Genomic DNA, 218649 nt, shown 5'->3' on the forward strand with positions numbered 1-218649 from the left:
GTGTCCGTCAGCAGGCGTGGGACTGGTTCCTGTCGAGCATCGACATCGTGCATACCGATGACGAGATCATTGCGACGGCCCGCTCCCTCCTGAGGGAGGCGGGCCTGCACGGTCACAAGTACGCGATTGACGCGGTGCTGGCGTCGATCGCCGTCATCGCATCACGGCAGGGCGACATGGTCAATGTCCTCACCTCTGACCTGGACGACATGAAGCGCCTGCTCGGCGCCCACCGCATCCGGATCGAATCCGTCTAGCCGGTGCCGTGCTGGGCGTCGCGACCTGGTGGACCTGGGCCCTTCAGGCCGCCAGCGCGTGCTCCGTACGGACCATGATCCGGCCGCGCAGGCCCAGGGTCGCCGCCGCGGCGAGCAGGCCGACGACCAGGGCGCCCCACCACAGGGCGGCCGCGCCGACCCCGGTGTACAGGGCGACGCCCGCCGTGAGGGCGGAGAAGCGGGCGAGGCCCCAGGTCCAGCTGAAGGCCCCCTGGTAACGGCCCCGGGCGTCGGCCGGAGCCAGGTCGGCCACCAGCGAGGCCGCGATGCCGGCCACGGCCACCTCGCCGAGCGACCAGACGACCACCGAGACCACGTATCCGGTGACGGAGTCCGCGAGCCCGGTCAGCGCCACCCCGGCGGCGATCAGGGCGCTGCCCGCAGCCTGCACCGGCAGCTGCGGCAGTCCGGACAGCCGGGCCGTCACGAACGGCTGCAGGGCCACCACCAGGACGGCATTGACCGCCGCCAGGGCCCCGTACACGGCCGGCGAGAGCCCGCTGTCGCGGACGGCCAGCGGCAGCGCCACCTCGGTCAGGGAGTACACGAACAGCTGGATCCCGAGCAGGGGGAGCAGCAGGAGCAGCAGCCGGTCGCGCAGGACCACCCCGTAGCCCAGGCCCGTGGCCTTGGCCGGAGCGGTGCGGGCCGGTTCGCGCAGCCGGGTCGCGACCACGATCGCGTAGACCAGGGCCGTACCGGCGTCGACGGCGAAGAGCAGCCAGTACCCGTGCGCGGCGAGGAAGCCGCCGAGGACGCCGGCGATGGCCGTGCCGATGTTGACGCCCCAGTTGAACAGGGCGTACGCCTTCTGCCGCCAGCCGGTGTCCACGGCGTCGGCCAGCAGGGCGAAGGCGGCGGGCGGGACGGTGGCCCCGGCGGTGCTGAGGAGCAGCGCCGACGCGGCCAGGGTCCAGAGCCCCGGGGACAGGAACAGCGCGCCCTGGGCGATGGCGGAGCCGATCAGCCCGATCAGCATGGTCGGGCGGCGGCCGATCCGGTCGGCGAGGAGCCCGCCGACGGCCGGGCCGAGCAGGTGGCCGGCGCCCAGGGCGCCGAGCACGAAGGAGATGTCGGAGCCGGTGATGCCCCGGTCGGCGAGGAGGAAGACCAGGAACGGGGTGACGAGGTAGCCGAGCCGGTTGACGATCGAACCGGCGAAGAGGGTCCAGACGAGGGGCGGGAGACCGCGGAAGGAGGAGGGCATGGCACGAGCCTGCGGCGGGACGCCCGCAGGTCCTATTGATTAAGGTGGGACCGAATCCATTGGGCGGCTACGGGGGTACGCGGGGTCATGGAATACGAACTGAGCTTCTCGGCGGCCGATTTGGCACAGACCCGCTTCGCGGTCTCGCCGATGTGGGAGGTCGTCACCAGCTTCCGGCTGCTGAACGTCGAGACCGATCCGCCGCTGCACCGCCGCTGGGCCGCCCAGGTGAGGCCCCGGCTGCTGAGCGCGGGCCTGGACCGGGGCTGGCTCGCCGCCCTGATCCCGGGCGACGGCTACCTCGCCGACTTCCTCAACCCGACCCCGGCCGGCCCCTTCCCGGAACTGGCCGCCGAACTGACCGCCATCCGCGCGAGCACCCCGGCCAACGTGCGCGCCGACCTGGCCACCATCGCGGTGAAGTCCCGCCCGGCGGCGCGCCTGAAACTGCTCCACGAGGACCCCGAAGCCGTACTGGAGAAGGTCACCGACGAGATCCAGACCTACTGGGAACTCGCGCTCGCACCCTACTGGCCCCGGGTCCGCCAGCTCCTGGAAGCCGACGTGTTCCACCGGGCCCGGCAGGTCGCCGAGCACGGCTCCGCCCACGTCCTCAACGAACTCCATTCCACCGTCAGCTGGGACGCCGGAACCCTGCGCATGGTCCGCCGGCAGTGCTCCCTGGAGCGCGACAAGACCGGCGCCGGACTGCTGCTGGTGCCCTCCGCCTTCGCCTGGCCCCGGGTCCTGACCCGCTCGGTGGCCCCCGACCCGCTCCAACTGGCCTACCCGGCCCGGGGGATCGGCACCCTGTGGGAGCCCCGCGCCACCAAGGCCACCGACGCGGTGGCCGCCGTACTGGGCCGCTCCCGGACCCTGCTGCTCGCCGAGCTCGACACCCCGGCCTCCACCACCCAACTGGCCCGGCACAGCGGCCTGTCCGCCGCCGCCGTCTCCCAGCACCTCACGGCCCTGCGCGACGCGGGCCTGGTCACCGGCCACCGCGCCGGCCGCTCGGTCCTGTACGCCCGCACGGCCATCGCGGACGCCCTGCTCACGCCGGTGGGGTGACGGACGGGCCGTCCGGCGGGATCAGTGGAAGGTCTCGTAGGTCATGAACCCGGCGAGGGCCAGCATCGCGAACGTGCAGGCGTAGGCGGCGGTGTACCGCACCACCACCGGGACGAGGGAACCCGGGACCTTCGTGCGGTAGGGGCGCAGGGCGTCGTAGACGACGTGGAGGGTCGGCGTCTTGTGCTTGCGCGTGTGGTGCGTGTACGTGACGCCGTCCGTGGCGGTGAACTCGTACGGGGGATACGGGCTTCCCTGCGGGTCGATGGCGCGGACGGCCTCGACCGTGATGCCGCGCCGGGCCAGGTTCACCCGCACGGACGTGGCGAAGACCCCGGCGGTGAGGGCGGCCAGGCCGAGGAAGACCGGTATCCCGGTGACGGCCACGTTCACGGCGACGAACCCTCCGCGGGTGACGCCGGCCCAGATCACGTAGCCGAGGTACGCGAGCACGATGGCGGTGGTCCGGCCGTGTGCCCTCCAGGTGAGCCGGATCGGTTCCCCGTCGGGGACGGCCCCGGTGGTGGCCAGCGCGCTGCCGGCCGGGTCCCGCTCCGCGGGCAGGGCGTCGTTGACGGCGCCGGCGAAGGCCGCGGTGGCGGCCGGCTTCCCGCCCGGGAGCTGGTGGACGGCGCCGTCGGTCAGTTCGACCTGGAGGAGCCCCTTGCCCTCGACGCGCGCCTCTCGGACGGCGGCGAGCGGGATGTCGGTGTTCCGAGCGCCCCGGACGATGCGCAGCCGGTCGGTGCCGAGCGAGGCCCTCGCGTCGTCCCCGCGCCAGAGCGGCTCCTCCTCGGACGTCGACCCGGTGGTGACCAGTGCGCTGCCGGCCGGGTCCCGGCCCTCGGGAAGGGCGCGGTCGAGGGCGGCGGCGAAGGCCGCGGTGGCGGTCGGATTGCCGCCGCTCACCCGGTGGACGGCCCCGTCGGTCAGTACGACCTCGACGAGCAACTCGTCCCCCGCGCGGACCTCTTGCACGGCCGCGAGGGGGATGAGCGTGTACTGCGGGCCCTGCTGGATCCGCAGGTGGCCGGCTTCGAGGGTGGCCGACGTGCCGCGGCCGCCGCGCCCGATCAGAACAGGGGAAGAGGACATGCCCTTATGATCCCCGGCGCGCCCGGATGGTTGTAGGGGTGCGGCGATGGCCAGGCAGGATCCGAAAGGGACGGCCTAGTCGAACCAGCGGTCCCGGGCCAGTTCCGCCGTGCGGGACGGGTCCTCCAGGAGGGCCGCCACCTCGAAGCGGCGCGGCCACTGGCCCGCCGCCCAGGCGAGGGCCGCCGCGACGCCCTCCAGGGTGGAGGCGTGCAGGGTGCCGTCCGGGGTGCGGCGCCAGTCGAGCTCGATGCCGCCCGCCTGGAGTTCCTCGTGTTCCACGTAGCTCTTGGGGGTGGCCGGGCCCAAGAGCTGGTGCACGGATTCGGGGACCTCGTGCTCCTCGCCCTCGGTGGTCACCTCCGCCGGGACCGTCTCCGAGAGCCGCCGGACCTGGAACAGCTCCGCCAGGTCGGCGGCCCGGGCCGGGGCGACGGGAAGGAGCGGGAGGCCGGCCGTCAGGGGGAGCAGGTCGGGGGCGTCCGCGATCAGCGCCTCGGAGGCGTCGACCACGACGACCTCGCCGTCCACGACCGCGCGCAGCTCGTCGGGCAGGGTGACCTGTTCGGGGTCCAGATCCGCCAATGCCCCATACAGGGCGTGCAGTTGGCGTCCGCCGATCTCCCGGTCCGGGTCGGCGAGGCGGCCGAGCAGCTCGGCGGCGCCGCCCGGCTCCTCCAGCAGGGCGGGCACGGTGGTGCGTACGCCCAGCGCCCGCAGGACCTGCTCGTCCTCGAAGCCGGTGGCGTCCGCCGGGGTGTAGAGGCCCGCCAGCAGCGGGTCGCCGTTCGCCGAGCGCAGGCCGGCGGGGCGGCGGCCGTCCAGGACCGGGTGGTCGCGCAGCCACCAGGCGGTGTACGAGCGCACGGAGCGGGTGGTGCCGTCCGGGAGCAGGACCCGCACGGGCTGGGTCAGGGCGTCGCGCAGCGGCGGCTGGGCCAGCATGGCCAGGGCCTGGGGCCAGCAGTCGTCGTCGACCAGGTCGAGGTCCCGTACGGCGACCAGCTCGGTGGCGACCGGCGGCACGGGGGTGTCGGGGAGCTGGTCCAGGAGGTCCTCGCACCACACGTCGACGGCGTCGAGCAGGCCGGCGTCGTCGGGCTCGGCGAAGTCCCCGTCGCGGGGCTCCAGTTCGTCGGGGTCCAGGACCACGTCGGTGGCGCGGACCAGCTGGAAGGTGGCGAGGACGCCCACGGCGGTGAGGGTCCGCTCGTCCCAGCGCTCCACCAGCTCGGCGTCCACGTACGGGATCTCGTCCTCGCGGACCACGGAGGCCAGCGGGGAGCCGGGCAGCAGCAGCTCGCCGGCCGGGGTCGGCTCGCCGTCCTCGTCGGGCAGGGCGAGCGCGCCCAGCCAGGGTTCGTCGCCGGGGGAGAGCTCGGCGTCGCGGACCAGGCCGAGGACGATGTCGGCCAGTTCCTCGGGGTCGAGGGCGTCCTCGTCCCAGATCTCCCCGGAGTCCAGGGAGGCCGCGACGGCCGCCCGCACCTGCGGGGTGGTCAGGACGGCGCGCGGGCTCGCCGGGAGCGCGCCGAGCTTCTCCAGCAGCGGGTGCACGGCGTCGGGGTGGGCCACCTTCAGGCCGAGCCGGGCCAGGGCCTCGGGGCCACCCGAACGCGGGGCGTCCGCGCCCGGCAGCAGCAGGTGGCGGGGCCCGATCGCGGTGCGTCCGTCGGCCAGCGGCACGGGGAGGCCGGAGAGCCGGTCCGGGTCGACCCCGGCGAGGCTGTCGTAGAGCCGGTACCACCACTCGGGGGTCCGCTCGATGCCGGCGATCCGCTCGATGGCCTCGCCCAGCGGCAGCCGGCCCACGCCCAGGGTGCGCAGTTCGGGGCGGCGTTCCAGCCCGGCGGGGAGCAGGGTGGGCAGCACCTCCGCGAGGACCCGTACGGTATCGGCGCCCGCGCCCTCCACCACCTCGGCCTCGAAGGGGCGCAGGGCGGCCCGCTCTTCGGGTTCGCCGGGCTCCCCGCCGGGAGCGGCGGGCGCGAGGAAGGCCGTACGGGGCAGGCGTGCGATGACGGCGGCGCGCAGGGCCCCGTCGAGCTCGCCCTTGCCGAGCGGGCCGGGTACGAGGTCCACGAGCGCGGTGCTCACCGGGTCCCAGGAGCCGAGCAGTTCGGCGTACGCGTCGGCGGCACGCTCCACGAGGAAGTCGGTCAGCGGTCCCGGCGCGGGGTGCCGGCGGGTGGTGTCCAGCGGCAGGGTCGCGATGAGCAGCGCGGGGATGCCGAGCGGTTCGTCGGTCGGGGTCGGGGCGTGCACCACGGGGGCGGTCGCGGGGCGGACCGGGGCGCCTTCGGCGTCGACGGGCACGGACCAGGACACCGCCCATACGGGCCGCAGCCGTTCCTCGACGGGCCGGTCGGCGAGCAGCGCCTTCTCGATGGGGCCGGAGTGGCGGACGGTGCGCCATCGCCTGGGGCCGGACGCGGCGTCCGAGGCGGAGTCGGTGATGACGGTGTACGGGCCCTCGACGCGACGGGTCAGCGTCCGCACGCCCCCGGCGGGAGTGTCCACGACGACCTCGGCGAGCCCCGGCAGGGTCAGCAGCAGGGCGTCGTCCACGGCGGCGAGCAGCCGCGCGGCCAGCTCCTCGGCGGCGGCGTCGCGCAGCGGGAGGACCACGACGGTGTCGTAGCCCTCGGGCGCGGTGCCCTCGGCGGGCAGCGGGAGGCGCAGCAGCGGGACGTGGCCGTCGCGGCGGCGCAGCTCCTCGCCGAGCCCGGAACTGCCGACGGAGGCGCCCCGGGCCAGTTCCCGGGCCTCGGCCAGGGACCAGCGCACCCCGCCGTGCCGGCCGAGGACGGCGGGCTCGTCGGAGACGGCCAGGACGGCGGCGAAGCCGACGCCGAAGCGGCCGACGCTCCCGGAGGAGTCGTCGCGCTTGGCGGAGGCGCGCAGCGTGGACAGCGACTCCACGCCGGTGGCGTCCAGCGGGGAGCCGGTGTTGGAGACGGCGAGCAGCGCGTGCCCGTCGGGCTGGTCGGTGCCCGCGTGCAGGGTGAGCCGCAGCCGGCCGGGGACCCCGGCGCGAGCGGCCGCGTCGGCGGCGTTCTGCGCGAGCTCGACGACGAGCCGGTCGCGGTAGCCGCCGAGGGCCAGGTCCTCCTCGGCGTTGGCGTCCTCGCGGAAGCGGGCCGGGCCCGCGCCCCAGGCGTCGAGCACCCCGCGTCGCAGCCGGGCCGTGCCGAAGGGGTCCACGCCGTCCTGGGCCGCCGTCACTCGCACGCTCACGCTGCTGCCTCCAAGCTGTACTGCGCTGTACTGCGCTGTACGGCATCCGGGGAACGCCGGATGCCGAGGCCCTGAAGGTATCGCGTGCGTCGAGCGGCTCCGCAAACGAACCGGCTTCAGGCAGACTTCAGGAGTCGGTATCGCACTGCTATTTGTGAGGATTGCGCATGATCACGCTCACCAAGGAAGACGGCCCCGCGGACCTGGGCGGCGTAACCCACCTGTCCATCGGCGTCTCGTGGGACCCGACCGTGGGCAGCAGCGGCGGCCTGATGGGGAAGTTCAAGCGGAAGATCGGCACCGACCTGGACCTGATCGCGATCGCGATGCAGGGGGCGGACCCGGTCCGCCTCGCCGGTCTCGACTCCCTGGACCCCATGGGCAACGGCTCGCTGCTGCACAGCGGGGACAACCAGACCGGCCACGGCGAGGGCGACGACGAGACGGTGACCGTCGAGTTCGCCCGGATACCGGGCAACGTCACGTCCATCGTCTTCGTCGCCGCCGCGTACAAGAAGGGCAGCTCCTTCCAGAGCGCCCGCAACATCAGCTTCAAGGTGTACGACGGCACGGGCGGCAGCACCCAGCAGGTCGCCGACATCTGGCCGAGCCTGCTCGGCACGGACAACGGCTGCGCCGTGGCCAAGGCGATCCGGGACGGCGCCGGCTGGAAGCTCCAGGTCATCAACGAGACCGGGAAGATCAAGCCGGGCGACGAGCAGGCCCTGATGCGCTTCGCCGTGGCCAAGTAGCCAAGTAGCCAAGTAGCCAAGTAGCCGAAGCAGTCGAAGGAGAGGGCTATTCCTGCCCGACGAGGTGGGCGAACACCACGACGTTGGCGTCCCAGTGGCGGTCCTTGGTGAGGTCGCCGCCGCAGGTGATGACGCGGAGCTCGGCCTTGCCGTGGGTGTCCCCGTAGACCTTGTCGGTCGGGAACCGGTCCTTCTTGAAGGTGTCGACCTCGTCCACGGCGAAGACGGCGGTGGAGCCGTCGTCGCGGTGGACCTCGATCTTCTCGTCCTTCTTCAGCTTCTTGAGGTTGTAGAAGACGGCCTCGGGCGCCTGGGGGGTGTCCATGTGCCCGACGATGGCGGCCGCGCCCTTCTCCCCGGGGGTCGGGCCATCCTTGTACCAGGCCGCGTCCTTGGGCTTGGCGAAGTCGGGCTCCTGCATGACGCCCTGGGCGTCGAGTCCGACGGTGTCGAGCGGGGCGTCGACCTTGATGTCCGGGATCACGATGCGGTCCGGGACGGAGGCGTTCAGCACCGAGGCGGCCTTGGCGTCGGCCGGGTTGTTCTTGACCGCGCCGCCGCCGTCACCGCCGGAGCCGCAGGACGTGATCAGGAAGGCCGTGAGGCCGGCGGCGCCCGCCAGGGCGGCCACGCGCAGTGCGCGGCCGCTCCGGCGAGGGGCGCGTTCGGGGGTGGACTGCTCAGCCATGGTTCGCGGCGTCCGAGGGGACCCAGCCGAGCGGGGCCTGGCCGGTGTTCACGGAACCCTTGGGGGTCTTGTGGTGGCTCGGGTCGACCGGGGCCGGCTTCGGCTTCGGGTTGACCGGGCCGGTGGCGTCGGTGGAGAACTTGACGGTGTCGAACTTCTTGCCGCCCGCGAAGGCGTCGACGCCGTAGTAGCCGGACTTGACGTCCTTGGCGACGACCGCGGTGCCGGTCCAGACGCCCTTGCCGTCGTTCTTCAGGTTGACCTGGCCGCCGAAGGCGTCGGACTTGACGAAGGCGCTCTTCTCGTTCGGCGCCGTCTTGATGGTGACCTGGATCTTGTCGCCGGGCTTGCCGTTGTCCTTGGACAGGCTCAGCGTGGAGGTGGTCGGCGTCGGGGCGGGCTTGCCGTCCTTGACCGTGAGCTGGGTGGTGGCCTGGATCTTCTTGCCGTCGGGGCCCGTGCCGGTGAGGGAGACGCCGTAGGAGCCGTCGGCGACCTTGGCGATCGTGGCGGTGGCGCCGCGCCCGTCGGTCATCTTGACGTCGTTCAGGGCCTTGGAGGAGATCGACAGGTTCGTCGAGCCGTCCGGGACCTCCATCGACATCTGGACGGAGTCGCCCGGCTTGCCGGAGGAGACGGAGAGCTTCAGGGCCACCGGGGCCGCCTCGGGGCTCGCGCTGCTGTGCGCGGTCGGGGTGGAGTCGGCGGCGAACGCGGCGGTGGGGACGGCCAGGGCCATAGACGAGGCGAGGGCGATCGCCGAGAAGGTAAGTGCCTTGCGCATGGGGTTCCTCCTGAACGGGCCGGGGTTCGTTCCCGGCACACCAGACATGAGGGACATCCTGGGGCGGTTGGTTGCGCCCCTCCGAGGGGCCGGGAGGGGCCCCTGCCGAAGGTCCCGCGGCATAAAGGCGCAGGCGGTGGAGGGGGTGGGGGGCTGCCGTTTGCGGGCTCTTTGCCCCGATTTTTGGGACGAAGGTCCCGGGGTTCCGGGCCGCGCGCGGGACTTCGTACTTCAGGACTCGTTCAGGACTCGTCCAGGACTCGTTCAGGACCGGCTCGGACCCCCTTCAGGCGGGCCGCGGACGACGCGGAGCCCCCGGTGACGAAGTGTCACCGGGGGCTCCGGAGCGTGTCGGACGGTCGGGGACCGGATCGGTCAGAGGTTCTCGATGACGTAGTCGACACACGCGGTCAGCGCCTGCACGTCCGCCGGGTCGATCGCCGGGAACATCGCGATGCGGAGCTGGTTGCGGCCGAGCTTGCGGTACGGCTCGGTGTCCACGATGCCGTTGGCGCGCAGCACCTTGGCGACCGCGGCCGCGTCGATGTCGTCCGAGAAGTCGATCGTGCCGATGACGGCCGAACGCTTCGCGGAGTCCGCGACGAACGGGCTCGCGTACTTCGACGCCTCGGCCCAGCCGTACAGGTGGGCCGCGCTGGCCGACGTACGGCCGGTCGTGAACTCCAGACCGCCCTGGCTGTTCATCCACTCCAGCTGCTGGTCCAGCAGGAAGAGGGTGGAGAGCGCCGGGGTGTTGTACGTCTGGTTCTTCAGCGAGTTGTCGATCGCCGTCGGCAGCGAGAAGAACTCCGGGATGTGCCGGCCGGAGGCGTGCACGCGGGCCGCGCGCTCCAGGGCCGCCGGGGAGAACGCCGCCAGCCACAGGCCGCCGTCGGAGGCGAAGGACTTCTGCGGGGCGAAGTAGTAGACGTCGGTCTCGGTGATGTCCACCGGCAGGCCGCCGGCGCCCGAGGTCGCGTCCACCAGGACGAGCGAACCGGCGTCGGCGCCCGCGACGCGCTTGATCGGCGCCGCGACACCCGTCGAGGTCTCGTTGTGGGTGTACGCGTACACGTCCACGCCCGCCTCGGCCACCGGGTCCGGGTGGGTGCCCGGGTCGGAGGAGATCACCGACGGCGCGTCCAGCCACGGCGCGGACTTCGCGGCGCTGGCGAACTTGGAGGAGAACTCACCGAAGGTGAGGTGCTGCGACTTCCGCTCGATGAGACCGGCGGTCGCGATGTCCCAGAAGGCGGTGGAGCCGCCGTTGCCCAGGATCACCTCGTAGCCCTCGGGGAGGGAGAAGAGGTCCCGGAGGCCCTGGCGAACCGATCCGACCAGGTTCTTGACCGGAGCCTGGCGGTGGGAGGTTCCGATCAGGGAGGTACCGGTGGCGGCGAGGGCGTCCAGCGCCTCGGTCCGCACCTTGGAGGGGCCCGCGCCGAAGCGTCCGTCGGCGGGCTTGATGTCAGCGGGAATCTGGATCTCGGCCACAAGCGGAGCGTATCCGGTCCGGGTCCACCCCTTGGAGCCGCGTCCACCCGATGAGATGACGCGCGTAGACGCGAGCCGGTGGGATACCGGCTCGCGGCGGTGGGAGGCTGTCCGCCGTGACCTCACCCGGTGAACTCGAACGGACCCTGCGGAAGAACCTGCGCGGAGAGGTCGATTTCGGCGCCGCCGCCCGGGCCCTGACGACGATGGACGCCTCGAACTACCGCCGCGTCCCGGTCGGCGTGGTCGCCCCGTACGACGCCGAGGACGTGGCCGCCGCGCTCGCGGTGTGCGCCGCGGCCGGGGTCCCGGTCGTCCCGCGCGGCGGCGGCACCTCCATCGCGGGCCAGGCGACGGGCCTCGGCGTGGTGCTGGACCTCACCCGTCACATGAACGGCCTCGTCTCCCTGGACCCGGCCGCCCGCACCGCCGTCGTCCAGCCCGGCCTGGTCCTCGACCGGCTGCGGGACGCGGCCCGCCCGCACGGGCTGACCTTCGGGCCGGACCCCTCCACGCACTCCCGGTGCACGCTCGGCGGGATGATCGGCAACAACGCCTGCGGGGCCCACTCCGTGGCCTGGGGGACCACCGCCGACAACGTCGCCGAGCTGGCGGTCACGGCGTACGGCGGCTCCTCGCACCGGCTCGGCACCGGCTGGCAGGGCGCCCCGGACGGGCTGCGGGAGCTGGTGTCGGGGAACCTGGCGGTCCTGCGCACCGGCATGGCGGGCGGCCCGGCCGACGGCTTCGCGCGGCGGATCTCCGGCTACGGGGACCTGGACGCGCTGCTCCCCGAACGGGGTGTGGAAGTGGCCCGGGCGTTCTGCGGGAGCGAGGGCACGCTCGGGGTGGTCACCGAGGCGGTGGTACGGCTCGTGGAACTGCCCGCCGCACCGGCGCTGGCCGTCCTCGGGTACGCCGACGAGAGCGCGGCGGCGCAGGCCGCGGCGGGGCTGCTCCGGTACGGGCCGCTGACCGTGGAGGGGATGGCGGCCGACCTGGTCGGCCCGGCGGCCGCCGGGCTCCCGCGGGGCGGGGCCTGGCTGTTCGCGGAGATGTGCGACGAGGGCGCGGCCCGGGCCCTGCTGCGGGCCTCCGACGCGGTGGACGGCCTGCTCCTCACCGACCCGGCGGCGCAGCGGGCCCTGTGGCGGATCCGCGAGGACGCGGCGGGCACGGCGACCCGGATGCCCGACGGCACCATGGCCTGGCCCGGGTGGGAGGACTGCGCGGTGCCGCCCGCCCGGCTCGGCGCCTACCTGCGGGAATTCCGGGCCCTGCTGGCGCAGCACGGGCTGCGGGGATCCCCGTACGGCCACTTCGGCGAGGGCTGCGTGCACGTGCGGATCGACTTCGATCTGGTGACGGCGCCGGGCGTGGCCCGCTTCCGGGCCTTCTCCTCGGACCTCGCCGACCTCGTGGTCGCGCACGGGGGCTCCCTGTCCGGGGAGCACGGGGACGGGCAGGCGCGGGCGGAGCTGCTGCCGCGGATGTACGGGCCTTCGGTGATCGGGCTCTTCGAGTCCTACAAGCGGGTCTGGGACCCGGCGGGCGGCATGAACCCCGGGATCCTGGTCCGCCCGGCACGCCTCGACGAGAACCTCCGCTTCGCCGTGCTGCCGCCTTCCGCGTTCGCGGGGGAGGTCGCCCGGTGCGTCGGCGTCGCGAAATGCCGCACGACGGAGGTCGGGGGGCCGGGGGTCATGTGCCCCTCGTACCGGGCCACGGGCGAGGAGCGCCACTCCACGCGGGGGCGGGCCCGGCTGCTGCACGAGATGCTGGCCGGGGAGATCGTGACCGACGGCTGGCGGTCGGCGGAGGTCGCCGAGGCGCTCGATCTGTGCCTCGGCTGCAAGGGCTGTCGCAGCGACTGCCCGGTCGGGGTCGACATGGCCGCCCACAAGGCGGAGTTCCTCCACCGCCACTGGGCGGGCCGGCTGCGCCCGCTGTCCCACTACGCCCTGGGCGGGCTGCCGGCTTGGCTCCGCCTGATCGCTGCCCTCCGCCTGGCCCGCCCGCTGAACCTCGTCTCCCGCTTCCTCCGCGTCCCGGGCCTGGAGCGGGCCCGGCCCTTGCCCCGGCTGGCCCGGACCCCGTTCACCCGCGCGTGGCGTGCTGCGGTCCGCTCCGCGGGGGCTGGTCCCCTACCCGCCCTTCCGCCGTTCCCCGGGCTCCGCCCGGACCCGGTCCTCACACGCCGGACGAGCTGGATCTTCCGGCTCCGCCGGGAAAATTCGGCCTCGCCGGCGTGTGAGGCGCGGGGTCCGGGGCGGAGCCCCAGGGGGTCCGGGGCGCAGCCTCGGGGAACGGTGGAAGGGCGGGTAGGGGACGGCTGCCCGCAGGGCATGCCCGGGCACGGGGGCGGCGGGACCGTCGTGACGGTGTGGCCGGACACGTTCACGGAGTACCTCGCTCCCGAGGCCGGCCACGCCGCCACCCGCGTGCTGCGGGCCGCCGGCCTGGACCCCGTGGTCCAGACGGGCCGCGTCTGCTGCGGGCTGACCTACGTCTCCACCGGCCGCCTCGACGCCGCCCGCAGGGTCCTGCGCCGCACCCTGGACGCCGTGGGCGACCCGCAGGGCCCCGTCACCGTCCTCGAACCGAGCTGCGCGGCAGCGCTCCGCACCGATCTGCCCGCCCTCCTCCCGGAGGACCCCCGCGCACCCCGCCTCGCGGCGGCCGTCCGCACCTTCGCCGAGACCCTGGAGGAGTACGCCCCGCACTGGCAGCCGCCCCGCCTGGACCGGCCGGTCGCCGGCCAGACGCACTGCCACCAGCACGCCGTCCTCGGGGACGCCGCCGACCGGCGGCTGCGCGAACGCGCCGGGCTGACGGGCGAGCTCAGCGGCGGCTGCTGCGGCCTCGCGGGCAACTTCGGCTTCGAGCCCGGACACCACGAGGTCTCCGTGGCCTGCGCCGAGGAACAGCTCCTGCCGTCGCTGCGGGCGGCCGCGCCGGGTACGGAGGTGCTGGCGGACGGCTTCTCCTGCCGGACGCAGATCGCGCAGCTGGCCGGCGGCCGGGCGGCCCGCCACCTGGCGGAGGTCCTGGCGGAGGGGCTGCCCGAGGGATGGCCCGGGGCGTTGCCCGAGGGGCTGCCCGAAGGCTCGCCGGAACCGGGCGTACACGGGATGTAAGGCAAAACACGGACGCATGGTCCTTACCCACCCCCTAATCTGGATAAATGCCCGCACCCACCGCCACGCCCACCGAGCCCTCGCGAGCGAAGGCGACCGCAACCGCCCTCGACCCCGCCGCCGCCCCCGCGGACAGCTCCTTCCGGGCCCGCTTCGGCCCCGTCGCCCTGGTGGTCACGGCGGGCGTCTCGGTGCAGTTCGGCGCCGCCCTCGCGGTGATGCTCATGCCGCGGGCCGGCGCGGCCGGCGTGGTCACGCTGCGCCTCGCCGCGGCCGCGCTGGTGCTGCTGCTCGTCTGCCGCCCCAAGGTGCGCGGGTACTCCCGCTCCGACTGGTCGACCGTGGTGTGGTTCGGCGTGGCCATGGCCGGCATGAACGGTTTCATCTACCAGGCCATCGACCGGATCCCCCTCGGCCCCGCCGTCACCCTGGAGGTGCTGGGCCCGCTGGTGCTCTCCGTCGTGGTCTCCCGCCGCCTGCTGAACCTGCTGTGGGCCGGGCTGGCGCTGGCCGGAGTCGTCCTGCTGTCCACCCACGGCGGAGGCGGCCTGGGCGGGCTCGACCCGCTGGGGATGGCCTTCGCCCTCGCGGCCGGCGGCATGTGGGCGGCGTACATCGTGTTCAGCGCGCGGACCGGCCGCCGGTTCCCGCAGGCGGACGGGCTGGCCCTGGCGATGGCCGTGGCCGCCGTACTGTCCCTGCCGCTCGGCGTGATCGAAGCCGGCTCGGCCCTGCTGCGCCCGAGCACCCTGCTCCTGGGCCTCGGCGTGGCGGTGCTGTCCTCGGTCCTGCCCTACACGCTGGAGCTGCTCGCCCTGCGCAGGCTCCCGGCGCCGACCTTCGCGATCCTGATGAGCCTGGAGCCCGCGATCGCCGCGACGGCCGGGTTCCTGATCCTGAACCAGGCGCTGTCGGCGCTCGACGCGGCGGCGATCGCGCTGGTCATCGTGGCGAGCATGGGCGCGGTCCGCTCACAGACCCGCCCGCGGCCGTCCGGTGCTCAGGCCGTCGTCGAGGAGTCCAGCGCGGGCAGGAACTGATCGTAGAAGCCGGCCTTGAGCCGCAGCGCCCGCTCCTCGGTCTCCTTGAAGCCGGCGGTCCCCGCGGCCCCCTCCGACCGGGCGAGGAGCTCGGTCACCCGCGCGGCCAGCCGGTCGGAGTGGGTGTCGGACAGCAGGGACACGGTCGCGAGCGAATGCGTCTTCGCGTCGTGGACCAGGTGCGGGTGGTAGAACCGCGAGCGGTTGCGGCCGCCGCCCTCGCCCGTGAACAGCGGCCCCATCCGTTCCCACAGCCGCCCGTACTCGACGGAGACCAGCACCTCGCCCCAGAAGCGGAGGAAGGTCAGCAGCCGCAGGTCGGCGTCTTCGTGGCCGCCCGCGTCCGCGATCAGTTCGAGGGTCTCGGTGATGGCGCGCCGCGTCGCGGCCGTGGGCCTCGACGCCACCAGGGCCTCCCTGGACACGCCGAGCAGGCGCAGGTCCTCGGTCATGTCCTCGCGGTGCGAGGGCGCGTGCCCCTGGGCGCCCGGGTACTCCTCGCGCAGGATGATCCGGGCGATCCGCAGCCCCTCCTCGTCGCGCAGCAGGTCGATGGCCAGGTCGTAGGACGGGGTGAACGCGAGCGATACGAAGCGCCGCTGGAGCAGGAGCGCCGTGAAGTCCTCGTCGGGCAGCCGGGTGATGCCCGCCAGGACGGGATGCTCCTCGAAGCGCTCGATCAGCCCGTTCTCGAACCCGTCCAGCTCGTGCAGCCCGTCCTTCTCGTCGGGAGCGCCGCCCAAGTCGTGCATGGCCGTACCTTTCCGTGGATCTGGATCTGGATCTGGATCTGGGCCTGGGTCTGGAACTGGATCACCAGTTGATGTTTCGGAGCGACTCGCGCCAGTCGGGGAGCGGCACGTCGCGGCCGATCTCCCACAGGGTGTCCAGCTCCTTCTGGACCTGCCGTCCCATCGTGGTGTCGCTGCCGTCGATCTCGGTCTGGACGGAGTCGACGGCCAGCTGGCCGTGCAGGAACGAACTGACCAGAAAATGCTCGTCGGCCCTGTGCACCGCGATGGACGGCAGGGAGTTGTACACCCGCACCCTGAGCAGTGCCCGGCCCGCCGGACCGACCGCCCTGTGCAGCTCCGCGAGGCCGGCCAGGCACATCTCCACCCGGGCCTTCACGTCCGGCGCGAGGGCCGGGTCCCGTACGGAGCGCAGGGCCTCGTCGCGCAGTCCCGCCACGGGGGAGGTGGGGTACAGGAGCATGATGCGCACCGGGACACCGCGGTCCACCAGCGCCTTCTCCAGCGCGGGCTGGAAGTGGGCGAGGTTGGGGATGAAGGTCTGCAGGATGGTCACCTCCTGGGTGGCGCCTTCCACGAACGCGTTGAACAGCACGTCGGGGAACTCCGCGTGCACCCGGATCACGCCGAGGTAGTTCTCCTGCTTGAGCTGCTGCGCGACGGTGTCGACGTCCAGCTTGGCGAGCTGCGCCTGGAAGCTGCTGTCGAGCCGGGCGACCTGCGTCCTGAGGGTTTCGTCGAGCCGGGTGACCTGCGCCTCGACCGTCGCGTCCAGGCCGGTGATCCGGCTGCCGACGGTCTCACTCAGTGCGGTGACCTGGTTCTCGACATCGTCGAGCTTGCGCAGGCGGTCGATCTCCAGGAGGAGGAAGACGGTGACCGTGCTCAGGATGAGCAGGGTGACCTTGGGCAGCGCGCCTCCGGGAGCGAGCGCGTCGAGCCACCCGAAGAGGTCCGCGATCAGGACCACGACGCCCGATATGGACATCAGGGCCAGCGCGATCCGTTCCACCCGATAGCGAACGTTGACGCTCATGCCGCTCCAGCCCCCGTGCCCCGTACCTCGTGCCCGTCGTGGTCGGCGACGACGGTATACCGACTCCCGTTGTTCCAGGAGGGTTTGAGGGGTGGTGCGGGGAGGGATGGGGCGAGTTCAGGCCACGCCGCCGGTCCCGGTCGGGACCGTCACCTCCGGTCGGGCCCCGTCAGTTCCAGATGATGTCGCCGGCCGGCCGGGGCGTCACGTCCGCGTGCTGGACGTTCGCCTCGACGCGGGTCGTCCCGGTCGGCCAGTCCGCGGCCCAGGCGAAGAGCGAGAAGCCGGCGGCGGAACCGGCGGCGGAGCCGGAGCCGGGGGAGTCCCCGTCCGGGAAGTCCTGGCCCCAGCCGCTGAACATGGCCACGCCCAGCGCGAGGGCGCTCAGGGCGGCGGTCGCGAAGTACATCCGACGAGTCGTCATGCGCGGAGCATCCCAGCCGCCCGCGCCGGAGGGAAGGGCTCACCCGGTCCCGTAGCGCGCCGCCGTAGCGGCGGCCGCCGCTCCGATGCGCCGGCGCAGGGCGGGCGGGGCCAGGACCTCCGCCTCCGGGCCGAGCCCGAGGAACTGCGCCTCCGCGTGGTCCTGCGACTCGATCGGCAGCACCGCCCTGGTCCACCCGGGCAGTTCGGGGTCCGGGGTCCCGGTGGCGGCCAGGGCCCTGGCCTGGGCGCCGGTCAGCCGGGCGGCGGCCCGCGCGGAGACCCGTACCTCCGCTTCCTCCGGGTGCAGCCGCTCGTGGAACTCCGTCTGGGTGCGCCGCCAGTGGGAGGCCAGCTCGAAGCCGTCCGGGAGCGCGCACTCCTCGCCGGTCTCGCGCACCGAGAGGATCTGGTCCACCCGGTAGGTGTGCGGGGGTCCGGCGGCCGTGTCGGGTACGGCCGCCGGGCCCGCGACCAGGTACCAGCGCCCCGCCTTCAGGACCAGCCCGTACGGGGCCAGCCGCCGGTCCACCTCGTGGGGCGCCTTCCAGCGCCGGTAGCGGACCTCGACGACCCGCCCCCGCCACACCGCGTCGGCGACCCGCGCCAGGTGCGGGGTCTCCTCGTGCTCCGCGTACCAGCCGGGCGCGTCCAGGTGGAACCGCAGCCGCATCCGGTCGGCCTGCGCACGCAGCTCCGCGGGCAGGGCGGCGCGCAGCTTCAGCTGGGCGGTGGACAGGGCCCGGCCGAGGCCCAGCTCGGCGGCCGGTCCGGGCATGGAGGTGAGGAAGAGGGCCTCGGCCTCGCCCGCGGCCAGACCGGTCAGGCGGGTGCGGTAGCCGTCGAGGAGCTGGTAGCCGCCGCTGTGTCCGGCGTCGCCGTACAGCGGGACGCCGGCGGCGGCCAGCGCCTCCGCGTCGCGGTAGACCGTACGGACCGACACCTCCAGCTCCCCGGCGAGCTCGGCGGCGGTCATCCGGCCCCGGGTCTGGAGCAGGAGCAGGATCGAGAGCAGCCGGCTGGACTTCACGTGCACTTCACTGCCACAGGATGTCAGTGAAGTGCTCCTACGGTTCCCCCGTCAGCGCAGAGAACAGATCACGGGGAGAGCGCACATGAACGACTTCGACTTCCTCGCCGGCACCTGGGACGTCACCAACCGCTGGCTCGCCGACTTCCTGGACGCGGACAGCGGCTGGGACGCGTTTCCGGCGGTGTCCCGGGCCACCCGTCACTTCGACGGCGCCGCGAGCTTCGACGAGATCGAGTTCCCGACGAAGGGGTTCGCGGGACTGACCCTGCGGCTCTACGACCCCGAGCGCGACCAGTGGACCCTGAACTGGGCGAGCCGCCGGACCGGAACGCTCTTCCCGCCGGTCGCCGGACGGTTCGACGCGGCCACGGGTACGGGCGTCTTCGAGGGCGAGGACACCTACGAGGGCAAGGCCGTCCTGGTGCGGTTCCTGTGGTCGCGGACGGAGACGGACTCCCCGCGCTGGGAGCAGTTCTTCTCGGCCGACGAGGGCGCGAGCTGGGTCCACAACTGGACGATGGACTTCAGCAGGCGGGCGGCCGGCGCCGCCACTGCCGGGGCTGCCGGTGCCGCCACTGCCGGCTGACGGTGGTGGCTGACGGTGGTGGCCGTCAGAGCAGCCCGAGCTGCCCGAGCGCGGTGCTCAGCGCGTCCGGCCGCTGCTCGACCGGCAGGTGTGCGACCAGCCGGACCGTGCATCCCAGCGCCGCCGCGCCCGCGTCCGCGACGGGGTCGTCGCCGACCATGAGCACGTCCGCGGGCGCCGCCCCGAGCGCCTCGCAGGCGACCCGGAACAGGCGGGGATCGGGCTTCTGGACCCCGTGCTCGAAGGAGAGCACGTAGGCGCCGACGAACCGGTCGAGCCCGTGGGCGCGGAAGACGGGGCGCAGGTCCCAGCCGATGTTGCTGACGACGGCGACGGGGACGCCCCGCTCGTGCAGGGCGGCGAGCGTGGCCGCGGTATCGGGGTAGGGCCGCCAGGCCGCGGGGGTCCAGTGCCGCTCGTAGAGGGCGTCGGCCAGCTCCGGGGAGGGCAGCGGCACCTCCCGGGTGAGGGCGGTGTAGGTGGCCCGGTGCTGCTCGGGGCTCAGGTCCCGCTCCCGCCACAGCGGCTCCAGCCGGGCCGGCAGCCGCCGCGGCGAGGCGCCGCCCGGCAGGGCGCCCGCCTCTTCGAGCAGGGCCGCGCAGGCGACGAGTTCGGCCTCGGGCAGGTCGATGCCGGCGTCCGCCACGACCGCGCGCAGCCAGTCCTCGGTGGGCTCGACCCGGAAGAGGGTGCCGGAGAAGTCGAACATCACGCCTTTGACGGAGCCGGCGAGCACACCGTCGTCGCTGTCCGCGCCCCGGTTCGCGTTCCCGGTGTCCCCGTCGGCGTTCTTGTTCTCGCGCTCGGCCATGAGTGGATCTTCGCCGCGGCGTACGCCCCGCGCAAGCCCCGGTCCGGCACAGGGATCCCGCACGTGGAGCCCGTGCCTGGATGCTGCCCGCCGTGGCCCGGCGGCCGGCCCAAGTCCAAGCCCACCGGGCCCCGTTCACCTCCCAAAAAATAAATGCAAGCACGCTTGATTGTTTTCCCGGCGGCTGCCACGCTTCCCCTCACGCCGAGAAGGGGAGCGCACCCGTGCCCGATCCGTCCGCTGTCGAGAACGTCTTCGCCGTCTTCGCCGATCTCCGCGAGGAGGGCCGGGAACTCGACTCCCTGGTCGGGGAACTGCCCGCCTCCGACTGGGCGAGGCCCACGCCCGCACCCGGCTGGAGCCTCGCCCACCAGATCGCCCACCTGCACTGGACCGACCGGGCCGCGCTGCTCGCCCTCACCGACGCCACCGCCTTCGCGGGGCTGGTCGAGGAAGCCCTGAAGGCCCCCGACTCCTTCGTCGACGCGGGAGCCGAGGAGGGCGCCGCGCTGGCCCCCGCCGAGCTGCTCGCCCGCTGGCGCGAGGGCCGTACCGCTCTCGACGGGGCCCTGGCCGCGGCCTCGCCCGACGCCAGGTTCCCCTGGTACGGGCCGCCGATGAAGGCCGCGTCGATGGCGAGCGCCCGCCTGATGGAGACCTGGGCGCACGGCCAGGACGTCGCCGACGCCCTCGGCGTGCGCCGCGTACCGACGGCCCGGCTGCGGCACGTGGCGCGGATCGGGGTGCGGGCGCGCGACTACGCGTACGCGGTACGGGGACTGCCCGCGCCGGCGGGGGAGTTCCGGGTGGAGCTGACGGTTCCGGGAGCCCCCGGTGAGGTGTGGACGTACGGCCCCGAGGACGCGCCGCAGCGGGTCACCGGCCCGGCGCTGGACTTCTGCCTGCTGGTGACCCAGCGCGCCCACCGCACCGACCTGGCCCTGACGGCGTCCGGCCCCGACGCCGACGGCTGGCTCGACATCGCCCAGGCCTTCGCCGGTCCGGCGGGCCCGGGCCGTACGCCGGGGGCCTCGCGGTGACCCGGCGCCCCCTGCTGATCGGCAACGCGTCGGGCTTCTACGGGGACCGCTTCGACGCCCTGCGCGAGATGCTGACGGACGGCCCGCTCGACGTGCTGACCGGGGACTACCTGGCCGAGCTGACCATGCTGATCCTGGGCCGCGACCGCCTGAAGAACCCGGAACTCGGCTACGCCAAAACCTTCCTGCGCCAGTTGGAGGAGTGCCTGGGCCTCGCCCACGAGCGGGGCGTACGGATCGTCGTGAACGCGGGCGGCCTGAACCCGGCGGGACTCGCCGGAGCGGTACGCGCGCTGGCCGCGAAGCTGTCCGTCCCCGTCTCCGTCGCCCACGTGGAGGGCGACGACCTGATGGCCTCCCCGATGCCGTACGGGGAGGGCGCGCTCACCGCGAACGCCTACCTCGGCGGCGCCGGGATCACGGCCTGCCTGCGGGCGGGCGCGGACGTGGTGGTGACCGGCCGGGTCACGGACGCGGCCCTGGTGAGCGGGCCCGCGGCCTGGTGGTTCGACTGGGCGCCGGAGGACCACGACCGGCTGGCCGGGGCGGTGGTGGCGGGCCACGTACTGGAGTGCGGGACCCAGGCCACGGGCGGCAACTACGCCTTCTTCACCCGCCACGACGTGTCCCGGCCCGGGTTTCCGCTGGCGGAGATCGCGGAGGACGGCTCGTCGGTCATCACGAAGCACCTGGGCACGGGTGGTGTCGTCTCCGTCGGTACGGTCACGGCGCAACTCCTCTACGAAACCCAGGGCGTCCGCTACCTCGGCCCCGACGTGACGGCCCGCCTGGACACGGTCCGGCTGACCCAGGCCGGCCCGGACCGGGTGGCGGTCTCGGGTACCCGCGGGGAAGCCCCGCCCACGACCCTCAAGGTGGGAGTGACCCGCATCGGGGGCTGGCGCAACGAGGTCGTCTTCGTCCTGACGGGCCTGGACGTCGACGCGAAGGCGGCGCTGGTGCGGGAGCAACTGGCCGCACTGCTCGCGCCGGTGGCCTCCGCCACCTGGACCCTGTCCCGTACGGATCACGAGGACGCGGCGACGGAGGAGACCGCGAGTGCGCTGCTCCGCCTGGTCGTCCGGGATCCGTCCCCCGACCGGGTGGGCCGCGCCCTGACCTCGGCGGCCGTCGAACTGGCCCTGGCCAGCTACCCGGGCTTCCACGTCACGGCCCCTCCGTCCCCGGCCCAGCCGTACGGAGTCTTCGCCTCGACCACGGTCCCGACCGCCGAGGTCCCCCACACGGCGGTCCTCGCGGACGGCACCCGGGTCAATCCAGCCTCGCCGGCGTTTGAGGCGTGGGGGTCCGGGGGCGGAGCCCCCGAAGGGCCCGGGCGGAGCCCGGTTTCGGGAAGGGGCGGGGTGGGGGAAAGCCCCGCAGGGCCCACGGCCCCCGAGCCGCAGGCTCCGTCCACCCCTGAGCCGCAGGCCCTGGCCACCCCCGAGCCGGCGGCGCCACCGGCGCCCACCACCCCCACCCGCAGGGTGCCGCTCGGCACCCTCGTCGGAGCCCGCAGCGGCGACAAGGGCGGAGACGCCAATGTCGGGGTCTGGGCCGAGAACGACGCCGCCTGGGAGTGGCTCCACCGCAGCCTCACCGTCGACGCGTTCAAGGAACTCCTCCCCGAAACGGCCCCACTGGAGGTGACCCGCCACGCACTCCCCAACCTCCGCTCCCTCAACTTCACCATCACCCGGATCCTCGGCGACGGAGTCGCCTCCGGCCACCGCTTCGACCCCCAGGCCAAGGCCCTGGGCGAGTGGCTCCGCTCCCGCCACGTGGACATCCCCGCAGCCCTGCTGACACCACCCGCGGAGCCCACCGCGGCCCTGCCGGCACCACCCGCGGAGATCCCCGTACCCACCACCGCCCCGGAGGGGACCCCGTGACCCGCCTCAAGAGCGCCGTCGACCCGCTCGCCCCCGAGCACGCGCAGGCCCGTACCGCCGCCCTGGAACGCCTCGCCGAGCTCGATGCCGCGCACGCCGCGGCCCTCGCCGGCGGCGGCGAGAAGTACACCGCCCGGCACAGGACCCGCGGCAAGCTCCTCGCCCGCGAGCGCGTCGAGCTGCTCCTCGACCCGGACACGCCCTTCCTGGAGCTGTCCCCGCTCGCCGCCTGGGGCAGCGACTACCCGGTCGGCGCCTCCATGGTCACCGGCATCGGCACCGTCGAGGGCGTCGAATGCCTGGTCACCGCCAACGACCCCACCGTCCGCGGCGGCGCCTCGAACCCCTGGACGCTCAAGAAGGCCCTGCGGGCCAACGAGATCGCCCGGCAGAACAGGATCCCCTGCATCAGCCTCGTCGAGTCCGGCGGCGCCGATCTCCCCTCCCAGAAGGAGATCTTCATCCCGGGCGGCGCCATCTTCCGCGACCTCACCCGGCTCTCGGCCGACGGCGTTCCCACCATCGCCGTCGTCTTCGGCAATTCCACCGCCGGAGGTGCGTACATCCCCGGCATGTCCGATCACACCATCATGATCAAGGACCGCTCCAAGGTGTTCCTGGGAGGCCCGCCGCTCGTCAAGATGGCCACCGGCGAGGAGAGCGACGACGAGTCCCTCGGCGGAGCCGACATGCACGCCCGGACCTCCGGCCTCGCCGACTACTACGCCCTCGACGAGCACGACGCCATCCGCCAGGCCCGCCGCGTCGTCGCCCGGCTCAACCACCGCAAGCCCCGGCCCGATCCGGTACGCGCCGAAGAACCCCTCCACGACCCGGAGGAACTCCTCGGCATCGTCCCCGCCGACCTGAAGACCCCCTTCGACCCGCGCGAGGTCATCGCCCGGATCGTCGACGCCTCCGACTTCGACGAGTTCAAGCCCCTCTACGGCACCAGCCTGGTCACCGGCTGGGCGAGCCTGCACGGCTACCCGGTCGGCATCCTCGCCAACGCCCAAGGGGTGCTGTTCAGCGCGGAATCGCAGAAGGCGGCCCAGTTCATCCAGCTCGCCAACCAGCGGGACATCCCGCTCCTCTTCCTCCACAACACCACCGGCTACATGGTCGGCAAGGAGTACGAGCAGGGCGGCATCATCAAGCACGGCTCGATGATGATCAACGCGGTCTCGAACTCGAAGGTCCCCCACCTCTCCGTCCTCATCGGCGCCAGTTACGGCGCCGGCCACTACGGCATGTGCGGCCGCGCCTACGAGCCCCGCTTCCTCTTCGCCTGGCCCAGCGCCAAGTCCGCCGTCATGGGCCCCGCCCAGCTGGCGGGCGTGCTCTCCATCGTCTCCCGGCAGTCGGCCGCGGCGAAGGGGCAGCCCTACGACGAAGAGGCCGACGCCGGCATGCGCGCCTTCGTCGAGGCGCAGATCGAGTCCGAGTCCCTGCCGATGTTCCTGTCAGGACGGCTGTACGACGACGGGGTCATCGACCCGCGCGACACCCGTACCGTCCTCGGCCTGTGCCTGTCGGCCGTCCACAACGCCCCCGTCGAGGGCGCCCGTGGCGGCTTCGGCGTCTTCCGGATGTGAGCCCGCACATGACTTCGCACACGACTTCGCAGACGACCCTGACCTCCCTCCTGGTCGCCAACCGCGGCGAGATCGCCGTCCGCGTCTTCCGCACGGCCCGCGCGCTGGGCCTGGCCACCGTCGCCGTCCACTCCGACCCCGACGCCGACGCCCTGCACGTGCGCGAGGCCGACGCGGCCGTACGGCTGCCCGGCGCGGCCCCCGCCGACACCTACCTGCGCGGCGACCTGGTCATCGCGGCCGCCCGCGCGGCGGGCGCCGACGCCGTCCACCCCGGCTACGGGTTCCTCTCCGAGAACGCCGACTTCGCCCGCGCCGTCCGCGCCGCCGGGCTCACCTGGGTCGGCCCGCCGCCCGAGGCGATGGAGGCCATGGCCTCCAAGACCCGGGCCAAGGAGCTGATGCGCGCCGCCGGGGTCCCGCTGCTCGACCCCGTCGACCCGCACGCGGCCACCGCCGCAGACCTCCCGCTGCTCCTCAAGGCCGCGGCGGGCGGCGGCGGCCGCGGGATGCGGGTGGTCCGGGACCTCGACTCCCTCAAGGAATCCCTCGAAGCCGCCTCCGCCGAGGCCCTGTCCGCCTTCGGCGACGGGGAGGTGTTCGCCGAGCCCTACGTGGAGCGCGGCCGCCACGTCGAGGTGCAGATCCTCGCCGACTCCCACGGCACCGTCTGGGCGCTCGGCACCCGCGACTGCTCCCTCCAGCGGCGCCACCAGAAGGTCATCGAGGAAGCCCCCGCGCCCGGCCTCCCCGAGGCCCTGCGCAGCGCCCTCCACGAGGCCGCCGTGGCCGCCGCGCGCGCGGTCTCGTACGAGGGTGCGGGCACGGTGGAGTTCCTCGTCACCGCCGAGGGCCGCCCGTACTTCCTGGAGATGAACACCCGCCTCCAGGTGGAACACCCCGTCACTGAAGCGGTCTTCGGGCTCGACCTCGTCGCCCTCCAGCTACGGATCGCCGAGGGCGCGGCACTTCCCCTCCACCCGCCCACCCCCGCCGGACACGCCGTCGAGGCCCGCCTCTACGCCGAGGACCCGGCCCGGGACTGGCGTCCGCAGACCGGGACCCTGCACACCCTCGCCGTGCCCGGCGAGGTCCGCGTGGACACCGGTTTCACCGACGGGGACACCGTCTCCATCCACTACGACCCCATGCTGGCCAAGGTCGTCGCCCATGCCCCGACCCGCGCCGAGGCGGTCCGCGCCCTGGCCCACGCCCTGGCCGGGGCCCGGATCCACGGACTGACCACCAACCGGGAGCTCCTCGTACGCTCCCTGCGGCACCCGGAGTTCGCGGCGGCGCGGCTCGACACCGGGTTCTACGAGCGCCACCTGCCGGCCCTCACCGAAACCGCCCCGGACGACCCGGCCCCCGTGCTCTGCGCGCTCGCCGCCGCCCTCGCCGAGGCCGCCCCGGACCCGGACGCCCCCCTCGCCACCCGGCTCGGCGGCTGGCGCAACCTCCGCTCGCAGCCGCAGAGCCGCCGCTACACGGCGGACGGGACCGCGTACGAGGTCCGCTACCACCCGGCCCGCAGCGGCCCCCCGGAACTCCTCGACCACCCCGGTGTCCGGGTGCTGTCTGCCGCGCGCCACCTGGTGACCCTCGAAGTGGACGGCGTCCGGCGGCTGTTCCACGTGAAACAAAAATCGAACACGACGTACGTGGACTCCGTGCTCGGCGCCCACGCCCTGACCTCCGTCCCCCGGTTCGAGGACCCCCAGGACCGCACCGAACCGGGCTCCCTGCTCGCCCCCATGCCCGGCACCGTCGTCCGCGTCGCCGAGGGCCTCGCCCCCGGCAGCCCCGTCACCGCCGGGCAGCCCCTGCTCTGGCTGGAGGCCATGAAGATGGAGCACCGCATCCTCGCGCCCGCCTCCGGCACGCTCACCGCGCTCCACGCCGTCACCGGCCAACAGGTCGAATTCGGCGCCCTGCTCGCCGTAGTCCAGGAGGAAGCATGAGCTCCACCCCCGGCACCACGACCCTCGGCACCACGACCCTCGAAACCGAAGAGCACCAGGCCCTGCGCGCGGCGGTCGCCGCCCTCGGCCGGAAGTACGGGCGCGAGTACCTCGCCCGCATCGCCCGGGAGGGCGGCCACCCCGACGAACTGTGGGCGGACGCGGCCAAACTGGGCTACCTCGGCGTCAACCTCCCCGAGGAGTACGGCGGCGGAGGCGGCGGCATCGCCGAACTGTCCATCGTCCTCGAAGAACTCGGCGCGGCCGGCTGCCCGCTCCTCATGATGGTCGTCTCGCCCGCCATCTGCGGCACGGTCATCGCCCGCTTCGGAACCGAGGACCAGAAGCGGGCCTGGCTCCCCGGGCTCGCCGACGGCACCCGCACCATGGCCTTCGGCATCACCGAACCCGATGCCGGCTCCAACTCCCACCGCATCACCACCACCGCCCGCCGCGACGGCGACGACTGGGTCCTCACCGGCCGCAAGGTCTTCATCTCCGGCGTGGACATCGCCGACGCCACCCTCATCGTGGGCCGCACGGAAGACGCCCGCACGGGCAGCCTCAAGCCCTGCCTGTTCATCGTCCCCCGCGAGGCCCCCGGCTTCGCGTACACCCCCATCGACATGGAACTCCAGGCGGCGGAGAAGCAGTTCGAGCTGGTCCTGGAGGACGTACGGCTCCCCTCCTCCGCCCTGGTCGGCGACGAGGACGCGGGCCTGCTCCAGCTCTTCGCGGGCCTCAACCCCGAGCGCGTCATGACCGCCGCCTTCGCCATCGGCATGGGCCGCTACGCCCTCGCCCGGGCCGTCGACTACGCGAAGACCCGCCAGGTCTGGAAGGCCCCCATCGGCGCCCACCAGGCCATAGCCCACCCCCTGGCGGCCGCCCACATCGACCTCGAACTGGCCCGCCTGATGATGCAGAAGGCGGCCCACCTCTACGACGCCGGCGACGACATGGCCGCAGGCGAGGCCGCCAACATGGCGAAGTACGCCGCGGGGGAGGCCTGCGTCCGTGCGGTGGACCAGTCCGTCCACACCCTGGGCGGCAACGGCCTCACCCGCGAATACGGCCTGGCCGCCCTGATCGTCGCCTCCCGGGTGGCCCGGATCGCCCCGGTCAGCCGCGAGATGATCCTCAACTTCATCTCCCACCAGACCCTGGGCCTCCCCAAGTCTTACTAGCCCCACCCCGGCTGCCCCCGGTTACCGCTGCGCGGCCGGAGTTCCCCTACCCACCCTTCGCCCGTTCCCCGGGCGCTGCCCGGACCCCGTCCTCAAACGCCGGACGGGCTGAATTGTGCCGCGCAGCGGCAAATCCAGCCTCGCCGGCGTTTGAGGCGCGGGGGCTGGGGCGGAGCCCCAGGGGGTCCGGGCGCAGCCCGGTACCCCTTCCAGCCCGTCCGGCGTTTGAGGACCGGGGTCCGGGCAGCGCCCGGGGAACGGGCGAAGGGCGGGTAGGGGACTTGGCTCCGCGCAGCGGCAAGGGTCGCAGCGGGGACTTCCGCCCCGCGCAGCGGCAAAGGTCGCAGCGGGGACTCCTCGCCCCGCGCAGCGGCAAGGGCCACCGCGGGGACTTCGCCCCGCAGGGCCGGCCACCCACCGGGCCCACCCGAGCCCGCCGCAGGCAACCCGCATACCCTCCCCGGAGGGGATCCCGACCGACCGACCACCCCCCCGGAGGAGACATGCCCCCACTGGTCCACGCCGCGCGAACGCCCGGCCTCACCACCCTCACCCTCGACTCCCCGGCCAACCGCAACGCCCTCTCCGCCCCCCTGGTCCGGGAACTCCGCGCAGCCCTCGCCACCGCGGCCGCGGACCCGTCGACCAGGGCCGTGGTCCTCACCCACACCGGCACCACCTTCTGCGCCGGCGCCGATCTCAAGTCGCCCTGCGACCCCGCCGACTTCCTGGCCCTGCTCCGGGAGATCGCCGAGCTGCCCAAGCCCGTCGTCGCCCGGGTCACCGGCCACGTCCGCGCGGGCGGCCTCGGGCTGCTCGGCGTCTGCGACGTCGCCGCCGCCGGGCACGCGTCCACGTACGCCTTCACCGAGACGCACCTGGGCGTCGTCCCGGCCGTGATCTCCGCGCCGCTGCTCCCGCGCCTGGACCCCCGCGCCGCGGCCCGCTACTTCCTGACCGCCGAGGTCTTCGACGCCGCCGAGGCCACCCGCATCGGCCTGCTCACCCTCCACGGAACGCAGGCGGAGGACGCCGAGGGCCTCGACAAGCTCCTGGCTCCCGTCCTGGACGGCCTGCTCAAGGCCGGCCCCGAGGCCCTGGCCGCGACGAAACGGCTGGTCACCGCCCCGGTACGGGCCGCCCTGGAGCGGGACGGAGCCGCCCTCACCGAGCTGTCCGCCCGGCACTTCGCCTCCGCCGAGGCCCGCGAGGGCATCAGCGCCCGCTTCGAGCGCCGGGACCCGTCATGGCTACGGTGACCACGGAAACCGACCCGACGGGCCCCAAGCAGGCCCGCAGCCGCGTGACCCGCCGCCACCTCCTCGAAGCGGCCGTCTCCTGCCTCGCGGAACAGGGCTGGGCCGGATCCACCGTCGCCGTCGTCGCCGAGCGCGCCGGCGTCTCGCGCGGAGCGGCCCAGCACCACTTCCGCACCCGCGAGGAACTGTTCACGGCGGCCGTCGAGTACATGGCCGAGGTGCGCTCGACCGCCCTGCTGGACCTGTTCCCGAAGGGCGGCCCCGCGGCGGCCCGCGCCGACGTGGTCGGGGCGCTCATCGACCTGTACACCGGCCCGATGTTCCGCGCCGCCCTCCAGCTCTGGGTCGCGGCCTCCCACGAGGAGCAGCTGCGCCCCCGCGTGGCCGAGCTGGAGGCCCGCGTGGGCCGCGAGACCCACCGCATGGCCGTGGAGCTGCTGGGCGCGGACGAGTCCGTACCGGGCGTACGGGAGACCGTGCAGGGCCTCCTGGACATGGCCCGCGGCCTGGGCCTGGCCAACGTCCTCACCGACGACACCGCCCGCCGGGCGCGGGTGGTCGCCCAATGGGCCCGGATCCTGGACTCGGAACTGGGCTGAAGGCCTCCCGGAAACGCGACGGGCGCCGCACCCCCGAAGGGATGCGGCGCCCGGCACGAGCGGCGGCCCTGTGCGGGGGCAGCCGACGCGGTCGCACACTCAGACGGACCCAGGAAGCCCCAGGCGGACCCGGACGGACTCAGGCGGTCTCCGCCATGTCCGCGTACCCCGCGATCTCGCGCGGGTTGCGCACGCCCGGCCCGGTGTAGCGGGCCGAGGGGCGGACCAGGCGGCCCGTGCGCTTCTGCTCCAGGATGTGCGCGGACCAGCCTGCGGTACGGGCACACGTGAACATCGAGGTGAACATGTGCGCCGGAACCTCCGCGAAGTCCAGCATGATCGCGGCCCAGAACTCCACGTTCGTCGCGAGCACCCGGTCGGGGCGGCGCGCGTGCAGCTCCTCCAGGGCGGCCTTCTCCAGCGCGGCGGCCACCTCGTAGCGCGGGGCGTCCAGCTCCTTGGCCGTACGCCGCAGCACGCGGGCGCGCGGGTCCTCGGCGCGGTAGACGCGGTGCCCGAAGCCCATCAGCCGCTCGCCCTTGTCCAGGGCCTTCTTCACGTACGCCACGGCGTCGCCGGTGCGCTCGATCTCCTCGATCATGCCGAGCACCCGGGAGGGCGCCCCGCCGTGCAGCGGCCCGGACATCGCGCCGACCGCCCCGGACAGTGCGGCCGCGACATCGGCACCCGTCGAGGCGATGACGCGCGCGGTGAAGGTCGAAGCGTTCATTCCGTGCTCGGCGGCCGAGGTCCAGTAGGCGTCGACGGCCTTGACGTGGCGCGGGTCGGGCTCGCCCCGCCAGCGGATCATGAACCGCTCGACCACGGACTCGGCCTTGTCGATCTCGCTCTGCGGGACCATCGGCCGGCCCTGGCCGCGCGCGGACTGGGCCACGTACGACAGCGCCATCACGGCCGCCCGCGCCAGGTTGTCGCGCGCGGTCTGCTCATCGATGTCAAGCAGCGGTTTCAGACCCCACACGGGGGCGAGCATGGCGAGTGCGGACTGCACGTCGACCCGGATGTCACCGGAGTGCACCGGGATCGGGAAGGGCTCGGCGGCCGGCAGGCCGGGGTTGAAGGCACCGTCGACCAGCAGGCCCCAGACGTTCCCGAAGGAGACGTGGCCCACGAGGTCTTCGATGTCGACGCCCCGGTACCGGAGCGACCCACCCTCCTTGTCGGGTTCGGCGATCTCCGTTTCGAACGCGACGACTCCCTCGAGACCGGGTACGAAGTCGGACATCAGGCGGCTCCTCAAATAGTGCGAACACGCGCGGCTCCCGGCGTGATTCGCGGTCCGGCGCGGTCATCCCCGTTGATGCCCGGCACGGCCGATGGTCATCCGTTCGGGACCGTCGGACCGGCCCCAAGATTTTGTCCGTTCCGCTTGGCGCGGGGAAGCGTGACATACGGCACAGTCGCGGACGCCGTGCTGCGGCAGGATGGCGGCGTGACCGATCACCACCTTGACCCTGCCGACATGCGCAAGCAGTACCGCTCCCGGCTCGTCGCCGAGGAGAGCCTCGCCGAGGAGCCGATGGGCCAGTTCGCGCGCTGGTTCCGGGACGCGGCGGAGGCGAACGTCTTCGAACCCAACGCGATGGTCGTCGCGACCGCAACCCCCGACGGCCGCCCCAGCTCGCGCACGGTCCTGTTGAAGCAGTTCGACGACCGCGGCTTCGTCTTCTTCACGAACTACGACTCCCGCAAGGGCCGCGAACTGGCCGCCAACCCCTTCGTCTCGCTGCTCTTCCCCTGGCACCCCATCGCCCGCCAGGTCATCGTCACCGGAACGGCCGCCCGCATCGGCCGGGACGAGACGGCGGCGTACTTCCGCTCACGCCCGCACGGCTCCCAGCTGGGCGCCTGGGCCAGCGAACAGTCCACGGTGATCGCCTCCCGCGCGGAACTGGACCGCCGCTACGCGGAACTGGAGGCCCGCTACCCCGAGGGCGAACAGGTTCCGGTTCCCCCGCAGTGGGGCGGCATCCGGGTGGTCCCGGACGCGGTGGAATTCTGGCAGGGCCACGAGAACCGCCTCCACGACCGCCTCCGCTACGTCCTGGAGGCGGAGAAATGGCGCGTGGAACGCCTCTGCCCGTGACCCCGTAGGGGGGCCCGTACACGCAGACGACCCGCGAGCTCGGGTTTCCCCCCCTGCAGTGGGGGAAGCCGGCCGGACGTACCGGCGAGCCCGCGGGTCGGGTGACTGCTTGGGATTGGCGCCGGCGACTCCGCCGGGCACCGCACTGGGTGCGTGCGACAACGGGCGCTTTAGCCCGCAGCCACCTCACGCGTCCGGTTTCCGTACATTGCGGCAACCACCTCCCTTCTCGTGTGCGGCCACTGTAGGCACCCCCAAAGATCCCGCTCAACCGAATTTCGGGGGCGATTCCGAGACGGGCTTGACGTGCCTCGTCCTTCCCGACGCCGACGACCTTGAGCCGGGAGAGGACCCAGTCCCGTCGCTGTTCGGTGGTCCTGCCGTCATAGGCCTCGACGAGCGTCGTCGGACGGTCCGGCCCGGACATACCGGGATGATTGCGGGAAGTGGGTGTGGGCTGCGTCACGTTCCAGTTCAATGACGTGACGTGCCGCACACGCGAACACCTGCAGGGGGCCCAGGTGACTGCATCCGGACGTAGTGAGACCGCCGACGATCTGCTCGCAGCGCTGCTGGACGGGATGGACGCGGCCTTGTGCGCGTTCGATGCCGAGGGCGTGATCACCCACTGGAACCGCGAGGCCGAGCGGATCCTGGGGTGGTCGGCGATCGAGGCCGTGGGGCGCAAGGGGTTCGCGGGGTGGGCCGTGCGGGCCGCCGACGCGCAGGACGTGCAGGAGAGACTGATGGCCGCCCAGGAGGTGCCGGGGCGGCAGGTGCACGAGTTCGCGCTGCTGACCAAGGACGGCGGGCGGGTGCTCGTGCGGACCCAGTCCGCGGGGGTGCCGGGCGCCGACGGGAAGCCGGCCGGGGTGTACTGCGCCTTCAGCGAGGTGCACGCGCAGATCGACCTGGAGCGTTCCATCGCCCTGAGCGAGGCGCTCATGGAGGACGCCTCCTGGGGGGTCGTGCTCGTCGACGTGGACCTGCGTCCGGCCGTGGTCAACGTCCATGCCGCCCGCGCCTTCGGTTCCGGCCGCACCATGCTGCTCGGGCGGCCGCTGGGGGAGCTGCTGGCGCAGGGGGTGGAGGAGCTGGAGGGGGCCCTGCAGCACGTACTGGCCGAGGGTGCGCCCCCGGCACCGGCGGAGCTGTGGGTGTCCGTACGGGGCCCCGAGGGCGTGCGGCGGCGGTGCTGGCGGTGCGGGTTCCTGCGCCTGGCGTCGCCGCTCGCGGAGGAACCCGTACCGCTCGGGGTCGCGCTGCTGTTCCAGGACGTCACCGAGGCCCGCCAGGCGCAGCTGGACACGGCGCAGCTGCGGTTCCGGTCCCACCAGCTGTACCGGGCCGGGCGGGCCGCCGCCGAGTGCGAGGACCCGGCCGAGGCGGCGGCGGTGCGGCTGGAGTTCGCCCTGGCGGGCTTCGCCGAGCACGCGCTGGTGGACGTACTGGAGCCGCTACGGGACACCGCGCCCGCGCGGCTGCTGCGCTGGGCGGCGTCCCCGCCCGGCCTCCCGGGGCTGCCCGAGCCCGGGGCGATCCCCGTGCGCTACGCGGCCGGGCACCCGGCGCTGCAGGCGCTGGACCGGGCCGGGTCGGTGCGGGCCAGCGCCCCGCCGGGGCAGGCCGACGGGGCGTGGGCGGGCAGCCGGCGCTGGCCCGAGGGGGCGGCGCACGCCCTGTGCACGGTCCTGCGGAGCCGGGGCCGGAGCCTGGGGACGCTGACGTTCCTGCGGGGGCCGTCCAGGGCCGCCTTCGAGCGGGCGGACGCGGCGTACGCGGAGGAGGTGGCGGCCCGCGTCGCGGCGGACCTGGACCTGGACCTCGGCCTGGCGGGAAGGTGAGGGAGGGAGGGAGTGGGCGAGGGAGTGAGGTGAGGGCCCCGCCTCGGGGCCCCCGCCGGAGGCCCCCCGCCTGAGGGGCCCCGCGTGCCTAGATGATTGATTCCAAGGCCTTAGTGGTCGTAGGCGGTCAGTGATCGGATGACTGGTCCACCGGTCTTGTGGTTGTGCCAGATCGCGGCGGTCAGGGCGAGGAGTCGCTGTAGGACGCGCACGGTGACCCCGGCGGGCGTGCGGCCGCCGTGCCGTTCGAGGTCGAGTTGTCCCTTGAGGGTCTGGTTGACCGACTCGATCAGCTGGCGCAGTGGCTTGAACAGCTCGGCTCCGGCCCGCTCGGGTTCACCCTTGCGGGCCGGCCTCAGCAGCCGGACGCCCAGGTCGGCGAGGTCCCTCTCGAAGGCACGGCCGTAGTAGTTCCTGTCCGCCAGCAGCGTCGGTGGTGGCCGGTTTGCGAGCAGGCCCGGGTCGACGTGGAAGATGTCCAGCAGCACTTCGCGTTCGACGGCCTTCGCTCCGGTCAGCGCGAAGGCGATGGGCAGGCCGTGCGGAGTGCAGACCAGGTGCAGGCGCAGGCCCCAGAAGAACCGTGAGTGGCTGGAGCAGTAGCCGTACTCGGCCCATCCGGCCAGGTCGGAGCGTTTCGAGGTCTCGCGGGAGCGTCCGCACTCCACGGGTGTGGAGTCCACGATCCACACGTCATCGGTCCACAGGGCGGTGTCGGTGGCCAGCTCACGCAGGACCTGCCTGACCAGGCCCGACGCCCGTCGCAGGCGCTTGTTCCAGCCTGGCTGCTGGGGCAGGTACGGGAAGAGGTGCCGCAGGTGAGCGTGGGCGTGGCGCAGCCAACGGGCCTCGGAGACGAAGCCCAGCAGGGCCTGCATCACCGCGAGGGTGACCAGTTCCGCATCGCTGAGCTTCGGCTCCAGGCCGACCCGCGGGCGCCACGGAGCAAGATGCGGCGAAGCCTTCAAAAGGTCATCGACCCGCACGTACAGTGCAGTTGCGAGGGTGTCTATCTCGGTCGTCACAAACTGAGATTGGGCACCCTCGCGTCCGTACGGCTACCCCTTGGAATCAATCATCTAGTGGCGGAAGAAGATGCGGTCGCCGTACTCCTGCATGACGCGGCCGTTCCACTCGTGGCCGCCGTCGACGTTGCCCGAGCGCAGCAGCGGCGGCTCGACCCCGCGGGCGACGAGCTCGCCGGCCGCGGCGGCCATGACCGCCTGCATGATCGCGCTGGTCACGACGGTCGAGGCGGGGGCGAAGGGGGCTTCGATGCCCTCGTGCGTGAGCTCGGCGTCGCCGACCGCGATCTTGCTGTCGAGGACGATGTCGCAGTGGTCCTTGAGGAAGGTGCCGGAGACGTGGCGGGACTTGGTGCCGGTCGCGTACGCCACCGAGGTGACGCCGATGACCTTGAGGCCGATCGCGCGGGCGTTCATGGCCATCTCGACCGGCAGCGCGTTGCGCCCGGAGAGGGAGATGATCACGAGGACGTCGCCGTCGCTGGCCGGGCTGCTGTCCAGGACCGCCCCGGCGAGGCCGTCGACGCGCTCCAGGGCGCTGCCGAGGGTGGCGGGCATGACGTCGATGCCGGCGGTGCCGGGGACGGCGAGGAAGTTCATCAGGGCGAGTCCGCCGGCCCGGTAGACCACGTCCTGGGCGGGGAGCGAGGAGTGCCCGGCGCCGAAGGCGAAGAGCTTGTGCCCGGCGGCCACGGCGTCGGCGATGACGGTCCCGGCCTCGTTGATGCGGGTGGACTCCTCGTCCCGTACCCGCTCCAGCAGGCCGATCGCGGCGTCGAAGAACTGACCGGCCAGCTTGCTCTCGCTCATACGCCGATGGCCTTCCGGGGTGGGAGTGGGTGAGGTTGTCGTCCGTGTCCGCCGCTCACCGTGCGGTCTGGACCAAGGGCGTGTCAATACGAAATTCCATCCAGGGGGCGAAAGGCCCGGTGGGCGGCGTAATGAGAGGTGACCACCGGGGCGCGGGGGGTGTTTCGGGGCGGTCCGGAACGGCCCTTGACGTCCTACACGGGACGGTTGTCGGCGCGATGGGTCAGAATTGGGGGCAGGGCCAGCGCACGCAATCCGAGGGGCACGAATGTCCGGACTGATCGACACCACGGAGATGTACCTCCGCACCATCCTCGAACTGGAAGAGGAAGGTGTGGTCCCCATGCGCGCCCGTATCGCCGAGCGGCTCGACCAGAGCGGCCCGACGGTGAGCCAGACGGTGGCGCGGATGGAGCGCGACGGCCTGGTGGCGGTCGCCAGCGACCGGCATCTGGAGCTGACCGACGAGGGGCGCAAGCTGGCGACGCGCGTGATGCGCAAGCACCGGCTCGCGGAGTGCCTGCTCGTCGACGTCATCGGCCTGGAGTGGGAGCAGGTGCACGCCGAGGCCTGCCGCTGGGAGCACGTGATGAGCGAGGCGGTGGAGCGGCGGGTGCTGGAGCTGCTGCGTCACCCGACCGAATCGCCGTACGGCAACCCGATCCCGGGGCTGGAGGAGCTGGGCGAGAAGGCCGAGGCCGATCCGTTCCTGGAGGAGGGCATGGTCAGCCTCTCCGAGCTGGACCCGGGCGTGGAGGGCAAGACCGTGGTGATCCGCCGGATCGGCGAGCCGATCCAGACGGACGCGCAGCTGATGTACACGCTGCGCCGGGCGGGCGTGCAGCCCGGTTCGGTGGTCAGCGTGACCGAGTCGCCCGGCGGTGTGCTGGTCGGCAGTGGGGGCGAGGCCGCGGAGCTGGAGGCGGACGTCGCCTCCCACGTGTTCGTGGCGAAGCGCTGACGGAGGCGCGGAGAGGCGTAGGGGCAGGGAGGCGTAGAGGCGGTTCGACAGGCTGACGCACGGGCGTTCGATCGGGTCGCCAGTGCGAGCGAATCCGGCTGGTGTCGGCCGATGTGGACCGGTGCGGATCTGTATGGATGGTCCCGGCGCCTTACGGCGCCGGGACCGGTCCTCCCCTGCTTGACCTGGAGCCCCGAGCTCTCAAGGTCATCCCTTCGGACCGTCTTCCCCGAGCGGTCCGCCTCCCTGTTGAAAGGATCTCCATCGGCAGCGGCGGTCAATCCTTGAGCAAGGTCACTCGAAAGAGCGGTGTTGGCGGCGAGAACCCCGTTTTCGAATGCGGGTTCGATACTGTGGCCGGGAGCGAAGGGGGTGCATCTGCGGTGGTACGACGCCTCGATGTGACGGGGGCCGACGGCGTACGCCTGGCTGCCTGGGAGTTCCGCGAAGCGGCCGTGGAGCGTGAGCCCGCGCCGGAGCCGTCGTCGGACCCTTCGCCGCCGCGTTCGTCCTCGGGCGAGCCCGCGGCCCTCTTACTGCACGGCCTGATGGGCCGCGCCTTCCACTGGGCGGGCACCGCCCGCTGGCTCGGCGCGAGCCGCCGCGTCGTGGCCCTCGACCAGCGCGGCCACGGTCAGAGCGAGCGCCCCCCGACCTCCGGCCCCGGCAGCTCCGTCGCCTACGGACGCGAGGCCTTCGTGGCCGACGCCGAAGCGGCCGTAGAGCAGCTCGGCCTCGCGCCGGTGACGCTGATCGGCCATTCCATGGGCGCCCTCACCGCCTGGCAGCTCGCGGCCCGCCGCCCCGACCTCGTGGCGGCCCTGGTCATCTGCGACATGCGGGCCTCCGCGCTGGGGGAGGCCTCGCAGCAGGAGTGGGAGGAATGGTTCCGGCACTGGCCGCTGCCGTTCCCCACGCAGGACGCCGCGCGGCGCTGGTTCGGCGAGGACGATCCGCGGGTGGAGCGCCCGGATCCCGGCCGGGGCGAGTTCTTCGCCGAAGTGATGCACCAGGCGGACGACGGCTGGCGCCCGCTGTTCTCGCGCCGCCAGATGCTGACCGCGCGGGAGACCTGGGTGCACGACGCGCACTGGGAGGAGCTCGCCCAGGTCCGCTGCCCGACGCTGGTGGTCCGCGGCCTGGACGGCGAACTGGGCCGGGCGGAGGCCCAGGAAATGGTCCGCGTCCTGCCGGCCGGCCAGTACGCGGAGATCCCGGACGCCGGCCACTACCTCCACTACGACCACCCGGCGGCTTGGCGCGCGGCGGTGGAGCCGTTCCTGGACGGGGTCAAGGCCTCGGCATGAGGGGCCGGCGGGGCTGGCGGGTCCGGCGGTGACCTGGCGGGCCCCGTCGGGCCGGGCGAAGCCGGTGGTACGTGGCGGGGCCTGACAGGGCCCGATGGGCCTGGCGGAGGTGGCTGTTGGGCCGCGGGCCCGTCTTCTGCCGCCCCCGGGGCCTTACCGGGCTGCGCGGTCTGCCGGGGCCTGCGGGTGGGCGAGGTGGCTGTTGGCCCCCGGGCCGCTCCCCGCCGCTCCCGGTGCTCCTGTGGGGCCTGGCGGGGCCCGATGGGCCTGGTGGAGGTGGCTGTTGGGTCGTGGGCCCGTCTTCTGTCGCCCTCCGGGGCCTTGCCGGGCTGCGTGGTCTGGCGGAGCCCTGTGAGTAGGCGGGGGTTGTTGGCCCCCGAGCGCTCCCTGCCGCTCCCGGTGCTCCTGTGGGGCCGTACGGGGCCTGACGGGCCGGTAAGGCGAACATGTGCCGCGGGCCCGGCTTCGTCGCTCCTGCGGGCTCCTGTCGGGCCTTACGGGGCCTTGCGTGCGGCCTCGTGGATCCGGTGGGGGGTCAGGTGGCGGCCGGGGGGCGACAGTTGGCGGATGGTCGCAGTGGATCGGGTCCTGGGTTCCGAGGAGGAAGTCCAGGGCTTCGGCGACCTCGGAGGGCAGCTCCGGTGCCGCGGGGTCGCTCACGGGGTGTCCAGGAGGGCGAGCTGTTCCGGCAGGGGCAGGGCCTCGCCCGTGGTGAAGGCGGCGTGCAGGGCCGTGGAGTCCGCTGTCCGGGTGGCCTCGGTGGCCTCCTGGATCCGGCCGCGCAGGAACCAGTACCAGGACTGCGCGTCGGCAAGCGGATGGTGTGGATCCCGCTGGTGAGCTACCCGGAGGCCAAGTTCAAGGAGCTCGGCTGGGACGGGCCGGTGGACCGCCTCCTGCGCGTCGGGATCTCCGAGTACTGCGGCATCGAGGGGGCCACCGTCCACTTCGTCTACGACTCCCTGAGCGCGGGCGAGTCGGCCCTCGCCGAGGCGGACGCCGCCCTGGCCCCGGTCCGTTGACCGGCGGATGTCGTCCTGCGGAGCCGTCCTGTGCCGTGGCCGGTACCGCTGACAGCCGTCTGTCAGCCTGTCAGCGGTACCGGACGCCCCTCACTCCGCACTCGGGTGCGTCAGCCCTTGCTGACCGCCAGCAGGATCTCGGGGAGCTTGCGCGCCACCGCCGGGGCGGCGATGCGCAGGCCGGCCCAGGTGGCCAGCGTGCCCCAGGCCAGGCCCAGGGGGAGCAGGATCCAGGCCTGGGACTTCTGGTCCGTGGCGCTGAAATAGATGGCCAGGGCGATCAGCGGGGAGCTGATCAGCGCCGTGGCGAACATGCCGGCGAAGAGGCTCCCCCACGCCAGGGCGCCCTGGCCCGGGGCGACGTTCTTGAAGGCGCCGTCGGTCGGGATCGAGTACGCGAAGAAGGCGGACGACAGGGCTCCCGTGCACAGCATCGAGCCGAGCAGGGCCAGGGCCAGGCCCAGGGCGCCGGGGAACCCGGCCCAGTCGCCGATCAGGCCGGCCGTGACCGCCGCGACCAGCACCGTGAAGGGCACGGTGACCAGCGCGAGGGCCAGGGCGCGGGCGCGCAGTTCCACGTACGCGTCCCGGGTGCTCGCGATGGTCTGCGCGACCATCCAGAACGCCGAGGTGTCCTGCCCGAACTGGTTGTACATCTGGAGGCCGATCATGCCCGAGGCGAAGCAGGCCAGGTACACCGAGCCGCTGCCCTGGACGGCGTTGACGACGGGGATGATCAGGCCGATCGCCAGGGCCGAGACGAACGCCGACTTGGTCTTCGGGTCGCGCACGCTGTAGCGCAGCGCGCGCTGGATCGCCGCGCCCGTACGGTCGTCCGGCAGCAACGACCAGCCGCCGCGGGCCTTGCCGTCGGCCGGCTTCTTCTTCTCCTTGGCGGCCGCGATCGTCGAACCGTCCGGGGTGACCATCAGCTTGGTCAGGCTGCGTTCCCAGAACCAGAGCAGCAGTCCGAGGGCGGCGACCGTGATGAGGAGCTGGGCGGCCGCGATCCCGTACGAGCCCTCGCTCGCGGAGTCCACCATCCCGACGGCCGTCGCGGGCGGCAGCCAGCGCACGACCGACCCGACCGGCTCCAGCCGCTCCAGGCCACCGGTCTCGAACAGCCGCTGGGCGGCGAAGTTCGCGGCCTGAGCGCCGATCGCGATCAGCAGGCCGCTGAGCAACGCGAGGTCACGCCCCTTGCGGCTGGTCAGCAGCCGGACGTTGGCGGTGGCCACCGCCCGGGCCAGTGCGACGCAGCCGAGCAGCAGCAGCGGCACGGCCAGGACGGCGGCCACCACGCCCGCCGCGCCCCGCGCGAGGGCGATCACCGAGCCGACGGCCAGGCACAGCGTGAACAGGGGGCCGATGCCGACGAGGGAGGAGGCCAGCAGGGCCCGTACGAGCGGCCGCGGGCGCAGCGGCAGCATGACCAGCCGGCTCGGGTCGAGCGTCTCGTCGCCGGTGGGGAAGAACAGCGGGAGGAACGTCCAGCAGAGGGCCATGAACGCCGCCAGCAGTACGACGACCGACGCGGCGTGCGCGTTGCCGCGCAGCAGGGCGAGGCCGAGCGTGGTGAAGAAGGCGACGACGAGGGCGAGGCCGAGCGTGCCGAAGTAGGCGGCCTTGCGCTTCGAGGAGCCCTTGAGTCCGTTGCGCAGGAGGGACAGCTTGAGGCGGACGAAGACCGGGGTGATGTTGACGGACGCGGCCGCGGAGGCGGGGGCGCCGGACCCGGATGCGGGCGCCGGAGCCCGCGTGTGCGTGGGCGTGCTCATCGGACGCCCGCCCCGTTGCTCCCGCCGTTGGCCGCCGCCCCGCCGCCGAGCCAGTCCAGGGACTCGCCGGTGGCCCGGCCCTGCGCCCCGACCAGCTGCAGGAACGCGGCCTGCAGCGAGGGCGCGTCGCCCCGTACGTCGGCCAGCGGGCCCGCGGCCCTGATCCGGCCGGCGGCCATGACGGCCACCCAGTCGCACAGCGACTCGACGAGCTCCATGACGTGGGAGGAGAAGACGACCGTGGCTCCGGAGGAGGTGTAACGTTCCAGCACTCCGCGGATGGTCTGCGCGGACACCGGGTCCACACCCTCGAACGGCTCGTCCAGGAACAGTACTTCGGGGTTGTGGAGCAGCGCGGCCGCGAGGCCGATCTTCTTCCGCATGCCCGTCGAGTAGTCGACGATCAGCTTGTTCTGCGAACCGGCCAGGTCCAGGATCTCCAGCAGCTGCGTGGCCCGGCTGTCCGTCTCGCGGCCCGGCAGCCCCCGCAACCGGCCCATGTAGCCGAGCAGTTCCCGCCCGGAGAGCCGCTCGAAGAGCCGCAGGCCCTCCGGCAGCACGCCGATCCGGGACTTCACCTCGACCGGGTCCGCCCACACGTCGTGCCCGGCGACGATCACCCGGCCCATGTCCGGGCGCAGCAGCCCGGTCACCATGGACAGCGTCGTCGTCTTGCCCGCGCCGTTCGGCCCGACGAGGCCGACGAACTGCCCGGCGGGCAGCTCCAGATCGATCCCGGACACGGCCACCTGCTCGCCGAACCGCTTCCACAAACCCTCGACCCGCACGGCGGGTACGGCGGACGGTGCGGGTCGCACACCGCCGCCCGTTCCGTCCGTTTCGCCCGTCGCAACGCCCTGGTCCGGCATGCGCCTGCCTCTCGATTCCGTTCCCCGTGTCCTGCTTTTCTCACCATAGGAGGAGGGGGGAGAGGTGGAGCAGTTACTTATGTCATGAGTTTCCCGGCCAACGTGTCCGCTGGTCAGGGCCGTGTCACGCCGTGCGCCGGGCCCGTTCCGCGGCCGCCTCGCGCCCGCACGCGTAGGCCAGTGCGTCGATCAGCTCCTCCACGTCGGGCAGCCACCGGTTCGCGGCCGTCGGCGGCTGCGCCCACTGCACCGAACCGCGCCCGCCGATCCGGGTCGGCGGCGCGGCCACGTACTCGCCCTCACCGCGTGCGACCAGGTCGAGCTGGGCCGGCTGCCAGCCGATCTTGCGCAGCAGGTCGGGCACCTTCGCCCCGGCGCCGGGCAGGACGAAGAACAGCATCCGTCCCGCCGGGTTGGCGATCACCGGTCCGAGGGTGCGCTGCATGCGCTGGAGCCGGGCCAGCGCGAGGAAACCGGCGGCGTCCGGGACGTCGAGCGCGTCGAAGGTCCGGCCCGTGGGCAGCAGGATGGCGGCCTTCGGGTTCTTGCCCCAGAGCCGCCTGACCTGCACGGCGCTGCCCGAGGCCTGCGAGGCCCAGTCCTTCCCCGCCGCGTGCGCGCCGGGCGCCGGGCACTGGGCGCCCCCGCACGAGCACTGTTCCCGCCCGTCGCCGGACTCCAGCCAGGTGCCGGCGAAGACATCCCAGTGCCGTTCTTCCGTGTACCGCACGGCATGGTCCAGCAGCGGCTCACTGCGCTGCAGGGGGATGGGCGCGGTCTCCGTGACTCCGATGGTCTCTTCCACGTGCAACACAACTCTTGCGGTCACCGGGGGTTACGGGCGTAAACCAGCCGGGCTCGGGAGCATCGATCCTGCATGCGGGGCGCATCGGTGCATCGCGGGGGGCGCGTAGGAGGCCGGGGCGCCGGAGGTGGGTAGCGAGAGGACGCAATGGGGAAGATTCCCCGCACATCAGGCGGGAAGTGATCATTCGAACGATCACCCGCGTCTCTGGGGGTTTTCATGGCAGCCAGGCCTCTCGTCGCCCGCCAGCCGAACGAACGGCTGCAGGCGCTCATCCAGGAAGCCGGGTGCTCCAATGCCGGGCTCGCCCGGCGCGTCAACATGTGCGGGGCCGAGCACGGCCTCGACCTCCGCTACGACAAGACCTCCGTGGCCCGCTGGCTGCGGGGCCAGCAGCCGCGCGGCCGGGCCCCCGGGATCATCGCCGAGTCGCTGGGCCGCAAACTCGGCCGGACCGTCACCATCGACGAGATCGGCATGGCCAACGGCAAGAACCTCGCCTCCGGTGTCGGCCTGCAGTTCTCCCCGACCGTCATCGGTGCGATCGAGCAGGTCAGCGAGTTGTGGCGGAGCGATGTGGGCCGGCGCGACTTCCTGTCGGGGTCGAGCGTGGCTTCCTCGGCGCTGGTCGAGCCCAGCCGGGACTGGCTCATCACCGGGGCCGACGCGCAGGTCGCGCGCAGCGGCGGCTCACGGGTGGGCATGTCGGACGTGGAGGCGGTACGGGCGACCACGCAGGCCCTGAAGGACCTCGACCACCGCTTCGGCAGCGGGCACGTGCGCCCGGTGGTCGTGCACTACCTCAACTCGGTGGTCTCCGGCCTGATCGGCGGCGCGTACCGGGAGCCCGTCGGCCGGGCGCTGTTCGCGGCGGTCGCCCGACTCACCGAGCTGGCGGGCTACATGGCGGTGGACACCGGCCAGCCGGGCCTGGCCCAGCGGTACTACATCCAGGCGCTCCGGCTCGCGCAGGCGGCGGGCGACCGGGCGTACGGGGGTTACGTACTGGCGGCGTCGATGAGTCACCTCGCGGCGGATCTGGGCAACCCGAGGGAGATCGCGCAGCTGGCCAGAGCCGCACAGGAGGGGACACGGGGCCAGGTCACCCCCCGGGTGGAGGCGATGTTCTACGCGGCGGAGGCGCGGGGCCACGCACTGCTCGGTGACGCGCGGTCGACGGCGGTGCTGTCCTCACGGGCGCTGACGGCGCTGGAGCGGGCGGAGCCGGAGTCGGGGGACGACCCGGAGTGGATCCGGCACTTCGACCAGGCGTACCTCGCGGACGAACTGGCGCACTGCCACCGCGACCTGGGGCAGGCCGACGCGGCGGCGAAACGGGCGGAGGAGGCCCTACGGGACCTCCCGGCGGGCAAGGCGAGGCGCCGGGCGATCGGTCTGCTCTTGCTGGCGGCGGCGCGGGTGCAGCAGCGCGAGGTGGAAGCCGCCTGCCAGACGGCGACGCAGGCGGCGGAGGCCCTGTCGGGCATCCGCTCCCACCGCGGGGCGGTGTACCTGGAGGACTTCCGCACCCGTCTGGACCCCTACCGGGAGGAACCGGCGGCCCGGGAGTTCACGGCCCGCCTGGAGCCGGTCCACTGACCCCGCCGCCCGGCCCCGTGAACCAGGGCTGTCGGGCGGCGGGTCCGCCGGTTCGGCCGATGCCGGCGGTTCGGCTCAGCCGATGACCTCTACGCGGCCCTCCCGGCCGTCGCTGACGAGGTGGTTGGCGTCGGCGTCGACGAAGCGGATGCGCCAGTAGCCGCTGCTCTGCGCGGTGAACTTCATGTTCACGGCCCCGTAGGCCCCGGAGACGGAGGTGCCCATCTCCTTCCACGTGGTGGAGCCGTCGGGCCGGAAATAGTAGCGGACCTTCTGGCCGGCGTACGGCACGAGCCCCTCCGCAGTCCTGGTCCGCAGGACTGCGGAGACGGACAGCTGCTTCCCCTTGACCGCCTGGAGCGGTCCGACGCGCTCGCCCGAGATCGCCGTCGCGGCGCGGTTCTGGACGAGCACCTTGGTGCCCGTGCTGGGGCCGATGTTCTTGGTGCCCGGCGTGCGCACCCGCCACCCGTTCTCGGAATGCCAGCGCGAGGGGGCGACCGTCACGGTGAACGTCTTGTTGTAGGGCACGACGAGGGACGTCTTGGTGATCCATTCACCCGACGTGGTCCGGAGCTGGATCTCGACCGGCGCCTGCTGGCCGGTGAGGCCGTCGACGACGACCTTGGCGCTGAGGGTGAGCCTGCCGTACTTGTCGGTGGAGACCAGCTTGTCCTCGACGACCTTGGTCGTGTGGGTGACCTTGGCGACGGTCGCGGTGCGCGTGCCGTCCCCCATCAGCCAGCTGCTGGTGCCGACGGACACGTTCACGGAGCCGGTCCTGAAGATCGGGGGCAGCAGGGTGTAGCTGCCGTCGGCGCCGGCGGTGGCCTGGCCCTTCCCGGCTCCCGCGGCGACGACGCTCTGGCCGGCGGCGGGCTTGACCGTACCGTCGTCCGCCTGGCGGCTGAGCTTGCCGAGCACGGGCACGGCGGTCCCGTAGCGGGCGGTGAGGGGCGCCGTGGAGGTCATCGTCAGGACGGCCTTCTGGGCCCGGATCGTCGCCGGGGCCGTCGCGGACACCTCGGTGTCCCCGTCTGCCAGTGCCACGGTGTGGCGCAGACTGCTCTCCGTGCCGAGGGCGGCGACGGAGGTGGAGAACTTCCCCTGTGCGTCGGAGACTCCGTCGGCCCAGCCCTCGCCGAGGCGGGCACGGACCCGGGCGCTCGTCAGCGGCAGGCGCTCGCCGGTGCGCGGGTGGATGGCGGTGACCGTGCCGGTGACCTGGGTGGCGAGGGCGTCCAGCGAGAACTCCTGCCGGCTGGACTTCGCCTCTACCTTGGCGTCGAGCGCGTAGGTGGACCGGCCGGCGTTGCGGCGGGTCACCTCGTTGCCCTTGTAGTCCCTGGCGTACACGTCCAGTTCGTAGTCCCCCATGTCGGCGAGGACCAGCGGCTGCTTCTCGCCCTCGTACCACGAGCGGCTGGGTCCGTTCGATTCGTCGGGGTACTCGTAGTGGTAGGTGAGGTCGTCGACCACGGCCACGACCTTGTCGGTGCCGGCCCGGCGCACCTCGACCCGGTACGGGGTCGTGTTCGAGCCGCCATCGACGTAGACGCTGAACGTCTTCTCGTACTCGTGGATGCTGGCGTCCCCCACCTCGACCGGAACGGACTTGATCTCCGGGTCCGCCATCGGTGCCGCCTGCCGCGCGGCTGGCGTCGCGTTCGCGGCGGGCGCCGCCAGCGCTCCCACGGCCGCGAGCGCGACGGCCGTCCCGACGGCCGTCATGGTCCTTTTGAAACTGTTCACCGGAAACCCCCGTGCGTCACATGTGATCGACTGCACGGGTTGGACGACCGACCCGCCCCGGGGGTTGTACGGGTTCCGGGGACTTTTTCCGTCCGGCACCGTTTTCCGCCCCGTACCGGACGCCCGGTGTCCGGTACGGCCTGCGGCGACGAGGCCGACACTGGCAAACTCGGCGGGGAACGGTAGCGTGAGCCGACGGTTCCGTGGACGCGGACAGGTCGGAGAGGGAGTTCCGGTGACGGAGAGCGGACAGGGCGGCAGCCCGCAGGGAGGCGAGCCGTGGGGCCCGCCCATGCCCGCACAGCCGCCGACGCAGCCGCCCGCACAGCCCGGCGCGGAGCCGGAGTACCTGTACGGACAGCCCTCCTACGGCTACCCCGCACCCGGCGGCCCCGCCTACGGCTACCCGCAGGGTCACGTCGTCGGCCCCGGCTACGAGGGCCCCGGCGACCCCCACGGCTACGGCTACCCGCCGCTGCCGGAGGCGGCCACCCAGTACATCGCGCCGGTCCCCGCGGCCCCCGCGCACGGTGAGGCGGCGACGCAGTACATCGCGCCGGTCCCGGCCGCGCCCGCGTACGGCGAGGCGGCCACGCAGTACATACCGCCGGTCCCCGCGGCCCCCGCGCACGGCGAAGCCGCCACCCAGTACATTCCGCCGGTCCCGGCCGCCCCCGCGTACGACGAGGCCGCCACGCAGTACATCCCGCCGGTCCCGGCCGCGCCCGCGGATCCCGCCGCCGGCTTCGACGGGCTGTTCCGGGGGGACGTCCAGCACACGCAGCAACTGCCGCCCATCCAGGAGCCGGTGCTCCGCCAGCAGCCGCCGCAGCAGCGCCCCCGTCCGCAGCAGCAGCAACAACAGCCGTACGCACAGCAGCAGCAGTACGCGCCGCCGCCGCAGCAGCAGTACCAGCAGCAGCCGCCGCCGCACTACCAGGACCAGGACCCGTCCCCCGCGGCCCGCAAGGTGTCGCCCGCGATCATCGCCGCCGTCGTCATCGGCCTGGCCGTCGTCGGGCTCGGGGTCGGTGCGGTGCTCAGCGACGGCAAGGCGCAGAACAACGACCCGGCCGCCGTGGCGCCCACCCCCGCCCCCGGCAGCTCCGCCGCGGACAAGGGCGAGGCCCCGCTGGACCCCGCGCAGCCGCAGGCGGTCCAGCTCGACAAGCTCCTCGCGGACAGCAACGACAGCCGGGCCGCGGTGATCAAGGCCGTCGAGGACATCAAGGGCTGCAGCAACCTGGACCAGGCGGCCAACGACCTGCGCGACGCGGCCCGGCAGCGCGAGGAGCTGGTGACCCGGCTCCAGGAGCTCAAGGTGGACCAGCTCCCGGACAACGCGAAGCTGACCGCGGCCCTCACCAAGGCGTGGAAGTCCTCCGCCGAGGCCGACAACAGCTACGCGGCCTGGGCGGACGACGTCAAGGCCGACGGCGACAAGTGCAAGGACGGCAAGGCCAAGTCGACCGGCAACGCCTCGGACGGGAACAAGGCGAGCGGCGACGCCACCCGGGCGAAGGAGAACGCGGCCGGGATGTGGAACGCCATCGCCGGAAAGTACGGCCTGACCAAGCGGGACAAGAGCCAGCTGTAGGGCGGGCTCCCGGCCCGAGGGGGCAGGCGCGTCCTAGCTCGAACGGGGCGCCTGCTCCAGGGTCTTGGTCATGTCCATGGACTGCTCGCCGCCCGGCTGGGCCACCAGGCGGCCCTGTTGGACGACCTGGAAGGTGACCCGGCCGTTGACCATGCGGGGGAAGCCGGAGACGGCGCGCATGTCCTGGTAGCGCCAGCTGAGGTCGGGGGTCAGGCCGCCGGTCTTGACGGGGTCGGACTGGTTGAGCTTCCGCGTGAGGGTGCGCCCGGTGAGGTCCTCGTCCTCCTTGAACCGCTTCACCATCTCGCCGAACACCGTGTACGCGATCCAGGTGGTCTGGGCGCCGCTGTCGTCGGGGTCCACGGCGTTGTCGCCGAAGGCGTGGTCCGAGATGACGTTGCGCATCTGCGTCCACAGGGGGTCCGCGGAGACCGGGTACCAGCTCGTGACGTACGCGCCCTCGAAGGGGCTCTCCTTGCCGCCGGTGCGGTCGACCAGGGCCTGGCTGACCGAGCCGAGCACGGAGGAGACCTGGGGCTTGCGGTTCTGGGAGTCGGCGCGGCGGAAGGCGTCGAAGAAGGTCTCGGTGCGGGCGCCGAGCACGGCGGCCACGCAGCCCTTCTCCTTGCCGTCCTTGCCGTCCTTCGCGGAACTCGCGCCGCCCTTCGCGGGGGCGGCGGGGGAGGAGGCGGCCAGTGCCTCGTTGGCCTGGACGGAGAGGTCCGCGGAGTCCTCGGCGGCCCGGATGTCGCTGGCCTCGCCCATCTGGTTGGCCTTGAGGCCGGCGTTGAGCTGGAGGGGCAGGGAATCGCCGGCGAGGGTGTCGGGGCGGACCAGGGCGACCTTGGCGCAGGTGCGCCCCAGCTGGTGGCCGGCGCCGGCCACCAGGACGGGCTGGCCGCCGTTGACGGGGTAGGAGAGCGGGGACTGGAACTCCTCCGCGGAGACTCCGTACCCGCCGATGAACGGGATGCCCTCGGCTTCCAGCGGGGCCAGGAAGGCGCGTCCGTGCTGGCTGTAGGAGCCGATGACGGCGACGGCCTTCTCGGCGACCGCCTTGCGGGCGCAGTCGGCGGCGCCGTTGGGCGTGTTGCGCTCGTCGCAGGTCAGGACGCGGAGCTTGCGGCCGTTGATGCCGCCCTTGGAGTTGACCCAGCGCTCGTAGGCCTTGGCCATGCCCGGCATGCCGGGCATGTTGGTCGCCTTGGACTCCACGGGGGCGAAGGTCATGACCGTGAGGGTGTCGGCGCCCCCGGAGCCCCCCGAGCCTCCGGGGAGCGCCCCGCAGCCGGCGACGAGACACGCGCCCATCGCCATGGCCGTGGTCCGGGCCAGAAAGGTGCGGGACAGTGCTGCTGATCGCCGGGTGGTCATGTGCATGCACCATTCCGCGCCCCGGGTAACTGAAGTGTGAGGTGTGTACAACGTCGGGTGACATCCGGGTGAATTACGAGTGGCGTGCGCACGCTGAGTGAGCGCCGGGCGGGTCCGGGCCGCCGGGCGCGGGCGCCTGAAGATCACCCCGCGCGGGAACGTACGATCGAAAGCGTGACATTCGCCCAAGGTTCGAAGAACTCTTCCCGCCGTGGCGGCCGCTCCTCCACCATGGGCGGCATGCCCCTCAACGACATGCCGTGGTGGCGCTGGCGCAGCAACGTGCGCTCGGCGCTGCACATGCTTTCCGACCCCGCGTTCCAGGAGGACACCTGGCTGGCCGGCGCCGAAGGGTACGGGGACGTCACCGACGCCGTGTACCGGCTCGTCGAGGACACCTGGCTCGACAGCTGGTCCGCGGAGAAGTACGTCGGCACGATCTTCCGCGACTCGCAGGAAGCGGCCCTCGTGGACCTCGCCGTGCTGCGCGTGCTCCGGATCATGCACCAGATAGGCCCCGACGCCCCCGTCTCCGGCTACCTGGAGCACCACGCCTGGCCGGAAGCGGTACGGGCCGCGCGCGAAGCCCACGTACGACTGGCGACGGCGGACGGGGACGAGCCCGACGCGCGCCCGCGCTCACTGGACGTCCTGAGGATCCTCACGCGCGCGGTGTGATGTGGAAGGCTGTGGGGTCATGAGCGACGACCCGCAGCCCCAGGCCACGCAGCAGTACGTACTGACCCTCTCATGCCCGGACAAGCAGGGCATCGTGCACGCCGTGTCCAGCTACCTGTTCATGACCGGGTGCAACATCGAGGACAGCCAGCAGTTCGGCGACCGCGACACCGGCCTCTTCTTCATGCGGGTCCACTTCGCGGCCGACGCTCCGGTGACCGTGGAGAAGCTGCGGGCGAGCTTCGCCGCGATCGGCGACACCTTCCGGATGGACTGGCAGATCCACCGCTCCGACGAGCGCATGAGGATCGTGCTGATGGTGTCCAAGTTCGGGCACTGCCTCAACGACCTGCTCTTCCGCCACCGGATCGGCGCGCTGCCGGTGGACATCGCGGCGGTGGTGTCGAACCACACCGACTTCGAGGAACTGGTCGGCTCGTACGGGGTCCCGTTCGTGCACATCCCGGTGACGAAGGACACGAAGGCGGCGGCCGAGGCGCAGCTGCTGGAGCTGGTGCGGGCCGAGGACGTGGACCTCGTGGTCCTCGCGCGGTACATGCAGGTGCTCTCCGACACCCTGTGCAAGGAGCTGAGCGGGCGGATCATCAACATCCACCACTCGTTCCTGCCGAGCTTCAAGGGCGCGAAGCCGTACCACCAGGCGCACGCCCGGGGCGTGAAGCTGATCGGTGCGACCGCGCACTACGTGACGGCGGACCTGGACGAGGGCCCGATCATCGAGCAGGAGGTCGAGCGGGTGGGGCACGAGGTCACCCCCGACCAGCTGGTGGCGATCGGCCGGGACGTGGAGTGCCAGGCGCTGGCGCGGGCCGTGAAGTGGCACAGCGAGCACCGGGTCCTGCTGAACGGGACCCGGACGGTCGTCTTCACGTAGCCCCCGGCAAGCCGGGCCCGGTCGGGCCCAGCCGGCGGGACCCGGGCCCCGCGTCCGGCTCGGGGACGCTACATCCGGCTCAGGGACGCTGCCGCGAAGAGGACGTCGCGGATGGCCTCGCGGTCGCCGTTCTGGCCGACCGCGGCGTCCTCCGGGGAGATGTGGCCCGCGGCGAGCTGACAGAATTCGGCGCCGTCCAGGGCGATCCGGGCCACCGTGTGGTCCGGTGAGGGCTTCGCCGCGGGCGAGTCCAGGGCGATGTCCCAGCCGCCGCCTCCCGCACCCTCGATCTCCAGGTGCAGGGTCCGGCCCGGCGCCCCCGCCGCGACCAGCCCGCGCGGCGGCGCCGCCAGTCCCGCCCGCCGGCGCCCGGCCAGGGCCGCCGGCAGGAGCCGGGCCGCCAGGTCGATCATCCGGTTCAGGTGGGGCGCGGACGGCGGCCCGTACGGGTAGTCCACCGCCTCCGCGATGTCCACGGCGTGGACCCAGCACTCGAAGGCCCGCTCCAGGAAGGCGTCCCCGAGGGGCAGCGCGAAGGCGCCGTAGTCCACGTCCAGCTCGGCCACGCCGCGGCCCGCGAAGGACACCGTGCGGACCAGGGTGTGGCCCTGCTCCCGCCACGGCTCGCGGACCCGCCGGGTGGTCGGGTACGGGGAGTCCTCCCAGAACCGTTCCGTGCGCTCGGCCGGGGTGTCCTCGGACGCGTCCCGGCCCAGCGGGTCGTCCAGGCCCAGCGCGGCCGCCACGAGGCCGTCCACCGCCAGCAGGTGTCCGATGACCCCGGCCACCGTGGTCCGGCGCGACTGGCGGCGCTCCTCCTCGAACCACTTCAGCCGGACCGGGGTGTGCCACTCCGCGTCCCCGAAGTCCCGCAGCAGCGCGTCGAGCCGGGCCGTCTCGGTGTCGTACGGGCTCGCCCACATCGGGACCGGGATGCGGGCCGGGCGCTTGCCGAGGCAGTCCTCCAGCACGCGCGAGCGCAGCAGCGGCTTGAGGTCGAGGCTCTCCTCCGGGTGCAGCAGTCCCACGGCGTCGCGCAGTCGCAGCGCCTCCTCGGCGCAGCGCGCGCATTCGGTGAGGTGGTCCTCGACGGCCTGGGTCTCCTCCGCGGAGCAGGCCGCCAGGGCCCAGGCGCCGAGCAGGGACTTCAGGACGGCGTGGGTGGGCGGGGGCGCGGCCGGGACGGGGGCGGGCTCGGGTTCGGCGGGCGCCGGTACGGCCCGGTGGTCGGAGATCTCCGGGTACTCCGTGTACCGCGCGTCGACGATGTCGTCGATGTCGTCAAGGTCGTCGAGGTCGTCGAGGTCGTCGGCCGCACCGCGCGGGCCCGGTATGCGCGCGGGGCCGCCGGGGTGCCGGGGCGGCTCGTGGCGCTCGTACTCTTCGCCGTCTTCTTCACCGAAGGGGCTGCTCGGCGTTGTCATCGGGTGGTTCCATATCCGGAGGGGCCGTATCCCGGCGGGACCATGTCGTCGCGCGGAACGGCATTGGCCGTGGACAGGAGTTGCAGGCCCAGGCGCAGCCGGCGCCGGGCCTCGTCCTCGGTGATCTGTAGGTCGGCGGCGGCCTGGCGGTAGTCACGGCGCTTGAAGTAGGCGAGTTCGAGCGCGGCCCGCAGGGGTGCGGGCATGGAGGTGACGATGAAGTCGGCGCGGGCCGCCGCGTTGGCGGTGCGCACCTTCTGTTCCAGTTCCTCGCGGGAGCCGTTGCCCAGTTCGGCCTGGCGCAGGCGGGCCACGGCCTGCCCCTGGGTGATGCGGGCGACCCAGGAGCGCATGGAGCCCTGTTTGGGGTCGTAGGCGTCCGGGTTCTCCCAGATGTAGCCGAAGACCTCGCGGGTGACCCGGTCGGCGGCCTTCTCGTCGCCGAGGACCCGGTGGGCGAGGCCGTGCACGAGCGAGGCGAAGCGGTCGTAGAGTTCGCCGAGCGCGGCGGCCTCGCCGCGGGCCAGGCGTTGTTGCATGCGGCGGTCCCAGCGCGGTGGTGCGTCCTTCGGCATCGTGCCCCCAGCCGGCATTCCCGGTTTCGCAGCCGTGTGTCGACCACTCGAATGTAGTGGGCATCCAGCGGTGTGCGCCCGTTTTGCCAGAACCTCGTCCCCGAAGTGCGCCCTCCGTGATAGGGCCGTCGCGCGGTGTGCATGCGGATGGCCGGTCCCGGACGCCGCCGTTGGGAAAAGAGCATGCGTACAGGCGTACGCGCCCCACCGCGCTCCTCGTGCGCTGGTTCGATGCGGCCACCTCCTTGCCCGCTTCGCTTAACGCGCAGGCCACGTAGGCCTTACGCTCCTGTCCTGTCTTGAACTGCACCCCACCGCACACGTGAAGGCGGAACGCCGAAAATGGACAGCGCAGAATACGAGCGCAAGATCGCCGCCCGCTTCGCCACCTTCGACCAGGACGGGTCCGGGTATATCGACCGGGAGGACTTCAGTACGGCGGCCAAGGCGGTCCTGGCCGAATTCGCCGTGGCTGCCCGGTCCGACAAGGGCCAGGCCGTCTTCGCCGGCGCGGAGGCCTTCTGGCAGGGCATGGCCGGCATCGCGGACGTGGACGGGGACCAGCGGGTGTCCCGCGAGGAGTTCGTCACGGGCGCGGCGAAGCGGCTGCGGGACAACCCGCACCGCTTCGCGGAGATCGCGCGGCCGTTCCTGCGGGCGGTGATCGCGGCGGCGGACACGGACGGCGTCGGTGCGACCCCGGCGGCCACGGCGCGCGTCCTGCGCGTGCTGGGCACCCCGGAGGAACTGGCGGGCCCGGTCGCGGCGGCGCTGGACGCGGACGGCGACGGGCGCATCACGGAGGACGAGATCCTGGCGGCCTTCGCCGGCTACTGCGGGGTGGCGGCCCCGGACGCGTAGGCGTCGGTGCAGGCGCCGGCGTAGGTGTTGGTGGGGCCCATGGGCTCCGGGCGCGCCCGGAGCCCATGGGCCCCACCCGCTACGCGAAGCGTTCGCGGAGTTTGTACTTGAGGACCTTGCGCAGGGCGTCGTTGCGGGGAAGGGCCTCGACCAGTTCCAGTTGTTCCGGGAGCTTGTGCGTGGAGAGGCCCTCCGTGCGGAGGTGCGAGGTCACCTCGGCCAGGGTCAGCGGGGCCGCGCCCGGGGGCTGCTCGACGACCGCGCAGACGCGTTCGCCGCGCTCCGGGTCCGGCAGGCCGATGACGGCGACGTCGGCCACGGCGGGGAGCTGGTGGAGCAGGTCCTCGATCTCCTTCGCCGAGATGTTCTCGCCCTTGCGGATGATGACGTCCTTGCTGCGGCCGGTCAGGACCAGGTAGCCGTCCTTCGTGAGGTGGCCGAGGTCGCCGGTGATCAGGTAGCCGTCGGCGTCGAAGACTCCGGTGTTCTGGTCGCGGTTGAGGTACCCCTGGCAGACCGCCTCGCCGCGGAGCCGGACCTCGCCGTCGGTGTCCGGCGGGAGGGGCGCGCCCTCCGGGGTCGTGATGCGGATCGACATGCCCTGCGGGGGCCGGCCCTCCGTGGTGGCGAGGTTCTCCGCGGTGTCGTCCGGGGCGCCCATCGTGATCATGGGGACCTCGGTCATGCCGTAGCCGTGGGTGAGCTGGCAGCCCAGTTCGCGGACGACCGCGTGGTAGATCTCCGGGGGCTTCGGGGCGCCGCCGCCCGCGAGGAGGCGGAGGGTGGGGATGAGTTTGGTGCCCGGGTCCTTGCGCTGCTCGGTGAGGAACATGGAGTAGAAGGCCGTGGAGCCGCCGGCGACGGTGACCCCGTGGCGGCGGTAGCCGTCCAGGGCGCCCGGCATCGCGAACTTCTCGAAGAGGACCGCCGGGAACCCGTAGAGCAGGAGCATCACCGTGTAGTCGGGGCCGGCGATGTGGGCGAACGGGAAGGCCATCGAGCCGACGTCGTCCGGTGACAGGTGCAGGGCGTGGGCCAGGCAGGAGCCGCCCGCGATGAGGGAGCGGTCCGTGTGCAGGACGCCCTTGGGGTCCGAGGTGGTGCCCGAGGTCCAGTAGATCCACCGGACCGCGACCCCCTCCTCGGGGGGCGGGGGGAGCACCGCGGGGTCGCCCGTGGGGAGGGACTCGTAGGCCTCGAAGACGCCGTGCGCGCCGAGGCGGTGCGCCATCGCCGTGTGGTCGAAGCCGCGCCAGACGCCGGGGACGGCGAAGAACTCCGCCTTCGACTCGCGCAGGGCGAAGCCGACCTCGCGGTCCCGGTAGAAGGGGATGACGGGGGTCTGGACGGCGCCGATGCGGGCGAGGGCGACCGAGAGCAGCACGGTCTCGATGCGGGTGGGGAGCTGCCAGGCGACCACCGTGCCGGGGCGCACGCCCATGCCGTACAGGCCGGCCGCGACCTGCTCCGAGCGGTCGCGCAGTTCCGCGAAGGTCAGCCGGCGGTCCTCTGCGGGGTCCTCTGCGGCCTCGATGAGGACGGGGGCGTCGGGGGTCATGGCGGCCCGGCGGGTGATCAGGTCCCAGAGCGTGCGGGACCGGCTGAGTTCGACTGCGGTGCTGTTGTCCGTCATCCCGGACCCGCCTCCCGTTGGCCGCCACATGGACCTGACGGATAGTCAGATCAAGCGCAGAGCGTAGAGCGCGGACGCTTGTCGGTCCAGGGGTGGGGAGCTAGCTTGGTTCCAGATTTCTGACGCTCCATCAGATTCGGCCTCAGATTCGGCATCAGCGAGGGGACACCATGGAACTGCCTCGGATCATCAGCGTCGACGACCACGTCATCGAACCGGCCCACCTCTTCGACGTATGGCTGCCGGCCAAGTACCGCGACCGCGGACCCAAGGCACTCACCGCCGGCATCGGCGAACTCGCCTACACCGGCGGCAAGTACGTGATCACCATGGACCCCGACGGCCCGCCGACCGACTGGTGGATCTACGAGGACCTGAAGTTCCCGTACAAGCGCAACATCGCCGCCGTCGGCTTCGACCGGGACGAGATGACCCTGGAGGGCATCACCCGCGAGGAGATGCGGCGCGGCTGCTGGGACCCCAAGGCGCGCCTCCTCGACATGGACCTCAACCACGTCGAGGCCTCCCTGTGCTTCCCGACCTTCCCGCGGTTCTGCGGGCAGACCTTCGCCGAGGCGAAGGACAAGGAAGTGGCCCTGGCCTGCGTGCGCGCCTACAACGACTGGATGGTCGAGGAGTGGTGCGGGGACAGCGGAGGCCGGCTCATCCCGCTCTGCATCATCCCGCTCTGGGACATCGACCTGGCCGTCGCCGAGATCCGCCGCAACGCCGCGCGCGGGGTGCGGGCGGTGACCTTCTCCGAGATCCCCACCTACCTCGGCCTGCCGTCCATCCACTCCGGCTACTGGGACCCCTTCTTCGCCGTCTGCCAGGAGACCGGCACCGTCGTCAACATGCACATCGGGTCCAGCTCCCAGATGCCCGCCGCCTCCCCCGACGCCCCGCCCGCCGTGCAGGCCGCGCTCAGCTTCAACAACGCCATGGCCTCGATGATGGACTTCCTGTTCAGCGGGGTGCTCGTCAAGTTCCCGACGCTGAAACTGGCGTACAGCGAAGGCCAGATGGGCTGGATCCCGTACGCCCTGGAGCGCGCCGACGACGTGTGGCAGGAGCACCGCGCCTGGGGCGGGGTCAAGGACCTGATCCCCGAGCCGCCGTCCACGTACTACTACCGGCAGATGTTCTGCTGCTTCTTCCGCGACAAGCACGGCATCGCCTCGCTGGACGTCGTCGGCCGCGACAACGCCACCTTCGAAACCGACTACCCGCACGTGGACTCGACCTTCCCGCACACCAAGGAGGTCGCCCTCGACCACGTCAAGGGACTCGACGAAGAAACCGTATACAAGCTCATGCGCGGAAATGCCATCCGTATGCTCGGACTTGACTTCGACAAGGACCGGCGGACGGGGCGGTAGGCGCAGTGGACCTCACCTATACCGAGGAGGAGCGCGAGTTCCGGGCCCGGCTGCGGGCCTGGCTCGCGCACGTGCTCCCCGGGCTGCCGCCCAGGCCCTCGCCCGACGACTGGCCGGGCCGCCGCGCCTACGACGCGGGCTGGCAGCGCCGGCTGTACGACGCTGGGTACGCCGGACTGCACTGGCCGGTGGACGCCGGCGGCCGCGGGGCCACGCCCACGCAGCACCTGATCTACCTGGAGGAGACCGAGCGCGCGGGAGCCCCGTACGTCGGCGCGAACTTCGTCGGGCTGCTGCACGCCGGCCCGACCATCGCCGCCGAGGGCACCGCGGAGCAGCGGGCGCGCTGGCTGCCGCCCGTCCTGCGCGGCGACGAGGTGTGGTGCCAGGGCTTCAGCGAGCCGGACGCGGGCTCCGACCTGGCCTCGCTGCGCACCCGCGCCGTCCGCGACGGCGACGAGTACGTGATCACCGGCTCCAAGATATGGACCTCGCACGCGGAGGTGTCCGACTGGTGCGAGCTGCTGGTCAGAACGGACCCGGATGCCCCCAAGCACCGGGGGATCTCCTGGCTGGCCATGCCGATGGACGCGCCCGGGGTGACGATCCGGCCGCTGCGCACCCTGGCCGGGTCCACGGAGTTCGCGGAGATGTTCCTCGACGAGGTGCGGGTCCCGGTCGCCAACCGGGTCGGCGCGGAGAACGACGGCTGGCGGGTCACGATGGTGACCCTGTCCTTCGAGCGCGGCACCGCCTTCGTCGGCGAGGTCGTCGCCTGCCGGCGCACCCTGGGCGAGCTGGCGCGCGCCGCGAAGGCCAACGGCCGCTGGGACGACCCGGTGCTGCGGCGCCGGCTGGGCCGGCTGTACGGGGAGTTCGGCGCCCTGTGGCGGCTCACCCAGTGGAACGTCAGCGAGTCCGAGCGCTCCGGCGGGGTCCCCGGCATCGGCGGCAGCGTCTTCAAGCTGGCGTACTCGCACGCGCGCCAGGAGCTGTACGACACGGCCGCCGAGGTGCTGGGGGCCGAGGCCCTCTCGCTGGAGGAGGAGTGGACCCTGGACCGGCTCTCCTCGCTCTCGTACACGATCGCGGCGGGCACCTCGCAGATCCAGCAGAACATCGTGGCCGAGCGCATCCTCGGCCTTCCGAAGGGCAGGTGAGTTCCGTGGACTTCCAGCCGACGCAGGACCAGCGGGACCTGCGGGCGGGCGTACGGGACCTCCTGGCGGGCCGCTACGACCGCGAGGCGTTGCGCGCCTCGGTGGACGGGGCGGCCGCCACGGGCCGGTCCGTGGACCGGGCCCTGTGGCGGGAGCTCGGCGAGGCCGGGTTCTTCGCGCTGCGGCTCCCGGAGGACGAGGGCGGGGTCGGGCTCGGGCTGCCGGAGGCCGTCCTCGTCTTCGAGGAGGCCGGGCGGGCACTGCTGCCCGGCCCGCTGGTCGCCACCCACCTGGCCGCCGGGCTCGTCGCGGGGGCCGCGGAGGGCGAGGCGGTGGTGACGGCCTTCGACATGGAAGGTCCGCTGGTGGCCCACCTCGGCGAGGCGGACGCGGTCCTCGGATCGGACGGGGAGCCGGTGGAGGTCCATGCCGGGGACCCGGTGCGCTCCGCGGACCCGCTGACCCCGCTGGCGCGGGTCTCCCTGCCGGGGCGGCCGGTGGCGGCCGGGACGTACCGGGACGAGGGGGCGCTGCTGACGGCGGCCCTGCAGCTCGGCAGCGCGCTGCGCACGGTGGAGCTGGCGGTGCGGTACGCCAAGGACCGCGAGCAGTTCGGGCAGCCGATCGGGGCGTTCCAGGCGGTCAAGCACCTGTGCGCGCAGATGCTGGTGCGGGCCGAGGTGGCCCGTACGGCGGTCTACGCGGCCGCCGTGACGGCCGATCCGGCGGAGGTGGCCGGGGCCAAGCTGCTGGCCGACGAGGCGGCCGTGCGCAATGCCCGGGACTGTCTGCAGGTGCACGGCGGGATGGGCTTCACCTGGGAGGCGGACGTGCACCTGCACCTGAAGCGCGCGTGGGTGCGGGCGGAGCAGTGGCGGACGGCGGCGCAGGCGGAGGAGGCGCTGGCGGCGGAGCTGCTGGCGGCGGCGGAGTAGGAGGAGCAGGCGGAGTCGACCGAGCCCCGTGCTCGCTCGCTGTGACGGAGGGGTACGGGAGGGACGGCGCGGGACGCATGTCCGATTACAGAGAGTTGATATCGGTTTGTGTCCTTCGCCCGACTCATTGCGGCCCGGCGGCGGGGGGCCGCTCCGGTACGCTCCCGGGAATGCGAGCGGTTGAGCGGCGCGAGCGCCGCACAGTATGCACCACGCCTACTCCTTCACGCTGGAATATGCCCGAAGCGCTTGTTGTGGTGACTGTATGTCAACCATGCTGCTCCGCAAGGGGGTCACACTCGGTGACCCCGTCCTGTCGCGAGGCGAAGTGTCCGCCGGTTCGGATGGTGTGAGCGGTGCAGGTGCTTCAGGTTCAGCTGGAGGTAGGACCGGACCCCGCCGAGGTCGGCCGGGCCCGCCGATGGGCCCGCTCCCGGCTCGCGGGCTGCGGCATAGGGGATGACGAGCCGCTCGCCGAGACCCTGATCCTGCTGATCTCCGAGCTGGTCACCAACGCCGTCGTGCACACCGGCTGTCCGGCCGTGCTGCGCATGCTCTTCGGGGAGCCGGGGGTGCGGGTGGAGGTCGCGGACGCGAGCGACCGGGCCCCGTCCCCGCGGCAGGCCGCCGGCGACGACACGGGCGGCCGCGGGCTGGAACTCGTGGACGGGCTGGCGGACCGCTGGGGCTGGCAGCGCGAGGGCGCCGGGAAGCGGATCTGGTGCGAGATCGACCGCGAGGAGAAGACCGCGGAGGGGATCGCGGAGATGCCCGCGGAGCAGTGCGCGGAGCAGCTCTCGGAGGATGCACCGGGCAGGGTCGAAATCCGGGGCGCGATCCGGGAACCGCACGTGTACCTCTAACGAGGTGTTGACGGTTCGTCAACTGGTGATCACTCTTGTGTTGAACGATTCGTCGCGAGGGGACGCCAAGGGTCAGTCCTGCCTTGACGAGTGCGGGTCGTGGGGTGGCGGCCGCCGTGCCGCGCTCGGGGCGTGCATGCGCGCCGCCGCCACCCGCAGAACCTTCGACGTGCCGTGGAATCGGTGCCCCTGTCGTGCAATGCGATGGCACCCCCGGGTCGTCTTGAGGGTGAGGGGGTGTTGCAGGGTGAAGCCATCCGAAGAAACGTTTGCGGAGTTCGTCGCGGCGGCGGGGCTCCCGTTGCTCCGCACCGCGCGGCTGCTGACGGGCGACTGGCATCTGGGGCAGGACCTGGTGCAGGTGACCCTGGCCAAGGTCTACGACCGCTGGGCCCGCGCGGGCCGCTACGACGCGCCGATCGGCTACGCGCACAAGGTCATGGTCACCACGTACTGCACCTGGCGCCGCAGGCGCTGGCACCACGAGCTTCCCCACGCGGCCCTGCCCGACTCGGCGGGCGGCTCCGTCGAGCCCGCCGCCGAGGCGGTCGCCGCCACGGACCTGCTCGCACGCGCACTGCTCGGCCTGCCGCGACGCCAGCGGGCCGTCCTGGTGCTGCGCTACTACGAGGACCTGACGGTCGAGCAGACGGCGGAGCTCATGGGCTGCCCGAACGGCACGGTGACCAGCCTGGCCGCGCGGGCGCTGACCCGCTTGCGGGCCTGCCCCGACCTCTGGCCGGGCGACGGTGCGAACGTGAGCACGGATACGAGCACGAGTGAGGCGGAGGCGCGATGAACGGGTTCCCCGAAGAAGAGCTGCGCCGCGCCCTGCACGCGCTGGCCGGCCGGCCGGCGGTGCCCGTCCCGGTGCCGACGCCGCACGGCGCCGTCCGGGCGGCAGCCCGTCTCCGCCGGCGCCGGAGGGGGGTCGGGGCCGGGCTGGGGGCGGGCATCGCGGTGCTGGCCGTCCTCGTCCTGCCGTGGTCGCCGGGCGGCGGGTCCGGGATGCCGGCCCCGCCCGCCGCATCCGCGGGACCGCCGAGTGCGCAGGCCGAGGCGACGGGGCCGGCCACGACCGAACCGGAGCTCGGGGTCCCGTACGCACACGCGCTGTACGTGCACTGCGGGATCCGGTCCACGAAGTTCGGCGGCCGCTGGTGGCGCGCCGACCCGGTGGTGCCGGAGGAGGCCCTGGACCCGGCCGTCAGGGTGGACGCGTACACGGCGGGCACGATGGTGCTCGTCTCGGCGGGCGAGGCGCGCTTCGTCCGCCACGATCCGGACCTCGCGGTCACCTTCCGCCCCGTGGCGCAGGAACCGGAGCCCTGCCGCTGAGCGGTGGCGTACGGCCCCGGCCGGGTGCTCGCGGTCCGCGTGGAACTATGAGGTGTCCATGACGTGTCCCTGTTCGTGGAGCACGCCGTTCCACCCCGAAGGTCCACCCTCACCGCAGGAGGAAGTACATGGCGAACCCGTACGAGGTGACGCCTCCGCCCGCCCCGGGGCGCCGCGGGAGCAGACTCCCCGGCGTCCTCGTCCTCGTGCTGCTGGTCGCAGGCATCTACGGAGCCTCCCAGTGGCTCGGCAAGGACGGCGACCCGGGCGACGCCAAGGCCTCGTCCTCCGCGTCCGCGTCCGCCACCGCGTCGGCCTCCGCCAAGCCGTCCAAGGACCCCGGGAACCCGGAGTCCTCCTCCGACACGTCGAGCACGTGGGCGGTGGGCGACTGCGGCGGCCCCGACCCGGACAACCCGCCGGACGGCTACCGGCCGCAGAAGTGCTCGGCGTCCGGTGCCACCTTCAAGGCGATCGACATCAAGGACGCCAGCATCCTGCCGGGCGCGATCCAGTGCCCGCCCGGCACCGACCTGATGATCCAGGTGAGCATTTCCTACGGTTCCGCGAAGTCGGGCGGCATCCCCACCAACACCGTCTGCGGCCGCAACCTGTCCGGCGAGCACCCCGGTGACGCGGGCGCCGGCGGCGGCCAGCTGGTGCAGGGCGACTGCGTGACCGACCAGGCGCGGGAAGTGCCGTGCGCCTCGGGCACGTACAAGGTGCTCGGCCTGGTCAAGACGAAGGCCGAGTGCCCGTCCGGCACCACCGAGCCGATGCAGCTGACCATGGCGGTGGGCCGCCCGTACGACGTGATCTGCGCCAAGGGCTGACCCGGCCGCAGGGCGTGCGGGGCGGTGGTCCCGGATCCGCGACGGGTCCGGGACCGCCGCTTCGCGCGCAGAGGCTCAGAGGATGGCCACCGGGGCCACCGGGGTGCCCACCGCGCCGACGAAGGGTTCCGGCATGGCCGACAGGAGGAACGCGTAGCGGGATTCTTCCGCACAGGCTGTGGACAACTTTTCGAGGTTCCAGTTCTGGCCCTGGTGCATGCCCATCTCGACCAGGTCCAGCGCGTGCACCGGCAGCCACAGGTTGTCTATCTCCGGCGGGAAGATCTCGAAGGTCAGGGTGTCGTTCGCGACGGCCGCCACGTCCCGGGCGTGGAACCACTCGGGCGTACGGACGGACAGGCCGGGGGACGGGTAGCCGTAGCCGTGCTTGTCGCCCGCCAGGTAGACCTGCACCTGGCCGGTGCGGACCAGGACGATGTCGCCCGCGCGGACGGTGACCCCGCCGAACTCCTCCGCTTCCTCCAGGTCCTCCGGGGTGACCGGGTGGCCGCCGGGGAGCCGGTCCAGTCCCTTGGCGCGGGCCACGTCCAGCAGGACCCCGCGCGAGACGATGTGCCCGGCCTTGTCGATGCCGCTGAACTCGGCGCGGCCGTGCGCCGTGATGGTGCCGGCCGGGCGGCCGTTGTAGATCTTCCCCGAGTGCGAGACGTGCGTCAGGGCGTCCCAGTGCGTGCCGGCCTGGAGCCCGAAGGTCACCGCGTCGTCGCTGCACGCCACCGTGCCCGGGCCGAAGAGCTCCTGGTTGATCTGCACCATCGTGTGCAGCGGGTTGATCCGGCCGGGGATCATGCCGGACTGCACCCCGTCCTCCTTGAGGGGGAGGGCCAGGGGGATCCGGCGCCCGGTGCGGATCTCGGCCGCCGCCGCGCGGACCACCTCGTCGGTGATGAGGTTGAGCGTTCCGATCTCGTCCTCGGCGCCCCACCGGCCCCAGTTGTTGACGCGCTTGGCGATGTCGTGGAACTCGGCGGGCATGGCCATGGATCTCATCAGCTCCTCGTAGCGAAATGAACTGCGGTGGCGAACTGCGGATGTGGACGGGGGCTTGTGCTGGCGCATCCGACTGCCCATAGAATCTAACGGACCGTCAGAAAACGCGGGAAGGGGCCGGACGTGGGGAACTTCTTGGCAGGCAAAGTCGTCGCCGTCACAGGCGCCGGCCGGGGCATCGGACGGGCCGTGGCACTCGCCGCGGCCGCCGAGGGTGCCAGGGTCGTCGTCAACGACTACGGCGTGGGGATGGAGGGCAACGAGCCCACCAGCGAGATCGCCGAAGCGGTGGTGAAGGAGATCGTCGCGGCGGGCGGCGAGGCCGTCGCCGTCGCCGACGACATCTCGACCATGGCGGGCGGCCAGCGCATAGTCGACACCGCGCTCGCCCGGTACGGACGCATCGACGGAGTCGTGTGCGTCGCCGGCATCCTGCGCGAGCGGATGCTGTTCAACATGTCCGAGGAGGAGTGGGACCCGGTGGTCGCCACCCACCTCAAGGGCACCTTCACCGTCTTCCGTGCGGCCTCCGCCGTCATGCGCCGCCAGGGCACCGGCACGCTGATCGGCTTCACCAGCGGAAACCATCAGGGCTCCGTGGCCCAGGCCAACTACAGCGCCGCCAAGGGCGGGATCATCTCGCTCGTCCGCTCCGCCGCGCTGGGCCTGGCCAAGTACGGGGTCACCTCCAACGCCGTCGCGCCCGTCGCGCGCACCCGGATGTCGGCCAACGTGCCGATGGAGCTGAAGGAGATCGGCGAGCCCGAGGACGTGGCCGCGCTCGTGACCTACCTGCTCTCCGACAAGGCCGTGGCCGTCGGCGGCGAGAAGATCACCGGGCAGGTCTACACGATCGCCGGCCCGAAGATCGCCGTCTGGGCCCAGCCCCGCGAACTGCGCGCCGGCTACGCCGAGGGCTCCTGGACCCCCGAGAAGATCGCCGACTTCCTGCCCGGGACCGTCGGCACCGACCCGATGCCGATGCTCGCCCAGCTCGAAGCCATGGCCAAGGCGGCGGCCGCCAAGGACCGGCCCAACGCATAGCCCCTGGCCGGGTGTTCGGAGTGGATGGGCGTGTACGCCTGCAACGGCGCGAGAGACCGGCGGCCACGGCGGCCGGACAGGACCCGAGGGGGCACTGAGCATGGACTTCGGCTTCGACGAGGAGGACGAGGTGGTGCGCGGCCGGGCCCGTCAGTGGCTGGCGGAGCACCTCACGGGGCCGTACGAGGAGGCCGTCGGCCTCGGTGGCCCCGGCAGCGAGCACGAAGGAGTCGAGGTCCGGCGTGCGTGGGAGCGCGAGCTGGGGCGCGAGGGGTGGATCGGCCAGGGCTGGGAGGCAGATGGCTACGGCAACCGGCGGCTCTCCCTCACCGGGCAGGTGGTGTGGGCGGAGGAGTACGCGGCCGCGCGCGCCCCGGCCCGGGTCGGCCACATCGGCGAGAACCTCCTCGCGCCGACCCTGATCGCCTACGGCTCCCCGGAGCAGCGGGCCCGCTTCCTCCCCGGCATCGCCCGGGGCGAGGAGCTGTGGTGCCAGGGGTACTCCGAACCGGGCGCCGGCTCCGACCTCGCGGGAATCCGTACGACGGCGGTACGGGACGGGGCCGATGGGCTGCTCCGGGTCACCGGACAGAAGATCTGGACCTCGCTCGCCCAGGACGCCGACTGGTGCTTCGTCCTGGCCCGCACCGAAGCCGGGTCGGCGCGGCACCGCGGGCTGTCCTTCCTCCTGGTCCGCATGGACCAGCCGGGCAGGGTCGAGGTCCGGCCGATCCGGCAGATGTCGGGGACCTCCGAGTTCAACGAGGTGTTCTTCGACGGGGCGGTCGCCGCCGAGGTGGTGGGCGGGGAGGGCAACGGCTGGTCCGTGGCCATGGGACTGCTCGCGCTGGAGCGCGGGGTCTCCACGCTCGTCCAGCAGATCGGCTTCGCGGCCGAACTGGAGCGGGTGGTCCGGGCGTACGTGGACGCAGGCTCCGGCGACCCGGTCCTGCGCGAACGCCTCGTACGGCAGTGGGCCGAGCTGCGCACGATGCGGTGGAACGCACTGCGGACCCTGGGCGCCGCGGGTGGCACGGGTGCCGCTGGTGGCACGGGTGGCTCCGGCGGCGACCCCGGTGCGCCCAGCGTGGCCAAACTGCTGTGGGGCGGCTGGCACCGGCGGCTCGGGGAGCTGGCGGTGGAGGTCCGGGGCGCCGTGGCCACGGCCGGGCCGGGGCACTGGTCGCGGGAGACCCCGTACGAACTCGGACTCGACGAGGAGCAGCGGCTGTTCCTGTTCACCCGCGCCGACACCATCTACGGCGGCTCGGACGAGATCCAGCGCAACATCATCGCCGAGCGCGTGCTCGGCCTGCCTAAGGAGTCCAGGTGAGAGGCGTCGTATTCGACGGCAAGCAGGCCCAGGTGGTCGACGATCTGGAGATCCGGGACCCGGGGCCGGGAGAGGTGCTGGTCGCGATAGCGGCGGCCGGACTGTGCCACAGCGATCTGTCGGTGATCGACGGGACGATCCCGTTCCCGCCGCCGGTGGTGCTCGGGCACGAGGGCGCGGGCGTGGTGGAGGCGGTCGGGTCCGGGGTCACGCACGTGGTGCCCGGCGACCACGTCTCGCTGTCCACGCTGGCCAACTGCGGGGCGTGCGCGGACTGCGACCGCGGCCGGCCGACGATGTGCCGCAAGGCGATCGGGATGCCGGGGCAGCCGTTCTCGCGGGGCGGCAAGCCGCTCTTCCAGTTCGCGTCCAACTCGGCCTTCGCGGAGCGCACGATCGTCAAGGCCGTGCAGGCGGTGAAGATCCCCAAGGACATCCCGCTGACCTCGGCCGCCCTGATCGGCTGCGGGGTCCTGACGGGCGTGGGCGCCGTACTGAACCGGGCGAAGGTGGACCGCGGCGAGACGGTCGTCGTCATAGGCACCGGCGGCATCGGCCTCAACGTGCTCCAGGGCGCGCGGATCGCGGGCGCCACCACCATCGTGGCGATCGACGCGAACCCGGCGAAGGAGGCGGTGGCCCGGCAGTTCGGCGCCACGCACTTCATCGACGCCTCGGCGGTGGCGGACTCCTCGGCGGCCGTGAAGGAGATCCTGCCCACGGGCGCGGACCACGCCTTCGAGTGCGTGGGCAACGTCAAGCTGATCCGGCAGGCGATCGACCTGCTGGACCGGCACGGACAGGCGGTGCTGCTCGGCGTGCCCGGCTTCACGGAGGAGGCGGCCTTCCAGGTCTCGTCCATGTACCTGGACAAGACGATCATGGGCTGCCGGTACGGGTCCTCGCGCCCGCAGCGGGACATCGCCCTGTACGCGGAGCTCTACCGGCAGGGCAAGCTGCTGCTGGACGAGCTGGTCACGGAGGTCTACCCGGTCGAGGACTTCGCCAAGGCCGTGGACGACGCCCACCACGGGCGGGTGGCCCGGGGGGTCCTCACGTTCTGAGCCCGGTCGTTCCGCTCGGCCTGTGGCCGGTCCCGCTCTCCGGAGCGGGGCCGGCCACGGCGCGTTTCAGTACCGCCGCCTGACGACCCAGGCCAGGGCAGCCAACGGAGTCAGGCTCGCGAGGAAGGCGGGCAGCCGGTTGTAGCCGGCGACCTGGAATTCGAGGGTGACGGGCAGCAGCAGGACGAGCCCGCACAGCAGGATGGCGAGGGCCGGGAGATGGGTGCCGGGGCGGAAGCGGCGCAGGTTCCGCAGGTCCGAGGGGTCCATGTACGACTTGGTGATGGCGGCCGCGACGCCGAAGCCCAGGAAGCCGAAGAACACGGCGATGGGGGAGCCGAGCCAGGCACGGGTTATGGAGGGGTGTTCGGCCACGCCCTCCTCGGGGTGCGCCGGGGCGAAGTGGACCTCCACCCGCATGCCCGGCTCGGGGGAACCGGAGGTGTGGAACCCCTCCAGGCCGGTTTCCCGGGGGCCGCTGTCGAAGGGGACGCGGACTACGAGGTCGGTGTTGTACCAGCCGCTGCCGTCCTGCGTGGGCGGCGTGTACACCGGCTCGCCGGCCAGCTGGACGATCTCGACCTCGTGTGCGGCGTAGCCGGCCCGGTCCAGCCGCTCGATCTCCCTGCCGTCCGCGCTGGAGCCGGTGAACAGCACCACGAGGGCGGCGGCCACGGCGAAGGGCGTGCCGATGGCGAAGATCCAGGGCAGGGCGTACTCCCCGTACTCGCGGTCGGCCGGTACCGACGGCTTGTCGAAGGGGCCGACCCGGGCCCGGTACGAGGCCACGACCCAGGAGCAGGCGAAGGCGGCGGAGGCGGCGGCGAAGGCCAGCTCGGCGGTCAGCGGCGGGTACGGGGACACCGGGCTCAGAGCGCAGAGGATCGCGGCGATCGCACTGGCCACCATCAGCCAGCCCGTGATGCCGGTCCACCGGCTGTGACCCGGCTCGTAGTACGTGTTTCTCATGGCCCCCCGCCCGTTCGAGATCCGCAGGATAGCGGCGGCGGACGGGGGAGCCGTCAGTCGGTGAAGCGGCCGAAGCGGCCCTTGTGGAAGAGGAGGGGTTCGCCCTCGCCGGCCGCGCCCATGGCCTCGACCTTGCCCACGACGATGAGGTGGTCGCCGCCGGTGTGCACGGCGTGGATCCGGCAGTCGATCCAGGCGGGCACCGCGTCGAGCTGCGGGGAGCCGGTGGCCGGGGCCGGGGTGTGGCCGACGCCGGCGAACTTGTCGGCGCCGCTGACGGCGAAGGCCCGGCACAGGTCGCCCTGTTCGGCGCCGAGGATGTTCACGCAGAACACCCCGGTGCGCGCGATGCGGGGCCAGGTGGTCGACGTACGGGCCACCATGAAGGTGACCAGCGGCGGGTCGAGGGAGAGCGAGGCGAAGGACTGGCAGGCGAAGCCGGCCGGACCGTCCTCGCCCTCGCCGGGCGGCGAGGTGATGATCGTGACCCCGCTGGCGAAGTTCCCCAGGACGGCGCGGAACTCGGCGGGGCTGACGGGCGCGCGCTCGTGTTCGCCGACGGCCCGCAGATCGGGGCGGGGCAGTGCTTCGACGGGCTCGGCCCCGGGCTCCGCGGCGGCGGAGGGGAGGGAGCCGACTGATCTGAGGTATCGGACGACGGTGGCCGCCATCCCTGCGTGTCCCATCACGCTTCCGATTGAAGCTGACGGTGCGTCAGATGGGAAGGGGGGTGTAGGGTCCACATCAATTGAACGTGTTCAATCGATGGGGGCGTGGGGGTCCGTCGTGTCGCACCACCTGTTCGTCGCGCCGCAGCGGAGCAAGCGCTCCTGGACCGGCACCGCACCCGGTGCGGAAGCCGTCGCCGGTGCGCAGTTCCTGGTCGCCATGCTGTTCTGGTGGGTCTCCCCGGGCCAAGGCGACGCGTACGGCGTGGGCTACGGCACGTTCGCCATCGGACTGTTCCTCGAAGTGGCCTTCCTGTGCGCGTTCCTCCCGCTGCTGGCGTTCGCCGCGGGCTGGGTGCACGGCACGCTCTTCACCATCCCGGTGCTGGGACTCTCGAACGCCGTGGGCCTGCGCACCCGGATCCCCGCACCCCGCTGGGCCCTGCCGGTGCTGGTCCTGCTCGCAGGTCTGTACGCGGCCCCGGTGGCCCTGCTGCTCCGCACCTCGTACCTCGCCACCTGGGGCTGGACGGCCGCCGCCGGGGTGCTCCCCGTCGGGGTCGCGGTGTACGCGCGGATGCGGCAGCGGACGAAGCTCCGGATGCGGCTGTGGACGCTGCCGGCGACCCTGATCGCGGTACCCACCGCCCTCATCGCGGGCTTCCTCATGCCCCCGTACGAGCCGCCGGCCCTGGAGCGCGCCGACTACGTCGGCGTGTGGACCGGCTCCGGCGTCACCCTGGAACTCGACGCGCAGGGCGGGACGACGGCGCGGAACCTGCCGGTGCAAGACGGACTGCACGAGGTGGACACCTGCTCGGGGCGCGGGACCTGGGAGCAGGACACCGGTTCGTCCGGCGACTACGGGCCGGGCGTGGCCCTGTCCGTCGCGGAGTGCGACGAGGCCAGGCTGTACTGGCAGGCCGCCGGCACGGTGGAGGAGCCTCAGCTGTTCGTGCTGATCGGCGACCCCGACGGCGGCGACGTGCGCGTACTGCGGAAGCGGGCGCGGTAGGCGGTCGGGGCGAGGTCCAGGGTCTGCTGGAACACGCGGCGCATCGTCTCGGCGGAGCCGAAGCCCGACCGCGCGGCCACCGTGTCCACCGGATCGTCGCCGGCCTCCAGGAGGGCCTGGGCGGCTTCGAGGCGGACGGATTCCAGGTACTGCCCCGGCGTCATCCCGGTCTCCGAGCGGAAGAGCCGGGCCAGGTGGCGGCCGCTGACCCCGGCGTCCCGGGCGACCTCGTCGAGCGCGAGCCGGGGATCGGCCCCGATGGCGTCCATGACCGTGCGCAGGACCGGGTGCACGGCCTCGCGCGGGGTCAGGCGGGCGCTGTACTGGGACTGGCCGCCGGGCCTGGCCATGAAGACGACCAGCTCCCGCGCGACCTCCCGGGCGATCGCGGCCCCGTGGTCCTCCTCGACCAGGGACAGCGCGAGGTCGATGCCCGAGGTCACCCCGGCGGAGGTGACGACGTGCCCGTCCTGGACGAACACCGGATCCGCCTCCACCCGCACCCGCGGGTACGCCGCCGCGAGCTGCGCCGCCAGCCGCCAGTGCGTGACCGCCCGCCGCCCGTCGAGCACCCCGGTCTCCGCCAGCACGAACGCCCCGGCGCACACCGAGGTCACCCGGCGCGAGCGGCCGACCAGCTCGCCGACCAGGCCCGTCAGGGCCGGATCGCCGACGGCCCGCCGCCAGTCGCTCCGGCCGGGGACGACCAGCGTCCCGGGCCGGGCCGGCAGGCTGTCCGGGCCGCCGTCCGCGCCGATGCGCACGCCCGAGGAGGTGCGGACGTCGGCCCCGTCCGGGGAGACGATCCGGACCTCGTAGCGGGCGCCGTGGAGATTGGCGGTGCTGAACACCTCGGCGGGGCCCGTGACGTCGAGCAGCTGCACGCCGTCGAAGGCGACGATGACGACGGGGTGGGGCGCCGCTCGTCCTGCGGGGTGTGCGGCTACTCGTCCCACGGGGAGTCCAGGACCGCGCGGACGAAGTCTCCGCGCTCGAAGCCGGGCACGTGGTGTGCGAGCACGTCGGCCTTGATGTTGCCGAAGGTGGTGCCCGGCTTCGGGGCCACTCCGTCGGCGAAGGCGCGCAGGATGCGCTCCTTGAACCGCGGGCGCGGGTGCAGGGCGACGACCGCCGCGCGGTCCGCCTCGGCGAGGTCGTGGTAGCCGATGCCGAGCACGTCGTACTCCACGCCCGCCGTCACCAGCGCCACCTCGGGCTCCATGTGCTCCGGGATGCCCGGGGTGGTGTGCAGGGCGATCGCCGTCCACACCCGGCGCACCCCGTCCTCGGGGACCCCGTGGGTCCGCAGGAACCGGCGGGCCTCGTCGGCGCCGTCCACCTCGAAGCGGCGGCCACTGGCGTGGAAGGGCTCGGTGAGGCCGAGGTCGTGGAACATCGCAGCGACGTAGAGCAGCTCGGGGTCGGCCTCGATGCCGAGGCGGCGGCCCTGGAGGCTGCCGAAGAAGTACACGCGGCGGGAGTGGTCGTAGAGCAGCTCGCTCACGCCGTCCCGGACGAGTTCGGTGGCTTCCTTCGCCAGGCGTGAGTCCGGGATCCGGATCGTGGGGGTGGTTGTGGTTGTGGTCGTTGTTGTTGTCATGTCTGGTCGTCCCCTCGTGGGTTCCCTGCGGGTCGCCTCCAGTCTTCGGTGCCGTGCTCCCCGTCCGCCATGGCCATTGGGCCGCACATCCCACAGATACGGACACGGGCGCCGCCGTACGGGTGATTCCACCGCCGTGCGGAGCTTCCCGGAGCGCGGGCCCCGTACGGGCTCGGCATCGTGGCGGGGACCGGAGGCAGCACCCCCGGCCCCGCAACAGCGCAGCGCGTACGCACAGGAGGACCTCATGCTCGGCACCGAATTCCGCAAGGGATCGCCCAACTGGCTCGACCTCGGGAGCCCCGACACCGACGGGGCCGTCTCGTTCTACACCGGCGTCTTCGGCTGGGAGTTCCTCTCCCTCGGCCCGGAGGCGGGCGGCTACGGCTTCTTCCAGGTCGACGGCAAGACCGTCGCCGCCCTCGGGCCGCTCACCGAGGAGGGCGCCACCCCGGCGTGGATGCTGCACTTCAACACCCCCGACATCCAGGAGACGGCGGCGGCCGTCAAGGCGGGCGGCGGAGTGGTGCGCATGGAGCCCGGGGACGTCATGGGGGAGGGCTGGCTGGCGCAGTTCACCGACCCGCAGGGCGCGGAGTTCGCGTGCTGGCAGCCGGGGAGGACCGCCGGGCTGGGGCGGACCTCCGAGGTCAACAGCCTGGTCTGGGCGGAACTGCACGTACCCGACCCGGTCGCGGCCGTCGAGTTCTACGCCGGCCTCTTCGGGTGGCGTTCCGCGGAGATGGAGGCCCCCGGGATGACCTACCGGGTGCTGAGCATCGCCGACGGGGACCAGGAGGACGGCTCCTTCGGCGGGGTCGCGCCGCAGGGCGACGGTACGGGTGATGAAGTCCCGCGCTGGGTGCCGTACTTCAACGTCGCCGATGTGGACGCGACCGTGGCCGCGATCCGCGGCGGCGGGGGCTCGGTGCTGATGCCCGCCGCCGATGTCCCGGAGGTCGGGCGGATGGCGTGGACGGCGGATCCGACGGGAGCGGTGTTCGCGCTGCTCACGCCGGACCCGCAGATGTAGCGGCTCGTCCTCGTTGCTGTTACCGGCCGAGGTACTTCGGGGTGCGGCGCTCCACGAAGCTGGCGACCCCCTCGTTCGCGTCGGCCGTGGTCATGTTGAGCTCCTGGGCGGTGGCCTCGGCGGCGAGCGCGGTCGCCCGGTCACTGTCCAGGGAGGCGTTGACCAGCTGCTTCGTCAGCGCCAGGGCGCGGGTGGGGCCCTGCGCGAGGCGCTCCGCCCACTCCCGGGCGGTCTCCTCCAGCGCCTCGGCGGGCACCACCTTGTTCACCAGCCCGAGCCGCTCGGCCTCCGCCGCGGGGACGGCGTCGCCGAAGAACATCAGCTCCTTCGCCTTCTGCGGTCCGAGGAGGCGGGGGAGGAGGTACGCGCCGCCGCCGTCGGGCACCAGGCCGCGGCGGACGAACACCTCGATGAAACGGGCCGGTTCGGCGGCGATGACCAGGTCGCAGGCGAGCGCGAGGTGGGCGCCGATGCCGGCTGCGGTGCCGTTCACGGCGGCGATGACCGGCTTTTCGCAGTCGAGCACGGCCGTGATCAGGCGCTGCGCGCCGAGCCGGATCATGCGGGCCACGTCGCCGGCGACGCGCTCCGCCGGGGCGGCGGGGGCTCCGCGGAGGTCGGCGCCCGCGCAGAAGCCCTTGCCGGTGGCGGTGATGACGACGGCTCGCACGTCGGGGTCGGCGGAGGCATCTGCGAGGAGCCCGATGACGCGCTCGCGCTGGTCCCAGGTGACGGCGTTCATGGCCTCCGGGCGGTTGAGGGTGATCCAGGAGACGCCGCTCTCGAAGCGGTGGAGGACTTCGTCCTCCGGGGTGCCGGTCATGGTGGACTCCTTGCTCGTGGGTGGGTGGGTGCGGCGCCGTTGCCGGGGACCGGTCCCCGGACCCCTGCGCCTCAAACGCCGGCGGGGCTGTGTTGTGGTTGGGGTCCGGCGGTACGTGGGGTGGGCTGCGGGTGGGTCGGTGCCGGTGCCGGGGTGGGGTGTTGGCCTGGACTGCATGATTTAGGCGCCCTGTGCTCGACTCCGACAGGGCGCGGGGTGTTCTCGCGCCACACATCACGCTCTACGTCCAGGCCAACACCCCACCCCGTCCCCGTCCCCGCCCCGCCGGGCCCGACCCCTCCACCTCCGGCCCCGCCCGGGGGCGACCTTCCAGCCCCGCCTGGGGGTGACCTTCCAGCCCCGGCCGGGGTCGGCCTTCCAGCCCTGTCCGGGGTCGACCTTCCGTTCCCGCCCGGGGGTTGGTCTTTCGGACCGTCCGGGGGTTGATCTTCCGGCCCCGTCCGGGGGCTGACCCTTCCGGCCCCGCCGGGGGTTGGTCTTCGGGCCCCGGTCGGGGGTTGGGCTTCCGGCCTTGCCCGGGGCTGACCCTTCCGGCCCGCCGGGGGGTTGGTCTTCCGGTCCTGGCCGGGGTTTGGGTTTCTCAGCCGTCCGGCGTTTGAGGACCGGGGTCTGGGGCGGAGACCCAGGGGGTCCGGGCACAGCCCGGGGCCCCTCTCCAGCCCGTCCGGCGTTTGAGGTCCGGGTCCGGGCTGGCCCGGGGCATCCCCCAGCCTCGCCGGCGTTTGAGGCGCGGGTCCGGGCAGCGCCCGGGGAACGGTGGAAGGGCGGGTAGGGGAACTCCGCCCCGCGCAGCGGGGGTCTGGGCCCCGGGGCCGGTGGCTCCGCAGGGGGATTCCGGTCCCGGGCGGCGCCGCCCGGCTCCCGGCTGGGTGGCGCCAGGGCTCGGTGGCGGGTGGCACGGGCGGGGGCTAGCGGCAGATGGCCAGGGCGTCCAGGGCTACCGCGCCCTGGCCTCGGGGGAGGACCATCAAGGGGTTGATGTCCAGTTCGGAGAGTTCGTCGCCCAGTTCCATCGCCATCCGCTGGACGCGGAGGATGACTTCCACCAGCGCGTCGACGTCCGCGGGGGGCGCCCCCCGCACGCCCTCCAGCAGCGCGTGCCCGCGCAGCTCCCCGAGCATGGCCCGGGCCTGGTCCTCCCCGAAGGGCGGGACCCGGACGGCCACGTCGTGAAGGACCTCCACCAGGACCCCGCCCAGTCCGACGGTGACGGTCGGGCCGAAGAGTTCGTCCTGGGTGACCCCGACGACCATTTCGACGCCGCGCTCCACCATCTGGCAGACGAGGATCCCGTCCAGGGGGACGTTCTCGTAGCGTGCGATGTCCGTCAGCTCGCGGTAGGCGTCGCGGATCTGGCTCGCCGAGGTCAGGCCGATCTTGACGAGGCCGAGCTCGGTCTTGTGTGCGAGCTGGGGGCCCGAGGCCTTCATGACGACCGGGTAGCCGACCAGTCCGGCCGCCCGTACGGCCGCTGCGGCGCTGGTCACCAGTTGCTCGCGGGGCACGCGTATCCCGTAGGCGCGCAGGAGCTGCTTCGCCGCGTGTTCGCTGAGCTGCTGGCCCGGACGCATGAGGGCCTGGGCCTTGCGGAAGGAGGGCGAGGTGGTGCGCGGGGCGTCCTCGAAGGGGGAGCGGTAGGCGGCGGTGAAGCGGTGGTGGCCGAGGTAGGCGCGGACGGCGGTGATGCAGTTGCCGAAGGTGCGGAAGGTCGCGACCCGGGAGGAGCCGAGGAGCGTGGTGCGGTAGGCCTCCTCCGTGCCGACCGGGGAGCCCCAGATCACGCAGATGAGTTTGTCGGTTTGTTCGGCCGCGTCCACCAGGTCCTGTGCGAGTTTGTCGCTCATCGGGGGGAAGGGGCCCGTTATCGGGCAGATCAGGACGCCGACCGAGGGGTCCGCGAGGATCGCGTCGATGATTTTGCGGCCGCGCCAGTCGCCTACCGGGTGGCCGCCGTTGTCCACGGGGTTGGAGACGCCCAGGTAGGAGGGAATCCACTGGTGCAGTTCGTCCTGCTTGGCCTGGGAGAGGGTGGGGATGCTGAGGCCCGCCTCGGTGGCCAGGTCGGAGAAGTGGGCTCCGGTGCCGCCGGAGATGGAGTAGACGACCACTCCGTCGGCGAGGGGCTTCCGGGCGCGGGCCAGGAGGGCCGCGGTGTCCTGGAGTTCGTCGAGGCCGTCGACGCGGATGACGCCGAACTGCCGCATGGCGGCGTCCACGACGGTGTCCGCACCGGTCAGCTTCCCGGTGTGCGAGGCGGCCATGCGGGCGCCGGTCTCGGTGCGGCCGACCTTGACGGCGACGACGGGGACGCCGTTGCGGGCGGCCCGGTCGGCGGCGAGGAGGAACTGCCGGCCGTCCTTGAGGCCCTCCACGTAGCAGGCGATGGCCCCGACCTCGGGCTGCTCGGCGAAGTAGGAGATGAAGTCGGAGGTTTCGAGGTCGGCCTCGTTGCCGGTGGGCGCCCAGTGGGAGAGGCGGATGCCCAGCTCCTGGAGGGTGTAGACGGGGCGGCCCTGGTGTCCGGACTGGGTGATGAGCGCGATGGCCGGGCCGTCGAGGTCGTCGCGGAACCTCTCGAAGGCGTTGAGGTTCGTGTTGGGCCCGAGGAGGCGGATGCCCGAGCGCCGTACGGCGGCGCCCAGGCGGGCCTGCGCGGCGGCGCCCTCGTCGCCGGTCTCGGCGAAGCCGGAGGCGAAGGCGACCGCGAACTTGACCTTGGCTTCCGCCAGTTGTTCCACGACGGGGAGGGGGTCGGCTACGAGGAGGACGGCGAGGTCCACCTGTTCGGGCAGGTCGGCCACGGAGGCGTGGCAGGGCAGCCCGAAGACCGTGGCCCGGGTGGGGTGTACCGGGTGCAGTCGGGCACCGACGCGTTCCGCCCAGGCGATCAGCTGGCGGGTGATGCCGGTGTTCGGTCTGCCGTCGGCGTCCGAGGCGCCGATGACCGCCACGGACTCGGGCCGGAAGAACCGGTCCAGGTCGGGGGCGTCGGCGTGCAGGGGCCGACCGCTGACGTCCAGCGCGACCGTGTCCTCGGCGGACGGAGCCGCTGTGGAGTGGACGGCCGTCCTGGGGGTCTCCCCGCAGGCCTCGACACGTGCGCGGAAGTCGGTGGTGAGGGTGCCGTGAGTAGATCCAAGCATCGTTCCGCCCGCTCCTGCTCGATGAACCTCGACGAATCTCAATAACTGACGCGTAGTCAGATTACTGAACTGACGTGCCGTCAGGAACAGGGATGCACAGGAAAGCTGGTGGAGGTGATGTGTGGAACGCTCGCGGCCCGGCCCCCGGGGGCGATCCGGGGGTGGCGTCCGGGGTCGTTCAGGGAACGGTCTCAGATCACCGGGGTCCGGTCCAGACCAGTATTCGGCCGAGGTCAGAGGGTCGGCGGGGCCACTTGGCACCCCGGGCGCTCACCACTCGCGGGGGGAGATGAGCTCCTCGATGTCCGCGTCCGGGAATCCGTACGCGGAGGCCACGAACGCGAAGTCCTCGGCTATCTCCTCGCGCGCCACGGTCTCGATCTCGCTCCCCGCGGCCTCGAACTCCGCTTCCAGGAGGTTGAACTCCTCGGTCGCCGCCCCCGTCAGCACGTACAGCGCGGCCAGGTTCGAGGGCTGCTCGGCCTCGATGCGCGCGCACAGCCGGAGGAGGACGGCCCGGCCCTTGTCGAGGACGTGATCGGGGTAGTACGCGTCCCCGTAGAGCTGCTTCAGGAAGGGGTGGGCTGCTGTTTGGTGGTTCGTGATCGGTGTTGTGGACGGTGTTGTGGTCGGCCTTGTGATCGACACCGTGATCCCCTGTGTTTTGGTGATGGGTTCGTGTGTCGATGCTGCACCAGGCCACTGACAACCGGGCTGGGGTGGGGGAGGCCTAGGTGTCGATCGTTCGGGCTATGCCCTTCGCGATCTTTTCGGCGTCCAGGGCCAGTTCGCGGAGGTTGCCGCTGATGGGGTTGGTGAAACCGGTGAAGTAGAGGCCTGGGGCGTCGGGTGGGGTCCTGGCGCCGTGCGTACGGGGGCGGCCGCGGTCGTCCAGGACGTCCAGGCCGCCGACCAGGCCCTCCAGGGCGCGGCGGTAGCCGGTGGCCGCGATCACGGCGTCCGGGGTGATCCGCGAGCCGTCCGCGAGGACCACCTCGGCTCCGTCGAAGGAGGCGACGGCGGCCACGGGCTCCACCCGGCCCGTGCGGACCGCGTCGATCAGGCCGACGTCCTGGAGCGGGATCGCCCCCTCCTTGACCCTGCTGTACAGGCCGGTGGTGGGGCGCGGGAGTCCGTACGCGGACAGGTCCGGGACCGAGACCTTGCCGACGATCGCGCCGAGCCGGTCGACGAGCCGGACCGGGAGGCGCCGGACCAGGATGCCGGTCCGCTGGGAGGGCCAGCCGGCGGTGGAGCGGCGCAGGATGTGCGGGGCGGTGCGCACCGCGAGCCGGACCCGGGCGGCGCCGCCTTCGGCGAGGTCGACGGCTATCTCTGCGCCGGTGTTGCCGACGCCCACGACGAGGACGTCGCGGCCGGCGTAGGGGGCGGGGTTGCGGTACTCGGCGGCGTGGGCGAGGGGGCCCGGGAAGGTGTCCCGGCCGGGCCAGTCGGGGACGAAGGGGGTGTGGTTGAACCCCGTCGCGACCACGACCGCCCGGGCCGCCATCACGCGGCCGCCGGTGGCGTGCAGGGTCCAGCCGGGGGCGTGGGGGGAGTCGGGGTCGGAGTCCGCTGCGGGCTCGATGCGGGTCACCTCGATGCCGGTGGCGATCTCCAGCTCGTGGAACTCGGCGTACTTCTCCAGGTAGCGCACCACGTTCTCGCGGGCCACCCAGCGTCCGAAGCGGCGCGGCATGGCCAGGCCCGGGAGGGCGGAGAGGCGGCGGGTGGTGTGCAGGTGGAGGCGGTCGTAGTGCCGCCGCCAGGAAGCGCCGACCGATTCCGACTTCTCCACGACCACCGCGCGGATCCCGCGGGCGCGCAGCGCGGCGGCTACGGCGAGGCCGCCGGGGCCGGCGCCGATCACGTAGACCGGGCGGGGCTGGGTGGACAGGTCGGGTGCTGTGGGGACTCCGGGCATGAGGTGTGAGCGTATCGCCGTACGGGGGCGGTGGGTCTCGGACGAGGAGGGAATCGGTTGCGGATCGATTACGGGGAGTGGTGGGTGGGTGGGCGGGCGGGGGTCCGGTGGGTGGGCCTTGTGGGTGAGGGCTTGTGTGATGGGGTGGGATCCGCTGAACTGACGGGACGTCAGATGGGTCCCGCCGTGGAGGAGTGGTGTCGTGAGTACTGGAGCCGGTACGGCTGCGCGGTTCGACCTGCCGGAGATCGACGACTTCACGCGGCCCTACTGGGACGCGGCCGCGGAGGGGCGGCTGTTGCTGCGGCGCTGCGGGGAGTGCGGCAAGGCGCACCACTACCCGCGGGAGTTCTGCCCGGCCTGCTGGGCGGGGGAGGACCGCGTCACGTGGGAGACGGCGAGCGGGCGGGCCACGCTGTACACCTGGTCGGTGATCCACCGGAACGACCTGCCGCCCTTCGGGGGGCGGGTGCCGTACGTGGCGGCGGTGGTGGATCTTGAGGAGGGGCCGCGGATGATGACCGAGGTCGTGGGTGGGGAAGGGGTCGAGCCGGGGCTTGAGCCGGGGCTTGAGCTCCGGGTGGGCATGGAGCTGGCGGTTGCCTTCCGGGAGGCGGCGGAGGGTGTCTGGGTGGCGGTTTTCGCTCCGCGGGTGGCCTGACCGGCCCGGGTGCGGGTGCGGGTGGTTCGGCCCTGCGGGGCGGAGTCCCCTACCCGCCCTTCCACCGTTCCCCGGGCGCTGCCCGGACCCCCCCTGGGGCTCCGCCCCAGACCCCGGTCCTCAAGCGCCGGACGGCTGGGTTGGCTGAGCCCGGGCCCCGGTCCTCAAGCGCCGGACGGCTGGGTTGGCTGAGCCCGGGCCCCGGTCCTCAAGGGTCGGGTGGGTGGGGTGGCCCGGGGTCAGGGCCACAGGAGGTGGTGGGTCCAGGGGGTGGTGGGGGTGCGGGTGTAGTGCAGGCGGGTGTGGAGGCGGGCCGGGTCTCCCTGGAAGAACTCGATCTCCGTGGGGGAGAGGACGTACCGGGTCCAGGTCGGCGCCGGGGCGTCCGGCTCCGCGCCGGCCCGCTCCCAGGACTCCGCCGCGACGGCGGCCAGTTCCTCCCGGGAGTCCAGCACCTCGCTCTGGTGCCCCGTCAGCGCCGCGGCCAGCGCCCCGCGGGTGCGGGCCGCCAGGTCGGCGCGGCTCTCCGCCGCGTCGCACGCGGTGACCCGGCCCCGGATGCGGATCTGGCGGGCCACCGCCGGCCAGTAGAAGCCCAGCGCCGCATCGGGCTGCCCGGCCAGCTGCCGGCCCTTCGTGCTGGTGGAGTGCGAGGCGAAGTGCAGGCCGCGCTCGTCGGCGTCGTGCAGCATGAGCGTGCGTACGTCCGGGCGCCCGTCCGCGTCCACCGTTGCCAGGCTCATCGTGTGCGGCTCGGGCTGCCCCGCCTTGGCGGCGTGCGTGAACCACTCCCGGAACAGCTCGAGCGGCTCGGCCGGTGCGGTGGCCGTGTCGAAGGAGGGCAGCGGGCCGTCCCAGACGCGCAGGGAGTGCAGGGTGGTGTGGAAGTCGCTCACGTCGGCCGTCTCGCTTGTCTCGCTCGTCTCGCTCGTCATTTCTCAATCGAACACCACGGGGCTCGGGCGTCACTACGATGTGCGGGTTTTACGTGCTTTACGTGAGTCGTGAGCGTGGGGAGACGTGGGAATGGACAACAGCGGCGTCAGAGTCGGCGGCATACGAAGAGCCCTGGTGGCCTTGGTCGTTGCCGGTGCAGCGGTGGCCTGCGGGCCCGCGCCGGGGGGTGGCGGGACGGCCACCGTTCCGTCCGCCCCCGTGTCGGCGACGGCCGGTGCCACCACCTCCGCACCGGCGGTCTCGCCCCCGCCGACCTCCGCACCGCCGACGGTGGCGGCGACGCCGACGCCCAGTCCCACTCCCACGCCGACGAAGACCCGGACCCCGGCACCCGCGGACGCCAAGCCGGCGCCGACCCCCAGCCGGAGTACGGCGAAGCCCCCGGTCGCCACCAAGACGCCGCAGGAGCCCCCGAGCGGGGTGTGCGAGATCGTCTCCAACGCCGGGAACTGCTACAACGCCGGCCAGTTCTGCCGCAAGGCCGACCTCGGACGCTCCACCCACGCCGCGAACCGGCGGATGATCTACTGCCGCATGGACGGCTCACAGGCCCGCTGGCAGTACTAGGCCGTCTGGCCGTAACGCGGAACGGGGGCGCCCCGCCCGGCCTGTTCGGTCGGGTGGGGCGCCCCCGTGGACGTCCGCGTGCTTCAGCAGGGCGTCAGGGCGTCACGACATCAGTCGAGGACGTCCGGGATGGGCTCGTTGGTGCTGCGCTTGAGCGCCGGCGTGCCGGTGGGTGCGCCGAGGGCCCAGTCGGTGAGCTTGATCGCGTCCGGGTAGCGGTCCGTGGAGTTCAGCAGGACGCCGATGATGGTCTTGCCGTTGCGGGTCACGGAGAAGACGAGGCACTGGCCGGCAACCGAGCCGCTGCCCGTCTTGACGCCGATGGCGCCCTGGGTCTGGTAGGCGTGGCCGGGCGTGATCAGCAGGTTGGTGTTCGTCCACGTGGCCGAGGTGGAGGTTCCGCCGGTGCTGTACGAGGTGGTCTTGACGATCGCCTTGAAGGTCGAGCCCTTCATCGCGGCCCGGGTGAGCTTCGCCAGGTCGCGCGCGGTGATCTTGTTGTTGCCGTGCTGCGAGATGCCGTCGAAGGCGTCGTAGTACGTGTTGGTCATGCCGAGGGTCTTCGCCTTGGCGTTCATCTTCGCGATGAAGTCCAGGATGCGCGCCGACCGGCTGGAGCCCGAGCCGAAGGTGTCGGCGAGGGCGTAGGCCGCGTCGCAGCCCGAGGGCAGCATCATCCCGTAGAGGAGCTGGCGGACCGTGGGGGTGGCGCCGGTCTTGAGGCGGGCCGTGCTCGCGCCCTCGCGGGCGACGTAGTCCAGGTACTCCTGGTGGACCGTGACCTTCTTGTTGAGGTCGATGCCCGGCGAGGTGAGGACGACCAGGGCCGTCATGATCTTCGTGGTGCTGGCGCCCTCGAGTTTGGTGTCGCCGAGCTTGTTGGCGATCGTGGCGCCGGTGGTGCCGTCCATGATGAAGGCCGACTTGGCGAGGACCGGCGGTCCGGTGACTGCCTGGGCGGGCGAGGCGACCGCGATGAGGGCGCCGGTGGCGACGGTGATGGCGATGGCGGCGCGCGAGCGCCGCAGCAGGTTCGATATCAAGTCAGTTCCCGTGATGGCTGGAGATTCCCCGAAGGGGCCGTGGACATCGAGGTACCGGCCCCTCCGGGAGCTTACGCAGCCCGACCGGCAGGGAGTCAGTCCCGTCCGAGAATGATCGTGCCCGACGAGCAGAACCAGCCGCCCGTACCCGAGGCGACGGCCACTTGTGGGAGGGTTCCGGATGGTTTGCGGACCTGGCCCGCTCCCGCCTCGCCGCGCAGTTGGCGTACCGCCTCGACCAACAGGAACAGGCCGCGCATGCCCGGATGACAGGCGGAGAGTCCGCCGCCGTCCGTATTGACCGGGAATTCGCCGTCCCGCAGGAGGCGGCCCTTCTCCACGAATGCGCCGCCCTCGCCCTTTGCGCAGAAGCCGAGGTCCTCCAGGGTGACCAGGGTCATATAGGTGAAGGCGTCGTAGATTTCGGCCAGGTCCACGTCCGCCGGGGTGAGCCCGGCGCGGGCGAAGGCCTGGCGGCCCGAGACCGCCGCGGGGGAGACGGTGAAGTCCTCCCACTCCGACATCGTGGTGTGCGAGACGGCGGTGCCGGAGCCGAGGATCCACACGGGCTCCTTCGCCGTGTCCGGTACGTAGTCCTCCGCGGCCAGCAGGACCGCGCAGCCGCCGTCCGAGCGGATGCAGCAGTTCAGCTTCGTGAAGGGGTCCGCGATCATCCCGGAGGACAGGACGTCGTCGACCGTGATCGGGTCGCGGAACATCGCGTCCGGGTTGGTGGCGGCGTTCGCCCGTGCCTGCACCGCCACCTCGGCGAGCTGCTCCAGCGTCGTGCCGTACTCGTGCATGTGGCGGCGCGCGGCCATCGCGTACTTGGAGACCAGCGTGTGCCCGTACGGGACCTCGAACTGCAGGGGGCCGCGGGCGCCGAAGGAGAGGTTCGAGGTGCGGCGGCGGGCCTTGATGTCGGCGCGCGCGGTGGAGCCGTAGACGAGGAGGACCGCGTTGGCGTGGCCGGCGGCGATGGCGTCGGCGGCGTGGGCGGCCATGACCTCCCAGGTGGAGCCGCCGACCGAGGTGGAGTCGACCCAGGTGGGGCGCAGGCCCAGGTACTCGGCGACCTCCACGGGCGCCAGGATGCCGAGGCCGGCCGAGGCGAAGCCGTCGATCACCGAGCGGTCCAGGCCGGAGTCGGCCAGGGCCCGGCGGGCGGCCTGCGCGTGCAGGGCGTACGGGGTGGGGCCGTCCACCCGGCCGCAGTCCGAGAGGGCGACGCCGACGACGGCGACCCGGCGGGGCCGGGCCTGAGGGCCGGCGGAGGCGGTGGCGGAGGCGGAGAGAGGTCCAGGCATGCCCCTGACGGTACAACTGACGTACCGTCAGATGCTAGAGGGTCCGGATGGGTTGGGCCGTGGCGCGAATCCTCCTATGCTGCGCCGCGTGATGAAGTCCGCCGATGTCGTGTCCGTGCTGGCGCTGCTGCGCCGGGCGGGGGTGGACGTCTGGGTCGGGGGCGGGTGGGGGATCGACGCGCTCCTCGGCCGCCAGAGCCGGGATCACCGCGATCTGGACCTGATGCACCGGCGGGAGCAGGAGCCCGCCCTGCTGGCGGCCCTCGCGGAGGCGGGGTTCGTGGAGACCCTGGACCTGCGCCCCGTGCGGTTCGTCCTCACGCACGCCGACGGCCGGGAGATCGACCTCCATCCGCTGGTCTTCGCGGGCGACGGCTCGGCGGTGCAGGCCTCGCCGGAGCCGGAGGATCCCTTCCACTACCCCGCTTCGTGCTTCGTGGCGGGCGGTATCGGGGGGACCGCCGTCCCGTGCCTGTCCGTCGAGCAGCAGGTCCATTTCCACCAGGGTTACGAGCCCACCGACCGCGACCGGCAGGACATGGCCGAGCTCCGGCGGGCCTTCGGGGTCGCCACCCACTTCTGAGGCGCGGGAGGCGGGTCGCCCCCCGGTCGCCCGGCGGGGCGTCGCCGTGCTCCGCCTCGACGGGGCCGCGCCCCCTGGCGGCCCGGCGCCGCGCCACCCTCCGGCCCGGCGGGGCATCGGCCTCCGCCCCGGTGGTCGGCTTCGGGGTGGTCCGCCCCCTGTGTTTCTGGCGCCGCTCGCCCTAACATGACGGCCCGTCAGATACGGGGAGGAGCCCGACGATGGATGCCGCCTTCACCGCGGAGCAGGACGAGATACGCCGTACCCTGCGCGAGATCCTGGGCAAACGCTGCGGCCCGGACGAGGTCAAGGCCGCCGTCCGCACCGCCGCCGGACACGACCGCGAGCTGTGGCAGCAGCTCGCCCGGCAGCTCGGGCTGCCGGGCATCGCCGTGGCCGAGGAGTACGGGGGCGTCGGCTGCGCCGCCGCCGACCTGGTCCTGGCCTGCGAGGAGACCGGGCGGGTGCTGCTGCCCTCGCCGCTGCTGGCCACCGCCGTGCTCGCCGTGCCCCTGGTCACCGCCCTGGGCACCGGCGACCAGCGCTCCACCCTGCTCCCGCCGCTCGCGGCGGGCGGGCTCACGGCCGCGCTCGCCGTACCCGGCCCCGCCCTGGCCACCGCCCTCGCGCTGACCGGGGACAACGCCGCGGGCGACTGGGCGGGCGGCGGCCGGGCCGGCGGGGTGCAGGCCCGCGCCGTGGACGGCGGCTGGCGGCTGTACGGGGAGGTCGCCCAGGTGCTCGACGGGCACAGCGCCTCGCTGCTGCTGGTCGCCGCGCACGCGGGAGGGTTCGCCCGCAGCCGCACGCTGCTGTTCCTCGTACGGGAGGACGCGCCCGGCCTCGTACGGGAGCGGCAGACCACCCTGGACGAGACCCGGCCGCAGGGCCGCATCCAACTCCGCGACGTAGAGGCGGAGTTGCTGGGAGCCGAGGACGCCGACGTGGCCGGAGCCCTCGCCGCCACCGGACGCGGCGCCGCGGCCGTCCTGGCCGCCGAAGCGGTCGGCGCGGCCGGGCAGGCGCTCGCCCGCACCGTGGAGTACGTACAGCAGCGCGAGCAGTTCGGCCGGGCCATCGGCTCGTTCCAGGCGGTCAAGCACCGCCTCGCCGACCTCTACGTACAGGTCCAGGCGGCCCGCTCCGCCGCCTACTACGCCGCCTGGGACCCGGAACAGGGCGGACTCGCCCTGGCCCAGGCCCTGGAAGCGCTGCGGATCACCGCCGGCGAAGCCATCCAGCTGCACGGCGGCATCGGCTTCACCTGGGAGCACGACGCGCACCTCTACTTCAAGCGGGCGGCCGCCGACGAACTGCTCTTCGGCCCCGTCCACCGGCTGCGCGCCCACGCCGCGGAAGCCGCCGGGCTGTTCGCACCGCTCGCACCCGCGCCCGTACAAGCCCCTACCCCCGCCCCACGGAACGAGAAGGTGGCCGTCTGATGGCGCCCGGAGTCAAGCTGATGCAGAAGGTCTCCTCGACCATGCTGTTCGCCAAGATCGCACCGCACTTCATCCCCGCCATGGACAAGGCGGTGCACAAGCTCACCCGCGGCAAGGTCATCCTCAGCGCCCAGATGCTCCCCGGCGTGATCCTCACCGCCAAGGGAGCCAAGACCGGCGAGCCGCGCACCACCCCGCTCGCGTGCATGCCGGAGCAGGACGGGGCGAGCTGGATCCTGATCGGCTCGAACTTCGGCCGCCCCGGACACCCGGCCTGGACCGGGAACCTGCTCAAGAATCCTGACGCGGACGTGAGTTGGAAGGGTCAGGACATCGCCGTACGCGCCCGCCTGCTGGCGGGTGAGGAACGCGCGGCGGCGTGGCAGGCGGTGCTGAAGTTCTGGCCGCCGTACGCGGCGTACCAGGCGCGCATCGAGCGCGAGATCCGGTTGTTCCGCCTGGAGCGTCGCTGATCGCGGCGGAAGTCCCCTGAGGTGGAAGTCCCGTAAGGCCGAAGCAGGGTAAGGCCGAGGCCCTGTAAGGCCGAAGCCCTGTAAGGCCGAAGCCCTGTAAGGCCGAAGGCGCGGCGGACCCGGTGGGGGTCCGCCGCTTACTTCGTCGGCTTCTTGCCCGTGATGCCCAGGTGGACCAGGAGCGCCAGGTTCGGCTTCAGTTCCGCCTGCTTGACGCCCCAGGTCTGGAACCCCTTCTGGTGCGAGGCGACCGCCGCGAGCATGGCGACCAGCGAACCGGCCATCGCCGCCGGGCTCACGTCCTTGTCGACCTTGCCCTTGGCCTGGAGCTCCTTCATCGACTCCGTGAGGGAGTTGGTGACGGAGTTGAGGATCTTCATGCGGATCTTGTAGAACCGCTTGTCGCCCTCGGCCGCACCGAGGTCGACGACCCGCAGGATGGCGTCGTTGCGCCGCCAGAACTCCAGGAAGCCGTCCACGAGTTCCTCGGCCGCCGCCCAGCCCGCCTTGCCGACCCACGCGCGCCCCTCGACCAGCGAGGTCAGCTGCGCGCCCTCGTTGGCCATGCGCTCCGCGATCTCCAGGACGGCACCTTCGACGTCCGGGAAGTACTGGTAGAAGGTCGCGGGGGAGGTACCGGCCTTGCGGGCGACGTCGATCACTTTGACGTCGCGGTACGGCGAGGAGCTGAGCATCTCGCTGAGGCAGTCGAGCAGCTTCTGCCTCGTCGCCTGACCGCGCCGGCCGGCAACGCGGCCGTCGACGGTGCGTACTTGTCCTGTCATGCCGTCAGCTTACCGAGGGGTGATCCGCGCGCGATTCGGCCGCCTGCAAATGGGGTTACGGGACGCCTGGCCTGGGCGTACGCCCGTCCCGGCCCGTTACCGCGACCGGTTCCGGCCGGGCGCGGGCCCCGGGCGCGCCGTCCGCCTTCGGAGCCTATCCCCCGAATAGTCTTATCAACAGGCTGTGGACAAGTTTTCGGGCACATCATGATCCGGAGGACATGGCTGGGCGAGCGAGGCGGAACGTGCGCGGAGGGTGCACACCCTTGCACACCCCCGCACAACGGAAGGAACCGGGCTCATGGCCGCATTCGTGGAAGGCGCACCCTGCTGGGTCGACGCCTCCCTGCCGGACGTGGAAGCCGGCAAGCGCTTCTACGGTGAGCTCTTCGGGTGGACCTTCGCCGACAGCGCGGGAGCCGAGTACGGCCACTACACCCAGGCCTACAGCCGCGGCCGCAACGTCGCCGCCCTCGCCCCCAAGCCCGACGGCCGCATGCCGACCGTCTGGGGGATCTACCTCTACACGACCGACGCGTACGCCTGCGCCCAGCGCATCCGCGCCGCCGGCGGCCAGATGGTGATGGACCCGATGCCGGTGGGCCCCTACGGGACCGCCGCGATGGCCGCCGACCCCGGCGGGGCCGTCTTCGGCCTGTGGCAGCCCGGCACCCACCACGGTTTCGACGCCCAGAACGAGCCGTACACCTACTGCTGGTCCGAGGTGTACACCCGGGCCCGCGACGCCGTGGACGTCTTCTACGCCAAGGTCTTCGGCTACGTCCCCGAGGACCAGAACGACGACGAGTCGGGCATCGAGTACCGCGTCTGGTCCCCGCCCGGCAGGGCGCCCGGCTCGGAGACGGCCGTCCTGGGGCGCAGCCTGATCACCGACGCCTTCCCGGAGATCATGCCCGCGCACTTCCTCGCGTACTTCTCCGTCCCGGACTGCGACCAGTCCGTGGCGATGGTGCAGCGCCTCGGCGGCCGCGTCACGGCCGACCCCTTCGACACCCCGTACGGGCGCATCGCGGTGGTCGCGGACAACCAGGGGGCCGTCTTCGGGCTCCTCTCGGAGCCGCGGACGAGGCTGGGCACCCCCTAGGCCGGGTCAGCCGGTGACCTCGACGGAGTCCACGCGGCTCTCCGAGTCGAGGTAGTGGTCTCCCGAGAACACCGCCTTCCAGTCACCACTGCGCTGGACGGTGAACTTCCGGGTGAAGCCGTCGGCCCCGGTGCCCGTGTAGCCTGCACGGATCCACTGGGTGCTGCCCTTCTGGCGGAAGTAGATGTCGACGTGGCCCCGGGCCGGTGTCGAGGTGCCGATTTCCCGCACCTTGCCGACCACGGTCAGCTGTCCACCGCGCTTGACCGGCTCGGGGTGGGCGTTGAACTCGGGTATCTCCGTCTTGGCCCGCGACACGTGGACGGGCGCCGACGCGCTCTGCCCCAGGTCCTTGCCCGCGTACCGGACGCGCCAGTAGCCGTTCTCTCCGGGAAGGGACTGCGAGAACACCTTGCCGAACTCGGCCGTGAAGGTCTTGCGGGTGATCCATGTGGAGCCGGTCCTGGAGAACTGGATCTCGAAGGGTCCGGTGGCCGGGGGCGTCCTGTCCGGATCCACGTTCACGGCGCTCGGCGTCAGGTGGAAGGAGACGATCGGGGTCTTGCCGTTGGCGAGGTACTCGCCGGAGGTGCCGTAGTAGCTCACACCCGAGGTGATGTCCACCTCGACGGGGGCGAAAGCCTTCTGGTCGAGCCACATCTGACTGCCGGTGGAGACCTTGAAGGTGGTGTCGTCCGGAGCCTTGGCACTGACGGAGAAGCGGCCCTCGGGGCTGCTGTTGAACAGCACCGGCTTGCTCGCCGTACGGGTCAGCTTCATGGCCGAGGCCACGGGCTTGAGCGTGCCGTCCGCCGCGACCCGCTTCAGCGAGCCGTTGATGCGGACGGCGTTGCCGTACGGCGCGGACACCTTGCGGGAAGCGGCGTCCAGTTCGATCCGCACCGGCTGCCTGTCGATCGGGGGGTCGGTGTCGGCCCAGCCGGTGAGGCCGCTGGCGTTCGTGTGCTCCATGTGGATCCGCGCGCTGGGCTCGGTACCGGTGAAGGCGGCAGGTGCCTTCAGGCGGCCCGCGCCGTCGGTGGAGACGGTGGTGGACTTGCCTCCCGCGTTGATCGAAACCTTCGCGCCGCCCAGCGGGGTCAGGGTCCCGTCGCGCGGGTCAAGGCCCCTGAGGACCGTTTCGACGGTGGTGCCCAGGTTGTCCAGGGAGACCGCCTTGGACGTGGTGACCTCGTCGAAGACGGGCTCGAGCGTGTAGTTGAAGGTGGCCGCGTCCTTGCGCACGAGCGGCTCGCCCTCGGGGCGGAACGGCTGCCGGTGCGAGTGCCGGCGATCGGCCTGCTTACGGCTTCACGGGTTCACGGCTTCACGGCTTCACGGGTTGACCGTGAGGTCGTCGCGGCGGCTCTCGGCGTTGAAGTGCTTGCCGTCGGAGTCGCTGTAGCGGACGATCCAGGCGCCGCTCTGGTCGGCGGTGAAGGTCTGGACGAACTTGCCGTCCGCGCCGGTCCTGGCCTGGCCCTGGTAGATGAATTCCTGGCTGCCGACGGGCTGGAGGTAGTACAGCACCGTCTGGCCCTCGTACGGCTTCGCCGGGGTCTCGTGGCGGAGGGTGCCCTTGATGGTGAAGGTCTCGCCCTTGCGGACCGGCTCGGGTGCCGCGTTGAAGTAGGTGAAGGCCGTCGCCGTCCGGGTCAGCCGGACCGGCTCGGTGACGGAGCCCTGCATGCTCGTCGCGGCGGCGTACCGCAGCCGCCAGTAGCCGTCGCTCTCGCCCACGCCCGGCAGCGTCTGGTCGAACCGGGCGGAGGCGAAGTCCACGGCGAAGACGTGGCGGGTCTTCCAGTCCGTCTTGCCGTCGGCCGAGTACTGCGCCTCGAGGAGGGTGGGCGTCTGGCTGAGGGGCTTGTGGGCGAGGCCACCGGAGAACTTCACGCCGGCGGCGTCGGCCGTGACCTTGAGGTCCGTGAAGTAGCTGACGCCGACGACCTCGGCCTCCGTACTGGCGATCACGTAGTGCAGCCACGGGGACTTGCCGCCCGCCCACGTGGTCTTCACCGGGCCGCCGCGGGACATCAGCAGCTGCCGTTCGAACCGGCCCTCCGTCGTCGTCCGGGGCTCGCCGGTGAGGTCCGCGAGCATCGGGGTGCCCTCGGGGACGGGCTTGCGCGTGCCGTCCGCGGCCGTCCTGAGGGCCTGGCCCGTGATCTTGGCCGTCGATCCGTAGCGGGCCTTGATCTTCCGGGACTCGGGGGCGAGGACGATCTCGGCCTTCTGGCGGACCGCGCGTGCGGTTTCGCCGCGCCCCCCGGCGCGGAGGTCCGGGGTGTCCAGGACGTCTACGCGCACCTCGGTGTGGTTCTCCGTACCCCGGAAGGTGAACGGGGAGGACAGGTGGCCCTGCGCGTCCGTGGTCGCCTCCTGCGAGGTCCGGTCGGCGGAGAGCCGGACCTCGGCGTTCTTCAGCGGGGCGCTCGCCCCCGTCCGCGGGTCGAGGGTGGTGACGTCCGCCGACACGGTGGTCTTGAGGTTGTCGAGGGACACCCCGTCCCCCGCGTCGACCTTGGAGACCACCGCACGCAGCCGGTAGTCGAAGTCCCCGCAGGTGACGGGGTCGGTTTCGGAGCCGACTTCGAGCGCGTACACGCCGAGGGAGGCCAGCTTGAGCGGCTCCGAGACCAGCCGGAAGTCGGGGAAGATGCCGTCCGGGTCGGTCACCTTGCGGAAGGTGTCGACGGCGGCGACGCGCAGACCCGTCTTCTTGTCCCGCAGGTGGACGACGAGGCCTTCGGGCACGCCCGTCCCGTCCTGCGCGCTGAAGACGCTGAGGGACCCGCCCTGCGTGGCGGACATGTCCGGCGGGCAGGCAGCGGCCGCGCCGGACGTACCGGACGTGCCCGACGCGATGGATGCATCCGATGCGGCGTGCACCGACCCCGGCACGGCCAGTCCCCCGAGCAGCGCTGTGGCGACGACGACGGCTGAAGTCAAACGGTGACGCACGGATTCCCCCGGATCTCGACGAGCTGAACGGCTTTTAGACCAGCGAAACCCCCAAGGGGTTGTACGCCTTTTCCCGCAGGTTGGGCCGGAGTCGGCCCTGCCTGCGGGGGCGTCCGCAAGGGTTACGGGTTACGGGTTACGGGTTGACGGTGAGGTCGTCCTGGCGGCTTTCGGCGTTGAAGTGCTTGCCGTCGGCGTCGCGGTAGCGGGCGATCCAGGTGCCGGTGCGGTCGGCCTTGAAGGGGTGGACGAAGGTGCCGTCGGCGGCGGTCTTGGCCTGGCCCTGGTAGATGAAGGTCTGGCTGCCCTCGGGCCGGAAGCAGAAGACCACCGTCTGGCCGCCGTAGGCTTTCGCCGGGTTCTGGTGCTGCAGGGTGCCCTTGATGGTGAAGGTCTGGCCCTTGCGCACCGGCTCCGGCGCGGCGTTGAAGTAGGAGAAGGCCGTCGCCGTCCGGGTCAGCCGGACCGGCGGGGTGACGGTGCGCTCGAGGATCGCACCCGCGCTGCTCTTACCCCCGGCGTACTGCAGCCGCCAGTAGCCGTCCGCCTCGCCCGGCAGCGTCTGCGCGAAGCCGCCCTGGTTGAAGCGGAAGGCGAATACCTTGCGCGTCGTCCAGTTCGTCTTGCCGTCGGCCGAGTACTGCACCTCCAGGTTGGTGGAGCCGGGGTCGGCACTGGCGGGCTTCAGGCCCATGGCCCCGGTGAAGGTCACGCGCCGTTCCGCGTCGATGGTGGCCTTGAAGTCGTTGATGCTGGTGGCCGCGAGGAACCGGACCTTCGTGAAGCCCGGCCCACCCTCCAGCCACGGATACGCGGTTCCGCCCAGCCACCAGGTCGTGACGTCCCGGGGGCTCACGACCCGTACCGATCGCTCGAACCGGCCGTCCGCCCCGGTCTTCGTCGCCACACCGTTGATCCCCGTGGAGAGGGCAGTGCCCTCGGGTACGGGCTTGCGCGTGCCGTCCGCGGCGATCACGACGGCCTTGCCCGTGAGCTTCACGGCCTCCCCGTAGCGGGCCGTGACCTTTTGGGACGCGGGGTCGAGGACGACCTCGGCCTTCTGGCGGTCCGAGGCCACGCGGACCCGGCCCGTCGAGGGGCGCATCTCCGGGGTGGCCGCCAGGCTGACGCTCACCTCGGTCGAGCTCTCCGTGCCCCGGAACGTGACGGGCGAGGACAGGCGGCCCTGCGCGTCGGTGGACGCCTCCCGCCGCGCGGAGCCCTCGTGGGAGACGGTGAGCTTGGTGTTCTTGAGCGGAGCGCTCAGCTGGGTCCGCGGGTCGAAGCCGGTGACGTCCGCCGACACGGTGGTCGTGAGGCTGGCCAGGGAAACCTTGCCCTGCGCGACGGGCTTGGCGACCTCCGTGCGGAGCCGGTAGTCGAATTCCCCGCAGACGGCGGTGCCGGCTGCAGTGTCGATCTCAAGCGAGTACAGCCCGAGGCTGTCCAGCTTGAGCGGGTCCGAGAGACTGTCCGGGCCGAAGTTGTCGTCCGAGGGATCGAGGTCCACGTAGCGGAACTTGCTCACGGACGCGACGCGCAGACCCGTCCTCTTGTCCCGCACATGGACGGGGAGGGTGATACCGGGACCCTCAAAGACCGAGTTGAAATAGATGGCCCCCTCGCGGGTGGCACGCATGGTGCCCCCGCAGTCGTCGGTGGCGGCGTGAGCCACCCCCGGCGCGGCCAGCCCTCCGAGTGCCGCCGCGGCGATGACGATGGCTGAGGTCAAACGGTGACGCATGGATCCCCCCGGATCTTGATGAGTTGAACGGGGGCTAGACCCATGGCAGTCCCCGGGGGTTGTACGCGTTTCCGCACGGGTCTGCCGGTCGGCTGACCCGTGCGGATCACGGGTTACGGGTTGACGGTGAGGTCGTCCTGGCGGCTTTCGGCGTTGAGGTGCTTGCCGTCGGCGTCGCGGTAGCGGGCGATCCAGGTGCCGGTGCGGTCTGCCTTGAAGGGGTGGACGAAGGTGCCGTCGGCGGCGGTCACGGAGTGGCCCTGGTAGAGGTAGTCCTGGCTGCCGGTGGGCCGGAAGTAGAACAGGACCGTCTGGCCGGCGTAGGCCTTTGCCGGGGTGCCGTGCTGGAGGGTGCCCTTGATGGTGAAGGTCTGGCCCTTGCGGACCGGCTCGGGCGCCGCGTTGAAGTAGGAGAAGGTCGTCGCCGTGCGGGTCAGGCGGACCGCCGGGGTGACGGAGCCCTGGATCAAGGACTCACCCGCGTACCGGAGCCGCCAGTAGCCGTCGGCCTCGCCCGGCACCGTCTGCTTGACCGCGCCGGTGCCGAACTTCGTGGCGAACGTCTTGCGCGTCGTCCAGTTCGTCTTGCCGTCGGCCGAGTACTGCACCTCGACGTTGACCGACTTGTTCTCGACCGCGGGCTTGAGGATCAGGTCCCCGGTGAGGGTCACCCGGCGCGCGGAGTCCATGGTGGCCTTGAACTCCTTGAAGAGGGTGACGGAGACGAGCTCGACCTTTGACCAGGTCTCTACGGCCTCCAGCCACGGCGTGGCCCTGCGCCCCGTGTCCCACGCGGTGTACGCGCCGGGGCCCTGGATCCGTACCTGCCGCTCGAACCTGCCGTCCGCCTGAGTCCGGGGCACACCGGTCAGGTCGGCCCACAGGCGTGTGCCCTCGGGGACGGGCTTGCGCGTGCCGTCGGCGGCGATCCTGACCGCCCGGCCCTTGAGCGTCCGGAGATCTCCGTACGTGGCCTTGAAGCCCTGGGATTCGGGGTCGAGGACGATCTCGCCCTTCTGGCGGACCGTGCCCACCTTGAACTGGCTGACCGCGGCGTCCATCTGCGGTGTCGCCGTCACATCGATGCGTACGTCGGTCCCCTTCTCCGTGCCCCGGAAGGTGTGCGGGACCGACAGGCGGCCCCGGGCGTCCGTGGTCGCCTCCGCGGAGAAGCCCTCACCGGCCACGCTGACCTTGGTGTTCGCGAGCGGGGAGCTCGTCTGGGTCCGCGGGTCGAAGCCGGTGATGTCCACGGACACGGTGGTCTTCAGGTTGTCGAGGGACACCTTGCCCGCGGTGGGCTTGGTCATTTCCGAGCGCAGTCGGTAGTCGAAGTCCCCGCAGACGACGTGGTCGGCCTCGGAGCCGACTTCGAGGGTGTAGATCCCGAGGGCGGACAGCTTGAGCGGCTCGGAGATCAGGTCCCACTCGGGCGCGAGGTCCGGGTGGTACTCGCGGCGGAACTTCGAGACGGTTGCGACCCGCTGACCCGTCTTCTTGTCCCGCACGTGGACGGCGGACGGCGAAGGCATGTCCCACACGCCCTTGACCAGGACGGCCCCCTCACGGGTGGCTTCCATCCCCTGCAGACAGGAAAGCGTGTCGGCATGTGCCACCCCGGGCACGGCCAGTCCCCCCAGCGCTGCTGCCGCGATCACAACTGCCGACGTCAAACGGTGACGCATGTATCCCCCAGGTTCCGGCGAATCGAACAGGGGCTAGACCCACGAAAACGCCCCGGGGTTGTACGCCTCTCCCCGCACCCCGTACGCGACCGCCCGCCGTGCCGGGGCCGGACCAGGCGCGGGCCTGACAGAATCGGGGGTGCGCGACCCGGGCGGCCCCCGGGGGTGAGACGCTGCAGGGGGCAGGGACCCGCGGCGGCTCGCGCGCATCCGGTGACGTGACGGCGATGTCGGCGCTGCCACCGGCGATGGCTGGAAGAGCGGGGACCGCGAGGGACCCCGTACGGGGATGGGTGTGGAGGCGAGTGGTGGAGCAGCTGACGCAGCACGACCCGAGACGGATCGGCCCCTTCGAGGTGCTGGGACGGCTCGGCGCCGGCGGCATGGGGCTGGTCTATCTCGCGCGGTCGGCGTCCGGACGCCGGGTGGCGATCAAGACGGTGCGCACCGAGCTCGCCGAGGACCAGCTGTTCCGCGTCCGTTTCACCCGTGAGGTGGAGGCGGCCCGCGCCGTCTCCGGCTTCTACACCGCGGCCGTCGTCGACGCCGACCCGCGCGCGGCCGTGCCGTGGCTGGCGACCGCGTACGTACCGGCGCCCTCCCTGGAGGAGATCGTCCACGAGTGCGGGCCCATGCCCGCCCAGGCCGTACGGTGGCTCGCCGCCGGCATCGCCGAGGCGCTCCAGTCGATCCACGGGGCGGGCCTGGTCCACCGCGACCTGAAGCCCTCCAACGTGCTCGTCGTCGAGGACGGCCCGCGCGTGATCGACTTCGGCATCGCCAGCGGTGTCTCCAACACACGGCTGACCATGACGAACGTCGCCGTCGGCACCCCCGCGTACATGTCGCCGGAGCAGGCCAAGGACTCGCGCAGCGTCAAGGGCGCCAGCGACGTGTTCTCGCTCGGCTCCACGCTGGTCTTCGCCGCCACCGGGCATCCGCCGTACCACGGGGCGAACCCGGTGGAGACGGTCTTCATGCTGCTGCGCGAGGGCCCCAACCTGGAGGGGCTGCCCGACGAGCTCCGCCCGCTGATCGACTCCTGCATGCAGATGGACGCCACGCAGCGGCCGACCCCGGCCGACCTGCAGGCGCAGCTCGCCCCGCACCTCTTCGAGGGCGGCGACGAGAGCGGTACCGCTTCGGCGTGGCTGCCCGAGCGGGCCGTGGCGATGATCGAGGCCCGGCGGGCCGGCCACCGCAACGCCGCCGCTGCCGCTGCCGCCGCCGCCGCGGCGGTGCCGAAGCCGGCCCTTCCCCGGGCCGGCATCTCCGCGCCCATCGAGAGCGCCGGTCCCGCGTCCGGTCCCGCCACGCACCGCCGCCAGCGCGGCGGCGCCGACCCGTGGACCGACCCGCGGACCGGCCAGGCCGTCCCGCAGCGGCCCGAGCACCCGCCGATGGCGCCCTCGGGGGAGCCCGTGCGGCTCGGCGGTTCCCCGGTGCCGATCGGTCCCGGCCCGCAGGCCTCCGCCTCGGCTCCGGCCGCCCACGCCGCCGCCGCGGACTCGGCGACCGGCTGGATCCGGCCGCCCGCCGGCACCCCGGTGTCGGGCCCCGCGCCCTCGGTCCTCGTACCGAACCCCGGCCCGGCCCCCGACAGCGGCCGCTGGCGGCCCTGGCGGTTCCGGATGTCGAACGAGGTCTGGGGCACCCCGACCGTCGCCGGCGACCTGCTCTACGTCACCTCCTTCGAGGTGCACGCCCTGGACGTGGCCAGCGGCCGCCGCCAGTTCAAGACCCGGGACGTCGCCTGGTCCATGGCCGTCTCCGACGGGCGCATCCACGCCTCCGACGGCCCCTCCCTCTACGCCCTGGACGCCGGCGACGGCTCCGAGCGGTGGCGGCTGTCCGCCGACGCCTGGGTGTACGCCCTGCGCTCCGACCGGGGCACCGTCGTCACCGCCACGCGCGGAGGCGGCGTACAGGCCTGGGAGTCCTCCAGCGGGCACAAGCTGTGGGAGCTGTCGGGCGCGCAGAGCGAGTTCGAGACCGCCGAGGCGGCTCCCGTGCTGCACGACGGCACGGTCTACGTGTGGCAGGACGCCCGGCTGCGGGCCCTGGACGCCCGCTCGGGCCGCGAGTCCTGGTCCTATCCGGTCGGCGACGCCGGCTCCTGCGGGAACGTGCCCGTACGGGTCACGCCCGCGCCCGACGGCAACGTCTACGTCGCCGCCGGCACCCGGGTGATCTCCATCGACCGGGCCTCGGGACGGGTCCGCTGGCACTTCGAGGCCCCCGCCGTGTTCCTCGCGCCCCCGGCCTTCGCCCCCGGCGCGGCCGTCACGGGCGGCGGGGTGTACCTCGCGGACTACCTGGGCACCGTCTACGCCCTGGACGCGGCCACCGGCAAGGACCGCTGGCGCATCGCCACCGAGCCCCGGCAGTCCGCCGACCCGGTCCTGGTCGCCGCGGGCAACGTCCACCTGGCGGCGGGCAGCGCCGTGTACACCCTCGACGCGGTCACCGGCACCCCGAAGTGGCGGTTCGCGGCGGGCGGCGAGATCACCGGTTCCCCGGCGGTCGCGGACGGCCGGGTCCACTTCGGATCGGCCGACCACTGCCTGTACACCCTCGACGCGGCGGGCGGCCAGCTCCGCTGGAAACTGGCCACCGGCGGGGAGATCACCGGCGCCCCGGTGGCCGAGGCGGGCGTGGTCTACGCATGCAGCAAGGACCGCTGCGTCTACGCACTGGACGCCGCCAAGGGCACGGGGACCCGTACGGGCGGCTGACCCGGCTCGGCCGCCGCCTGAGCTGCGGCTGAGCCGTTCGGGGGCCCGGTCGCGGCCCCCTCGGGGTCGCGCACCGCACGAGGATTGACTGCTCCTCCACCTGAAGGGATTGCTCTCCTTCGGGTACGGGGGATTTGCGGCTCGAGCTGCCTTACGAACCGGCGGTTCGTCGGGTCTTGTGCTTTCGGCGCCGGCCGGGTTCAGACCTGCCCGGACGAGCATCACTCCTCGCCAAGGTCGACTTGGCGAGGAACCTCGGTTTGAAGTCCTCCACGGCGAGAACGTCGTGGTCACGGACAACACGCTTGGCCCACTTGCGGGCCGTGTCCTCCCGCTGCCTGGCGACCTTCTTGTGCAGCTTCGCCGCCCGCCGCCGGGCCATCGTCCGCTGGTACCGGGCCAGCCTCACAGAGGCCTTCCTGCCGTGCGCAGGGGTTCGATTTGGAGGGAAACGACGAACGAGCAATACCAGTGCCCGACGCTGTCCCGGTAGACCCGCACGGACGACGGATCGCCAGGGAGATCGCGTGACCACACCACCCTAAGGACGATCCCGCCCGCCAGATGAAGGCGTCCGTCCTTGAGCCGGAAGCCGCGCTTGGTGTAGTTGAGGCTCGGATCCGTGTCGCGCTTCTGGTTCCCCTCCGCCACCAGCGCGCTGAGCGCTGTCGACGACACGCGCAGTCGGTAGGTGTACCGGGAGTACCCGGCGTCCTCCGCTGCTTCGGATGTCGTCACCACACCAACGTAGATCCGCAGCCCGCACCATTCGCCCGAACGGCAGTACCTCACCTGAACGAGTGGCCGATCACCCCGCCTGTCGGCGAACCGCCACCCTGGGGTTCCGCATCTGCCTGAAACTGATCCCGCCGCAGCGGAAGCGTTACGCGGCCACGAGATTCCTCCCCGACTTGAAGCCCTGGGCAGGGTTCCGGCTATCCGGATGACAGGATGGACCCCATGAGCAACGTATTCTTCGACATCAACATCGACGGCAAGCCCGCCGGTCGCATCGTCTTCAACCTCTTCGACGAGGTCGTCCCGAAGACCGCCCAGAACTTCCGCGAGCTGTGCACCGGCCAGAACGGCTTCGGCTACGCCGGCTCGGGCTTCCACCGCGTCATCCCGCAGTTCATGCTGCAGGGCGGTGACTTCACCAACCACAACGGCACGGGCGGCAAGAGCATCTACGGCGAGAAGTTCGCCGACGAGAACTTCACCCTGAAGCACGACCGCAAGTACCTGCTGTCGATGGCGAACGCCGGCCGCAACACCAACGGCTCGCAGTTCTTCATCACCACCGTCCTCACCCCGTGGCTCGACGGCAAGCACGTCGTCTTCGGCGAGGTCGTCGAGGGCTCGGAGATCGTCGACACGATCGAGAAGCTCGGCTCCCCCTCGGGCTCCACGAAGGGCAAGATCGAGATCGCGGCGTCCGGCGTCGTCGAGGCCTGATCCCCACCCCGCCCGCAACGGCTGGCCGGCCCCGCCCCCTCAGGGGGGACGGGGCCGCCGTCATGTCCGGGGGCGGGGGGCCTGCGCCGGGGGTCCTGTCAGACCATCACCGTGGTCGACCAGGGCACGGCGGCGTTCCAGCCCGGCCAGAGGCTTTCGGGTGCGGCGCGGGCGGTCAGCACCACGAGCAGCGGGGTGCGCCCCGCCTCGCGGATCACCTCGCCGACGCAGTCCGGGACCGCGCCCCGTACGTGGTGCAGGTTCTCGGCGACCACCACCAGCGGGCGGTGCGGGGTGGCGCGGCGCAGGGCGGCGCGCAGGTCGTCGCCGAGTGCGGCGCCGTCCGGGCCGGTGCGGACGTACCAGACGGTGGTCTGACCGTCCTGCTGGAGCCGGTCGGTGAGCTCGGAGAGGAGCCGGCCGTGGCCTCCGGGGCCGCCCGCGCCGGCCGTGCCGGCGGCTCCGGCGGCTCCGGTGAGCGTCACGACGTGCGGGCGCTGCTGGCGCTGGACGAAGGCCAGCAGGGCGAAGAGCAGGTCGAGTTCGGGGTCGGGCCGTGAGCTGAAGTCCAGGTCGGGGCCGTCCGTGCCCGCGGACGGGAGCAGGGCGGGGTCCTGGTTGATGATCGCCTGGTGCAGGTCCCGTACTTCGCGGCCGGGCTGGACGCCGAAGTCCCGGCTCAGCTCCTGCTGGAGCCGCTCGTACGCCCGCAGGGCCTCGGCCTGGCGGCCCGCGCGGTAGAGGGCGAGCATCAGCAGGTGGCACGAGCGCTCCCGGGAGGGCTCGGCGGCCGTCGCTGCCTCCAGGGAGCGGATCACCTCGTGGTGGCGTCCGCTGCGCAGTTCCGCGTCGCAGAAGTCTTCCAGGGCCGCGGCCCGGGCGTTGTCCACCATCTCCAGTTCGGGCCAGTCCACGCCGGATTCGGCGAGTTCCTGTCCGGCCCGGCCGCGCCACAGGCCGAGGGCGGCCCGCAGGGAGCGGGAGGCGCTCTCGGGCTGTCCGGCGGCCAGCGCGCCGCGTCCCTGGTCGGCGAGGATCCGGAACCGGGCCAGGTCCAGGGCTTCCGGCGCCATCCGGAGCATGTAGCCCGGGGCCTGGCTGACCAGGGAGGCGACGTGGGCGGGCACGCCGCCGCCGGCCAGTACTCCGCGCAGGGCCGAGACGGTGTTCTGCAGCACCTTGCGCGCCGTGGGCGGGGCGACCCTGCCGGGCCAGAGGACCCCCATGAGGTCGCTGGTGGAGACCACTTGGTTGGCGTGGAGCAGCAGGAAGGCGAGGACGGCGCGCTGGTTCATGCCCCGCAGCGGGAGCGGTCCGGCGGCGGTGACGATCTCCAGCGGCCCGAGGAGCCGGAAGGAGACCTTCGGGTCGCCCGCGGCGGCCGGGCGGACCGCACCGGGCGGGCCGGACCTGGCACGTGTCAGTACCGCGCCGCGTGCGCCGGGCTGGGCGGCCACGCGCGGCCGGTGGGCCGGGTGGCTGCCGGAAACCGTCGGCGGCCTCGTCTGGTTGAGCATGTTTCCCCCGTATCCGACTGCCTTCGGCGCGGGCACGGCGGGCCGTGGTGCGGCCGCGCGTGCCCGCGCTTCCTGAGGGGGTGTTCGGGACGGGCCCGGCGTGCGGGCATCGCGCGGGTATCGCGCGGACCTTGCAGGGCCCGTTCCTCGACGGCGGCCGCGTGACCGCCCCCTCCGGTCGGCCGTCTTCGGTGATCCGTAGCTCATCCGGACGGAAGACGCGCGGTTGAGCCGGGACGCTACCAGCGGGGTCGGCGGCATCAGCGGATGCTTTTGCTACTTCGGCTACTTCGGCTACTTCGGCTAGTTCACCTGGTGGGCAGGGGAGAGGCCGATAACGTTGCGAACGTCCTCGCTGCTTTCTGCCATTTCGCGGAGGACCGTTTCCATCGTGGAGGAGGACTGAGAGAAGAGTTTCCGGCCGGCCGGTGTGAGGCGGGCGTCGAATCCCCTCCGGTCATTGGAGCAGGGCCGTCGCTCGACATAGCCGGCATTGATCATCTGGGCCAGCAGGCGTGAAACCTGTGGCTGGCTTCTGGAGGCGCGGGAGCTGAGTTCACCGGCCCGGATCCAGTCGTCCGCGCGCATCATCACGTCCATGATCTCGAAGGCGCTGGCGCACAGGCCGTGGTGCTCGGCCAGGACGCGTTCGGCGGCCTGATTGATCTGCGCGCAGGCGCGGGCCACGGACACCCATCGATCGGTCAGAGCTGTTTCTGTCACCCCCTCATCGTAGGTTCGCGAGCCCCTCTTGTCGATGCAGGCGCATGAATGTACTGTGCGGATCAAGATCGATGCATTCGCATGCATCGTTCTCGTACCGCTCAAAGTTCCACTGAAAGTTCCACCCGAAGTTCCCCCCCAACGAAGGAGACGTGGTGACCGAGCAGACGCTGGCACCCCAGACAGCCGGGCCGGACGCGGACGAAGCGCCCGCCCAGGCCCCCGGCAAGGCCCCCTGGACCACCCTCGTGGTGGTCGGCGTCGCCCAGCTGATGGTCATGCTGGACTCGACGGTCGTGAACGTGGCCCTGCCCTCGATCGGGGCCCAGCTGCCCGCCGATCCGGCCGCCCTGCAGTGGACCATCAGCGCGTACGTCCTGATGCTCGGCAGCCTGCTGCTCTTCGGCGGCCGCGTCTCCGACGTCTTCGGCCGCCGCCGCACCTTCGTCACCGGCCTCTCGGTCTTCGCCGTGGCCTCCGTGCTCTGCGGCATCGCCGGCAACCAGGAGCTCCTCGTCGCGGGCCGCGCCCTCCAGGGCGCCGGAGCCGCACTGCTCTCCGCGGCCGCCCTGTCCATCATCCTGGCGGTCTACCAGGACGAGGAGCAGCGCAAGATCGCACTCACCGCCTGGAGCGGCCTCGGCGTGATCGGCGCGACCATCGGCGTGGTCCTGGGCGGCCTGATCGTCACGGCGATCAGCTGGCGCTGGGCCTTCCTGATCAACATCCCGGTCAGCATCGCGGCCCTCATCGGCGCCCTGCGCGCCATGCCCGCCCTCAACACGAGCAACGGCCGCAAGCTGCGCCTGCCCTCCGCGATCGTGTCGACCGCCGGACTCGCGGCCCTGTCCTTCGGCCTGATCCGGCTGCACGAGGGCTTCGGCGACCCGACCGCCTGGAGCAGCATCGGCGCCGCCGTGGTCCTGCTCACCGTCGTGACCTTCATGGAGATCGGCCAGGCCGACCCGCTGCTCCCGCTGCACCTGCTGCGCAAGCCCACCTACTGGCTGTCCAGCGTCGGCCTGCTCCTGGTGGCCAGCGTCATGATCAGCAGCTCCTTCCTGGCCAGCATGTACTTCCAGCGGGTCCACGAGATGAGCGCCTTCGTCACCGGCCTCTCGCTGCTCCCCATGGGCCTGGCGGCCCTCGTCGTCGCCATGGTCGCGCCGGCCCTGGCCAATGCGCTGGGCCTGGGCGGCATGTACGTGGTCGGCGCCGCTCTCCAGCTCGTCGGTACGGGCCTCCTGGCGACCGGCAGTGACAGCGTCGCGCTGACCATCGTGGCGCTGGCGGTCATCGGCGCCGGCCTGCCGGCCTGCTTCGTCCCGCTGTTCGGCATCGGCACCTCGCACGTCAAGCTGGAGGAGTCGGGCGTCGGATCCGGGCTGCTGAACACCTTCAACGAGACCGGCGCCGCCCTCGGCATCGCCGTCATCGGCACCATCCTCATGACCTCGGTGGACGGCGGCCTCGACGGCGGGGACTCGGTCGCGGACGCGACCACCGCCGGCGTCGGCAACGGCTTCCTCGCCCTGGCCGTGTGCTCCGCCGTCGCCATCGTGATCGCCCTCGCGCTGCGGTCGCTGACCCGCGCTCCTCGGGGCGCCGACGCCTGACCTGACCCCGGCCCGGCCCCGGCCCCGCGCCACGCGAAACCGGATGGGTCTCCCTGAACGTGGGCTTGCAGCCTCCCCCGCCTGCAAGCCCACTTCGCGTTTCCCGGTCCCGGGCGGGCCGGGCTTTTCGCGTATGCGGAGCATGTTCTTCCGCCCGCGATGGACAGCCGATTACCGCCCGCTGGAGGGTGAATTCCACCTCGGTGGAGGGGCGGTTGAATTCATGGACAGGGGTGGTCCGGGATCGGTAGCTTCATGATCAGCCGGTTGTCCGGTGCTGCGAAAGAAGAAGCCCGGCGGAAAACGCCGCAGTGCAATTCGACGCCTGCACGGCAGTCGGTACTCATACGCGAATCAATTCTCCATCTCCCTCTCCATCCTCATCTCCACCTCTCCCCTCGAACGCTAAGGAATGCGCATGGCCATCTCACCCGAAGAGATCCCGAACGCCCTGGCCGCGGCGGCGAAGGCCGCCCCCGCCTGGCAGGCGGCGGGCGCCACCGTCCGCTTCGTGATCTCCGAGCCGGCGGCCGAACTCACGCTGGACCCGCAGGGCGTCCTGACGGAAGCCGAGCCCACCCACGTGTTCGGCATCAGCTACGCGGACCTCGACGACCTGGCCGCCGGCCGCCGCACCTTCCTGCGGACCGTCACCAGCCGCCGCGTCTCCGCCCGCGGCCCGGTCATGCAGACGTTCGCCGTCGGGCAGGCCCTGACGACCTTCTCCCTCCCGCGCTGAACGCCCCGTCCACCAGCAAGGAACCACGATGACGTACACGCACAACCCGGCCGCCCACCCGCTGCTCGACCCCTTCGAGGCCGACTTCCTGAACCAGGTCGTCGCCTTCGCCCGTGAAGAGGTCGCCCCCGGTGCCGCCGAGCGCGACCGGGTCGAGAAGGGCCAGCTCGACTGGGACACCGTCCGCAAGGGCCACGCCCTCGGTCTGCTCCGGATGGCCATCCCGCGCGAGTTCGGCGGCCTCGGCCTGAGCCAGCTCGCCCTCGCGATGACCCTGGAGGAGCTGGCCTCCGCCGACCCCGGCATGGCGCTGGTCTTCGGCGCCACCGGCCTCTTCCAGACCCCGCTGCTGATCTGCGAGAACCCGGCGCTCCAGGAGAAGTACCTGCCCGCCTTCCTCGGCCCGGAGCCGGTCCTCGCCTGCAACGCGGTCGCCGAGGAGCGCAACGGAACCGACCTGGTGCTGCCGCAGCAGGCGCCCTACGCCCAGGACATGACGGTCGCCCGCCGCTCCGGCAGCGAATACCTGCTGACCGGCACCAAGCGCTACATCACCAACGCCCCGGTCGCCACGTACGCCACGATCATGGCCAACCTGGACGAGGGCCAGGGCTCGACCGGCCTGACCTGCTTCGTCACCGAGCTGGAGCAGGACGGCGTCACCCGCGGCGAGATCCACGACAAGGTGGGCTACCGCACCGCCCCCGCGGGCGAGCTGATCCTCGACAACGCCCGGGTGCCCGAAGAGAACGTCATCGGCGACGAACGCGGCGGCTGGGACCTCAACGTCGCGATCGGCAACCTCACCCGCGTCACCTGCGCGGCCGTCTCCACCGGTATCGCCCGCCACGCCCTGGACCGTGCGGTCGCGTGGGCCGGCACCCGCCGGCAGGGCGGCCGGCTGCTCTTCGAGCACCAGATGTCCGCCCGCAAGCTCGCCGACATGTCCGCCCGGGTCTCCGCCGCCCGCGCCCTCTACCTCGACGCCGTACTGAAGGCCGACACCGTCATCCCGACCCCGGCCTACGAGCCCGCCGTCGCGAAGCTCGTCGCCGACCGCGCCGCCATCGACAACGCCGACGCCGCCATGAGCCTCATCGGCGCCGCCGCCTTCCAGCGGGAGGACGGCATGGACCGGGTCCTGCGCGACGCCTACGGCCCCCGCATCTACGAGGGCAGCCCCGAGGCGCTCGCGCTGGTCATCACCGGCGAGCTGTTCGGCGTACCGGAGGTCCGGTGACCACCGCCACGGCCACGGCCACCGCCACCGCCACCGCCGCGCGTCATGCCGGCGCCAGGGCCTCGTACCGGGAGGAGGTGCTGCGGGACTCCGCCGAGATCGCCCTGCCCGACCTGGACCACCACGTGGACGGCGAGCCGCTGTTCCGCTCCGCCAGCCCCGAGGGCCTGCTGACCCTGACCGTGCGCGGAGACCAGATACCCGCCGCGTACCTCGACGAGGTCTACCGCTTCCGGCTGGCCCAGTACCTCAAGCGCGGCTGGCTCAACGAGGAGGTCGCCGCCGCCGCCGGCCTCACCGCCGAGCCGTACGACGACCACGCCCTCCGGGACCAGCACACCCTGGTCGTCGAGCAGGAGACCGGCCGGCTGCGCGGCTACGGCACGCTCGCCCACACCCGCAGCCCCGCGCACACCCTGCTCGGGGACGCCGCCCACCTGCCGTTCGTCGTCGAACGCGACTACGGCCTGCGGCTCGCCGACGAGCTCGGCCCGGCCACCCCCTCCCACCGCGTGTGGGAGGGCAAGCGGCTCGTCAGGGACCACGCCATGAGCCGCTCGCAGGCCGCCGTGTCCGTCCCCTGGTGGGTCTACCGGGGCTGGGCCGAAGGCTGCCTGCGGGCCCTGGCCGAGGACGGAGCGGCGATCGTCGGCGACGGCAAGCCGGGCGGCGCCGTCCTCCAGCTGTCCCTGCTCGGCTTCCACACCCGGATGCTCGACGTGCCCGCCAACCCGGCGGACCCCACCGACCTGTTCGCACCCATGTGGGACCAGCAGCAGCGCTCGTACCCCTTCGTCCTCACCGACGCGAACGCGCTGCGGCCCACCCTGTCCCACCTCGACGCGATCCTCGCGTCCGGGGAAACCGGGTCGGTCGCGGCCCGGCTCACCGCGTTCAAGGAGGAGAGGGCATGAGCCGCCACTCCGACCGGGGAAGCCGGTCCGACCAGGGAAGCCGCGCCGACCGGAGCAGCCCGCCCGACGTGGGCACTCCCGCGGAGGCCCGCGAGCTGGACGAGGAGCTCTACTACGCCTCCCTCACCCAGCGGAACCGCGGCCTGATCCCCGCCGCGCTCCAGGAGCAGATCCGGCACACCCCCCTGCTCATCGCGGGCTGCGGCTCCATCGGCGGTGCCACCGTGCAGCCGCTGGGCCGGATGGGATACCGGGACTTCGTCCTCGCGGACGTCGGCACCTACGAGCTGAACAACCTCAACCGCCAGCACGCCACCGTCGACGACCTGGGCCGCAACAAGGCCGAGGTCGGCGCCGACGCCCTGCGCGCCATCAACCCGCACGTCCGGGCCGAGGTGGTGCCCGTGGGCATCACCCCGGAGAACGTACGGGAGCTGGTCCGGCGGGCCGAGGTGATCGTGGACGGTGTCGACGTGACCACCCCGTCCGGCCTGCGCGCCAAGATCGCCCTGCACCAGGAGGCGTGCCGCCAGCGCAAGCCCCTGGTCACCGGCTGGGACATGGCGGGCATGCTCGCGGCCCAGTGCTTCGACTACCGGCTGGTCCGGCGGATCTTCGACGGCCAGCTGCTGGCCGAGGACGCCGACGTGCTGAGCACCTGGGAAGTGATCTTCCGGATCGCCCCGCGCGCGCACATCCCCGGCGAGATGTACCGCGAACTCCGCCGCGGGCTGGGCCGCCCCGACTACAGCGTGCCCCAACTCACCGAAGCGGCGACCCAGTTCGGATCGCTCGCGGTCCACATGGTCAACCAGATCGTGGCGGGCGAGAACGTGCCGCGCACGGTGGCCGTCGATGTCCACCACATCGCCCTGACCCCCGGGCGCCGGGTCGCCGACCGGGTCGGCCGCCACTGGGAGAAGGCCCGTTTCCTGAACCACCTTCCGCGCGAGCAGGCCTGGCGCGGATTCAGCCCCGCCGCCGTATACCGGCTCGGTCGCCGTTCCGCACCGGCCGCATAGAAGGCCGGCCGCACACAAGGAAAGCCCCCACATGAGAAAAGAATTCGCCTACGCCGACGCGCGCGCGACCGGAATCCTGCTGAGCGAGACCGAGTCCGAGATCATCGAAGCCGCCGCACTGAAGATGGCCGCGCAGTACGCGGCGTACTCCCTGCACAGCAGCGACCTCCTGCACGCCGTGGAACTCGCCGCGGCCGCCCTGCCGAGCGAGGTCCGGCGCGCGCTCATCTCCTTCCGCGACCGGGGCAACGCGAGCGGCACCCTGCTGCTGCGCGGCCTCCCGCTGGGCACCCTGCCGGCCACCCCCGACCGCCCGGAGGACGAGCCGGACTGGTCCGAGGTCTCCGTGGCCACCCTCAGCCAGCTGATGGTGATGTCGGTCCTGGGCCGCGCGATCTCCTACCGGGACGAGAAGAACGGCAACCTGGTCCAGGACGTCAGCCCCAAGCGCGGCGCCGAGACCCGCCAGGAGAACAGCGGCTCCATCCTGCTCGAACTCCACACGGAGGACGGCTTCCACCCCGCCGCCCCGCACTTCCTGAGCCTGATCTGCCTGCGCGGCGACCGCGACGGACTCGCCGCCACGGTGACCGGCGGGATCGGCGACGTACTGCCGGAGCTCGACGCGGAGACCGTCGCCACGCTGCGCCGGCCGGAGTTCCGGACCAAGTTCAGCACCTCCTTCGTGCACGACACCGACGAAGAGGTGCTGACCCCGCCGGTACCGGTGCTCTCCGGCACGCGGGCCAACCCGGACCTGCGGGTGGACTTCCACGGCACCGTCGGCACCACTGCGGCGGCCCGGGCGGCGCTCACCGCGCTGGAGGACGCCGTACTCGGCTGCCTGCGCGGCATCGTGCTGGAACCCGGCGAACTGATCATCCTCGACAACCGCCGCACCGTGCACGGGCGTACGGGCTTCACCCCGCGCTACGACGGCGCGGACCGCTGGCTGCGCCGCTCCTTCGCACTGGCCGACCTGCGCCCGGTCCTCCACGACCTCGGCGAGGGCCGCATCCACAACGCGATCACCGCGCGGCAGGCGGAATGCGAGGCCGCGGCCGAGTCGGGGGCCGGGTCCGTTGCCGTGGCCGGGTCCGTGGCCGGGTCGGTACCCGGGTCGGTACCCGGGTCGGTACCCGAGTCCGTGCCCGGGCTGGTGCCGGTGGCCTGACGGCCGCCCCGCCCCGGGGATCCGGGCCGGGCCGGTTGGGGCCGGCCCGGCCCGGTCCGTCCGCCCCGTCCCGCTTGCGCATCCCCTTCTCAACTGTCTTGTGCACGCCACCTTTCCGTGGCCCACCACCACCACTGACGGAGGAACACCATGTCCGCAGCCCTGAGCGCCACCCTGACCCGGATCGTCGTCGAGAACCTGGAGGCCGACGCCGACGCCCTGACCGACGAGGCCACCCTCGCCGCCCTCGACCTCGACTCCCTCGCCATCGCGGAGCTGGTCCTGCTCATCAAGGAGGAGACCGGCGCCGACCTCAGCAGCGAGGAGACCAGCCTCGGCGAGCTCACCATCCCCGCCCTCGCGCAGCTCGTGACCACAACGCTGGACAGCGAGAAGTCCGCATGAGCGCACCGGCACCGGCCCCCGCACCGGCCGTCGTCGTGACCGGCACCGGCATGATCACGCCGGTCGGTACCGACACGGACTCGACCTGGGAGGCCGTCCGGCGCGGCGAGTCCCGCGCCGGGCTCGCCCCCGTCCCGGGGGTCTCCCGGGACCTCCAGTGCCGCACCGTGGGTCCGTTCGGCGCCGAACTGCTGCCCGGCCGGGGCACCGCGAACCTGGACCCCTTCATCCGGTTCGCGCTCGTCGCCGCCGATCAGGCCATCGCCGAGGCCGGCCTCGACCCCGCGGGCTGGGACGGCAGCCGGGTCGGCATCGTCGTCGGCTGCGGCCTCGGCGGAGCGGCCACCCTGAGCACGGCGCACGGCCGGCTGGCCGAGCGCGGACCCGACGCCGTGTCTCCGTACGTGCACCCCCGCTCGCTCATCAACATGGCCGCCGGGATGCTCGCCATCCGCCACCACGTCACCGGTCCGAGCCACACCGTCGTCGCGGCCTGCGCCTCCGGCGCCGTGGCCGTCGGGGTCGGCCGGGACCTGATCCGCAGCGGCGCCTGCGACATCGTGATCGCCGTCGGCACGGACGCCGGGGTGGTGCCCGTGATCGCGGCGGGCTTCGCCGCGATGGGCGCCCTCACCGACAGCGCCGCGGACGACGCCTCGCGGCCCTTCGCCGCGGACCGCTCGGGCTTCGTGCTCTCCGAGGGCGCGGCCGCCCTCGTACTGGAGCGCGAGGACGCGGCGCGGGAGCGCGGCGCCACCCGGCAGGGCCGCATCCTCGGGTACGCCTTCACCACCGACGCGCACCACCCGGTCGCCCCGCACCCCGAAGCCGTCGGCGCCGAGGCCGCGGTACGGGCCGCACTGGCGGACGCCGGGCTCACCCCGGCGGACGTGGACCACGTCAACGCGCACGGCACCTCGACCCCGTACAACGACCGGAGCGAGGGGAAGCTGATCAACCGGCTGTTCCCGCACCGGCCGAGCGTCACCGCCAACAAGGGCCTGCTCGGGCACAGCCTGGGCGCGGCGGGGGCCATCGAGGCCGTGCTGACCCTGCGGACCCTGGCCACGGGCATCGTGCCGCCCACCGCGCACACCCCGGCCGTGGACCCGGAGCTGGCGGGCCTGGACCTGGTGGTGGACAAGGAGCGGCACCAGAACCCCGCGGTGGCGGTCAGCCACTCCTTCGGCTTCGGCGGCTCCAACTGCGTACTGGTGATGGGCACATGAGCAACGAAACGATCTCCCACCGCATCCCCGCCGTACTGACCGGCCTGGGCACCTGCCTGCCCCCGCGGACGGTCACCAACGACGACCTGGCACAGCGGCTGGACACCTCGCACGAGTGGATCCACAGCCGTACCGGAATCGCCCGGCGCCGCGTCGCGGACCCCGGGACGGGCACCACCGAACTGGCGGCTGCCGCCGGTTCCGCGGCCCTGGAATCGGCCGGCCGGACCTCCTGCGACCTGGTCCTCGTGGCCACGACCACCCCGGACCGGGCCTGCCCCGCGACCGCCCCGCAGGTGGCGTCCGCCATGGGTCTGACCGGCGTCGCCGCCTTCGACCTGTCGGCCGTCTGCTCCGGCTTCGTGTACGGGCTGTCCGTCGCGGCGGCCATGATCGGTGCCGGTACGTACGAAAGCGTCCTGGTCATCGGCGCGGAACGCTATTCGGCGATCGTCGACCCCGAGGACCGCGGCACCGCCGTCATCTTCGGCGACGGCGCCGGCGCGGTGCTGCTCGAACGCGGCCGGGAGCCGGACGGGCAGGGAGCCGGGCACGGAGCCGATCACGGAGTCGTCCTGCACACCGAGCTGGGCAGCGACGGCACCGGCATCGACCTGATCACCGTGCCGCCCGGCGAGCGGTACCTGCGCATGGAGGGTCGCGAGGTCTACACCCGGGCCGTCCCCACGATGGTCGGCTCGGCCCGCAGCGTCGCGGAAGCGGTCGGCTGGCGCCCCGAGGACATCGACGCGTTCGTCGGCCACCAGGCCAACCTGCGGATCCTGGAATCGGTGGCCAAACGGCTCGGTCTGCCGCCCGAGCGCGTGATCTCCAACATCGAGGACGTCGGGAACACGGCCGCCGCGTCCATCCCGCTGGCCCTGGCCTGGGCCGCGGACCGGGGCCGGCTCACGCCCGGCGACCGGGTGGTCCTCACCGCCTTCGGCGGCGGCCTGACCTGGGGCTCGGCGGCCCTGGTGTGGCCGGACGTACGCCCGGTCCACCGCTGACCCCTCCCGTACGGGCACACTCGACGAAAGGCAGCACGACAGTGACCACCACACCCGTATCGGCATCGGCGGCCCGCTACGCCCGCTACCGGACTTCCCTGGGCTCCGGCGCCGGAGCGTCCCACACCCTCACGCAGTGGCTCCCGCTGGCCGCGCTGGCGGCCACGAACGACGCCCTCCCCACCCCACCCCGTCCACGTCCCCGCCCCGGGCGCAGCCAAATTCAGCCGTCCGGCGTTTGAGGACCGGGGTCTGGGGCGGAGCCCCAGGGGCTTTCAGCCCGTCCGGCGTTCGAGGACCGGGTCAGGGCGGAGCCCCGGGAACGGTGGAAGGGCGGGTAGGGGACTGCCCCGCAGGGCACCGGCACCCGGGCCGCACGCGCCACAGCCCTGCCGGCCCTGAGCCGTTACGAGTGGTCCTGCGGCGGGGGCGGCCAGGCCGACGGGGCCGGGGGATGGGCGGGGTCCTCGACCGGCTCCTGGTACGGCTCCCGGTACGGATCCCGGTAAGGCTCCGGGACCGGCTCGCGGGCGACCCGGTCGCGGCGCCGGGGGCGGCCGCTCATCACGGCCGCCGCGAGGATGAGCAGGGCGCCGGCACCGAAGGCGTTGGCGACGCCGTCGCCGAGGCCCGTGCCGTCGACGCCGACCGAGAGGCCCCCCGCGGCCTGGCCCTGGCGGACCATCCACAGCACGGCGAAGCCGAGGACGACGACCCCGGAGAAGGCCATGAGCAGCCGGGAGCGCAGCACGATCGCGACGAGCGCGAGCAGGGCGGCGAAGAGGAACGGCAGCAGCAGCGAGCCCAGCAGGGCGGCCTTGTCGTCGGTGATCCCGGCGGAGGCGAAGAGCTCCTCGATGCGGTAGTCGCGTCCGTGACGGCCGTCGTACCAGGCACGGAAGGGGCTCCAGACGGCGGCCGCCGCTCCGATCAGACCCAGGAGCGAACCGAGTACGTTGCGGATCATGCCCGGCCCTCCGGGGGAGTGGGTTTGGATCTCGATCCCGACGCTACGCCCGCCCCCGCAGTCCCGCACGCGGAGGTCTAGGAGGGCAGCGCCGGGGGAAACCTGGTGTGTCCCCCCTGAGAGCGAGATGTGGCGGTTTCGTGGCTCGTGGCAGCCACCGTACCGGTGCGGCTTTCGCCCCCTGGTAGCGTGCCGCCGGTTGTCCAACGGGGAGGGGTTCAGGCCATGGTGGTCACGGGGCGGCGGGTCAGGCTCACGGCGGTGCTGGTGGGCGTGGTGCTCGCGTTGACGGGGTTCTCGTCGACGGGCGGCAGCGGCAGCGGCAGCGGCGGAAAGAGCAAGAGCAGCGGGGGCGGGTGCTCCAGCTCCAAGAGCAAGTCGAAGAAGAAGAGCTACAGCGGTACGGGCGGCAGCGGCGGCGGCTCCACGGCCACCCCCACGGCCACGCCCACCGAGACCCGCCCGCTCGCGCACGCGGAGGTCGTCACCTGCGCCGGCCCGTCCGCGGCGAAGGCCACCGTCAAGGTGACCTCCGACGCGGCGGCCGCGCACACGTTCCGCGTCCCGCTGGTCTTCGAAGGCGCCTCCGGCCGGGTCGACTCCGGCTCCGTGGAGCTCGCCCTCAAGGCGGGCGAGAGCCGGACGGTCGACCTGCCGATGACGAGCGCGGCCAAGGCGGGCGAGGTCACGCGCTGCACGGTGGGCCCCGTCCAGACCGTCTCGACCGCGTCGCCCACCCCGACGGCGACCTCCGGCTCCGGGACGTCTGGGTCCGTCACCACCGGCGGCAGCACGGGCGGCAAGAGCACGAGCAAGCCGAAGCCCGGGTCCACCAGGAAGACGCGCTGACCCGCAGGGCAGTACGGGTTACGGGGTGACGACGACCTCGTCCACGCGGCTCTTGGCGACGAGGTGCCGGGAGTCCGGGTAGGCGTAGCCGGCGTACCAGGAGCCGGTCCGGGTGGCGGTGAAGCTCTTCCTGAAGGTGCCGTCGGCGCCGGTGGTGGACGAGCCCATCTCGTTCCAGGTGGTGCTTCCGGCGGGCCGGAAGTAGTAGACGACGCTCTGGCCGGCGAAGGGCTTCCAGGTCGGGTCGGCGTGGTTGAGCTTGCCGGTGACGGTGATCGGCTTGCCCTTCTTGGCCGGTTCGGGGGCGGCGTTGAACTCGGGGATGGCCGTGTTGGTGCGCTCGATCCGGACGGCGCGTGTCACGGCGCCGTGGATGGTGGGGGTCCCGGCGTACCGGAGCCGTATGTAGCCGGGGCCCGCATAGGGCAGGCTCTGAGCGATCGAGAAGGCCTGGTTCGTGCCGGGCTTGGTGGGGACGTTGAAGGCCTTGCGGCTGGTCCAGCCGGTCTTGCCGTCCGCCGAGTACTCGATGTCGACCTTGAGCGCGGTGGTCCCTTCCGGGATCTCGCCGCGCCCGAACAGGCTGGACACGTGGACGGACCTGTCCGGCCAGACGGAGGCCGCGAAGCTGTAGAAGAACGCGCCGGGCGTGGTGTCCACCTTCACCGTCGCCTTGGACCCGAACCAGACCGACCGGGGCTCGACGTTCGTGACGGCGTCCCCGCGGAGCTGCTGGGTGAGGGAGAACCGGCCCGCGGCGTCCGTGATTCCGGACGTCCAGCCCCCCGTGTAGATCGGCATCGCGGTCGGCAGGGGCTTGCGCGTGCCGTCCGCGGACTTCCAGGTGGCGGTGCCGCCGAGGTACACGCGTGCGCCGAAGGGGCCGGTCACGGTGGGGGAGTCCAGTGCGAGGTCGGTTTCCACGGGCGCCACCGGGGTCGTCACCGACTTGCCGGCCTGCTGGCCGTTCAGCTCGGTCGCGACCACGAACTCCACCTGGCTGTCGGCCGGGGACTCGCGGAAATCAGTGTGGGTGATCCGGAACTTCTCCTCGAAGTGACCCGTGGCGTCGGCGGTCCGCGAGGTGGTTTCGGAGCCCCGCTCGGCCGTGAAGGCGGCGCCCGCGTACGGCTTGGACGAGCCGTCGAGCGGGTTGTACACCGAGAGGTCGCCGGAGACCACCGTGTCGAGGTGCTCCACCGAGACCGCGCTCGACTTCAGGTTCGAGATGACCGGACGCTGCGCGTAGGTCAGGACCCCGCCGTCCTCGTGGACGACGGGCTCGCCCTCGGTGCCGGTGTACTCGATGTCGATGGCGTAGGTCCCGAGCTCGGGGAGCTTCACCGGGTCGCTCTGGAACTGCGAGTCCTGCGGGGGTTCGCTCCCGCAGTCCCACGAACAGGGGCCGTCCGGCCGGCGCGTGAAGCTGGTGAGCGTGGCGAGCCGGGTGGGCGACCCCTTCTTGCGCACGTGCGCCTTGAGGCCTCGGGGCACCTTCGTGTCCCAGTTCCCGGTGTGCACGACGACCCGTTCCTCCCACGAGCTCACGGAGACATACGGGTAGGGGTCGGCGGCCCGGGCGACCGTGGGCACCGCCCAGACGGTGCCCACGGCCATCGCCGCGGTGAGAACCGCACTGACTCGCTTCTTCATGTGTCCCCCGGAGGATCGTCGTTCTGACCGCAATGGGGGACTGCCCACTCTGTCGGATGGTTGTACGGGGAACCGGCCGGGCTTCCCCGCCCGCCCCCCGTCACCGCACCCGCGGCTCCGGTCCCGCCCCGCTCCGCCGCCCGGCGAACAGCTCCGCCTGCCGCTCCGGCGGCAGGTTCCCCAGCGCGATCAGCCCCGGAGCCTGCGCCAGCGCCTGCTGGAGTGCGGCCTGCTTCGCCGCCCACAGGGACCGTACGGTGCCCTGCACGCCCTCCGTCGGGAAGCCTGCCAGCGTCTCCGCCGCCCGCAGGGCCGCCGGGAGCAGCGCGTCGGGCTCCGTCAGCTCGGAGACCAGGCCGATCTCGTACGCCCGCCGCGCGGAGAGCCGTTCCGCCGTGCCCATCAGGGACATCCGGGCGGCCTCGCCGAAGGGCATGCGCTGCGCCATGTAGATCGCCTCGTAGGCGCTGACCATGCCGTAGCTGGTGTGCGGGTCGAAGTACGTCGCGGACGCGGAGGAGATGATGAACTCCGACTCGCCCAGCAGGTAGAACGCCCCGCCGCAGGCCATGCCGTTGACGGCGGCGACCACCGGTTTCCACAGGTCGTTCGCCTTAGGCCCGATGGAGACGAGCGGGTCGTCCACCGAGTACGGCGAGGTCGGCTGCGGCACCTCCACGCCGCGGTCGATGCCCGTGCAGAAGGCCGCCCGCCCGGCGCCCGTCAGGACGATCGCCCGTACCTCGTCCTCGTAGCGGAACCCCCTCCACACGCGCGCCAGTTCGGCTGCCGTCCCGAGGTCGATCGCGTTGTGCTTGCGCTCCCGGTCCAGGGTGACGACCGCGACCCCGGTGGCCTTGTCCCGCTCGACGCGCACGGTCATGACTTCTCCAGCACCCAGCGCGGCACCGCCATCCCGCCCGTCTCGGTGAACACCACCTGGACGCGCGCGCCGATGCGCAGCCGCGCCGGGTCCATGGAGTCCAGCGGGGCGTCGGCGGAGGTGACGAGGTTGCCGACGAGGCGGATCTGCGGGGCGTCGGCCAGCTCCACGAGGATCACGTTGTACGGGGCCTGCGCGGCGTACGCGGGCAGCAGCGGCGGGTGCGGCTGGACGTACGACCAGATCCGGCCGCGGCCGCTCATCAGGCGCCACTCGGAGTCGAAGGACCGGCAGTGCGGGCAGCAGGGGCGGGGAGGGAAGCGCAGTTTCCCGCAGGCGGGCTCCGCGCAGGCCTGGACGCGGAGTTCGCCCTGGGCCGCGTACTCCCAGAAGGGGGCCCCGTCCTCGTCGGGGACGGGGAGGAGGAGCTCGTCGGCGGTGGCGGTGGTCGTGGCGGTCGTCGTCGTCATGGTCGGCAGCTCCTCAGGATCGCAGCAGGATGGCGGACGTCGGGACACCCTCGCCCGCGGTCACCAGGCAGGTCGCGGCGTCGGGCACCTGGGCGGTGGAGATGCCGCGGAGCTGCTTGACGCCCTCGTTGATCAGGTTGAAGCCGTGCACGTAGGCCTCGCTGAGGCCGCCGCCGCCCGTGTTGATGGGGAGCCGGCCGCCGATCTCCAGGGCGCCGCCCTCGGTGAAGGAGGCGCCCTCGCCGCGCCCGCAGAAGCCGTACCCCTCCAGCGAGAGCGGGATCAGAGGGGTGAAGGCGTCGTAGATCTGGGCGACGTCCACGTCCTGGGGGCCGAAGTCGGCCTGCTTCCACAGGTGTCGGGCGGCGGTCCAGGCGGGACCGGACAGCGGGTCGTCGTTCCAGTAGTTGACCATGCCGTGGTGCTGCGAGGGCAGGCCCTGGGCGACGGAGTGGACGTAGACGGGCTTCTGGCGGCAGTCGCGGGCGCGCTCGGCGCTCACGATGACGCAGGCCAGCGCGCCGTCGGTCTCCAGGCAGTTGTCGAAGAGGCAGAGCGGGTCGCTGATCATGCGGGCGGTCATGTACATCGCGCGGGTCAGCGGGCGTTCGTACATCATCGCGGCCGGGTTCTCGTTGGCCCGGTTGCGGCAGGCCATCGCGACGTTGAAGAGGTGGTCGCGGGTGGCTCCGTACTCGTGCATGTAGCGGCGGGCCAGCATGCCGATCTCGTCGGCGGGGCGCAGCAGGCCGAAGGGGCGGGTCCACTGGCCGGGGGTGGGGAGCTGGACGGCCGTGTTCTTCCACGGGCGAGGCCCCGAGCCGCGCTTGCGCGAACGCCAGGCCACGCCGACGCTCGCCTGGCCGGTGGCGACGGCGGCGGCCAGGTGGCCGACGGTGGCGCAGGAACCGCCGCCGCCGTAGCCGATCTTGGAGAAGAAGGTGACGTCGCCGGCGCCGATGGCCTTGGCGACCTCGACCTCGTCGGTCTCCTCCATCGTGTAGGAGGAGAAGGCGTCGACCTCGGACGGGTCTATGCCCGCGTCGTCGAGCGCCGCGAGAATGGCCCGGCAGGCCAGTTCCTTTTCGGACTGCGGCAGTTGTTTGGCAAAGGCGGTCTGCCCGATGCCGACTATCGCCGTAGCGTCCTTGAGCGTTGCCGCCATCGCCACCTCCGGGGTGCACCAGTACTGACAGCCGCGAAGGCTACAGCTAATCTGACGGATAGTCAGCTACTGGGATCGCGGGAGGGCGGACGATGGACGAGGACGAGGGCGCGCGCGGGATCGCGGAGAAGCCGGACGGCATGACGGACGGCATGACGGAGGACGGGCGGGCCGATCTCCTCTGGACCAGCATCGGCGGGCTCGTCCGGGATGCCGCCGTGCGGTACGCCGGCCGCGAGGCCGTCGTGGACGGGCGGGTCCGGATCGACTACGCGCAGCTCGGCGAACGCGTCGAGCGCGCCGCCGCCGCCTGCATCGCCGCCGGCGTGGAACCGGGGGACCGGGTCGCCGTCTGGGCGCCCAACACCCTCGAATGGATCGTCTCCGCCCTCGGCGCCGTCTCCGCCGGAGCCGTCCTCGTCCCCCTCAACACCCGTTTCAAGGGCTCCGAGGCCGCCTACGTCCTCCAGCGCAGCCGCGCCCGGCTCCTCTTCGTCACCGGCACCTTCCTCGGCACCTCCTACGTCGCCTCCCTGCGCCGCGCCGCCGCCGAGGGCGAGGGCTCCGGGCCGCTGCCCGGCCTGCCCCACCTGGAGCAGGTCGTCGTCCTGTCCGAGGACGCCCCGGACTCCTTCCGCACCTGGAAGGAGTTCCTGACCGGCGGCGACGCCGTCTCCGCCGAGGCCGTCCGGGCCCGTACGGCCGCGATCCCCGCCTCCGCCCCCTCGGACATCATCTTCACGTCCGGCACCACCGGCAGCCCCAAGGGCGCCGTCATCTCGCACGCCCAGTCCCTGCGCTGCTACGAGGTCTGGAGCGAGCTCGCCGGACTGCGCGAGGGTGACCGCTACCTGATCGTGAACCCCTTCTTCCACACCTTCGGCTACAAGGCCGGGGTCATCGCCTGCCTGATGCGCGGGGCCACGATGGTGCCCCAGCCCGTCTTCAACGTGGACACCGTCCTCGCCAACATCGCCGCCGAGCGGATCTCCGTACTGCCCGGCCCGCCCACCCTGCACCAGTCCCTCCTCGACCACCCCCAGCGCGACCACCACGACCTCTCCGCCCTGCGCCTGGTCGTCACCGGCGCCGCCGTGGTCCCGCTCCAGCTCGTCGAACGGCTCCGCGGCGAGCTGCGCATCGGCACCGTCCTCACCGCGTACGGGCTCTCCGAGGCGAGCGGCATCGTCACCATGTGCCGCCGCGGCGACCCGGCGGAGATCATCGCGTCGACCTCGGGCCGGGCCATCCCCGGGACGGAGGTCAGGATCGTGGACCAGGACGGCGTGCGGCAGCCCACGGGCCGGGCCGGGGAGGTGTGGGTGCGCGGCCACAATGTCATGCGCGGCTACTTCGAGGACCCGGCCGAAACCGCCGAGGCCATCACCCCCGAGGGCTGGCTCCGCACCGGCGACGTCGGCGTCCTCGACACCGCCGGGAACCTGCGCATCACCGACCGGATCAAGGACATGTTCATCGTCGGCGGCTTCAACGCCTACCCCGCCGAGATCGAGCAACTCCTCGGTCTGCACCCCGACATCGCCGACGTGGCCGTGGTCGGCATCCCCGATCCGCGCCTCGGCGAGGTGGGCAAGGCGTACGCGGTCCGCCGCCCCGGCGCGGTCCTCACGGCCGACGACCTGATCGCGTGGTCACGCCGGGAGATGGCCAACTACAAGGTCCCGCGCGAGGTGGAGTTCGTCTCCGAGCTCCCGCGCAACGCGAGCGGCAAGGTCCTGAAACGGGAACTCCGCACCCGCTGAGGGCGGGTCGGCGGCCACGGAGTCACCGCCGCGTCGCGTGCGCCGGCCGGCGCGGCGCCTCGTGGGGGATGGTCGCCGACGCGTTCTCGGCGAGGCCGAACCGGGCGTGCAGGGCGCGCAGCGGGGCCGGGGCCCACCAGTTGGCCCGGCCGGCCAGCCGCATCGACACCGGTACCAGCACGGCCCTGATCAGCGTGGCGTCGATGAGGATCACCGCGACCATGCCGATGCCCAGCATCTTGAGCGGGACTGCTGTCCCAGGACCCGGAGCTGATGGTGATGTCCGTACTGCGTCCGGACGGCCGGAGACAGTCCGGCGGGGGCCGTTTCTGATCCCGGGCTGGTCCGATCGGTCGGATCTGCTGGTGGGTCGTGCCGGGACACTCCGTGCGGCGGCAGGCCCGGGGCTATGCATGGGTGGGTCATCCGACCATCCGTGAGCCTCAACCTCAGGAGCCACCCGATGCGCCCCATCAGAGCAGTCTGTCTCGGCACGGCCTCTGCGCTGGTTGCCCTTCTCGCCTGCGCCCCCGTCGCGTCCGCCGTCGGGACGGACGCCGATACCGCCCGCGACAAGGGCAAGGGCCAGGTCATCACCCTGACCGGCCGGCTCGCGGAGCAGTCGCGCTTCCCCGTCAACCCGGCCGGCCCCGCCGCCCAGGGTGACCGGACCGTCTTCCGCTCGATCCTCTTCGACAAGGACGGCCAGCAGGTCGGCGAGACCGGCGGCACCTGCACGACCACCCGGGTCGACAACGGCGGAGCGGAGACGTGCAACGTGACCTACACCCTCCCGGGCGGCCAGATCGCCGCCCAGGGAATGGTCTTCGGCCACCTCGTCCCGGGCCCTCCCCCCGCGTTCGACAACGCGATCACCGGCGGCACCGGGAAGTACGACCGGGCCCGCGGCTCGATCCACGCCGAGACGATCGCTCCGGGCGAGCGCCGCTTCACGATCGACCTCGAGCGCTGACGCGCTCCGACGCGCACTGACACGTCCGCCGGGGTGCGCACCCGCACCCCGGTGCGGTCGTCGCCCCCGGCGGGCGCACCATGAAGACGTCGATCGGGTCCTGGTCCTCCACGAGGAATCCGTGGCGCTCGTACAGCCGGCGGGCAGCACTGCCCTGCAGGACGTTCAGACCCACGGTCGCGCCCCGCGCGTCCGTCCGCTCCAGCACCGCGCGCAGCACGGCGGATCCGAGCCCCTGCCCCTGATGCTGCGGAGCCAGGTAGAAGTGTTCGAGCCACTCCCTGCCCCCGGCGGGCCGGACCGTGACACATCCGGCGGGTTCACGGTCGACGACGATGACCGACGTGTGCTGGGGGGAGAAGGAATCCCGCAGCCGCTGCCGCACCCGGTGTTCGTCGTAGCGCCCGAGGCGTTCCAGATCCCCGCGCAGGACGGTGGCCCGCAACTCCGCGATCATCTCGATGTCCGCGGCCACCGCGGAACGCAGCACCCACCCCGTCGCCTGCACCGCCGCGTCCGCCCGCACACCGCTCCCCGTCCCCCCGGCATCCATGGCCGGAGTATTTCAGCCCGGCCTCTCATGGCTGCTGCAGCCCTTGCACTTGCCGGGCACCGGGCTGCGGAAGGCACGTTCGCACTCCGGGCAGATCACGAAGGGATCCGGAGGCACGAAGGCGGGCGCGCGGGGCAGCGGCGCCAGCGGCGGCGGCAACTGGGCCGTGAGCCGGTGGGCGATCAGCCCGGCCGGATTGCGCAGCCCCACCGGCAGCCGTGCGGACAACGCGGCGACCAGCGCCTGCACCCCCGCCCCGCGCTCCAGCCAGGCTTCGACCCCACCCGCGAGGTACCGGACGTCCCGCTCCCCGAGCAACAGCCGCGGATCGACCCGCCGCAACTCCGCGAGCACCTCCCCGGCAAGCCGCCGCCGCCCGGGATTCTCCGCCTCCCGGGGCACGGGCAGCCGACCGGCGGGCACGACCTCGGGCGCAGGCTCTGCCTTTACGGCCGTTGCCGCATCCGGCTCCGGCTCGACCGGCAGCGGCTCCGGTGCGGTCCGTACGGCGGCAGGCTCCGTCCCGGGCGGCGGCGGGCTCACGACGGAGGCGGCCACGGGAGCTCCTGGAGCTGCGGGACTCACCCGACCCACATGTGCTCCGCGACGCGCAGCCGCCACGGTCGCGGCCCGGGGGTGGTTGTAGGACACCGTTCGGGTGGCGATCCGCCCACCCGGCAGGTTCTCGAGCGACCGGTCCAAGTACCCGAACAGCACCAGTTCGCGGAGCCCCTTGGCGATCGAGGTCTCCCCGATCGAAAGCCGTCTGGCCAGGTCCTTGATGCCGATGGGAGTCCCGGAGGGCATCGACTGGATGAAGATCCCCAACATCCGTGCGATGAACGACATCTCGGGATGCTGGATGAGGTCGTTGCTCACGACGGTGAATCGCCCGGTGAGCCGGACGTTGGCGTGCCGAACCCCGTATGTCGCGCGCGCGGGCGCGGTAAAGTGCACCGAAGCCATAGGGAAGGTAGTGCTTCCTACTTGGTCAGGCCCTCGATCGGGATTCGCAGTCCCGGCGGGGGCCGTCTCATGTCTGAGTTGTCGGGGCGAGCATATGCCAGACAACCACCGCGAAATCCACCCCAGTTGGCCGATTCACCCGTGTGAGTGAGAGCCCGCCGAGCGGGAGGCTGGAGGGGTCTGGAAAGAGGTCTTTCCCCAGGTACTTCCCCAAAAGAAGCACCGCGCCCCACCGGGACGCGCCCGGCCACGACCCGGTACGTTGCCCTTCCTGCACTCACGTTCGAAAAAGGTGACCCCATGCCGACCATCGCGGAAGAGGTCGCATTCGACCCGCAGGAGATGTTCGAGCTCTACGACTCGGTCGACTGGGCGGGCTACACCTTCGGCTTGCCACGGGTGCGTGGGGTCTCTTTATGCCAAGACGTGCATAGTCGCGTTCGCGCATAGACGGCCTCACCAGTCGCTCCGTACGGTTTTGGTCATCAGGCCCAGCGGGGGTCTGGCACCGAGGGGCTTCACATGGCACGTGAGGAACTGAACCGGCTCACAGGCAATGGAAACGGCGAGTGCGGACAGGGCGACTGCCCGAACGTCTACCAGACCGCCTCCGGCTCGTTCATCGTCCAGGGCGACGTATCCGCAGCCTTCACCCCGCCGACCGGCGAGGCGCTCGTAGAGATCCCCGAGGCAGTGCTCAGGGAGGCCTTCCGTGCTCTTGGATGGTGAGGACTGGGCGTCGAAGTTCAAGACGTTCCAGACGGAGGCGTGGCGGCTGGAGACACTGCCCCAGTACCTCGTACCGCAGGAAGCGGACGAGTTCGAAGCCTTCAAGGCGGGGGCCCGGTTCCCCGGCCCGTACGAGGATTCGTGGACGGACATGGTCCGCAGCCGGAACGTCGGACGGGTGCACGTAGTCACTCGGCCGTTGAGTGACTACCTGCGGTTCGAGTTCGAGCGCTACTACCAGCACCAGGTCTCCGCAGGGGAGGACATCCGCATCCTTGACGTGACCGACCGGGCGAACCCGCTGCCGGACGTCGAAGACTTCTGGATGTTCGACCGTTCCACTGTGGTGCTCATGCATTACGAACCGGACGGCAAGCAGATCAGCCGCGAACTGTACGAGGGGGACCCTGCACCGTTCATCGAGTACCAGCGCGTCGCCGTAGAAGCTTCTGCACCGTTCATGGAGTACATCCGCACGTGAGTGTCGAACCAGAGGAGCTCGGCCAGTCCGGCGAAGAGCTGGCGGCCTTGCTGAAGGCCGTACGCAAGCGGTCCGGGCTCTCCGGGGCTCGGACCGCCGCCCGCTGCAACATGTCTCAGTCGAAGGTCAGCCGGATCGAGAACGGCAAGGTGCGCCCGTCCCTCGTGGACGTGGAGCAACTCCTGCGGGCCTGCGATGCGGCCCCTGCTCTGGTCACGCAGGTCATGACCCTGGCCCGTCTCGCTCATACGCAGTGGCAGGGCGCCCGGGGAATGCGGCGCAAGGGCCTGGAGAAGAAGCAACTTGAGCTCGCCGGCCTTGAAGCATCGTCAGGCGAGTTCAGGTTCTTCCTCCTGTCGATGATCACGGGCTTGCTCTCGACCCCGGAATACATCCGGGCCAGCCTTGCCCACATCCCCGGCGACCACTCCAAGACCATCGCCAGGAAGCTGGAACGGCAGCAGGTCCTGTACGACCGCTCCAAGCGGTTCACGTTCATACTCACCGAGCAGGCTGTCCGATGGCCCCTCGTGGGCACCGACGCGCTCGCGGTGCAGGTCGATCATCTGGCCTCGCTCACGCACCTGCCGAACGTGAGGCTCGGCGTCATCCCCCTGACCGTGCGTACCGGTCCCGCACCGCTGAACACCTTCACGGTCTACGACGACCGCATCGCCACGGTCGAGCTGTCCACCGGAGTCATGGTCTTCCGGGACCCCCGGGACGTGGCGAGCCACCGTGAGGAGTTCTCCCACCTTGAGGACCGGGCCCTCTTCGGTGACGACGCGCGGGTCTTCCTCGGGGCCTGCGCGGCCGCCCTCAGATGATCTTTAGTCCATGACGTGCATGGTTGCGGGTATCGGCTGTCCGGCAGTGAAACCTTGAGCGCAGACAACGGCTACGGCTCAAGGGGTGCACGGTGGAATCAAACAAGCTGTGGCAGCAGGTCGGGCAGCGTGACCCGTTCCCCGCAGATCCACCAAAGGTCGTACCGGGCTGCTCCACCTGCCTGAGTCTGGCGGTACAGCGAGAGAACGCGGGCAGTGCTCTCGACTACAGCGGGGTGACGGATGCGAACATTCGACTTCGTGCCCACCGGGCGGAGGATCACTGATGTCCAGCGCCGTCTATCGATTCGTAGAGCACACCATCCGGCATGTACCCGCTGGCGGATCAGTGTGGGAAGCGTTCTGTACGGCTCACGGATGCGGGGCTGATTCGGGCCCCCACGATGAGCAAGCGACTGCCCAGGATTGGGCGTTGCGGCATTCGGGCCGGACGGGTCACCGCCTGTTCCGGCGTGTGGTCACGGACCACGCCGAGGTCACCCCGTGAAGGACTCCGGGCCGAAGCGGCCCCAGGCTACGAAGGCGGCCAGGAGGACGTAGGCCAGGTCCACCGCCATGTACGTGGGCTCGTGGCGGCGGTAGCGGGTGAGGGTGGCGCCCAGCATGAGGAGGACCAGGCCGACCGCGGCCAGGGGGACCAGGACCGGGGCGGTGTTCAGGACGGCCGGGAGGATCAGGGCCGTCGCGGCCAGCATCTCCACCGCTCCGATGGCCTTTACTCCTCCGGCGCTGAAGTCCTCGACCCACTTCGCGCCGGCGCCGCTGGCGGCGATCTTCTCCTTCGGTGTGAACACCTTGAAGGCGCCGCCGAGCAGGTAGGCGACGGCGAGCAGTCCGGTGACGATCCACAGCGCGATGTTCATGGGAGTACTCAGTCCTAGGGCGAGGGCCGGAGCCGTGCTGCGCGTGGGGTCAGTGCTGGAGCTGGCCGGGCTGGTAGTCGCCGGCCGGGGTCTGGACCATGACGTTGCCGCGGTTGAAGGCGTTGATGAGCGCGATCTGGGTCACGAGGGCGGCGAGCTGCTCGTCGTCGAAGTACTTGGCGGCGTTCGCCCAGACCTCGTCGCTGACCCCGCCGGCCGCGTCCGCGATGCGGGTGGCCTCCTCGGTCAGGAGCAGGGCCGCGCGCTCGGCGTCGGTGTACACGGTGGCCTCGCGCCAGGCCGCGACCAGGTGGAGGCGTACCGCGGTCTCGCCGGCGGCCGCCGCGTCCTTGGTGTGCATGTCGATGCATCCGGCGCAGCCGTTGATCTGGCTGGCGCGGAGCATCACCAGTTCGCGGGTCGAGGCCGGCAGGGTCGACTCCCCGAGCGCCTTGCTCGCGGCGATGATGTGCTTCCACGCCTTGACGGCGACCGGGTCGGCGAAGAGGTTCAGGCGAGCGGTCATGGCGAATTCCTTTGCTGTGGTGGAGCGTTCGGTGTGTGTTGCTTGTTGTTATCCCTCTAAGACACGGCGCCCCCGCGCCCTGTGACAGATGGCGAATGTGACCCGCGTCACGGGTGCGGTTCATGATCGATGAGCCGGATCCCCTCCGATAACCTGCCGGACGGCGCGCAGCGAATCGGGGGATCGGGGAGGGTTTCGTGCAGGGATCAACGGGGCGGGGATCGCCGGACGTGGCGGACGCCGTGGCGTACCGGCCGCTGCTGTTCTCCATCGCCTACGGGAGGTGGCCCGGAGCACCGGCAAGTCCGAGGCGAACTGCCGCCAGATCTTCGCCCGCGCCAGGAAGCGCATCGCCGCCGGAGGTCCGCCGGCCGCGGCCCGGCGCGCGGAGGGCGAGGAGCTCGCCCGTACGTTCTTCGAGGCCGCGGCGGGCGGCGAGATGGACGCGCTGCTCGACATGCTCGCGCCCGACGTCGTCTATCACGGCGACGGCGGCGGCAAGGCGCGCGCGGTCGCGAAGTCGGTGACCGAGCCGCACCGCGTCGGACAGCTGCTCATCGGCGGACTGCGCCGGCTCCGCTCGCTCGGCGCCTCGCTGCGCCCGGCCCTGATCAACGGCCGGCCGGGCGCCCTGATCGTCGACGCCGAGGGGCGGGTGGCCAGCGTGGTCGAGCTCGACATCGCCGACGGCGTGGTCCGGGCGGTCCGCACCGTGTCCAACCCCGACAAGCTCGGCCACCTCGGCCCGGTCTCCGACATCGGCCGCCTGCCGGAGAAGTAGGAGGAGCGGGGGAGGGGCGAAAGCGGTAGGGGCTCAGCCCGCCCTGCGGGCCAGCACCAGCCGCCACCTCGGTGTCCCGTCCGGCCTGCGGCCGAAGTGGTCCAGGGGGCGCGTCTCCACCGTGAAGCCCGCCGCGCGGAGGTCCGTGCGGACGCCGCCCAGCGGGAAGGTGCGGTAGTACATGACGAACGGCGGGCGCCAGACGGCATTGCGCACGCGCATCGCCGCGTCGAAGCCGGACAGGGCCCACCACGCCGGGCGGCTCGGCGGGATCGGTGCGCCGATCGGGAAGGCGAACACCCCGCCGGGGCGCAGGGACGCGTGGACCCCGGAGAAGACCGCGGGGCGCTCGGCCGGGAGGAAGTGGCCGAAGGCGCCGAAGCTGACCGCCAGGTCGTACGAGTCCCCGAGCCCGGCGGGCAGGGAGCGCGCGTCGGCCCGTAGGAGGTCCACCCGCTCCTCGGGGTGGGCGAGCCCGGCCTCGGCGAGCATGCCCGAGCTCAGGTCCACCCCGGTCACCCGCCCCCGGCACAGCCGCCGCAGCATGCCGAGGCCCGCGCCCGTACCGCAGCACACGTCGAGGCCGGCGTCGAAGGGGCCTTCGTGGCGGGCGAGCGTCTCCTCGACCGCGTCGAGCATCCGGTCGGGGGTGCGGAAGGGGGTCTGGTCGAACTTCGGGGCCAGCAGGTCGTAGCCCCGCTCGATGGAGGACATGGCCTGCACGGCCAGTTCGCGGAGGGTCGGGCCCTGGGAGGTGAACACACGGTCAGCCTAGTCAGCGCGGGCGTGGGCGCCCGGCATTTCGGGCCCTTCGGCCCCGGGCAAAACGGGCATCGCGTGGCGTAGGGTGAACCGATACGTTTTGCCAACCCTTGGGGATTCCATGGTCAACGCCATACGAAGTGAGGTGCCGGGCCAGAGCGTGGGCCGGAGCTCCACGAACGGCAGCGCCCTGGAGAAGACCCTGCGGATCACCGAGGCGCTGACCGCGTTCGGCGGCCCGCACCGGCTCGCGGAACTGTCGGCCGCCGCCGGGGTACCCAAGTCCAGCACGTACCGGATCCTGGTCTCCCTCGTCGAGCAGGGCTACGCCGTCACCGACGGGGACGGCAGCTACGGCGTCGGCCTGCGGCTGCGCACCCTGGCCGCCGAAATCTCCGCCGACCGGCCCGAGGGCATCGTCGAGCTGCTCGAATTCCTCCAGAAGTGCACCGGCCTGGCCGTCCACCTGGCCCTGCGCAGCGGCAACGCGCTCACGTACATCCGCAAGATCGAGAGCGGCCGGCCCCACCCGACCTCCTCGCGCGTCGGCATGCGCATCCCCCTGCACGCCACCGCCATCGGCAAGGCCGTCCTCGCGCACCTGCCGCCCGCGGAGACCGAGGGCATCCTGCGCGCCACCGGGATGCCCGCCCTGACCCGGCAGACCCTCACCGACCGGGACGGCCTCGCGGACGACCTGCGGACCGTCCGGGAGCGCGGCTACGCCGTCGACGACGAGGAGCACGAGCCCGCGGTCCGCTGCCTGGGCGCGCCGGTCTTCGACCGGGCGGGCGTGCCGGTGGGCGGGGTCAGCCTGACCGCCTCCGCCCTCCTGAGCACGCGGGCGGAACTGGATACGTTCGCGCCCGCGCTGCTGGAAGCCGCGCGGGGCGTACAGCGGCTGCTCCAGCTCGGCGGCTGAGCCGGCCCGCCGTCCCGCTTGCCTGCTGTCGCGGTCTCCGCGCACGCGCAGGCCCCGTACGCACGCATGCGGCGGCCGCGGTGGTCCCCCTCCTGGCCACCGCGGCCGCCGTTCCCCCGTGCACCTCCGCAGGTCCCCCCGCGACCCACGGTCCCCCCGTGGTACGTCCTGCGGTACGGCCCGGATCCCCGTTTCCCCCGTGTTCCCGGGCCGTACGCGTCTGTGGGGCCTAGGCCCGCACCCCCACCTACAGGCCGCCGCCGGCAGCGTGGTTGTCCATCGTGACGATGTCCTCGCCCGCGGCGTGGTTGTCGAGCGGCTTGAGCGGCTTGAGCGGCTCGCCCGCCGCGTGGTTGTCCATCGGTGTGATGTCGACATCCGAAGGATGGGTGTCGATCGGCGTGATCTCGCCGTCGGTCGGCAGGACGTTCTCGTTCGTCGTCATCGGATCTCCTGATGGTGGGTAGGACCCGTTCGGCAATTCCCCCGCGGATCGCCGAACGGGTGGTCTTGCAGCCGACCCTGGTGCCCCCCGACACGTCGAGTCGATGAACACCATCCTGGTGGATGGTGATAAACGAACGATGAACGCCTCGTTCAGCGCCACCGCACCGCACCACGGCTCAGGCGGCGATCTCCGCCGCCAGCAGGGCCCGTACCTCGGCCAGTTCCGGCGACCCCAGCTGTTTGAACACCACCTCGGCGTCGCGCCAGCACACCCGTGCCCGGTCCCGCTGCCCCAGCTGCCGCAGTGCCCGGCCCAGTACGGTCAGCACCCGGGCGCGGCTCCACTCGCCGCCGATCCCCCGCAGGGCGATGGCCTGTTCGGCGTGCGAGGCGGCCAGCGTGGGCCGGCGCGCGGCCAGGTGGACCTTGGCGAGGCGGAAGTGCGTGACGCCTTCCCACAGGGGCTGCCGGTTCTCGTGGAACAGCGAGAGCGCCTTGCTGAGCTGGGAGTGCGCCTCGGACAGCCGGTCGGCCTGGGTGAGGGCGATGCCCAGCGCGTAGCGGCCGTTGGCCAGGCGCAGGGTGAGCCCCATCCGGTCGTAGATGGCGATGCCCTGCTGGGCGAGCTCGATGGCGCTGCCCAGCCGGCCCTGCTCCACGTGGATGCGGGACAGGTTGCACAGGGCGCTCGCCTCGCCCACGTGGTTGGAATCGGCCCGGAAGTTGGCGATGGCCTCCAGCAGGTACCGTTCGCCGTCCTCGTAGCGGCCCTCGTAGAGGGCGATGATGCCCCGGTCGTTGGGCGCCCAGCAGCTGGGCAGCGGGTCCCCGGCGGCGCGGGCGAGGAGGGTGGCCCGGCGGGCCTCGTCGTCGGCCTCGGCGAACCGGCCCGCGACCAGGTGGGTGTTGGTGAGGGTGGTACGGGCGCGGCCCTCGGCGTGCGGGTCCTGCGCGGCCTCCGCGGCGTCGCGCAGCGCGGTCGCGGCGGACTCGTACTGCTTGGAGTTGGCCCCCGACTCGGCGAGGTCCTTGGCCGCCCACAGCAGGTCCACGGCCCGGCGCAGCAGATCGGGCCGCCCGGTCGTGCGTACGGAGGCCTGCCGGACGCACGCGAGCAGCGGATCGGCCTCCGCGTAGAGCCAGTCCTGTGCGGTGCGCGACTCGGTGAAGACCAGCCCGGGGTGGCGGGTGGCCGACAGGTGGGCCACGAGCCGGTCGCCCGGCCGCTCCAGGCCGTACACCCCGGCGGCGGTGGCCAGGTAGAAGTCCAGCACCCGGTCGAGGGCGGCGTCGCGCGCGCTCGGCGGCTGCTCGTCGCGCTCGGCGCAGGCACGCGCGTAGAGGCGTACGAGGTCGTGGAAGCGGTAGCGGCCGGGCGCGGCCGATTCGAGGAGGGAGCAGTCCACTAAGGCTTCGAGCAGGTCCTCGGTGTCGTGCTCCGCCCGGTCGAGTACGGCGGCTGCGGCCGCGAGGGAGATGTCCGGCCCGTCGGCCAGCCCCAGGAGCCGGAACGCCCGCTGCTGCGCGGGCTCCAACTGCCCGTAGCCCAGCTCGAAGGTGGCCTTGACGGCGAGGTCGCCGGCCTGGAGCTCGTCCAGGCGGCGGCGCTCGTCGGCGAGCTTCGCGGCGAGCACGGAGACGGTCCAGGTGCGGCGGGCGGCGAGCCGGGAGGCGGCGATGCGGATGGCGAGCGGCAGGAACCCGCAGGCGCCGACCACGTCGAGGGCGGCCTGGCGCTCGGCGCCGACCCGCTCGGCCCCGACGATCCGGGTGAACAGCTGGAGCGCCTCGTCGGGGCTCATCACGTCGAGGTCGACGAGGTGCGCGCCGGCCAGGCCGGCCATCCGGACCCGGCTGGTGACGAGGGCGGCGCAGCCCGCGGTGCCCGGCAGCAGCGGGCGGACCTGGGCCGCGTCGCGGGCGTTGTCGAGGAGGACCAGGACGCGGCGGCCGTCGAGGGTGGAGCGGTAGAGCGCGGCCCGTTCGGCGGGGGAGTCGGGGATCGAGGTGTCCGGGGTCCCGAGGGCGCGCAGGAAGGAGCCGAGGACGGCTTCGGGCTCGGCGGGGCGGGCCTCGGTGCCCTGGAGGTCCACGTAGAGCTGCCCGTCGGGGAAGTGCGGGCGGGCGGCGTGCGCGACGTGCACGGCGAGCGTGGTCTTGCCGACGCCGCCGATGCCGGCGAGGGCGGAGACCGCCATCACCTGGCCCTCGGCGCCGGAGAGGATCTCGCCGAGGTCCCGGACGAAGCTGGAGCGGCCGGTGAAGTCGGAGACCGTGGCGGGCAATTGGGCGGGCCGCACGTGGACGGGCGCGGCGGCCGGCGCCGGGTCTTCGGCGCGGGCGAGCTCGGAGTCGGCCCGCAGGATGCGTTGTTGGAGCTCGGAGAGTTCGGGGCGCGGGTCGACGCCGAGTTCGTCGGCGAGGAGCCGGCGGGTGTCGGCGTACACGGCGAGGGCCTCGGCCTGGCGTCCGCTGCGGTAGAGGGCGAGCATCAGCAGCTCGCGCAGCCGCTCCCGCAGCGGGTGGGCGGCGGTGAGGGCGGTGAGCTCGGAGACGGCCTCGGCGTGGTGGCCCAGCTCCAGGTCCAGGTCGAGGCGGGTTTCCAGCAGCTGGAGGCGCCACTCGGCGAGCCGGGTGCGCTCGGTGTCGGCGTGCGGTCCGGGTACGCCGGCCAGCGGTTCGCCGTCCCAGACGTCCAGGGCGCGGGCCAGCAGCGTACGGGCGAGCTCGCGGTCGCCCTTGCCGGCGGGGGCGGCCTCCCCGGAGCCTTCGGCCTTCGCCGGGGCGTGGGGGTGGGGGTGGGGGTGGGCGTGGGGGTGGCTGTGGGTATGCGGGTGGGTGTGGGTGTGGGTGTGGGAGTGCGGGTGGGCGTGCGTCTGCGCCGTCGACATGGCCTGCGCGTTCGGCTTCCCGGCGCGCGCGGCCTCGGCGTCGGCGGCGAGGGCCCGGGCGATGCCGAGGTCGAGGGCCTCGGGGTGGGGCAGGCGGATCGCGTAGCCGCCGGACTCGCTGACGAGGAGCCCGGGTTCGAGGATCTTGCGCAGGCGGGAGGCGTACGTACGGATGGTCGCGAGGGCCTGCTGCGGCGGGTCCTCGCCCCAGATGGCGTCGATGAGCTCGGGCGCGGTGGCGGTGCGGCCCTCGCGGAGCAGCAGCACGGCGAGCAGCGCCCGCTGCTGCGGGGTCCCGGAGCTCAGGGCCTCGCCGCCGCGCCAGGCCCGGATGGGGCCGAGCACGGCGAACCGGTTGCCTCCGGCGGCGGAGGGGGGCGGGGTCCCGGTGACGGCTTCGTCGGCTCTGGCTTCCGCGGCGGGCGCTGCGTCGACTCCGGGTCCGGCGGCTGCGGCAATGGCGGTGTCACCGGACTCGGGGTGGTTCCGCTGGTGCGGGATGGCCGGTGTGCCGTCCATCTGGTCTCCCCCCTGCCTTCCATAGGTGTAAGGGCCAGTCTGCCCTGTGTTGCGCGTACACGTCAGTCCGTAACGGACCCAGTCCGTACGGATCCGGTGTCCGGTCCGTGGGGATCCGGTATCCGATGCCCGCGCGGATCCGGCACCCGGTCCGTACGGATCGGGCATCCGGCCGCGTTCAACTAGCTGACGGTTCGTCAGATTGACGCTACCGTGAGGGCATGGAGACCTTCCCGAAGATCATCTCGGTGGACGACCACACGGTTGAGCCCCCCAACGTCTGGCGGGACCGGCTCCCGTCCAAGTACCACGACGTCGGCCCCCGCGTCGTCCGCGCCCCCCTGAAGGAAATGACCTTCCTCGGGGGCAAGTTCGCCCCCGTCATGGGGGCCAAGGGCGACGACGGACCGATAGGCGACTGGTGGGTGTACGAGGACCTGCACCGACCCCTCACCCGACTCGACACGGCCGTCGGCTACGACCGCGACGAGATCAAGCTCGAAGTCATCACGTACGAGCAGATGCGCCCGGGCTCCTTCTCGGTTCCCGACCGGCTCGCCGACATGGACGTCAACCACGTCCAGTCGGCCCTCTGCTTCCCGACCTTCCCCCGCTTCTGCGGCCAGACCTTCACCGAGGCCAAGGACCGCGAACTCGGCCTGCTCGGCGTGCGCGCGTACAACGACTGGATGGTGGAGGAGTGGTGCGGCCCCGACGCCGCCGGCCGCCTCATCCCGCTCACCCTCATCCCGCTCTGGGACGCCCGCCTGGCCGCCGCCGAAGTCCGCCGCAACGCTGCGCGCGGGGTCCGCGCGGTCGCCTTCTCGGAGATCCCGCCGCACCTCGGGCTCCCCTCCATCCACACGGACGAGTGGGACCCCTTCCTGGAGGCGTGCAACGAGACCGGCACGGTCATCGCCATGCACATCGGCTCCTCCTCGCGCATGCCCTCCACCTCGGCGGACGCCCCGCCGGCCGTCGGCTCCACCATCACCTTCGCCAACTGCTGCTTCTCGATGGTGGACTGGCTGATGAGCGGCAAGTTCGAGCGCTTCCCGAACCTCAAGATCATGTACGCGGAGGGCCAGATCGGCTGGATCCCGTACATCCTGGAGCGCGCGAACGTGGTCTGGGAGGAGAACCGCGGCTGGGGCGGCGTCGCCGACAAGGTGCTGCGCCCGCCGTCGGAGCTCTTCGCGGAGCACGTCTTCGGCTGCTTCTTCGACGACGCCTTCGGCCTGAAGAACCTGGACTCCATCGGCGTCGCCAACGTCCTCTACGAGACGGACTACCCCCACTCCGACTCCACGTGGCCCAAGTCCCGCGAGGTCGGCGAGTCCCAGATGGGGCACCTGTCCCCGGACGTGGTGGACCGCATCGTGCGCGGCAACGCGATCGATCTGCTGGGCCTGACGCCGGAAGGGCTGTGGCCGGGGGCGTAGCGCGTGGCGGGTGGGCCGCCGGTTTGTCGGGGCCGCCGGCTCGTCACGGCATCCGGCTCGTCACGGCATCCGGCTCGTCAGGGCCGGCGGCTCACCCGCGTGCTACTTGAGTACCAGATCCGGATCCCACTCCATGGCGTGATGTGCCGGTGAGCTTCCCTCGCGAGACTGGAGCCATCGCCAAGATCCATGCCAAAGGAGCAGCACGATGTCGGACCAGATCGCGAAGACCGCGCGCACCCTCGTACCGGCGCTCCGGGTGTGGGGTGCGCGGACGGTTCCCCCGGCCCTGGCGCTTCCCGTGGGGCTCGTCGGCCTCGTCCCGGGCTGGACGGTCCCGCGCAGAGCGAGCCGCACGCTGCTCGGCCTGCTGCTGGACATAGCCTCCTTCGTCCTGGGCGCGGGGCATAGGTCGAGGCCAGCAGTCGATCGCGCGACGGGTCGCCGGAGCCATGGGCTGACCTGTGCCTGCTGAAACGATATCTCTTGACATCGATCTTGATATCGTTTAAGTGGGCAGGGGAACTGTGGGTGCCCCTCGCTGAGGAGGTTCACGATGACCAGAACCGTGATCGACGTCGATGACGCCCTGCTGGCGGAGGCCGCCGAGCTCTTCGGTACGAAGACAAAGGTGGCGACGGTGAACGCGGCCCTTCAGGACGTGGTCAACCGGCGCAAGCGGGAAGACTTCCTGAACTGGATCGCCGAGGGTGGGCTGCCCGACCTGACGGGCCCGGTCGAGCCGGCCACCGAGACCTCCGTGGACACGGAGCACGTTCGGGACAGGGCGGCATGACCGAGCGCTTCCTGATCGACAAGTCTGCGCTGGCGCGCTATCCCAAGCCGGCCGTACACAAGGTCGTCTTTCCGCTCCATGTGGCGGGAGCCCTCGCCGTGTGCGGCGCCGTGGAGCTGGAGGTGATGTACAGCGCCCGCTCTAAGGCGGATGCGGAGCGGGTCCGCAAAGGAATGGGCGCCTTCGACTGGCTCCCCACTCCGGACGAGACGTGGGACCGAGCCCTGGACGTGCAGAGACGGCTCATCGAGGGGGGCAACTGGAAGGCACTCTCCCTCCCGGACCTGATCATCGCGGCGACCGCCGAACGGCACGGAGCCACCGTCCTGCATTACGACGGCGACTACGACATGATCGCCGAGGTCACCGGCCAGCCGATGCGGTGGGTCGTGCCGCGGGGAACGGCTGACTGAGAGCGGTCGGCTGCGACCGGCCGGCTGAGACCCGGCAGGCTGAGGGGTGGAGCGACTTCCTCAGGTGCAGGCGCGGCGCTCGGCCGCGAGCGCCGGGCGGACGTGGGTCTGGAGGAGGTCCAGGAAGCGGTCCGGGCGGGCGAACGAGGCGAAGTGGCTGCAGTCCTCGATCAGGGCGAACCGCTTCACCGGGGCCTCGACCTCGTCGAAGAAGGCCTGGGCGGCGGCCGTCGGGGTGAGTACGTCGTGCTCGCCCTGGAAGAGGAAGAACGGGATCTCGAAGCGGGTGCCGTCGGCCCGGTCGTCGAGCCCCGCCGTCCCCTCGGTGATCCGCTCCGAGAAGGACTGCCCCCGGAAGAAGTCCCGCAGATCGCGCAGCGAGTGCAGCGGCGACAGCCACATCGAGCCCATGACCACCTTCTTGAGCGTGGTCAGCGTCAACGGGTCGCTCTGCGCGGTGAGCTTGGCGTACGTCGCCCGCTGCTTCGGAGTCCATGCGTGCGGGTCGGCCCCGATCGCCTCGATCTGCGCGAGCTGTTTCGCCTTCCCGGTGGTGCGCAGCCGCTCCCGTAGGGCGTCGTGGGCGGAGGTGTCGCGGCCGCCGGTGTGGATGTTCTGGTCGGTGCCCACGTAGGCGGAGTAGAGCTCGGGGTGGTTGCGGGCCAGGCGCAGCCCGAAGGCGCTGCCGTAGGAGTTGGCCAGGAGGACCACCCTCTCGGCGCGCAGCAGGTCCCGGGCGTACCGGGTGACCTCCAGGGCGTCCTCGTAGAGCCGCTCGAAGGTCGCCTCGCCCTGGCCGGCCGGGCCGCCGCGACCGAAGGTCTTGCCGGCGCCGCGCATGTCCCAGCGGACGATCGTGAAGTGCTGCTCCCAACTGCGGGTGCGGGTCGTGTAGATGGAGTTGGCGGCGCCGGGGCCGCCGTGGATCTCGACGAGGACCGGGTTGGCCCGGTTCTCGCCGCGGACCGAGATCCACTGGTCGATGCCGCCGATGCGGACGAAGCCCTGCTCGTCGATGCCGTGCGGGGAGTCGATCCGCAGGGTCTTGGCGGCCTGCGAGCGGCGCAGCGCGCGGTGGGTGAGGAGGGTGAGGAGGGCGGCCGCGGGGGTGGCCAGGGCGGCGGTGGCGGTGATGGCGGCAGCGGTGGCGATCATTGTGTGTCCTCCATAAACTGTTTCCATCGGATGCTGATGAGTGTGGAGGGTGCTCGGGGTGGTGTCAACGGCTGGGGGCGGGGATCCCTCTTGCGAGGGTCGCCGCGGGCAAGGCATGCTTCGCCGGAGCAAATTGGGGAGGGTTATCGGTGATGGACAAGCGGGCCGTGGTGACCACGGTGCTGTGTGCGGTGGCGGCGCTGGGGGCGTCCGCGGCGATGACGAAGGTGGTCCCGGCCGACGACGGCAAGGCCGCCGCGCAGGTGAAGGCGGCGCCTCGGGTGGCGTCGCCGACTGCTGCCCCGTCTCAGTTGCCTTCGCAGTCGCAAGCGCAGTCACAGGCACATGCGCAAGCGCCGGAACGGTCCCAGTCGCCCGCCGGTCAGACCCCCGGGGCGTCGGCTTCGCCCTCCGTGAAGGGCGGTCCGGCCGTCTTCGCAGGGGCGCTGTTCGAAGGCGATGTGACGGGCGAACACTTCTGTACGGCGACCGTCGTGCACAGCCCGGGGCGGAACCTGATCGTCACCGCGGGCCACTGCCTGCGCGCCGGCCGGGTCGGGGAGGGTGGAGCCTCCTTCGCACCCGCGTACGCGGACGGGCGGGCCCCGTACGGCACCTGGAAGATCGCGGAGGTCTTCGAGGACCCGCGCTGGTCGGACGGGACGAACGACGACTACGACCTGGCCTTCGCCCGTCTCGCCCCCGACGCCTCGGGCCGCAACATCGAGGACGTCACCGGCGCCGCCGTCCTGGACACCACGGGCCGTACGGACGAGCAGGTCACGGTGACGGGCTACCCGTCGGACCGCAAGGTCGCGCGCACCTGCATGTCCCGCGCGGTGCGGCTCAGCGCCACGGAACAGCGCTTCGACTGCGCGGACTTCCCCAGCGGCACGAGCGGCAGCTCCTGGATCGCCGCCGACGGGAAGATCATCGGCGTCCTGACCGGCGGGGACACGGACGACGTCTCGACGAGCACGATCCTGACCGGCTACGCGGCGGAGCTGTACGCGCGCGCGACGGGCGGAGCGGGCGGCGGTGGCGGCCGGTGAGTCAGCTCTACGAAGTCGGGGACGAGACCGTCTGGAACCCCTCGAACGGCGCCGCCCGGCTCTTCCACCGCCAAGTGGCCGTCTTCGAGGAGGAACTGGGCCTCCCCTCCGGCATCGGCCCCTTGATCAACGACGAGTGCCGGATCGACCCGGCCGCTCTCGGCGTCTTCGCCGAAGCCCTCATCGACCGCCACGGCCACACCGGCCACGCCGTCATCCGCGCCCTCTCGGAGGGATTCATCGCCGCCGTGCTGGTGCTGGCGGAGCGGGCGGGCGCGCAGGTGCACTGGCCGCGGCCGGCCGATTCGCCGGAGGAGGCTCGGGACGTCCATGCTCCGCTCCCGGGCTCCTACGAGTCCTGGGTGGAGTCCAGGCTGCGCGCGGCCGCCCGGGAGCTGTCCCGGAGGATGCCGCGCTGAGGTCAGGCGAGTAGCCCCAAGTGCACGGGCTCGGCGGGCGCTTCGCCGAGCAGCTCGGCGAGGCGCGGCGGCCACAGAGGTTCGCCGAGGGTGGCGAGGTTCCGCGGCGACAGCCACCGCCAGTGGGCCTCGGGGTACTCCGGGACCGGATCGCGGTGCGGGCCGGTGGTCACGTAGATGTGCTCGTGCTGGCGTACCGGGATGCCCTGGTGGGTGAAGTCGTGCTCCCAAGTGCAGAGCAGTCGCTCCGGTTCCAGGTCCGTCCAGCCCGTCTCTTCCCGCAACTCCCGCCGTACGCACTCCTCGGGCGTCTCCCCGGGATCGATGCCACCGCCGGGCGGCAGCCAGTGGATGCCGACTTCCACGTTGTTCTCGCGGAAGAGGAACACGGATCCGGCGGGGTTGAGGACGACGATTCTGGCTGCCTGCCGAGGAGTTCGAGGTGAATTTCGCATCAGACCAGCGTACGGCGGGGGGTCCGGGGGTGGGAGGGATCGGAGGGATCGGAGGGATCGGAGGGATCAGGGGTGGCGGGACGGAGGAGTCCCGTCCCAGGCGGGGGAGCGTTTCTGGGTGAAGGCCCGGGCGCCCTCCGTCGCGGCGGAGGTGGCGAACACGGGTGCGCTGAGCGGGTCTTGGACGGAGTAGGCGGCGTGGTCGTCCAGGCCGCGGGTGTTCTGGACGATCTGCTTCGTGAGGTGGACGGCCTGGGGGGAGTGGGCCTGGATGCGGGCGCTCAGGGCGAGGGCCGCTTCGAGGGCCTCGCCTGCGGGGGTGAGGCGGTTGACCAGGCCGTAGCGGGCCGCGTCCGCGGCGGACAGGGTGCCCGCGGTCAGGAGCATCTCCATGGCCACGTGGTACGGGAGCCGGCCGGGCAGACGGATGGCTCCGCCCTCGGAGGCGATGAGCCCGCGGGCCACCTCGGGCAGGGCGAAGAACGCGGTGTCGGCCGCGGTGATGAGGTCGCAGGCGAGGGCCAGCTCGAAGCCGCCGGCGACGGCCGCCCCCTCGACGGCGGCGATGAGCGGCTTGCGCAGCCGGGCCCGGGTCAGCCCTGCCAGCCCGCGCCCGGCGACGACGGGGACGCCTTCGGTGGGGAAGGCCTTGAGGTCCATGCCCGAGCAGAAGTGGCCTTCCGCGCCGGTGAGGATGCCCACGGCCAGCGCCGGATCGTCCTCCAGTCGGATCAAGGCCGCGTCCAGGGCCTCGGCGAGGGTCCGGTCGACGGCGTTGCGTACGTGGGGCCGGTTGAGGGTGATGAGCAGGACGCCGGGGGCGGGCTCGGCCAGGAGTACGGGGGAGGGGGTGGGAGTGGGAGTGGGGGAGGGGGAGGGGGAGGGGGAGGAGAAAGGGGCGGACATGCGGGTGTGCTCCTGGGTGGGGGGTGAGGTCGGTTCCGTGCGCTCCGTCCGGCGCCCTGTCCGGCGCTCCGTCAGGTCGGTCAGCACCGGACGACGGGGAGCGCGGCCAGGCCGCGCATGACACGGGCCGGGCGCCAGGGGAGTTCGTCGGCGGGTTTGGCCAGCGCGACGCTGCCCAGGCGTCGGAGCAGGAGGGGGAGAGCGACGGCACCTTCGAGGCGGGCCAGGGCGGCGCCGATGCAGAAGTGGGGCCCGTAGCCGAAGGCCAGGTGGTCATTGGGCGTCCGCCCGAGATCGAGCCGGTCCGGCTCGGGGAAACGGCGGCCGTCCCGGTTCGCCGAGCCGATCAGGAGGCTGACGATGTCCCCCTCGCCGATCACCTGCCCGTGGAGGACGATCGATTCTGCGGCGCAGCGGAAGGTCGCGTCCCGCACCGGGGAGTCGTAGCGCAGCAGCTCCTCGACGGCCGTGGTGACGAGGTGCGGTGCGGCGAGGTCCGGTGTGGAGACCCGGGCGGCCTCGGCGGGGTTGCGGAGCAGGGCGAGGGTGCCGTTTCCGATGAGGTTCATGGTGGTGTCGTGGCCGACCAGCAACAGGAGGTACGCGGTGGACCGCAGCTCCTCCTCGCTCATCGCCGCGCTCTCGTCACTGGCCCGTACGAGAGCGCCCAGCAGGTCCACTCCGCTCTGCTCGCGGCCCGTACGTTTCATGGCGACGAGCTGGTCGAGCAGCGCGTGCAGGGCGCCTTCGACCCGGGCCGGATCCAGACCCGGAGCGGGCGCGATGGTGGCCATGAGGGTGTCCCGGGTCTCCGCGTTGTCCAGTTCCTCGGGGACGCCGAGGATCGCGCAGATCATCCGGAAGGTCAGGGGCGCGGCGAAGTCCCCGATCACGTCCACGTGGACGTGGCCCTCGATCCGGTCCAGCAGCAGGTGCGCGGTGTCCGTGATGAAGGGTTCCAGCTGGGCGATGCGGCGGGGCACGAAGGCCGTGTTCACCAGGGTCCGCAGCCGGGTGTGATCCGGAGGATCGGCATGGACCAGGTGCCGGTTCAGCCCGGCCGGCCCCGCAACATAGCCGGGCACCCGACCCGGGTCCTTGCTCAGCCGCTCGTCGGTCAGCAGGGCACGGACGTCCTCGTAGCGGGAGATCTGCCACACGGTGGGACGCCCGTCCCGCCGGTCCGCGTGCACGGGCGCATGCCGCCGCAGCCAGGTGAAGTAGGGGTACGGGTCCCGAACCCGCGCGGCCAGCAGGCCGTGGGGCGGGGTGGGTGGGGTGGGCAACGTGGGCGGGGGAGGAATGGGCACGGGGGCTCCGGAATCGGCATCAACAAGGCACCGGTTCAACGGGCACGGATGTGAGGAGTGCGGAACGCACTTGGGTTCGAGGCTGCGGGCGGGTCCTTGGCTTCGACGAGTACCGGGGGGCGTCCCGGCAGTCCAGTGTCCTTTCGGTGCGGGCCGGTCCCTCAAGGGCGCTCCCTGCGGTCGCGTCGCTACGCGATGGCCTTCGGCCACCCTTGACCGACCGACCCACACCGAAACGCCACAAGACTTCCGGGATCCCCCCGGGGAACGGCCGGGGGGAGGAGAGGGGAGGAGCGGGCCGGCTGGAGATGCCCGTGCCCTCTCCCGCCGATGGCATCTGAACACGGCCCCGGCAGGACCGTGACCTCAGCCGGAACAGACGCGCGGGGCGAGCGGAGCATCCAGGGCCGGGCGCCTGAACACCCTTCCCGTGACCGTCGACCGCCACCAAGAGCGCACGGTGGACGGGAACGACCAGGCGGTCGGGGGGCGCGACAGATCGCTACACACTCCCACTCGGCTAAGCGACCAACGACCGTCCGTGGCTGATCTAGAAGGGGGGACGGTCTAGAGGGGGGACGGTCTAGAAGGACGGCGCGTCACCTCACGGCGCTAGCCGCGATTCAGAACCTCATCGTCCGCGTGCGTGCCGAACTCGGCGACGCGCACCTCCGCGATGCGCTCGTACCGGCTGATCCGGTCGGTCCACTCCGCGTCGACGCCGAACGCCACCTGCGCGAAGCCCACTCGCCCGATGGCCTCGGCCAGGTCCGGATCGCCGGGGGCCAGCAGTCGCACCGGCGCGTCAAGCGCCACGGCGTGCGGCGGCACGAAGTACTCGTCCGGCACAACGGTGCGCGCATGGACGAGCGCGCCGACGGCGACAACCGAGCCGGCACCCAATCGTGCGCGCTGCAGGACCGTCGCCGAGGTCGCCACATAGGCGCATCTGCCGACCTCGCAGCCCAGTAGCGTGGCATGCGGCCCGACGAAGACGTGGTCGCCGACAAGCACCGGCTGATCACCGGCGACCGCAGACCCGCGCAACACCGCGTTCTCGCAGATCACCGCCGCCTCCCCGACCTCGATCCGAGACCCCTCGGCATCGAGCACGGCACCGTACATCACCCGCGCCCTTGGCCCCACGCGGACGTCGCCGACGAGCGTGGCCGTCGGGGCGACGTAGGCAGTGGGATGGACCTGCGGTTCATGCCCGCGGTGCCGGATGCGGATTCCCTGCGCTTCAGCGGTCATGAGCGGATTCTCGCCCGACCGACCGTGCGCATGCTGGCGGATTTCCGACGTCGCGTTCGCCGAGACATGAGCCATTCGCGATCGGAGGCAACTACGGGACGAACGTTGCTTGATACGGCACTGGGAGGGTGCACGACCTCGGGGACGTAGAACGCAGAGGACAGGGAGGGTGAGGGAGGGGAATGATGCAGCATGAAATCGAACGGTGCTTCAGTCGGGCTGTGGGCATGTGAAGTTCACCTGCCTGCCCCCGGGGGTGGGCGGTTGTGGGCCGAGCGGAGTGGTGCGGGTACGCCGGTGGTGCTGTTGCACGGGGCGGGGATGGACTCGCGGGTATGGGATGCCGTCGTCCGTGAACTGGCCGGCCGGCACGAGGTGATTCGTTACGACGCCCGTGGTCTGGGGCGTTCCACGCCCCCGGAGCGGACGTTCTGCGACGTCGAGGATCTGGAGGCCGTGCTCGACCACTTCGGCCTGCGCTCTGCTGCGTTGGTCGGGCTGAGCATGGGCGGGGAGACCTCGCTGGACTTCGCCCTCGCCCATCCCGAGCGGGTCAGTGCGCTGGGCTTGATCGGCACCTCGGTCAGTGGTCATGTCTGGCCGCCAGACCCTCAGTCGTCCGCCTACGCGGCCGCCCGTCGTAGGCAGGACGCGACGGCCTTGGCCGAGATGGAGCTGTCGGTCTGGGCCTCCATGGGGCGTGATGCTCCCGGAGGGGAACTGATCGAGGCGATGGTGACGCAGAACGCGCACCTGCGCATCGTCAGCGAGCAGCAGATCGGGTACTTCCCGGACCGCGATGCCGAAGCCCGGCTCGAGGACATCGCCGTGCCGACCATGGTCGTCCACGGTGACCGCGATCATCCCGAGATCGGTGTGATCGCCGAACGGCTCGTCGCGGGCATACCCGGCGCCCGCGGCCGACTGATCGCCGACGCCGACCACTACCTGCCCCTGCGCACCCCTCAGCCCCTCACCGACCTGCTGCTGGCACACCTGCCCTGAGCCGGCGCCCGACTTCCTCGCTGAATTCGACGCGTCCGACGCCGTGGTGGCCACGAGGTGTGGTGCCGGTCTGCCTCACGGAGGAAGATCTCGCCGACGGCGTTGGTGTGGCCACCGCCGTGCGGACCTGGGGCGGGTTCCGCCAGGACGGGCCGGCTCGGACTGGATCATCATGTATCCCAGCGGGGGACGAGACGGGAGGATCGGGCCATGCCAAGTGAGTCGGACAAGATCGAGCTGAGCGAAGACGAACTGCGCGAGATCACGGGCTACGCGGCAGATTGCGCGCGGAGGGTCCTGTCGATCTACGAGCAGGACCACCCCGGCGACGCCCGCCCGCGCGAGGCCATCGAGGCGGCCGACGCATTCGCCGCGGGCGGCCGCCGCACGGCCGCTTTGCGGCAGTGCGGCTGGGCAGCCTTCAAGGCGGCACAGGAAGCCGACTCGCCTGCGGCGACCGACGCGGCACGAGCCGCGAGCCACGCGGCCGGCGCCGCCTACCTCCACCCGAAGGCAAGCGCCCACCAGATCAAGCACATTCTGGGCGCCGCAGCCCACACGGCACGCGCTGAGGAACTGGCACAGGGAGCAAACACCCAGACCGCTGCCCAGACCCTTGAATGGGCACGCCATCACGCACCCCCAGCGGTCTCCCACGTACTCGCCCGCATGCCCGCCCCACCCACCGGAGGCGGCCGTGTAGGAGAGTTCATCCGCGAACTCGACGCCGCCCTGAGACCCACCCCCACCAAGCCCCCTATCTCCCCCTTCTAGACCGTCCACCCTTCTAGACCGTCCCCCCTTCTAGATCAGCCACGGACGGTCGTTGGTCGCTTAGCCGAGTGGGAGTGTGTAGCGATCTGTCGCGCCCCCCGACCGCCTGGTCGTTCCCGTCCACCGTGCGCTCTTGGTGGCGGTCGACGGTCACGGGAAGGGTGTTCAGGCGCCCGGCCCGGGATGCTCCGCTCGCCCCGCGCGTCTGTTCCGGCTGAGGTCACGGTCCTGCCGGGGCCGTGTTCAGATGCCATCGGCGGGAGAGGGCACGGGCATCTCCAGCCGGCCCGCTCCTCCCCTCTCCTCCCCCGGCCGTTCCCCGGGGGGATCCCGGAAGTCTTGTGGCGTTTCGGTGTGGGTCGGTCGGTCAAGGGTGGCCGAAGGCCATCGCGTAGCGACGCGACGCAGGAGCGCCCTTGAGGGACCGGCCCGCACCGAAAGGACACTGGACTGCCGGGACGCCCCCCGGTACTCGTCGAAGCCAAGGACCCGCCCGCAGCCCAAGCCACCAACCCCACCCCGAGCTCGGAGCTCCGAGCTCCTCTACCCCGCCTGTAGCGCCAGCGTCGGGGACAGCTTTGCCGCGCGGACCGCTGGGTAGAGGCCGGCCACCGTGCCGATGGCCAGGGTTGCTGCGAAGCCGCCTGTGACGGCCCAGAGGGGGACGACCCAGGGGAGGTCGCCGGCTCGGGCGTACACCGCTGTGGCCGCGCCGCCCAGGGCGATGCCGGCCAGGCCGCCCAGGCCCGACAGGAGCAGGGACTCCGTGACGAACTGGATGCGGATCTGGCCCTTGGTGGCGCCCAGGGAGCGGCGCAGGCCGATCTCGTGGCGGCGTTCGAGGACCGAGATGATCATGGTGTTGGCCACGCCTACGCCGCCCACCAGCAGGGCGATGCCGCCCAGGCCGAGGAGGAGGGTGCTGAAGGCGCCCTCGGTGGCGGCCTTCGCTTGCAGGGCCGCCGACGGGTCCGTGACCGAGACCGTGCTCGGGCTCTCGGGGTTGGCCGTCTTCGCGATGAGGTCGCGGACCTGCTGGACGCGGTCGTCGGCGGAGCGCTCGTAGACGGACGTGGGGTGGCCGTCGAAGCCCAGGAGGCTCTGCGCGGCGTCCCAGCCGATGAGTGCCGAGCGTTCGATCTCCGGCGCGAGGGGGATCGGGTCGAGGATGCCGATGACGGTGAAGTACTGCCCGGCGATGAACACCTGCCCGCCCGGCGCGGTGATGCCCAGGCGCTCGGCGGTGACGTGTCCGAGGACCACGGACGGGTAGCGGCCCGTCGCGTCGTTGAGCCAGCTTCCGCTCTGCATCCGGGCCCGGAGGGTCTTCAGGAGATCGCCCTGCGCCGCCTTGAGGGCGATGCCGTTCGTCTCCTCCTTCGGGATGTTCTCGCTGCGGCGGACGGACTCCATCACATCACCCGTCGTGCCGACCGATTCGACCCCGTCGATGCGGGCGATCATGCCGGGGGCGTCCTTCGGGAGCTTGGTGTCCTGTCCCGAGAACATCGACGGGCCGGGCGTCGCGACCATCATGTTCGTGCCGAGCTTGTCGAGTTCCTGGAGCAGCTTGGCCTGGCTGGACGAGGAGATGCCGACGACCGCGATCATCGTCGCGATGCCGATCGCGATCCCGAGCGCGGACAGGAACACCCGCATGGGCCGCGAGCGCAGCCCCGCCGATCCGACGTGGAAGACGTCGCGGGGGCCGAGGCGCGGCGGCGACAGCTTGCGCGCCTTCTTGCCGGCCGCGCGGGACGTCCTACGGGACTCCGCGCGGGACGTCGTACGGGACTCTGCGCGGGACTTCGTACGGGCACCCATTACGCGCCCACCCCCAGCGCGTCCGCGTTCCAGACGTCGGCCACGATCTCGCCGTCGCGGATGCGGACCTGCCGGGGCAGGCTCGCCGCGATCTCGTTGTCGTGGGTGATCACGGCGATGGTGGCCCCGTCCTGGTTGAGCTCATGGAGGAGTTCCATGACCGATTCGCCGGACGCCGTGTCGAGCGCGCCCGTCGGTTCGTCGGCGAGCAGCAGGTCCGGTTCGCCCGCCACCGCGCGGGCGATCGCCACGCGCTGTTTCTGCCCGCCGGACAGTTCGTGGGGCCGGTGGTCCATGCGGTCGCCGAGGCCGACGCGTTCCAGGGCGCGTTCCGCCCGGCGGCCGCGTTCGGCGCGGGAGAGGCCGGAGTACAGCAGCCCCTCGGCGACGTTGGCGCGGGCGCTGATGCCGGGGACGAGGTGGAAGGACTGGAAGACGAAGCCGACGTGGCGGGAGCGCAGGGCGGAGAGGGAGCGGTCGGAGAGGCTCGCGATGTCGTATCCGGCGATGGCGACGCGGCCGGCGGTGGGCCGGTCGAGGGTGCCGACGATGTGCAGGAGGGTGGACTTTCCGGAGCCGGACGGGCCGACGATGGCGAGGAGTTCGCCGTTCAGGACGGTGAGGTCGACTCCGCGCAGGGCCGCGACCCCGCCGGGGTACTCCTTGGTGACGCCGGTCAGTTCGACGACCGCGTGGGCGTGTTGGTTCATGACGCGGGGACCCCTACGAGCATGCCCTCCTTGAGGGCGTCCCCCTTCACTTCCACCCTGCCCTGGCCGAACATGCCGAGCTCGACCTTGACCTCGCGGACCTTGCCGTCCTCGACGACCTGGACGCCGAAGCCGCCTGCGGCGAGGGCGAGGAGCGAGTTGACCGGTACGGAGAGCACTCCCTTGCGGACCTCGCCCGTCAGGCCCACCGAGACCGGGGACTGGTCGGGGCCGGTGGCCTCGGCGGGGTTGTCGAGGGCGACCTCGACGTCGACCTTCGGCTTCTTGTCGCCGCCGCCCCCGCCACCCCCGCCCGCGCCGCCCGAGGACGGGTCGTCGCCGTTGGCGGTGGTGCCGATCGAGCTGATCTTGCCCTTGGCGGTGCCCCCGCCGGGCAGGCTCACGGTCACCGGGTCGCCGGTCTTGACCTTGCCCGCCTTGGCCACGTCGAGCTGGAGGCGGACCATCCGCTCGGTGCCGGTCAGGGTCATGACGGGCTTGCCGGCGGCCGCCTCGTCGCCGACCGCCATGTCGTTCTTCTGGATCCGCTGGGGTCCGGAGGCGAAGGCGATGTCGCCCTTGCCGACCTCGCCGGTCTCCTTCGCCTTGTGGGACTTCTGCCAGCGCCTGACGGCGGTGGCCGTGCCGTCGGTGAAGGTGCCGTCCGAGGCGTCCAGGCCGGTGCCGAAGCCGAGGGCCTGGAGGTTCTGCTTGAGCTGCTTGACGTCCTCGCCCTTGTCCCCGGACTTCAGGGACCGGTACATGGGGGTGGAGCCGTACATCAGACGCACCGGCTTGCCGTTGACCTCGTAGAGCTTGCCGTCGCGCTCGACGGAGCTGCCGGCGGGCGCCACCCAGGTCAGGGTCGCGGAGCCGGACCCCGACCCGGACCCCGACCCCGACCCGGACCCGGAGCCCGACCCGGATCCCGCCCCCGCCCCGCCGGCGCCCGGAGCACCCCCCGCCCCACCGGCAACCCCCGCACCCCCAGCCCCGCCCGCCGCGTCCGCGCCCACCGCGTTGAGCTTGCGTTCCTTCGCGAAGCCGAGCGTCCCGTCGGCCTTGAAGCCGGAGCTCAGGTCGCCGAGCGTGACCGGGGACGTGGCCCCCGGCAGTCCGTCCGCGCGGCCCTGCTTCGAGCCGCCGCTGCCGCCGCCGCTACCGCTGCCGCCGTCCGTTCCGGCCTGGGCGACGACCGCGTACCCGCCGCCCGTGACGGCGAGCACGACGGCCAGCGAGCCCAGGACCCACTTCTTGCCCTTGCTCACTGGTCGGCGCTGCACTTGTTGAGCTGGGCCATGAAGGCGTCCTTGTCGGCGCCCTCGGGTATCGAGAACCCGGTCCGCGCGTTCCCGTTGAACTCCGGGTCGGGCATGTCGAAGCCGTTGTCCCGCATGCACTTGGCCTGCTTCAGGGCCTTGTCCTTCTCGGCCTGCGGGACCTCGCCGCCGGAGCCGGGGCCCTTCATCCCGCACTTGTCCATGGCCTTCTTCAGGACCTCCTGGTCCATGCCCGCGCCCAGCGTCATGCCGCGCGGGTCCTCGCCGGGCTTCGGGTCCGGCATGTCGACGCCGTTCTCGCGCAGGCACTTGCGCATCTTGAGGGCGTTGTCGGCGTCCGCACCGCCACCGCCGCCGCCCGTGCCGCTCGAGTTCGAGGAGTCCTTCTTCTCGTCCTTCTTTCCGTCCGAGCCGCCGGCGCCGCCCGTGCAGGCGGTGACGAAGAGGGTGAGGCCGGTGAGGAGCGCGGCCGTGGTCATGGTCGTGGATCGCTTCATGGGCCCGAGACTGCGCGAACAGCGGGTTTCGCTTCTCTAACGGCTCGTGCTTACAACGGCGAAATGCGCCTCTCCGGTAAAGAGGACGGCATGCGAGTTCTGGTGGTGGAGGACGAGGAGTTCCTGCGGGAAATGATCGCCGAGGGGCTGCGGGGCGACGCGCTGGCCGTGGACGAGGCGAGCGACGGCCTGGAGGCCCTGCGACGCCTGCGCCTGGGCGCGTACGACGTCCTCGTCCTCGACCGCGACCTGCCGGGCCTGCACGGCGACGAGGTCTGCCGCCAGGTGGTGCGCGAGCGGCTGCTGACCCGCGTCCTGATGCTGACGGCCTCCGGGACCGTACGGGACCGGGTGGAGGGCCTCGGCCTCGGCGCCGACGACTACCTCACCAAGCCCTTCGCCTACGACGAGCTGCTCGCCCGCGTCCTGGCGCTCGGCCGGCGCGCCCAGCCGGCCCTGCCGCCGGTGCTGGAGCGGGCGGGGGTGGCCGTGGACGTCGCGCGGCGCACCGCCACCCGGGAGGGGCGCCGGCTGGCGCTGTCCCGCAAGGAGTTCGCCGTCCTGGAGTCGCTGCTGCGCGCCGAGGGCGCGGTCCTCAGCAGTGACGACCTGATCGAGCAGGTGTGGGAGGAGGACACCTCGTACAGCACCAACGCGGTACGGGTGACCCTGAGCAAGCTGCGCGCCAAGCTGGGGGAGCCGCCGCTGATCGAGACCGTTCCGGGCGCCGGGTACCGGATCGGTGATCCACGATGAGAGCAGTGCTCCATTCCGAGCGCGCCCGTCTCACCGTCCTCTACGGCTCCCTGCTGCTCCTCGCGGGCGGCGGCCTCATCGCGCTGATCAACATCCTGCTCCGCAACGGCCTCTACACCCGCATCAACGGCGCCGTCATGACCACCAGGCCGGGCTATGCCGACCAGCTGCCGAACGTGGTCCCGGGCCAGCGGGTCCCCGTACCCGCCCAGAGGATCGACTCGGGCACCGGCCTCATTCCCGTCCCCGGCAGCGGCCCCGTCATCAGGCCCAGCACCGACCAGCTCAGACAATGGCAGGCCACACAGAACCTGACCGCAGCCGTCGAGCAGGCCACCCTCCACGAGCTGCTGGTCGTCTCCCTCGTCGCCCTCGCCCTCTTCGCCGTCCTGTCCATCTGGCTGGCCTGGTGGATGGCCGGCCGCGTCCTGCGCCCCGTCGGCGTGATCACCGAGACGGCCCGGCGGCTGTCCGGCGCGAACCTCCACGAGCGGATCGGCCTCCAGGCCCCGCCCGGCGAACTCAAGCGGCTGGCGGACACCTTCGACGGGATGCTCGACCGGATGGAGGAGCTGGTCGGGGCGCAGCGCCGGTTCGCCGCGAACGCCGCCCACGAGCTGCGCACCCCGCTCGCCGTCCAGCGGGCGGCCGCCGAGATCGGGCTGGCGGGGGACCCGCCGCCGGCGAAGGTGGCCCGGATCCGTTCCAAGCTCATCGAGGTCGCGGACTCCAGTCAGCACCTCGTCGAGTCGCTGCTCCTGCTCGCCGTCTCGGAGGAGGGCCTGGAGGCGACGGAGCCGGTGGACCTGGCGCGGCTCGCGGAGGCGGAGCTGGCGGGCATCGAGGGGACGGCCCCTCAGGACCTCCTCGTCGTACGGGATCTCGCGCCGCTGACCGTCGCGGGCGACCGGACCCTCCTGGGGCACCTCGTGCGGAACCTGCTGGCCAATGCCGTACGTCACAATCGCGCGGGCGGCCGCCTGGAGGTGGCGACTTCCCGGGAGGGGGTGCTGACGGTGTCCAACACCGGTCCGGTGATCGAGCCGGGGGACGTGCCGCGGCTGTTGGAGCCCTTCCGGCGGCGGGCGGAGCGGCAGCATACGGCGGGCGAGGGCGCCGGGTTGGGGCTTTCGATCGTCGCGTCGATCGCGCGGGCGCACGGGGCGGAACTGACGGCGCGGGCCAACCCGGCGCCGGGCGGCGGGTTGATGGTGCGGGTCTGGTTCCCGGCCGGGTCACCGGCTGCGCCACCCGCCGGGGAAACGCCGGGCGCTTGACCGGTCAACAAAAATGAAGATCGGCTGTGTACGGTCGGGTCAATGAGCAAGCACGCCCGAGCCGGCTCCCGCGCGCCCCGTCCGTCCGGCACACCCGGTTCGTCCCGCCCGACCCGGCGCTCCCGCGCCGGCGGCAAGCGGCGCGCCGACGGTGCCTCCCGGGGCTCCCGCGGCTCGCGCCCGCTGGCCTTCGCGGCCGCCCTGGGGCTGCTCGGTTTCGGCGCGGGCTGGGTGTACCTGGCCCACGACCCGCCGGCCAACGCCGCGGCCCGGGTCGCGGCCGACGCCCGGCCGCCGGCCGAGGAGCGGGCCGCGCGGGCGGCCGAACGCGACCCCCTCCAGGGCCTGCCCGAGGTCAGCGAAGCGACCCGGGCGAAGATCCCCGCGGACGCCCGCCAGCTCATCCTGGTCACCGGCAAGGCGAGGGACTCCTCGGAGTCCACCGCGGCCCTGTACACCCGCCCGGCGGCGGGCGCGGACTGGGCGAAGAGCGACAGCTGGCCCGCGCGCAACGGAGCCAAGGGCTGGTCCACGGAGCGTACGTACGGGGACCTGACCTCCCCCGAGGGCGTGTTCGCGCTCACCGACGCGGGCGGGCTGCTGGCGAAGCCGCCGGGCACGAAGTTCCCGTACGACCAGGACGGCTCCTTCGTGGCGACGGGCCGCGGGGTCAACGGGGAGTCGCTGCGCGGCTCCTTCGACTATGTCGTCGCCATCGACTTCAACCGCAAGACGGGGGTGAGTCCGCTCGACCCGACGAAGCCCGAGGGCGAGGAGAAGGGCGGCAACATCTGGCTCCACGTGGACCACGACGGTCCGTCGCAGGGCTGCGTGGGCATCCCGAAGGCCGCGATGCAGAAGGTCCTGGAGACCCTCGACCCGGCGGCCAAGCCGGTCATCGTGATGGGGCCGCAGGGCTTCTGACGGGCTCGCCCGCGGCAGGCTCCCCGCCCGCGGCAGGCTCCGCCCCGGCCGCCGCGGACTTCCCGCCCGCAGCGGGGTCGCGGGCCAGCAGGGCGATGTAGGCCAGGTCGAACACGGCGCACAGCAGCCCCAGTCCGAGGATGAAGGGCGCGTCCTCGAGGACTCCGAAGAGGAAGGTCGGCGCGAGCGTGCCGAGCCATTTGGCGACGGCCATGACCAGCGACTGGCCGTGCCGGCCGCCCCGGCTCGCGTAGAGGGCGATGAACAGGCCGGACATCAGCAGGTTCTGCAGGAACGCCGAGTAGCGGCTCGAGTCGTGCGTGCCGAAGTGGGCGACGAAGAGCCACTGCACGGCGAAGGCGCTCGCGAAGACGAGCACGCTCCAGACGGCGAACAGCGGCCGGGTCACGAAGCCGGGCAACTCGGCCCGCCCGTAGCGCAGGTACGTGTACACGATGACGATGTCGGCGACGGCCCACACCACGTTGACGACGGCCTGCGCCGTGACTCCGGAGTTGTGGAACTCGTAGTAGGCGTAGGTGGTTTCCCACGCGAAGTTCAGCGCGAGCGCGGCGACCGGCATCGCGTAGGTCCGGTCGCGCAGCCCCACCCGGATGGCCTCGATGTACACGAGGGTCCAGGCCAGCCCGCTGATCAGCGTAAGAAAGAGATCCACGGGCGGCACCCTAGCGGGCGGCCCGGACCCCGCACATCCCCCCCGGAGGTTACGGACCGAGGTCCGCCCCCCCCCGGTTACCGGCTCCTCGCCTCGGCCAGCCGCCGGTCCAGCTCATCGTCGAGGTCCCGCTGCTCGGCGGCCGTGGGGTCGTAGCCGTTCCACAGCTGTAGGGCGGCACGGGCCCGCTCGGCCTGCGAGTCCTGCTCGGCCGGGGTCACGAGGCGGTCGCCTTCATACGCGCACCCACTGCACCGGAGACGGTCGCCCGAGGGAGGCCGCGGTGCAGAGTTTCGGTACGTGGGATCCGTCGGAGGATGCCACCTTCGCCGGACCGGTCGAGAGCGCTGCGGTGGCCACGACGAGCGCGTCCACCACACACTCGTGTCCGTCGAGTCCGGCCGCCTCAAGTAGCTCGGCGGCCTTGTCGGCCACTTTCTCGGTCACAGGGACGACAGTGAGGCGGGACCTCTGCCAGGCCAGGCGCTGTCCGGCCCGGCCGGTGCGTCGGACCTCGGCAATGGTTGCGGCGCTGATGGCCGGCGCGTAGCCGTCCAGTCTCGCCAGGTCGATGAGGGCTGCCATGAGTGGATCATCGTCGGCCAGCAGGGAAAACGGCTGGGCGTCGAGTACGAAGACTGCTCCCACCATCGAGGGCTCCGCCCGGGGTACTACTCGCCTCGCCATGCGCGCAGCGCCTTCTCTCGTACCTCATCGGTCAGCGGACCGATACGGCGTTCGTGGTCCTCGACGATCTCCTGAGCATCGAGGAGCGCCAGCCAGTGCTCGGCGGCCGCATCCACGAAGCTCGAAAACCCGCCCGCGCCCGCCCGCTCCTCGATCCGCTCGGCGATGGAGCGCCGTATGGTCACCGACTTCTTCACCGTGATCTCGGACATGCGGGCCTCCGTGGGTGCGAGCGCTCTGGTTCCCATGCACTCACGATCCCACTATTGGTAGCACCCTGCAACACCCGATCGGGTGTATTGCACCCACCCCTTGCCTGACGACCCGTCAGCTACGACGATGGCCCCCGCACCGGTATGACGAATCGGCAGTCGAGGACGAGGCGGGTACGGCCCATGGCGCGCGTGTTTCCGGAAGGTCGGCTGGTCTACGGGATGCAGCTCCCGATCCAGTCGCAGAGCACCATCTACGCCGAGCCCTGGGAGGCGACGGCCGGCGCGGCCGACCTCGCGGCGGTCGCGCGGGCGGCCGACCGGGCCGGCTTCGGCTACGTCGCCACCTGCGACCACGTGGCCATCCCGCGGCACATGGCCGGCCCCATGAGCACCATCTGGTACGACCCGATCGCCACCCTCTCCTTCCTGGCCGGGATCACCGAGAACGTGCGGCTGCTCAGCCACGTCGCGATCCTCGGCCTGCGCCACCCGCTGCTCAGCGCCAAGCAGTACGCCACCGTGGACCACCTCTCCGGCGGCCGGCTGATCCTCGGCGTCGGCGCCGGGCACGTGAAGGAGGAGTTCGAGGTGCTCGGCGTGGACTTCGCGCGCCGCGGGGCCGTCCTCGACGAGACCCTCGACGCGCTGCGCGCCGCCCTGGGCCCCGAGGAGTACCCGGAGTTCGAGGGCGAGCTGTTCTCCTTCAAGGACCTCGGGCAGCTGCCCCGCCCCGTCCAGGCCCGGATCCCCGTCTGGGTGGGCGGGTCCTCGCCCGCCGCCGTCCGCCGGGCGGCCGTGCGCGGCGACGGCTGGCTCCCGCAGGGCGACCCGCTCGACAAGCTCCCGGCGCAGATCGCCCGGATCAAGGAGCTCCGTGCCGAGGCGGGGGTCACCGGACCCGTGGAGTTCGGCGCGATCACCGCGCCGCTGTACGTCGGCGAGCCCGGCTGGGACACCGGCCGGCGGGCCCTCACCGGCAAGGCGGAGGCGCTCGCCGAGGCGCTGCGCGCGTACAAGGCGATCGGCATCGACCAGATCCAGGTCCGCTTCCGCAATCGCGACCGGGCCGAACTCGTCGACCAGATCACGGCTTTCGGGTCCGAAGTGGGCCCCCTCCTCAACGACTAGCGACTACGACTAGGGGTACGGCATGGGCAAGCTGGACGGACGCGTCGTCATCATCACGGGTGCCGCGCGCGGCCAGGGCGAGCAGGAGGCCCGGCTCTTCGCCGCGGAGGGCGCCAAGGTGCTCCTGGGCGACGTGCTGGACGAGCAGGGCACGGCGGTCGCGAAGGAGATCGGCGAGGACCGGGCCCGGTACGTACGGATGGACGTGAGCCGGGAGGAGGACTGGGCGGCCGCCATCGCGGCGGCGAAGGAGGCCTTCGGCGAGGTCAACGGCCTGGTCAACAACGCGGGCATCCTGCGCTTCAACGAGCTGACCGCGACCCCGCTGGAGGAGTTCCAGCACGTGGTCCAGGTCAACCAGGTCGGCGCCTTCCTCGGCATCAAGTCGGTGGCCCCGGAGATCGAGGCGGCCGGCGGCGGCACGATCGTCAACACCTCCTCGTACACCGGCCTGACGGGCATGGCGTACGTGGGCACGTACGCGGCGACCAAGGCGGCGATCCTGGGCCTGACCCGGGTGGCCGCGCTGGAGCTGGCCGCGAAGAACATCCGGGTCAACGCCATGTGCCCGGGGGCCGTGGACACCGCGATGGCCACCCCCGGGAACACGAATCCGGCGGACCTGCCGCAGGAGGCGCGCGACGCCATGGCGGAGCTCTACAAGCGCGTGGTGCCGATGGGCCGGGTGGGTCAGCCGGAGGAGATAGCCAAGCTGGCGCTGTTCCTGACCAGCGAGGACTCCTCGTACATCACCGGCCAGCCGTTCGTGATCGACGGCGGCTGGATGGCGGGCGTCAGCATCATCTAGCTCCCCCCGACCATATCTGATGGAGCGTCAGGTATTGACGCTCCGGCCCCCGCGATGGAACAGTCGTGACATCGAATCTGACGCAACGTCAGAAACAGAAGGACGGTGAATCCCCTTGGAATTCGGGCTCTTTGTGCAGGGATACGTGCCTGAGGCACGGTCCAAGGTCGACCCCGAGGCAGAGCACAAGGCGCTGATCGAGGAGACCGAGTACGTCATCCAGGCGGACAAGTCCGGGTTCAAGTACGCCTGGGCCTCCGAGCACCACTTCCTGGAGGAGTACTCGCACCTTTCGGCGAACGAGGTGTTCCTCGGGTACCTCGCTCACGCCACCGAGCGCATCCACCTCGGCTCCGGCATCTTCAACCCCCTCGCCCCGGTCAACCACCCGGTCAAGGTGGCCGAGAAGGTCGCCATGCTCGACCACCTCTCCAAGGGGCGCTTCGAGTTCGGCACCGGCCGCGGCGCCGGCAGCCACGAGATCCTCGGCTTCCTTCCCGGCATCGAGGACATGAACGGCACCAAGGAGATCTGGGAAGAGACCATCGCCGAGTTCCCCAAGATGTTCCTCCAGGAGGAGTACGAGGGGTTCCAGGGGAAGCACTGGTCGCTCCCGCCGCGCAAGATCTTCCCCAAGCCGTACGGCAAGGCCCACCCGGCCATGTGGTATGCCGCCGGCTCCCCCTCCTCGTACGCCATGGCCGCCAAGAAGGGCCTCGGAGTCCTCGGCTTCAGCGTCCAGAAGGTCTCCGACATGGCCTGGGTGCTGGAGCAGTACAAGACCGCGATCCAGGAGGCGAAGGCCATCGGCGCCTTCGTCAACGACAACGTCATGGTCACCTCGACCGCGATCTGCGCCGAGACCCACGACAAGGCCGTCGAGATCGCCGTCAACGCCAACATGAACCGCTTCCAGTCGCTGGTCTTCCGCTACCACGACACCTTCCCGCGCCCCGAGATGATCCCCGAGTGGCCCGAGATCCTCCCCGAGTACAACGCGGAGATCATCGAGCTGCTGATCGAGGAGGAGCTGCTCATCTGCGGCGACCCCTCCGAGGTGCGCGCCCAGTGCAAGCGCTGGGAGGAGGCCGGCGCCGACCAGCTCTCCTTCGGTCTGCCGACCGGCGTCTCGCCCGAGGACACGATGACCACCATCAAGCTCATCGGCGAGCACGTCATCCCGCACATCGACACCGACCCGGTGCACCGCACCACGCGCTTCCGCGAGGCCGTCTGACCCGGCGGGGGAACTCGGGGCGGCGTCTTCCCGGACCGCCGCCCCGGAACCGGCCCCGGCCGGAGCCATGCCGAGGCCGCGGCCGGCCCGGCGGACTCCGGCCGGGGCCCTGGGCTGTGCCCCGCACGTGCGGCGCCGTCGCCGGGGTCCGGGGCGGAGCCCCAGGGGGCGGCGCGCAACGCGAACGCGAACACCGGCAGAGAGGACGTCATGCTCGACCACCTGATCAAGGGCGCCACCGTCGTGGACGGCACCGGCGCCCCGGCCCGCGTGGCCGACGTAGGGATACGCGACGGCCGGATCGCCGTCATCGCCGAGCCCGGCACCGTCAGCGAAGAGGCCCGGACCAGCGAGGACGCGACGGGCCTCGTCCTCACCCCCGGGTTCATCGACCCCCACACGCACTACGACGCCCAGCTGTTCTGGGACCCGTACGCGACCCCCTCCATGAACCACGGAGTGACCACCGTCGCGGGCGGCAACTGCGGATTCACCCTGGCTCCCCTCAACCCCGCCCGCCCCGAGGACGCCGACTACACCCGCCGCATGATGAGCAAGGTCGAGGGCATGGCCCTGGCCGCACTCGAAGAGGGCGTCGACTGGACCTGGTCCACCTTCGGGGAGTACCTCGACGCGCTCGACGGCCGCATCGCCGTCAACGCCGGCTTCATGGTCGGCCACTGCGCGCTGCGCCGGCACGTCATGGGTGAGGACGCCGTCGGCGGCCAGCCGAGCGAAGAACAGATGCAGCAGATGCTCGACCTGTTCCACGACGCCATGAACGCCGGCGCCTGGGGCCTGTCGACCACCCAGTCCTCCACCCACTCCGACGGCTCCGGCGCCCCCGTGGCCTCCCGGCACGCCAAGCCCGAGGAGCTGCTCGCGCTCTCCCGCGCGGTCGCCGAGCACGAGGGCACCCAGCTCGAAGCGATCGTCGCGGGCTGCCTGGACCAGTTCGCCGACGAGGAGATCGACCTCTTCGTCGAGATGAGCGCGGCCGCCGGACGGCCCCTGAACTGGAACGTCCTCACCATCGACGCCTCCGTTCCCGAGCGCGTGCCGCGCCAGCTGATCCCCAGCGAGCGCGCCCGCAAGGCCGGCGGCCGCATCGTCGCGCTGACGATGCCGATCCTGACCCCCATGAACATGTCGCTGGGCACCTTCTGCGCCCTCAACCTCATCCCCGGCTGGGGCGAGATCCTGGGCCTGCCCGTCCCCGAGCGCATCGCGAAGCTGCGCGACGCCGACGTGCGCGCCGAGATGCTGGTCCGGGCGGCCAGCAAGGAGGCCGGGGTCTTCCGGCGCCTGGCCAACTTCGGCCGCTACGTCATCGGCGACACCTACAGCGAGGCCAACGAGGGCCTGTCCGGCCGCGTGGTCAACGACATCGCGGCCGAGCGCGGCCAGGACGCCTTCCAGTGCCTGGTGGAGATCTGCGCCAACGACGACCTGCGTACGGTGCTCTGGCCCATGCCGACCGACAACGACCCGGCGAGCTGGGCGCTGCGCGCCGAGACCTGGCAGCACGAGGACGTCATGCTCGGCGGCTCCGACGCCGGCGCCCACCTGGACCGGATGTGCGGGGCCCCGTACACGACCCGGTTCCTCGGGGACTGCCTGCGCGGCCGCAAGCTGGTGCCGCTGGAGCAGGCGGTACGGATGCTCACCGACGACCCGGCCCAGCTGTTCGGGCTGCGCGAGCGCGGCCGGATCACCGAGGGCTTCCACGCGGACCTGGTGCTCTTCGACCCGGAGCGGATCGAGGCGGGACCGGCCACGCTGGTGCACGACCTGCCCGGGGACAGCCCGCGGCTGGACGCGCGGGCGATCGGCATGGTGTCCGTACGCGTCAACGGCGTGGAGACCATCCGCGACGACGAGGTCACGGGGGCGATCCCGGGGATCGTGCTCCGTTCGGGCCGGGACACGAGGACGGTGAGCACGCGATGACCGCGCAGGAAGCTCCGCAGAAGCTCTACATCGGCGGCGAGTGGGTCGAGCCGGCGGGCGGGCACTACGAGGTGGTCAACCCGGCGGACGAATCCGTCGTCGGGCTGGCCCCCGAGGCCTCGCGCGGGCAGGTCGAGGACGCGGCGCGCGCCGCGGCCGCGGCCTTCGAGGGCTGGTCGCGGACGAAGCCGGAGGAGCGGGCCGCGATCCTGGACCGGGCCGCGGACATCATCCAGCGCGAGTACGAGCCCTGGGCGGCGCTCGCCCAGGCCGAGACGGGCGCCCCCACCGGGATCGCGCGCGGCATGCAGGTCGGGGTGGGCGTGGCCCGCTTCCGCCGGTACGCGAAGGGCGCGCTGGAACCGGTCGAGCGCGGGCTGCCGCCGCAGGTCACCGAGGCGGGCCCGATGGGTGCGGCGAGCATCCTGGGCGCGCTGGAGGTGCGCCAGCCGGTCGGTGTCGTCACCTGCATCACCTCGTACAACAACCCGTGGGCCAATCCGGCGGGCAAGGTGGCCCCGGCGCTGGCCATGGGCAACACGGTGGTGGTCAAGCCGGCCCCGCAGGACCCGCTGTCGGTGTTCCGGATGGCCGAGGCGCTGCACGAGGCCGGGGTACCGGCGGGCGTGGTGAACGTGGTCTCCGGCACCTCGGTGGAGGTCGGCGAGGCGGCCGTGGACTCCCCGGACGTGGACATGGTGTCCTTCACCGGTTCCACGGGCGTCGGTCAGCGCATCGCCGAGGTCTGCGGCCGCACGATGAAGCGGCAGCTGATGGAGCTGGGCGGCAAGGGCGCGGCCGTCGTCCTGGCGGACGCGGACCTGGACGCGGCGGTGATGGGGATCGGGACCACCTTCTCCTTCTACTCCGGGCAGATCTGCACGGCTCCGACCCGGGTGATCGTCCACCGGTCGGTGTACGAGCAGCTGGTGGAGAAGCTGCAGGGGTACCTGGCCTTCATGAAGGTCGGCGACCCGTCGGTGCGCGGCACCGTGGTGGGCCCGGTCATCTCGGCGGCGCACCGGGACCGCGTGGAGTCGTACATCGAGCTGGGCAGGAAGGAGGGCGCCCGGATCGCCTTCGGCGGCGAGCGCCCGGTGGTCGGTGAAGGTGCTGGTACGGGCAAGGGGTTCTACGTGGCCCCGACGCTGCTCGTCGACTGCACGAACGACATGCGCGTGGTCCGGGAGGAGATCTTCGGGCCGGTCGTGGTGGTGGTCCCCTTCGACGGGGATGAGGACGAGGCGGTGGCGCTGGCCAACGACAGCGACTTCGGCCTGATCAGCTACGTGTGGTCCGCGGACGCGGCGCGCGCCTTCCGGGTGGCGCGGCGGCTGCGGGCGGGCGGGGTCGGCGTGAACACCATCGGGCGGAACATGGAGGCGCCCTTCGGCGGCTTCAAGCGGTCCGGGGTGGGGCGGGACGTGGGCTCGTACGCACTGCACGCCTACAGCGAGATGCAGTCGATCGTCTGGGCGTGACCACGGGCGTGACCGCGGGCGTGACCAAAAGTTGACCTGGAAAGTTTGAAACCGGTCAAAACGGACAGTGCTGCGGTTTCCGTATGGCGAAATAAAAGGTCCGGGCCTGTCGAAACAATGATCGGCAGGCCTGTGAACCTTCTATTGCATCCCCGTGAAGACTTATGGTGTCGAGATTCCAAGGGCTTTGGGCGTGTGGCGGAGTGGACTTCGGTCCTCCAGATGTGGAAAACGCAGCGTCTAACGTCCTTACCCATGACACAGACGGATGTTCGGCCCCAGGCCGGAGACACGGTAAGCGGAGCCGCCGAGGGCGTGCGCGGCAAGGGGCTCGGCGGCAACTCCGTCGGTCTTATCGGCAACGCGGTGATCGGCGTCTCCACGGTCGCCCCGGTCTACTGCCTGACGGCGACCCTGGGCCCCACGGTCAGCGAGGTCGGCGTGCAGATGCCGGCCATCTTCCTGGCCGGATTCATACCCATGCTGCTGGTGGCCTTCGCCTACCGCGCCCTGAACAAGGCGATCCCCGACTGCGGCACCTCCTTCACCTGGACGGTCAAGGCCTTCGGCCCCCGCGTCGGCTGGATGTGCGGCTGGGGTCTGCTCGTCGCCACCGTCGTGGTGCTCTCCAACCTCGCGGGCGTGGCCACCAACTACTTCTACCTCCTTCTGGGCAGAGTGAGCGGCAGCGAGGATCTCGCCGCCCTGGACGGCAACAAGGCCATCCACATCGCCACCACCCTGACCTTCATCGCGGTCGCCACCGCCATCAGCTATCGCGGCATCACCGCGACCAAGTGGGTCCAGTACGTCCTGGTCGGGCTGCAGCTCACGGTGCTGGCGATCTTCGCCTTCATGGCCATCACCAAGGCCGACGAGGTCGCGGGCTCCCTCGACTTCTCCTGGTCCTGGATGAACCCCTTCGCCGTCGAGTCCCTCGCCGCCTTCACGGCCGGCCTCTCCCTGTCGATCTTCATCTACTGGGGCTGGGACGCCTGCCTGTCGGTCAACGAGGAAAGCGTCGGCAGCGCCAAGACGCCAGGCCGCGCCGCGATGCTCGCCATGGTCGTCATCGTCGCCTCCTACATGGTCGTCGCCATCGCCTCCCAGATGTACGCCGGCGTCGGCTCCGAGGGCAACGGCCTCGGCAACGAGGCGACCGCGGACAACGTCTTCGCCACCCTCGCCGAGCCGATCATGGGCTCGGGCCTCGACGTCCTGCTCTTCCTCGCCGTCGTCGCCTCCGCCGCCGCGAGCCTGCAGACCACCTTCATCCCGGTGGCGCGCACGGTCCTGTCGATGAGCACCTACGAAGCGCTGCCGTCCTCCTTCGCCAAGGTCCACCCCCGCTTCAAGACCCCGGGCCGTGCCACGGTCGCGGCGGGCATCGCCACGGGCGCCTTCTACTCGGTGATGACCGTGATCAGCGAGAACGTGCTGATCGACACGATCTACGCCCTCGGCCTGATGATCTGCTTCTACTACTCGATCACGGCGTTCGCCTGCGTCTGGTTCTTCCGCTCCGAACTGCGCTCCTCGGTGCGCACCCTGTTCGTCAAGGGCGTCTTCCCGGCCGTCGGCGGCCTGATGCTCGCCGCGGTCTTCTTCCAGACGCTGTTCGACATGTGGGACCCGGCCTACGGCTCCGGCTCCTCGCTCTTCGGCATCGGCAGCGTCTTCATCATCGGAGTCGGCCTGCTGCTCCTGGGCGTGGTCGTCATGCTGATCACCGAACGCCGCAGCCCTGCCTTCTTCCGCGGTGAGGTCCTTACGAAGTCCACCCCGGCCCTGGTGATCCAGGACTGACCTCAGGACCCTCTGCCCCCCCCCGCTGTGTCATGCACGCCCGCGGCCCCGGATCGATCCTCCGATCCGGGGCCGCGGGCGTTGTCGGCGACTCGGACCCGCGCGGTGTGCCGCCGTGTGCGGACCTCCGCCGGGCGGGCTCACTCCAAAGTGGGCCGCAGCGGTGACCCGGGGTGTCGCGGGGTCGTTGGGACGGGCATGAACGCCATCAAGCGCAGCCTCGCAGCCCTCGTCCTGTCCGGAGGGGCCGCCCTCGCCCTCAGCCCCGCCGTCGCGCACGCCGCCGACGAGCCCGCCATCCAGGGGCCCCCGATCACCCAGCGCGTCGGCGAGATCGTCGACCACCCCGGGGGCGCCGTCAAGGACGCGAAGACGGCGGTCGAGATCACGGCCTCGGCCGCCGGGTCCGCGTCGAAGGCGACCGACGCCTCCCTCGGCGGAGCCGGGACCGCCCTGTCGTCCGGGCTGCCGAAGGCGCCGAAGGTGCGTGCCTGAGCGCTTGGGCGCTTGAGGTTCAGCCACCGGTGCGGGTGGCCAGGACCAGCGGGATCTCGCGGCCGCCGGCCTGGGCCGCCGCGTCCCGGTAGGCCGCGTACGAGGGCATCGCGGCCACCACCACCGGCCACAGCCGCTCCGTCTCCGCCGGGGTCGCGGGGCGGGCGAGCGCCGGGAAGCTCTCGGCGCCGACCTGGAGCGTGACGTCCGGGTCGGCGCACAGGTTCAGGTACCAGGCCGGGTGGTGCCCGGCCCCCGCGGTGGACGCCGTCAGGACGTACGTCGCGCCGCCGGCCTCCGCGTCGGGGACGTAGGCCAGTGCCGTGCGCCGCAGTGCCCCATAGCCGCGCCCGGGCCCGTCTCCGGGCTCTCCCCCGGCGGCGAAGTCGCCCGAAGGGCTCAGCACGGCCCAGTCCAGGCCCGCCGGTGCGGCCGCCCGCAGGGCATCGGTGCCGGCGCCGTGGCCGACGTAGAACTCCCGCCACTCCTGCGGGTGGCCCGGGGTGTCCATCAGCGGCTCCCCGGACCCCGTGGGCAGTACGGACGCCAGCCCGACGGACACCAGGCGCCGCACCCCGGCCCCGCTCAGCCCCGCCGCCAGCGCGCGGGCGGCCGCCGGGAAGAACTCGCCCGGGACGGCCCCCATGTCGTACACCGCCGCCGCCGCCGCGTCGTGCCCGGCGGCGAGCCGCTCCACGTCCGCCGCCGAGGTGACGTCCCCGTCCCCCCGCCCGGCCGCGGTGACCCGGTCCCTGCGCGGGCTGGAGCGCGACGGCTTCGTGGCGCGCACCGAGTACGAGACCCCGGCGCGCCGGGTCGAGTACGCCCTCACCCCGCTCGGCCGGGGCCTGCTGGGCCCGCTGGACGCGGCGTGCGAGTGGACGCGGGAGCACTGGGACGAGCTGCTCGACGCCCGGGAGGCGGCGGGTGCGGCGGGCCCGCCGGGCGGGAGCGGCTCGCGCTGATTTCTGGGCGGGCCCTCCCGGCGGGGCGGTCGTTGGGCAGGACATGATCCTCTGGTTGCTCAATCACCTCAGCACATTCTTCCTCGGCGTCCTGCTCGTCGGCGGCTTCGTCGCCCTCGCCATCGGAGGCAGCCTGGCCGCGCGCCGCCGCTTCCCCCACCTCGCGGACGGCGACCACAACGAGATGGTCGGGGTGGCCCTCGGGATGTTCGGCGCGATCTACGGCATCATCCTCGCCTTCGTCGTCGTCACCCTGTGGACGCAACTGGAGAACACCCAGACCATCGTCGCGACCGAGGCCACCGACCTGGCGCTGGTCGTGCGCAGCGCCGAGGCCTTCCCGCCGGCCGACCGCGCCCGCGTGGACCGCGCGGTGGGGGACTACGTCCACGCCGTCGTCGAGATCCAGTGGCCCCTCATGCGCGAGGGCCGGCCCAGCTACGAGGCCACCGCCGACCAGACGCACGCCCTGTACACGGCCCTCCAGGCCTACGAGCCCTCCGGCCCCCGGAGCGAGACCTTCTACGGGGAGGCCGTCGGACGCCTCAACGACGTGGCCGCGCAGCGCCGGGCGCGCGTGACGATGGCCGAGACCTCGCTGCCGCCGCTGCTCCAAGTGCTCGTGTACGGCGGTGCGTTGGTGATCCTCCCGCTCACCTTCCTGTTCGGGCTGCGGAGCCTGAGGATGCAGCTGCTGTTCGTCTCCGCGGTGGCGGGGCTGATCGGCTTCAGCCTGCTGCTGGTGATGGCCCTCGACCGGCCGTTCGCCGGGGAACTGAGCGTCAGCCCGGCCCCGTTCAAGGATGCGGCGCTGGCGCAGTTCTGGCGGTAGGGGCCGGGGTGCGGAGGGAGACGCCGCCGTCAGCCCCAGGTGCGGGAGGACAGGACGAGCTGGTAGCCGTCGGGGTCGGTGACGGTGACCCCGTAGGTGTCCCAGTACGGGTTGTGGGCGGGCGTACGGGTCCCGCCGTGTTCCACGAGCCGGGCCACGAGGGCCTCGTCGGGGGCCTCTCCGAGGTAGACGACGAAGAGGTCCTCGGGGGTGGGGGAGGGTGCCACCGGGTTCTCGGGGTCGCGGGTCAGCTCGAAGTGCCAGCCGCCCCCGAGGGGCCCGACCATCAGCAGGTCGTGCTCCCCGGAGACCCGTTCGGTGGTGCGCCACTGCACGGCGAGCCCGAGCCCTCCCACGTAGAACCGCTCGGCGGCGGCCAGGTCGAGCGAGGGCCGGGCGATCCGGATGTGCGCGCGTGAGTCGATCATGGAGGAGAGGGTACGGGCCCCTCGGACGAGGGGCCGAGGCCGATGAGGTCCAGCCGTTCGGGATCCGTTCCGGGCTACTTCCAGGGGTCCTCGGTCGGTATGCAGCCCAGCGCGCGGAGCCGGTCGTCGGTCTCCTTGAGGCCCTGGATCCCCTCGCTGATCTCCGCCCAGCCGATGGCCGACGCCTCGGCGGCCCTGTTCTTGTCCGTCGGCGACACGCCCAGTCCCGACGCGTTCAGTACCGTTCCCGTGCCGGAGGCGAGGCGCTCGCGGGCCTTGGTCCAGGTCTCGTGGGTCTTCTGATCGGGGATGTAGGCGACGGTGTACCCCCGGGCCTCCTCCAGCTGGGCGGACAGGGGCCCCAGGTCGATGACGATCTTGCCCGCCTCGTGCTGGCCCCGGGCGGTCCGCGCCGTGGAGATCAGCCCGTGGAGCAGCTTCTCGCCGCCGGTGCCGTACCACTGGATCACGCCCGGGCCGGGGTTCACCGGCCCCGTGGCGCTGGGGGTCGGGGCGGTGACGGTCGGCGCGGGCTTGAAGCTCACGTTCGTCTTCGGCGGGGTGATCTCGGGCTCCCCGGCACATCCGGTGAGCAGGCCGGCGCCGATCGCGCCGAGGGCGACGACCGGGACGAGCGGTAAGCGGACGCGCATGGTTCCCCCTGGGGAAGTCTTCGGGTCGTGCTCGTGTCGGGCTCGTGTCGTGCTTCGCGTCAGTCCTTGCGCCCGGTCGCGGCGACGGTCACACCCAGACCGATCATCGCGAGCCCGCCGGCCCCGCCGACGGCGGAGAGCCGCTGCGGGGACCGGGAGAACCAGCTCCGGGCGGTTGCCGCGACCATGCCCCAGGCGCTGTCGCAGACTACGGCGATGAGGTTGAACACGAGCCCGAGCGTGAGCATTTGGGCCGTGACGTGGCCCTGATCGCGGTCCACGAACTGCGGCAGGACGGCCGCGAAGAACACGATCGTCTTGGGGTTGGCCACCCCGACGGCGAACCCTTCCCACAGCGACCGCCAGCTCCCGTACCCGGCTGCGCCCGCCCCGAACTCCGCACGGAGCGCATGCCGCTGCCGGAAGGCCTTGACCCCCAGGTAGACGAGGTACGCGGCCCCCGCGAGCTTGAGCGCCGTGAACACGAGCACGGACCGCTCCACGACGGACCCCACCCCGAAGGCCACGGCGACGACGAGCACGTACGCCCCCAGCGTGTTCCCGGCCACCGTGATCAGCGCGGCCCGCCACCCCTGGGACAGCGCCCGCCCGATGACGAAGAGCACGCTCGGTCCGGGGATGAGGATCAGCAGCAGCGACATGGCGGCGAACGCCAGCAGCCGGTCAGTGGACACCATGCGGTTCATCGTTCCGGACGGGTGGGGGGAGGGAAAGGGGTTTTCAGGCGGGCGGGGCGCCGGCCGGCTTCCAGTCCTGGACGAGGAGGCCGAGCAGGACCTCGTCCAGGAACTCGCCCATCACCCAGGCCGAGGACCGCAGCAGACCCTCGCGGACGAACCCGTTGCGCTCGGCGGACCGGAGCATCGCCGCGTTGTCCGCCAGCGTCTCGACCTGCAGCCGGTGCAGGCCGCGCACGACGAAGCCGTAGTGGCACAGGACCGCGACCACGTCCGTGCTGTAGCCCTTGCCGCGGGCGGACGGCAACAGTCCGAGGCCGACGTGCGCGGACCGGCTGTGGTTGTCGATGCCCCACAGCGTCGCGGTGCCGAGGAGCGTCCCGCTGTCGAGCTCCACCACGGAGAACGGGACGTGCCCCTGATCCTTGTCGTCCACCAGGAACGACAAGGCCTCCGAGCCGGCCGTGAGCGGCCTCCACGGGAGCGCGGTGGCCCTCGAGGCGGTCACCACGTCGTCGTGGAGACCGGCGTGCAGGAGGGGAATGTCGTCCGCGTGCCGGGCCCTGAGCCCCACCGTTCTGCCCTTTAGCATGCGAGCTTCCTATCCGACCGCCCCGCCCGCGGGCAACCCGATTGAAGCGGGCACCCGACCGGCGAGCCGCGTCCGCCGGGTTGCCCGCCATGGCCGAACTCGTCAGCGGCTCCCCGAGTGGTGTTCGCGGGGGCTGAGGGCCCAGATGACGAGCCGGCCTTCGGCGAGCGTGTAGACCACGCGGTAGTCGCCGATGCGCAGGCGTTGGCGCGATGCGTGCCCGTGGAGGGCCCTGGTGTCGAAGCCCGTCGTGTCCCCCGCCGCGAGGGCCCTCTGGAACTCTTCCAGTCGGTGCAGGATGTGCAGGGCGTCGTGGCGGGGGACGGTGAGCAGGTCGCGCTGTCCGTACGGGGTGAGGCGGGCGACGTAGGTCATCGGTCAGGACTCTTCGTGACGCAGGACGGCGGCCATCTCCTCGAGCGTCACGGACCCCGCGGTCCCCGCGCGCTCGGCCTCGTCGGCCAGTTCGTTCAGCCATGAGTCCTCGGCTTCGTCCGCGAGGCGGCGGAGCAGCCGGTACTCCTCGATGCCGAGCACGACGGCTTCCTGCCGGCCGCCGCGCGTGATGATCGTGGGGACGCCTTCGCGGCACGCGCGGTCCACGGCGTCCGCGAGGCGGCCGCTCACTGCTTCCACGGACTCGATCACAGGCTCACTCATGCAGCGAATGTACCGAATGTGCATGCATGTGCCTGCGGGGCTCTCAGAGGTACCGGCCGAACTCGTCCAGGATGCCCAAGATCGTGGGCTCGTCCTCCGAGGGGAGCTGGAGGACGACCTCCTCGATGCCCAGGTCCGCGTAGTGGGACATCTTGCCGGGGGTGGGCTGGACGGCGTACGGGACCACCTGGAGGGACTTGGGGTCGCGGCCGGCGGCCTCCCAGACCTGGCGCAGGGCGGGGAGGGACTCCGTCAGGCCGCCGCCGCCGATCGGGAGCCAGCCGTCGCTGTGGTCGGCGATGGCCGCGAAGAGCTTCGGGCCGGCCTGGCCGCCGATCAGGGTGCGGGGGCCGTACAGGGGGACGCCCGGGGAGAGTTCGCGCGGGGGCTGGACCGGCTTGGGGTGGGCCGAGCTGGCCTGCACGGAGGAGAACTGGCCCACGTACGCGGTGGGGTGCGGGGACCACAGGGTCCGCATCAGGGCCATCCGGTCGCGGACCAGTTCGCGCCGGGTGCGCCACTCGACTCCGTGGTCGGCGGCCTCCTCCACGTTCCAGCCGTAGCCGATGCCGAGGGTGACGCGGCCGCCGGACAGGTGGTCCAGCGTGGCGACCTGCTTCGCGAGGTCGATGGGGTCGTGCTGGGCGACGAGGGTGATGCCGGTGCCGAGGTGGAGCCGCTCGGTGACGGCGGAGGCCTGGCCCAGGGCGACGAAAGGGTCCAGGGTGCGGCCGTAGCGGTCGGGGAGCTCGCCGCCCATGGGGGCGGGGGTGACGCGGCTGACCGGGATGTGGGTGTGCTCGGGGAGGTAGAGGCCGGAGAAGCCGCGCTCCTCCAGCGCGCGGGCGAGGGGGACGGGAGCGATGGTGCGGTCGGTCAGGAAGACGGTCGTGGCGATCCGCATGTGCGCTGACACCTCCGTGGTGTGGGGAGGGCCAAAGTACGGCTTCGCGCGTGCGGAGGGCAGGGGCGTGCGTCGGCCATGGCGCGCGGCGGGAGGGGGAGTTGGCCCCGGCCGCCCGTGTCAGCCCCGCGGGTACCGGGTCAGCCAGTTGGTGGAGGGGGCGGCCGGGCCGTGGAGGGCGGGGCCCTGGGTCATCTCCAGGGCGAAGTCGTCGGCGAGTTCCAGGACCGTGGCGCGGCCTTCGAGGCCGGCGAGCCAGGCCGCCGGGAGGGCCGTTTCGCCGTGCTGGGCGCCGAGCAGGGAGCCGCACAGCGCGCCGGTGGCCGCGGAGTCGCCGCCGTGGTTCACGGCGAGGCGCAGGCCGTGGGCCACGTTCTCGGCGACGAGGGCGCAGTACACGGCGACGGCGAGGACCTCCTCGGCCTGGCGGCCGTGGCCGGGGGACAGCCCCTCGACCGTCCGCGGCGACGGGGCGCCCGTGGTGACGGCGCCGAGCGCGCGCTGCAGGGCGTCCGTGACGGGCTGGTGGCCGGGGCGGACGCCGAGCAGGCCCAGGGCGCGCTGGACGGCGGAGTCGAGGGACTCGCCGCGGGTCAGGCCGTGGACGATGACGGCGTGGGCGCCGGCCGACAGGTACGCGGTGGGGTGTCCGTGGCTCTGCGCGGCGCACTCGATGGCGAGCTGGAGGACGAGGGCCGGCTCCCAGCCGACCAGCAGACCGAAGGGGGCGGAACGGGTGGCGGCGGCCGGATCCAGGGCGGTCGGGTTCTTCGGCTGGGCGAGCGTGCCGAGGACTCCGTCGGCGAAGCCGGTCAGGCAGGAGCGGTCGGGGGAGCGCCGGGCGTAGAGCCACTCCTCCTGCGCGAGCCAGCCGTTGTCCTCGCGGCGCTCGTCGGGCCCCCAGTCGCTCTGGGTGAGGGCCCAGCGGAGGTACGCGCGGTGCACGTCGGTCGGCGGGTGCCAGGCGCCGGTGTCCCGGCGTACGTGGGCCCGTATCAGGCCGTCCACGGTGAAGAGGCTCAGCTGCGTGGCGGCGGTGACCGTGGCCCGGGGGGCCGACTCGGTCAGGCCCGCCGGGCCGTGGGCTTCGAGGAGTTCGGGGAGCGAGAGGGCGGCGACGGGCGCGCCGAGGGCGTCGCCGATGGCGGAGCCGAGGAGGGTTCCTCTGACGCGGCTACGGAAATCCTGCTGCTCGGTGCGGCCCCAGAGGCCGGTGGTGACGGCGGCGCGGCCGCCGAGGGTGGCGCCGGCGGCGGGGCCCGTGGCGGGGCCGAGGCTGGTGGCTCCGCGGGTGGCTCCGCCGGCGGGGGCGGGGGCGGGGGCTGGGGTGGGTGGTGGCGGGGCTGCCTGGAGGGGCTGGGCTGCCCCGGGCCTGCTCTGTTGCTCCCCGGACGTTTCCGTCGCCGTGTCCATGTCGATCCCCCCGGACTGCCCGCGCGTGCTCTGGCGGGCACTGTAGTGGACAGTACCGATCGAGTCCGGAACTAGTCGGTCACGGGGGCCGTATGGGGGCGTGGAACGGCCGAATCCCGCCGGTCCCCTTCGGGTGAAGTCCCCTACCCGCCCTTCGCCCGTTCCCCGGGCTCCGCCCGGACCCGGTCCTCAAACGCCGGCCACGTCCAGCCCCGTCGGCGTTTGAGGCGCGGGTCCGGGGCGGAGCCCCAGGGGGTCCGGGGCGAACCCCCGGGGAACGGGCGAAGGGTGGGTCGGGGACCTCGCCCCGCAGGGCCGACCGGCCTCGAGCAGGGGCCCCGGTCCCCCGCCGGCCAGGCGCATGGCACGTTTTGACAGTTGCCTCACACCCGGTCGGTTTCGGCCATGCCGTGTTCACGTTGCGTTATTCGGAGGTCAGGAGTCTCGGGGGCATGAAGAAGGCACTGCTCGCCGCGACCGTCGTCGCCTCCACATTCACCGTCGCCATCGTCGCGGCCCCCGCCGCATCCGCCTCCGGGTGGGACCTCCCCTGGGGCGGCCGGCACCACGGTCACTCCTCCATCCCCTTCACCGAGGCCACCGTCACCGCCGGTGCCGACGGGGCGTACACGCTGAAGTGGAACGCCAAGGGCACCAAGCGCGTGGAGATCAAGGCGAACGGCAAGGTCGTCGCCAAGGGCGGCGCCCAGGGCGAGGCGGTGGTCGGCGGGCTGCCCGCCGCCGACCGGCAGTGGTTCGACTTCGAGCCCGACCGCGGTGAGGGCCTGCGCCTGGCCGACCGGCTGATCAAGCTGGACGGCACCGTCAACTTCCGTGACGCGGGCGGCTACCGCACCACCAACGGCCAGTGGGTCAAGATGGGCGAGATCTACCGCTCCGACGCCCTCAACAAGCTCACCGACAACGACCTCGCCAAGCTCCAGCGCCTGCGCGTCAAGACGATCTTCGACCTCCGCATGGAGAGCGAGCGCACCAAGGACGCCGACAAGGTCCCGGCGGGCGCGAACCACGTCGTCGCCGACGTCTTCGCGGGCTCCGGCTCGTTCCAGGCCATGCCCAAGACCCCCGACGAGGCCGTCAAGGCCATGGTCGACGCCGAAAAGGCGATGGTCAGCGGAGAGGGCGGCAAGAAGGCCTACACCCAGGTCTTCGAGGGCGTCGAGCGCGACCGCGACCGCGGCGTCCTGTTCCACTGCACCGCGGGCAAGGACCGTACGGGCTGGGCGAACGCCTCCCTGCTGACCGCCCTCGGCGTGCCGAGCGAGACCGTGATGGCCGACTACCTGGCCAGCAACGACTACCGCAAGGCCGCCAACGACGCGATCCTCTCGCACCTGCCGGCCGCCCAGGCCGCCGTCTACAAGCCGATGCTCGACGTGCGCCCCGAGTACCTCAACGCCGGGTACGAGGAGGTCCAGTCGAAGTTCGGCAGCTTCGACAACTACCTCAAGAGCGGCCTCGGCATCGACGGCCGCGAGTTGAAGCAGCTGAAGAAGGACCTGCTGGTCGGCTAGGCAGGGCTTCCCGAACGGCCGCGGACGGGCGCGGACGGGCGCGGGCGGGCGCGGGCGGTGAGGTCGGCCGAGCCGGTTTCACCCCCCGCGCCCGTCCGGCGTGCGTCACGGGGTGACGACGACCTCGTCGTTGCGGCTGAGCGAGAAGAAGTGGGGCGAGGTGACATACAAGAACCGGGCGTTCCACGTGCCGGTCACGTTGGCGGGGAACTTCCTGGAGAAGCTGCCGTCCGCAAGGGTCCTGGTGGAGCCCATGCCCTGCCACTTCGTGCTTCCCGCGGGCCTGAAGTAGTAGTGGACGGTCGCGCCGACCAACGGCTTGCGGGCGGCGTCGGTCTCGGTGAGCTTGCCCGTGACCGTGATCGGCTGGCCCTTCTTGACCGGCTCGGGCGCGGCGTTGAATTCCGAGATGGCCGTCGCCTTCCGCTCGTTCAGCCGGACGGCGGGCGTCACCGAACCCCGGTAGTTCGAGGTGCCCTCGAACTGCATGCGCACGAAGCCCGGTCCGGTGTAGGGAGCCTGCCCGCTGACGTACTCCGTGCGGCTGCCGGGATCGGTGTAGACCGACGTCGAACCGACCCTGGTCCAGCCGGTCTTGCCGTCAGCCGAGTACTGGATGGCCACGCTCGACGAATAGGGGCTGCCCACCGGGAACTCGACGACATCGAGCTTGGCCCTCACCCCCACGACCTTGTGCGAGTACAACTCGGCCGTGAAGTCGTGGAAGGCGGTCCCGCCCGTGGTGTCCACCGTCACGTTCTGTGCGGCCTCGGCCACCCAGGGCGAGTCGGTGCGGACCTGCCACGGGGCGTCATCGCCGAAGGGCAGGGGGAAGGACCCCCCGAACCGGCCCGCGCCGTCCGTCGTCAGGTACTGCGCCGGTGCAGGGACGGTGTTGACGGCGATCCTCATGCCGGCGGGTGCCGGCTTCCACGTGCCGTCGGGCGCCTTCCAGGTGACGGTGCCGCCGATGTTGCCGCTGGTTCCGAAGGGGCCGGTCAGGGTCGAGGAGTCCAGGGTGATGCGTGCGGCAGCACCGGGCGTCACCGGCACCGGCAGGGCATCCTGCTCCTTGACGCCGTTCGCCTCGCCCGCGAGATGGACGTACGTGGCGTCGTGGTCGACCGCCTTCGCACCGGACTCGGCGCCGTTGACCGTGATCTTCGACGCGAAGTGTCCCTGGGCGTCGGGGGTCACCGGTGTGGTGACGGTGCCGGTCCGGGCCGTGAACGTGCCCGGATAGGGCTTCAGCGCGCCGTTGCGGGGGTCGTAGAGCTTGACGTCACCCGAGACCACCGTCTGCGGGTCCGCGAGGGACACCGGCTTCGAGGCCTTCAGGTTCGTGAAGGACGGCCGCACCTGGTAGTTCAGGCTCGTCTTGTCCTTGTGGGAGACCGGTTCGCCCTGAGGGCCGTCGTACTCCACGTCGACGGTGTACTCGCCGAGCGCGGCGAGCTTCAGCGGGGCGGTCTGGATCCCCTCGGGGGCGGCGGTGAAGCTCGTGACGGTGGCGACCCGCGCGGTCGTGCCCTTCTTCCGCAGGTGCACCTTGAGGTCCTTGGGCGGAAGCTCGGTGCCGAAGTCCAGGATGACCTGCTCGTGCACCACGCGTGCGCTGAACTGCCTCGGCTTGGAGTCGGCGGCCTGCGCGGCCGTGGTGGGCACGGCCAGCGCGGCTCCCAGCCCCAGGACGGTCGCGGTGCAGAGCACGGCGTTGATGCGCTTGTTCATGAAACCCCCGGAGATGCGTTCGACGATCGATGGTGAGACCGCCGAACGCACCGGAGGGTTGTACGGGGTGTACGGGTTGTCCGTACGGGATTCCCGGTGTCAGTCCAGGACCGGCAGCAGCTCCGGCAGGTGGCCGTCCGAGGCGCGGGCCGCGGCCTGGCGTTCCTCCGGGACCTCGCCGTAGAGCGTCGTACGGGCCTTCGCGGGCCGGCCGGCCGCCTCGGCGACGCCGATCAGGTCCTGGACGGACTTGTACGAGCCGTAGCTCGACCCGGCCATCCGGGAGATGGTCTCCTCCATCAGGGTTCCGCCCAGGTCGTTGGCGCCCGAGCGGAGCATCTCGGCGGCGCCCTCCGAGCCCAGCTTCACCCAGCTGGTCTGGATGTTGGTGATGTGCGGGTGGAGCAGGATGCGGGCCATCGCCGTCACCGCGCGGTTGTCGCGCACCGTCGGGCCGGGGCGGGCGATGCCCGCCAGGTAGACGGGGGCGTTGGTGTGGATGAAGGGGAGCGTCACGAACTCCGTGAAGCCCTCCACCCCCTTGGCCCGCGCCTCCTCCTGCATGCGCGCCAGGGTGCGGAAGTGGCCCAGCCAGTGCCGGGGCTGGTCCACGTGGCCGTACATCATCGTGGAGGAGGAGCGGATGCCGAGCTCGTGCGCCGTCGAGACCACGTCGATCCAGTCGGCCGTCGGCAGCTTGCCCTTGGTGAGGACCCAGCGGACCTCGTCGTCCAGGATCTCCGCCGCCGTACCGGGGATGGAGTCGAGGCCGGCCTCCTTGGCCGCCGTCAGCCAGTCCCGTACCGACATCCCGGTGCGCGTCGCGCCGTTGACGACCTCCATCGGGGAGAAGGCGTGCACGTGCATGCCGGGGACGCGCTCCTTCACCGCCCGCGCGATGTCGAAGTAGGCCGTCCCGGGCAGGTCCGGGTGGATGCCGCCCTGCATGCACACCTCGACCGCGCCCACGTCCCACGCCTGCGCGGCCCGGTCGGCGACCTGGTCGAGCGAGAGGGTGTACGCGTCCGCGTCCGTACGCCGCTGCGCGAAGGCGCAGAAACGGCAGCCGGTGTAACAGACGTTGGTGAAGTTGATGTTGCGGGTCACGATGTACGTGACGTCCTCGCCCACCACCGACTTGCGCAGGTCGTCCGCGATCCGGCAGAGGGCGTCCAGCGCGGGGCCGTCCGCGTGCAGCAGGGCGAGCGCCTGCTCGTCGGTGAGCCGCGTCGGGTCGTCGGCGGCCTGCGCGAGCGCCGCCCGTACGTCCGTGTCGATGCGCTCGGGATCGGGGACCATGCCCGGGGCCGCGGCCTCGCGCAGGGCCTCCCAGTCGCCGTAGACCACGTCGAAGTCGTCGCGCCGGTCGCTGGTACGGCCCTGCGTGTCGATGGTGGTGTGCAGGTCGGTGCGGCCGTAGGCGGTGAAGCCCTCGTCCGGCTCCTGCCACGGCCGGCCCTCGACCGGCGCGGACTCCTCCGCGAGCCCGCTCTCCGGGTCGGCCAGCGCGCGGACGTGGGGCAGCAGGCGCGGGTCCAGCCAGGGTTCGCCGCGCTGGAGGAACTCCGGGTAGATGGTGAGGCGTTCGCGCAGCGTGAAGCCGGCGTCGGCGGTGCGCCGCGCCAGTTCCTCGATGTGCGGCCAGGGGCGCTCGGGGTTCACGTGGTCGGGGGTGAGCGGGGAGACCCCGCCCCAGTCGTCGATGCCGGCGCCGATGAGCAGCACGTACTCGGAGTCCACCAGGTTCGGCGGGGCCTGGATGCGGGCGCTCGGGCCGAGGATGTGGCGGGCCACGGCGATGGCCGCGGCGAGCTCCTCCAGCTCCGCGTCGGGCATGCCGCGCATGGCCGTGTCGGGCTTGGCCCGGAAGTTCTGGACGATGACTTCCTGGATGCCGTGGTAGCTGCGCTGGATCCGGCGCAGCTCGAAGAAGGCGTCCGCGCGCTCCTCGTAGGACTCGCCGATGCCGATCAGCACCCCGGTGGTGAAGGGGACGTTGGAGCGGCCCGCGTCCTCCAGGACGCGCAGCCGCACGGCCGGGTCCTTGTCGGGGGAACCGTGGTGGGGGCCGCCGGGCTCGGACCACAGCCGGGTGGCGGTGGTCTCCAGCATCATGCCCATCGAGGGGGCCACCGGCTTGAGGCGCTGGAGGTCCGACCAGGTCAGCACGCCGGGGTTGAGGTGGGGGAGGAGGCCGGTCTCCTCCAGGACGCGGATGGCCATGGCGCGCACGTAGGCGAGGGTGTCGTCGTAGCCGTGCGCGTCGAGCCACTCGCGGGCCTCGGGCCAGCGGTCCTCGGGCCGGTCGCCGAGCGTGAACAGGGCTTCCTTGCAGCCCATGGACGCGCCCTTGCGGGCTATGTCGAGGACCTCGTCGGGGGACAGGTACATGCCGTGGCCCTCGCGGCGGAGCTTGCCGGGGACCGTGACGAAGGTGCAGTAGTGGCACTTGTCGCGGCACAGGCGGGTGAGGGGGATGAAGACCTTGCGCGAGTACGTGATGACGCCGGGCCGGCCCGCGGCTTCGAGGCCGGAGTCCCGTACCCGGGCGGCGGAGGCGGCGAGGTCCTTCAGGTCCTCGCCGCGCGCCTGCAGGAGTACGGCCGCCTCGGTCGCGTCGAGTGCGACGCCGTCGCGGGCGCGGCGGAGCGCCCGGCGCATCGAGTTCTCGGTCGGAGCGTCGCTCGGAGTGGTCATGGCCCGAGCATACGATCCGCTCGCGCGGGCACGGAGGGGCTCATCGCATCAGCTCCCCGGCGTTGACCAGCAGGGACTGGCCGGTTATCGCCCGTGCGCGGTCCGAGGCGAGGAAGGCGGCGGCGTCGGCGACGTCCCCGTCGGTGGCCAGGTCCGGCAGCGCCATGCGGTCGGTGAGGCGGGCGTGGACCTCGGCCTCGGGGACGCCTTCGGTGTGCGCGGTGAAGGTGACGAAGGCCTGGACCGGGGGACCCCACATCCAGCCGGGGAGCACGGTGTTCACGCGGATGCGGTGCGGGCCGAGCTCGCGGGCCATGGAGTACATGGCGGAGGTCAGCGCGCCCTTGGAGGCGGCATAGGCGGCCTGCTGCACCTCGTTGGGGGAGGCGATGGCGGACTGGGTGCCGATGATGACGACGGAGCCGCCGGTGCGCTTCAGCGCGGGCAGGCAGGCGCGGGTCATGCGGAGGGTTCCGAGCAGGTTGACGTCGAGGATCTGCTGCCAGGTGCCGAAGTCGGCGTCCTGGAGGCCCCCGAAGTACGAGTCCCAGGCGGCGACGTGGACGACGGCGTCGACCCCGCCGAACCGCTCCTGGGCGAGGGCGGCGAGGGCCTCGCACTGGCGCTCGTCGGAGATGTCGGTCGGCAGGTACGCGGTGTGCGTGCCGTCGGGGTCGATCTCGGCGGCGGCCTTGGCGAGGTTGGCCTCGGTCCGCGCCCCGAGCACGGCGTTGCCGCCGTCGCGGACGACGGTGGCGGCGACCTGGTGGCCGAGGCCGGCGCCTACGCCGGAGACGATGACGGTCTTGCCTTGTAGCAGCAGCGGCGACATGGTGCGGCCTCCTGACGACCCGATGGATCTGACGGGGCGTCAGGCTACGGGGCGGGGGGCGGGGAGGGAAGGGTCCGCGTGCGGCGCCGTTGCCGGGGACCGGTCCCCGGACCCCTGCGCCTCAAACGCCGGCGGGGCTGTGTTGTGGTTGGGGTCCGTCTGTGGGTGGGGTGGGCTGCGGGTGGGTCGGGGCCGGGGCCGGGGTGGGGTGTTGGCCTGGACTGCATGATTTAGGCGCCCTGTGCTCGACTCCGACAGGCCGCGGGGTGTTCTCGCGCCACACATCACGCTCTACGTCCAGGCCAACACCCCACCCCGTCCCCGACCCCGCCCCGCCGGGCCCGACCCCTCCACCTCCGGCCCCGCCCGGGGGCGACCTTCCAGCCCCGCCCGGCCGGGGTTGGTCTTTTCAGCCGTCCGGCGTTTGAGGACCGGGGTCTGGGGCGGAGCCCCAGGGGGTCCGGGCGCAGCCCGGGGCCCCTCTCCAGCCCGTCCGGCGTTTGAGGTCCGGGTCCGGGCTGGCCCGGGGCATCCCCCAGCCTCGCCGGCGTTTGAGGCGCGGGTCCGGGCAGCGCCCGGGGAACGGTGGAAGGGCGGGTAGGGGAACTCCGCCCCGCGCAGCGGCAAGGGTTGCTGCGGGGGCTTCCGCCCTGTGCGGCGGGGAAGGTCGCAGCGGGGAGTTTGCTCCGCGCAGCGGTGAGGGGTGCTGCGGGGGCTTCCGCGCCGCGCAGCGGAGGGGGCTAGGGGGTCAGGCGGGTTAGGCCCCGGTGGATTTCTGGTGGGGTGTGCGTGGTGAAGGACAGGCGCAGGGTGCGGGGGTCCGGGGCCACCGCGAAGAAGGGGGCTCCGGGGACGAAGGCGACGCCCCGGGAGGTGGCCGCGCGGAGCAGGGCCGTCGCGTCGTGGCCTTCGGGGAGGCGGGCCCAGACGAACATGCCGCCCTCCGGACGGTTCCACACGGAGCCCGGCGGCAGCGCGTCGGGCAGGCCCGAGAGCAGGGCGTCACGCCGGATCCGGTACGCGTCGCGGACACGCGAAACGTGCGCGTCGAGGTCCGCCGTCCGCAGGTACTCCGCCGCCGCCAGCTGGTCCACCGTCGAGGTGTGCAGGTCCGCCGCCTGCTTCGCGAGCACCGCCCCGCGCAGCAGCGCGGCCGGGGCGCGCAGCCAGCCGAGCCGGAGCCCGGGGGCCATGACCTTCGAGAAGCTGCCGAGGAGCGCGGTGCGGTCTTCGGCCCCCGGGTAGGAGGCGAGCCGGGGCAGCTCGCGGCCCTCGTAGCGGAGGTCCCCGTACGGGTCGTCCTCCAGTAGCCACAGCCCGAGCCGGGCCGCGAGCGATGCGATCTCGGCGCGGCGCCCGGCGGGGAGGGTGCGGCCGGTCGGGTTCTGGAAGGTGGGGATCGTGTAGAGCAGTTTGGGGCGTTCGCGGGCGACGAGTTCCGCCAGCGCGTCCGGGAGGATGCCCTGGTCGTCGCACGGCACGGGGACCACCCGGGCTCCGGCGAGCCGGAACCCCTGGAGCGCCGCCAGGTAGGTGGGGTTCTCGACGAGCACCGTGTCGCCCGGCTCGATCAGCGCGGTCGTGAGCAGGTTGAGCCCCTGCTGGGAGCCGGTGGTGATCAGCAGGTCGTCCGCGGTGGTCGCCAGCCCCTGCCGGTCGAGCCGGGCCGCCACCGCCGCGCGCAGTTCGGGGACGCCCTCGGTGGTCGAGTACTGGAGGGCCCGGCGTGCGGACCGCGCGAAGGCGGCGTCGTACGCGGCCCGCAGGCCCTCGGTGTCGAAGAGCTCGGGCGCGGGCAGGCCGCCGGCGAAGGAGATCATGCCGGGCTGGGCGGTGACGGCGAGGATCTCGCGCACGGCGGAGGGTGCGGTCGTGCGGATCCGGGCGGCGAAGGCGGGCGGAGGGGCGGAGGCGGAGGCGGGCGCTGAGGCGGGCACGGGAGCTCCTTCGGGAGGCGGGTGCGCGCATCGTAGCCGCGAGAAGATGTAGACGGCATCTATGTATCGGATGCTGAACGCCGCCCGGGGACTCCCCATCTGACGTCGCATCAGCTAGACCGTCTCCCATGACAGCAGACGAGCGGAACACCCGGGCCGACGACTACGCCGAGCTCGCCTCGGTCGGCCCCTACGGAGTCCACCCCGGCCACGCGCTGATCACCATGGTCGAGCCGCACCCGGGCCACGAGTTCGCGTACAACCGCTGGTACGAGGACGATCACTACTACGCCGGCGCCATGGCCATGCCCTGGATGTACGCCGGCCGGCGCTGGGTCGCCACCCGCGAGCTCCAGGAGCTGCGCTACCCGGAGAAGTCGGCCGTGGCCCAGCCCGTGACCGCCGGGTGCTACATCTCCACGTACTGGGTCACCGAGGGCCGCTACGACGAGCACATGAAGTGGACCGTCGGCATCAACAAGCGCCTCAACCGCGACGGCCGGGTCTACCAGGACCGGACGCATGTCTTCACGGCCTTCCAGGACCACGAGGCCACCGTCTACCGGGACGGCGCCGCCGGGCCGCGGGACTTCCACGCCCTCGACCACCCGTACGGGGGGCTCGTGGTGCAGGTCATCGACGCGGAGGGGCCGGAGCAGCGGGCCGAACTGCTGGAGTGGCTGCGCTCGCGCGCCCTGCCGAAGCGGCTGGCCGGCTCACCGGCCGCGATGGTGACGGTCTTCCGGCCGACGCCGCTGCCCGGGGACCGGATGACGTACGTCAAGCAGGTGGAGGGGGTCGACACCCGGCTGACCCTGCTGTGGTTCCTGGAGGCCGACCCGCGCACCTGCTGGGACCGGTTCCAGGGGCTGGACGCGGAGGTCGCGGAGTCGGGGCTGGGGCGGGTGGAGCTGGTGGCGCCGTTCATCCCGACGGTGCCGGGGACGGACCGGTACGTCGACCAGCTGAGGTAGCCCGGGTCCGGGGGGCTTGGGGACCGGACATGGCCGAGCCCCCTCGGCAGGCGACGGCGGGCCGGTCGAGAGGGCTCCAGTCAGTGGTGCAGGTGGTGCTGGTCGTGCAGGTGATGCAGGCCGTACGGGCCGGGAGGGTTGCCTCGACGTTCAGACGAGGCGCCCCAGGCGGCCCTCGGTCACATCGGCGACGAAGGAGGTCCAGGAGCCGGGCGCGAAGGTGAGGGACGGTCCGTCCTGCACCTTCGAGTCGCGGACCGCGATGGACTCGACGACGGGGGACTTGACCTCGACGCAGGCGCCGTTGGCGGAGTACGAGGACTTGGTCCAGTTTTCCGTTGCGCCTTGACGAATAGCCATGTTTCTCTCCGGTTCAGCGAGTGGTTCCGGTGTCGTGTCGGCCATTGCTCCGGCTGACGTGATCGACGCTACCCGCAGGTCCGGTTGCGCGAAGAGGGCGTTCACCCGACCGAGTGGCATATTCCATTCAGGTCTTCTGCGGCCGGGGAGTGACGGTGTACCGTACGGGCCTTTTCGCCGGAGCTCATTTCCCCTTGCCCGCGAAGTCCTCGATGATCTGCGCGATGAACTGCCTCGTCTGGTCCACATTGTGGGCCTGTGCGCGCAGATGTTCGTACATCACGCTGTATTTCTGGACGTCGTTCGCCTTCTCCAGGTACAGGTCGCTCGTCACGCCCTCGATGTAGACGACCGTCGAGTCCGACGCGTCCGGGAATTCCAGAATCGCGTACTGGCCGTTGACGCCCGGGTGGGCGCCCACCGAGAACGGCATCACCTGGACCGTGACGTGCGGCTTCTCCGACTGCTCTATCAGGAACTCCAGCTGTCGGATCATGAGCTGCGCATCGCCCACGTGGCGCCGCAGGGCCGCCTCGTCGATGACCGCCCACAGGCGCAGCGGTCCGATCTCGGGATTGCTGTTCTCGGTCTCGTGGAGCCGCTTCTGGCGGTGCATCCGGACCTGGACGCGCTTCTCCACGTCGACCGGAGCCGTCTCCGGCCAGGCGCCGCGGACGAGCGACTGGGCGTACTCCGGGGTCTGGAGTAGCCCCGGGATCACCAGGGGCTCGTAGGTGCGCAGGCTGGCGGCGTCCGTCTCCAGGCCGATGTAGACGCTGTACGGGATGTCGCCGAAGGCGTGCCACCAGCCCTGCTGGCGGGAATCCTTGGCCATCTGCATGAGGGAGTCGACGAGCCGCCGGTCCTCGACCTCGTAGACGTCGCACAGATCGCGGACGTCGCGCTGACTGATGGAACGGCGGCCGTTCTCCAGCCGGCTGATCTTCGACTGGGAGACGAGCAGGCGTTCCGCGACCTGCTCGGCCGTCATGCCTTTGTCCTCGCGCAGTTTGCGCAACTCCATGCCCAGTCGGCGGCGTCGGACGGTGGGATTGACATTGGACGCCACGTGAACGGCACCTCCGCCTTCTTCTGTTGCTGTCTCTTTGCTGTCTCTCTGCGTGTCTGCTGGTGAGCAGACTGCCACCGAAGCACGTGACCCCGCTGGGGAACGGGCGGGAACGGGTGGGAAAAGCAAACGCGCGGGCCGACGGGACCGGCGCACCGGCCCCGTCGCCCCGCGCGTCGGCGGTTGCGATTACTGCTGCCCTGCTTGCCCTGCGTGTCTCGCCTGTGGTGCTTGCCCTGCTTGCCCTACGTGTGCTGCCGGTGGATCAGTGCGCGGCCGCGCGGGCCATCGCACCGGTCCGGCGCGGCTGCAGCGGAACGGCTGCCGCCGTTGCCCGGGCGGGCTGGGCCGGTGCCCGGTCGCGGCGCGGCTGTGCGGCCACGCCGTTCTGGACGTCCATGACGGCGTGAGCCACCAGTCCGCCCATCGGGTCGTGCCGGATCAGGTCCCGCAGCCGGGACCTGGACGACCGCCCCTCGTTGCCGGGGTACAGGTGCTTGCCGAGTCCGACCGCGTGGGCCAGTGCGGCAAGCGCCGCGGTCCGCGGGTCCGGCGGTACGCCGGTGCGGATCGCACTGTCCAGCCGGCCACGGATCTCCCGGCTGATCGCTGTGTCGGTCGCTTGGTAGCGAGTCGTCGGCAGCACCCCGCACATCTGGCCCGCGACGGCATGCACCATGCCGCAACGCTCCAGGTGAGCGAGGTAAATCTGACGGAGCCCCAGTCGGGGTCCGCCGATCCAGTGGACCGCCCGAACCGGGCTGCCGCGCCTGCGCAGCAGTTCCAGTGCGGAGTCCAGAGTCGGATCTCCTGTCGGCCGTGGCATCACCACGGCGATACGATCCCCATCAGGGGCTATCCGTCCTGCCAGAGCCAGCTCCACTAGCTGTGCCCCGGCCAGGCCGAGGTCGAGCGACTGCGGCTGCGCCGTGGTACCCGTGGCCGGGTCCAAGGCGAGCAGCAAAAGCTCCTCCGGAATCGTTCTGCGGCTCTTGCCCATCCATGCCTCCCCGCGTGGATGAGTGACAGGGTGACGCCTCTCACATTCATCTGTCGAGAGCGCCTGACCGCTTTGTGGGGGAACCATCAGCTATGTCGTTCTCGTCTAGCACGGGGGCGATGCCCCCTAGACGGGACACTGTTAGACATTCGGACAGCCGGACGTGAAGGCGATCGAGGAGGAACTGGTGGCGGGCGAGTCCCCCGACAAGTCGGTTGATGAAGGAACGTCGGGGACGACGGAGTCGTCCGAGGGGCGTGACCCGAGGACGTCGTTGTTCCGTCCGAGGGACTCGGAGGACGGGTCCGCGGAGCGCGACCCGCTCCGGGAAGCGGTGGCCGCGTGGGTGGCCACGGCGGAGGACGAGCCGTCCGACGCGCCGGCCGCGCCGGGTGCGCCGGCTGCGCGGACCGAGGTCTTCGAGGCCCTGCCCGCGGAGGCGGCCGCGGCGGGTTCGGGTTCGGCTTCGGAGTCCGCCTCGGAGGCCTCCTCGGAGCCTGCTTCGGGGTCTCCTTCCGGGTCCGGGCGCGGCGAGTCCGCTGCCGCGCCGGTCGAGAGCGAGCGCACGGCGGTGTTCCGCACCGTGACGCCTCCGGCCGCCGGTCCTGCCGCTTCCGGTGATTCCGCTTCCGCACCGGCCGACGCGCCGGCAGCTGATCCCGCCGAGAGTGGGAGCGCGACCGGGTCCCGTACCGCGACACCTCCCGCGACCGCCGACCGGACCGCACCTTCCGGCTCCGATTCTGCTTCCGTTTCTGCTTCCGCACCGGGTTCCGCTTCGGTGGGCGAGGCCTCGGCCGCGCCTGCGGGCGGCGACCGTACGACCGCCTTCCGTGCTGCGACGCCGCCGGCCGATGCGGGCCGCCCTTCGGGTTCCGCTTCCGCTTCCGCTTCGGGCGAGCCTGTGGCTGCCGCCGGTCCGGCCGGGGGCGCCGGCAAGGGCCTGTCCGCGAGTTCCGGCTCCGGTTCCGGTTCTGGTGCCGACCGGGCGCGTGGCGCCTCGGGTGAGTCCGCGGCCGGCTCCGCACCGGCCGGGAATGACCGCACGGCGTCGTTCCGCACGGGTCTGCCGACGGGTTCCGGTTCTGGTGCCGACCCGGCGCGCGGCGCCTCGGACGAGCCTGCGGCCTCCGGTGCCGGCGCCGCCTCCGGTTCGGTCGAGAGCGAGCGCACCGCGGTGTTCCGTACGGTCACGCCGCCGGCCGCCACGGGTCGCCCCACGGATTCCGCTTCGGCGCCGGCCGACGCGCCCGCACCGACCGAGCCCGCCGACAGCGAGCGCACGGCCGTGTTCCGCACGACGGGCGCCCCGACCGCGAGCACTCCGCCCTCCGGCGCTCCGGCCCTTCCGGCCACCCGAACCCCTTCGGGCGCCCCGGGCACTTCGGCAGCGCCGGGCGGCCAGGCCGCTTCTGATGCTCCGGCTTCGCCGGGTACCCGGCCCTCCACGGGCACCTCGGGTACGCCGGGTGCTGCGGCAGGGTCGCGCGGCGAGGCGGCCCCGGGCGCCCCGGCTCCTTCGGGCGGCCAGGCTGCTTCCGGCGCTCCGGCTTCGCCGGGTACCCGGCCCTCCGCCGGTGCCCCGGGCACCCCGGCGGCCTCCGGTGGCCCGGCTTCTTCCGGTACCCGGCCCCCTTCGGGCGCTCCGGGCGCCCAGACTCCTCCCGGTGCTCCCGGTGCTCCCGGTGCTCCCGGTGCTCCCGCCCCCGGCGGGTCCGTCGACAGTGAGCGGACCGCGGTGTTCCGGGCGGTCAAGCCCGGGTCCGGGTCCGGGTCCGCCCCGGGCGGCGGCCCCGCGGAGGACAGCGAGCGGACCGCCGTGTTCCGGGCGGTGAAGCCCCCGACCCCCGCCGCCCCGGCCGGCGACGTGCCCGTCGACAGCGAGCGGACGGCCGTGTTCCGGGCCATCAAGCCCGGCACCGCCAACCCGGCCGGCCCCACCCCCGGCGCCCCCGGGCAGGGCGCCCCCGGGAAGCCCGGCCCTGCCACCCCCGGCGCCGCAGGCCACCGCGGGGAGCGGGCGAGCACCTTCGTACCGCTGCGGAGCGACGACGCCCCGGTGCGGCCCGCCACGGGCGCGCCCGGCGTGCCCCCCGCACCCGGTGCTCCGAGGGCTTCGGCCACCCCGGCCGCGGCTCCGGTGCGGACTCCGATCGACCCCGGCGTGCGGACCCCCGTGACGCGGGAGTCCGTGGAGCGGACCGTGCGGGAGTCCCCGGAGCGGACCACGCAGCAGCCGCTGCCGCCCAAGCCGCCGCTCGACATGCTGGCGGACCTGACCAACAACCCGCCCCCGCCGCCGAGCGCGGCCCGGACCGCCGTGCGGCGGTTCAAGATCTACGCGCCCATCCTGGTGCTGCTCGCGGTGGTCCTCGCCGTCGTCCAGCTCGTGCGCCCGCTGCCCGCGCCGACGCTGAAGGTGACCGCGAACACCTCGTACACCTTCGAGGGCGGGGCGCCGTCCCTGCCGTGGCCGAAGGAGGGTCAGGCCTACATGGCCGCGGCCGGCCTCGGCCCCGTAGGAACCTTCGGGGAGCAGAAGCCCGTGGCGATCGGCAGTGTCGCCAAGGCCATGACCGCCTACGTCATCCTCAAGGACTTCCCCATGAAGAAGGGGGAGAAGGGGCAGATGATCCCCATCGACAAGACGGCGGTCGAGGACGGCAAGAAGGAGACCGAGGGCGAGTCCACGGTCAACAACCTGAAGGAGAACGACAAGATCTCCCAGGAGGACGCCCTCTCCGCGATCATGATCCCGTCCGCCAACAACGTCGCGCGGCTGCTCGCGCGCTGGGACGGCGGGCAGGAGGCGTTCGTCAAGAAGATGAACGACACCGCCAAGGAACTCGGCATGACCAACACCACGTACACGGACCCCTCGGGTCTGGACGCGACCACGGTCAGCACCGCCGAGGACCAGGTCAAGCTCGGCCTCAAGATCGTCGAGATGCCGGAGCTGATCGCGATCACCAAGAAGCCGGAGTGGGTCGACTCCACGGGCAAGAAGTGGCGGAACTACAACGACCTGGTTCCGTTCAACGGCTCGCTCGGCATCAAGACCGGCTCCACCACCAAGGCCGGCGGCAACCTGCTCTTCGCCGCCGAGAAGAAGGTCGGCAAGACCAACCAGCTGATCGTCGGTGCGGTCCTCGGCCAGCACGGCGTGCCGATCCTCGGCACCGCGATCGCGGCGAGCAAGAACATCATGCTGGCCACGCAGAAGATGCTCACGGCCGCGCCCGTCGTCAAGAAGGGTTCCGTCGTCGGCTACGTGGACGACGGACTCGGCACCCGGGTCCCGGTCGTGGCCACCGCCGACGTGGAGGCGGTCGGCTGGCCGACCCTCACCATCTCCATCAAGCTGGCCGACGGGGCCACCCAGCTCCCGCAGACCGCCAAGGCGGGGTCGGAGATCGGCATGCTGACCGTCGGCGAGGGCGCCAGCCAGGTGAAGGTGCCGGTGGCGCTGCAGAGCGACCTCACCGCACCCGGCATCGGCAAGAAGCTGACGCGCGTCGGCTGACGCTCGCCGGCCGCGGCACCGGGCGAGCCCGACGCCGCGCACGAGCACGGAGCGGGTCCGGTGCCCCGGGGCAACCCCGGGGCGCCGGACCGCGTCTACGAACCGAGGGACGCACCGACGGGACGCACCCGCGGGATGCGGCCCGAGGGACGACCCGAGGGACCGGAGTGGGGAGTACGTCGGCGTGACCACCGCTGAGCGGCAGGAACAGGGCCGGGAGCAGGTCCATGTCCGGGGCGGGGTTCCGCCCCGGACCCCCGGTGCCCCGAGCCCGCAGGCCGGCCACGGACCCGTGTCCGGGTCCGGACCCGTGTCCGGACCCGGCCCCCGCCCCGGGCCGGTCGGCCGTGCCCTCGGCTGGGCGCGCCGGCACCCCGTGGCCGTGGCCACCGCGCTGGCCGGGCTGCTGCACGTGATCTGGTTCTTCGCCGTCGCCAACAGCGGTGGCGACCTCGCCGCGCAGGACGCCTGGGCCGAGTTCGTGGGCCGCCATCCCGACTCGGCGTACAACCTCGCCTGGTACGGCGGCATGCACCCGGTCTCGTACAGCGTGGTCTCGCCGTACGTGATGCACGTGCTCGGCGTCCGCACCACGATGATGATCGCCGGTACGGTCTCGGCCGGGCTGCTCGCGATGATCCTGACCCGCTGCCGGGGCGCCGTCCGCGAGCCGCTGTGGCCCGCCCTGGCCGGGGTGTACGGGCTGCTGTGCAACGCCGTGTCGGGCCGGGTCACCTTCGGTCTCGGCGCGATGTTCGCCCTCGGAGCCGTCGCCGCCGTCTTCTGCTGGCCCCGCAAATGGGCCGAGCGGCGCTGGGCGAAGGCCGCCGTGGCGGCGCCGCTCGCGGCGATCGCCACCGCCTCCAGCCCGGTCGCCGGCCTGTTCCTCGGGGTGATCGCGGCCGCGCTGTTCCTGAACGGCCGCCGCCCCGGCGCGTACGCCCTCGGCCTGGCCCCGGCGGCGGTGGTCGGGCTGTCCTCCTGGCTGTTCCCCTTCTCGGGGACCCAGCCGATGAAGCTGATCTCGGCGGCGCTGCCGTTCGCGTGCGCGCTGGCCGCGCTGTTCCTCGTACCGAAGAGCTGGAAATCGGTCCGGACCGCGTCCGCGATCTACGCCCTAGGGGTGGCCCTGACCTGGGCGATCGACTCCCAGGTCGGCTCGAACGTGACCCGGCTGGCCATGCTGTTCGGCGGGGTGGTGCTGCTCGCGGCCCTCCCGTACGAGGCCCCGCGCACGCGCCGCTGGTACGGGCTGCTGCTCGCGCTGACCGGCGTGACCGCCTGGATCACCGTCAACAGCGTCACCGACATCGTCCGCACCACCCCGCTGGCCTCCTGGAGCCGCGAGCTGGCCCCGCTGGTGGACCAGCTCCAGAAGGCGGGCGCCGACCGCGGCCGCGTCGAGGTGGTCCCGGCCAGCAGCCACCGCGAATCCTCCGCCTTCCCCGCGTACGTGAACCTCGCCCGCGGCTGGAACCGGCAGGCCGATCTGGAGCGCAACCCGGTCTTCTACGACGACACCCTGACGGCCGACAGCTACCGCGAGTGGCTGGACCGCTGGGCCGTGCACTACGTGGTGCTGCCCGCCGACAAACCCGACGAGGGCGGGCGGGACGAGGCGAAGCTGGTGCGCGAGGGGCTCCCGTACCTCCAGCAGGTGTGGGGCGACGCGAACTGGCAGCTCTTCAAGGTCACCGAGCCGACGAACCTGGTCGCCGGCCCCGCGACGGTGGTGCGGGCCAGCGCCGACCAGCTGGTCATCGACGTGAAGCAGGCCGGACGGGTCCTGGTGCGCATCCCGCATTCCCCGTGGCTGGGCCTGCTGGACGGCGCCGGCAAGCCGGTGGAGCCGCCGCAGGAGACGGAGGCCTCGAAGGCCGCCGCGAAGGTGGCGCCGAAGGGCGCGGTCGCCACGCCCAAGGTCTACGCGAACACCGCCGGATGCCTGTTCAAGGCACCCTCGGACGGTACCGGCGACGAGTGGACGGAGCTGCTGGCCCCGACGCCGGGGGAGTACCGGATCGCGGCGAAGTACCAGCTTCCGCGGGGCACGCCGTGTCCGGAGGACCTGCTCTACGAGGTACTGGGCCCCCCGCAGCGCCCGGCCCCGCCGCGTCCTTGATCAACCATTCTTTACGCCCGGCCCGGGTGCGTTGTGCCCCTTATGTGCATACGATCCCAGTAGTCCGATTGGGTGCCCCGAGTCTTTTTAGGGAGTGACGACGGGATGAGCAAAGAGCAAGAGCAGAAGCAGGACTTCCACGCGGCCGTAGAGAAGGCTGCGGAAGCGACCAACCTGCCCCGCGCCGTGCAACACGCGCACGGCTTCTCCGGTCCGGTCCGGAGCAAGGTCAAGGGCGGAGCGCACACGAAGGCGGAACTCAAGCGGGCCGGGACCCCGCAGGGCGACCGCATCGGCGAGCGCAGCAGAGGCCTCAGCTGAGGGCGGGGCCGAGGCTGAAGCCTGAGCCCACCTCCCTGCCATAACGACGCGTTGTGTTCGTGATGTGTCCCTGATGCAGCCCTTCCGGCCCCGACCCGGGCCGGAAGGGCTTTCGTCTGCCCCTGCCCGCGCCCTTGCCCTTTACGGGATCGCGGGGAGGTGTCCGGCCGGCTGTTACGTCGCCGACGGACGACCCGGACACGGCCCTCGTAACGTGTTGGTCGTCGCCACCGCCGGTGACGCCGACCCGAGGCTCCGAGGGAAACACTCATGCGCGCCACCGTCCGTACCGCCGCCGTAGCGGCGCTCGCCACCCTCACCGCGTGCGGGACCCTCACGGCGTGCGGCACCCGCACCGCCGGCGCTGCGGGCCTGGCGCCAGACCCCGAGGTGGGCAGCACGGCGGCCCCCGCCCGCACGGGCGAGGCGGCGCCCGCCCTCCCGGGGTCGAAGCCGACCGGCATGAAGATCGACGCGGCGGGCGTGGACGCGAAGAAGATGGTCGACCTCACGGTGGACCCGGCGACGGGCGAGCTCGGCGTGCCGAACGCGGACACCGACGCGGACAACCCGGGCTGGTGGACCCAGGGCGTGACTCCGGGCGAGAAGGGGCCGGCCGTCCTCGTCGCGCACTTCGACACGAAGTACGGGCCCGCGGTGATGAAGAACGTCAAGAACATCAAGCTCGGCGACCTGATCGAGGTACCGCGCGAGGACGGCAGGACGGCCAGGTTCACGATCCGCGAGATCGAGGACGTCGCCAAGCAGGACTTCCCGACCGACAAGGTCTACGGAAACACCCCCCGCCCCGAGCTACGCCTCCTCACCTGCGGCGGCGAAATCAAAAACGGCCACCGCACCAACAACGTGATCCTCTACGCCGACCTGGTCGCCTGACCCTCCGCACTGCGGACGAGTCCCCCTGCCACAAACGCCAAAGGCCCCCAGCCACAGCCGGCTGGGGGCCTCTGCACGTGTGCCCTCGGCAGGATTCGAACCTGCGACACCCGCTTTGGGATCGTCCACGCGTCGAGGAAGGCCTCGCGCCTGGACGGATCGGCTGACTTGTGGTCCGCGTGCAGGACGCGCCAGGCGGTGAGTTCGAGGTCGCGGAGCCACAGCTCACCGATGACCTGAGTTTTGAGGTCGGGGAGGTGGTCGGACTCGGCGAGTGCCTGGCCGATGACCTCTCCGGCTGCGATGCGCTGAGGCGGGGTCATCTCGTCGAAGGCCGAGAGGATCTGCCCGGCCAGGCCGGTGCCTTCTCCCGCCAGCGAACTCGGCACGCACGCTTTGATGTTGGCGGGCAGCAGGTAGAGGGAGCCCGAGGACCTCCACAGTTCCGACCAGAAGTGCTCTCCGGACGCGGTGGGGGCGGGGAGCGCGGCCAGCAGGCCGAAAAGGTGTGCGGTGGCCACGTATCCGTCGGAGTGGGCCGATGCGACGACGGCGATGTCCGCGACGCGCTCCACGTCGATGTGGCCGGCTTCGAGGCGGGGGTCCAGCCCCAGCCGCTGTTCCAGCTGATGGGAGAGGGGGCGGACGCGTGGGAGCGGAACTCGGGAAGCATCGGCGGTCCTTGGACGTAGGAGAGCGGAGAGGCCCGTTCGGAAGCCCAGATCGTTCCCCTGGCCCACCGGATTACACGAGTTCCATAGCCCCAGTCGGAGGAAGGCTGCCAGGACCGCAACCAAGAGGCGGTCGAACCGGCCGCGCCCGGCGATGCCGCGCCGGAGACGGGAGCACACCTCGGGCCATGCCGCTCCGGACCGGCTCCTAGCATGGACTCATGGTTGCCAGTGATGCCCAGCAGCACGTGTCAGGACGGGACGTAGGGCCCCGGGACGACGCCGGAGCCGGCCATGTTGTCTCCACACCCACGGATGGAGGAAGCGAGGGCTCCGAGCCTCCCGCCGACCACTTCGGGAGAGCGGCCGATCTGGTGGGGCCGATGAAGCCGAAGCTACGGGGCTGGCTCCACGCCGGCATGGTCCCCGCGTCCCTGGCCGCGGGCATCGTCCTCATCTGCCTGGCAGGAACACCGCAGGCCACTGTGGCTTGCATCGTGTACGCCGTCACCGCCTGGCTGCTGTTCGGGACGAGCGCCGTCTACCACCTCGGCACGTGGGGACCCCTCGGCGAGGCCGTCCTGCGCCGCCTCGACCACGCGAACATCTTCCTGATCATCGCCGGAACCTGTACTCCGCTGGCCGTGCTCCTCCTCGCCCCTGACCAGCGATCCGTCCTCCTGTGGATCGTGTGGACGGGCGCTCTGGCCGGCATCGCCTTCCGCGTCCTGTGGATCGGAGCGCCCCGCTGGCTGTACACGCCCTGCTACCTGGCCCTGGGCTGGGCACCGGTGCGCTACCTGCCCGACTTCCTGCACAGCGGCGGCGCGGCCGTACTCACCCTGATCGTGACGGGCGGGCTGCTCTACAGCGCGGGCGCCCTCGTGTACGCCCTCCAGCGCCCCGACCCCTCACCCCGCTGGTTCGGCTACCACGAGGTGTTCCACGCCCTGACCGTGGCAGCCTTCACCGCGCACTGCATCGCCGTCTTCCGCGCTGCCTCCTGAGCGCGACGACGTGTCGATGCTTGCCGGCTCATTTGCGTGGGGGCTGGTGAGTTGCCGACCGGCTTCGGGTCAGGGTGCGGGCGGGTGGCGGAGGGGCCCGTGCGGCGGGCGCAGCGAGGCATTCGAGTCCGGCTCGCGGTGCCGGAGGGCGGCGGCAAGGTGGGTGGCCGAAGAGGCCCCGTGCCTACGCACCCGCGTCACCTCGGGAATGCTTGAAGATCGGGAGCCCGCCGATGCCGACGGGCACGATCACCTCAGGCCGAGGTCGATGGCGCCGAAGATTCGCCGGCTCGGCGGTACTCGGCGTTGATGCGCTGGGCTTCTTCGAGCTGGTCTTCCAGGATGATGATCCGGCAGGCGGAGTCGATCGGGGTTCCGTGGTCGACGAGTTCGCGGGCGCGGGCGGCGATGCGCAGCTGGTAGCGGGAGTAGCGGCGGTGTCCGCCGTCCGAGCGGAGCGGGGTGATGAGGCGGGCCTCGCCCAGGGCGCGGAGGAAACCTTGGGTGGTGCCGAGCATCGCGGCGGCCCGGCCCATGGTGTAGGCGGGGTAGTCGTCGTCATCGAGACGGCCGAACGAGTCGTCTGCTGTCATTGAACCTCTTTCCGGAACGCGTGGAGGGGCCCTGGTGCCTATGGCACCAGGGCCCCGAAGGAACTGCTACACCATCTACCGGCCCTGATACTGCGCCGGCCTTCTGTTTCCGCAGACCCGACTCATGCGTGATCGGGGTGCGGGGATCGCGGTTGCTTGACCGGAGACCACCTCACTGACGATGTCCTGCGGTACCCGGGCTTCAACCTGCCGGCCCGGGCGATCCTGATGGCGCCAAGCTCCTCCGTTCTTCCCTCGGTGATCAACTACTTACCAAGCGGGGGACTGCGTACTGCTGATGATGCTTACTGCTGGTACTGCTGGTACTGCTAACTGCTTGGGTACTGCTCGCGGCCTGCCCTAGCGCCACGTTTCGGCAGCCAGCCCCGTTGCCCGTCCTGCGTCTGCTCTGGCTTGGAACCCCACTGCCGAACTTCCCGGTGCGCGCGCCCGCAGCCGACGCCTTCACCGAGGTGCTGCTCCACTCACTCCACTGCTGGGTACTGCTCGTGGTGGCCCCTGATGACTGCGGGCCACCCGGTCCGGTCGTCAGTCCCGTCGCCGTCCTGCACCAGCTCTGGCTTCGAAACTCCACCACCGCACCGTCCTGCGTACTGCACCTGCGGGTCCTGCGTGTACTACTGCCGGCAGTTCGTCTCTGCCAGGCCCTGTTGTCTCGCTGGGCTACGAGAGAAACCATAACCACGCCACGGTCCAATGTCTACTCCAGCCAAGATAGATTTACTCTTGGCTGGTCAGGAGGTAATCGGGCTCGAACATGGCTGCTCCCTGAGGCTGCCGAGCTGGACCTGGACGCCGGACGCGCCGTCGAGTCCGCCACGCCACTGCGGGGAGCGGTTGCCGATTCCGTCCGCCGCGGGTGAGCGGAAGAGGGGCCGTTGCGGCCGACCGGAAACGGTGTCCAATGGGGTGGAAGAATCGTTTTGACGAACGTGACGGATGATCATTGGGTACACCTCGACCGCAGTGCTCAGGCCGGCAGTGGCAAGCGCAGAGCCGCTTCCCGTCTTCCGGAACAGCTGCGCCGGTGGCCTTCCCGTAGTCCGGCGCACGCCGGTGGTGGGCAGGCCGGTGGAGAGGTCTCGGACGAGAGCACACCCCTGTACGCGCGGCCGGCCGAGGAGTGGGCGGCCCGCGGCGCCACCGTCCCCTGCTGTCCTGACTCGCTGTGGCAGCGTCTGGTCTCTGCCGAGCACTTCTGGCGCGAGACGGAAAGCACGTTGCGGCAGCTGCACCTGGCAGGGGATGCCCACCCTGCTGACGGCGCAGCCGCGTCGGTTCGAACGGAGGTACTCGCGTGATCCACGGCTCGCTGGTGTGCCGGGGCTGTTCCGGCACCCTCTACGCCGTTTCCACCACCTGTGCTCACTCGGCACCCTTGCCCACCTGGGAGGTCGATCACGACCGCACCCCGGTTTCCTGCCCCTTGCGGCCTCTCCTGCCCCTGGAAGGGGCGGCCGCTCACGTCTCCGAGCTTGCCCGAGCCGATCACGTCCTGACCGAACCGTCCTGACGCGGATCAGGGCCGCGCAGCAAACGCTGCGCGGCCCTGATCCAGTACTCCCCGGTTCTCGCGGACAGCGCAGACGTCCGCTGATCGGGCGCCTGCGAGCTGTACGGACAGCCGTGAGCGCCGATCGCGGCGGCCGCGCGGGCGGGGTGGGGAGGGTTAGGCCGGGTTGATGTTCTCGGCCTGGGGGCCCTTCTGGCCCTGGGTGATGTCGAACGTCACGACCTGGCCCTCCTGGAGCTCGCGGAAGCCCGAGGAGTTGATCGCCGAGTAGTGGGCGAAGACGTCCGGGCCGCCACCCTCCTGGGCGATGAAGCCGAAGCCCTTCTCAGCGTTGAACCACTTCACAGTTCCCGTAGCCATGTCTCATGCCTTCCAGTCGATGAACGCCTCCCGCTCCATGCGGAAGGCGGAGGTGATCGTCCTGGTTCCTGCGGCACTGCACAGCAAAACGCCCACACCAAGGCGTGGGCAAAGGGGACTTCCGAACCACGACAGCTGACGCAGACGCTACACGCCTCCAACGGTCCGTCACCATAGGAAACAAGGTGCGTCGTACCTCCGACGCGCGCGGGCGGGAGTGCCCACCGCGACCGGCGGGCACGTCCACCTCAGGCTGCCGTGCGTGGGCGCCCTTCGGCCGCGGGGGAGTGGTGCTCGGCGTTGACGCGCTGAGCTTCCTCAAGCCGGATCTCGAGCATCACGATCCGGCAGGCGGCCTCGATGGGAGTGCCCCGGTCGACGAGTTCGCGGGCGCGGGCGGCGATGCGCAGCTGGGAGCGGGAGTAGCGCCGGTGACCGCCCTCGGAGCGCAGCGGGGTGATCAGGTGGGCCTCTCCCATGGCGCGGAGGAAGGCCTGGGTGGTGCCGAGCATTTCTGCGGCCCGGCCCATCGTGTAGGCGGGGTAGCCGTCGTCGTCGAGACGGCTGAACGAGTCGTCTGCTGTCATCGCACCTCACTGCGAAACAGATGGAGGAAGGGGGGCGGAACGCGGGGAGGGGCCCTGGCGCGTACGACACCAGGGCCCCGAAGGAACTGCTACACCATCTGCCGGCCCTGTTGCTGCGCCGGCCTTCTGTTTCCGCCGACCCGACCGAAAGGCTGTCGGGAGTACGGGGATCGCGGTTGCTTGACCGGAGACCACCTCACTATCGATGTCCTGCGGTACCCGGACTCAGGCTTACGTCCGGGCGATCCTGATGGCGCTTCAACTCCTCCGTTCATCCCTCGATGTCAGCTACCTGCAAAGCGGGGGACTGCGTACTGCTGGTCCTTCTCTTACTGCTGGTACTGCTGGTACTGCCAACTGCTTGGGTACTGCTCGCGGCCTGCCCTAGCGCCACGTTTCGGCAGCCAGCCCCGTTGCCCGTCCTGCGTCTGCTCTGGCTTGGAACCCCACTGCCGAACTTCCCGGTGCGCGCGCCCGCAGCCGACGCCTTCACCAAGGTGCTGCTCACTGACTTCACTGCTGGGTACTGCACCTACAGGTACTGCTGCCCGGCAGTTCGTCTCTGCCAGGCCCTGCTGTCTCTCTGGGTTACGAGAGAAACCATAACTACGCCACCACCCAATGTCTACTCCAGCCGAGATAGATTTTTGAGTGCGTGTCGCTGAGGTAATCGGGTTCGGTCAGGTTGAACAGTCGTGGGTCAGGGAACAACGACCGGGCAATCGAGGTCGCCGTCGAGGACTCCAGTCCTCTCACGCCGCGCATGCGCATCCCCGACCTCGTCGACGGCACCGGGGGGTTCGGCTGGCACATGGTCAACGACCTGGCCCGCGCCACCGTCGTCACGCCCACCCCTGAAGGCGGGAAGATCGTACGCGCCCTCCTGCCCCGTCGGACCGCCGGACAGGCGCGAGCCTGAGGTCGGGTCGGGCCGCCCGGAGTGCGGTCCACCCACATGCGTTTCCCTACGGGTATGCGGAAGGGCCCGACCGGCGCGTGCAGTCGGGCCTCTTTGCTGCGCGGGTGGCGGTGTGCGCCGGGGCCCAGCGGTCAGACGGTCACAGGGGTGCCGAGCATGGCGGAGGCCCGCTGGAGGGGGCTGAGCACGCGCGTGGCCACGGCGGGCCGGGGAAGGGCGCCGCGGCAGGTGAAGCCGAGCTGGGTCATGGCGCGGAGGACTTCGCCGGCGCTGAAGTCGCGGCGGTCCTGGCGGGTGATGACCTGGCCGACCTGCTTCACGGGGTAGATGCGACGGCCGATGATCACGGAGTCGCCGAGGACCTCCTCGGGCTTGATGCCCTTCATGGACTCCAGGACACCGCTCTTGGTCAGGTCGAACGGGAAGCGGGCGATGACGCAGCGCATGGTGCCTCACAGAGTGAAGAGGGGAAGGGTCCGGCCACGGTGAGGTGGGTCAGCGGGCGAGGGCGAGGACGCCCAGAGCGCTGCCCTGTTCATCGACGACGGGCAGGGCGGCGAGCTTGCGATAGCGCATCGCGTGCTCGGCCTCGGCCATCGTGGTCACGGGCGAGGCGAACGGACCGCGGTCGCCGAGGACATCGCGCAGCCGGAGCCGGTCGGTGTACGCGGCGCTGTCGCGGACGGCGCTTAGCCGCTCCCGGGTGATCAGCCCGGTGCAGAGGCCGTCCTCGTCGCAGACGAGCAGGTGGTCCGCGCGGGAACTGGCCGTGACGGCCAGGGCCACCTCGACGGTCATGTCGTCACAGACCTGCGGACCGGCCGCCTCCATGGCGTCCTCCACCGTCTTGCGGACGAGGTCGGCGTGCACGGAACGGGGCTGCATCTGGACCAGCGTCAAAATCTGCCTCCTGCAGAGATGGGTCAGTTTCCGGAGCACGTGGTGGTCAGGCCGCCGCATCAAAAGCGGACTGCCGAGCGCTCGCGCGCCGGGCGGCCGACGCGGGCCCGCGGCGCCCGCGGGAGGCCGTGCTGCGCTTGGGCCGCTCGGACACCGGAGCGGTGATCGTGACCGGAATGCCGGAGGGTGCCTGCGCGCCGGTGATCCGGGTCAGGGCCTCGTCGCCCGAGCGGACCTGGGTGGTCAGCGGGGTGACGCCCGCGGCCTGCATGAGGCGTGCCATCTCGCGGCGCTGGTTGGGCAGGACCAGGGTGACGACGCTGCCGGACTCGCCGGCGCGGGCGGTGCGGCCGCCGCGGTGCAGGTAGTCCTTGGGGTCGGTCGGCGGGTCCACGTTGACGACGAGGTCGAGGTTGTCGACGTGGATGCCGCGGGCCGCGACGTTCGTGGCCACGAGCACGCTGACGTGCCCGCTCTTGAACTGGGTGAGGGTGCGGGTGCGCTGGGGCTGGGACTTTCCGCCGTGCAGGGCCGCGGCGCGCACTCCGCTGCTCAGCAGGTGCTCGGTGAGCCTGTCCACGCCGTGCTTGGTGTCCAGGAACATGATCACGCGGCCCTCGCGGGCGGCGATCTCGGTCGTGGCGGCCTGCTTGTCGAAGTTCTGCACGTGCAGGACGTGGTGTTCCATCGTGGTGACGGCGCCGGCCGAGGGGTCGACGGAGTGCACGACGGGGTCGGTCAGGTAGCGGCGCACCAGCAGGTCGACGTTGCGGTCGAGGGTGGCGGAGAAGAGCATCCGCTGGCCCTCGGGACGCACCTGGTCGAGCAGGGCGGTGACCTGGGGCATGAAGCCCATGTCGGCCATCTGGTCCGCCTCGTCCAGGACGGTGACGGCCACCTGGTTCAGCCGGCAGTCACCCCGGTCGATGAGGTCCTTCAGACGTCCCGGGGTGGCGACGACCACTTCGGCTCCGGCGCGCAGCGCCTGTGCCTGCCGGTAGATGGGCATGCCGCCGACGACGGTGGCCATGCGCAGCTTGACCGCGCGGGCGTAGGGGGTGAGGGCTGCCGTGACCTGCTGGGCGAGCTCGCGCGTCGGTACGAGGACCAGTGCGAGCGGCTGACCCGACTCGGCGTTCTGCCCGGCGGTACGGGCCAGCAGCGCGAGGCCGAAGGCCAGGGTCTTGCCGGAGCCGGTGCGGCCGCGGCCCAAGACGTCACGGCCTGCGAGGGTGTTGGGCAGCGTGGCGGCCTGGATCGGGAACGGCGTGGCCATGCCTTCACGGGTGAGCGTGGCGAGCAGCTGGGACGGCATATCCAGATCGGCGAACACCTCGACGGCGGGCAGCGCGGGGGTGATCGTCTTCGGCGGCGCGAACTCGCCCTGGATCGCAGCGGGCCGCCGACCATAGCCGCCCGAGCGGCTCGGACCACCGGAGCGGCTCGGGGTCGAAGAGCCGAAGCGGCTGCCCCGGCTCGAACCGGAGCCGGCGCCGGAGCCGAAAGCGGGGCCGCCGGTGCGGCTGCGGGTGCGGGAGGAGCGTTCGTTCGTACGGGAGGGGTTCATGCGGAACCTTCCTTGATGCGGCACGTATCAAGGAATTCCCGCAGCGTAGGAGCGGCGCAGGGAATTGCGAGAACGGGCCGAATGGAAATGCGAAGCGGATCTGGCGGACAGGAAATCTGTACGGGCTCAGACGCTGAAAAAAGGTGGCGCCATGCTGGCGCGACAACCAAAAACAATCCACTCGGGTTCGACTCCGAAAGAGCCGGTCGGCCGAGTGTCTTCATGATCGATACCGCGGGTGAACTCACCGCGGGAAATGCGTGCAGCTGGGGCCCGCACCCCGAGGGATGCGGGCCCCAGCTGTAGAGCGCGTGTCAGCGCTTAGGCGGGAACGATGTTCTCGGCCGTCGGGCCCTTCTGGCCCTGCGCGATGTCGAAGATGACCTTCTGGCCCTCGTTCAGCTCGCGGAAACCCTGGGCGGCGATGTTCGAGTAGTGGGCGAACACGTCAGGACCGCCACCCTCCTGCTCGATGAAGCCGAAGCCCTTTTCCGCGTTGAACCACTTCACGGTACCAGCAGCCATGTCATATCTCCTTTGGGGCAATACATCGGCGACTGCACTGTGCGGACGCCGTGTCGCCGCGATGATGCCCCGCCCGGCAAAAGACCGGGAAATACAAAGCGCTTCCAGTGGAATGAATTCCGGCTGGAGGCGCTTGAAGTTCTTGGGTACCAAAACTGCAACCGAGATCGACAGTAGCACGCTGCAGCGGCTTGTGTGCGTTGAATATTTCCGGCCGCCGTGTTGCGGTAGAAACTCTCCCCGCTGGATCCGCTAAATCCTTAGGTCGCGGTGACAGATATTGATTCACCCCGACCGCAGCATTCTTTGGCTGTTCGCCGCCGGCTGCAGGAGGCGGCAGCGAAGTCGGCCGGTTGGAGACGTGTGGGGGACAGGTTCCGACGTGGCGGACCGCTGGAGGGGTCCTCGCGGTGACGAAGTCTTGTACGGCAGCGAACGCGCCCCGGGAGAGGCTCGACCAACCCGGCGCCGCTGGCGGTTCGGAGCCCCGGCAGTGGCCGCCCCGGCGTGGGCTCGTAGGTTCCGCGTAGACCGCAGGCATTGCCCGCCGGGGCGCGGTGGAGAATAAAATGACTTCCATGTCGAAGCCTGACGAGCTGCTCGTGAACGTCGCCGCCCTGGTGGAGTCCGGGCAGAGCAACCAGATGTCCCTGACCGTGGTCACCGGCGGTGCTGTCATCACCGGCCGGCTCGCCCCCGAAGCCGTGTGGAGAGAACGTGTGTCGGAGGTGCTGACGGATTCCGCCCGCCTGGGCGAGTTCTCCGCCATCTTCACTGCCACGACACCCAAGGAGGGACCGCCCACACATCTGCACTTTCATGTGGCGCGGATCCTGCAGGGAACCGTGGGCATCCCGGAGACGGGCGGGATGTACCGCATCTCGATCAAGGACGTCAGCGCCTGGACCGTGGGCGACTTCAGCTACTCCGACAACTGACCCGCGACTACGGCGAGGACCCGCCGCAGGACTGAGGGCCCGACCGGTGCATCGGGCGGGCCCTCACCGCCGTATCAGCGCCGGATCAGGCTGCGGGCTGGGGCTGGCGCAGTTCCGCCTGACCGAAGAGGAGGGCGTAGCCGCCGGGGAGCTGGTGGAGGACGCGGGCGAGGAGGTCGGGTCCCGCGAGGCGGGTGACGACGGCGAGTACGGCGCCGGTGTCCCAGCGTGCGGTGGCGGGCGTGCCGCCGGTGCGGGTGGCCAAGTCCTTGACGAAACCCCAGCCGGTGAGCTGTTCGGTGTCGGGGATCTGGGCGGTGAGGGTGAGCGCGGCCTCGACGGGCAGGCGCTGTGCGAGATCGACGCGTTCGTCTCCGGCGACCTGCCTGCCGAGGGCCGTCAAGACGGTGCGGAGTTGGGGCACGCGGAGGCCCTGCAACGCGGGCCATCCCGCGGTCGCACCGCCCCCAGGAAGAACGCTGTTCACCGCTCCGACGAGAGTCTCATCGGGGCAGACGCACAGAACCGGTGTGACGGGAGGGGCGTTGCCGGGGTGCACCGAGCTGGCTTCCAGGCTGACGCGGAGCCATGCTGGATCATGCCGATCCGTCGGCGGGAACTCCGGAGCCCGCTGCGCGTGCGCTCACGCAAACGGCCCCGGACGAGGAGTCCGGGGCCGAATAGAGCGCCTCCCTGGGAAGAAATCCCAGGTCAGCGACTTACGTGCTGTGCCCTCGGCAGGATTCGAACCTGCGACACCCGCTTTAGGAGTTCGATCGCGTACCCCTGCCCGGGGGTGGGCCGCCATCGACGGCTGCTGCGGACAACCGAGTAGGACCGCCGCCATCCGCCCTCGTTGATGTCAGCGGTGGATGTCAGACCGGCCTGGCATCCTGCGTCCGTGACAATGACATGGGCCGACTTCTGGGTACTGATAGCCACCCTGAACGGTGAGGCCACCCAAGAGAGCTGTCAACGCCTGGCGGAGGAGCTGAGCCGCCGCCCCGTCTCCGACATCGTCGGCTTCGCGGAGCGCCATGCTGAAGCCCTCTACCGCCTGGACCAGGAGAAGTTCGGCACCCTCCCCGTGATCGACCTGACGGTCCTCGACGGCCGCCCGTTCCCGCAGTCGTCCGACGGGTTCCTGTACGCCCGCTGCGCTGTCGTGGCGGCGGGGCAGTCCGTATGGGAGAGCGTCTTCTTCGACGTCGACAAGTTCGTCCCGTACACCTCTACCGAGTGCGACGGCGAATGGCTGCTCTATGTGCCGGACCGGGCGTACGAGCAGGCCACCGGTGAGAGGTGGGACCGTCCGACGCGGTACTCCTTCGAGAGCTACTCCAATCAGGACGGCTGGCCGCGCCAGCAGACGTGAACTATCGGTTGATGGGAATCTCGTAGACGATCTCGCACAGCGCGACGGGTACGACGATGTCGGCCGTCTCCACGGGCTGCGCTTGGTCGCTGTAGTAGGTCCGCCGGATGTGGGTCACCAGGGCCGCCTTCTGGATCCCCAGGAGCGACGCCTCCTCGGCCGTCGCCTGCCGCGGCTCCGGCTGCTCCACGGCATGGCTGACCGTGATCCCGATCTCGGCCATCCGGTTCACGACACCTGCCCCGGCGTGCGGCCCACCCTCAGGCAGGACGACGAGCGTCCCAGCGGTGAGCTCGTACGGCTCCCAACTCGTCGACAGCTGCACAGGACGGCCATCGGCGAGGAACTCGTACACGGTCCGCACGCACAGCGCCCCAGCGTCGATACCGAGCCGCACCGCGATCTCGGCCGGCGCAGGCACCTTCGCCTCGGTCCGGCTCTCCCAGTTCCCCTGCCGACCCAAGGCCTGCATGTCCGCACGGAACGGGGACTCGCCGGGCTGCTCGCGCGCTGAAGACCGAACGACCCGCACACGCTGACGCGACTCGGCGACGTACGTCCCCGACCCCGCGCGCCCCTCCAACACACCCTGGGCGATCAGCAGCTCCTGCGCCCGGCGCACCACGTTCTCGCCGACCCCGCACTCCCCGGCGATCTGCGTCCGCGACGGCAGCCGATCGCCGACGGTCCATTCGTGCTCCGCGATCCGCTGCCGCAGTACGTCGGCGATACGGAGATAAGGCGGCTGCTCAGGCATGTAGAAAATCTAGTCCACTAGCTCTAACCTAGTTAACTAGCTTCACTCAACGTGTTCATCCGGCAACGGAGGCCCTGTGCCCGCTTCGGAAGTAGCAAGGGCCGAGGACATCGCTGCCCGACTGTCCGCCTTGGGGCTGACCACGCGAGTGGAGGCGCACGCCCGCTACACGTCGATCGAAGCGGACGTACCGGAAGCGCTGCCCGCCTCCGCATGGCGGGAGGTCCTGGAAGTGGTGGCGGAGGCCGACCGATTCGGGCTCCTAGCCAGCAGCTTGACCGGCCGCACCCTATGGGCCGCCGTACGCAAAGCGGTCCCCGCGACGGGCGACGTCCGGGGACCTGGCCGACAGCAGTAGGAGCTGATCAGCATGTCGAACCGTATGGTCCCCACCCCCGCCCGCACCAGTGGGCGGCCTCTCCGGCCGACGCCACCACTCGACGCGACCACTACCCCCTACCGGTCGACCTCGTGCGCGATCGGCACCCACCACGAGTGCGCGCAGTCGTCCCCGGCCACGGCGCCGGTCGGCGTACCCGTGATCTACGAGGCCTGCGACTGCCCCTGCCACACGCCCGACGACCAGGCCCAACCGCGGCGGGTGACCCAGTGAGCGGATGGACCCCAAGCGGTGCCCTTGCGACGAACGTCGAGATCACCTCGACGACCGTCCAACGCGGCGACGTAATCCAGGTCGGCGGCCAGCCGTGCCGCGTCATCGACCTGATCCAACTCCCGGCCAGCGCCAAGCGACTCCGCTTCGAGTCGGGCGAACTCCTGACCATCCACGCCCGCACCCGCCTCGTCGCCCTCCGCATGCGGAGGAACTGGTGACCCAGCCTTCCCCCTCCCGCCGCCACGCCATCGCCGAAGACCTCCGCAACCACATCTCGACGGGCCGCCTAAAGCCAGGCGAACGCCTTCCCTCCGAGGCCCAACTCGCCGCCCGCTACTCGGTCAGCACACCCACGCTGCGGAGCTCCCTAGCGCTCCTCCAGAGCGAAGGCCTCATCGAAAAGGTCCACGGCAGCGGCAACTTCGTCCGCCACCCCCTCCGCAGAATCACGTACGCCGGCGGTGGCCATGCACCGAGCGCACCGGCCCCGCCCGAGGAAGCCCTCCAGACCACCGTCCGCGCCACCAACCTCCGGGCACACGGTCCGCTGACCGCCCTCCTCAAGGTCACGCCCCGCAGCCCCCTGACGGAGTTTCTCTGCCTTAGCCAGGAGGGAAGGACTCCGCACAGCCTGGCCCGCATCTACGTGCCCCGCGACCTGGCGCCGTCAGACATCCACAAAGGCCTTTTAGCCGCACGACTGGCAGAGCGGCGCCCACCACTGGCGGCGGTCCGGGAAACGGTCAGCACCCGCCTCCCCACCCCAGACGAAGCGACGACCCTCCGCATCAGCGCGACCTCGGCCGTCCTGTCGATCACGCGCGTGGCGACGGACACCACCGGCCGCGTGGTCGAGGCGACCCTTCTGGCCCTCCCTGGAGACCGCGCCGACGCCGTCTTCACTACCCACCACACGACTGAACCCAGGAAGGCGGAAGCATGACCCCCCAGAACGAACTGCGACTCCTGCCATGGTCAGGCCCAGACGGCAAGCCCTGCTTCCTGAGTGCCGAGAACAGCGCCGGCTACCTGTCCCGCCTCGCAGACAACGCCGAGGTGGCCCAACTCGGCTTAGGGGCAGAGCTCTTGGACCACGCGCTCGTAGTTCTCTCGGACGAGCATGCAGATCTGGACGAACTCCGGCTCCTTGCAACAGACCTGACCGGAGCCCTGAGGGACGTGGTTCGAGTAGCGACCAGCCGCGGCCACCGCCTAGCGATACCAGCCTCCTCCACCTGCGAAGAACGCGCCGATCCCCCTCGCTAGCCAGAAGCCTCGGATTAGTGGCGCCGCATGGCAAGGACGTTGAAGCCCCCCGCAGACTTCTGGGGGCTTCACTGTTCAAGATCGAGGGCATGGCACTCCGCCACATCTTGGCCACGAGCGTCCCGCACTTGAGCTGGGTCACCCGCTTCCAAGGTTCGGACGATCAGACCCCGGCATGGTCCCTCCCACGACGGTCGTTGGGAGGCGCAGACAGGGCGGACAGAAGCAGTGGCGGCACACGATTCTCATGCGGCGGCTCTGTGACCAACTTTTGCTGTTGCAGCCCCCCAAAGGCACCTCCGGCGCTACGGTGGGCGGCGGGACGCCAAGTGACTCGGGTGCGAGTCGGGGGAAAGGCTACAGAGCTATGGCGCAAGTTATTGCCATGTTCAACAATAAGGGCGGCGTAAGTAAAACTACGACCTGCTTCAATCTTTCCTGGATGCTCGCGCAACGCGGCAAAACGGTAATCATGGTTGACGCTGACCCTCAATGCAATCTGACCGGTATGGTCCTCGATCTTACCCAGGTCGACGCTCTAGATAAATTCTATTCGGATCACCCGAATCAGAATCTTCGCGATGCTCTTGATCCGGCTTTTCAATCGCGGCCCCGCCCCCTTACTCCGGTCGAGTGCGTACCGGTTTCCGGTCGAGAGGGGCTCTTCCTGATCCCTGGACATGTAGGGCTCGCGGAAGATGAGGTGTCGCTGGGTGTAGCTCAACAGCTTTCCGAATCCATTCAGGCGCTCAAGAATCTCCCGGGTAGCTTCTCTCACTTGTTTGAGATCACCGCCGAGAAATATAAGGCTGACTATGTAATTCTTGACCTAAGTCCAGGGCTTGGTTCGATTAATCAAAACCTCGTATCCATCTCGGATTTTTTCATGGTGCCTACGAGTCCCGACGTCTTCTCGGTGATGGCTATGGATTCCCTTGCCCGGGTCCTGCCAAAATGGGTGCGCTGGGCTGAGCGTGCCGCCGAACTCGACGCCTTGGCTAAGGCTGATTACGTATTTCCCCCACCCAAGCTTAAGTTCATGGGGACGATTGTTCAGCGATATCGTTTGAAGAATGGCGCTCCAACCATTGCGTTTCAGGAGTACTTCGATGCTCTGGACGGCGCCATCACGAACACTCTTGTTCCTGCGCTCAGGTCTAGCGGCCTGATGCTTGAAGAGGCGATGTATGAAGGTGTCGGCGAGGACCCGCCCTATCGACTGGCGTCGATCCCGGACTTCAATACCTTGATCGCCAACTCTCAGCAGAACCGGAAACCGGTCTTCATGTTGACGCAACAGGACGTAGGGCGCGGCGGGGCCGTGTGGGAGACGACAGCCGTAAATATTCAAAAATTCCATGACACATTCGATAGCTTGGCTAGTCGAGTGGAGCAGTTGACGGGCCAGGCTCCGTAATGCCACTCCGGCGGTTCAGTGACTTCGAAATCGAAATTAAGCGCGCCCGCGATCTAGTAGGCATAGGTCAGTCGCTATCTTCGATCACGAATGGACTCATCGGTGGCGAGGATCACTTTCGATCGGCCTTGGTGCACGCCGTAGCCGCTCTTGATTCTTACGTGCATGGCGTCGTGCTCGATCGCGCCATAGACATCCTTATGGGGCGGCTTAATGTTGCTGCTTCCTCGAAGGTCGGCTTGAGTTTTGCAGCCATCGGAAAAATTATGACGTCCGGTCCACCTGGAAGCGCCGCTGTCGAATTGAGTGCTCGAACTTACGTAGCCGAGCGACTCGGGCTCGAAACATATCAACGCCCGGATGATATTGGTGCAGCTCTATCCATGGTGGGTGTTGCGAAGATCTGGTCGACGGCCTTCCCTGTCGATGCGGGTAGTCGAAAGACCGCTCTCGGAGTGATCGTGAGTCGCCGCAATCGTATAGTGCATCAGTGTGATCTTGATCCTCTTCCGGGGGGCACTACAACGCCGATCATCGCAAGCGATGCATTGGATGCCATAGGTGTAATCGAAGGAATCGTTAAGAAAGTGGACGTGCACTGCTAAACGGGGATTGAGGCTGATGGAGTGGCTGTCCGGTGTCTTATCGAGGGCGAAGCTTTCCTCCGCCTAATGGGCTAGCCACTACCTGCTTATTGGTCTCTGGCCATGCTCAACATGTGTCTAGGAAGCTGGGCGAGCTGTGGTGCCGGGCTTCTTTGTGATGCGGCGTCAACCCGACCGCAGCCCGCTGTCATCCCGTCTGCCGTCGTCCCACACGTAGTGGTAGCGGGGCAGTCGTCAGGGGCCCAGGTGGAGCGCCCTGCTGGACGAACGACCTGGGCCCCTGGCGGCTGGTCTGCTACGGCTTGCCCTGGGACGACGGCAGACGGGATGACAGCCCCCACCCCGAACACAACGGAGCCGCAGGCGCACGACTGGCCCCCGCATCCCAGAGTCAGAGCGCCCCCGCCGGAGGCATCGCCTTGACGGGCAGCTCACCGATCAGGCCGGACTCATCCAGCCCATCAAGTCCTGAGCCATTGGCGCGCGGCCGGCGCCCCGGGCTGGAGCGGGGCGCAGACAGGAGCGCAGGCCCGGGGCGACGGGCGCGCGACGCCGCCTTGGCGGCGGAAGCGCCCTTGATGAAGTAGGGAAACTCTTACCGCGCGGTCTCGGCCCGGAACTTGTCGAGTAGACCGAAGAAGAGGTCCATGGCGGGAACGCTTCGGTCCTCGGCTGTGAGCTCGATCGCATGCCCCCAGGTGAGGCTGCCGTAGTCGCTCCCGATGTGGTCGCGAAGCCATTCGGCGAAGGGTCCGTCGGTACCGAAGGGAGTGGCGTCCGGGTTGCCGCTCACCTGCATGGCCACGTCGAATCCGTGCAGCATCGAGTGCAGGTGTGTGACTGAAGAATGGGGTACGTACATACCCGGCCTCAGGCGTACGTTGTCCAGGAAGTCGTAGACGTCGCGGATCTCGCTGATCGGCTTGGGAGCGGGCCGTCTTCCCTCAGAGACACTCACGCTGATGCCTTGAGCAGCTGGCGGCCGTCGTGGCTGCGGACGTGGGGGCCTGCGTCGTCCAAGGCGTCCAGGAGGCGGATCGCGTAGACCTCGGACATTTGAGCAGTGACCTCTTCTGGGGTGAGCCAGGCGACCGCGGTCGATTCCTCCGAGGTGCGCTCCGTGCCGCCTGACGGCTTGCAGCGGAAGACCAGGGCGACGATGCCTCGGGTGGTGTTCTTGTAGACCCCGGTGAGCTCGTCCACCTCGACCTTGATGCCCGTCTCCTCCAGGACCTCGCGGCGGACGCCGGCCTCTGGGGACTCGGTGAGTTCGAGGACTCCGCCCGGCAGTTCCCAATTCCCGTTGTCCGCGCGACGGATCGCCAGGAGTCGGCCGTCCTCGCGCAGCACTGCCCCGGCTACGGACACGGAGTGCAGTGGCGTTGACTTGGCCTGCGGGGAACCCGTACTCATGTACAGGAGCATAGGAGGAAGAGAAGGACTATGGGAACCGCAGCAGGAGGTGGCAGGGCCGCCGTGCCTCGGTACGTGCAGATCGCCGAAGACATCGTTCAGCAGATCCGGGCCGGGGTGCTGAGTGCCGGCGACATGGTGCCGAGTGAGTCGGAGCTCGTGGAGCGCTACGGCGTCGCGGGCGGGACCATCCGCAAGGCGATGGTGGAGGTTCGGGCGAGCGGGCTCGTGGAGACGAGGCACGGCAAGGGCTCGCTGGTGAAGGCTCGCCCGCCCGTGCGGCACCGGTCCTCCGATCGCTTCCGGCGTACGCATCGGCAGGAGGGCCGGGCGGCGTATCTCGCCGAGTCCGCGCAGTCTGGGGCCGAAGCCAAGGTGAGCGTGCTGTTCATCGGGCCCATGGAGGCGCCGGAGGAGATCGCGACGCGGCTCGGTGTCACTGCGGGGACACAGGTACTGGCCCGGCGCCGGCTGTACTTCCGGAACGGGACGCCCGTGGAGACGGCTACCTCGTACCTGCCCTGGGACGTCGTGAAGGACATCCCGGAGCTGTTCGCCGAGAATCCGGGGCCTGGCGGTATCTACGCGCGGCTGGAGGATCACGGCCACGTCTTCGCCGAGTACGTGGAGACCCTCCAGGCCCGGCCGGCTGCCAAGGCTGAGGCGACTGAGCTGTCCCTGACTCCCGGCGCACCCGTGGTGCATCTGCTCCGCGATGCCGTCACGGAGGAAGGTCGCGTGGTCGAGGTCTGCGACACCCTCATGGCCGCTGACCAGTTCGTCTTCGAGTACCGGATCCCCGCGCGCGACTGACGCTCGCTCAACTCCCCACAGCCCGCTACGAGTTTCTCTTCGTAGCGGGTTGACTCATGTATAGGAGTCGGGCACTCTTCTTCATGTCACTCCTGTACATGAGTGACGGAGTTCAGCATCTATAGAGGAGTGATCCGCTGTGCGTCAGATTCCCGTCGACACCTCGGCCGCCATGGTGATGGTCGCCCAGCCCCCGGCCGTGAAGATCAAGGACCGTCGGACCGGCGAGATTGCCACCGACCCCGAGACCGGGTCCCAGATGATGACCGTGGACGTTCTGTTCGCCTCGTACGGGGAGGCGGAAGTCCTGTCGGTGGTCGTACCGGCGCCCGGGATCTCGGGCGAGCTGGTCATGGGTACCCCCGTCGCGTTGACCGGCCTGGTCGCCCGCCCGTGGGAGAACGAGTTCAACGGCCAGAAGCGCCACGGCATCAGCTTCCGCGCCGTCGCCGTCACCTCGCTCACCGCCAAGGCGGGCTGAGCATGAACGCCTTATGGGTCACGCTGCTGGTGGTCCTCGCCCTGGCGCTCGTACTGCGCTGGCAGCGGCCCACCTGGTACTGGATGACCTTCGGGGTCACCTTCGCGACCATCCGCGTTCTGATCCGCTACCGCTCGGTGATGGACGCCTGCGGGCTCACCGTCCCGCCCTCCCGCTGGCGACTAGCACTCGCCCGGGTGGCTAACAGGCCCACACCTGAGGCTCGTTCGCCCCGCATCCTGCGGCTGAGGCCCACCTCGACCGGCCTGGTCCTACGGCTGAAACTCCGGCCCGGACAAGACGCGTTCGACTTCTCCGCCTCGTCGGACCGGCTCCGGCACTCCTTCGCTCTCCATAACGTCGTCTCGCGCGAGATCCGCTCCAGCATCGTCGAGCTGAGGATGACCGGGTACGACGTACTCAAGCGGGTACGCATGCCAGCCGCGGCCGTGCCCGATCAACCGCTCCGCGTGCCGGTGGCCCTGCGCGAGGATGGGCAGGTTCATCACCGGGACTACCGACAGGTCCCGCACGCCTTGAACGTCGGTGCGACCAAGTCCGGGAAGTCCGTCTACCAACGCACGCTCGTCTCCGGCCTGGCCTCGCAGAACGTCGCCCTCGTCGGCATCGACTGCAAGAACGGCGTGGAACTCTCGCCGATGGCGCGGCGGTTCACCGCCCTCGCCGACAACCCGGACGATGCAGCGGAGCTGCTCGCCGCGCTCGTCCAGTACATGGGCCGCGTCTATCAAGTCATCCGTGCCGAGCAGCGGATCAGCATCGACCTACCGGATGCGGAGATCACCGCCGACATCTGGGATCTGCCCGCGCACCTTCGCCCCGTACCCGTCGTGCTGCTCGTGGATGAGGTTGCGGAGCTCGCCCTCGCCGCGGGTAAGGCAGAGGAGGCTCGACGGGACCAGATCGTCACCGACCTGGTTCGTCTCGCCCAGCTCGGCCGCGCAGCCGGCATTCACCTGGAGATCTGCGGCCAGCGCTTCGGCTCCGAACTCGGCAAGGGCATCACCATGCTCCGCGCCCAGCTCACCGGCCGTACCGCTCACCGCGTCAACGACGAGACCTCGGCCAACATGGCCTTCGGCGACATCTCCCCGGACGCCGTCCTCGCGGCCGTCCAGATCGACAAGGACCGCCCCGGCACCGCCGTGGCCGGCGACTCCTCCGGCGGCTGGTCCCGCATCCGGGCCCCGCACACCACCCTCCGCCAGGCCGTGAATACCTGTAACGCCCAGGCCCACCGCACTCCGAATATCCCGGAGCTGGAGCCTTTCCGGCCCGCGCTCCCGGTACGCGTCCTCGTCGGCAAGGTCCAGCCCAAGACCGCCTCGGCACCTGCCTTCTGATCACTAGCCCCACCCGGTCGGCGCGGCCTCATCGCGCTAAGTCCCTACCCCACCCATGCCTGAAACGAGGTGAACACCATGACCCGCCTGGTCCGCCCGGACGCCGTCCTCGTCCAGGCTGTCATCGCCGGAGCCCTCTCCTTCGCCCACCTCCACGACCTCGCCGAAGCCGCAGGCCAGGACGGCTGGAAGGCCTGGGCCTACCCGGTCAGCGTGGACCTGCTCCTCGTCGCCGCCTGGCACCGCCTCCGCTCTCTACGGGAAGCGGGGGAGCCTTCGCGGTCGGCCTGGTCCTGGTTCGCCGTAGCCCTTGCGGCCTCACTCGGCGCGAACGTCGCGACCGCCGGCCTCCTCGACCTCCGCGACGTCCCGGATTGGCTCCGCATCCTCGTCGCCGGATGGCCGGCGCTCGCCTTCCTCGGCGGCACGCTCCTGGTCCACCGGCCTACGCCGCCCAGCGCGCCGGAACCCGGCCCGGACTCGGCGCCCCTTCCCGTGTTCGAACGGGAGACAGAACCCGGCGTACAGGCTGACGAGCTCCCCGCCCTGCCTGCCCCTGCCCCGGCACCCGCAACGACGGTCACCGCTCCGCCTGCCCTCGTCGCGCACGCCCAGAAGATCGCCGCCGACCACCGCACCCGTACCGGCTCGGACATCGACACCGAGACCCTGCGCGCGCGGCTCGGCGTCCCGTCGCCGATGGCTGAAGCCATCGCTGCCCAGCTCGCTTGAGGAGATCCCATGCCCGCCCGGATCAACTTCCGCTCGCTCATGAAGATCGGCCCCGTCCAGATAGGCACCTACCGCGACAACCGCGGCCGCAACAAGGACACCGCCGTCTGCACCACCGACGGTTGCGGCTGGTCCTCGGACTACAGCTCCTCGACCGCCGCCCAGCTCGCCGCCCGCTCGCACCGCTGCCGCGTCGCCTGATCAGAAAGGCCACCGCCATGGACGTCCCGCTCTGGTTCGCCCTGCTGGTCGTCGGTGTCCTCGGCTACAAGCTCGTCCGCCCGCCGCTCTGGCTCGTCGCCGTGATCCTCGTCGGCGGCTTTCTCCTCGCGGACAGCTTCCTCGCCCCGGCCATCGACACCGCGATCAACAAGTAACCCGCCCTGGAAGGAAAACGGCCATGTTCAAGCCCAAGTACCCCAGCCCCGACACCTACACCCCGTCGACCATCCGCCCGACCCCCGTGCCCGTCGAGTACTCGGAGTCCGGCCCGTCGCCCGTCCCCGCGAAGTCCCCGAGCGCCTTCGGCGGCCTGGTCCAGAGCTCGCCCGGTACCGCGCTCGCCCTCGCCGCCGGCGGAGTCGCCGGAGTACTCGCGCTGGCCTCCGTCGCCGTCTCGCTGCTCCTGGCCGTCGCGGTCACGGCCGTCGCCCTGTCCATCAGCGCCGTCGTCATGCTCTTCCTCGTCCGCGCCCTGCGCCAGGAGTTCAAGAGCCGCTGACCGGCCCCGGGACGGCCTCAACCGCCAAGTCTCCGCCGTCCCGGCGCCGCATTCCTGCCCGATCCAAATAACCGGACGGAACCACCATCATGAAGCAGAACACCACGGGAGAGCTCTGCCCGAACTGCGACGGCCACGCCTCCGTCGCCATCACCCTCGGCGGCCGCGACCACCACGGCCACCTCCGCACGATCACCGCCCACTGCTTCACCTGCCACGGCACCGGGACCCGCCGCCCCACCCGCCGTCCCCACCGGACGGTGACCGCGTGACCCACACCGCGACCCTCGCGGGCCTGGACCCGGCCACCCTCGGCGACATGCTGAAGGTGGCCGGGGCTCCCGGTTACGCACGCTGGGAAGACCAGATCCACCGGACCGGCGGCTGCTCCGACCCGATCCACATCACCGGATGGACCGTCGCCAAGGACAAGACCTCCGGCGAGATCCTCCACCGCTACTCCACCGCGGACGAACCCGGTGCCCGCCTCCGCATCGCCTGCGGCAACCGTCGCGCCTCCCGCTGCCCGGCCTGCGCCTGGACCTACGCCGGAGACACCTACCACCTGATCCGGGCCGGACTGGCGGGCGACGACCGCCGCGACATCCCTGCCACCGTCCGCGAACACCCCCGCGTCTTCGCGACCCTTACGGCCCCGTCCTTCGGGCCGGTCCACAACCGCCCCGCCGGCCGCCCCTGCCGCTGCGGCAAAAACCACCAGGAGGACGCGCCCGAACTCGGCACAGCCCTCGACCCGACCACCTACGACTACGCCGCCGCCGTCCTCTTCAACAACCACGCCGGACAGCTCTGGCAGCGATTCACGACCCGCCTGCGCCGCGAGATCGCTGCCTCCGCCGGCCTGACCCAGCGCGAGCTGAAGGAGGAGGCTCGGATCTCCTATGGCAAGGTCGCGGAGTTCCAGAAGCGCGGCGCCATCCACTTCCACGCCGTGATCCGCATCGACGGGCCTACCGGCCCCTCCAGCCCGCCGCCGTACTGGGCCAGTACGGAACTCCTGGAACGGTCGATCCGCTCCGCTGCGGCCCACTCCTACACGTCGGTGCGGATCCCTCCCGCCGGCGACCAGCTCGCCCGCACCCTCCGCTGGGGCACTCAGCTCGACGTACGCCCCATCAAGGCCTTCGGTGACGGCTCCGAGGTCACTGAACAAGCCGTCGCCTCGTACGTCGCGAAGTACGCGACCAAAGCCGCAGAGACCACCGGAGCGACCGACACGGCCGTGCACTGCCGCAAGTGCCGGGGGACTGGCCTCTCGGACCGCTATTACCGCCCCGACTCCGCACTGAGTCGCTGCTCCCGCTGCCACGGAACCGGCCTCGGTGACGACCTCGCCCGGTTGCCCGTGTCCGAGCACGCCCGCCGCCTCATGGAGGCCTGTGCCGCCCTACACCCCCTCTACCCGGACCGTGCGCTTACCCGCTGGGCTCACATGCTCGGCTTCCGCGGCCACTTCTCCACCAAGTCCCGCCAGTACTCGACCACCCTCGGCGCCCTCCGCCAGACCCGCGCCGACTACCGCGCCGCCCAAGAACGCGAAGCCCGCGGCCTGGACGACGTCGAGCCGGACACCGTGCTCGTCCTTGCTTCCTGGCAGTACGCCGGCCACGGACACAGCCCGGGGGAGTCCGTCCTCGCCGCCACCATCGCCCGGGACATCCAGCTCAACCGCCAGACCGCTCGCGAAGCCCTGCACGACCAACTCGCCTGGGAGGGAGTCACACCATGACCACCGCTACCCCCGAACTCCTGACCGTCCCCGAGGTCATGCAGCGGCTCAAGCTCGGGCGCTCGACCGTCTACGACCTCATCCGATCCCGGCGCCTCGTCTCCATCACTATCGGCCGCGCCCGCCGCATCCCGGCCGACGCCGTCCGCGAGTTCATCGACCACGAGATCGGAGAGGCCGCCTGATGGCCACCCAGCGCAAGCGCAACCCGAACGGCGCCGGCACCATCACTCAGCGCAAGGACGGCCGCTTCCAGGCCGCCGTGTACGTCCTCCAGCCCGACGGCACCCGGGCCCGGAAGTTCGCCTACGGCAAGACCTGGGCCGAGTGCGACGTGAAGCGCCGCGACCTCCTCGCCAAGGTCGACCAGGGCGTGCCCGTGCCGACGAAGTCCGCGAAGCTCTCCGAGTGGCTGCCGTACTGGCTCGACAACATCGTCAAGCCGCGACGCAAGCTCAGCACGTACGACAAGTACGAAGCGCACGTCCGCCTGTACCTGGAGCCCATGATCGGGACCCGGCGTCTGGAATCCCTCGGCGTCGCCGATGTCCGGCGCTTCCTCGTCCAGCTGGAGAAGAAGACCACCGCGGCCACGGCCAAGGAGTCGCACCGCGTCCTGCGGACGGCGCTCACCGCTGCCTGCCGGGAGGAGCTGATCGCGCGCAACGTGGCCTCGCTCGTCGAACCGCCCCGGCCGCAGTCGCGGGAGCTGAGCCCGTGGTCCCTGGACGAGACGCTCGACTTCCTCGCCGCCGCCCGGACAGACCCGCTCTACGCGGCCTTCGTGCTTGCTATCACCATGGGGCTCCGGCGCGGCGAGCTCGTCGGCCTCCGCTGGACGGACCTCGACCTCGACAAGCGCGTGCTCTACGTCCGCCAGCAGACCCAGCGCCGCCGCGGCGTCCTCTACGACGATGACCCCAAGGGGCGACGCCGGCGGGCGGTCCCGATTCCCGCGATGTGCATCGCCCCGCTGCGCTGGCACCGGATGCAGCAGAGCAGCCAGCGAGCCAAAGCGGGGGAGAAGTGGACGGAGAGCGGGCACGTCTTCACGACGCGTAGCGGTCGCCCGGTAGAGCCGCGCAACGTCTATCGATCCTTCACCCGCGTCGCCCAGGGCGCCGGCCTCCGGGTGATCCGGCTGCACGACGCCCGGCACGGCTGCGCGACGCTGCTGACCGCTGCCGGGGTGGCGCCCCGCGTGGTGATGGAGATCCTTGGGCACAGTCAGATCAGCATCACCATGGACGTCTATACGCACGTGGTCCAGGACACGCAGCGTGAAGCGATCAGCCACATGGACCGCCTGCTCAAGAGGCGTCCCGGTCGCCCCTGACCGGTGCCGTTGATGTCAGCCGTGGATGTCAAAGGGCACCTACCAGAACTGGTAGGTGCCCTTTTCCCTTGTGCCCTCGGCAGGATTCGAACCTGCGACACCCGCTTTAGGAGAAAACGTAAAGCGATCATGAGCCTGAGTGAGCCCGGGTGGGTCCCGATGAGGCCTGATCCAGAGGGCGCTGAACTGCTGGAATGAGCGTCAGTGAGTCTCATCGAGACTCGGTGAGGGGGAGTTGTGGATTCGATGTGGACTCTGGGCCTCACACCGCCCTCAGCATTCGAACATCCGCCACCGGCTCGGGCGCCATCAACGCCAGCACCTGGGCCGCCACGTCCTCCGGCGCGTGCTGGTAGATCCACGTCACCTTGGACCCGCGGTCGTGCCCCAGGATCGCCTGGGCGTCCTTCTCGGGCACGCCCAAGTCCTTGAGCCACGTCGCGAAGACGTGCCGGAGATCGTGCACCCGCGGCCACCACTCGTCCCGCCCCGTCTCGGGGTTCGTCACCTGCCTGGCCAGGCCGGCGGCCTGAATGGCGGGGATCCACGTCCGGCGGAAGTTGTGCCGCGTGAGCACGCCGCCTTGGGGGCCGCGGAACACCAGCTCGTCACTCCGTAGATCGCGGCCGTCGCCGACCACCTTCGAGACGGTCTTCTTGGGTTTCCAGCGGGTCACCATCGCCTCGACGGCCGCCACGGCCGCCGGCGTCAGCGGAACCGTCCGGAACCCGGCGGCGCTCTTGGGCGCCATCTTGCGGAACAGGGTGCCGGAGTCCTCGCTGAGCACCTCCTTGACCTTGAGGTGCTTAGCCTCGAGGTCCACGTTGCCCCAGCGCAGCCCGGTCGCCTCGCCCCAGCGCAGCCCTGTCTCCTCGAGGAGCACCAGCAAGGGCTGGTAGTACATGGGCGCGTGCTCGCGGATCAGTGCGCACTGCGCGCGCGTGGGCGGCCGCAGCTCGTCCGGGCTCTTCTTCGGGGGCGCCTCCAGGTCGATCTCGCCGGCGGGGTTGAAGGGGATCCGCTTACCGTCCTTGACGGCGGCCCGCAGCATCGCGCTCAGGAGCTCCAACACCTTCTTCTGGGTGTGGTACCCCTTTACGTCCTGCGTGAGCCAGGCCTGCAGCTCCATGAACTCAAGGTCGCACAGCCGCCAGTCACCCCACCGGGGCTTGAGGTGGGCCGTCCAGTTCGACACCTTGCGGTTCGTCGTCGTGACAGCCCGCTTGGGCTGCGCCGGCCACCACTTCTCCCACCACGCCGAGAGGGTGATCTCGCCGCGCTTGGGATCGTGGTACGTGCGGCGCCGCACGCGGGTGCGGACGTCGTCGAGGAAGTCGTCGGCCTCGCTCTTCTTCGGGAAGTTCTTCGACTTCTGGGTGCCGGACGGATCCCGGTAACGGGCCTGCCAGGCGCCGAGGCAGTCCCGCCGGCGCTTGCGCTCGCCGTGCTGCTCGGGCGTGAACGCCTCCATGCACAGCGCGCAGCCGCACGTCTTACTGCGCACCTGACGGGGGTTGTTGGTCGCTCTACGCGCCATGTCCGGCCCCCACCCTCGCGCTGAACTGCTGGGCCTCCGGGCGGGTCGCGAACTGCTTGGACCGCTGCACGCCGTCGGCGCTGTAGCGGACCCGCCAGCGGCCTGCACACGGGGCCTGCGGGGGCCGGTAGCCGTACTGGTCTTCAGGGAGATCGGTCATGCAGTCGCAGCAGCCGCACTGTCGGCTCGGCATCTGCTGGGGGTTAGGCGCCATGGTGGCTCACCTGCCCGCTCCTTCGCTGCTCGGGTACGCGGGGCAGCAGCCGGATGGCGGCCCCGCAGTGGCAGCGTGCCCCAGAGGGGGCCTGCGGTACGGCGAGTTTGTCAAGAACCGCCCGCACGGCGATCTCGAGGACCTCCTCGGGCAGGGACGCGGGCAGCGTTATGACCTGGGTGGAGGCGTCGTACGTGCGGTAGGTGAGGCTGGAGAGACTGGAGAAGGTGATGCGGATGCACATGCTGAGTCCCCCGTGGGCAGGATGACGGGATATCAGCCGCGGGGGAGGACGTGGCCGTGTGACCGACCGTACCGGGTGATAGGTGAATATGCGACAACTCTGCGTACGAAAAGTGCAGCCAACTTCACGTTGAGTGATCGCGGCCGTTTGTGTTAGACCTGTGAAGCCCGCAGAGGGTTGTACGGGGACCCGAGGCTTTCGCCTACTGGGTGTTGGAGGCCCGCAGTGCCCGCATCTGGATGAGGGTCAACTTCTGCTGTTCCTCGGTGAGTTCGCTGAAAACCTCGTGGAGTTCGCGCTCGGCGTCGTCCGAGAGTTCGCCGGGGACCTTGCGGCCGGCGGCGGCGAAAATCTCGGCCTCGCTGAATCGGGGGAAGCTCGCGGCGAGGGCCCGGAGGGTGTCAGGGCGGGGGCCTCGGCCGGTGCCACGGGTGCGATTCACCCAGGCGTTTACGGTCGCCGGGGCAGCACCGATGGCGCGCGCGATCTGGCTCTCGTTGACGTCGTACACGTCCTTGAGCCGCTTGATCAGCTGCGCCAGGTCTTCGCCTGCGGTCGGTCGCCCCTCGTGCTCCACGGGGTAAGAGTGCCTGCGGATCTTCTACTTTCGCAAGTGAAAGTAGAAGCAATGGCGCGATTGAGCGCGGCGCGCGACCTCCCCGTCACGCTCCGGCGTACTGGCATATGCAATCAGATTCGAACGCTCTTGCGATACCCATTTCGGATAGCCCGAAACCTCAACCAGGCTCACCGAAACTCATTGACACTGTTGCTACTGACACAGTAGAAATGTGTCAACGAGGAAGCGCACCGCTTCTCTCGTCCACTACGGCACTGAGGCACCCATGACCATCCTGCTCCGCAAGGCCGGCGGCCAGCCAATCCGAGACGCGATGAAGCGGCGGGGGCTGTCCGGGCCGAGGCTCGCGGAGGCCACCAGGGCGGCCGATCGGGCGGGCCGCGGCATCAGCGCCGGCACCGTCCACAAGATCGCCGGGAAGGGGGAGAGCGCCGTCGGCGAGTGTCGCCTGCGCACCGCGTGGCTCATCGCCACCGCCCTCAACGAACCCCTGCAGGAGCTCTTCCTCATGCCGTCAGTTTCAACCGACACAGTAGAAAGGTAAAGCCCCTCATGGCGACACTCGCCGCTCGAGCCGAGGTACTCCAGCCCACCGGGCTCGCCCCGCTGCTGACGACCGCGCAGCTCCAGGCCCGGTACGGCGTCTCGAACTGGACCGTCAACGAGTGGGTCAAGAACGGCTGCCCCGTCGAACCGACCGCGTTCCGCGGCCGCCGCTTCGACCTCGCGGACGTCCGGGACTGGATGGCCTCCCTGCAGTCGGCCGCCGCCTGATCAACGAAAAGCGGGGCCGTCCGGACGGCCATCCGGAGCGACCCCGGCATTCCTCACCAACACCGAGAAGACGAGGAACACCATGAACCGCCAGCCTAGCCCGACCGGCCTCCCCGGCCCGTCCAGCATCACCCGCCACGTCCCCCTGCCGATCCGCCCGCTCCCGGCCCTGCCGGTCGAGCTGCATGCCGATCCCCGCGGCTTCCTGTGGCAGCTCGTCGAGGACGGCCAGGACGGCCGCCTGTTCCTCCCGGAGCACGTGAACGCGGCGACCTGCCCGCGCTGGGTGTGGGTCCGCGAAGACGAACTCGTCGAGCACATCGGCCCGCTGTCCCGGGTGGAGCGTGCCGCGTGAAGATCCTCCGCGTCACCTTCGACGAGTCCACCCCGCTCGAACCGCTGACCACCACGGCCGCCTGCCCGGCCGAGGACATCGCCCGCTACCTGCACCGCCTGGCCGCGGGTACGCCGACGGTCGAACTGCGCCCCGACGGGTTCGGCGTGGCCTTTGCTGACGGCCGCCTCCTGACCACGTTCACGACCGGCCCCCTCGGCGCCGCCGCGTGAACACGAGGAGCATCAGCGGCGCCGCGAAGGTGATCTGCGCCCGGATGGGCCGGCCGAACGCGGTCGGCGCGACGATCGCGGTCGCGCTGGACGCAGGTGGCTGGCTGAACACTGAGGACTCGGCCGCCGAGCTGGTCCGGTTGCGGTCCGATCACGCCGAGGACCAGGCGCAGTTCGAGGAGTACCGCGAGCTCGTCGCCAAGCTGCGGGCCCGGGTGGCCGAGCTGGAAGACGAGCGTGTGCCGAAGTCGTGCGGCCGCGAGCTGTCCACCGGCCGCCCCTGCCCCGACCACCCGCGCCCCGAGCCCCTCGCGGGCACCGTCCGCACGCTGGCCCGCATGGCCGAGGCCCAGCAGCCGGCGGCCGTGGACGGTACCCCGTGACCGCCTTACTCGCCCTCGCCCTGTTCTCGCTGGCCCTGCACCTGGGGCAGTACGCGGTCAGCCGGTCGATGGAGCGCCGTACCCCGCCGCCCCTGGCCCCGGTAGCCCTGCCCGCACTCACGTGGCCCGCCAACGCGGGGCGCGGCCGGCACCGCCGGGCCGGATCGGCCCCGGACGAGTGGGCCGCCTGTCACAGCCTCGCCTGCGCGCACCTGACCACGGCGCACACCAAGACCCCGGCCGGCCTCGTCTGCGACGAGTGCGGCCACACCATCCCCAACGCCCGTACGGGTGAGGAAGTCGAGGGCTGACCAGTGAACAAGTGGCTCCGTACGAACCGCCGGCTGAGGTCGGAAGTGGACTACCTGCAGGGGCGGCTGAACGCGGCCGCCGAGGAACGGCGCGCCCTCGTCGTCCGGCCGGGCCCGCTCCCCGCGGCGGCCCCCGCCGCGCCGCCCGCCACCCGGCCCAACATCGCCGATGTGCTCCAGGGCCGGATCAATGCCCTGGAGAAGCTGAAGACGACCGCGGGGGCGGTCGAGCTGGCCCGCGAGGCTCGCGCCTGGCGGGAGCGGGCGGGCGCCGTCGAGGAGCGGCTGCGGGCGCTGCAGAGCGCCAACGAGGCCGCGGACGTGGACCTGAAGCGCGTCACGGGCCAACTGACGGTCGCCAACGCGCAGCTCAGCAAGATGGGTTGGCACACCGAACGCAGAGTGGTCCTCCCGTGAGCCACGCCGTCGTGATCGCGTTCCTCGTCGTGTTGGCGACCGGGGTCCTGGTCTGGCTTGTTGCGCTGGTCCTGGCCCTCGTCTGCCTGGCACGCGGGGCGGTCCGTCTCTGGCAGGACTTTCGTACCGTCGCCACCGTCGAGTGACCAGGCCCGCCCGCCCCTGCGACTCCCTGTACCTGCCTCACGGCTCGCAGCCCGCCCGCCTGTACCCGTGCGGGTGGCGCTGCGACCGGCACAGCCCCAACGCCCTCGCCGGGCGGCCGGAGACGCCGCCCGGCCCCGGCTGGCCCGCAGGGTCCTACCTCACCCGCACCGCCCCTCCCCCCGTGACCGAACCCCCGGAGGAACCATGTCCGCCCCCACCCCCCTCGACGTAGCCGCCCGCGTCGTTCGTGCCCAGGCCGCAACCCTCGGCTCCTCGTTCCGCGGCCGCTTCCAGCAGGGCATCCGCTGCAGCCAGATGAACCCGAACACCCGCCTCGTCGCCCTCACGCTGGCCTCGCTCGCCTCGGACAGCGGCGAGATCGACCCCTCCGCCCAGCCCGGGCTGGGCGGCCTGGTGACCGCCACGGGGCTGACGCTCGGCCGCACCTGCGTGCACCTGCGGATCCTCGAGCAGCGCGGCTGGCTGCAGCCGGTGCACGGCGACCGGTACGAGACCGCGACGTTCGTTCTGACGCTCCCGCTGTACCGGAGGGCACCCCAACGCGACTGACCAGCCTTCGCCCCACCTGTACGCCCTCGTGACACAGAGAGGCTCCCGTGCCCGACGAGCAGCAGCCGGACTACGCCAGCGGAGGCGTACCGCACGCCTACCGCAACGCGATCTTCTGGAGGTGGACCCGCACGATGCCCCGCCCCCTGAAGGGTCCGTTCCTCACCCTGCTGTACGCCCTCGGCGCCGCCTCCGGGACACACGGTCTGCTGCAGTTCCGCGACGGCCAGGTGATGAGGATCCAGGACATCGCCGCCGGGATCGGCTCCGACGAGAAGGACACCCGCCGCTACCTCAACGCGGCGATCGCGGCCGGCGTGGTCGCGGTCGAGGGCGAGCGGCGCAGGGGCAAGCGGGCCGTGTACCGGATCGTCCTGTGCGTCCACCCCGACTGGACAGCAGCCCTCGCCTCCCTGGCCGGGTCGAGGCCCAGGCCCAAGAAGACGCCGGCTCCTCCGGCCCCCTGGCAGGACGAGGAGGAGATCGGGGGACCAACCCCCGTACCCAAGGGCGGAAGTTCGGGGGACCACCCCCCGAACTTGCCCGGAGCGAGTTCGGGGGACCAACCCCCGAATCAGTTCGGGGGACCAACCCCCGAATGGTTCGGGGGACCAACCCCCGAACAACCCAGGGTTACCCAGGTACTACCCCAGGAATCGGCCCCTGTAGTTGGTCAGCCACCCCTTGGGGGTCCCCAAGGGGGTGACCAGCCGCCGGACTCGGCAGCGGATCCACCGCCGGGGACCTGGCCGCCGCAGCTGGCCCTCACGAGCCAGGGGCGCCGCGATGACCAGGCCGCGCAGGTCAAGGCGAAAAGCGCCTCCAACGGGGGGCAGATGCCGCTCCTGCTGTCGGTACGCGACCCCGAGCACGTGGCAACCGTCGCCGAGGTACGGGCGGCTGCCGAGGACGACCCCGAGGCCATCCGGCGGGCGATCGCCACGCTCGGTCGGACCGAGGCCATCCACGTCTACGGCTGGCGCCTGGTCTCCCCGCACCTCACCGACGACATCACCGACACCGACACCGCCTGAGAGGGCCCCACCATGACGATCGACCTCGCCCCCGCCGCCGTGGACTACGACGAGGAGTGGGAGGACGCCGCCACGATCCCGTTCGCGGCCGCGCCCGTACCGCCCGCCCTCACGGCCGCCGAGGCCCTCGCCGCCTACGGCCACCACGTCCACCTCGTCGCCGACGACGTGCAGTGCCTCACGCACTCCTGCATCGCCCTCCCCGGCGTCTGAGGAGCCCCTGATGCCCAGCGACCACGACGTCGCCGCCTGCCCCAGCTGTGGCGACCGCATCCGGTGGACCACCACGGCCGCCGGCCGCCGCCAGGCCGTCAACGCCGACCCCAACGCCGCGGGCAACCGGGCCGTATACCGCGACGGAGTCGGCACCCTGCGGTCCCGGGGCCTGACCACCGAGCGCCCCAACCCGGAGGCGTACGAGCAGCTGTACATGCCGCACGTCGCCACCTGCTCCGCGCCCCGACCGGCGCGCACCGGGTCCCGGCAGCGGTCCGGTGTCCGGCCGGCGCGCTGGCAGGGATGGACCCGATGACCACCCGGGCCACGGTGGCCGTCGCCGAGGCGGTCGGCGCCGTGATCGCCGCGCAGCTCCAGCAGGACCTGGTGCAGCTACTCGGGCAGCCGCTGCCCGACTCCGTCGCCGCCCTCCTCGGCCGCAACGCGGTGATGGCGCTGCGACAGGACGGCTGGCACATCGGCCCCACCCCGCCCGCACCCGCCCCGACCGATACCGCAGGGAGCCCCGAATGATCATCAACTTGACCGGCGAGGACGTCCGCCTCTACGGCCTGGCCGCCCCCGACGTCATCGAGGACGACGCCCTCGACAGCGGATGCACGGTCATACCGGCCGAGACCCCGCCGGCCTACTTGGACATCGTCAGCCTCGGCAGCCCCGGCGACGACGTCCACGGCGGCCGGCCCGTCGAGGTCGACCTGGCCGAGTTCCACGTGCGGGACCTGCCCGCCAGCAGCCCGGGCACACGGCTGATCGTCCTCCCGCACATCGCCCTCGCCGCGCGCGGCCGCAGCGACCTCCTGACCCCGTTCAGCGAGGTCTGCAACGCCACCGGCGCCTCGGTCGGCCACCGCCTCCTCATCAGCCCCTGCTGACCCCACCACCCCGCACAGCACCGAGAAAGGGCCGCCATGAGAATCTCCCCGGCCGTCGTCCTGCAGATGGCCACCGACGGATACAGCGACCAGCAGATCGCCGACCAGCTGCGCACCGACCGCGCGACCGTCGCCGGCATCATCGACATGCACAAGAGCGTCGCCGCCCGCGGGGCGCACCCCACCTCGTCCGCCCCGCAGGAGCGCCCGGGCGTCGCCAAGCTCTTGTCCTGGGCGGAGGGCCACGAGGCCGCGTCCGTACGGCGCAGCGCCGAGCGGGTGCACGAGCTCCTCGACGGCCTCCTGCAGCGGCACGCGGCCGAGTCCGAGCTGCTGACGGTCACGATGCACGTCGTCGAGCTGGAGAAGCAGCTGGCGGAGGCCCGCACCCGGGCGGCCGCGCTGAAGCCCGGCGCCCGCCCGTCCCGCCCCGCGGTGAAGCGCACCTACGACCCTGCCGTCGTCAGGGCCTGGGCGCGGGAGGCCGGCATCACCTGCCCGCCCGTCGGCATCGTGCCCAAGCCCGTCGTCGAGGCCTGGGAGCAGCGCGAGCAGCCGGTCACGCCGTGAGCATCCCGCCGAGCACGCTGCGGATCCTGGCCGCCGCCATCGAGGACTACCGCACGGTGACCCCGCCCGACGAGGCGACGCCGGCCGCGCTCGCGGAGTACATCGCCATGTACCTCGTCGCCAGCAACTTGACGATCCGCCCCCACACCACCGCCTGAAGGAGGACCCGTGTCCCGCACCGCCACCCTCAGCCGCTCCCGCCCGCACGCCGACACCGACCCCGCCGGCCACTGGGCGGACCGCGCACGCTGCAAGAACCGCCTGGCCCAGTTCGAAGCCAGCGAGGACGCCGCCCGCGCGATGTGCGAGGCCTGCCCGGTCCGCGCCCAGTGCCTTGCCGTGGCGCTGGAGGAGGAGGGGCAGAGCACCAGCGCCTACCGCGACGGAATCCGCGGCGGCCTCGACCCCCGCGAGCGGGCCGCCCTCGCCCGCGGCGAGCAGCCCGTGCCCGACGACACCCCCGACAACCGGGAGGAGGCCGAGAAGCTCCTGCAGGCCGCGCAGCTGTGCGACCGCGTCGTCGCCGAACGCAGCGGCCTTCCGCTCCGGGCAGTCACCGAGCTGCGCCGCGCCCTGGGCCTGCGCATGGTCCCCGACCCCCAGACCAGCCTGCGCAAGCCCCGCACGCCTCAGCAGCGCTTCGACCGGCGCACCCAGCCCGGCGACGACGGACACGTGCTGTGGACCGGCAACCCCGGTGTGCAGATGGCCGATCGCCGCTCCGTCAGCTGCACGGTCCTGGCCTACACGCTCGGCTATGGGCGACCGCCCGAGGGCTCCGTCCGGGCCACGTGCGGGCAAGCCCGGTGTGTCGCCTGGCAGCACCTGGCCGACCGTCCGATGCGCGAGGCCCTCGCCGCGGCCGCCGAGCCCCCGGCCGTCCCGCAGCTGCCCGTGCCCGTCGAGTACCTGTACGGCGTGCAGCCGGCGCACTGGAAGGGAGACGCACTGTGGGCGCCCGCCCAAGTGGTTCGCTTCCGCGTCGTCAGGAAGACCCGCGCCAAGGTCTTCTACGTCCGCGACGAGCGCCACGGCACGCCCAGGATCGGCAACGTCAGCCGACTCCGCCTCGAGGCCGACGGCGACGTCTACCGCGGCGCCACCACCGGATGGTGGGAGGCCGACAAACGCCTCTACCTCGCCCCGCCCGCCCTCGACGCCGACGCCACCGTCCGGCCCTCGCCTGCCACCCTTGCCGAACTCCGGGCGGCGATGACCGTCGCCCACCCCGACCACGGCGGGACCGACGCCACGTTCATGCAGGCGCACGCGGCCTACCAACAGGCCCGCCGCATCGCCCGGGCGCAGCGGTGAGCGCCTCGATCACCCTGCGCTGCAACACGGTGTGGGCCGAGGGCGCGTGTACCGGGGCCATCACGTTCTACTGCCGCACCGTCCCCGAGGCGAGGGCCGGCGCCCAGGCGCACGGCTGGCGCTCCCACCCCTCGGAGGTCGACTACTGCCCGGGCTGCTCGGGGACCAGGAGCAGCGGCGCCAAGGCCACCGTCCGGCCGCTGGCATCCCGAACGCCTCGCCAGAGGGAGCCCCGGCGGTGAAGGGCCTCGCAGTCCTCGCCATCTGGACCGGGGCCAGCTTCCTCGCGTTCCTCGTCCTCGCCCGCATCGGCTACAACCTCAAGCGCCACCACAGGAGCGACCGATGAACCTCTGTGTATGCCGGGCCGAGCTGGCTGACGGATACCTCTGCGTGCGCTGCAGGGCGGCAACGCATGGCCGGCTGACCCGGATCCCCGCCCTGTACCGGCTCCTGGCCGCCGAACTGCAACCCGCGCCCGGGCCCGCCTCCTTCGGCCGTGTCCGTCTCGTCGAGGCGCCCCTGCCCGTCACCGCCGACGTGCTGACCATGCGCGGCCCGGGCGGCATCGTGGGCGTCCTCGAGGACTGGTGGACCGCCATGCAGGCCTCCCGCGCCGGATCGGCACCGGTGATCAGCGGCACCATCGAGCAGCGGGTCAGCAACGCCGCCGGCCGCCTCGCGTTCCACCTCGACTACATCGCCGACTGGGCAGAGGGCGGATCCCTCGCCACCGAGATCCGGCAGCTCGACGAGCGGGCCCTGACGATCGTCTGCCCGCCCGACACCTCCGAGCGCGGCGAGCGGCTGGGCCCGTGCCCCGCCGAGTACGGCGACGGCTCCCGGTGCGGTGCCGTGCTGCGCTACTACCGCGGCAACGTCCACGGCGTGACCTGCCCGTGGTGCGCCGTGGTGTACCCGCCGGCCTCCTGGGCCGACCTGAGGGCCTGGATCGACCACGACGAGAGGGAGGTTCTCCTCGCCGGGTAGCCCCCGGACAGCAGGACGGCCCCCGCCGGTGCGCGAACACCAGCGAGGGCCTGACCAACCCCCCTTGAATCAACCAAGGAGAGCAGCTGTGCCCGATACTGCCACGCCCACCGACACCCCCGCGCACGAGCCCCAGAGGCTCCGTATCGCCACCGGACGGGTCGAGCGCCACGGCGCCCGCACGCTCATCCTGAGCGCCACCCCCGACGACGTCCTGGTCACCACCTTCCGGCCGGTGACCCGATGACCGGCCTGCCGCCCACCGAGACCTGCCGCGCCCTCCTCCTGCAGATGGCCGCCTACCTCGACCGCTCCCGCCCCAACGGCGTGATGTGGCCCGAGGGCCGCGGCATCATCGCCGGGCAGCTCGCCGCCGAGCACTACGGGATCCGGGCCGACCTCGTCGCCGACGTCGAGGCCGAGCTCCTCGCCCACGCGCCGGCCGTCAAGCCCGGCATCCTGCGCTCCCAGTACGCCGAGCAGCTGCGCGACGCCGCCCGCTCCTGACCCACCCCACCCCGGCCGGGCCCGCCGCGATCCGCGACAGGCCCGGCCGCGACCGCGACAGGACCACCCATGACCGACCCGACCACCGACCCTGTCGCGCAGCGCCGCGCCCTTGTCGCAGAGCTGACCCGCGACAACAAGTCGCTCCGCGACATCGCCCAGGAACTCGGCGTCTCCAAGGACGTGGTGCACCGCGACAGAATCGCCAACGCCGCGACACCCAGCGCACGGCAGGCCCGCCTGCGCGACAAGGCAGCTCAGGCCGCCGCCGCGATGGAGCAGCTGCGCGACGCCGTGGACGCGACAGCGGCCGCCCGTCCCGCTCACCAAGTCCTCGTGACCGATGAGACCGCCCGCGACTGGCTCGCCCAGCTGCGCGAGGACATCGCCATGCTGACCGGTGTCGCAGCCTCCTTCCGCGACATGTACCCGCACCTCACCGACACACCCGCGACACCCGACGCCTGACCGCGACACCCGGCGCGACACTCGACGCCTGACCGCGACACCCACTGTCAGACCCCGCCCGTACCGTCAGGGCATCCCATACGCGCTCGCAGGGCTGCTGGCGCTACTCGGGACCAGGCCCCGCCCGATGGCTCCTCGGGCGGGGCCTCCTGCCATCCGTGACTCCGGCATCCGAGGGCGCGCTGGGTGACACTGAGAGGCATGGAGTACGCCAGCCTGCCGCCCGGGCAGCTCACCACCAGCACGGCCGCCCTCGCGTGCGGCGTGCAGCCCGCGACCATCCGCGACTGGGTCCGCCGGGGCCTCCTCGCCCGGGCCGGCGGCACACCCAAGAGGCCGATCTACCGGCTGCACGACGTCCTTGCCGCGCGCGACGCACCCAAGCCCACACGTGCTGGGCAGAGGGCCAGTGATCATGCCGCTTGACACTCGAACGCGCGCGCGCCACGATTTGGGCGTACAGCCATGCCCACACGCTGGCTGACCAGGACGCCCAAGGCCTCGACCATGCATCACGGTCGGGGCCTTCGCCGTGCCTGCCCCTAAGCACCCGCTGCCCGGCGATCGGGCGAAGAGTCCGGCCGTAGCACCCCGATGACACGCGGGGCATCGCGCGGTTGGCCAGCGACCGGGCAGCGGGCCCACACGGGAGG

The 218649-nt window shown here is 71.8% G+C and carries 232 protein-coding genes and 2 pseudogenes (1 of these 234 cut by a window edge); 133 read left to right on the plus strand and 101 right to left on the minus strand.

The genetic code is table 11. The features are described from left to right. On the plus strand, positions 1–257 hold the 3' portion of the coding sequence (locus AC3IX6_RS20775) for a hypothetical protein (RefSeq protein WP_489363452.1). 187 nt of this gene lie to the left of the window's left edge; only the last 257 of its 444 coding nucleotides appear in the window; its start codon lies beyond the left edge, outside the window; the stop codon is at positions 255–257. Positions 258–300: 43 nt separating this feature from the next. Here AC3IX6_RS20775 and AC3IX6_RS20780 read toward each other — a convergent pair whose 3' ends face one another. Next, on the minus strand, positions 301–1485 hold the full coding sequence (locus AC3IX6_RS20780) for an MFS transporter (protein ID WP_489363454.1): 1185 nt from the start codon (positions 1483–1485) through the stop codon (positions 301–303). A gap of 87 nt (positions 1486–1572) precedes the next feature. On the opposite strand from AC3IX6_RS20780, the gene AC3IX6_RS20785 reads away from it, so the two are divergent. Next, positions 1573–2556, plus strand: coding sequence for an ArsR/SmtB family transcription factor (locus tag AC3IX6_RS20785; protein WP_489363455.1), 984 nt, complete (start codon positions 1573–1575; stop codon positions 2554–2556). Positions 2557–2577: 21 nt separating this feature from the next. On the opposite strand, the gene AC3IX6_RS20790 is transcribed toward AC3IX6_RS20785, so the two are convergent. Together AC3IX6_RS20790 and AC3IX6_RS20795 are read right to left on the minus strand one after the other, a co-directional pair. After that, positions 2578–3651: a hypothetical protein gene (locus tag AC3IX6_RS20790; protein ID WP_489363457.1), complete on the minus strand. Its 1074-nt coding sequence runs from the start codon at positions 3649–3651 to the stop codon at positions 2578–2580. A gap of 75 nt (positions 3652–3726) precedes the next feature. Next, positions 3727–6888, minus strand: a complete 3162-nt coding sequence (locus AC3IX6_RS20795; RefSeq protein ID WP_489363458.1) for a sacsin N-terminal ATP-binding-like domain-containing protein — start codon at positions 6886–6888, stop codon at positions 3727–3729. A gap of 167 nt (positions 6889–7055) precedes the next feature. On the opposite strand from AC3IX6_RS20795, the gene AC3IX6_RS20800 reads away from it, so the two are divergent. Beyond that, complete coding sequence (locus AC3IX6_RS20800; protein WP_489363460.1) at positions 7056–7640, plus strand: TerD family protein; 585 nt, start codon at positions 7056–7058, stop codon at positions 7638–7640. A gap of 46 nt (positions 7641–7686) precedes the next feature. On the opposite strand, the gene AC3IX6_RS20805 is transcribed toward AC3IX6_RS20800, so the two are convergent. The 3 genes from AC3IX6_RS20805 to serC form a co-directional block, all read right to left on the minus strand. Beyond that, on the minus strand, positions 7687–8328 hold the full coding sequence (locus tag AC3IX6_RS20805) for a class F sortase (protein ID WP_489363461.1): 642 nt from the start codon (positions 8326–8328) through the stop codon (positions 7687–7689). Then, positions 8321–9112: a hypothetical protein gene (locus AC3IX6_RS20810; protein WP_489363462.1), complete on the minus strand. Its 792-nt coding sequence runs from the start codon at positions 9110–9112 to the stop codon at positions 8321–8323. The genes AC3IX6_RS20805 and AC3IX6_RS20810 overlap by 8 nt, the downstream gene beginning before the upstream one ends. 375 nt (positions 9113–9487) lie before the next feature. Next, a complete protein-coding gene (serC, locus tag AC3IX6_RS20815; RefSeq protein ID WP_489363463.1) occupies positions 9488–10606 on the minus strand; it encodes a phosphoserine transaminase in 1119 nt (372 codons plus the stop codon). A 206-nt stretch (positions 10607–10812) separates the two neighbouring features. On the opposite strand from serC, the gene AC3IX6_RS20820 reads away from it, so the two are divergent. Then, a complete protein-coding gene (locus AC3IX6_RS20820) occupies positions 10813–13743 on the plus strand; it encodes an FAD-binding and (Fe-S)-binding domain-containing protein (protein WP_489371509.1) in 2931 nt (976 codons plus the stop codon). A gap of 47 nt (positions 13744–13790) precedes the next feature. Further along, complete coding sequence (locus tag AC3IX6_RS20825) at positions 13791–14783, plus strand: EamA family transporter (RefSeq protein WP_489363465.1); 993 nt, start codon at positions 13791–13793, stop codon at positions 14781–14783. On the opposite strand, the gene AC3IX6_RS20830 is transcribed toward AC3IX6_RS20825, so the two are convergent. The 4 genes from AC3IX6_RS20830 to AC3IX6_RS20845 form a co-directional block, all read right to left on the minus strand. Continuing rightward, the gene (locus tag AC3IX6_RS20830; protein ID WP_489363467.1) at positions 14744–15535 is read right to left on the minus strand and encodes a hypothetical protein; all 792 of its coding nucleotides are present in this window, start codon (positions 15533–15535) and stop codon (positions 14744–14746) included. The two genes, AC3IX6_RS20825 and AC3IX6_RS20830, sit on opposite strands and share 40 nt — an antisense overlap. Positions 15536–15596: 61 nt before the next feature. After that, positions 15597–16571: a hypothetical protein gene (locus AC3IX6_RS20835; protein WP_489363469.1), complete on the minus strand. Its 975-nt coding sequence runs from the start codon at positions 16569–16571 to the stop codon at positions 15597–15599. A 169-nt stretch (positions 16572–16740) separates the two neighbouring features. Next, positions 16741–16995: a hypothetical protein gene (locus AC3IX6_RS20840; RefSeq protein WP_489363471.1), complete on the minus strand. Its 255-nt coding sequence runs from the start codon at positions 16993–16995 to the stop codon at positions 16741–16743. A 39-nt stretch (positions 16996–17034) separates the two neighbouring features. Continuing rightward, entirely contained in the window at positions 17035–18024 is a 990-nt protein-coding gene (locus AC3IX6_RS20845; RefSeq protein ID WP_489363473.1) for a helix-turn-helix transcriptional regulator, read from the minus strand. Positions 18025–18109: 85 nt separating this feature from the next. Between AC3IX6_RS20845 and AC3IX6_RS20850 the strand changes: the two genes are divergently transcribed. Further along, positions 18110–18613 (plus strand): hypothetical protein, encoded by a 504-nt coding sequence (locus AC3IX6_RS20850; RefSeq protein ID WP_489363475.1) that lies wholly within the window; start codon positions 18110–18112, stop codon positions 18611–18613. 25 nt (positions 18614–18638) lie between these two features. Here AC3IX6_RS20850 and AC3IX6_RS20855 read toward each other — a convergent pair whose 3' ends face one another. Then, the gene (locus AC3IX6_RS20855) at positions 18639–19322 is read right to left on the minus strand and encodes an HAD family hydrolase (protein WP_489371510.1); all 684 of its coding nucleotides are present in this window, start codon (positions 19320–19322) and stop codon (positions 18639–18641) included. Between the two features lie 326 nt (positions 19323–19648). Here AC3IX6_RS20855 and AC3IX6_RS20860 point away from each other — a divergent pair, with 326 nt between their 5' ends. The 7 genes from AC3IX6_RS20860 to AC3IX6_RS20890 all read left to right on the plus strand — a co-directional run bounded on the left by AC3IX6_RS20860 (position 19649) and on the right by AC3IX6_RS20890 (position 28957). Then, positions 19649–20464, plus strand: coding sequence for a TIGR03084 family metal-binding protein (locus tag AC3IX6_RS20860; RefSeq protein ID WP_489363476.1), 816 nt, complete (start codon positions 19649–19651; stop codon positions 20462–20464). Between the two features lie 68 nt (positions 20465–20532). Then, positions 20533–22356: an acyclic terpene utilization AtuA family protein gene (locus AC3IX6_RS20865; protein WP_489371511.1), complete on the plus strand. Its 1824-nt coding sequence runs from the start codon at positions 20533–20535 to the stop codon at positions 22354–22356. Beyond that, positions 22353–23951 carry an acyl-CoA carboxylase subunit beta gene (locus tag AC3IX6_RS20870; RefSeq protein ID WP_489363478.1) on the plus strand — a complete coding sequence of 533 codons (1599 nt, stop codon included), beginning with the start codon at positions 22353–22355 and terminating at the stop codon, positions 23949–23951. Before AC3IX6_RS20865 ends, AC3IX6_RS20870 begins: the two co-directional genes overlap by 4 nt. 8 nt (positions 23952–23959) lie before the next feature. Further along, positions 23960–25912: an acetyl/propionyl/methylcrotonyl-CoA carboxylase subunit alpha gene (locus tag AC3IX6_RS20875; protein WP_489363479.1), complete on the plus strand. Its 1953-nt coding sequence runs from the start codon at positions 23960–23962 to the stop codon at positions 25910–25912. Beyond that, positions 25909–27099, plus strand: a complete 1191-nt coding sequence (locus tag AC3IX6_RS20880; RefSeq protein ID WP_489363481.1) for an acyl-CoA dehydrogenase family protein — start codon at positions 25909–25911, stop codon at positions 27097–27099. The genes AC3IX6_RS20875 and AC3IX6_RS20880 overlap by 4 nt, the downstream gene beginning before the upstream one ends. Positions 27100–27602: 503 nt before the next feature. Continuing rightward, complete coding sequence (locus AC3IX6_RS20885; protein WP_489363483.1) at positions 27603–28358, plus strand: enoyl-CoA hydratase family protein; 756 nt, start codon at positions 27603–27605, stop codon at positions 28356–28358. Beyond that, on the plus strand, positions 28346–28957 hold the full coding sequence (locus tag AC3IX6_RS20890) for a TetR/AcrR family transcriptional regulator (RefSeq protein ID WP_489363485.1): 612 nt from the start codon (positions 28346–28348) through the stop codon (positions 28955–28957). Before AC3IX6_RS20885 ends, AC3IX6_RS20890 begins: the two co-directional genes overlap by 13 nt. Before the next feature lie 139 nt (positions 28958–29096). Here the strand turns inward: AC3IX6_RS20890 and AC3IX6_RS20895 are convergent, their stop codons facing one another. Beyond that, positions 29097–30203, minus strand: a complete 1107-nt coding sequence (locus AC3IX6_RS20895) for a citrate synthase 2 (protein WP_489363487.1) — start codon at positions 30201–30203, stop codon at positions 29097–29099. A gap of 237 nt (positions 30204–30440) precedes the next feature. Between AC3IX6_RS20895 and pdxH the strand changes: the two genes are divergently transcribed. Both pdxH and AC3IX6_RS20905 read left to right on the plus strand, forming a co-directional pair. Next, complete coding sequence (pdxH, locus tag AC3IX6_RS20900) at positions 30441–31064, plus strand: pyridoxamine 5'-phosphate oxidase (protein WP_489363489.1); 624 nt, start codon at positions 30441–30443, stop codon at positions 31062–31064. Between the two features lie 521 nt (positions 31065–31585). Next, positions 31586–32908 carry a PAS domain-containing protein gene (locus tag AC3IX6_RS20905; protein ID WP_489363491.1) on the plus strand — a complete coding sequence of 441 codons (1323 nt, stop codon included), beginning with the start codon at positions 31586–31588 and terminating at the stop codon, positions 32906–32908. A gap of 110 nt (positions 32909–33018) precedes the next feature. On the opposite strand, the gene AC3IX6_RS20910 is transcribed toward AC3IX6_RS20905, so the two are convergent. Both AC3IX6_RS20910 and AC3IX6_RS20915 read right to left on the minus strand, forming a co-directional pair. After that, the gene (locus AC3IX6_RS20910; protein WP_489363493.1) at positions 33019–33933 is read right to left on the minus strand and encodes an IS982 family transposase; all 915 of its coding nucleotides are present in this window, start codon (positions 33931–33933) and stop codon (positions 33019–33021) included. A 54-nt stretch (positions 33934–33987) separates the two neighbouring features. Further along, positions 33988–34743 carry an SIS domain-containing protein gene (locus AC3IX6_RS20915; RefSeq protein WP_489363495.1) on the minus strand — a complete coding sequence of 252 codons (756 nt, stop codon included), beginning with the start codon at positions 34741–34743 and terminating at the stop codon, positions 33988–33990. A gap of 268 nt (positions 34744–35011) precedes the next feature. On the opposite strand from AC3IX6_RS20915, the gene AC3IX6_RS20920 reads away from it, so the two are divergent. The 3 genes from AC3IX6_RS20920 to AC3IX6_RS20930 all read left to right on the plus strand — a co-directional run bounded on the left by AC3IX6_RS20920 (position 35012) and on the right by AC3IX6_RS20930 (position 38033). Next, positions 35012–35704: an iron-dependent transcriptional repressor DtxR gene (locus AC3IX6_RS20920; RefSeq protein WP_489363497.1), complete on the plus strand. Its 693-nt coding sequence runs from the start codon at positions 35012–35014 to the stop codon at positions 35702–35704. Positions 35705–36087: 383 nt separating this feature from the next. Beyond that, on the plus strand, positions 36088–37011 hold the full coding sequence (locus tag AC3IX6_RS20925; RefSeq protein ID WP_489363498.1) for an alpha/beta fold hydrolase: 924 nt from the start codon (positions 36088–36090) through the stop codon (positions 37009–37011). Between the two features lie 722 nt (positions 37012–37733). Beyond that, the gene (locus AC3IX6_RS20930; protein WP_489363500.1) at positions 37734–38033 is read left to right on the plus strand and encodes a hypothetical protein; all 300 of its coding nucleotides are present in this window, start codon (positions 37734–37736) and stop codon (positions 38031–38033) included. A 110-nt stretch (positions 38034–38143) separates the two neighbouring features. Here the strand turns inward: AC3IX6_RS20930 and AC3IX6_RS20935 are convergent, their stop codons facing one another. From AC3IX6_RS20935 to AC3IX6_RS20945, 3 genes are all read right to left on the minus strand, one after another. Beyond that, positions 38144–39811, minus strand: coding sequence for a transporter (locus AC3IX6_RS20935; protein WP_489363502.1), 1668 nt, complete (start codon positions 39809–39811; stop codon positions 38144–38146). After that, complete coding sequence (locus AC3IX6_RS20940; RefSeq protein ID WP_489363504.1) at positions 39808–40680, minus strand: ABC transporter ATP-binding protein; 873 nt, start codon at positions 40678–40680, stop codon at positions 39808–39810. The genes AC3IX6_RS20935 and AC3IX6_RS20940 overlap by 4 nt, the downstream gene beginning before the upstream one ends. Positions 40681–40804: 124 nt before the next feature. Beyond that, positions 40805–41485, minus strand: a complete 681-nt coding sequence (locus AC3IX6_RS20945; RefSeq protein WP_489363506.1) for a bifunctional DNA primase/polymerase — start codon at positions 41483–41485, stop codon at positions 40805–40807. Positions 41486–41704: 219 nt separating this feature from the next. Between AC3IX6_RS20945 and AC3IX6_RS20950 the strand changes: the two genes are divergently transcribed. Beyond that, a complete protein-coding gene (locus AC3IX6_RS20950; protein ID WP_489363508.1) occupies positions 41705–43084 on the plus strand; it encodes an NsdA family TPR-like regulatory protein in 1380 nt (459 codons plus the stop codon). A gap of 75 nt (positions 43085–43159) precedes the next feature. On the opposite strand, the gene AC3IX6_RS20955 is transcribed toward AC3IX6_RS20950, so the two are convergent. Further along, positions 43160–44815, minus strand: a complete 1656-nt coding sequence (locus AC3IX6_RS20955; RefSeq protein ID WP_489363510.1) for a hypothetical protein — start codon at positions 44813–44815, stop codon at positions 43160–43162. Positions 44816–45071: 256 nt separating this feature from the next. Between AC3IX6_RS20955 and AC3IX6_RS20960 the strand changes: the two genes are divergently transcribed. Next, a complete protein-coding gene (locus AC3IX6_RS20960) occupies positions 45072–46433 on the plus strand; it encodes a hypothetical protein (protein WP_489363512.1) in 1362 nt (453 codons plus the stop codon). Positions 46434–46466: 33 nt separating this feature from the next. Here the strand turns inward: AC3IX6_RS20960 and AC3IX6_RS20965 are convergent, their stop codons facing one another. Continuing rightward, a complete protein-coding gene (locus AC3IX6_RS20965; RefSeq protein WP_489371512.1) occupies positions 46467–47807 on the minus strand; it encodes an ABC transporter substrate-binding protein in 1341 nt (446 codons plus the stop codon). Between the two features lie 231 nt (positions 47808–48038). On the opposite strand from AC3IX6_RS20965, the gene AC3IX6_RS20970 reads away from it, so the two are divergent. Further along, a complete protein-coding gene (locus AC3IX6_RS20970; RefSeq protein ID WP_389697293.1) occupies positions 48039–48485 on the plus strand; it encodes an SCO4402 family protein in 447 nt (148 codons plus the stop codon). 19 nt (positions 48486–48504) lie between these two features. Then, positions 48505–49380 (plus strand): formyltetrahydrofolate deformylase, encoded by an 876-nt coding sequence (gene purU, locus AC3IX6_RS20975; protein ID WP_250742740.1) that lies wholly within the window; start codon positions 48505–48507, stop codon positions 49378–49380. A gap of 68 nt (positions 49381–49448) precedes the next feature. Here the strand turns inward: purU and AC3IX6_RS20980 are convergent, their stop codons facing one another. After that, positions 49449–50804, minus strand: coding sequence for a maleylpyruvate isomerase N-terminal domain-containing protein (locus AC3IX6_RS20980; RefSeq protein WP_489363514.1), 1356 nt, complete (start codon positions 50802–50804; stop codon positions 49449–49451). Continuing rightward, the gene (locus tag AC3IX6_RS20985; RefSeq protein WP_489363516.1) at positions 50801–51379 is read right to left on the minus strand and encodes a sigma factor; all 579 of its coding nucleotides are present in this window, start codon (positions 51377–51379) and stop codon (positions 50801–50803) included. Before AC3IX6_RS20985 ends, AC3IX6_RS20980 begins: the two co-directional genes overlap by 4 nt. A gap of 342 nt (positions 51380–51721) precedes the next feature. On the opposite strand from AC3IX6_RS20985, the gene AC3IX6_RS20990 reads away from it, so the two are divergent. Further along, positions 51722–52240: an EF-hand domain-containing protein gene (locus tag AC3IX6_RS20990; protein ID WP_489363518.1), complete on the plus strand. Its 519-nt coding sequence runs from the start codon at positions 51722–51724 to the stop codon at positions 52238–52240. A gap of 79 nt (positions 52241–52319) precedes the next feature. On the opposite strand, the gene AC3IX6_RS20995 is transcribed toward AC3IX6_RS20990, so the two are convergent. Further along, positions 52320–53873, minus strand: coding sequence for an AMP-binding protein (locus AC3IX6_RS20995; protein WP_489363520.1), 1554 nt, complete (start codon positions 53871–53873; stop codon positions 52320–52322). Positions 53874–54043: 170 nt separating this feature from the next. Here AC3IX6_RS20995 and AC3IX6_RS21000 point away from each other — a divergent pair, with 170 nt between their 5' ends. From AC3IX6_RS21000 to AC3IX6_RS21030, 7 genes are all read left to right on the plus strand, one after another. Further along, on the plus strand, positions 54044–55252 hold the full coding sequence (locus tag AC3IX6_RS21000; protein WP_250742735.1) for an amidohydrolase family protein: 1209 nt from the start codon (positions 54044–54046) through the stop codon (positions 55250–55252). A gap of 5 nt (positions 55253–55257) precedes the next feature. Next, positions 55258–56412 (plus strand): acyl-CoA dehydrogenase, encoded by a 1155-nt coding sequence (locus AC3IX6_RS21005; protein ID WP_489363522.1) that lies wholly within the window; start codon positions 55258–55260, stop codon positions 56410–56412. A gap of 5 nt (positions 56413–56417) precedes the next feature. Next, complete coding sequence (locus AC3IX6_RS21010) at positions 56418–57347, plus strand: acyl-CoA dehydrogenase family protein (protein ID WP_489363524.1); 930 nt, start codon at positions 56418–56420, stop codon at positions 57345–57347. Positions 57348–57703: 356 nt separating this feature from the next. Then, the gene (locus AC3IX6_RS21015; RefSeq protein ID WP_489363526.1) at positions 57704–58210 is read left to right on the plus strand and encodes an ATP-binding protein; all 507 of its coding nucleotides are present in this window, start codon (positions 57704–57706) and stop codon (positions 58208–58210) included. Between the two features lie 247 nt (positions 58211–58457). Next, positions 58458–59009, plus strand: coding sequence for a SigE family RNA polymerase sigma factor (locus tag AC3IX6_RS21020; protein ID WP_489363528.1), 552 nt, complete (start codon positions 58458–58460; stop codon positions 59007–59009). Further along, positions 59006–59548 carry a hypothetical protein gene (locus tag AC3IX6_RS21025; protein ID WP_489363529.1) on the plus strand — a complete coding sequence of 181 codons (543 nt, stop codon included), beginning with the start codon at positions 59006–59008 and terminating at the stop codon, positions 59546–59548. Before AC3IX6_RS21020 ends, AC3IX6_RS21025 begins: the two co-directional genes overlap by 4 nt. Positions 59549–59676: 128 nt before the next feature. After that, positions 59677–60381, plus strand: coding sequence for a hypothetical protein (locus tag AC3IX6_RS21030; protein ID WP_489363530.1), 705 nt, complete (start codon positions 59677–59679; stop codon positions 60379–60381). A 75-nt stretch (positions 60382–60456) separates the two neighbouring features. Here the strand turns inward: AC3IX6_RS21030 and AC3IX6_RS21035 are convergent, their stop codons facing one another. After that, positions 60457–61383 (minus strand): cyclase family protein, encoded by a 927-nt coding sequence (locus AC3IX6_RS21035; protein WP_489371513.1) that lies wholly within the window; start codon positions 61381–61383, stop codon positions 60457–60459. A gap of 132 nt (positions 61384–61515) precedes the next feature. Between AC3IX6_RS21035 and AC3IX6_RS21040 the strand changes: the two genes are divergently transcribed. The 3 genes from AC3IX6_RS21040 to AC3IX6_RS21050 all read left to right on the plus strand — a co-directional run bounded on the left by AC3IX6_RS21040 (position 61516) and on the right by AC3IX6_RS21050 (position 64833). Next, positions 61516–62436, plus strand: a complete 921-nt coding sequence (locus AC3IX6_RS21040; RefSeq protein ID WP_489363532.1) for an SDR family NAD(P)-dependent oxidoreductase — start codon at positions 61516–61518, stop codon at positions 62434–62436. A 100-nt stretch (positions 62437–62536) separates the two neighbouring features. Next, the gene (locus AC3IX6_RS21045; RefSeq protein WP_489363533.1) at positions 62537–63769 is read left to right on the plus strand and encodes an acyl-CoA dehydrogenase family protein; all 1233 of its coding nucleotides are present in this window, start codon (positions 62537–62539) and stop codon (positions 63767–63769) included. Next, positions 63766–64833, plus strand: coding sequence for a Zn-dependent alcohol dehydrogenase (locus AC3IX6_RS21050; RefSeq protein ID WP_489363535.1), 1068 nt, complete (start codon positions 63766–63768; stop codon positions 64831–64833). Before AC3IX6_RS21045 ends, AC3IX6_RS21050 begins: the two co-directional genes overlap by 4 nt. Positions 64834–64899: 66 nt before the next feature. Here the strand turns inward: AC3IX6_RS21050 and AC3IX6_RS21055 are convergent, their stop codons facing one another. After that, positions 64900–65802 carry a hypothetical protein gene (locus AC3IX6_RS21055; RefSeq protein ID WP_489363537.1) on the minus strand — a complete coding sequence of 301 codons (903 nt, stop codon included), beginning with the start codon at positions 65800–65802 and terminating at the stop codon, positions 64900–64902. Between the two features lie 53 nt (positions 65803–65855). Further along, positions 65856–66473 carry a flavin reductase family protein gene (locus AC3IX6_RS21060; RefSeq protein WP_489371514.1) on the minus strand — a complete coding sequence of 206 codons (618 nt, stop codon included), beginning with the start codon at positions 66471–66473 and terminating at the stop codon, positions 65856–65858. 115 nt (positions 66474–66588) lie between these two features. Between AC3IX6_RS21060 and AC3IX6_RS21065 the strand changes: the two genes are divergently transcribed. Next, positions 66589–67485: a hypothetical protein gene (locus AC3IX6_RS21065; protein ID WP_489363539.1), complete on the plus strand. Its 897-nt coding sequence runs from the start codon at positions 66589–66591 to the stop codon at positions 67483–67485. On the opposite strand, the gene AC3IX6_RS21070 is transcribed toward AC3IX6_RS21065, so the two are convergent. Both AC3IX6_RS21070 and AC3IX6_RS21075 read right to left on the minus strand, forming a co-directional pair. Next, positions 67416–68441 (minus strand): GlxA family transcriptional regulator, encoded by a 1026-nt coding sequence (locus tag AC3IX6_RS21070; protein WP_489363541.1) that lies wholly within the window; start codon positions 68439–68441, stop codon positions 67416–67418. The genes AC3IX6_RS21065 and AC3IX6_RS21070 overlap by 70 nt on opposite strands. Further along, positions 68429–69085, minus strand: a complete 657-nt coding sequence (locus AC3IX6_RS21075) for an HD domain-containing protein (protein WP_489363543.1) — start codon at positions 69083–69085, stop codon at positions 68429–68431. Before AC3IX6_RS21075 ends, AC3IX6_RS21070 begins: the two co-directional genes overlap by 13 nt. A 247-nt stretch (positions 69086–69332) precedes the next feature. Here AC3IX6_RS21075 and AC3IX6_RS21080 point away from each other — a divergent pair, with 247 nt between their 5' ends. Next, a complete protein-coding gene (locus tag AC3IX6_RS21080; protein WP_489363545.1) occupies positions 69333–70118 on the plus strand; it encodes a VOC family protein in 786 nt (261 codons plus the stop codon). A gap of 19 nt (positions 70119–70137) precedes the next feature. On the opposite strand, the gene AC3IX6_RS21085 is transcribed toward AC3IX6_RS21080, so the two are convergent. From AC3IX6_RS21085 to AC3IX6_RS21100, 4 genes are all read right to left on the minus strand, one after another. After that, entirely contained in the window at positions 70138–70941 is an 804-nt protein-coding gene (locus AC3IX6_RS21085) for an enoyl-CoA hydratase/isomerase family protein (protein WP_489363546.1), read from the minus strand. A 929-nt stretch (positions 70942–71870) separates the two neighbouring features. Then, on the minus strand, positions 71871–74105 hold the full coding sequence (locus tag AC3IX6_RS21090) for an acetate--CoA ligase family protein (RefSeq protein WP_489363548.1): 2235 nt from the start codon (positions 74103–74105) through the stop codon (positions 71871–71873). A gap of 270 nt (positions 74106–74375) precedes the next feature. Then, entirely contained in the window at positions 74376–74753 is a 378-nt protein-coding gene (locus tag AC3IX6_RS21095) for a DUF5713 family protein (protein ID WP_489363550.1), read from the minus strand. 82 nt (positions 74754–74835) lie between these two features. Further along, on the minus strand, positions 74836–76029 hold the full coding sequence (locus AC3IX6_RS21100; protein WP_489363552.1) for a flavin-containing monooxygenase: 1194 nt from the start codon (positions 76027–76029) through the stop codon (positions 74836–74838). A gap of 202 nt (positions 76030–76231) precedes the next feature. On the opposite strand from AC3IX6_RS21100, the gene AC3IX6_RS21105 reads away from it, so the two are divergent. Next, positions 76232–76690 carry a Zn-ribbon domain-containing OB-fold protein gene (locus AC3IX6_RS21105; RefSeq protein ID WP_489363554.1) on the plus strand — a complete coding sequence of 153 codons (459 nt, stop codon included), beginning with the start codon at positions 76232–76234 and terminating at the stop codon, positions 76688–76690. 239 nt (positions 76691–76929) lie between these two features. Here AC3IX6_RS21105 and AC3IX6_RS21110 read toward each other — a convergent pair whose 3' ends face one another. After that, positions 76930–77625, minus strand: a complete 696-nt coding sequence (locus AC3IX6_RS21110) for a pyridoxine/pyridoxamine 5'-phosphate oxidase (RefSeq protein WP_489363555.1) — start codon at positions 77623–77625, stop codon at positions 76930–76932. 91 nt (positions 77626–77716) lie between these two features. On the opposite strand from AC3IX6_RS21110, the gene AC3IX6_RS21115 reads away from it, so the two are divergent. Then, positions 77717–78214: a hypothetical protein gene (locus tag AC3IX6_RS21115; protein WP_489363557.1), complete on the plus strand. Its 498-nt coding sequence runs from the start codon at positions 77717–77719 to the stop codon at positions 78212–78214. A gap of 110 nt (positions 78215–78324) precedes the next feature. On the opposite strand, the gene AC3IX6_RS21120 is transcribed toward AC3IX6_RS21115, so the two are convergent. Both AC3IX6_RS21120 and AC3IX6_RS21125 read right to left on the minus strand, forming a co-directional pair. Further along, complete coding sequence (locus tag AC3IX6_RS21120) at positions 78325–79257, minus strand: D-alanyl-D-alanine carboxypeptidase family protein (RefSeq protein WP_489363559.1); 933 nt, start codon at positions 79255–79257, stop codon at positions 78325–78327. A gap of 95 nt (positions 79258–79352) precedes the next feature. Then, positions 79353–80564 (minus strand): acetyl-CoA acetyltransferase, encoded by a 1212-nt coding sequence (locus tag AC3IX6_RS21125; RefSeq protein WP_489363561.1) that lies wholly within the window; start codon positions 80562–80564, stop codon positions 79353–79355. 91 nt (positions 80565–80655) lie between these two features. On the opposite strand from AC3IX6_RS21125, the gene AC3IX6_RS21130 reads away from it, so the two are divergent. The 3 genes from AC3IX6_RS21130 (at position 80656) to AC3IX6_RS21140 (ending at position 83062) form a co-directional block, all read left to right on the plus strand. Further along, positions 80656–81147, plus strand: a complete 492-nt coding sequence (locus tag AC3IX6_RS21130; RefSeq protein WP_489371515.1) for a nucleotidyltransferase domain-containing protein — start codon at positions 80656–80658, stop codon at positions 81145–81147. 221 nt (positions 81148–81368) lie between these two features. Next, entirely contained in the window at positions 81369–82589 is a 1221-nt protein-coding gene (locus AC3IX6_RS21135; protein WP_489363562.1) for an acyl-CoA dehydrogenase family protein, read from the plus strand. After that, complete coding sequence (locus AC3IX6_RS21140; protein WP_327253356.1) at positions 82589–83062, plus strand: nitroreductase family deazaflavin-dependent oxidoreductase; 474 nt, start codon at positions 82589–82591, stop codon at positions 83060–83062. The genes AC3IX6_RS21135 and AC3IX6_RS21140 overlap by 1 nt, the downstream gene beginning before the upstream one ends. Positions 83063–83199: 137 nt before the next feature. Here the strand turns inward: AC3IX6_RS21140 and AC3IX6_RS21145 are convergent, their stop codons facing one another. Then, entirely contained in the window at positions 83200–83847 is a 648-nt protein-coding gene (locus AC3IX6_RS21145; RefSeq protein WP_250742709.1) for a TetR family transcriptional regulator, read from the minus strand. Positions 83848–84148: 301 nt separating this feature from the next. Here AC3IX6_RS21145 and AC3IX6_RS21150 point away from each other — a divergent pair, with 301 nt between their 5' ends. Further along, positions 84149–84952 (plus strand): VOC family protein, encoded by an 804-nt coding sequence (locus AC3IX6_RS21150; RefSeq protein WP_489363564.1) that lies wholly within the window; start codon positions 84149–84151, stop codon positions 84950–84952. A gap of 6 nt (positions 84953–84958) precedes the next feature. Here the strand turns inward: AC3IX6_RS21150 and AC3IX6_RS21155 are convergent, their stop codons facing one another. The 4 genes from AC3IX6_RS21155 to AC3IX6_RS21170 form a co-directional block, all read right to left on the minus strand. Then, on the minus strand, positions 84959–86197 hold the full coding sequence (locus AC3IX6_RS21155; protein ID WP_489363566.1) for a hypothetical protein: 1239 nt from the start codon (positions 86195–86197) through the stop codon (positions 84959–84961). A gap of 90 nt (positions 86198–86287) precedes the next feature. Next, entirely contained in the window at positions 86288–87766 is a 1479-nt protein-coding gene (locus AC3IX6_RS21160) for a hypothetical protein (RefSeq protein ID WP_489363567.1), read from the minus strand. Positions 87767–88052: 286 nt separating this feature from the next. Beyond that, positions 88053–89648 (minus strand): hypothetical protein, encoded by a 1596-nt coding sequence (locus AC3IX6_RS21165; protein ID WP_489363568.1) that lies wholly within the window; start codon positions 89646–89648, stop codon positions 88053–88055. A 125-nt stretch (positions 89649–89773) separates the two neighbouring features. After that, complete coding sequence (locus AC3IX6_RS21170; protein WP_489363570.1) at positions 89774–91240, minus strand: hypothetical protein; 1467 nt, start codon at positions 91238–91240, stop codon at positions 89774–89776. A gap of 413 nt (positions 91241–91653) precedes the next feature. Between AC3IX6_RS21170 and afsK the strand changes: the two genes are divergently transcribed. Then, the gene (gene afsK, locus AC3IX6_RS21175; RefSeq protein ID WP_489363572.1) at positions 91654–94080 is read left to right on the plus strand and encodes a protein serine/threonine kinase AfsK; all 2427 of its coding nucleotides are present in this window, start codon (positions 91654–91656) and stop codon (positions 94078–94080) included. Between the two features lie 217 nt (positions 94081–94297). Here the strand turns inward: afsK and AC3IX6_RS21180 are convergent. Beyond that, positions 94298–94716, minus strand: a pseudogene (locus AC3IX6_RS21180) (nuclease/transposase family protein); the annotation flags it as partial. 324 nt (positions 94717–95040) lie between these two features. On the opposite strand from AC3IX6_RS21180, the gene AC3IX6_RS21185 reads away from it, so the two are divergent. Continuing rightward, positions 95041–95535 carry a peptidylprolyl isomerase gene (locus AC3IX6_RS21185; RefSeq protein ID WP_489363573.1) on the plus strand — a complete coding sequence of 165 codons (495 nt, stop codon included), beginning with the start codon at positions 95041–95043 and terminating at the stop codon, positions 95533–95535. 98 nt (positions 95536–95633) lie between these two features. On the opposite strand, the gene AC3IX6_RS21190 is transcribed toward AC3IX6_RS21185, so the two are convergent. Both AC3IX6_RS21190 and AC3IX6_RS21195 read right to left on the minus strand, forming a co-directional pair. Continuing rightward, positions 95634–97052 carry an AfsR/SARP family transcriptional regulator gene (locus tag AC3IX6_RS21190; RefSeq protein ID WP_489363574.1) on the minus strand — a complete coding sequence of 473 codons (1419 nt, stop codon included), beginning with the start codon at positions 97050–97052 and terminating at the stop codon, positions 95634–95636. Positions 97053–97355: 303 nt separating this feature from the next. Beyond that, positions 97356–97775: a MarR family winged helix-turn-helix transcriptional regulator gene (locus AC3IX6_RS21195; protein ID WP_489363575.1), complete on the minus strand. Its 420-nt coding sequence runs from the start codon at positions 97773–97775 to the stop codon at positions 97356–97358. A gap of 155 nt (positions 97776–97930) precedes the next feature. Between AC3IX6_RS21195 and AC3IX6_RS21200 the strand changes: the two genes are divergently transcribed. From AC3IX6_RS21200 to AC3IX6_RS21240, 9 genes are all read left to right on the plus strand, one after another. Next, on the plus strand, positions 97931–99391 hold the full coding sequence (locus AC3IX6_RS21200; protein WP_489363576.1) for an MFS transporter: 1461 nt from the start codon (positions 97931–97933) through the stop codon (positions 99389–99391). Positions 99392–99809: 418 nt separating this feature from the next. Next, entirely contained in the window at positions 99810–100130 is a 321-nt protein-coding gene (locus AC3IX6_RS21205) for a hypothetical protein (protein WP_489363578.1), read from the plus strand. A 28-nt stretch (positions 100131–100158) separates the two neighbouring features. Beyond that, positions 100159–101370: an acyl-CoA dehydrogenase family protein gene (locus AC3IX6_RS21210; protein ID WP_489363579.1), complete on the plus strand. Its 1212-nt coding sequence runs from the start codon at positions 100159–100161 to the stop codon at positions 101368–101370. Next, a complete protein-coding gene (locus tag AC3IX6_RS21215; RefSeq protein WP_489363581.1) occupies positions 101367–102284 on the plus strand; it encodes a hypothetical protein in 918 nt (305 codons plus the stop codon). Before AC3IX6_RS21210 ends, AC3IX6_RS21215 begins: the two co-directional genes overlap by 4 nt. Continuing rightward, entirely contained in the window at positions 102281–103306 is a 1026-nt protein-coding gene (locus tag AC3IX6_RS21220) for a HesA/MoeB/ThiF family protein (protein ID WP_489363583.1), read from the plus strand. Before AC3IX6_RS21215 ends, AC3IX6_RS21220 begins: the two co-directional genes overlap by 4 nt. A 31-nt stretch (positions 103307–103337) precedes the next feature. Beyond that, on the plus strand, positions 103338–104480 hold the full coding sequence (locus AC3IX6_RS21225) for a TauD/TfdA family dioxygenase (RefSeq protein ID WP_489363585.1): 1143 nt from the start codon (positions 103338–103340) through the stop codon (positions 104478–104480). Positions 104481–104630: 150 nt separating this feature from the next. Beyond that, positions 104631–104885, plus strand: a complete 255-nt coding sequence (locus AC3IX6_RS21230) for a phosphopantetheine-binding protein (protein WP_489363587.1) — start codon at positions 104631–104633, stop codon at positions 104883–104885. Next, positions 104882–106114: a beta-ketoacyl-[acyl-carrier-protein] synthase family protein gene (locus tag AC3IX6_RS21235; RefSeq protein WP_489363589.1), complete on the plus strand. Its 1233-nt coding sequence runs from the start codon at positions 104882–104884 to the stop codon at positions 106112–106114. The genes AC3IX6_RS21230 and AC3IX6_RS21235 overlap by 4 nt, the downstream gene beginning before the upstream one ends. Next, entirely contained in the window at positions 106111–107124 is a 1014-nt protein-coding gene (locus AC3IX6_RS21240; protein ID WP_489363591.1) for a beta-ketoacyl-ACP synthase III, read from the plus strand. Before AC3IX6_RS21235 ends, AC3IX6_RS21240 begins: the two co-directional genes overlap by 4 nt. A 406-nt stretch (positions 107125–107530) precedes the next feature. On the opposite strand, the gene AC3IX6_RS21245 is transcribed toward AC3IX6_RS21240, so the two are convergent. Beyond that, positions 107531–108091, minus strand: coding sequence for a hypothetical protein (locus AC3IX6_RS21245; protein WP_489363593.1), 561 nt, complete (start codon positions 108089–108091; stop codon positions 107531–107533). Positions 108092–108316: 225 nt separating this feature from the next. Between AC3IX6_RS21245 and AC3IX6_RS21250 the strand changes: the two genes are divergently transcribed. Continuing rightward, positions 108317–108940: a hypothetical protein gene (locus AC3IX6_RS21250; protein ID WP_489363595.1), complete on the plus strand. Its 624-nt coding sequence runs from the start codon at positions 108317–108319 to the stop codon at positions 108938–108940. Positions 108941–108958: 18 nt separating this feature from the next. Here AC3IX6_RS21250 and AC3IX6_RS21255 read toward each other — a convergent pair whose 3' ends face one another. The 4 genes from AC3IX6_RS21255 to AC3IX6_RS21270 form a co-directional block, all read right to left on the minus strand. Beyond that, positions 108959–110593, minus strand: a complete 1635-nt coding sequence (locus AC3IX6_RS21255) for a hypothetical protein (RefSeq protein WP_489363596.1) — start codon at positions 110591–110593, stop codon at positions 108959–108961. 100 nt (positions 110594–110693) lie between these two features. Further along, complete coding sequence (locus AC3IX6_RS21260; RefSeq protein WP_489363598.1) at positions 110694–111476, minus strand: enoyl-CoA hydratase/isomerase family protein; 783 nt, start codon at positions 111474–111476, stop codon at positions 110694–110696. Continuing rightward, a complete protein-coding gene (locus AC3IX6_RS21265; RefSeq protein ID WP_489363600.1) occupies positions 111473–111946 on the minus strand; it encodes a Zn-ribbon domain-containing OB-fold protein in 474 nt (157 codons plus the stop codon). The genes AC3IX6_RS21260 and AC3IX6_RS21265 overlap by 4 nt, the downstream gene beginning before the upstream one ends. Positions 111947–111959: 13 nt before the next feature. Beyond that, positions 111960–113111, minus strand: coding sequence for a lipid-transfer protein (locus AC3IX6_RS21270; protein WP_489363602.1), 1152 nt, complete (start codon positions 113109–113111; stop codon positions 111960–111962). 152 nt (positions 113112–113263) lie between these two features. On the opposite strand from AC3IX6_RS21270, the gene AC3IX6_RS21275 reads away from it, so the two are divergent. Then, the gene (locus AC3IX6_RS21275; RefSeq protein WP_489371516.1) at positions 113264–114874 is read left to right on the plus strand and encodes a FadD3 family acyl-CoA ligase; all 1611 of its coding nucleotides are present in this window, start codon (positions 113264–113266) and stop codon (positions 114872–114874) included. Between the two features lie 22 nt (positions 114875–114896). Here the strand turns inward: AC3IX6_RS21275 and AC3IX6_RS21280 are convergent, their stop codons facing one another. Then, positions 114897–115112: a hypothetical protein gene (locus tag AC3IX6_RS21280; protein ID WP_489363603.1), complete on the minus strand. Its 216-nt coding sequence runs from the start codon at positions 115110–115112 to the stop codon at positions 114897–114899. 225 nt (positions 115113–115337) lie between these two features. Between AC3IX6_RS21280 and AC3IX6_RS21285 the strand changes: the two genes are divergently transcribed. Next, entirely contained in the window at positions 115338–115847 is a 510-nt protein-coding gene (locus AC3IX6_RS21285; RefSeq protein ID WP_489363605.1) for an allene oxide cyclase barrel-like domain-containing protein, read from the plus strand. Here AC3IX6_RS21285 and AC3IX6_RS21290 read toward each other — a convergent pair. Together AC3IX6_RS21290 and AC3IX6_RS21295 are read right to left on the minus strand one after the other, a co-directional pair. After that, positions 115825–116400: a GNAT family N-acetyltransferase gene (locus AC3IX6_RS21290; protein ID WP_489363607.1), complete on the minus strand. Its 576-nt coding sequence runs from the start codon at positions 116398–116400 to the stop codon at positions 115825–115827. The genes AC3IX6_RS21285 and AC3IX6_RS21290 overlap by 23 nt on opposite strands. Before the next feature lie 12 nt (positions 116401–116412). Continuing rightward, entirely contained in the window at positions 116413–117279 is an 867-nt protein-coding gene (locus tag AC3IX6_RS21295) for a helix-turn-helix domain-containing protein (RefSeq protein ID WP_489363609.1), read from the minus strand. 387 nt (positions 117280–117666) lie between these two features. On the opposite strand from AC3IX6_RS21295, the gene AC3IX6_RS21300 reads away from it, so the two are divergent. From AC3IX6_RS21300 to AC3IX6_RS21320, 5 genes are all read left to right on the plus strand, one after another. Beyond that, positions 117667–117816, plus strand: coding sequence for a hypothetical protein (locus AC3IX6_RS21300; protein ID WP_489363610.1), 150 nt, complete (start codon positions 117667–117669; stop codon positions 117814–117816). A gap of 72 nt (positions 117817–117888) precedes the next feature. Continuing rightward, the gene (locus AC3IX6_RS21305; protein WP_489363612.1) at positions 117889–118095 is read left to right on the plus strand and encodes a hypothetical protein; all 207 of its coding nucleotides are present in this window, start codon (positions 117889–117891) and stop codon (positions 118093–118095) included. Further along, positions 118079–118576 (plus strand): DUF6879 family protein, encoded by a 498-nt coding sequence (locus tag AC3IX6_RS21310; RefSeq protein ID WP_489363614.1) that lies wholly within the window; start codon positions 118079–118081, stop codon positions 118574–118576. The genes AC3IX6_RS21305 and AC3IX6_RS21310 overlap by 17 nt, the downstream gene beginning before the upstream one ends. Next, a complete protein-coding gene (locus tag AC3IX6_RS21315) occupies positions 118573–119403 on the plus strand; it encodes a helix-turn-helix domain-containing protein (protein ID WP_489363615.1) in 831 nt (276 codons plus the stop codon). The genes AC3IX6_RS21310 and AC3IX6_RS21315 overlap by 4 nt, the downstream gene beginning before the upstream one ends. A gap of 286 nt (positions 119404–119689) precedes the next feature. Then, positions 119690–119911, plus strand: coding sequence for a DUF7848 domain-containing protein (locus tag AC3IX6_RS21320; protein WP_489363617.1), 222 nt, complete (start codon positions 119690–119692; stop codon positions 119909–119911). On the opposite strand, the gene AC3IX6_RS21325 is transcribed toward AC3IX6_RS21320, so the two are convergent. Both AC3IX6_RS21325 and AC3IX6_RS21330 read right to left on the minus strand, forming a co-directional pair. Then, a complete protein-coding gene (locus AC3IX6_RS21325) occupies positions 119901–120287 on the minus strand; it encodes a DoxX family protein (RefSeq protein WP_489363619.1) in 387 nt (128 codons plus the stop codon). The genes AC3IX6_RS21320 and AC3IX6_RS21325 overlap by 11 nt on opposite strands. A gap of 49 nt (positions 120288–120336) precedes the next feature. Then, positions 120337–120813: a carboxymuconolactone decarboxylase family protein gene (locus AC3IX6_RS21330; protein WP_489363621.1), complete on the minus strand. Its 477-nt coding sequence runs from the start codon at positions 120811–120813 to the stop codon at positions 120337–120339. A 283-nt stretch (positions 120814–121096) separates the two neighbouring features. On the opposite strand from AC3IX6_RS21330, the gene AC3IX6_RS21335 reads away from it, so the two are divergent. Next, a complete protein-coding gene (locus AC3IX6_RS21335; RefSeq protein ID WP_489363623.1) occupies positions 121097–121594 on the plus strand; it encodes a sigma-70 family RNA polymerase sigma factor family protein in 498 nt (165 codons plus the stop codon). A 33-nt stretch (positions 121595–121627) separates the two neighbouring features. On the opposite strand, the gene AC3IX6_RS21340 is transcribed toward AC3IX6_RS21335, so the two are convergent. Further along, on the minus strand, positions 121628–122356 hold the full coding sequence (locus AC3IX6_RS21340; protein WP_489363624.1) for a class I SAM-dependent methyltransferase: 729 nt from the start codon (positions 122354–122356) through the stop codon (positions 121628–121630). Between the two features lie 121 nt (positions 122357–122477). Between AC3IX6_RS21340 and AC3IX6_RS21345 the strand changes: the two genes are divergently transcribed. Then, complete coding sequence (locus tag AC3IX6_RS21345) at positions 122478–123278, plus strand: IclR family transcriptional regulator (RefSeq protein WP_489363626.1); 801 nt, start codon at positions 122478–122480, stop codon at positions 123276–123278. Positions 123279–123525: 247 nt separating this feature from the next. Here AC3IX6_RS21345 and AC3IX6_RS21350 read toward each other — a convergent pair whose 3' ends face one another. Then, complete coding sequence (locus AC3IX6_RS21350) at positions 123526–123723, minus strand: hypothetical protein (RefSeq protein WP_489363628.1); 198 nt, start codon at positions 123721–123723, stop codon at positions 123526–123528. A gap of 178 nt (positions 123724–123901) precedes the next feature. Next, the gene (gene afsR / locus AC3IX6_RS21355) at positions 123902–127135 is read right to left on the minus strand and encodes an SARP-family global regulator AfsR (RefSeq protein ID WP_489363630.1); all 3234 of its coding nucleotides are present in this window, start codon (positions 127133–127135) and stop codon (positions 123902–123904) included. A 221-nt stretch (positions 127136–127356) separates the two neighbouring features. Here afsR and AC3IX6_RS21360 point away from each other — a divergent pair, with 221 nt between their 5' ends. The 4 genes from AC3IX6_RS21360 to AC3IX6_RS21375 all read left to right on the plus strand — a co-directional run bounded on the left by AC3IX6_RS21360 (position 127357) and on the right by AC3IX6_RS21375 (position 129786). Beyond that, positions 127357–128577 carry an amidohydrolase family protein gene (locus AC3IX6_RS21360; RefSeq protein WP_489363632.1) on the plus strand — a complete coding sequence of 407 codons (1221 nt, stop codon included), beginning with the start codon at positions 127357–127359 and terminating at the stop codon, positions 128575–128577. Between the two features lie 208 nt (positions 128578–128785). Next, positions 128786–129052 (plus strand): hypothetical protein, encoded by a 267-nt coding sequence (locus tag AC3IX6_RS21365; protein ID WP_489363634.1) that lies wholly within the window; start codon positions 128786–128788, stop codon positions 129050–129052. A gap of 81 nt (positions 129053–129133) precedes the next feature. Further along, positions 129134–129373: a type II toxin-antitoxin system VapB family antitoxin gene (locus AC3IX6_RS21370; protein WP_489363636.1), complete on the plus strand. Its 240-nt coding sequence runs from the start codon at positions 129134–129136 to the stop codon at positions 129371–129373. Continuing rightward, positions 129370–129786, plus strand: coding sequence for a PIN domain nuclease (locus tag AC3IX6_RS21375; RefSeq protein WP_489363638.1), 417 nt, complete (start codon positions 129370–129372; stop codon positions 129784–129786). Before AC3IX6_RS21370 ends, AC3IX6_RS21375 begins: the two co-directional genes overlap by 4 nt. Before the next feature lie 60 nt (positions 129787–129846). Here the strand turns inward: AC3IX6_RS21375 and AC3IX6_RS21380 are convergent, their stop codons facing one another. Continuing rightward, entirely contained in the window at positions 129847–130941 is a 1095-nt protein-coding gene (locus tag AC3IX6_RS21380; protein ID WP_489363640.1) for an alpha/beta fold hydrolase, read from the minus strand. A gap of 152 nt (positions 130942–131093) precedes the next feature. On the opposite strand from AC3IX6_RS21380, the gene AC3IX6_RS21385 reads away from it, so the two are divergent. Further along, positions 131094–131993, plus strand: a complete 900-nt coding sequence (locus AC3IX6_RS21385) for a trypsin-like serine peptidase (RefSeq protein ID WP_489363642.1) — start codon at positions 131094–131096, stop codon at positions 131991–131993. After that, entirely contained in the window at positions 131990–132412 is a 423-nt protein-coding gene (locus tag AC3IX6_RS21390; protein WP_489363644.1) for a DUF6086 family protein, read from the plus strand. Before AC3IX6_RS21385 ends, AC3IX6_RS21390 begins: the two co-directional genes overlap by 4 nt. Before the next feature lie 2 nt (positions 132413–132414). On the opposite strand, the gene AC3IX6_RS21395 is transcribed toward AC3IX6_RS21390, so the two are convergent. The 4 genes from AC3IX6_RS21395 to AC3IX6_RS21410 all read right to left on the minus strand — a co-directional run bounded on the left by AC3IX6_RS21395 (position 132415) and on the right by AC3IX6_RS21410 (position 136337). After that, entirely contained in the window at positions 132415–132867 is a 453-nt protein-coding gene (locus AC3IX6_RS21395) for an NUDIX hydrolase (RefSeq protein WP_489363646.1), read from the minus strand. Between the two features lie 66 nt (positions 132868–132933). Continuing rightward, a complete protein-coding gene (locus AC3IX6_RS21400) occupies positions 132934–133773 on the minus strand; it encodes a crotonase/enoyl-CoA hydratase family protein (RefSeq protein WP_489363648.1) in 840 nt (279 codons plus the stop codon). 80 nt (positions 133774–133853) lie between these two features. Continuing rightward, complete coding sequence (locus AC3IX6_RS21405) at positions 133854–135083, minus strand: cytochrome P450 family protein (RefSeq protein WP_489363650.1); 1230 nt, start codon at positions 135081–135083, stop codon at positions 133854–133856. A gap of 612 nt (positions 135084–135695) precedes the next feature. Then, positions 135696–136337 carry a gamma carbonic anhydrase family protein gene (locus tag AC3IX6_RS21410; protein ID WP_489363652.1) on the minus strand — a complete coding sequence of 214 codons (642 nt, stop codon included), beginning with the start codon at positions 136335–136337 and terminating at the stop codon, positions 135696–135698. 297 nt (positions 136338–136634) lie between these two features. Here AC3IX6_RS21410 and AC3IX6_RS21415 point away from each other — a divergent pair, with 297 nt between their 5' ends. Then, positions 136635–137342 (plus strand): alpha/beta fold hydrolase, encoded by a 708-nt coding sequence (locus AC3IX6_RS21415; RefSeq protein ID WP_489363654.1) that lies wholly within the window; start codon positions 136635–136637, stop codon positions 137340–137342. A gap of 210 nt (positions 137343–137552) precedes the next feature. Next, positions 137553–138116, plus strand: a complete 564-nt coding sequence (locus AC3IX6_RS21420; RefSeq protein ID WP_489363655.1) for a putative immunity protein — start codon at positions 137553–137555, stop codon at positions 138114–138116. A 543-nt stretch (positions 138117–138659) separates the two neighbouring features. Here the strand turns inward: AC3IX6_RS21420 and AC3IX6_RS21425 are convergent. From AC3IX6_RS21425 to AC3IX6_RS21440, 4 genes are read right to left on the minus strand one after another with little or no spacing between them, the layout of a single operon-like run. Further along, the gene (locus AC3IX6_RS21425; protein WP_489363657.1) at positions 138660–139940 is read right to left on the minus strand and encodes an ABC transporter permease; all 1281 of its coding nucleotides are present in this window, start codon (positions 139938–139940) and stop codon (positions 138660–138662) included. Continuing rightward, the gene (locus AC3IX6_RS21430; RefSeq protein WP_266957322.1) at positions 139940–140650 is read right to left on the minus strand and encodes an ABC transporter ATP-binding protein; all 711 of its coding nucleotides are present in this window, start codon (positions 140648–140650) and stop codon (positions 139940–139942) included. The genes AC3IX6_RS21425 and AC3IX6_RS21430 overlap by 1 nt, the downstream gene beginning before the upstream one ends. Further along, positions 140647–141918 (minus strand): peptidoglycan-binding protein, encoded by a 1272-nt coding sequence (locus tag AC3IX6_RS21435; protein WP_489363659.1) that lies wholly within the window; start codon positions 141916–141918, stop codon positions 140647–140649. Before AC3IX6_RS21435 ends, AC3IX6_RS21430 begins: the two co-directional genes overlap by 4 nt. Then, a complete protein-coding gene (locus AC3IX6_RS21440) occupies positions 141915–142427 on the minus strand; it encodes a hypothetical protein (RefSeq protein ID WP_489363661.1) in 513 nt (170 codons plus the stop codon). The genes AC3IX6_RS21435 and AC3IX6_RS21440 overlap by 4 nt, the downstream gene beginning before the upstream one ends. A 90-nt stretch (positions 142428–142517) precedes the next feature. On the opposite strand from AC3IX6_RS21440, the gene AC3IX6_RS21445 reads away from it, so the two are divergent. From AC3IX6_RS21445 to AC3IX6_RS21455, 3 genes are read left to right on the plus strand one after another with little or no spacing between them, the layout of a single operon-like run. Further along, a complete protein-coding gene (locus AC3IX6_RS21445) occupies positions 142518–143183 on the plus strand; it encodes a response regulator transcription factor (RefSeq protein ID WP_250742641.1) in 666 nt (221 codons plus the stop codon). Beyond that, entirely contained in the window at positions 143180–144460 is a 1281-nt protein-coding gene (locus AC3IX6_RS21450; protein ID WP_489363663.1) for a sensor histidine kinase, read from the plus strand. The genes AC3IX6_RS21445 and AC3IX6_RS21450 overlap by 4 nt, the downstream gene beginning before the upstream one ends. Positions 144461–144502: 42 nt before the next feature. Then, positions 144503–145384 (plus strand): L,D-transpeptidase family protein, encoded by an 882-nt coding sequence (locus tag AC3IX6_RS21455; RefSeq protein WP_489363665.1) that lies wholly within the window; start codon positions 144503–144505, stop codon positions 145382–145384. Here AC3IX6_RS21455 and AC3IX6_RS21460 read toward each other — a convergent pair. The 4 genes from AC3IX6_RS21460 to AC3IX6_RS21475 form a co-directional block, all read right to left on the minus strand. Continuing rightward, complete coding sequence (locus tag AC3IX6_RS21460; RefSeq protein ID WP_489363667.1) at positions 145356–146060, minus strand: transmembrane-type terpene cyclase; 705 nt, start codon at positions 146058–146060, stop codon at positions 145356–145358. The genes AC3IX6_RS21455 and AC3IX6_RS21460 overlap by 29 nt on opposite strands. 77 nt (positions 146061–146137) lie before the next feature. Next, a complete protein-coding gene (locus tag AC3IX6_RS21465; protein WP_489363669.1) occupies positions 146138–146281 on the minus strand; it encodes a hypothetical protein in 144 nt (47 codons plus the stop codon). 13 nt (positions 146282–146294) lie between these two features. Further along, positions 146295–146711, minus strand: coding sequence for a PIN domain-containing protein (locus AC3IX6_RS21470; protein WP_489363670.1), 417 nt, complete (start codon positions 146709–146711; stop codon positions 146295–146297). Positions 146712–146731: 20 nt separating this feature from the next. Beyond that, on the minus strand, positions 146732–146959 hold the full coding sequence (locus tag AC3IX6_RS21475; protein ID WP_489363672.1) for a hypothetical protein: 228 nt from the start codon (positions 146957–146959) through the stop codon (positions 146732–146734). Positions 146960–147142: 183 nt separating this feature from the next. On the opposite strand from AC3IX6_RS21475, the gene AC3IX6_RS21480 reads away from it, so the two are divergent. From AC3IX6_RS21480 to AC3IX6_RS21510, 7 genes are all read left to right on the plus strand, one after another. Continuing rightward, on the plus strand, positions 147143–148090 hold the full coding sequence (locus AC3IX6_RS21480; RefSeq protein ID WP_489363674.1) for an LLM class F420-dependent oxidoreductase: 948 nt from the start codon (positions 147143–147145) through the stop codon (positions 148088–148090). A 22-nt stretch (positions 148091–148112) separates the two neighbouring features. Next, entirely contained in the window at positions 148113–148898 is a 786-nt protein-coding gene (locus AC3IX6_RS21485) for an SDR family NAD(P)-dependent oxidoreductase (RefSeq protein WP_489363676.1), read from the plus strand. A gap of 115 nt (positions 148899–149013) precedes the next feature. Continuing rightward, on the plus strand, positions 149014–150135 hold the full coding sequence (locus AC3IX6_RS21490) for an LLM class flavin-dependent oxidoreductase (protein WP_489363678.1): 1122 nt from the start codon (positions 149014–149016) through the stop codon (positions 150133–150135). Between the two features lie 210 nt (positions 150136–150345). Further along, on the plus strand, positions 150346–152085 hold the full coding sequence (locus AC3IX6_RS21495; RefSeq protein WP_489363680.1) for an N-acyl-D-amino-acid deacylase family protein: 1740 nt from the start codon (positions 150346–150348) through the stop codon (positions 152083–152085). Continuing rightward, positions 152082–153566 (plus strand): aldehyde dehydrogenase family protein, encoded by a 1485-nt coding sequence (locus AC3IX6_RS21500; RefSeq protein WP_489363682.1) that lies wholly within the window; start codon positions 152082–152084, stop codon positions 153564–153566. Before AC3IX6_RS21495 ends, AC3IX6_RS21500 begins: the two co-directional genes overlap by 4 nt. A 255-nt stretch (positions 153567–153821) precedes the next feature. Then, a complete protein-coding gene (locus AC3IX6_RS21505) occupies positions 153822–155372 on the plus strand; it encodes an APC family permease (RefSeq protein ID WP_489363684.1) in 1551 nt (516 codons plus the stop codon). A 198-nt stretch (positions 155373–155570) separates the two neighbouring features. After that, on the plus strand, positions 155571–155867 hold the full coding sequence (locus AC3IX6_RS21510) for a hypothetical protein (protein WP_489363686.1): 297 nt from the start codon (positions 155571–155573) through the stop codon (positions 155865–155867). A 19-nt stretch (positions 155868–155886) separates the two neighbouring features. On the opposite strand, the gene AC3IX6_RS21515 is transcribed toward AC3IX6_RS21510, so the two are convergent. Further along, positions 155887–156657, minus strand: coding sequence for a nitroreductase/quinone reductase family protein (locus AC3IX6_RS21515; RefSeq protein WP_489363687.1), 771 nt, complete (start codon positions 156655–156657; stop codon positions 155887–155889). Between AC3IX6_RS21515 and AC3IX6_RS21520 the strand changes: the two genes are divergently transcribed. Both AC3IX6_RS21520 and AC3IX6_RS21525 read left to right on the plus strand, forming a co-directional pair. Then, on the plus strand, positions 156647–156832 hold the full coding sequence (locus AC3IX6_RS21520; RefSeq protein WP_489363689.1) for a winged helix-turn-helix transcriptional regulator: 186 nt from the start codon (positions 156647–156649) through the stop codon (positions 156830–156832). The two genes, AC3IX6_RS21515 and AC3IX6_RS21520, sit on opposite strands and share 11 nt — an antisense overlap. Positions 156833–156875: 43 nt before the next feature. Further along, positions 156876–157664, plus strand: coding sequence for a bestrophin-like domain (locus tag AC3IX6_RS21525; protein ID WP_489363691.1), 789 nt, complete (start codon positions 156876–156878; stop codon positions 157662–157664). 29 nt (positions 157665–157693) lie between these two features. Here the strand turns inward: AC3IX6_RS21525 and AC3IX6_RS21530 are convergent, their stop codons facing one another. The 8 genes from AC3IX6_RS21530 to AC3IX6_RS21565 form a co-directional block, all read right to left on the minus strand. Further along, on the minus strand, positions 157694–158092 hold the full coding sequence (locus tag AC3IX6_RS21530; RefSeq protein ID WP_489363693.1) for a VOC family protein: 399 nt from the start codon (positions 158090–158092) through the stop codon (positions 157694–157696). 74 nt (positions 158093–158166) lie between these two features. Next, positions 158167–158745 (minus strand): hypothetical protein, encoded by a 579-nt coding sequence (locus AC3IX6_RS21535; RefSeq protein WP_489363695.1) that lies wholly within the window; start codon positions 158743–158745, stop codon positions 158167–158169. 59 nt (positions 158746–158804) lie between these two features. Then, complete coding sequence (locus AC3IX6_RS21540; RefSeq protein ID WP_489363697.1) at positions 158805–159443, minus strand: LysE family translocator; 639 nt, start codon at positions 159441–159443, stop codon at positions 158805–158807. Between the two features lie 43 nt (positions 159444–159486). After that, a complete protein-coding gene (locus tag AC3IX6_RS21545; protein WP_489363699.1) occupies positions 159487–160035 on the minus strand; it encodes a GNAT family N-acetyltransferase in 549 nt (182 codons plus the stop codon). A gap of 102 nt (positions 160036–160137) precedes the next feature. Then, the gene (locus tag AC3IX6_RS21550) at positions 160138–160410 is read right to left on the minus strand and encodes a type II toxin-antitoxin system RelE family toxin (protein ID WP_489363701.1); all 273 of its coding nucleotides are present in this window, start codon (positions 160408–160410) and stop codon (positions 160138–160140) included. A gap of 3 nt (positions 160411–160413) precedes the next feature. After that, complete coding sequence (locus tag AC3IX6_RS21555; RefSeq protein ID WP_489363702.1) at positions 160414–160695, minus strand: type II toxin-antitoxin system prevent-host-death family antitoxin; 282 nt, start codon at positions 160693–160695, stop codon at positions 160414–160416. A 43-nt stretch (positions 160696–160738) separates the two neighbouring features. Continuing rightward, positions 160739–161599 carry an LLM class F420-dependent oxidoreductase gene (locus tag AC3IX6_RS21560; RefSeq protein WP_489363704.1) on the minus strand — a complete coding sequence of 287 codons (861 nt, stop codon included), beginning with the start codon at positions 161597–161599 and terminating at the stop codon, positions 160739–160741. Positions 161600–161719: 120 nt separating this feature from the next. Continuing rightward, positions 161720–163012 carry an ADP-ribosylglycohydrolase family protein gene (locus AC3IX6_RS21565; RefSeq protein ID WP_489363706.1) on the minus strand — a complete coding sequence of 431 codons (1293 nt, stop codon included), beginning with the start codon at positions 163010–163012 and terminating at the stop codon, positions 161720–161722. Positions 163013–163464: 452 nt separating this feature from the next. Between AC3IX6_RS21565 and AC3IX6_RS21570 the strand changes: the two genes are divergently transcribed. Beyond that, on the plus strand, positions 163465–164547 hold the full coding sequence (locus tag AC3IX6_RS21570; RefSeq protein WP_489363708.1) for a tyrosine-protein phosphatase: 1083 nt from the start codon (positions 163465–163467) through the stop codon (positions 164545–164547). Positions 164548–164652: 105 nt separating this feature from the next. On the opposite strand, the gene AC3IX6_RS21575 is transcribed toward AC3IX6_RS21570, so the two are convergent. The 4 genes from AC3IX6_RS21575 to AC3IX6_RS21590 all read right to left on the minus strand — a co-directional run bounded on the left by AC3IX6_RS21575 (position 164653) and on the right by AC3IX6_RS21590 (position 171744). Beyond that, a complete protein-coding gene (locus tag AC3IX6_RS21575; RefSeq protein WP_489363710.1) occupies positions 164653–166278 on the minus strand; it encodes a hypothetical protein in 1626 nt (541 codons plus the stop codon). A gap of 99 nt (positions 166279–166377) precedes the next feature. Next, positions 166378–168975, minus strand: a complete 2598-nt coding sequence (locus AC3IX6_RS21580; RefSeq protein WP_489363711.1) for a bifunctional FO biosynthesis protein CofGH — start codon at positions 168973–168975, stop codon at positions 166378–166380. Between the two features lie 40 nt (positions 168976–169015). Beyond that, positions 169016–169807 carry an SDR family oxidoreductase gene (locus AC3IX6_RS21585; RefSeq protein WP_489363713.1) on the minus strand — a complete coding sequence of 264 codons (792 nt, stop codon included), beginning with the start codon at positions 169805–169807 and terminating at the stop codon, positions 169016–169018. Positions 169808–170547: 740 nt separating this feature from the next. Next, on the minus strand, positions 170548–171744 hold the full coding sequence (locus AC3IX6_RS21590; RefSeq protein ID WP_489363715.1) for an aminotransferase-like domain-containing protein: 1197 nt from the start codon (positions 171742–171744) through the stop codon (positions 170548–170550). A gap of 128 nt (positions 171745–171872) precedes the next feature. Here AC3IX6_RS21590 and AC3IX6_RS21595 point away from each other — a divergent pair, with 128 nt between their 5' ends. Beyond that, complete coding sequence (locus AC3IX6_RS21595) at positions 171873–172718, plus strand: hypothetical protein (protein WP_382758016.1); 846 nt, start codon at positions 171873–171875, stop codon at positions 172716–172718. Positions 172719–172868: 150 nt separating this feature from the next. On the opposite strand, the gene AC3IX6_RS21600 is transcribed toward AC3IX6_RS21595, so the two are convergent. The 4 genes from AC3IX6_RS21600 to AC3IX6_RS21615 form a co-directional block, all read right to left on the minus strand. Continuing rightward, positions 172869–173078 carry a DUF397 domain-containing protein gene (locus AC3IX6_RS21600; protein ID WP_250742597.1) on the minus strand — a complete coding sequence of 70 codons (210 nt, stop codon included), beginning with the start codon at positions 173076–173078 and terminating at the stop codon, positions 172869–172871. 184 nt (positions 173079–173262) lie between these two features. After that, the gene (locus tag AC3IX6_RS21605) at positions 173263–174147 is read right to left on the minus strand and encodes a helix-turn-helix domain-containing protein (RefSeq protein ID WP_243341875.1); all 885 of its coding nucleotides are present in this window, start codon (positions 174145–174147) and stop codon (positions 173263–173265) included. Positions 174148–174412: 265 nt separating this feature from the next. After that, positions 174413–175147, minus strand: coding sequence for a GOLPH3/VPS74 family protein (locus AC3IX6_RS21610; protein ID WP_250742596.1), 735 nt, complete (start codon positions 175145–175147; stop codon positions 174413–174415). Positions 175148–175288: 141 nt separating this feature from the next. Further along, complete coding sequence (locus AC3IX6_RS21615) at positions 175289–175729, minus strand: hypothetical protein (protein ID WP_489363718.1); 441 nt, start codon at positions 175727–175729, stop codon at positions 175289–175291. Between the two features lie 1156 nt (positions 175730–176885). On the opposite strand from AC3IX6_RS21615, the gene AC3IX6_RS21620 reads away from it, so the two are divergent. The 4 genes from AC3IX6_RS21620 (at position 176886) to AC3IX6_RS21635 (ending at position 182010) form a co-directional block, all read left to right on the plus strand. Then, positions 176886–178670, plus strand: coding sequence for a D-alanyl-D-alanine carboxypeptidase family protein (locus AC3IX6_RS21620; protein ID WP_489363720.1), 1785 nt, complete (start codon positions 176886–176888; stop codon positions 178668–178670). A gap of 184 nt (positions 178671–178854) precedes the next feature. Next, positions 178855–180792, plus strand: a complete 1938-nt coding sequence (locus tag AC3IX6_RS21625; RefSeq protein ID WP_489363722.1) for a DUF8823 domain-containing protein — start codon at positions 178855–178857, stop codon at positions 180790–180792. Between the two features lie 105 nt (positions 180793–180897). Beyond that, the gene (locus AC3IX6_RS21630) at positions 180898–181113 is read left to right on the plus strand and encodes a hypothetical protein (RefSeq protein WP_489363724.1); all 216 of its coding nucleotides are present in this window, start codon (positions 180898–180900) and stop codon (positions 181111–181113) included. Positions 181114–181383: 270 nt separating this feature from the next. Beyond that, on the plus strand, positions 181384–182010 hold the full coding sequence (locus AC3IX6_RS21635) for a sortase domain-containing protein (protein ID WP_489363726.1): 627 nt from the start codon (positions 181384–181386) through the stop codon (positions 182008–182010). On the opposite strand, the gene AC3IX6_RS21640 is transcribed toward AC3IX6_RS21635, so the two are convergent. After that, complete coding sequence (locus AC3IX6_RS21640; RefSeq protein ID WP_489363728.1) at positions 181989–182585, minus strand: hypothetical protein; 597 nt, start codon at positions 182583–182585, stop codon at positions 181989–181991. The two genes, AC3IX6_RS21635 and AC3IX6_RS21640, sit on opposite strands and share 22 nt — an antisense overlap. A 317-nt stretch (positions 182586–182902) precedes the next feature. Between AC3IX6_RS21640 and trhA the strand changes: the two genes are divergently transcribed. Further along, positions 182903–183688 carry a PAQR family membrane homeostasis protein TrhA gene (trhA, locus tag AC3IX6_RS21645; protein WP_489363730.1) on the plus strand — a complete coding sequence of 262 codons (786 nt, stop codon included), beginning with the start codon at positions 182903–182905 and terminating at the stop codon, positions 183686–183688. A 254-nt stretch (positions 183689–183942) separates the two neighbouring features. Here the strand turns inward: trhA and AC3IX6_RS21650 are convergent, their stop codons facing one another. The 3 genes from AC3IX6_RS21650 to AC3IX6_RS21660 all read right to left on the minus strand — a co-directional run bounded on the left by AC3IX6_RS21650 (position 183943) and on the right by AC3IX6_RS21660 (position 186762). Next, positions 183943–184281: a MerR family transcriptional regulator gene (locus AC3IX6_RS21650; protein WP_489363732.1), complete on the minus strand. Its 339-nt coding sequence runs from the start codon at positions 184279–184281 to the stop codon at positions 183943–183945. Between the two features lie 1690 nt (positions 184282–185971). Then, the gene (locus AC3IX6_RS21655; protein ID WP_202202768.1) at positions 185972–186175 is read right to left on the minus strand and encodes a cold-shock protein; all 204 of its coding nucleotides are present in this window, start codon (positions 186173–186175) and stop codon (positions 185972–185974) included. A 248-nt stretch (positions 186176–186423) separates the two neighbouring features. After that, on the minus strand, positions 186424–186762 hold the full coding sequence (locus AC3IX6_RS21660; protein ID WP_489363734.1) for a helix-turn-helix domain-containing protein: 339 nt from the start codon (positions 186760–186762) through the stop codon (positions 186424–186426). Between the two features lie 763 nt (positions 186763–187525). Between AC3IX6_RS21660 and AC3IX6_RS21665 the strand changes: the two genes are divergently transcribed. Further along, complete coding sequence (locus AC3IX6_RS21665; RefSeq protein WP_489363736.1) at positions 187526–187681, plus strand: hypothetical protein; 156 nt, start codon at positions 187526–187528, stop codon at positions 187679–187681. A gap of 131 nt (positions 187682–187812) precedes the next feature. Here AC3IX6_RS21665 and AC3IX6_RS21670 read toward each other — a convergent pair whose 3' ends face one another. From AC3IX6_RS21670 to AC3IX6_RS21685, 4 genes are all read right to left on the minus strand, one after another. Beyond that, a complete protein-coding gene (locus AC3IX6_RS21670; RefSeq protein WP_489363738.1) occupies positions 187813–188127 on the minus strand; it encodes an SCO5918 family protein in 315 nt (104 codons plus the stop codon). Between the two features lie 49 nt (positions 188128–188176). Further along, positions 188177–188581, minus strand: a complete 405-nt coding sequence (locus tag AC3IX6_RS21675; RefSeq protein ID WP_489363740.1) for a CBS domain-containing protein — start codon at positions 188579–188581, stop codon at positions 188177–188179. A gap of 46 nt (positions 188582–188627) precedes the next feature. Beyond that, entirely contained in the window at positions 188628–190148 is a 1521-nt protein-coding gene (locus AC3IX6_RS21680) for a DEAD/DEAH box helicase (protein WP_489363742.1), read from the minus strand. Between the two features lie 321 nt (positions 190149–190469). Next, positions 190470–190673 (minus strand): cold-shock protein, encoded by a 204-nt coding sequence (locus AC3IX6_RS21685; protein WP_327306256.1) that lies wholly within the window; start codon positions 190671–190673, stop codon positions 190470–190472. A gap of 578 nt (positions 190674–191251) precedes the next feature. On the opposite strand from AC3IX6_RS21685, the gene AC3IX6_RS21690 reads away from it, so the two are divergent. After that, complete coding sequence (locus AC3IX6_RS21690; protein ID WP_266879729.1) at positions 191252–191611, plus strand: hypothetical protein; 360 nt, start codon at positions 191252–191254, stop codon at positions 191609–191611. A gap of 85 nt (positions 191612–191696) precedes the next feature. Here the strand turns inward: AC3IX6_RS21690 and AC3IX6_RS21695 are convergent. Next, positions 191697–192017: pseudogene (locus AC3IX6_RS21695) on the minus strand (DUF2267 domain-containing protein); the annotation flags it as partial. 501 nt (positions 192018–192518) lie between these two features. On the opposite strand from AC3IX6_RS21695, the gene AC3IX6_RS21700 reads away from it, so the two are divergent. Next, on the plus strand, positions 192519–192986 hold the full coding sequence (locus AC3IX6_RS21700; RefSeq protein WP_489371517.1) for a DUF4240 domain-containing protein: 468 nt from the start codon (positions 192519–192521) through the stop codon (positions 192984–192986). A 1-nt stretch (position 192987) separates the two neighbouring features. On the opposite strand, the gene AC3IX6_RS21705 is transcribed toward AC3IX6_RS21700, so the two are convergent. Continuing rightward, entirely contained in the window at positions 192988–193743 is a 756-nt protein-coding gene (locus tag AC3IX6_RS21705; RefSeq protein WP_489363745.1) for a GntR family transcriptional regulator, read from the minus strand. Between the two features lie 76 nt (positions 193744–193819). On the opposite strand from AC3IX6_RS21705, the gene AC3IX6_RS21710 reads away from it, so the two are divergent. From AC3IX6_RS21710 to AC3IX6_RS21740, 7 genes are all read left to right on the plus strand, one after another. Next, the gene (locus AC3IX6_RS21710; RefSeq protein ID WP_489363747.1) at positions 193820–194101 is read left to right on the plus strand and encodes a hypothetical protein; all 282 of its coding nucleotides are present in this window, start codon (positions 193820–193822) and stop codon (positions 194099–194101) included. A 12-nt stretch (positions 194102–194113) separates the two neighbouring features. After that, positions 194114–194356, plus strand: a complete 243-nt coding sequence (locus tag AC3IX6_RS21715; protein ID WP_489363749.1) for a hypothetical protein — start codon at positions 194114–194116, stop codon at positions 194354–194356. Further along, positions 194353–194577: a hypothetical protein gene (locus AC3IX6_RS21720; protein WP_489363751.1), complete on the plus strand. Its 225-nt coding sequence runs from the start codon at positions 194353–194355 to the stop codon at positions 194575–194577. Before AC3IX6_RS21715 ends, AC3IX6_RS21720 begins: the two co-directional genes overlap by 4 nt. Next, entirely contained in the window at positions 194574–195302 is a 729-nt protein-coding gene (locus tag AC3IX6_RS21725) for a GntR family transcriptional regulator (RefSeq protein WP_489363753.1), read from the plus strand. Before AC3IX6_RS21720 ends, AC3IX6_RS21725 begins: the two co-directional genes overlap by 4 nt. Then, positions 195299–195625: a hypothetical protein gene (locus AC3IX6_RS21730; RefSeq protein WP_489363755.1), complete on the plus strand. Its 327-nt coding sequence runs from the start codon at positions 195299–195301 to the stop codon at positions 195623–195625. The genes AC3IX6_RS21725 and AC3IX6_RS21730 overlap by 4 nt, the downstream gene beginning before the upstream one ends. A 385-nt stretch (positions 195626–196010) precedes the next feature. Then, positions 196011–197042: a ParA family protein gene (locus tag AC3IX6_RS21735; protein ID WP_489363756.1), complete on the plus strand. Its 1032-nt coding sequence runs from the start codon at positions 196011–196013 to the stop codon at positions 197040–197042. 173 nt (positions 197043–197215) lie between these two features. Further along, positions 197216–197647 carry a hypothetical protein gene (locus AC3IX6_RS21740; protein WP_489363758.1) on the plus strand — a complete coding sequence of 144 codons (432 nt, stop codon included), beginning with the start codon at positions 197216–197218 and terminating at the stop codon, positions 197645–197647. 595 nt (positions 197648–198242) lie between these two features. Here AC3IX6_RS21740 and AC3IX6_RS21745 read toward each other — a convergent pair. Both AC3IX6_RS21745 and AC3IX6_RS21750 read right to left on the minus strand, forming a co-directional pair. Beyond that, positions 198243–198470, minus strand: a complete 228-nt coding sequence (locus tag AC3IX6_RS21745; RefSeq protein WP_489363759.1) for a hypothetical protein — start codon at positions 198468–198470, stop codon at positions 198243–198245. A 131-nt stretch (positions 198471–198601) separates the two neighbouring features. Continuing rightward, a complete protein-coding gene (locus tag AC3IX6_RS21750) occupies positions 198602–199072 on the minus strand; it encodes an NUDIX hydrolase (protein WP_489363761.1) in 471 nt (156 codons plus the stop codon). 18 nt (positions 199073–199090) lie between these two features. Between AC3IX6_RS21750 and AC3IX6_RS21755 the strand changes: the two genes are divergently transcribed. The 11 genes from AC3IX6_RS21755 to AC3IX6_RS21805 all read left to right on the plus strand — a co-directional run bounded on the left by AC3IX6_RS21755 (position 199091) and on the right by AC3IX6_RS21805 (position 206257). Then, positions 199091–199873: a GntR family transcriptional regulator gene (locus AC3IX6_RS21755; protein ID WP_052871648.1), complete on the plus strand. Its 783-nt coding sequence runs from the start codon at positions 199091–199093 to the stop codon at positions 199871–199873. Positions 199874–200012: 139 nt separating this feature from the next. Further along, positions 200013–200354: an SCO3933 family regulatory protein gene (locus AC3IX6_RS21760; RefSeq protein ID WP_052871649.1), complete on the plus strand. Its 342-nt coding sequence runs from the start codon at positions 200013–200015 to the stop codon at positions 200352–200354. A gap of 2 nt (positions 200355–200356) precedes the next feature. Beyond that, positions 200357–201718 (plus strand): FtsK/SpoIIIE domain-containing protein, encoded by a 1362-nt coding sequence (locus AC3IX6_RS21765; RefSeq protein WP_489363763.1) that lies wholly within the window; start codon positions 200357–200359, stop codon positions 201716–201718. 78 nt (positions 201719–201796) lie between these two features. Further along, complete coding sequence (locus AC3IX6_RS21770; RefSeq protein ID WP_489363765.1) at positions 201797–202450, plus strand: DUF2637 domain-containing protein; 654 nt, start codon at positions 201797–201799, stop codon at positions 202448–202450. A 9-nt stretch (positions 202451–202459) separates the two neighbouring features. Beyond that, entirely contained in the window at positions 202460–202651 is a 192-nt protein-coding gene (locus AC3IX6_RS21775; protein WP_489363766.1) for a mobile element transfer protein, read from the plus strand. Positions 202652–202668: 17 nt separating this feature from the next. Continuing rightward, complete coding sequence (locus AC3IX6_RS21780; RefSeq protein ID WP_266908904.1) at positions 202669–202827, plus strand: hypothetical protein; 159 nt, start codon at positions 202669–202671, stop codon at positions 202825–202827. Positions 202828–202850: 23 nt separating this feature from the next. Continuing rightward, a complete protein-coding gene (locus AC3IX6_RS21785; protein WP_489363768.1) occupies positions 202851–203171 on the plus strand; it encodes a SpdD protein in 321 nt (106 codons plus the stop codon). A gap of 89 nt (positions 203172–203260) precedes the next feature. Then, complete coding sequence (locus AC3IX6_RS21790; protein WP_489363769.1) at positions 203261–203443, plus strand: hypothetical protein; 183 nt, start codon at positions 203261–203263, stop codon at positions 203441–203443. 47 nt (positions 203444–203490) lie between these two features. Beyond that, positions 203491–204921: a replication initiator gene (locus AC3IX6_RS21795; RefSeq protein ID WP_489371518.1), complete on the plus strand. Its 1431-nt coding sequence runs from the start codon at positions 203491–203493 to the stop codon at positions 204919–204921. Beyond that, a complete protein-coding gene (locus AC3IX6_RS21800; protein WP_399456997.1) occupies positions 204918–205106 on the plus strand; it encodes a helix-turn-helix domain-containing protein in 189 nt (62 codons plus the stop codon). The genes AC3IX6_RS21795 and AC3IX6_RS21800 overlap by 4 nt, the downstream gene beginning before the upstream one ends. Next, positions 205106–206257, plus strand: a complete 1152-nt coding sequence (locus AC3IX6_RS21805; RefSeq protein WP_399456996.1) for a tyrosine-type recombinase/integrase — start codon at positions 205106–205108, stop codon at positions 206255–206257. Before AC3IX6_RS21800 ends, AC3IX6_RS21805 begins: the two co-directional genes overlap by 1 nt. Positions 206258–206519: 262 nt before the next feature. Here the strand turns inward: AC3IX6_RS21805 and AC3IX6_RS21810 are convergent, their stop codons facing one another. From AC3IX6_RS21810 to AC3IX6_RS21825, 4 genes are all read right to left on the minus strand, one after another. Then, complete coding sequence (locus tag AC3IX6_RS21810) at positions 206520–207794, minus strand: tyrosine-type recombinase/integrase (RefSeq protein ID WP_489363772.1); 1275 nt, start codon at positions 207792–207794, stop codon at positions 206520–206522. Beyond that, positions 207784–207954 carry a hypothetical protein gene (locus tag AC3IX6_RS21815; RefSeq protein ID WP_489363774.1) on the minus strand — a complete coding sequence of 57 codons (171 nt, stop codon included), beginning with the start codon at positions 207952–207954 and terminating at the stop codon, positions 207784–207786. The genes AC3IX6_RS21810 and AC3IX6_RS21815 overlap by 11 nt, the downstream gene beginning before the upstream one ends. A 43-nt stretch (positions 207955–207997) precedes the next feature. Beyond that, entirely contained in the window at positions 207998–208252 is a 255-nt protein-coding gene (locus AC3IX6_RS21820) for a hypothetical protein (RefSeq protein ID WP_489363776.1), read from the minus strand. A gap of 202 nt (positions 208253–208454) precedes the next feature. Beyond that, complete coding sequence (locus AC3IX6_RS21825) at positions 208455–208829, minus strand: helix-turn-helix domain-containing protein (protein WP_489363778.1); 375 nt, start codon at positions 208827–208829, stop codon at positions 208455–208457. Positions 208830–209097: 268 nt separating this feature from the next. On the opposite strand from AC3IX6_RS21825, the gene AC3IX6_RS21830 reads away from it, so the two are divergent. The 23 genes from AC3IX6_RS21830 (at position 209098) to AC3IX6_RS21940 (ending at position 218422) form a co-directional block, all read left to right on the plus strand. Next, entirely contained in the window at positions 209098–209376 is a 279-nt protein-coding gene (locus tag AC3IX6_RS21830; protein ID WP_489363780.1) for an XRE family transcriptional regulator, read from the plus strand. An 8-nt stretch (positions 209377–209384) separates the two neighbouring features. Next, positions 209385–209606, plus strand: coding sequence for a helix-turn-helix transcriptional regulator (locus tag AC3IX6_RS21835; RefSeq protein WP_489363782.1), 222 nt, complete (start codon positions 209385–209387; stop codon positions 209604–209606). 82 nt (positions 209607–209688) lie between these two features. Further along, entirely contained in the window at positions 209689–209961 is a 273-nt protein-coding gene (locus AC3IX6_RS21840) for a hypothetical protein (RefSeq protein WP_489363784.1), read from the plus strand. Next, on the plus strand, positions 209958–210173 hold the full coding sequence (locus tag AC3IX6_RS21845) for a hypothetical protein (RefSeq protein WP_489363786.1): 216 nt from the start codon (positions 209958–209960) through the stop codon (positions 210171–210173). The genes AC3IX6_RS21840 and AC3IX6_RS21845 overlap by 4 nt, the downstream gene beginning before the upstream one ends. Next, the gene (locus AC3IX6_RS21850; RefSeq protein ID WP_489363788.1) at positions 210170–210556 is read left to right on the plus strand and encodes a hypothetical protein; all 387 of its coding nucleotides are present in this window, start codon (positions 210170–210172) and stop codon (positions 210554–210556) included. Before AC3IX6_RS21845 ends, AC3IX6_RS21850 begins: the two co-directional genes overlap by 4 nt. Beyond that, positions 210553–210867 (plus strand): hypothetical protein, encoded by a 315-nt coding sequence (locus AC3IX6_RS21855; protein WP_489363790.1) that lies wholly within the window; start codon positions 210553–210555, stop codon positions 210865–210867. The genes AC3IX6_RS21850 and AC3IX6_RS21855 overlap by 4 nt, the downstream gene beginning before the upstream one ends. 3 nt (positions 210868–210870) lie before the next feature. Continuing rightward, entirely contained in the window at positions 210871–211284 is a 414-nt protein-coding gene (locus tag AC3IX6_RS21860) for a hypothetical protein (protein ID WP_489363792.1), read from the plus strand. Then, the gene (locus tag AC3IX6_RS21865) at positions 211281–211430 is read left to right on the plus strand and encodes a hypothetical protein (protein WP_489363794.1); all 150 of its coding nucleotides are present in this window, start codon (positions 211281–211283) and stop codon (positions 211428–211430) included. Before AC3IX6_RS21860 ends, AC3IX6_RS21865 begins: the two co-directional genes overlap by 4 nt. Positions 211431–211635: 205 nt before the next feature. Then, on the plus strand, positions 211636–212001 hold the full coding sequence (locus AC3IX6_RS21870; protein ID WP_489363796.1) for a hypothetical protein: 366 nt from the start codon (positions 211636–211638) through the stop codon (positions 211999–212001). 47 nt (positions 212002–212048) lie between these two features. Beyond that, entirely contained in the window at positions 212049–213035 is a 987-nt protein-coding gene (locus AC3IX6_RS21875) for a hypothetical protein (RefSeq protein ID WP_489363798.1), read from the plus strand. A gap of 12 nt (positions 213036–213047) precedes the next feature. Next, positions 213048–213248, plus strand: a complete 201-nt coding sequence (locus AC3IX6_RS21880; protein WP_489363800.1) for a hypothetical protein — start codon at positions 213048–213050, stop codon at positions 213246–213248. Positions 213249–213258: 10 nt separating this feature from the next. Then, complete coding sequence (locus AC3IX6_RS21885) at positions 213259–213567, plus strand: hypothetical protein (protein WP_489363802.1); 309 nt, start codon at positions 213259–213261, stop codon at positions 213565–213567. Continuing rightward, entirely contained in the window at positions 213564–213785 is a 222-nt protein-coding gene (locus tag AC3IX6_RS21890) for a hypothetical protein (RefSeq protein ID WP_489363804.1), read from the plus strand. Before AC3IX6_RS21885 ends, AC3IX6_RS21890 begins: the two co-directional genes overlap by 4 nt. Then, the gene (locus AC3IX6_RS21895) at positions 213782–214147 is read left to right on the plus strand and encodes a hypothetical protein (RefSeq protein WP_489363806.1); all 366 of its coding nucleotides are present in this window, start codon (positions 213782–213784) and stop codon (positions 214145–214147) included. Before AC3IX6_RS21890 ends, AC3IX6_RS21895 begins: the two co-directional genes overlap by 4 nt. Positions 214148–214183: 36 nt before the next feature. Then, the gene (locus AC3IX6_RS21900) at positions 214184–214717 is read left to right on the plus strand and encodes a hypothetical protein (protein ID WP_489363808.1); all 534 of its coding nucleotides are present in this window, start codon (positions 214184–214186) and stop codon (positions 214715–214717) included. Continuing rightward, positions 214714–214875: a hypothetical protein gene (locus tag AC3IX6_RS21905; protein WP_489363810.1), complete on the plus strand. Its 162-nt coding sequence runs from the start codon at positions 214714–214716 to the stop codon at positions 214873–214875. Before AC3IX6_RS21900 ends, AC3IX6_RS21905 begins: the two co-directional genes overlap by 4 nt. Positions 214876–214885: 10 nt before the next feature. Further along, positions 214886–216031 carry a WhiB family transcriptional regulator gene (locus AC3IX6_RS21910; protein ID WP_489363812.1) on the plus strand — a complete coding sequence of 382 codons (1146 nt, stop codon included), beginning with the start codon at positions 214886–214888 and terminating at the stop codon, positions 216029–216031. Next, on the plus strand, positions 216028–216273 hold the full coding sequence (locus tag AC3IX6_RS21915; RefSeq protein WP_489363814.1) for a hypothetical protein: 246 nt from the start codon (positions 216028–216030) through the stop codon (positions 216271–216273). Before AC3IX6_RS21910 ends, AC3IX6_RS21915 begins: the two co-directional genes overlap by 4 nt. 103 nt (positions 216274–216376) lie before the next feature. After that, positions 216377–217021: a hypothetical protein gene (locus tag AC3IX6_RS21920; protein WP_489363816.1), complete on the plus strand. Its 645-nt coding sequence runs from the start codon at positions 216377–216379 to the stop codon at positions 217019–217021. A gap of 88 nt (positions 217022–217109) precedes the next feature. After that, positions 217110–217268, plus strand: a complete 159-nt coding sequence (locus AC3IX6_RS21925) for a hypothetical protein (protein ID WP_489363818.1) — start codon at positions 217110–217112, stop codon at positions 217266–217268. After that, positions 217265–217528, plus strand: coding sequence for a hypothetical protein (locus AC3IX6_RS21930; protein ID WP_489363820.1), 264 nt, complete (start codon positions 217265–217267; stop codon positions 217526–217528). The genes AC3IX6_RS21925 and AC3IX6_RS21930 overlap by 4 nt, the downstream gene beginning before the upstream one ends. A gap of 69 nt (positions 217529–217597) precedes the next feature. Beyond that, on the plus strand, positions 217598–217996 hold the full coding sequence (locus tag AC3IX6_RS21935) for a hypothetical protein (protein WP_489363822.1): 399 nt from the start codon (positions 217598–217600) through the stop codon (positions 217994–217996). A 201-nt stretch (positions 217997–218197) separates the two neighbouring features. Beyond that, positions 218198–218422, plus strand: a complete 225-nt coding sequence (locus AC3IX6_RS21940; protein ID WP_489363824.1) for a MerR family transcriptional regulator — start codon at positions 218198–218200, stop codon at positions 218420–218422. The last annotated feature ends 227 nt before the right edge of the window (positions 218423–218649 follow it).

The organism is Streptomyces sp. GL_141, from assembly GCF_057834385.1.

Coding starts and splice junctions, on each gene's coding strand:
- AC3IX6_RS20835 (WP_489363469.1), bottom strand. CDS start 16,571: ATGAGCGTCAACGTTCGCTATCGGGTGGAACGGATCGCGCTGGCCCTG.
- AC3IX6_RS20780 (WP_489363454.1), bottom strand. CDS start 1,485: ATGCCCTCCTCCTTCCGCGGTCTCCCGCCCCTCGTCTGGACCCTCTTC.
- AC3IX6_RS21380 (WP_489363640.1), bottom strand. CDS start 130,941: ATGATCGCCACCGCTGCCGCCATCACCGCCACCGCCGCCCTGGCCACC.
- AC3IX6_RS21550 (WP_489363701.1), bottom strand. CDS start 160,410: ATGACCTACGTCGCCCGCCTCACCCCGTACGGACAGCGCGACCTGCTC.
- AC3IX6_RS21555 (WP_489363702.1), bottom strand. CDS start 160,695: ATGAGTGAGCCTGTGATCGAGTCCGTGGAAGCAGTGAGCGGCCGCCTC.
- AC3IX6_RS21400 (WP_489363648.1), bottom strand. CDS start 133,773: ATGTCCGCCCCTTTCTCCTCCCCCTCCCCCTCCCCCTCCCCCACTCCC.
- AC3IX6_RS21810 (WP_489363772.1), bottom strand. CDS start 207,794: ATGGCGCGTAGAGCGACCAACAACCCCCGTCAGGTGCGCAGTAAGACG.
- AC3IX6_RS21870 (WP_489363796.1), top strand. CDS start 211,636: ATGTCCGCCCCCACCCCCCTCGACGTAGCCGCCCGCGTCGTTCGTGCC.
- AC3IX6_RS20875 (WP_489363479.1), top strand. CDS start 23,960: ATGACTTCGCACACGACTTCGCAGACGACCCTGACCTCCCTCCTGGTC.
- AC3IX6_RS21595 (WP_382758016.1), top strand. CDS start 171,873: ATGACAGCAGACGAGCGGAACACCCGGGCCGACGACTACGCCGAGCTC.
- AC3IX6_RS20840 (WP_489363471.1), bottom strand. CDS start 16,995: ATGACGACTCGTCGGATGTACTTCGCGACCGCCGCCCTGAGCGCCCTC.
- AC3IX6_RS20970 (WP_389697293.1), top strand. CDS start 48,039: ATGGGCGGCATGCCCCTCAACGACATGCCGTGGTGGCGCTGGCGCAGC.
- AC3IX6_RS21840 (WP_489363784.1), top strand. CDS start 209,689: ATGAACCGCCAGCCTAGCCCGACCGGCCTCCCCGGCCCGTCCAGCATC.
- AC3IX6_RS21425 (WP_489363657.1), bottom strand. CDS start 139,940: ATGGGTGCCCGTACGAAGTCCCGCGCAGAGTCCCGTACGACGTCCCGC.
- AC3IX6_RS21525 (WP_489363691.1), top strand. CDS start 156,876: ATGATCCTCTGGTTGCTCAATCACCTCAGCACATTCTTCCTCGGCGTC.
- AC3IX6_RS21730 (WP_489363755.1), top strand. CDS start 195,299: ATGACCCCCCAGAACGAACTGCGACTCCTGCCATGGTCAGGCCCAGAC.
- AC3IX6_RS21110 (WP_489363555.1), bottom strand. CDS start 77,625: ATGACGAGCGAGACGAGCGAGACAAGCGAGACGGCCGACGTGAGCGAC.
- purU (WP_250742740.1), top strand. CDS start 48,505: ATGAGCGACGACCCGCAGCCCCAGGCCACGCAGCAGTACGTACTGACC.
- AC3IX6_RS20935 (WP_489363502.1), bottom strand. CDS start 39,811: ATGAGCACGCCCACGCACACGCGGGCTCCGGCGCCCGCATCCGGGTCC.
- AC3IX6_RS21225 (WP_489363585.1), top strand. CDS start 103,338: ATGAGAAAAGAATTCGCCTACGCCGACGCGCGCGCGACCGGAATCCTG.
- AC3IX6_RS21705 (WP_489363745.1), bottom strand. CDS start 193,743: ATGCCTGAGCAGCCGCCTTATCTCCGTATCGCCGACGTACTGCGGCAG.
- AC3IX6_RS20985 (WP_489363516.1), bottom strand. CDS start 51,379: ATGCCGAAGGACGCACCACCGCGCTGGGACCGCCGCATGCAACAACGC.
- AC3IX6_RS21560 (WP_489363704.1), bottom strand. CDS start 161,599: ATGCGGATCGCCACGACCGTCTTCCTGACCGACCGCACCATCGCTCCC.
- AC3IX6_RS21360 (WP_489363632.1), top strand. CDS start 127,357: ATGGAGACCTTCCCGAAGATCATCTCGGTGGACGACCACACGGTTGAG.
- AC3IX6_RS20880 (WP_489363481.1), top strand. CDS start 25,909: ATGAGCTCCACCCCCGGCACCACGACCCTCGGCACCACGACCCTCGAA.
- AC3IX6_RS21715 (WP_489363749.1), top strand. CDS start 194,114: ATGTCGAACCGTATGGTCCCCACCCCCGCCCGCACCAGTGGGCGGCCT.
- AC3IX6_RS21235 (WP_489363589.1), top strand. CDS start 104,882: ATGAGCGCACCGGCACCGGCCCCCGCACCGGCCGTCGTCGTGACCGGC.
- AC3IX6_RS21690 (WP_266879729.1), top strand. CDS start 191,252: ATGTCGAAGCCTGACGAGCTGCTCGTGAACGTCGCCGCCCTGGTGGAG.
- AC3IX6_RS21800 (WP_399456997.1), top strand. CDS start 204,918: ATGACCACCGCTACCCCCGAACTCCTGACCGTCCCCGAGGTCATGCAG.
- AC3IX6_RS20980 (WP_489363514.1), bottom strand. CDS start 50,804: ATGACAACGCCGAGCAGCCCCTTCGGTGAAGAAGACGGCGAAGAGTAC.
- AC3IX6_RS21820 (WP_489363776.1), bottom strand. CDS start 208,252: ATGTGCATCCGCATCACCTTCTCCAGTCTCTCCAGCCTCACCTACCGC.
- AC3IX6_RS20825 (WP_489363465.1), top strand. CDS start 13,791: ATGCCCGCACCCACCGCCACGCCCACCGAGCCCTCGCGAGCGAAGGCG.
- AC3IX6_RS21805 (WP_399456996.1), top strand. CDS start 205,106: ATGGCCACCCAGCGCAAGCGCAACCCGAACGGCGCCGGCACCATCACT.
- AC3IX6_RS21570 (WP_489363708.1), top strand. CDS start 163,465: ATGAAGAAGGCACTGCTCGCCGCGACCGTCGTCGCCTCCACATTCACC.
- AC3IX6_RS21275 (WP_489371516.1), top strand. CDS start 113,264: ATGACGGAGGACGGGCGGGCCGATCTCCTCTGGACCAGCATCGGCGGG.
- AC3IX6_RS21090 (WP_489363548.1), bottom strand. CDS start 74,105: ATGCTTGGATCTACTCACGGCACCCTCACCACCGACTTCCGCGCACGT.
- AC3IX6_RS21580 (WP_489363711.1), bottom strand. CDS start 168,975: ATGACCACTCCGAGCGACGCTCCGACCGAGAACTCGATGCGCCGGGCG.
- AC3IX6_RS20940 (WP_489363504.1), bottom strand. CDS start 40,680: ATGCCGGACCAGGGCGTTGCGACGGGCGAAACGGACGGAACGGGCGGC.
- AC3IX6_RS21450 (WP_489363663.1), top strand. CDS start 143,180: ATGAGAGCAGTGCTCCATTCCGAGCGCGCCCGTCTCACCGTCCTCTAC.
- AC3IX6_RS21370 (WP_489363636.1), top strand. CDS start 129,134: ATGACCAGAACCGTGATCGACGTCGATGACGCCCTGCTGGCGGAGGCC.
- AC3IX6_RS21440 (WP_489363661.1), bottom strand. CDS start 142,427: ATGAAGCGATCCACGACCATGACCACGGCCGCGCTCCTCACCGGCCTC.
- AC3IX6_RS21585 (WP_489363713.1), bottom strand. CDS start 169,807: ATGTCGCCGCTGCTGCTACAAGGCAAGACCGTCATCGTCTCCGGCGTA.
- AC3IX6_RS21940 (WP_489363824.1), top strand. CDS start 218,198: ATGGAGTACGCCAGCCTGCCGCCCGGGCAGCTCACCACCAGCACGGCC.
- AC3IX6_RS21190 (WP_489363574.1), bottom strand. CDS start 97,052: ATGCTCAACCAGACGAGGCCGCCGACGGTTTCCGGCAGCCACCCGGCC.
- AC3IX6_RS21770 (WP_489363765.1), top strand. CDS start 201,797: ATGACCCGCCTGGTCCGCCCGGACGCCGTCCTCGTCCAGGCTGTCATC.
- AC3IX6_RS20950 (WP_489363508.1), top strand. CDS start 41,705: ATGGCAGCCAGGCCTCTCGTCGCCCGCCAGCCGAACGAACGGCTGCAG.
- AC3IX6_RS21220 (WP_489363583.1), top strand. CDS start 102,281: ATGAGCCGCCACTCCGACCGGGGAAGCCGGTCCGACCAGGGAAGCCGC.
- AC3IX6_RS21255 (WP_489363596.1), bottom strand. CDS start 110,593: ATGAAGAAGCGAGTCAGTGCGGTTCTCACCGCGGCGATGGCCGTGGGC.
- AC3IX6_RS21610 (WP_250742596.1), bottom strand. CDS start 175,147: ATGGGCAAGAGCCGCAGAACGATTCCGGAGGAGCTTTTGCTGCTCGCC.
- AC3IX6_RS20895 (WP_489363487.1), bottom strand. CDS start 30,203: ATGTCCGACTTCGTACCCGGTCTCGAGGGAGTCGTCGCGTTCGAAACG.
- AC3IX6_RS21600 (WP_250742597.1), bottom strand. CDS start 173,078: ATGGCTATTCGTCAAGGCGCAACGGAAAACTGGACCAAGTCCTCGTAC.
- AC3IX6_RS21115 (WP_489363557.1), top strand. CDS start 77,717: ATGGACAACAGCGGCGTCAGAGTCGGCGGCATACGAAGAGCCCTGGTG.
- AC3IX6_RS20790 (WP_489363457.1), bottom strand. CDS start 3,651: ATGTCCTCTTCCCCTGTTCTGATCGGGCGCGGCGGCCGCGGCACGTCG.
- AC3IX6_RS21540 (WP_489363697.1), bottom strand. CDS start 159,443: ATGGTGTCCACTGACCGGCTGCTGGCGTTCGCCGCCATGTCGCTGCTG.
- AC3IX6_RS20830 (WP_489363467.1), bottom strand. CDS start 15,535: ATGCACGACTTGGGCGGCGCTCCCGACGAGAAGGACGGGCTGCACGAG.
- AC3IX6_RS21835 (WP_489363782.1), top strand. CDS start 209,385: ATGGCGACACTCGCCGCTCGAGCCGAGGTACTCCAGCCCACCGGGCTC.
- AC3IX6_RS21475 (WP_489363672.1), bottom strand. CDS start 146,959: ATGTCCGAGATCACGGTGAAGAAGTCGGTGACCATACGGCGCTCCATC.
- AC3IX6_RS21305 (WP_489363612.1), top strand. CDS start 117,889: ATGGCACGTGAGGAACTGAACCGGCTCACAGGCAATGGAAACGGCGAG.
- AC3IX6_RS21385 (WP_489363642.1), top strand. CDS start 131,094: ATGGACAAGCGGGCCGTGGTGACCACGGTGCTGTGTGCGGTGGCGGCG.
- AC3IX6_RS21880 (WP_489363800.1), top strand. CDS start 213,048: ATGACGATCGACCTCGCCCCCGCCGCCGTGGACTACGACGAGGAGTGG.
- AC3IX6_RS21135 (WP_489363562.1), top strand. CDS start 81,369: ATGGATGCCGCCTTCACCGCGGAGCAGGACGAGATACGCCGTACCCTG.
- AC3IX6_RS21430 (WP_266957322.1), bottom strand. CDS start 140,650: ATGAACCAACACGCCCACGCGGTCGTCGAACTGACCGGCGTCACCAAG.
- AC3IX6_RS21830 (WP_489363780.1), top strand. CDS start 209,098: ATGACCATCCTGCTCCGCAAGGCCGGCGGCCAGCCAATCCGAGACGCG.
- AC3IX6_RS21480 (WP_489363674.1), top strand. CDS start 147,143: ATGGCGCGCGTGTTTCCGGAAGGTCGGCTGGTCTACGGGATGCAGCTC.
- AC3IX6_RS21300 (WP_489363610.1), top strand. CDS start 117,667: ATGCCGACCATCGCGGAAGAGGTCGCATTCGACCCGCAGGAGATGTTC.
- AC3IX6_RS21395 (WP_489363646.1), bottom strand. CDS start 132,867: ATGCGAAATTCACCTCGAACTCCTCGGCAGGCAGCCAGAATCGTCGTC.
- AC3IX6_RS21145 (WP_250742709.1), bottom strand. CDS start 83,847: ATGACAGGACAAGTACGCACCGTCGACGGCCGCGTTGCCGGCCGGCGC.
- AC3IX6_RS21735 (WP_489363756.1), top strand. CDS start 196,011: ATGTTCAACAATAAGGGCGGCGTAAGTAAAACTACGACCTGCTTCAAT.
- AC3IX6_RS20800 (WP_489363460.1), top strand. CDS start 7,056: ATGATCACGCTCACCAAGGAAGACGGCCCCGCGGACCTGGGCGGCGTA.
- AC3IX6_RS21575 (WP_489363710.1), bottom strand. CDS start 166,278: ATGAACAAGCGCATCAACGCCGTGCTCTGCACCGCGACCGTCCTGGGG.
- AC3IX6_RS21680 (WP_489363742.1), bottom strand. CDS start 190,148: ATGAACCCCTCCCGTACGAACGAACGCTCCTCCCGCACCCGCAGCCGC.
- AC3IX6_RS21890 (WP_489363804.1), top strand. CDS start 213,564: ATGACCACCCGGGCCACGGTGGCCGTCGCCGAGGCGGTCGGCGCCGTG.
- AC3IX6_RS21060 (WP_489371514.1), bottom strand. CDS start 66,473: ATGGCGGCCACCGTCGTCCGATACCTCAGATCAGTCGGCTCCCTCCCC.
- AC3IX6_RS20810 (WP_489363462.1), bottom strand. CDS start 9,112: ATGCGCAAGGCACTTACCTTCTCGGCGATCGCCCTCGCCTCGTCTATG.
- AC3IX6_RS21245 (WP_489363593.1), bottom strand. CDS start 108,091: ATGATCCGCAACGTACTCGGTTCGCTCCTGGGTCTGATCGGAGCGGCG.
- AC3IX6_RS21075 (WP_489363543.1), bottom strand. CDS start 69,085: ATGACAACAACAACGACCACAACCACAACCACCCCCACGATCCGGATC.
- AC3IX6_RS21755 (WP_052871648.1), top strand. CDS start 199,091: ATGGGAACCGCAGCAGGAGGTGGCAGGGCCGCCGTGCCTCGGTACGTG.
- AC3IX6_RS21240 (WP_489363591.1), top strand. CDS start 106,111: ATGAGCAACGAAACGATCTCCCACCGCATCCCCGCCGTACTGACCGGC.
- AC3IX6_RS20965 (WP_489371512.1), bottom strand. CDS start 47,807: ATGACCACCCGGCGATCAGCAGCACTGTCCCGCACCTTTCTGGCCCGG.
- AC3IX6_RS21320 (WP_489363617.1), top strand. CDS start 119,690: ATGTCCAGCGCCGTCTATCGATTCGTAGAGCACACCATCCGGCATGTA.
- AC3IX6_RS21780 (WP_266908904.1), top strand. CDS start 202,669: ATGGACGTCCCGCTCTGGTTCGCCCTGCTGGTCGTCGGTGTCCTCGGC.
- AC3IX6_RS21375 (WP_489363638.1), top strand. CDS start 129,370: ATGACCGAGCGCTTCCTGATCGACAAGTCTGCGCTGGCGCGCTATCCC.
- AC3IX6_RS21030 (WP_489363530.1), top strand. CDS start 59,677: ATGGCGAACCCGTACGAGGTGACGCCTCCGCCCGCCCCGGGGCGCCGC.
- AC3IX6_RS21900 (WP_489363808.1), top strand. CDS start 214,184: ATGAGAATCTCCCCGGCCGTCGTCCTGCAGATGGCCACCGACGGATAC.
- AC3IX6_RS20885 (WP_489363483.1), top strand. CDS start 27,603: ATGCCCCCACTGGTCCACGCCGCGCGAACGCCCGGCCTCACCACCCTC.
- AC3IX6_RS21815 (WP_489363774.1), bottom strand. CDS start 207,954: ATGACCGATCTCCCTGAAGACCAGTACGGCTACCGGCCCCCGCAGGCC.
- AC3IX6_RS21750 (WP_489363761.1), bottom strand. CDS start 199,072: ATGCTCCTGTACATGAGTACGGGTTCCCCGCAGGCCAAGTCAACGCCA.
- AC3IX6_RS21670 (WP_489363738.1), bottom strand. CDS start 188,127: ATGCGCTGCGTCATCGCCCGCTTCCCGTTCGACCTGACCAAGAGCGGT.
- AC3IX6_RS21260 (WP_489363598.1), bottom strand. CDS start 111,476: ATGACCGTGCGCGTCGAGCGGGACAAGGCCACCGGGGTCGCGGTCGTC.
- AC3IX6_RS21775 (WP_489363766.1), top strand. CDS start 202,460: ATGCCCGCCCGGATCAACTTCCGCTCGCTCATGAAGATCGGCCCCGTC.
- AC3IX6_RS21660 (WP_489363734.1), bottom strand. CDS start 186,762: ATGACAGCAGACGACTCGTTCAGCCGTCTCGACGACGACGGCTACCCC.
- AC3IX6_RS21685 (WP_327306256.1), bottom strand. CDS start 190,673: ATGGCTGCTGGTACCGTGAAGTGGTTCAACGCGGAAAAGGGCTTCGGC.
- AC3IX6_RS21500 (WP_489363682.1), top strand. CDS start 152,082: ATGACCGCGCAGGAAGCTCCGCAGAAGCTCTACATCGGCGGCGAGTGG.
- pdxH (WP_489363489.1), top strand. CDS start 30,441: ATGCGCAAGCAGTACCGCTCCCGGCTCGTCGCCGAGGAGAGCCTCGCC.
- AC3IX6_RS21920 (WP_489363816.1), top strand. CDS start 216,377: ATGAACCTCTGTGTATGCCGGGCCGAGCTGGCTGACGGATACCTCTGC.
- AC3IX6_RS21280 (WP_489363603.1), bottom strand. CDS start 115,112: ATGCTGGGCATCGGCATGGTCGCGGTGATCCTCATCGACGCCACGCTG.
- AC3IX6_RS20995 (WP_489363520.1), bottom strand. CDS start 53,873: ATGACGGACAACAGCACCGCAGTCGAACTCAGCCGGTCCCGCACGCTC.
- AC3IX6_RS21745 (WP_489363759.1), bottom strand. CDS start 198,470: ATGCTGCACGGATTCGACGTGGCCATGCAGGTGAGCGGCAACCCGGAC.
- AC3IX6_RS20865 (WP_489371511.1), top strand. CDS start 20,533: ATGCTGACGGACGGCCCGCTCGACGTGCTGACCGGGGACTACCTGGCC.
- AC3IX6_RS21470 (WP_489363670.1), bottom strand. CDS start 146,711: ATGGTGGGAGCAGTCTTCGTACTCGACGCCCAGCCGTTTTCCCTGCTG.
- AC3IX6_RS21085 (WP_489363546.1), bottom strand. CDS start 70,941: ATGACCGGCACCCCGGAGGACGAAGTCCTCCACCGCTTCGAGAGCGGC.
- AC3IX6_RS20890 (WP_489363485.1), top strand. CDS start 28,346: ATGGCTACGGTGACCACGGAAACCGACCCGACGGGCCCCAAGCAGGCC.
- AC3IX6_RS21700 (WP_489371517.1), top strand. CDS start 192,519: ATGACATGGGCCGACTTCTGGGTACTGATAGCCACCCTGAACGGTGAG.
- AC3IX6_RS20785 (WP_489363455.1), top strand. CDS start 1,573: ATGGAATACGAACTGAGCTTCTCGGCGGCCGATTTGGCACAGACCCGC.
- AC3IX6_RS21055 (WP_489363537.1), bottom strand. CDS start 65,802: ATGAGAAACACGTACTACGAGCCGGGTCACAGCCGGTGGACCGGCATC.
- AC3IX6_RS21210 (WP_489363579.1), top strand. CDS start 100,159: ATGACGTACACGCACAACCCGGCCGCCCACCCGCTGCTCGACCCCTTC.
- AC3IX6_RS21795 (WP_489371518.1), top strand. CDS start 203,491: ATGCTGAAGGTGGCCGGGGCTCCCGGTTACGCACGCTGGGAAGACCAG.
- AC3IX6_RS20915 (WP_489363495.1), bottom strand. CDS start 34,743: ATGAGCGAGAGCAAGCTGGCCGGTCAGTTCTTCGACGCCGCGATCGGC.
- AC3IX6_RS21545 (WP_489363699.1), bottom strand. CDS start 160,035: ATGCTAAAGGGCAGAACGGTGGGGCTCAGGGCCCGGCACGCGGACGAC.
- AC3IX6_RS21150 (WP_489363564.1), top strand. CDS start 84,149: ATGGCCGCATTCGTGGAAGGCGCACCCTGCTGGGTCGACGCCTCCCTG.
- AC3IX6_RS21790 (WP_489363769.1), top strand. CDS start 203,261: ATGAAGCAGAACACCACGGGAGAGCTCTGCCCGAACTGCGACGGCCAC.
- AC3IX6_RS21170 (WP_489363570.1), bottom strand. CDS start 91,240: ATGGAAGCCACCCGTGAGGGGGCCGTCCTGGTCAAGGGCGTGTGGGAC.
- AC3IX6_RS21000 (WP_250742735.1), top strand. CDS start 54,044: ATGGAACTGCCTCGGATCATCAGCGTCGACGACCACGTCATCGAACCG.
- AC3IX6_RS21330 (WP_489363621.1), bottom strand. CDS start 120,813: ATGACCGCTCGCCTGAACCTCTTCGCCGACCCGGTCGCCGTCAAGGCG.
- AC3IX6_RS21080 (WP_489363545.1), top strand. CDS start 69,333: ATGCTCGGCACCGAATTCCGCAAGGGATCGCCCAACTGGCTCGACCTC.
- AC3IX6_RS21420 (WP_489363655.1), top strand. CDS start 137,553: ATGCCAAGTGAGTCGGACAAGATCGAGCTGAGCGAAGACGAACTGCGC.
- AC3IX6_RS21130 (WP_489371515.1), top strand. CDS start 80,656: ATGAAGTCCGCCGATGTCGTGTCCGTGCTGGCGCTGCTGCGCCGGGCG.
- AC3IX6_RS21205 (WP_489363578.1), top strand. CDS start 99,810: ATGGCCATCTCACCCGAAGAGATCCCGAACGCCCTGGCCGCGGCGGCG.
- trhA (WP_489363730.1), top strand. CDS start 182,903: ATGGTTGCCAGTGATGCCCAGCAGCACGTGTCAGGACGGGACGTAGGG.
- AC3IX6_RS20850 (WP_489363475.1), top strand. CDS start 18,110: ATGAACGACTTCGACTTCCTCGCCGGCACCTGGGACGTCACCAACCGC.
- AC3IX6_RS20855 (WP_489371510.1), bottom strand. CDS start 19,322: ATGTTCGACTTCTCCGGCACCCTCTTCCGGGTCGAGCCCACCGAGGAC.
- AC3IX6_RS21325 (WP_489363619.1), bottom strand. CDS start 120,287: ATGAACATCGCGCTGTGGATCGTCACCGGACTGCTCGCCGTCGCCTAC.
- AC3IX6_RS21230 (WP_489363587.1), top strand. CDS start 104,631: ATGTCCGCAGCCCTGAGCGCCACCCTGACCCGGATCGTCGTCGAGAAC.
- AC3IX6_RS21025 (WP_489363529.1), top strand. CDS start 59,006: ATGAACGGGTTCCCCGAAGAAGAGCTGCGCCGCGCCCTGCACGCGCTG.
- AC3IX6_RS21485 (WP_489363676.1), top strand. CDS start 148,113: ATGGGCAAGCTGGACGGACGCGTCGTCATCATCACGGGTGCCGCGCGC.
- AC3IX6_RS20990 (WP_489363518.1), top strand. CDS start 51,722: ATGGACAGCGCAGAATACGAGCGCAAGATCGCCGCCCGCTTCGCCACC.
- AC3IX6_RS21445 (WP_250742641.1), top strand. CDS start 142,518: ATGCGAGTTCTGGTGGTGGAGGACGAGGAGTTCCTGCGGGAAATGATC.
- AC3IX6_RS21650 (WP_489363732.1), bottom strand. CDS start 184,281: ATGACAGCAGACGACTCGTTCGGCCGTCTCGATGACGACGACTACCCC.
- AC3IX6_RS21930 (WP_489363820.1), top strand. CDS start 217,265: ATGACCGGCCTGCCGCCCACCGAGACCTGCCGCGCCCTCCTCCTGCAG.
- AC3IX6_RS21885 (WP_489363802.1), top strand. CDS start 213,259: ATGCCCAGCGACCACGACGTCGCCGCCTGCCCCAGCTGTGGCGACCGC.
- AC3IX6_RS21045 (WP_489363533.1), top strand. CDS start 62,537: ATGGACTTCGGCTTCGACGAGGAGGACGAGGTGGTGCGCGGCCGGGCC.
- AC3IX6_RS21290 (WP_489363607.1), bottom strand. CDS start 116,400: ATGGATGCCGGGGGGACGGGGAGCGGTGTGCGGGCGGACGCGGCGGTG.
- AC3IX6_RS21530 (WP_489363693.1), bottom strand. CDS start 158,092: ATGATCGACTCACGCGCGCACATCCGGATCGCCCGGCCCTCGCTCGAC.
- AC3IX6_RS21350 (WP_489363628.1), bottom strand. CDS start 123,723: ATGACGACGAACGAGAACGTCCTGCCGACCGACGGCGAGATCACGCCG.
- AC3IX6_RS21785 (WP_489363768.1), top strand. CDS start 202,851: ATGTTCAAGCCCAAGTACCCCAGCCCCGACACCTACACCCCGTCGACC.
- AC3IX6_RS21410 (WP_489363652.1), bottom strand. CDS start 136,337: ATGACCGCTGAAGCGCAGGGAATCCGCATCCGGCACCGCGGGCATGAA.
- AC3IX6_RS21535 (WP_489363695.1), bottom strand. CDS start 158,745: ATGCGCGTCCGCTTACCGCTCGTCCCGGTCGTCGCCCTCGGCGCGATC.
- AC3IX6_RS21160 (WP_489363567.1), bottom strand. CDS start 87,766: ATGTCCGCCACGCAGGGCGGGTCCCTCAGCGTCTTCAGCGCGCAGGAC.
- AC3IX6_RS21035 (WP_489371513.1), bottom strand. CDS start 61,383: ATGGCCATGCCCGCCGAGTTCCACGACATCGCCAAGCGCGTCAACAAC.
- AC3IX6_RS20820 (WP_489371509.1), top strand. CDS start 10,813: ATGGACGCCTCGAACTACCGCCGCGTCCCGGTCGGCGTGGTCGCCCCG.
- AC3IX6_RS21495 (WP_489363680.1), top strand. CDS start 150,346: ATGCTCGACCACCTGATCAAGGGCGCCACCGTCGTGGACGGCACCGGC.
- afsR (WP_489363630.1), bottom strand. CDS start 127,135: ATGGACGGCACACCGGCCATCCCGCACCAGCGGAACCACCCCGAGTCC.
- AC3IX6_RS21565 (WP_489363706.1), bottom strand. CDS start 163,012: ATGGACACGGCGACGGAAACGTCCGGGGAGCAACAGAGCAGGCCCGGG.
- AC3IX6_RS20920 (WP_489363497.1), top strand. CDS start 35,012: ATGTCCGGACTGATCGACACCACGGAGATGTACCTCCGCACCATCCTC.
- AC3IX6_RS21635 (WP_489363726.1), top strand. CDS start 181,384: ATGCGCGCCACCGTCCGTACCGCCGCCGTAGCGGCGCTCGCCACCCTC.
- AC3IX6_RS21185 (WP_489363573.1), top strand. CDS start 95,041: ATGAGCAACGTATTCTTCGACATCAACATCGACGGCAAGCCCGCCGGT.
- AC3IX6_RS21455 (WP_489363665.1), top strand. CDS start 144,503: ATGAGCAAGCACGCCCGAGCCGGCTCCCGCGCGCCCCGTCCGTCCGGC.
- AC3IX6_RS21510 (WP_489363686.1), top strand. CDS start 155,571: ATGAACGCCATCAAGCGCAGCCTCGCAGCCCTCGTCCTGTCCGGAGGG.
- AC3IX6_RS21100 (WP_489363552.1), bottom strand. CDS start 76,029: ATGCCCGGAGTCCCCACAGCACCCGACCTGTCCACCCAGCCCCGCCCG.
- AC3IX6_RS21365 (WP_489363634.1), top strand. CDS start 128,786: ATGTCGGACCAGATCGCGAAGACCGCGCGCACCCTCGTACCGGCGCTC.
- AC3IX6_RS21125 (WP_489363561.1), bottom strand. CDS start 80,564: ATGCCTGGACCTCTCTCCGCCTCCGCCACCGCCTCCGCCGGCCCTCAG.
- AC3IX6_RS21935 (WP_489363822.1), top strand. CDS start 217,598: ATGACCGACCCGACCACCGACCCTGTCGCGCAGCGCCGCGCCCTTGTC.
- AC3IX6_RS21655 (WP_202202768.1), bottom strand. CDS start 186,175: ATGGCTACGGGAACTGTGAAGTGGTTCAACGCTGAGAAGGGCTTCGGC.
- AC3IX6_RS21265 (WP_489363600.1), bottom strand. CDS start 111,946: ATGACGACGACGACCGCCACGACCACCGCCACCGCCGACGAGCTCCTC.
- AC3IX6_RS21250 (WP_489363595.1), top strand. CDS start 108,317: ATGGTGGTCACGGGGCGGCGGGTCAGGCTCACGGCGGTGCTGGTGGGC.
- AC3IX6_RS21270 (WP_489363602.1), bottom strand. CDS start 113,111: ATGGCGGCAACGCTCAAGGACGCTACGGCGATAGTCGGCATCGGGCAG.
- AC3IX6_RS21765 (WP_489363763.1), top strand. CDS start 200,357: ATGAACGCCTTATGGGTCACGCTGCTGGTGGTCCTCGCCCTGGCGCTC.
- AC3IX6_RS21505 (WP_489363684.1), top strand. CDS start 153,822: ATGACACAGACGGATGTTCGGCCCCAGGCCGGAGACACGGTAAGCGGA.
- AC3IX6_RS21285 (WP_489363605.1), top strand. CDS start 115,338: ATGCGCCCCATCAGAGCAGTCTGTCTCGGCACGGCCTCTGCGCTGGTT.
- AC3IX6_RS21140 (WP_327253356.1), top strand. CDS start 82,589: ATGGCGCCCGGAGTCAAGCTGATGCAGAAGGTCTCCTCGACCATGCTG.
- AC3IX6_RS20955 (WP_489363510.1), bottom strand. CDS start 44,815: ATGACGGCCGTCGGGACGGCCGTCGCGCTCGCGGCCGTGGGAGCGCTG.
- AC3IX6_RS21895 (WP_489363806.1), top strand. CDS start 213,782: ATGATCATCAACTTGACCGGCGAGGACGTCCGCCTCTACGGCCTGGCC.
- AC3IX6_RS20805 (WP_489363461.1), bottom strand. CDS start 8,328: ATGGCTGAGCAGTCCACCCCCGAACGCGCCCCTCGCCGGAGCGGCCGC.
- AC3IX6_RS21630 (WP_489363724.1), top strand. CDS start 180,898: ATGAGCAAAGAGCAAGAGCAGAAGCAGGACTTCCACGCGGCCGTAGAG.
- AC3IX6_RS21665 (WP_489363736.1), top strand. CDS start 187,526: ATGCGCATCCCCGACCTCGTCGACGGCACCGGGGGGTTCGGCTGGCAC.
- AC3IX6_RS21345 (WP_489363626.1), top strand. CDS start 122,478: ATGGTCAACGCCATACGAAGTGAGGTGCCGGGCCAGAGCGTGGGCCGG.